General features: G+C 72.4%; 194 protein-coding genes, 6 pseudogenes and 1 riboswitch (3 of these 201 running past the window's edge). Of the genes and pseudogenes, 113 read left to right on the top strand and 87 right to left on the bottom strand.

All coding sequences use genetic code 11. The annotated features are described in order from the left end of the window. A protein-coding gene (locus ABT118_RS09655) for an Fpg/Nei family DNA glycosylase (RefSeq protein ID WP_350646186.1) crosses the window boundary here: on the top strand, position 1 shows a 1-nt sliver of it. 809 nt of this gene lie to the left of the window's left edge; a 1-nt sliver of its 810-nt coding sequence is all that appears in the window; its start codon lies off the left edge, out of view; its stop codon straddles the left edge of the window (only 1 of its three bases is visible, at position 1). On the opposite strand, the gene ABT118_RS09650 is transcribed toward ABT118_RS09655, so the two are convergent. Continuing rightward, positions 1–1,116, bottom strand: partial view of an NADH:flavin oxidoreductase gene (locus ABT118_RS09650; RefSeq protein ID WP_350646185.1) — the 5' portion only. It extends 3 nt beyond the left edge of the window; 1,116 of the gene's 1,119 nt are visible here — the first part of the coding sequence; its start codon is at positions 1,114–1,116; its stop codon lies beyond the left edge, outside the window. The two genes, ABT118_RS09655 and ABT118_RS09650, sit on opposite strands and share 4 nt — an antisense overlap. 175 nt (positions 1,117–1,291) lie before the next feature. Between ABT118_RS09650 and ABT118_RS09645 the strand changes: the two genes are divergently transcribed. Then, positions 1,292–2,935 carry a peptide-N4-asparagine amidase gene (locus tag ABT118_RS09645; RefSeq protein WP_350646184.1) on the top strand — a complete coding sequence of 548 codons (1,644 nt, stop codon included), beginning with the start codon at positions 1,292–1,294 and terminating at the stop codon, positions 2,933–2,935. Positions 2,936–3,001: 66 nt separating this feature from the next. On the opposite strand, the gene ABT118_RS09640 is transcribed toward ABT118_RS09645, so the two are convergent. Next, on the bottom strand, positions 3,002–3,997 hold the full coding sequence (locus ABT118_RS09640) for a helix-turn-helix domain-containing protein (protein WP_350646183.1): 996 nt from the start codon (positions 3,995–3,997) through the stop codon (positions 3,002–3,004). Between the two features lie 242 nt (positions 3,998–4,239). On the opposite strand from ABT118_RS09640, the gene ABT118_RS09635 reads away from it, so the two are divergent. Beyond that, the gene (locus ABT118_RS09635) at positions 4,240–5,733 is read left to right on the top strand and encodes a PP2C family protein-serine/threonine phosphatase (protein WP_350646182.1); all 1,494 of its coding nucleotides are present in this window, start codon (positions 4,240–4,242) and stop codon (positions 5,731–5,733) included. Between the two features lie 8 nt (positions 5,734–5,741). Here ABT118_RS09635 and ABT118_RS09630 read toward each other — a convergent pair whose 3' ends face one another. Continuing rightward, positions 5,742–6,602, bottom strand: a complete 861-nt coding sequence (locus ABT118_RS09630) for an EamA family transporter (RefSeq protein WP_350646181.1) — start codon at positions 6,600–6,602, stop codon at positions 5,742–5,744. Between the two features lie 122 nt (positions 6,603–6,724). Between ABT118_RS09630 and ABT118_RS09625 the strand changes: the two genes are divergently transcribed. Further along, a complete protein-coding gene (locus ABT118_RS09625; RefSeq protein ID WP_350646180.1) occupies positions 6,725–7,300 on the top strand; it encodes a cupin domain-containing protein in 576 nt (191 codons plus the stop codon). A gap of 7 nt (positions 7,301–7,307) precedes the next feature. Here the strand turns inward: ABT118_RS09625 and ABT118_RS09620 are convergent, their stop codons facing one another. Together ABT118_RS09620 and rpmG are read right to left on the bottom strand one after the other, a co-directional pair. Continuing rightward, entirely contained in the window at positions 7,308–7,556 is a 249-nt protein-coding gene (locus ABT118_RS09620; protein WP_350646179.1) for a type B 50S ribosomal protein L31, read from the bottom strand. 25 nt (positions 7,557–7,581) lie between these two features. Continuing rightward, positions 7,582–7,746 (bottom strand): 50S ribosomal protein L33, encoded by a 165-nt coding sequence (gene rpmG, locus ABT118_RS09615; protein ID WP_350646178.1) that lies wholly within the window; start codon positions 7,744–7,746, stop codon positions 7,582–7,584. A 179-nt stretch (positions 7,747–7,925) separates the two neighbouring features. On the opposite strand from rpmG, the gene ABT118_RS09610 reads away from it, so the two are divergent. The 5 genes from ABT118_RS09610 to ABT118_RS09590 all read left to right on the top strand — a co-directional run bounded on the left by ABT118_RS09610 (position 7,926) and on the right by ABT118_RS09590 (position 12,047). Then, entirely contained in the window at positions 7,926–9,038 is a 1,113-nt protein-coding gene (locus tag ABT118_RS09610) for a M24 family metallopeptidase (RefSeq protein WP_350646177.1), read from the top strand. A gap of 70 nt (positions 9,039–9,108) precedes the next feature. Then, positions 9,109–9,672 carry an elongation factor P gene (efp, locus tag ABT118_RS09605; protein ID WP_350646176.1) on the top strand — a complete coding sequence of 188 codons (564 nt, stop codon included), beginning with the start codon at positions 9,109–9,111 and terminating at the stop codon, positions 9,670–9,672. A 2-nt stretch (positions 9,673–9,674) separates the two neighbouring features. After that, positions 9,675–10,115: a transcription antitermination factor NusB gene (gene nusB, locus ABT118_RS09600; protein ID WP_057228136.1), complete on the top strand. Its 441-nt coding sequence runs from the start codon at positions 9,675–9,677 to the stop codon at positions 10,113–10,115. Between the two features lie 131 nt (positions 10,116–10,246). Continuing rightward, a complete protein-coding gene (locus ABT118_RS09595; RefSeq protein WP_350646175.1) occupies positions 10,247–11,068 on the top strand; it encodes a thioesterase family protein in 822 nt (273 codons plus the stop codon). 112 nt (positions 11,069–11,180) lie between these two features. Next, the gene (locus ABT118_RS09590; RefSeq protein WP_350646174.1) at positions 11,181–12,047 is read left to right on the top strand and encodes a DUF8829 domain-containing protein; all 867 of its coding nucleotides are present in this window, start codon (positions 11,181–11,183) and stop codon (positions 12,045–12,047) included. Positions 12,048–12,138: 91 nt separating this feature from the next. Here the strand turns inward: ABT118_RS09590 and bldD are convergent, their stop codons facing one another. Continuing rightward, positions 12,139–12,642: a transcriptional regulator BldD gene (gene bldD / locus ABT118_RS09585; protein WP_350646173.1), complete on the bottom strand. Its 504-nt coding sequence runs from the start codon at positions 12,640–12,642 to the stop codon at positions 12,139–12,141. A gap of 309 nt (positions 12,643–12,951) precedes the next feature. Here bldD and pyrR point away from each other — a divergent pair, with 309 nt between their 5' ends. The 15 genes from pyrR to ABT118_RS09510 all read left to right on the top strand — a co-directional run bounded on the left by pyrR (position 12,952) and on the right by ABT118_RS09510 (position 30,352). Then, entirely contained in the window at positions 12,952–13,560 is a 609-nt protein-coding gene (pyrR, locus tag ABT118_RS09580; RefSeq protein ID WP_350646172.1) for a bifunctional pyr operon transcriptional regulator/uracil phosphoribosyltransferase PyrR, read from the top strand. 66 nt (positions 13,561–13,626) lie between these two features. After that, positions 13,627–14,931 carry a dihydroorotase gene (locus ABT118_RS09575; RefSeq protein WP_350646171.1) on the top strand — a complete coding sequence of 435 codons (1,305 nt, stop codon included), beginning with the start codon at positions 13,627–13,629 and terminating at the stop codon, positions 14,929–14,931. Positions 14,932–14,981: 50 nt separating this feature from the next. After that, a complete protein-coding gene (locus ABT118_RS09570; RefSeq protein ID WP_350646495.1) occupies positions 14,982–15,488 on the top strand; it encodes a PH-like domain-containing protein in 507 nt (168 codons plus the stop codon). Continuing rightward, positions 15,485–16,660 (top strand): glutamine-hydrolyzing carbamoyl-phosphate synthase small subunit, encoded by a 1,176-nt coding sequence (gene carA / locus ABT118_RS09565; protein ID WP_350646170.1) that lies wholly within the window; start codon positions 15,485–15,487, stop codon positions 16,658–16,660. Before ABT118_RS09570 ends, carA begins: the two co-directional genes overlap by 4 nt. A gap of 2 nt (positions 16,661–16,662) precedes the next feature. Continuing rightward, positions 16,663–19,971: a carbamoyl-phosphate synthase large subunit gene (gene carB / locus ABT118_RS09560; RefSeq protein WP_350646169.1), complete on the top strand. Its 3,309-nt coding sequence runs from the start codon at positions 16,663–16,665 to the stop codon at positions 19,969–19,971. Between the two features lie 68 nt (positions 19,972–20,039). After that, positions 20,040–21,137, top strand: coding sequence for a quinone-dependent dihydroorotate dehydrogenase (locus ABT118_RS09555; protein WP_350646168.1), 1,098 nt, complete (start codon positions 20,040–20,042; stop codon positions 21,135–21,137). A gap of 149 nt (positions 21,138–21,286) precedes the next feature. Then, the gene (locus tag ABT118_RS09550; RefSeq protein WP_350646167.1) at positions 21,287–22,141 is read left to right on the top strand and encodes a dihydroorotate dehydrogenase electron transfer subunit; all 855 of its coding nucleotides are present in this window, start codon (positions 21,287–21,289) and stop codon (positions 22,139–22,141) included. Then, positions 22,141–23,100 (top strand): dihydroorotate dehydrogenase, encoded by a 960-nt coding sequence (locus tag ABT118_RS09545; protein WP_350646166.1) that lies wholly within the window; start codon positions 22,141–22,143, stop codon positions 23,098–23,100. Before ABT118_RS09550 ends, ABT118_RS09545 begins: the two co-directional genes overlap by 1 nt. Before the next feature lie 10 nt (positions 23,101–23,110). Further along, positions 23,111–23,944 carry an orotidine-5'-phosphate decarboxylase gene (gene pyrF / locus ABT118_RS09540; protein ID WP_350646165.1) on the top strand — a complete coding sequence of 278 codons (834 nt, stop codon included), beginning with the start codon at positions 23,111–23,113 and terminating at the stop codon, positions 23,942–23,944. 281 nt (positions 23,945–24,225) lie between these two features. Next, positions 24,226–24,552, top strand: coding sequence for an integration host factor, actinobacterial type (gene mihF / locus ABT118_RS09535; protein ID WP_184911660.1), 327 nt, complete (start codon positions 24,226–24,228; stop codon positions 24,550–24,552). Positions 24,553–24,624: 72 nt separating this feature from the next. Then, positions 24,625–25,182 (top strand): guanylate kinase, encoded by a 558-nt coding sequence (gene gmk, locus ABT118_RS09530; protein ID WP_350646164.1) that lies wholly within the window; start codon positions 24,625–24,627, stop codon positions 25,180–25,182. Between the two features lie 58 nt (positions 25,183–25,240). Beyond that, on the top strand, positions 25,241–25,507 hold the full coding sequence (gene rpoZ, locus ABT118_RS09525) for a DNA-directed RNA polymerase subunit omega (protein WP_057228106.1): 267 nt from the start codon (positions 25,241–25,243) through the stop codon (positions 25,505–25,507). A 137-nt stretch (positions 25,508–25,644) separates the two neighbouring features. Next, on the top strand, positions 25,645–26,862 hold the full coding sequence (coaBC, locus tag ABT118_RS09520) for a bifunctional phosphopantothenoylcysteine decarboxylase/phosphopantothenate--cysteine ligase CoaBC (protein WP_350646163.1): 1,218 nt from the start codon (positions 25,645–25,647) through the stop codon (positions 26,860–26,862). Between the two features lie 131 nt (positions 26,863–26,993). Next, positions 26,994–28,202 carry a methionine adenosyltransferase gene (gene metK, locus ABT118_RS09515; RefSeq protein WP_350646162.1) on the top strand — a complete coding sequence of 403 codons (1,209 nt, stop codon included), beginning with the start codon at positions 26,994–26,996 and terminating at the stop codon, positions 28,200–28,202. An 86-nt stretch (positions 28,203–28,288) separates the two neighbouring features. Continuing rightward, the gene (locus ABT118_RS09510; RefSeq protein WP_350646161.1) at positions 28,289–30,352 is read left to right on the top strand and encodes a primosomal protein N'; all 2,064 of its coding nucleotides are present in this window, start codon (positions 28,289–28,291) and stop codon (positions 30,350–30,352) included. A 175-nt stretch (positions 30,353–30,527) separates the two neighbouring features. Here ABT118_RS09510 and ABT118_RS09505 read toward each other — a convergent pair whose 3' ends face one another. After that, positions 30,528–31,016, bottom strand: a complete 489-nt coding sequence (locus ABT118_RS09505) for a hypothetical protein (protein WP_350646160.1) — start codon at positions 31,014–31,016, stop codon at positions 30,528–30,530. A gap of 204 nt (positions 31,017–31,220) precedes the next feature. Here ABT118_RS09505 and def point away from each other — a divergent pair, with 204 nt between their 5' ends. The 4 genes from def to ABT118_RS09485 all read left to right on the top strand — a co-directional run bounded on the left by def (position 31,221) and on the right by ABT118_RS09485 (position 35,305). Continuing rightward, on the top strand, positions 31,221–31,760 hold the full coding sequence (gene def, locus ABT118_RS09500; RefSeq protein WP_350646159.1) for a peptide deformylase: 540 nt from the start codon (positions 31,221–31,223) through the stop codon (positions 31,758–31,760). Positions 31,761–31,794: 34 nt separating this feature from the next. Then, a complete protein-coding gene (fmt, locus tag ABT118_RS09495) occupies positions 31,795–32,745 on the top strand; it encodes a methionyl-tRNA formyltransferase (protein WP_350646158.1) in 951 nt (316 codons plus the stop codon). A gap of 79 nt (positions 32,746–32,824) precedes the next feature. Continuing rightward, complete coding sequence (locus ABT118_RS09490; protein WP_350646157.1) at positions 32,825–34,267, top strand: RsmB/NOP family class I SAM-dependent RNA methyltransferase; 1,443 nt, start codon at positions 32,825–32,827, stop codon at positions 34,265–34,267. A gap of 66 nt (positions 34,268–34,333) precedes the next feature. Further along, positions 34,334–35,305 (top strand): aldo/keto reductase, encoded by a 972-nt coding sequence (locus tag ABT118_RS09485; RefSeq protein ID WP_350646156.1) that lies wholly within the window; start codon positions 34,334–34,336, stop codon positions 35,303–35,305. A 48-nt stretch (positions 35,306–35,353) separates the two neighbouring features. Here the strand turns inward: ABT118_RS09485 and ABT118_RS09480 are convergent, their stop codons facing one another. From ABT118_RS09480 to ABT118_RS09470, 3 genes are all read right to left on the bottom strand, one after another. After that, positions 35,354–35,521, bottom strand: a complete 168-nt coding sequence (locus tag ABT118_RS09480) for a hypothetical protein (RefSeq protein WP_350646155.1) — start codon at positions 35,519–35,521, stop codon at positions 35,354–35,356. Between the two features lie 120 nt (positions 35,522–35,641). After that, positions 35,642–37,681 (bottom strand): GAF domain-containing sensor histidine kinase, encoded by a 2,040-nt coding sequence (locus ABT118_RS09475; RefSeq protein WP_350646154.1) that lies wholly within the window; start codon positions 37,679–37,681, stop codon positions 35,642–35,644. 131 nt (positions 37,682–37,812) lie between these two features. After that, positions 37,813–39,288 (bottom strand): FAD-binding oxidoreductase, encoded by a 1,476-nt coding sequence (locus tag ABT118_RS09470; RefSeq protein WP_350646153.1) that lies wholly within the window; start codon positions 39,286–39,288, stop codon positions 37,813–37,815. Positions 39,289–39,533: 245 nt separating this feature from the next. Between ABT118_RS09470 and ABT118_RS09465 the strand changes: the two genes are divergently transcribed. Further along, on the top strand, positions 39,534–40,169 hold the full coding sequence (locus ABT118_RS09465) for a cysteine peptidase family C39 domain-containing protein (RefSeq protein WP_350646152.1): 636 nt from the start codon (positions 39,534–39,536) through the stop codon (positions 40,167–40,169). Positions 40,170–40,202: 33 nt separating this feature from the next. Here ABT118_RS09465 and ABT118_RS09460 read toward each other — a convergent pair whose 3' ends face one another. Continuing rightward, entirely contained in the window at positions 40,203–41,837 is a 1,635-nt protein-coding gene (locus ABT118_RS09460; RefSeq protein WP_350646151.1) for a high frequency lysogenization protein HflD, read from the bottom strand. 276 nt (positions 41,838–42,113) lie between these two features. On the opposite strand from ABT118_RS09460, the gene ABT118_RS09455 reads away from it, so the two are divergent. From ABT118_RS09455 to ABT118_RS09430, 6 genes are all read left to right on the top strand, one after another. Next, positions 42,114–42,380, top strand: a complete 267-nt coding sequence (locus ABT118_RS09455; protein WP_350646150.1) for a hypothetical protein — start codon at positions 42,114–42,116, stop codon at positions 42,378–42,380. Continuing rightward, positions 42,344–42,721: a DUF4331 family protein gene (locus ABT118_RS09450; protein WP_350646493.1), complete on the top strand. Its 378-nt coding sequence runs from the start codon at positions 42,344–42,346 to the stop codon at positions 42,719–42,721. The genes ABT118_RS09455 and ABT118_RS09450 overlap by 37 nt, the downstream gene beginning before the upstream one ends. A gap of 86 nt (positions 42,722–42,807) precedes the next feature. Further along, on the top strand, positions 42,808–43,338 hold the full coding sequence (locus ABT118_RS09445) for a tetratricopeptide repeat protein (RefSeq protein WP_350646149.1): 531 nt from the start codon (positions 42,808–42,810) through the stop codon (positions 43,336–43,338). Positions 43,339–43,519: 181 nt separating this feature from the next. Next, positions 43,520–44,314, top strand: a complete 795-nt coding sequence (locus tag ABT118_RS09440; RefSeq protein ID WP_350646148.1) for a ferritin-like domain-containing protein — start codon at positions 43,520–43,522, stop codon at positions 44,312–44,314. Next, entirely contained in the window at positions 44,311–45,144 is an 834-nt protein-coding gene (locus ABT118_RS09435) for a ferritin-like domain-containing protein (protein WP_350646147.1), read from the top strand. The genes ABT118_RS09440 and ABT118_RS09435 overlap by 4 nt, the downstream gene beginning before the upstream one ends. Positions 45,145–45,227: 83 nt before the next feature. After that, positions 45,228–45,716, top strand: a complete 489-nt coding sequence (locus ABT118_RS09430; protein WP_350646146.1) for a cupredoxin domain-containing protein — start codon at positions 45,228–45,230, stop codon at positions 45,714–45,716. Positions 45,717–45,752: 36 nt separating this feature from the next. Here the strand turns inward: ABT118_RS09430 and ABT118_RS09425 are convergent, their stop codons facing one another. After that, positions 45,753–46,265: a GNAT family N-acetyltransferase gene (locus ABT118_RS09425; RefSeq protein WP_350646145.1), complete on the bottom strand. Its 513-nt coding sequence runs from the start codon at positions 46,263–46,265 to the stop codon at positions 45,753–45,755. Positions 46,266–46,449: 184 nt separating this feature from the next. Between ABT118_RS09425 and ABT118_RS09420 the strand changes: the two genes are divergently transcribed. Further along, on the top strand, positions 46,450–47,985 hold the full coding sequence (locus ABT118_RS09420) for an ATP-dependent DNA ligase (protein WP_350646144.1): 1,536 nt from the start codon (positions 46,450–46,452) through the stop codon (positions 47,983–47,985). A gap of 19 nt (positions 47,986–48,004) precedes the next feature. Here ABT118_RS09420 and ABT118_RS09415 read toward each other — a convergent pair whose 3' ends face one another. After that, positions 48,005–48,859 carry an SCO6745 family protein gene (locus tag ABT118_RS09415; RefSeq protein WP_350646143.1) on the bottom strand — a complete coding sequence of 285 codons (855 nt, stop codon included), beginning with the start codon at positions 48,857–48,859 and terminating at the stop codon, positions 48,005–48,007. 167 nt (positions 48,860–49,026) lie between these two features. On the opposite strand from ABT118_RS09415, the gene rpe reads away from it, so the two are divergent. From rpe to ABT118_RS09400, 3 genes and pseudogenes are all read left to right on the top strand, one after another. Beyond that, positions 49,027–49,710 carry a ribulose-phosphate 3-epimerase gene (rpe, locus tag ABT118_RS09410; protein ID WP_350646142.1) on the top strand — a complete coding sequence of 228 codons (684 nt, stop codon included), beginning with the start codon at positions 49,027–49,029 and terminating at the stop codon, positions 49,708–49,710. Between the two features lie 110 nt (positions 49,711–49,820). After that, positions 49,821–50,780, top strand: coding sequence for a pirin family protein (locus ABT118_RS09405; RefSeq protein ID WP_350646141.1), 960 nt, complete (start codon positions 49,821–49,823; stop codon positions 50,778–50,780). A 165-nt stretch (positions 50,781–50,945) separates the two neighbouring features. Then, a pseudogene (locus ABT118_RS09400) lies at positions 50,946–51,731 on the top strand (IS5 family transposase). Between the two features lie 515 nt (positions 51,732–52,246). Here the strand turns inward: ABT118_RS09400 and ABT118_RS09395 are convergent. From ABT118_RS09395 to ABT118_RS09380, 4 genes are all read right to left on the bottom strand, one after another. Beyond that, on the bottom strand, positions 52,247–52,537 hold the full coding sequence (locus ABT118_RS09395; protein ID WP_350646140.1) for a hypothetical protein: 291 nt from the start codon (positions 52,535–52,537) through the stop codon (positions 52,247–52,249). A 34-nt stretch (positions 52,538–52,571) separates the two neighbouring features. After that, complete coding sequence (locus ABT118_RS09390) at positions 52,572–52,934, bottom strand: hypothetical protein (protein ID WP_350646139.1); 363 nt, start codon at positions 52,932–52,934, stop codon at positions 52,572–52,574. 219 nt (positions 52,935–53,153) lie between these two features. After that, complete coding sequence (locus tag ABT118_RS09385) at positions 53,154–53,597, bottom strand: hypothetical protein (protein ID WP_350646138.1); 444 nt, start codon at positions 53,595–53,597, stop codon at positions 53,154–53,156. A 107-nt stretch (positions 53,598–53,704) separates the two neighbouring features. Next, positions 53,705–61,174: a polymorphic toxin type 24 domain-containing protein gene (locus tag ABT118_RS09380; protein ID WP_350646137.1), complete on the bottom strand. Its 7,470-nt coding sequence runs from the start codon at positions 61,172–61,174 to the stop codon at positions 53,705–53,707. Between the two features lie 509 nt (positions 61,175–61,683). Here ABT118_RS09380 and ABT118_RS09375 point away from each other — a divergent pair. Continuing rightward, the gene (locus ABT118_RS09375) at positions 61,684–65,925 is read left to right on the top strand and encodes a ricin-type beta-trefoil lectin domain protein (protein ID WP_350646136.1); all 4,242 of its coding nucleotides are present in this window, start codon (positions 61,684–61,686) and stop codon (positions 65,923–65,925) included. 39 nt (positions 65,926–65,964) lie between these two features. Here the strand turns inward: ABT118_RS09375 and ABT118_RS09370 are convergent, their stop codons facing one another. From ABT118_RS09370 to ABT118_RS09315, 12 genes are all read right to left on the bottom strand, one after another. Further along, positions 65,965–67,023: a phosphotransferase gene (locus ABT118_RS09370; RefSeq protein WP_350646135.1), complete on the bottom strand. Its 1,059-nt coding sequence runs from the start codon at positions 67,021–67,023 to the stop codon at positions 65,965–65,967. Positions 67,024–67,055: 32 nt separating this feature from the next. After that, on the bottom strand, positions 67,056–67,943 hold the full coding sequence (locus ABT118_RS09365) for a CPBP family glutamic-type intramembrane protease (RefSeq protein WP_350646134.1): 888 nt from the start codon (positions 67,941–67,943) through the stop codon (positions 67,056–67,058). A 118-nt stretch (positions 67,944–68,061) separates the two neighbouring features. After that, the gene (locus ABT118_RS09360) at positions 68,062–69,234 is read right to left on the bottom strand and encodes a methyltransferase domain-containing protein (RefSeq protein ID WP_350646133.1); all 1,173 of its coding nucleotides are present in this window, start codon (positions 69,232–69,234) and stop codon (positions 68,062–68,064) included. Beyond that, positions 69,231–69,782: a response regulator transcription factor gene (locus tag ABT118_RS09355; RefSeq protein ID WP_350646132.1), complete on the bottom strand. Its 552-nt coding sequence runs from the start codon at positions 69,780–69,782 to the stop codon at positions 69,231–69,233. Before ABT118_RS09355 ends, ABT118_RS09360 begins: the two co-directional genes overlap by 4 nt. Continuing rightward, positions 69,779–70,303, bottom strand: a complete 525-nt coding sequence (locus tag ABT118_RS09350) for a hypothetical protein (RefSeq protein WP_350646131.1) — start codon at positions 70,301–70,303, stop codon at positions 69,779–69,781. The genes ABT118_RS09355 and ABT118_RS09350 overlap by 4 nt, the downstream gene beginning before the upstream one ends. Beyond that, positions 70,300–70,770, bottom strand: coding sequence for a LuxR C-terminal-related transcriptional regulator (locus ABT118_RS09345; RefSeq protein WP_350646130.1), 471 nt, complete (start codon positions 70,768–70,770; stop codon positions 70,300–70,302). Before ABT118_RS09345 ends, ABT118_RS09350 begins: the two co-directional genes overlap by 4 nt. 287 nt (positions 70,771–71,057) lie before the next feature. Further along, on the bottom strand, positions 71,058–72,020 hold the full coding sequence (locus ABT118_RS09340; protein WP_350646129.1) for a hypothetical protein: 963 nt from the start codon (positions 72,018–72,020) through the stop codon (positions 71,058–71,060). Positions 72,021–72,023: 3 nt separating this feature from the next. Then, positions 72,024–72,878 carry a thiopeptide-type bacteriocin biosynthesis protein gene (locus ABT118_RS09335; protein ID WP_350646128.1) on the bottom strand — a complete coding sequence of 285 codons (855 nt, stop codon included), beginning with the start codon at positions 72,876–72,878 and terminating at the stop codon, positions 72,024–72,026. Between the two features lie 11 nt (positions 72,879–72,889). Further along, on the bottom strand, positions 72,890–74,101 hold the full coding sequence (locus tag ABT118_RS09330) for a lanthionine synthetase C family protein (RefSeq protein ID WP_350646127.1): 1,212 nt from the start codon (positions 74,099–74,101) through the stop codon (positions 72,890–72,892). After that, positions 74,098–75,165 (bottom strand): thiopeptide-type bacteriocin biosynthesis protein, encoded by a 1,068-nt coding sequence (locus ABT118_RS09325; protein ID WP_350646126.1) that lies wholly within the window; start codon positions 75,163–75,165, stop codon positions 74,098–74,100. Before ABT118_RS09325 ends, ABT118_RS09330 begins: the two co-directional genes overlap by 4 nt. After that, entirely contained in the window at positions 75,156–75,911 is a 756-nt protein-coding gene (locus ABT118_RS09320; protein WP_350646125.1) for a lantibiotic dehydratase, read from the bottom strand. Before ABT118_RS09320 ends, ABT118_RS09325 begins: the two co-directional genes overlap by 10 nt. 210 nt (positions 75,912–76,121) lie before the next feature. Continuing rightward, complete coding sequence (locus ABT118_RS09315; protein ID WP_350646124.1) at positions 76,122–76,406, bottom strand: hypothetical protein; 285 nt, start codon at positions 76,404–76,406, stop codon at positions 76,122–76,124. Positions 76,407–76,604: 198 nt separating this feature from the next. On the opposite strand from ABT118_RS09315, the gene ABT118_RS09310 reads away from it, so the two are divergent. From ABT118_RS09310 to ABT118_RS09295, 4 genes are all read left to right on the top strand, one after another. Then, positions 76,605–77,243: a carbonic anhydrase gene (locus tag ABT118_RS09310; RefSeq protein WP_350646123.1), complete on the top strand. Its 639-nt coding sequence runs from the start codon at positions 76,605–76,607 to the stop codon at positions 77,241–77,243. Between the two features lie 575 nt (positions 77,244–77,818). Further along, a complete protein-coding gene (locus ABT118_RS09305; protein ID WP_502884505.1) occupies positions 77,819–79,429 on the top strand; it encodes a DUF4331 domain-containing protein in 1,611 nt (536 codons plus the stop codon). Positions 79,430–79,545: 116 nt separating this feature from the next. Continuing rightward, positions 79,546–80,181: a class F sortase gene (locus tag ABT118_RS09300; protein WP_350646121.1), complete on the top strand. Its 636-nt coding sequence runs from the start codon at positions 79,546–79,548 to the stop codon at positions 80,179–80,181. 28 nt (positions 80,182–80,209) lie between these two features. Further along, on the top strand, positions 80,210–81,547 hold the full coding sequence (locus ABT118_RS09295) for a tetratricopeptide repeat protein (RefSeq protein WP_350646120.1): 1,338 nt from the start codon (positions 80,210–80,212) through the stop codon (positions 81,545–81,547). A 314-nt stretch (positions 81,548–81,861) separates the two neighbouring features. On the opposite strand, the gene ABT118_RS09290 is transcribed toward ABT118_RS09295, so the two are convergent. Continuing rightward, the gene (locus ABT118_RS09290) at positions 81,862–82,197 is read right to left on the bottom strand and encodes a hypothetical protein (protein WP_350646119.1); all 336 of its coding nucleotides are present in this window, start codon (positions 82,195–82,197) and stop codon (positions 81,862–81,864) included. 23 nt (positions 82,198–82,220) lie between these two features. Beyond that, the gene (locus tag ABT118_RS09285) at positions 82,221–83,933 is read right to left on the bottom strand and encodes a nickel/cobalt transporter (RefSeq protein WP_350646118.1); all 1,713 of its coding nucleotides are present in this window, start codon (positions 83,931–83,933) and stop codon (positions 82,221–82,223) included. A gap of 412 nt (positions 83,934–84,345) precedes the next feature. Between ABT118_RS09285 and nicT the strand changes: the two genes are divergently transcribed. From nicT to ABT118_RS09250, 7 genes are all read left to right on the top strand, one after another. Further along, positions 84,346–85,446 (top strand): Nickel transporter NicT, encoded by a 1,101-nt coding sequence (gene nicT, locus ABT118_RS09280; RefSeq protein WP_502884516.1) that lies wholly within the window; start codon positions 84,346–84,348, stop codon positions 85,444–85,446. A gap of 282 nt (positions 85,447–85,728) precedes the next feature. Next, positions 85,729–87,174 (top strand): DUF4331 domain-containing protein, encoded by a 1,446-nt coding sequence (locus ABT118_RS09275; protein ID WP_350646117.1) that lies wholly within the window; start codon positions 85,729–85,731, stop codon positions 87,172–87,174. 85 nt (positions 87,175–87,259) lie between these two features. Beyond that, positions 87,260–88,591 carry a tetratricopeptide repeat protein gene (locus ABT118_RS09270; protein WP_350646116.1) on the top strand — a complete coding sequence of 444 codons (1,332 nt, stop codon included), beginning with the start codon at positions 87,260–87,262 and terminating at the stop codon, positions 88,589–88,591. Between the two features lie 228 nt (positions 88,592–88,819). Beyond that, positions 88,820–89,623 (top strand): MucR family transcriptional regulator, encoded by an 804-nt coding sequence (locus tag ABT118_RS09265; RefSeq protein WP_350646115.1) that lies wholly within the window; start codon positions 88,820–88,822, stop codon positions 89,621–89,623. A gap of 486 nt (positions 89,624–90,109) precedes the next feature. Further along, positions 90,110–90,739 carry a sigma-70 family RNA polymerase sigma factor gene (locus ABT118_RS09260; protein WP_350646114.1) on the top strand — a complete coding sequence of 210 codons (630 nt, stop codon included), beginning with the start codon at positions 90,110–90,112 and terminating at the stop codon, positions 90,737–90,739. Positions 90,740–91,001: 262 nt separating this feature from the next. Continuing rightward, positions 91,002–91,631, top strand: a complete 630-nt coding sequence (locus ABT118_RS09255) for a DUF6529 family protein (RefSeq protein ID WP_350646113.1) — start codon at positions 91,002–91,004, stop codon at positions 91,629–91,631. Positions 91,632–92,169: 538 nt separating this feature from the next. After that, positions 92,170–92,721, top strand: a complete 552-nt coding sequence (locus tag ABT118_RS09250) for a hypothetical protein (protein WP_350646597.1) — start codon at positions 92,170–92,172, stop codon at positions 92,719–92,721. A 24-nt stretch (positions 92,722–92,745) separates the two neighbouring features. Here ABT118_RS09250 and ABT118_RS09245 read toward each other — a convergent pair. The 4 genes and pseudogenes from ABT118_RS09245 to ABT118_RS09230 all read right to left on the bottom strand — a co-directional run. Then, positions 92,746–92,865, bottom strand: a pseudogene (locus tag ABT118_RS09245) (transposase); the annotation flags it as partial. Positions 92,866–93,147: 282 nt separating this feature from the next. Beyond that, positions 93,148–93,357 carry a hypothetical protein gene (locus tag ABT118_RS09240; protein WP_350646112.1) on the bottom strand — a complete coding sequence of 70 codons (210 nt, stop codon included), beginning with the start codon at positions 93,355–93,357 and terminating at the stop codon, positions 93,148–93,150. 153 nt (positions 93,358–93,510) lie between these two features. Beyond that, complete coding sequence (locus tag ABT118_RS09235; RefSeq protein WP_350646111.1) at positions 93,511–94,020, bottom strand: hypothetical protein; 510 nt, start codon at positions 94,018–94,020, stop codon at positions 93,511–93,513. Positions 94,021–94,051: 31 nt separating this feature from the next. Beyond that, positions 94,052–94,306: a hypothetical protein gene (locus ABT118_RS09230; protein WP_350646110.1), complete on the bottom strand. Its 255-nt coding sequence runs from the start codon at positions 94,304–94,306 to the stop codon at positions 94,052–94,054. Between the two features lie 355 nt (positions 94,307–94,661). On the opposite strand from ABT118_RS09230, the gene ABT118_RS09225 reads away from it, so the two are divergent. Next, complete coding sequence (locus ABT118_RS09225; protein ID WP_350646109.1) at positions 94,662–94,952, top strand: hypothetical protein; 291 nt, start codon at positions 94,662–94,664, stop codon at positions 94,950–94,952. Positions 94,953–95,018: 66 nt separating this feature from the next. After that, positions 95,019–96,632 (top strand): peptide chain release factor 3, encoded by a 1,614-nt coding sequence (locus ABT118_RS09220; RefSeq protein ID WP_350646108.1) that lies wholly within the window; start codon positions 95,019–95,021, stop codon positions 96,630–96,632. A 244-nt stretch (positions 96,633–96,876) separates the two neighbouring features. Here ABT118_RS09220 and ABT118_RS09215 read toward each other — a convergent pair whose 3' ends face one another. Further along, on the bottom strand, positions 96,877–97,500 hold the full coding sequence (locus ABT118_RS09215) for a TetR/AcrR family transcriptional regulator (RefSeq protein ID WP_350646107.1): 624 nt from the start codon (positions 97,498–97,500) through the stop codon (positions 96,877–96,879). 141 nt (positions 97,501–97,641) lie between these two features. Here ABT118_RS09215 and ABT118_RS09210 point away from each other — a divergent pair, with 141 nt between their 5' ends. From ABT118_RS09210 to ABT118_RS09200, 3 genes are read left to right on the top strand one after another with little or no spacing between them, the layout of a single operon-like run. After that, complete coding sequence (locus tag ABT118_RS09210; protein WP_350646106.1) at positions 97,642–99,282, top strand: AMP-binding protein; 1,641 nt, start codon at positions 97,642–97,644, stop codon at positions 99,280–99,282. 4 nt (positions 99,283–99,286) lie between these two features. Then, the gene (locus ABT118_RS09205; RefSeq protein WP_350646105.1) at positions 99,287–100,054 is read left to right on the top strand and encodes an enoyl-CoA hydratase/isomerase family protein; all 768 of its coding nucleotides are present in this window, start codon (positions 99,287–99,289) and stop codon (positions 100,052–100,054) included. Next, entirely contained in the window at positions 100,051–100,806 is a 756-nt protein-coding gene (locus ABT118_RS09200) for an SDR family oxidoreductase (protein WP_350646104.1), read from the top strand. The genes ABT118_RS09205 and ABT118_RS09200 overlap by 4 nt, the downstream gene beginning before the upstream one ends. Before the next feature lies 1 nt (position 100,807). Here the strand turns inward: ABT118_RS09200 and ABT118_RS09195 are convergent, their stop codons facing one another. Genes ABT118_RS09195 through ABT118_RS09180 form a run of 4 tightly spaced genes read right to left on the bottom strand, consistent with a single transcriptional unit; the run spans position 100,808 to position 107,168 of the window. Beyond that, the gene (locus tag ABT118_RS09195) at positions 100,808–102,109 is read right to left on the bottom strand and encodes a lipase family protein (protein WP_350646103.1); all 1,302 of its coding nucleotides are present in this window, start codon (positions 102,107–102,109) and stop codon (positions 100,808–100,810) included. Between the two features lie 22 nt (positions 102,110–102,131). Then, positions 102,132–103,355: a cytochrome P450 family protein gene (locus ABT118_RS09190; RefSeq protein ID WP_350646102.1), complete on the bottom strand. Its 1,224-nt coding sequence runs from the start codon at positions 103,353–103,355 to the stop codon at positions 102,132–102,134. Positions 103,356–103,385: 30 nt separating this feature from the next. Further along, positions 103,386–104,819, bottom strand: coding sequence for a flavin monoamine oxidase family protein (locus ABT118_RS09185; RefSeq protein ID WP_350646101.1), 1,434 nt, complete (start codon positions 104,817–104,819; stop codon positions 103,386–103,388). Between the two features lie 51 nt (positions 104,820–104,870). Beyond that, positions 104,871–107,168: an ATP-binding cassette domain-containing protein gene (locus ABT118_RS09180; protein WP_350646100.1), complete on the bottom strand. Its 2,298-nt coding sequence runs from the start codon at positions 107,166–107,168 to the stop codon at positions 104,871–104,873. Between the two features lie 187 nt (positions 107,169–107,355). On the opposite strand from ABT118_RS09180, the gene ABT118_RS09175 reads away from it, so the two are divergent. Next, positions 107,356–108,024 carry an O-methyltransferase gene (locus ABT118_RS09175; protein WP_350646099.1) on the top strand — a complete coding sequence of 223 codons (669 nt, stop codon included), beginning with the start codon at positions 107,356–107,358 and terminating at the stop codon, positions 108,022–108,024. Here ABT118_RS09175 and ABT118_RS09170 read toward each other — a convergent pair. The 5 genes from ABT118_RS09170 to ABT118_RS09150 form a co-directional block, all read right to left on the bottom strand. Then, entirely contained in the window at positions 107,999–109,150 is a 1,152-nt protein-coding gene (locus ABT118_RS09170) for an MFS transporter (RefSeq protein ID WP_350646098.1), read from the bottom strand. The two genes, ABT118_RS09175 and ABT118_RS09170, sit on opposite strands and share 26 nt — an antisense overlap. 12 nt (positions 109,151–109,162) lie before the next feature. Next, positions 109,163–110,704 carry a 4-hydroxyphenylacetate 3-hydroxylase family protein gene (locus ABT118_RS09165; protein ID WP_350646097.1) on the bottom strand — a complete coding sequence of 514 codons (1,542 nt, stop codon included), beginning with the start codon at positions 110,702–110,704 and terminating at the stop codon, positions 109,163–109,165. Then, positions 110,701–111,186, bottom strand: a complete 486-nt coding sequence (locus ABT118_RS09160) for a flavin reductase family protein (protein ID WP_350646096.1) — start codon at positions 111,184–111,186, stop codon at positions 110,701–110,703. The genes ABT118_RS09165 and ABT118_RS09160 overlap by 4 nt, the downstream gene beginning before the upstream one ends. A gap of 33 nt (positions 111,187–111,219) precedes the next feature. Then, positions 111,220–112,971 carry a non-ribosomal peptide synthetase gene (locus ABT118_RS09155; RefSeq protein ID WP_350646095.1) on the bottom strand — a complete coding sequence of 584 codons (1,752 nt, stop codon included), beginning with the start codon at positions 112,969–112,971 and terminating at the stop codon, positions 111,220–111,222. A gap of 156 nt (positions 112,972–113,127) precedes the next feature. Next, complete coding sequence (locus ABT118_RS09150; RefSeq protein WP_350646094.1) at positions 113,128–114,294, bottom strand: FAD-dependent monooxygenase; 1,167 nt, start codon at positions 114,292–114,294, stop codon at positions 113,128–113,130. Positions 114,295–114,413: 119 nt separating this feature from the next. Here ABT118_RS09150 and ABT118_RS09145 point away from each other — a divergent pair, with 119 nt between their 5' ends. Continuing rightward, entirely contained in the window at positions 114,414–116,381 is a 1,968-nt protein-coding gene (locus tag ABT118_RS09145; RefSeq protein ID WP_350646093.1) for an anthranilate synthase family protein, read from the top strand. 80 nt (positions 116,382–116,461) lie between these two features. Continuing rightward, positions 116,462–116,923, top strand: coding sequence for a MarR family winged helix-turn-helix transcriptional regulator (locus ABT118_RS09140; RefSeq protein WP_350646092.1), 462 nt, complete (start codon positions 116,462–116,464; stop codon positions 116,921–116,923). A 12-nt stretch (positions 116,924–116,935) separates the two neighbouring features. Here the strand turns inward: ABT118_RS09140 and ABT118_RS09135 are convergent, their stop codons facing one another. Genes ABT118_RS09135 through ABT118_RS09115 form a run of 5 tightly spaced genes read right to left on the bottom strand, consistent with a single transcriptional unit; the run spans position 116,936 to position 125,855 of the window. Beyond that, positions 116,936–118,093: a 3-deoxy-7-phosphoheptulonate synthase gene (locus tag ABT118_RS09135; protein ID WP_350646091.1), complete on the bottom strand. Its 1,158-nt coding sequence runs from the start codon at positions 118,091–118,093 to the stop codon at positions 116,936–116,938. Between the two features lie 60 nt (positions 118,094–118,153). Further along, positions 118,154–122,791: a non-ribosomal peptide synthetase gene (locus ABT118_RS09130; protein WP_350646090.1), complete on the bottom strand. Its 4,638-nt coding sequence runs from the start codon at positions 122,789–122,791 to the stop codon at positions 118,154–118,156. Positions 122,792–122,832: 41 nt separating this feature from the next. Further along, positions 122,833–123,975: a ParB/RepB/Spo0J family partition protein gene (locus tag ABT118_RS09125; RefSeq protein ID WP_350646089.1), complete on the bottom strand. Its 1,143-nt coding sequence runs from the start codon at positions 123,973–123,975 to the stop codon at positions 122,833–122,835. 12 nt (positions 123,976–123,987) lie between these two features. After that, positions 123,988–124,650, bottom strand: a complete 663-nt coding sequence (locus tag ABT118_RS09120) for a response regulator (RefSeq protein WP_350646088.1) — start codon at positions 124,648–124,650, stop codon at positions 123,988–123,990. A 14-nt stretch (positions 124,651–124,664) separates the two neighbouring features. Beyond that, positions 124,665–125,855, bottom strand: coding sequence for a sensor histidine kinase (locus tag ABT118_RS09115; protein ID WP_350646087.1), 1,191 nt, complete (start codon positions 125,853–125,855; stop codon positions 124,665–124,667). Positions 125,856–125,977: 122 nt separating this feature from the next. Here ABT118_RS09115 and ABT118_RS09110 point away from each other — a divergent pair, with 122 nt between their 5' ends. The 4 genes and pseudogenes from ABT118_RS09110 (at position 125,978) to ABT118_RS09095 (ending at position 129,382) form a co-directional block, all read left to right on the top strand. Continuing rightward, complete coding sequence (locus ABT118_RS09110) at positions 125,978–126,403, top strand: ATP-binding protein (protein ID WP_350646086.1); 426 nt, start codon at positions 125,978–125,980, stop codon at positions 126,401–126,403. A 333-nt stretch (positions 126,404–126,736) separates the two neighbouring features. Then, positions 126,737–126,820: pseudogene (locus tag ABT118_RS32740) on the top strand (IS5/IS1182 family transposase); the annotation flags it as partial. Between the two features lie 277 nt (positions 126,821–127,097). Then, on the top strand, positions 127,098–129,029 hold the full coding sequence (locus tag ABT118_RS09100) for an InlB B-repeat-containing protein (RefSeq protein ID WP_350646084.1): 1,932 nt from the start codon (positions 127,098–127,100) through the stop codon (positions 129,027–129,029). A gap of 71 nt (positions 129,030–129,100) precedes the next feature. Further along, positions 129,101–129,382 (top strand): hypothetical protein, encoded by a 282-nt coding sequence (locus tag ABT118_RS09095; RefSeq protein ID WP_350646083.1) that lies wholly within the window; start codon positions 129,101–129,103, stop codon positions 129,380–129,382. Between the two features lie 32 nt (positions 129,383–129,414). Here the strand turns inward: ABT118_RS09095 and ABT118_RS09090 are convergent, their stop codons facing one another. Beyond that, positions 129,415–129,642, bottom strand: coding sequence for a S1 RNA-binding domain-containing protein (locus ABT118_RS09090; protein ID WP_350646480.1), 228 nt, complete (start codon positions 129,640–129,642; stop codon positions 129,415–129,417). 452 nt (positions 129,643–130,094) lie between these two features. Between ABT118_RS09090 and ABT118_RS09085 the strand changes: the two are divergent. The 3 genes and pseudogenes from ABT118_RS09085 to ABT118_RS09075 all read left to right on the top strand — a co-directional run. Then, positions 130,095–130,349: pseudogene (locus tag ABT118_RS09085) on the top strand (IS256 family transposase); the annotation flags it as partial. Then, positions 130,346–130,678, top strand: a complete 333-nt coding sequence (locus ABT118_RS09080) for a hypothetical protein (protein WP_350646082.1) — start codon at positions 130,346–130,348, stop codon at positions 130,676–130,678. The pseudogene ABT118_RS09085 and the gene ABT118_RS09080, both read left to right, overlap by 4 nt. A gap of 98 nt (positions 130,679–130,776) precedes the next feature. Next, positions 130,777–131,325: a hypothetical protein gene (locus ABT118_RS09075; protein ID WP_350646081.1), complete on the top strand. Its 549-nt coding sequence runs from the start codon at positions 130,777–130,779 to the stop codon at positions 131,323–131,325. 518 nt (positions 131,326–131,843) lie between these two features. On the opposite strand, the gene ABT118_RS09070 is transcribed toward ABT118_RS09075, so the two are convergent. Then, the gene (locus tag ABT118_RS09070; RefSeq protein WP_502884504.1) at positions 131,844–133,400 is read right to left on the bottom strand and encodes an NsdA family TPR-like regulatory protein; all 1,557 of its coding nucleotides are present in this window, start codon (positions 133,398–133,400) and stop codon (positions 131,844–131,846) included. Between the two features lie 144 nt (positions 133,401–133,544). Between ABT118_RS09070 and ABT118_RS09065 the strand changes: the two genes are divergently transcribed. Next, a complete protein-coding gene (locus ABT118_RS09065; RefSeq protein ID WP_350646079.1) occupies positions 133,545–134,645 on the top strand; it encodes a hypothetical protein in 1,101 nt (366 codons plus the stop codon). Between the two features lie 14 nt (positions 134,646–134,659). On the opposite strand, the gene ABT118_RS09060 is transcribed toward ABT118_RS09065, so the two are convergent. Then, entirely contained in the window at positions 134,660–136,108 is a 1,449-nt protein-coding gene (locus ABT118_RS09060; RefSeq protein WP_350646078.1) for a sensor histidine kinase, read from the bottom strand. Continuing rightward, entirely contained in the window at positions 136,101–136,778 is a 678-nt protein-coding gene (locus ABT118_RS09055) for a response regulator transcription factor (RefSeq protein ID WP_350646077.1), read from the bottom strand. Before ABT118_RS09055 ends, ABT118_RS09060 begins: the two co-directional genes overlap by 8 nt. Before the next feature lie 140 nt (positions 136,779–136,918). Between ABT118_RS09055 and ABT118_RS09050 the strand changes: the two genes are divergently transcribed. The 5 genes and pseudogenes from ABT118_RS09050 (at position 136,919) to ABT118_RS09030 (ending at position 139,697) form a co-directional block, all read left to right on the top strand. Further along, on the top strand, positions 136,919–137,440 hold the full coding sequence (locus ABT118_RS09050; protein WP_350646076.1) for a hypothetical protein: 522 nt from the start codon (positions 136,919–136,921) through the stop codon (positions 137,438–137,440). Positions 137,441–137,469: 29 nt separating this feature from the next. After that, positions 137,470–137,598 (top strand): annotated as a pseudogene (locus tag ABT118_RS09045) (undecaprenyl-diphosphatase); the annotation flags it as partial. A 184-nt stretch (positions 137,599–137,782) separates the two neighbouring features. Then, positions 137,783–138,430 (top strand): DedA family protein, encoded by a 648-nt coding sequence (locus ABT118_RS09040; RefSeq protein ID WP_350646075.1) that lies wholly within the window; start codon positions 137,783–137,785, stop codon positions 138,428–138,430. Next, on the top strand, positions 138,427–139,044 hold the full coding sequence (locus ABT118_RS09035) for a phosphatase PAP2 family protein (RefSeq protein ID WP_350646074.1): 618 nt from the start codon (positions 138,427–138,429) through the stop codon (positions 139,042–139,044). The genes ABT118_RS09040 and ABT118_RS09035 overlap by 4 nt, the downstream gene beginning before the upstream one ends. Continuing rightward, positions 139,029–139,697 carry a phosphatase PAP2 family protein gene (locus tag ABT118_RS09030; protein ID WP_350646073.1) on the top strand — a complete coding sequence of 223 codons (669 nt, stop codon included), beginning with the start codon at positions 139,029–139,031 and terminating at the stop codon, positions 139,695–139,697. The genes ABT118_RS09035 and ABT118_RS09030 overlap by 16 nt, the downstream gene beginning before the upstream one ends. Before the next feature lie 64 nt (positions 139,698–139,761). Here the strand turns inward: ABT118_RS09030 and metE are convergent, their stop codons facing one another. From metE to ABT118_RS09010, 4 genes are all read right to left on the bottom strand, one after another. After that, entirely contained in the window at positions 139,762–142,077 is a 2,316-nt protein-coding gene (metE, locus tag ABT118_RS09025) for a 5-methyltetrahydropteroyltriglutamate--homocysteine S-methyltransferase (protein ID WP_350646072.1), read from the bottom strand. Positions 142,078–142,239: 162 nt separating this feature from the next. After that, positions 142,240–142,476, bottom strand: a riboswitch (cobalamin riboswitch). Between the two features lie 112 nt (positions 142,477–142,588). Beyond that, positions 142,589–144,145 (bottom strand): phosphatidylinositol-specific phospholipase C domain-containing protein, encoded by a 1,557-nt coding sequence (locus ABT118_RS09020; protein WP_350646071.1) that lies wholly within the window; start codon positions 144,143–144,145, stop codon positions 142,589–142,591. A gap of 241 nt (positions 144,146–144,386) precedes the next feature. Further along, positions 144,387–146,348 (bottom strand): phosphocholine-specific phospholipase C, encoded by a 1,962-nt coding sequence (locus tag ABT118_RS09015; RefSeq protein WP_350646070.1) that lies wholly within the window; start codon positions 146,346–146,348, stop codon positions 144,387–144,389. Positions 146,349–146,359: 11 nt separating this feature from the next. Beyond that, positions 146,360–147,778, bottom strand: a complete 1,419-nt coding sequence (locus ABT118_RS09010) for an endonuclease/exonuclease/phosphatase family protein (RefSeq protein WP_350646069.1) — start codon at positions 147,776–147,778, stop codon at positions 146,360–146,362. A 271-nt stretch (positions 147,779–148,049) separates the two neighbouring features. Here ABT118_RS09010 and ABT118_RS09005 point away from each other — a divergent pair, with 271 nt between their 5' ends. Further along, positions 148,050–148,988 carry an SDR family NAD(P)-dependent oxidoreductase gene (locus ABT118_RS09005; protein ID WP_350646068.1) on the top strand — a complete coding sequence of 313 codons (939 nt, stop codon included), beginning with the start codon at positions 148,050–148,052 and terminating at the stop codon, positions 148,986–148,988. Positions 148,989–149,018: 30 nt separating this feature from the next. Here ABT118_RS09005 and ABT118_RS09000 read toward each other — a convergent pair whose 3' ends face one another. Both ABT118_RS09000 and ABT118_RS08995 read right to left on the bottom strand, forming a co-directional pair. Then, a complete protein-coding gene (locus ABT118_RS09000) occupies positions 149,019–149,528 on the bottom strand; it encodes a hypothetical protein (RefSeq protein ID WP_350646067.1) in 510 nt (169 codons plus the stop codon). A gap of 81 nt (positions 149,529–149,609) precedes the next feature. After that, a complete protein-coding gene (locus tag ABT118_RS08995) occupies positions 149,610–150,479 on the bottom strand; it encodes an aminodeoxychorismate lyase (RefSeq protein WP_350646066.1) in 870 nt (289 codons plus the stop codon). Between the two features lie 221 nt (positions 150,480–150,700). Between ABT118_RS08995 and ABT118_RS08990 the strand changes: the two genes are divergently transcribed. Together ABT118_RS08990 and ABT118_RS08985 are read left to right on the top strand one after the other, a co-directional pair. Next, a complete protein-coding gene (locus ABT118_RS08990; protein ID WP_350646065.1) occupies positions 150,701–151,624 on the top strand; it encodes an ion transporter in 924 nt (307 codons plus the stop codon). A 53-nt stretch (positions 151,625–151,677) separates the two neighbouring features. Then, positions 151,678–152,442, top strand: coding sequence for an SDR family NAD(P)-dependent oxidoreductase (locus tag ABT118_RS08985; protein WP_350646064.1), 765 nt, complete (start codon positions 151,678–151,680; stop codon positions 152,440–152,442). Here the strand turns inward: ABT118_RS08985 and ABT118_RS08980 are convergent. After that, positions 152,414–152,653: a hypothetical protein gene (locus ABT118_RS08980; RefSeq protein WP_350646063.1), complete on the bottom strand. Its 240-nt coding sequence runs from the start codon at positions 152,651–152,653 to the stop codon at positions 152,414–152,416. The genes ABT118_RS08985 and ABT118_RS08980 overlap by 29 nt on opposite strands. A 193-nt stretch (positions 152,654–152,846) precedes the next feature. On the opposite strand from ABT118_RS08980, the gene ABT118_RS08975 reads away from it, so the two are divergent. The 8 genes from ABT118_RS08975 (at position 152,847) to ABT118_RS08940 (ending at position 159,734) form a co-directional block, all read left to right on the top strand. Then, positions 152,847–154,145 (top strand): YhgE/Pip domain-containing protein, encoded by a 1,299-nt coding sequence (locus ABT118_RS08975; protein ID WP_350646062.1) that lies wholly within the window; start codon positions 152,847–152,849, stop codon positions 154,143–154,145. 29 nt (positions 154,146–154,174) lie between these two features. Continuing rightward, entirely contained in the window at positions 154,175–155,368 is a 1,194-nt protein-coding gene (locus ABT118_RS08970) for a cytochrome P450 family protein (RefSeq protein WP_350646061.1), read from the top strand. A gap of 136 nt (positions 155,369–155,504) precedes the next feature. After that, positions 155,505–155,870, top strand: coding sequence for a sortase-dependent protein (locus ABT118_RS08965; protein WP_350646060.1), 366 nt, complete (start codon positions 155,505–155,507; stop codon positions 155,868–155,870). A gap of 76 nt (positions 155,871–155,946) precedes the next feature. Beyond that, positions 155,947–156,525, top strand: a complete 579-nt coding sequence (locus ABT118_RS08960; protein WP_350646059.1) for a class F sortase — start codon at positions 155,947–155,949, stop codon at positions 156,523–156,525. A gap of 107 nt (positions 156,526–156,632) precedes the next feature. Next, on the top strand, positions 156,633–157,415 hold the full coding sequence (locus tag ABT118_RS08955; protein WP_350646058.1) for a hypothetical protein: 783 nt from the start codon (positions 156,633–156,635) through the stop codon (positions 157,413–157,415). A gap of 77 nt (positions 157,416–157,492) precedes the next feature. Then, on the top strand, positions 157,493–158,134 hold the full coding sequence (locus ABT118_RS08950; RefSeq protein WP_502884515.1) for a response regulator: 642 nt from the start codon (positions 157,493–157,495) through the stop codon (positions 158,132–158,134). Beyond that, complete coding sequence (locus ABT118_RS08945) at positions 158,131–159,387, top strand: sensor histidine kinase (protein ID WP_350646056.1); 1,257 nt, start codon at positions 158,131–158,133, stop codon at positions 159,385–159,387. Before ABT118_RS08950 ends, ABT118_RS08945 begins: the two co-directional genes overlap by 4 nt. A 107-nt stretch (positions 159,388–159,494) precedes the next feature. After that, positions 159,495–159,734, top strand: a complete 240-nt coding sequence (locus ABT118_RS08940; RefSeq protein ID WP_350646055.1) for a hypothetical protein — start codon at positions 159,495–159,497, stop codon at positions 159,732–159,734. A gap of 12 nt (positions 159,735–159,746) precedes the next feature. Here ABT118_RS08940 and ABT118_RS08935 read toward each other — a convergent pair whose 3' ends face one another. Beyond that, the gene (locus ABT118_RS08935) at positions 159,747–160,535 is read right to left on the bottom strand and encodes an ABC transporter permease (protein WP_350646054.1); all 789 of its coding nucleotides are present in this window, start codon (positions 160,533–160,535) and stop codon (positions 159,747–159,749) included. After that, positions 160,532–161,452 carry an ATP-binding cassette domain-containing protein gene (locus tag ABT118_RS08930; RefSeq protein ID WP_350646053.1) on the bottom strand — a complete coding sequence of 307 codons (921 nt, stop codon included), beginning with the start codon at positions 161,450–161,452 and terminating at the stop codon, positions 160,532–160,534. The genes ABT118_RS08935 and ABT118_RS08930 overlap by 4 nt, the downstream gene beginning before the upstream one ends. 133 nt (positions 161,453–161,585) lie before the next feature. Between ABT118_RS08930 and ABT118_RS08925 the strand changes: the two genes are divergently transcribed. Both ABT118_RS08925 and ABT118_RS08920 read left to right on the top strand, forming a co-directional pair. Further along, entirely contained in the window at positions 161,586–162,785 is a 1,200-nt protein-coding gene (locus tag ABT118_RS08925) for a sensor histidine kinase (protein WP_350646052.1), read from the top strand. Between the two features lie 5 nt (positions 162,786–162,790). Further along, entirely contained in the window at positions 162,791–163,441 is a 651-nt protein-coding gene (locus tag ABT118_RS08920) for a response regulator (protein ID WP_350646474.1), read from the top strand. On the opposite strand, the gene ABT118_RS08915 is transcribed toward ABT118_RS08920, so the two are convergent. Beyond that, the gene (locus ABT118_RS08915; RefSeq protein ID WP_350646051.1) at positions 163,438–164,895 is read right to left on the bottom strand and encodes a helix-turn-helix domain-containing protein; all 1,458 of its coding nucleotides are present in this window, start codon (positions 164,893–164,895) and stop codon (positions 163,438–163,440) included. The genes ABT118_RS08920 and ABT118_RS08915 overlap by 4 nt on opposite strands. Positions 164,896–165,182: 287 nt before the next feature. Here ABT118_RS08915 and ABT118_RS08910 point away from each other — a divergent pair, with 287 nt between their 5' ends. Continuing rightward, positions 165,183–168,371: a M28 family peptidase gene (locus ABT118_RS08910; protein ID WP_350646050.1), complete on the top strand. Its 3,189-nt coding sequence runs from the start codon at positions 165,183–165,185 to the stop codon at positions 168,369–168,371. A gap of 77 nt (positions 168,372–168,448) precedes the next feature. On the opposite strand, the gene ABT118_RS08905 is transcribed toward ABT118_RS08910, so the two are convergent. From ABT118_RS08905 to ABT118_RS08895, 3 genes are read right to left on the bottom strand one after another with little or no spacing between them, the layout of a single operon-like run. Beyond that, on the bottom strand, positions 168,449–168,712 hold the full coding sequence (locus ABT118_RS08905) for a hypothetical protein (protein ID WP_350646049.1): 264 nt from the start codon (positions 168,710–168,712) through the stop codon (positions 168,449–168,451). 38 nt (positions 168,713–168,750) lie between these two features. Continuing rightward, complete coding sequence (locus ABT118_RS08900) at positions 168,751–170,367, bottom strand: peroxidase family protein (RefSeq protein WP_350646048.1); 1,617 nt, start codon at positions 170,365–170,367, stop codon at positions 168,751–168,753. Between the two features lie 6 nt (positions 170,368–170,373). After that, positions 170,374–171,672 carry a cytochrome P450 gene (locus tag ABT118_RS08895; protein WP_350646047.1) on the bottom strand — a complete coding sequence of 433 codons (1,299 nt, stop codon included), beginning with the start codon at positions 171,670–171,672 and terminating at the stop codon, positions 170,374–170,376. A 191-nt stretch (positions 171,673–171,863) separates the two neighbouring features. On the opposite strand from ABT118_RS08895, the gene ABT118_RS08890 reads away from it, so the two are divergent. From ABT118_RS08890 to ABT118_RS08850, 9 genes are all read left to right on the top strand, one after another. Continuing rightward, positions 171,864–174,038: an acetoacetate decarboxylase family protein gene (locus ABT118_RS08890; RefSeq protein WP_350646046.1), complete on the top strand. Its 2,175-nt coding sequence runs from the start codon at positions 171,864–171,866 to the stop codon at positions 174,036–174,038. Positions 174,039–174,076: 38 nt separating this feature from the next. After that, complete coding sequence (locus tag ABT118_RS08885; RefSeq protein WP_350646045.1) at positions 174,077–174,331, top strand: hypothetical protein; 255 nt, start codon at positions 174,077–174,079, stop codon at positions 174,329–174,331. Then, a complete protein-coding gene (locus tag ABT118_RS08880) occupies positions 174,328–174,969 on the top strand; it encodes a lysophospholipid acyltransferase family protein (protein WP_350646044.1) in 642 nt (213 codons plus the stop codon). Before ABT118_RS08885 ends, ABT118_RS08880 begins: the two co-directional genes overlap by 4 nt. A 159-nt stretch (positions 174,970–175,128) precedes the next feature. After that, positions 175,129–176,355, top strand: a complete 1,227-nt coding sequence (locus ABT118_RS08875; RefSeq protein WP_350646043.1) for a beta-ketoacyl-[acyl-carrier-protein] synthase family protein — start codon at positions 175,129–175,131, stop codon at positions 176,353–176,355. A gap of 23 nt (positions 176,356–176,378) precedes the next feature. After that, on the top strand, positions 176,379–177,314 hold the full coding sequence (locus ABT118_RS08870; RefSeq protein WP_350646042.1) for an acyl-CoA desaturase: 936 nt from the start codon (positions 176,379–176,381) through the stop codon (positions 177,312–177,314). A gap of 416 nt (positions 177,315–177,730) precedes the next feature. Beyond that, the gene (locus tag ABT118_RS08865) at positions 177,731–179,413 is read left to right on the top strand and encodes a serine/threonine-protein kinase (protein WP_350646041.1); all 1,683 of its coding nucleotides are present in this window, start codon (positions 177,731–177,733) and stop codon (positions 179,411–179,413) included. Further along, positions 179,413–179,601, top strand: a complete 189-nt coding sequence (locus tag ABT118_RS08860) for a hypothetical protein (RefSeq protein ID WP_350646040.1) — start codon at positions 179,413–179,415, stop codon at positions 179,599–179,601. The genes ABT118_RS08865 and ABT118_RS08860 overlap by 1 nt, the downstream gene beginning before the upstream one ends. A 203-nt stretch (positions 179,602–179,804) precedes the next feature. Next, positions 179,805–180,362 (top strand): nitrobindin family protein, encoded by a 558-nt coding sequence (locus ABT118_RS08855; protein ID WP_350646039.1) that lies wholly within the window; start codon positions 179,805–179,807, stop codon positions 180,360–180,362. 324 nt (positions 180,363–180,686) lie between these two features. Beyond that, complete coding sequence (locus ABT118_RS08850; protein WP_350646038.1) at positions 180,687–181,127, top strand: TIGR03618 family F420-dependent PPOX class oxidoreductase; 441 nt, start codon at positions 180,687–180,689, stop codon at positions 181,125–181,127. Positions 181,128–181,321: 194 nt separating this feature from the next. Here the strand turns inward: ABT118_RS08850 and ABT118_RS08845 are convergent, their stop codons facing one another. Beyond that, positions 181,322–181,903: an SMI1/KNR4 family protein gene (locus tag ABT118_RS08845; RefSeq protein ID WP_350646037.1), complete on the bottom strand. Its 582-nt coding sequence runs from the start codon at positions 181,901–181,903 to the stop codon at positions 181,322–181,324. Positions 181,904–182,050: 147 nt separating this feature from the next. Further along, the gene (locus tag ABT118_RS08840) at positions 182,051–182,437 is read right to left on the bottom strand and encodes an oxygenase MpaB family protein (RefSeq protein WP_350646440.1); all 387 of its coding nucleotides are present in this window, start codon (positions 182,435–182,437) and stop codon (positions 182,051–182,053) included. 122 nt (positions 182,438–182,559) lie between these two features. Between ABT118_RS08840 and ABT118_RS08835 the strand changes: the two genes are divergently transcribed. Further along, a complete protein-coding gene (locus ABT118_RS08835) occupies positions 182,560–183,723 on the top strand; it encodes a lactate 2-monooxygenase (RefSeq protein ID WP_350646036.1) in 1,164 nt (387 codons plus the stop codon). A 273-nt stretch (positions 183,724–183,996) separates the two neighbouring features. After that, positions 183,997–184,563 carry a Uma2 family endonuclease gene (locus ABT118_RS08830; RefSeq protein WP_350646035.1) on the top strand — a complete coding sequence of 189 codons (567 nt, stop codon included), beginning with the start codon at positions 183,997–183,999 and terminating at the stop codon, positions 184,561–184,563. Between the two features lie 116 nt (positions 184,564–184,679). On the opposite strand, the gene ABT118_RS08825 is transcribed toward ABT118_RS08830, so the two are convergent. Next, entirely contained in the window at positions 184,680–185,960 is a 1,281-nt protein-coding gene (locus ABT118_RS08825) for a lipase family protein (protein WP_350646034.1), read from the bottom strand. Between the two features lie 256 nt (positions 185,961–186,216). Between ABT118_RS08825 and ABT118_RS08820 the strand changes: the two genes are divergently transcribed. The 3 genes from ABT118_RS08820 (at position 186,217) to ABT118_RS08810 (ending at position 189,824) form a co-directional block, all read left to right on the top strand. Continuing rightward, on the top strand, positions 186,217–187,491 hold the full coding sequence (locus ABT118_RS08820; RefSeq protein WP_350646033.1) for a PucR family transcriptional regulator: 1,275 nt from the start codon (positions 186,217–186,219) through the stop codon (positions 187,489–187,491). Between the two features lie 550 nt (positions 187,492–188,041). Then, positions 188,042–188,347: a hypothetical protein gene (locus ABT118_RS08815; RefSeq protein WP_350646032.1), complete on the top strand. Its 306-nt coding sequence runs from the start codon at positions 188,042–188,044 to the stop codon at positions 188,345–188,347. A gap of 463 nt (positions 188,348–188,810) precedes the next feature. After that, positions 188,811–189,824 carry a serine hydrolase domain-containing protein gene (locus ABT118_RS08810; RefSeq protein WP_350646031.1) on the top strand — a complete coding sequence of 338 codons (1,014 nt, stop codon included), beginning with the start codon at positions 188,811–188,813 and terminating at the stop codon, positions 189,822–189,824. Here ABT118_RS08810 and ABT118_RS08805 read toward each other — a convergent pair. Together ABT118_RS08805 and ABT118_RS08800 are read right to left on the bottom strand one after the other, a co-directional pair. Further along, entirely contained in the window at positions 189,809–190,240 is a 432-nt protein-coding gene (locus ABT118_RS08805; RefSeq protein ID WP_350646410.1) for a nucleotide triphosphate diphosphatase NUDT15, read from the bottom strand. The two genes, ABT118_RS08810 and ABT118_RS08805, sit on opposite strands and share 16 nt — an antisense overlap. Positions 190,241–190,262: 22 nt before the next feature. Further along, complete coding sequence (locus tag ABT118_RS08800) at positions 190,263–191,744, bottom strand: SDR family NAD(P)-dependent oxidoreductase (RefSeq protein ID WP_350646030.1); 1,482 nt, start codon at positions 191,742–191,744, stop codon at positions 190,263–190,265. Between the two features lie 179 nt (positions 191,745–191,923). Here ABT118_RS08800 and ABT118_RS08795 point away from each other — a divergent pair, with 179 nt between their 5' ends. From ABT118_RS08795 to ABT118_RS08780, 4 genes and pseudogenes are all read left to right on the top strand, one after another. Continuing rightward, positions 191,924–192,667 (top strand): class I SAM-dependent methyltransferase, encoded by a 744-nt coding sequence (locus ABT118_RS08795; RefSeq protein ID WP_350646029.1) that lies wholly within the window; start codon positions 191,924–191,926, stop codon positions 192,665–192,667. Between the two features lie 110 nt (positions 192,668–192,777). After that, positions 192,778–198,501 carry a DUF5979 domain-containing protein gene (locus ABT118_RS08790; protein ID WP_350646028.1) on the top strand — a complete coding sequence of 1,908 codons (5,724 nt, stop codon included), beginning with the start codon at positions 192,778–192,780 and terminating at the stop codon, positions 198,499–198,501. Positions 198,502–198,878: 377 nt separating this feature from the next. Next, positions 198,879–200,294 (top strand): annotated as a pseudogene (locus ABT118_RS08785) (glycosyl hydrolase family 18 protein); the annotation flags it as partial. Next, positions 200,283–200,939: a carbohydrate binding domain-containing protein gene (locus ABT118_RS08780; RefSeq protein WP_350646388.1), complete on the top strand. Its 657-nt coding sequence runs from the start codon at positions 200,283–200,285 to the stop codon at positions 200,937–200,939. The pseudogene ABT118_RS08785 and the gene ABT118_RS08780, both read left to right, overlap by 12 nt. A gap of 60 nt (positions 200,940–200,999) precedes the next feature. Here ABT118_RS08780 and ABT118_RS08775 read toward each other — a convergent pair whose 3' ends face one another. The 6 genes from ABT118_RS08775 to ABT118_RS08750 form a co-directional block, all read right to left on the bottom strand. Next, on the bottom strand, positions 201,000–201,728 hold the full coding sequence (locus ABT118_RS08775) for a DUF1295 domain-containing protein (RefSeq protein WP_350646354.1): 729 nt from the start codon (positions 201,726–201,728) through the stop codon (positions 201,000–201,002). 50 nt (positions 201,729–201,778) lie between these two features. Beyond that, complete coding sequence (locus tag ABT118_RS08770) at positions 201,779–203,092, bottom strand: class I SAM-dependent methyltransferase (protein ID WP_502884503.1); 1,314 nt, start codon at positions 203,090–203,092, stop codon at positions 201,779–201,781. Continuing rightward, complete coding sequence (locus tag ABT118_RS08765) at positions 203,089–203,844, bottom strand: DUF1365 domain-containing protein (RefSeq protein WP_350646027.1); 756 nt, start codon at positions 203,842–203,844, stop codon at positions 203,089–203,091. The genes ABT118_RS08770 and ABT118_RS08765 overlap by 4 nt, the downstream gene beginning before the upstream one ends. Beyond that, complete coding sequence (locus ABT118_RS08760; RefSeq protein ID WP_350646026.1) at positions 203,841–205,163, bottom strand: NAD(P)/FAD-dependent oxidoreductase; 1,323 nt, start codon at positions 205,161–205,163, stop codon at positions 203,841–203,843. Before ABT118_RS08760 ends, ABT118_RS08765 begins: the two co-directional genes overlap by 4 nt. 96 nt (positions 205,164–205,259) lie before the next feature. Beyond that, on the bottom strand, positions 205,260–206,003 hold the full coding sequence (locus ABT118_RS08755) for an anti-sigma factor (protein WP_350646025.1): 744 nt from the start codon (positions 206,001–206,003) through the stop codon (positions 205,260–205,262). Next, positions 206,000–206,584, bottom strand: coding sequence for a sigma-70 family RNA polymerase sigma factor (locus ABT118_RS08750; RefSeq protein WP_350646024.1), 585 nt, complete (start codon positions 206,582–206,584; stop codon positions 206,000–206,002). Before ABT118_RS08750 ends, ABT118_RS08755 begins: the two co-directional genes overlap by 4 nt. Before the next feature lie 220 nt (positions 206,585–206,804). Here ABT118_RS08750 and ABT118_RS08745 point away from each other — a divergent pair, with 220 nt between their 5' ends. Next, on the top strand, positions 206,805–207,932 hold the full coding sequence (locus tag ABT118_RS08745; RefSeq protein ID WP_350646023.1) for a spore photoproduct lyase family protein: 1,128 nt from the start codon (positions 206,805–206,807) through the stop codon (positions 207,930–207,932). On the opposite strand, the gene ABT118_RS08740 is transcribed toward ABT118_RS08745, so the two are convergent. Beyond that, positions 207,933–208,406, bottom strand: coding sequence for a MarR family winged helix-turn-helix transcriptional regulator (locus tag ABT118_RS08740; protein ID WP_350646022.1), 474 nt, complete (start codon positions 208,404–208,406; stop codon positions 207,933–207,935). Positions 208,407–208,493: 87 nt separating this feature from the next. On the opposite strand from ABT118_RS08740, the gene ABT118_RS08735 reads away from it, so the two are divergent. From ABT118_RS08735 to ABT118_RS08725, 3 genes are all read left to right on the top strand, one after another. Next, positions 208,494–210,599: an MMPL family transporter gene (locus tag ABT118_RS08735; RefSeq protein WP_350646021.1), complete on the top strand. Its 2,106-nt coding sequence runs from the start codon at positions 208,494–208,496 to the stop codon at positions 210,597–210,599. A 260-nt stretch (positions 210,600–210,859) separates the two neighbouring features. Beyond that, positions 210,860–211,498 carry a transglycosylase SLT domain-containing protein gene (locus tag ABT118_RS08730; protein WP_350646020.1) on the top strand — a complete coding sequence of 213 codons (639 nt, stop codon included), beginning with the start codon at positions 210,860–210,862 and terminating at the stop codon, positions 211,496–211,498. 204 nt (positions 211,499–211,702) lie between these two features. Next, positions 211,703–213,142 (top strand): GuaB1 family IMP dehydrogenase-related protein, encoded by a 1,440-nt coding sequence (locus ABT118_RS08725; RefSeq protein WP_350646019.1) that lies wholly within the window; start codon positions 211,703–211,705, stop codon positions 213,140–213,142. A 35-nt stretch (positions 213,143–213,177) separates the two neighbouring features. Here the strand turns inward: ABT118_RS08725 and ABT118_RS08720 are convergent, their stop codons facing one another. The 4 genes from ABT118_RS08720 to sigJ form a co-directional block, all read right to left on the bottom strand. After that, positions 213,178–213,876: a DUF5995 family protein gene (locus tag ABT118_RS08720; protein ID WP_350646018.1), complete on the bottom strand. Its 699-nt coding sequence runs from the start codon at positions 213,874–213,876 to the stop codon at positions 213,178–213,180. Between the two features lie 92 nt (positions 213,877–213,968). Further along, positions 213,969–217,154 carry a glycine-rich protein gene (locus ABT118_RS08715; protein ID WP_350646017.1) on the bottom strand — a complete coding sequence of 1,062 codons (3,186 nt, stop codon included), beginning with the start codon at positions 217,152–217,154 and terminating at the stop codon, positions 213,969–213,971. Positions 217,155–217,407: 253 nt separating this feature from the next. Beyond that, positions 217,408–219,513 carry an MMPL family transporter gene (locus ABT118_RS08710; RefSeq protein ID WP_350646016.1) on the bottom strand — a complete coding sequence of 702 codons (2,106 nt, stop codon included), beginning with the start codon at positions 219,511–219,513 and terminating at the stop codon, positions 217,408–217,410. A gap of 29 nt (positions 219,514–219,542) precedes the next feature. Continuing rightward, positions 219,543–220,502 carry an RNA polymerase sigma factor SigJ gene (sigJ, locus tag ABT118_RS08705; RefSeq protein WP_350646015.1) on the bottom strand — a complete coding sequence of 320 codons (960 nt, stop codon included), beginning with the start codon at positions 220,500–220,502 and terminating at the stop codon, positions 219,543–219,545. Between the two features lie 375 nt (positions 220,503–220,877). Between sigJ and ABT118_RS08700 the strand changes: the two genes are divergently transcribed. Then, positions 220,878–221,324, top strand: a complete 447-nt coding sequence (locus ABT118_RS08700) for a DoxX family protein (RefSeq protein ID WP_350646014.1) — start codon at positions 220,878–220,880, stop codon at positions 221,322–221,324. 422 nt (positions 221,325–221,746) lie between these two features. Here the strand turns inward: ABT118_RS08700 and ABT118_RS08695 are convergent, their stop codons facing one another. After that, entirely contained in the window at positions 221,747–222,478 is a 732-nt protein-coding gene (locus ABT118_RS08695) for a DUF7873 family protein (RefSeq protein WP_350646013.1), read from the bottom strand. Positions 222,479–222,645: 167 nt separating this feature from the next. Here ABT118_RS08695 and ABT118_RS08690 point away from each other — a divergent pair, with 167 nt between their 5' ends. From ABT118_RS08690 to ABT118_RS08680, 3 genes are all read left to right on the top strand, one after another. Then, positions 222,646–223,401 (top strand): SDR family NAD(P)-dependent oxidoreductase, encoded by a 756-nt coding sequence (locus ABT118_RS08690; RefSeq protein WP_350646012.1) that lies wholly within the window; start codon positions 222,646–222,648, stop codon positions 223,399–223,401. A 1-nt stretch (position 223,402) separates the two neighbouring features. After that, positions 223,403–224,479 carry an S-adenosylmethionine:tRNA ribosyltransferase-isomerase gene (locus ABT118_RS08685; RefSeq protein WP_350646011.1) on the top strand — a complete coding sequence of 359 codons (1,077 nt, stop codon included), beginning with the start codon at positions 223,403–223,405 and terminating at the stop codon, positions 224,477–224,479. A gap of 105 nt (positions 224,480–224,584) precedes the next feature. Next, on the top strand, positions 224,585–225,280 hold the full coding sequence (locus tag ABT118_RS08680; protein ID WP_350646010.1) for a ribonuclease H family protein: 696 nt from the start codon (positions 224,585–224,587) through the stop codon (positions 225,278–225,280). A gap of 21 nt (positions 225,281–225,301) precedes the next feature. On the opposite strand, the gene ABT118_RS08675 is transcribed toward ABT118_RS08680, so the two are convergent. Both ABT118_RS08675 and ABT118_RS08670 read right to left on the bottom strand, forming a co-directional pair. Beyond that, on the bottom strand, positions 225,302–227,284 hold the full coding sequence (locus tag ABT118_RS08675; RefSeq protein ID WP_350646009.1) for a discoidin domain-containing protein: 1,983 nt from the start codon (positions 227,282–227,284) through the stop codon (positions 225,302–225,304). Between the two features lie 131 nt (positions 227,285–227,415). Further along, entirely contained in the window at positions 227,416–228,948 is a 1,533-nt protein-coding gene (locus tag ABT118_RS08670; protein ID WP_350646008.1) for an MFS transporter, read from the bottom strand. Positions 228,949–229,087: 139 nt separating this feature from the next. Here ABT118_RS08670 and ABT118_RS08665 point away from each other — a divergent pair, with 139 nt between their 5' ends. Beyond that, on the top strand, positions 229,088–230,095 hold the full coding sequence (locus tag ABT118_RS08665) for an Lrp/AsnC family transcriptional regulator (RefSeq protein WP_350646305.1): 1,008 nt from the start codon (positions 229,088–229,090) through the stop codon (positions 230,093–230,095). 4 nt (positions 230,096–230,099) lie between these two features. Here ABT118_RS08665 and ABT118_RS08660 read toward each other — a convergent pair whose 3' ends face one another. After that, positions 230,100–230,686, bottom strand: partial view of a TetR/AcrR family transcriptional regulator C-terminal domain-containing protein gene (locus ABT118_RS08660; RefSeq protein WP_350646007.1) — the 3' portion only. The gene runs 109 nt beyond the window's last position; the window shows 587 of its 696 coding nt (coding positions 110–696); its start codon lies off the right edge, out of view; it ends in the stop codon at positions 230,100–230,102.

Here is a 230,686-nt window from a genome sequence, read left to right as displayed (position 1 = left end):
GTGCAGTGTCCTGAGCGCCTCCACCGCGAACGGCTTGAGCTCGTCGGTGCGGCCGCTCAGGATCTTCTCCACCCACTGAGGGTCGCCGAGCAGCGCCCGGCCGATCGCGATCAGGTCGAACTCGTCCCGCTCCAGCCGGTCCAGCAGTCCGTCGATGCCGGCGGTCCCGCTGCCCCGGCCCAGGAAGGCGTTGGTGAACTCGCCGTCCAGGCCGACCGAGCCGACGCTGATGGCGGGCCGGCCGGAGAGCTTCTTCACCCAGCCCGCGAGGTTGAGGTCGGAGCCGGCGAACTCGGGCTGCCAGTAGCGGCGGGTGGAGGCGTGGAAGGCGTCCACCCCGGCCTCGGCCAGCGGGGTGAGCACAGCTTCCAGCTCCTGCGGCGTGCTGCCGATCCTGGCGTCGAAGTGGCCGGCCTTCCACTGCGACATCCGGAACACGATCGGGAAGTCCGGTGCCACCACCTGGCGGCAGGCGGCCACCAGCTCGGCGGCGAACCTGGTCCGGGCGACCGGGTCGCCGCCGTAGCCGTCGGTGCGCCGGTTGGTGTGCTCCCAGAGGAACTGGTCGATCAGGTAGCCGTGGGCGCCGTGGATCTCGATGCCGTCGAAGCCGCGCGCCTCGGCGGCGGCCGCCCCGGCGGCGAAGGCGGCGATCACGTCGTCCAGGTCCTGACGGGTCATCGCGTGGCCGTGCTCGGTGCCCTCCAGCGGGATGCCGGACGGGCCGACCCTGGGCGCCGCCGGGACGGGCGGGGCGCCGGCCACCCGGGCCATCCCGACGTGCCAGAGCTGGGGGACGATCTTCCCGCCGGCCCGGTGCACCGCGTCCGCCACCCCGGCCCAGCCCGCCAGCGCGTCCTCGCCGTGGAAGTGCGGGACGGCGGGCCGGGTGCCCGCGGAGGGGTGGTCCACGTAGGTGCCCTCGGTGATGATCAGGCCGACCCCGCCGGCCGCCCGGCGGGCGTAGTACTCCGCCACGTCGGCCCCGGGCACGCCGCCGGGGGAGAACTCACGGGTCATCGGCGCCATCACGATCCGGTTCCGCAGGGCGAGGCTGCCGAGCGAGAACGGGCGGTCGAGGATCTCGGTGACACGTGCGGCTGTGCTGCTGGACATCTGGTGATCCACCTTCGGGGACGACAGGGGTGACCGAGTCCGTGGCGGACCGGGTCAGCCAGCACCAACCCGGTCGTGCGCGTCCGGATTCCCGGGGATTATTGACAGGTCCAGTTCATCGCCGGAAGGATGCCGCTGCCCGAACCATGACGGACCGTCAGCCCCGGAGGCCGCGTTGCCCCACCGTCCCGTACTCCGCCGAGCGGTCCGCGCTCTGTGCGCCGCCGCCCTCGCCCTCGCGGCCACCCTCGCGGGCGGCGGCCCCGCGCACGCCGACTTCGGCTCCGACTACCACGACCCGATCACCGCCGCGAAGCCGCTGACCAGGCCGGACACCCGTTCCTGCACGGTCGAGGTGATGCACGAACGGGCCTTCCGCAACGGCTACGGCAACCCGGCCGACACCCCGTACGCCGGCACCCTGACCCCGCCCGCCGACTGCGCCGGCCCCTGGTCGAAGGTGGTGCTCGACCTGCACGGCAGCGTCGCCGGGCGCCAGTTCGACCGCCTGTTCACCGTCCGGGTCGGCGGGGTCGAGGTGCTGATGTCCTCCACCCCGGAGCCCTCCCAGGACGGCATCGAGTGGCGGGTCGAGCGCGACGTGACCCGGTACGCGCCGGTGCTGACGGGCCCGCAGCCGTTCGAGTTCGACCTGGCCAACGTCACCGACTCCACCTACACCGGCGTCTTCGTGATCTCGGCGAGCTTCACCTTCTACACCGCCTCGTCCGCCTGGCCGGCCGCCCGGACCGCCGACCGGGTGCTTACCGGCGGCGGCTTCACGCTCGACCGCGCGCACCCTTCCACCGCCAAGGAGTTCACCCTCCCGCGCAACCTGGAGCGCCTGACCGCCGAGGTGTACGCCCGGGGCGGCGGGGCGTGCGAGGAGTTCGCGTACGCCTCCGCGCCTGAGGAGTTCGTCCAGGCCAACCCCGGCCGGGGGTACTGCGGCCAGGGCCCGTTCCGCGAACTGGTGCTGGCCGTGGACGGCCGGACGGCCGGTGCGGTCTGGCCCTACCCGGTGATCTACACCGGCGGCTGGGACCCGCTGCTCTGGCGGCCGACCCCCGGCATCTTCGCCTTCGACCTGCCCGCCTACCAGGTCGACCTGACCCCGTACGTCGGCCTGCTGGTGGACGGCCGCCCGCACACCGTCTCGCTCACCGTCAACCGGGCCGAGCAGCAGAGCAACGACGGCTGGACCGGCCAGCTCAACCTGTTCGCCGACCTCGACCACGGCAGCACCCGCACCTCCGGCGCCCTCACCGAGCACCGGGTCGCTGCTGCGGCCGCCACCGACGTCGCCCTCACCGACCTCGGCGGCGGCAGCGGCGACTGGACCGTCACGGCGGCCCGGCACGACCTGGCCAGGGGCTGGGTGCAGACCTCGCACGGCCGGGTCAGCACCGAGACCCGGACCGACCGGAGCTTCCGCTCCACCCAGCAACTGCGCGACACCGGCAACGACCTGACGCTGCACAACCGCACCGACCAGAGCTGGAGCACCGTGCGCACGGGCGGCGGCCGCCCGTCCGTCAGCACCGGGTCCGAGAGCGCACCGCTCGACGTCTCCTACCGTTACACCGCCGACGCGGCGGGCAGCACCGACCAGCGCACCGCGATGGTGCTCGGCCTCCACCGCAGCGACAGCGCCGACGGCCGCCGCAGCACCGTCGACCACACCTACGCCCCGACCGCCCACCGCCACAGCGGCGACGCGACCGTCCGCACCGCCGACTCGGTCGAGAGCTACCGCAGCACCGGGCCGGACGGACCGTACGCCCGCACCATCACCACCCGGGACGGCTGGCCGCTCTGATCATCAGCACGGGGTCCGGCCGCGGCCCGGCACGACGGGCCGCGGCCGGACCCCGGCCCGGGTGGATCAGCCGCCCAGGGTCTCCTGGATCGCGGCCGCGTCCTTGCTCCAGACGAACGACTCCGGCTCCTCCGCGCCGAGGGTGCCGGTCCAGGCCCGCACCTGCTGCTCCAGTGCGGTGTCGGTGACGCGCTGGGCGGCCAGCCAGCGGGCGGCCAGCTCGGTCCAGGCCGAGCCGGTGCCGGTGAAGTGCAGCTGGAAGCGCGGGTGCGCGAGCAGCCAGTTCTTCACCGTCGGCGCCTTGTGGGTGGCGTAGCTGTCGCAGATCAGGTGGACCTGGAGGCCGGCCGGGACGGTGGCGTCGAGACCCTCCAGGAACTTGCGGAACTCCACCGCGCGGTGCCGGCGGTGCAGCGAGCCCACGACCTGACCGTCGGTCAGCTCGAGCGCCTCGGCCAGGCCCCGGTCGGGGTTGCCCGCGAAGCCGGTGGCGCTGTGCCGGTTGTCGTCCACGCAGACCACCAGGGCCCGCTCCGGCGGGGCGAGGTAGAGGCCGACCACGTCGTGGGCCCGGCCCAGCGCGAGCGGGTCGGTGGCCAGCGTGACGGCCTCGGTCCGCAGCGGGGCCAGGTCGAAGGCGCGCCAGACCTTGGCCACGGTCTGCTGCGACACCCCGGCCCGCTCGGACAGCTCACGGGCCGACCACTGGGTGCCGAGCCGGGGCTTGCGGCTCAGCGTCTCGGCGATCACCTTGGCGATCTGCTCGTCCGTCATGGTCCGCGGGCCGCCGGAGCGGAGCTCCTCGGAGAGCCCGGCGAGGCGCTCGGTGAGGAAGCGCTTGCGCCACTTGTTGACCGAGTCGCGGGAGGCGTTCAGCACCGTCAGCACGGTGTCCACCGGCACCGGCGCCGCCTTCTTGCCCTGCCCGGCGGAGGCGAGCACGATCTTGGCCCGCATCCCCATCGCGGTGGGCCGCTGCGCCAGCCCCTCCAGTGCGGAGCGCTCGGCGGCGGTCAGGTCGAACGAGGTGGTCTTGGAAACGGTGCGTACGGTGCGTGCCATCCCCCGATCCTCCCATGCATCGGGTTCCGCTCCTGACGCCCTGCGGTGCAGGCAGCCGGGGTGCGGCCGGTCCGCCCGGCAGGATCGGGGCCCTGGTTCAGGACCTTGGGCCCGCCCCATCGGGTGTCCGGCGACCGACCCTGGAAGACAGGCGGGGAAGCTGCCGGCCCGCCGGGGCCGTGGCGTCCGAACAGCTGAGGAGAACCCGACCGATGATCCGAGTCACGCGTACGGTCCGACGGGTGCTGGGGCGACCCACGCCGTGCAAGCTGCTCTGGACCGGTCTGGGGTCGGCGATGGCGATCGCGGCGGCCACCGCACCGGGCGCGGTGGAGGCGAGTGCGGACGGCCATCGGGCGGTGACCACGTTCGACAACAACCTCCATCCGGCCGACACGGCCCTGCGGGAGCTGGTGGCGGCGGTGACGGTCGGCTGTGCGGCGCCGCCCGGTCACCCGGGCCCGCAGGGTGCCCGGTTCGCGGTCCGCCCGCTGCTGGCCGCCGATCTGGCCACCGACCGGATGGCGGTGATCCGGTCCGCCGCCCGTGACGTGCCGTCACTTGCCGCGCCGGTCGCCGAACTGGAGCGCGAACTGGCGGTCTGGCGGTCCGGGACGGCCGGGCCGGGGCCCCGGTGGACCGGGAGCACGCCGGTCCGGACGGATGCGCTGCTGGCCGGTGCGGACCGGCTGGCCGTCGCCGTCGACCACGAGTACCGGACCGTCCGGGCCCATGCCTCCCGGGCCCGGGTGCTGATGGGGCTGCACCTGCTGGCCGGGGCGGTCGCCCTGTTCGTGCTGCTGGTCGCGCTGACGGCGGTGGTGTGGCGGCGGTTCGTGGTCCCGCTGTCCGGGCTGGAACGCGGTCTGCGAGCCGTGGCCACCGGCGGCCAGGACCGGCTCCCGGCCGCGCCGAGCAGCTGGCTGGCCCGTACCTACGCCGAGGCCGACCGGGTCCGGCTCCAGCTCAAGGAGCAGCGCTGGGCCGCCCGGCGGGACCGGGAGGCGCTGGAGAGCGACGGCCCGGCCTCGGTGGGGCTGCGGCAGCTCCTCACCGTCACCGAGCGGCCGGGACCGGGCGTCCGGACCCACGGGGACACGGTGGCCGCCGAGGGGCTGATCGCCGGTGACTTCCTCGACACCGTCGCGCTGCCCGGGGGCGCGACCGCCCTGCTGCAGGGCGACATCTCCGGGCACGGAGTGCCGGCCGGGCTGCTCGCCGCGCAGGTCAAGTGCGCCGCACTGGCCGCGCTCCGGCTGGGCCGGGGCCCGGCGGTGGCCGTCCAGGCGGGGTGGTCGGCGCTGGCCCGGGAGGACGAGCGGTTCGCGACGCTGGCCGTGGTCGTCCTCGATCCGGCCTCGGACACGCTGAGCTGGCTCAACGCGGGCCACGAGGAACCGTTCCTGCGGCGCGCCTCCGGCGAGGTCGAACGGCTGGCCGGCACCGGGCCGCTGGTGAGCTCGCTGGTCGAGGACCCGGCCGCCGCCTGGTCCGTCCGGACCACCGCCTTCGCCCCCGGCGACCTGGTGGTGCTCTGCACCGACGGCCTCACCGAAGCCCGCAACGAGGCGGGGGAGGAGCTCGGCGCGGCGGCGGTGGAGGCGGTGCTGCGCTGCCCGGCCGCCGATCCGGCCGCCGTGGTGCGGGCGCTGTACCTGGCCGCCGAGGCGCACGGGTGCGACTGGCAGCGGGACGACGTCACCATCCTGGCCGCCGACCGCCCGCTGGGCGGATGATCTGGAGGTCAGCCCGCCGCGAGCAGCAGGGTCCCGGCCACGGCCAGTCCGGCGCCGACCACCTGGACGCCCCGCAGCCGCTCCTTGAGCAGGCCGCGTGCCATCAGCGCGGTCACGACGGGGAAGAGCGAGGCGAGCACCGAGGCGACCGTCGCCGAACCGCTGTGCCAGGCCGCGGCGTACGCGCCGTTGGCAGCCACGTCGGCCAGGCCGACCGCGGTGAGCGGGAGCAGGCCCTGCCGGACGCGGGCCAGGTCGGCGGCCGGGCGGCCGGCGGGCAGCCGACGGTACGTCAGCACCAGGGCGGCGCCGCCGACCGCGGTGTTGCAGACCCGCTGGACGCAGAGCACCAGCAGCAGGCCGCCACCGGTCGAGGCGTGCGCGATCAGCGCCATCACCGCACCGAAGCCGAAGGCCGCCCCGACGGTCAGCGCCAGCACCCGCCCGGTGGCGGCCGGGCCGCCGCGCTGCGGGCCGCCCGCGAGCACCACCCCGAGCACGGCGACGGCGACCCCCGCCAGCTGGACGGCGCCGGGCCGTTCGCCCAGCAGCAGCCCGACCCCGACCGGCACCGCCACCCCGACGGTGGCCAGCGGCGAGACCACGCCCATCGGCCCGAGGGCCAGCGCCCGGTAGAAGGCGAGCATGGCGAACGGGCCGATCACCCCGGCGGCGACGGCGTACCAGAGCCGAGGGGAGGCGTCGGCCAGGGCGCCGGTGGCGAGCACCGCGACCACCAGCGCGGCAGCGGCGACCAGCTGGGAGGCGACCACCACGGTGAGCGCGGGCAGCCGCCGGGTGAGGGCGCCGCCGCCGAAGTCGGCCGCGCCCCAGAGCAGGCTGGCGGTGAGCGCGAGCAGGGCGGTCATGAGACGGTGGAGTTCTGGAACAGCATGCTGCACCTCACGGTTCAGTGGAGTGGACCGGATGCAGCGTAGTTCACGATAGTGAACTCTTGGGAACATTATTTTCGACTGGCTAGGATGCCCACGTGCCGGACCCCGACGTCATCTCCCAGGCCCTCGCCCGCAACCTGAAGCGGCTGCGCACCGAGCGCGGGCACACCCTCGACGCGCTGTCCGCCCGCTCGGGCGTCAGCCGGGGCATGATCGTCCAGATCGAGCAGGTCAGGACCAACCCGAGCGTCGGCATCGTGGTCCGGCTGGCCGACGCGCTGGGCGTGAGCATCGCCCGGCTGCTCGACTACGACGACACCTCGGTGGTGAAGATCGTGGCCGCCGACCAGGCGGTGCCGCTCTGGTCCAGCCCGATCGGCGGCCGGGGCGTACTGCTGAACGGCACCGAGGCCCCCGGCCCGCTGGAGCTCTGGCAGTGGGACATGCTGCCGGGCGACTCGCACACCTCCGACGCGCACCCGGCGGGCACCGTCGAGCTGGCCCGGGTGGACCAGGGCGAGCTGACCCTGCTGCTGGACGGCCGCGAGCACACGGTGCCGGCCGGCTCCACCGCCTCGTACGAGGCCGCCCACCCGCACGGCTACCGCAACGACGGCACCGAGCCGCTGCGCTTCACGCTGGTGGTCTCGGTGCCGCCGCCCGCCCGCTGACCGGGCGTCACTTCGTAGTGCCGTACCGGCGCTCGAACAGCTCGACCCGGCCTGCGGTGTCGAGCACCCGGGACTTGCCGGTGTGGAACGGGTGGCTCGCGGATGAGACCTCCACGTCCACCACGGGGTAGCTGCGGCCGTCCTCCCACTCGACGGTCCGCGAGCTGGTCAGGGTCGACCTGGTCAGGAAGGCCAGGCCGCCCGCCTTGTCGCGGAAGACGACCGGGCGGTAGGCGGGGTGGACGGTGGGCTTCATGGCGGGACTCCTTCGGGGTGGGGGCTCAGCGCTCTTCGCGGAACGGGACGTGCTGCCGCGCGACCGGGTCGTACTTGCGCAGGGCCAGCCGGTCCGGGTCGTTGCGGCGGTTCTTCCGGGTCACGTACGTCCAGCCGGTGCCGGCGGTCGACCGCAGTCTCACGACCGGGCGCAGTTCGTTGCGGGCCATCCGGAGTCCTCCTCGGTGGGGGTTCGCCACGACTGTAGCGAAATGGAAACCATTTTCAAAGAGCTTAACGCCGGTCCGCCCGGCCCCATTCCCGGCCTCGGGCCCGCCACTCCCCGGGCCCCGGCTCTGCTGGGTGCGCTCGGGAGGCGGGCCGGGCCGGGGGTTCTTAGGCTCGGGGCATGGTTGAGGCATACGCGGCACGGCGGGAACGGCTCAGGGAACACTGCAGTGCCTCCGGGGTGGATGCCGCGCTGGTGACCCGGCCGGCGAACGTCCGGTACCTCACCGGCTGCGCCCCCTGCGGGGCCACCCTGCTGCTCACCCGGGAGCGCGCCGTCCTGGCGCTCCCCGACGACCTGCCCCCGGACGACTCCGGCGAGCACCTGATCCCGGACGACCCCGAACTGGCCCAGCTTCCGGTGTCGGCCGGCTCCGACACCGCGCTGGCCGCCGCCGACGCGGCGTCCCGGCTGCGGGTGCGGGACCTCGCGGTGGAGGAGCACGACCTGACGGTCAGTCGGCACCGGGCGGTGGGCGGCCTGGCCGAGGGGGTCAACCTGACCGACCTGGCCCAGGCCGTCGAACTGCTGCGCGTGGTCAAGGACGAGCACGAGATCGCGGACCTGCGGATCGCCGCCGAGATCGCCGACCAGGCGCTCGGCGAGCTGCTGGAGTCGATCCTGGTCGGCCGGACCGAGCGCCATCTGGCGATGGAGCTGGAGCGCCGGATGATCGACCACGGCGCGGACCGGGCCGCCTTCCCGGTCTCGGTCGGCACCGGCAGCCACTCCGGCCAGGAGTTCCACCTGCCCACCGACCGCCGGGTGGAGGAGGGCGACTTCCTGACCGTGGTGCTCGGTGCGCAGTACCGCGGGTACGGCGTGTCCACCGCCCGGACCTTCGTGATCGGGGCGGCCCCGGCCCCCTGGCAGGTCGAGCTGCACCGGCTGGTGTTCCGCGCCCAGCGGGCCGCCCGGGAGGCGCTCGGCCCCGGTGTCCCGCAGCACGCACCGGACCAGGCGGCCCGCGAGATCCTCCTGTCCGGAGGCCACTCGGGGAGCTCGACACACCCGCTCGGCCACGGCATCGGTCTGGAGATCCGGGAGGCGCCGCGTCTCGGGCCCGCGGACATGGGTAAACTGGACAATCGCGTGCCGGTCACCGTCGGTCCAGGGGTGCACATCCCCGGGAAGGGCGGCGTCCGGATCGAGGACACGCTCGTGGTGCGCCCCCTCGAAGAGGGCGGGCCCGAGCTGCTCACCATCACCACCAAGGAGCTCCTCGCGCTGTAGCCGCCCCGGTGGCTGCGGTCCCGCCAATCCCTTGGTTCCTTGACAGCTATATCCAGGAGTTAGTGCGCCCGTGGCTTCCACGAACGATCTCAAGAACGGCATGGTCCTCAAGCTGGACGGCGGCAAGCTGTGGTCCGTCGTCGAGTTCCAGCACGTCAAGCCCGGTAAGGGCCCGGCCTTCGTGCGCACGAAGCTCAAGGAGGTCCTGACCGGCAAGGTCGTCGACAAGACCTTCAACGCCGGTACCAAGGTGGAGACCGCCAGCGTCGACAAGCGTGGGATGCAGTTCTCCTACAAGGACGGCGAGCAGTTCGTGTTCATGGACACGGACACCTACGACCAGATCATGGTCGACCCGAAGGTCGTCGGCGACGCCGCCGACTACCTGCTCGAGGGCTTCGAGGCCCTGGTCGCGATGTACGAGGGCTCGGCCATCTACATCGAGCTCCCGGCCTCGGTCGAGCTGGTCATCTCGCACACCGAGCCCGGCGTGCAGGGCGACCGCTCCACCGGTGGCTCCAAGCCGGCCACCCTGGAGACCGGCGCCGAGATCGCCGTGCCGCTCTTCATCGTCACCGGTGAGAAGATCAAGGTCGACACCCGCGACGGCAGCTACCTGGGTCGGGTCAAGTAAACGTGTCAGCTGCGCGCACCAAGGCCCGGACCCGGGCCTTCCAGATCCTCTTCGAGGCCGACCACCGTGGTGTCGACCCGCAGCGGGTGCTCGCCGACTGGATCGCGCGCTCGCGCGAGCCCAAGCCGGACGAGGGCATCCCGCAGGTGGCCGAGTACACCATGCAGCTGATCGAGGGATACGTCCAGCACGCCAGGAAGATCGACGACCTGATCTCCACCTACGCGGTGGGCTGGACCCTGGACCGGATGCCGATCGCGGACCGCAACGTCCTGCGCCTCGGCACCTACGAGCTGATCTGGGAGGACGGCGTCCCGGACGCGGTCGTCCTGGACGAGGCCGTCGAGATCGCCAAGGAGTACTCCACGGACGACTCCCCGGCCTTCGTGAACGGTCTGCTCGCCCGCTTCCTGGAGCTGAAGCCGACCATCCGTCGCGACTGACGCCCGTCGGAGATGCCGCCGCCCCTGGTATGGGGCGGCGGCATTTTCGTGTTCCGCCCGATGCGGGCGACGGCGTATGTTTGGCTACCGACGGGTAACTCTTCTTCTTCGGCGAGAGGGCGGCTCCACCCATGACCACCGCGATACGCAGCGAGTTCGACCAGGGCATCGCCCTGGACCAGGAGGGCCCCGGCCGCTACCGGGCCGAGCTCGGCGAGGGCTGGCAGATCGGCGGCGGCGTCAACGGCGGCCTGCTGCTCGCCCTGGCGGGCCACGCCCTGTCGAAGGAGCACCCCGAGCACCCGGACCCGCTCTCGGTCAGCGGCTACTACCTCTCGGCCTCCCACCCCGGCCCGGTGGAGGTGCGGACGGAGTCGATCAGGAACGGCCGCTCGCTCTCGACCGGCACGGCCTCGCTGATCCAGGACGGCGAGGAGCGGCTGCGGGTGCTCGCCACGTACGGGGACCTGGACGCGCGGGCCGGGGAGGTGCACACCAGCGCGGTGCCGTTCGAGCTGCCGCCGCCGGAGCAGTGCATCGGTGTCGAGCACGCGCCCAAGGTGTTGATCGAGCAGGCCGCGCTGCTGGAGCGGTTCGACCTGCGGCTGGACCCGGCCACGATCGGCTGGGCGCTCGGGGAGCCGTCCCGGAACGGGCGGATCCAGGGCTGGTTCCGGCTCGCGGACGGGCGGGAGCCCGATCCGCTGCTGCTCCTGCTGGTCGCGGACGCGCTGCCGCCGGTGACCTTCGACCTCGGCCTGCCGGGCTGGGCACCGACCATCGAACTGACGGTCCACCTCCGGGCCCGCCCCGCCCCCGGCTGGCTCCGGGTCAGCCACGCCACCCGCAACCTGGCCGGCGGGTACTTCGAGGAGGACGCCGAGGTCTGGGACTCGGCCGGGCGGCTGGTGGCGCAGTCCCGGCAGCTGGCCCGCGCTCCGCGCCAGTCCTGAGCGCCCGTGCACGTTCACGTTCAGTTACAGGGCTGTGACACCTGGTGCGTGTGCGACCTCGGTGGACGGGGAGGTAGAGGGGCAAGCACCCCTCCACCCACAGGAGCCTCCGATGAGCCGCAACGGTCGCACCCCCCGTACCTCCCGCTGCACCGCCGCCAACCGGCAGGCCCGGCAGGAGGAGCAGGCGTTCGTCACGGGCATCCTGACCAGCCGGGCGGACTTCGAGCGGGCGCGGCAGTGGCAGCTGGCCGAGGCGGCCGACTACGACAGCTACCTGCTGGACACGGCGGTGCTGCTGGACGAGGCACGGCGGACGTTCGGGCTGGTGCAGGCGCGGATGTTCCACCCGGAGGACTTCGCGGACTTCTGCCTGCTGCACGGGCTCGACCCGGCCGAGCCGGGCTCGCGGGACCGGTACCTGGTGAACCCGCGGCTGCAGACCCAGCTGCTGCCGTACCAGGGCGAGGAGCTGACGGGGGACTTCATCCCCCGTCTGGTCCGGGCCAGGGAGAGCGGTCTGACGCTGCGCCACGCGGACCTGCTGGTGGACGGCGGGCTGTTCGAGCCGGACGAGGAGACCGACCCGGCGGTGAAGCGGGCGTACCAGACGGCGGCGGAGCTGTTCCGGCGGATGCTGGTGGGCGCCGGGGCCGGGACGTACCAGTTCTGGTGCGCGGTGGAGGGCCCCGGCGGGCGGCTGGCCGCGGACGCCCGGATCCTGCACTGGGAGGACGGGGTGGTGCGGATCAACGACGAGGACCTCGACCTGGTGGTCGCGGTGCTCTGCGCCGGGCTCTACCGGGAGCTGCCGGGGGCGGCGCTGCTGCACGGGCTGCAGGGTTCGGCCGGTGCCTGCGGGGAGTACCGGCAGGTGGCGTGGGCGTGGCAGAGCACCGGGGCCGGGTACCGGCCGGTGACGGCGCGGCTGGAGGGCGTCGAGGCCGGGCCGGGCTTCAGCCTCGGCTCGGTCTGCTGATGGGCGGGTGCGCCGAAGGGAAGTGCACGACGGCGGGGTGGGCGACACCGGTCGCCCATCCCGCCGTGACGTTTCTGCACCTGGCGTCAGGTCAGTTGGCGTCCTCGTCCCGCACCGCGCGGCGCGCGTCGGGGTTCAGCACGCCCCAGCTGATCAGCTGCTCGGTGAGGATCGAGGGGGACTGGTCGTAGATCACGGCCAGGGTGCGGAGGTCGTCCTGGCGGATCGACAGCACCTTGCCGTTGTAGTCCCCGCGCTGGCTCTGGATGGTGGCCGCATAGCGCTGGAGCGGGCCGGCCTTCTCGGACGGCACCTGGGTCAGTCTCTCCAGGTCGAGCACCAGGCGCGGCGGCGGCTCGGCCGCGCCACCGGGCGTACCGCCGGGGAGCAGCTCCTGCACCGGCACGCCGTAGAACTCGGCCAGCTCGGCCAGGCGCTGCACCGTGACCGCGCGGTCCCCGCGCTCGTACGAGCCGACCACGACGGCCTTCCAGCGCCCCTGGGACTTCTCCTCGACGCCGTGCAGGGAGAGCCCCTGCTGAGTGCGGATCGCCCGGAGCTTGGCCCCGAGCTGCTTCGCGTAGTCGCTGGACATTGGTCTCCCCGGACGAGATTGCTTCGCGTTGAGTGAGCCACGAGCAGGCGGGTGGTTCGATCGCGCTTTCCGGCCGCGGTACCGGTTCGGTTCGGCGGCCGTCTCGTAACTCACTGTGAGGTTACGTAGAGTGAGGTAGTTGCGTCAAGCCGAATGGGGCAGTCGTGCGAACGACACCCAGCAGGTCGGGGCGGCGGGAGGCGGTGATCGCGCTGTTAGGATGACGGTGGCTTCCGGCGCGACCGGGCGCCGTCCCAAGACATCCTTTAAGGCCCGTCCAGTGAGGCGGGGAAGGAGGTCGGCTTCGGCATGACCACACGCATTGACACCGCGCGTCCACCTCATCAGGTGCTGGACGCCACCGACGTGGCCCGGGTGATCACCCGGATCGCACACGAGATCGTCGAGCGCGCCAAGGGCGCGGAGGACGTCGTGCTGCTCGGCATCCACACCCGTGGAGTCCACCTCGCCCGTCGGCTGCACGCCAAGCTGGCGCAGATCACCGGTCGCGACATACCCCTCGGCACCCTGGACATCACGATGTACCGGGACGACCTCCAGCTGAAGCCGGCCCGCGCGGCCGAGCACACCGAGATCCCGCCCGGCGGGGTCGAGGGCAAGCTGGTCATCCTGGTCGACGACGTGCTGTTCTCCGGCCGCACCATCCGGGCCGCGCTCGACGCGCTCAGCGACATCGGCCGCCCGCGCGCCGTGCAGCTGGCCGTGCTGGTCGACCGAGGCCACCGCGAACTGCCGATCCGGGCCGACTACGTGGGCAAGAACCTGCCGACCTCGCTGCGCGAGGCGGTCCAGGTGCAGCTCTCCGACGTGGACGGCCGGGACGCCGTGCTGGTCGGGGACCGCGACTACGCGGCCCGGTCCTCGCAGGCACTCGCCACCCAGCGCCCCGGGGAGTAGCGGCCGCGGCGCGAAGCGCCCGACCGCGATGCCCGGCACCCACGTACCGAACCCCGGAGTACAGCTGTGACCAGCTATCTGATCCGCAACGCCCAGATCCTCGGCGGCGCCGCGCAGGACCTGTTCCTCGCCGACGGCGTCATCCAGGACATCGGCACCGGCCTGACCGTCGAGGCCGACATCGACATCGACGCGCACGGCCTGATCGTGCTGCCCGGCCTGGTGGACCTGCACACCCACCTGCGCCAGCCCGGCAAGGAGGACGCCGAGACCGTCCTGACCGGCACCCAGGCCGCCGCCATGGGCGGCTACACCGCCGTGCACGCGATGGCCAACACCACCCCGACCGCCGACACGCCCGCCGTGGTCGAGCAGGTCTGGCAGCTCGGCCGGGAGTCCGGCTACTGCGACGTGCACCCGGTCGGTGCCGTCACGGTCGGCCTGGACGGCAAGGAGCTGGCCGACCTGGACGGCATGCACCGTTCGGCCGCCGCCGTCCGGGTGTTCTCGGACGACGGCAAGTGCGTGGACGACGCCGCGCTGATGCGGGCCGCGCTGGAGTACGCGAAGAGCGTCGACGGCGTGGTGGCCCAGCACGCGCAGGAGCCCCGGCTGACCGAGGGCGCCCAGATGAACGAGGGCACCGTCTCCGCCGACCTCGGCCTGCCGGGCTGGCCGGCCGTGGCGGAGGAGGCGATCATCGCCCGCGACGTGCTGCTGGCCTCGCACCTCGGCGCCCGGCTGCACGTCTGCCACCTGTCCACCAAGGGCTCGGTGGAGATCGTCCGCTGGGCCAAGTCCCGCGGCTGGGACGTCACCGCCGAGGTGACGCCGCACCACCTGCTGCTCACCGACGAGCTGGTCCGCAGCAGCGACCCGGTCTTCAAGGTGAACCCGCCGCTGCGCACCGAGGAGGACGTGCTGGCGCTGCGCGAGGCGCTGGCCGACGGCACCATCGACGCCGTCGCCACCGACCACGCGCCGCACCCGGACGCCGACAAGGACTGCGCCTGGGCGGTCGCCGCGATGGGCATGATCGGTCTGGAGACCGCGCTCTCGGTGGTGCAGCAGACCATGGTCGAGACCGGCCTGCTGAACTGGGAGGGCGTCGCGGACCGGATGTCGCACCGCCCGGCCCGGATCGGCCGTCTCACCGGCCAGGGCCGGTCCGTCTCGGTCGGTGAGCCCGCGAACCTGGTGCTGTTCGATCCCGCGTACCGTGGGACCGTGACTGCCGAGACCTTCGCCACCCGTAGCCGGAACACCCCCTTCAAGGGCCTTGAGCTGCCAGGACGGGTGCACGCCACCTTCCTGCGCGGCGAGGCCACGGTGCTCGCGGGCGAGCTCGTCCGCCAGGGCGGTTCGGAGTGATCGCGCAGGAGCAGGCGAAGATCACCGACTGGTCCAGCTACCTCGGCTGGATGGTCGGCCTGGCCATCCTGGTCGGGCTGGTCTACTGGCTGATGCGGCAGGGCTGGAACTGGCGCCGCACGCTCCAGTCCGAGCTGCCGGCCCTGCCCGAGCTGCCCGCGGACCCGGGGACGGCGCTGCTGGAGACCTCCGGCCGCTACCACGGCTCCACCACCGCCGGGAACTGGCTGGACCGGGTCGTCGCGCACGGCCTCGGCACCCGCAGCCTGGCCGAACTGACCCTCACCGAGCAGGGCCTGTTGGTCCGTCGCCCCGGTGACGTGGACTTCTGGATCCCGGCCGGGAGCCTGACCGCGGCCCGGGTCGACTCCGGCATCGCCGGCAAGGTCGTCCCCGGCGGCCTGCTGGTCATCACCTGGACCAACCAGGGCACGGCGCTGGACTCCGGCTTCCGGGCCGACCGCGCCGGGGAGCACACCGCCTGGGTCGAGGCGGTCGACGCTCTTGTGACACGACGTACGACGAAGACGAAGAAGACGGAAGAGGCCACCTCATGACCGCACCTGCCCCCACCACCGAGCGCCACAGGCGGGAGCGCGTGCCCGCCGTGCTCGTCCTCGAGGACGGCCGCACCTTCCGCGGCCAGGCGTACGGCGCGGTCGGCGAGACCTTCGGCGAGGCGGTCTTCAACACCGGCATGTCCGGCTACCAGGAGACCCTGACCGACCCGTCGTACCACCGCCAGGTGGTCGTCATGACGGCGCCTCAGATCGGCAACACCGGCTGGAACGACGAGGACGACGAGTCGAAGCAGATCTGGGTGGCCGGCTACGTCGTCCGCGACCCCGCCCGGGTCGCGTCCAACTGGCGCTCGGAGCGCTCGCTGGACGAGGAGCTGGTCAACCAGGGCGTCGTCGGCATCAGCGGCATCGACACCCGGGCGCTCACCCGGCACCTGCGCGAGCGCGGGGCGATGCGGGTCGGCATCTTCTCCGGCCCCGCGCTGGCGGAGGAGTCCGAGCTGCTGGCCCGGGTCAACCGGGCGCCGGAGATGAAGGGCGCCGACCTGTGCGCCGAGGTCGCCACCAAGGAGACCTACGTCGTCCCGGCGATCGGCACGAAGAAGTTCACCGTGGCCGCGCTGGACCTCGGCATCAAGGGCATGACCCCGCACCGGATGGCCGAGCGCGGCATCGAGGTGCACGTGTTCCCGGCCAACTCCACGGTCGAGGAGCTCTACGCGGTCGCCCCCGACGGCGTGTTCTTCTCGAACGGCCCCGGTGACCCGGCCACCGCCGACCACCAGGTCGCCGTGGCGCGCGAGGTGCTGGCGAAGAAGACCCCGTTCTTCGGCATCTGCTTCGGCAACCAGATCCTCGGCCGCGCCCTGGGCTTCGGCACCTACAAGCTCAAGTACGGCCACCGCGGCATCAACCAGCCGGTGCAGGACCGCACCACCGGCAAGGTCGAGGTCACCGCGCACAACCACGGCTTCGCCGTGGAGGCGCCGCTGGACCGGGTGAGCGACACCCCGTTCGGCCGCGCCGAGGTCTCCCACGTCTGCCTGAACGACGACGTGGTCGAGGGCCTCCAGTGCCTGGACACCCCCGCGTTCTCGGTCCAGTACCACCCGGAGGCCGCCGCCGGTCCGCACGACGCGGCTTACCTCTTTGATCGCTTTGTCGACCTGATGGCCGGCGCCCCGGCCCGCACCACCGCAGGGAGCTGACCGTGCCGAAGCGCACTGACATCAAGTCCGTCCTGGTGATCGGCTCCGGCCCGATCGTCATCGGCCAGGCCGCCGAGTTCGACTACTCCGGCACCCAGGCCTGCCGCGTGCTGCGGGCCGAGGGCCTGCGGGTCGTGCTGGTGAACTCCAACCCGGCCACGATCATGACCGACCCGGAGATCGCCGACGCCACCTACGTCGAGCCGATCACCCCGGAGTTCGTCGAGAAGATCATCGCCAAGGAGCGCCCCGACGTGCTCCTGCCGACCCTCGGCGGGCAGACCGCGCTCAACACCGCGATCTCGCTGCACGAGAACGGCGTGCTCGCCAAGTACGGCGTCGAGCTGATCGGCGCCAACGTCGAGGCGATCCACAAGGGCGAGGACCGCCAGCTGTTCAAGGGCGTGGTCGAGGCGGTCAACGCCAAGATCGGCCACGGCGAGTCGGCCCGTTCGGTGATCTGCCACTCGATGGACGACATCATCGCGGGCGTGGACACGCTGGGCGGCTACCCGGTCGTGGTCCGCCCCTCCTTCACCATGGGCGGCGCCGGTTCCGGCTTCGCGCACGACGAGGACGAGCTGCGCCGGATCGCCGGCCAGGGCCTGGCCCTGTCGCCGACCACCGAGGTGCTCCTGGAGGAGTCCATCCTCGGCTGGAAGGAGTACGAGCTCGAGCTGATGCGCGACAAGAACGACAACGTCGTGGTGGTCTGCTCGATCGAGAACTTCGACCCGATGGGCGTGCACACCGGTGACTCGATCACCGTCGCCCCGTCGATGACCCTGACCGACCGCGAGTACCAGACGCTGCGCGACATCGGCATCGCGATCATCCGCGAGGTCGGCGTCGACACCGGCGGCTGCAACATCCAGTTCGCGATCAACCCGGACGACGGCCGGATCATCGTGATCGAGATGAACCCCCGGGTCTCCCGCTCCTCCGCGCTGGCCTCCAAGGCCACCGGCTTCCCGATCGCCAAGATCGCGGCCAAGCTGGCGGTCGGCTACACGCTGGACGAGATCCCGAACGACATCACCGAGAAGACCCCGGCCTCGTTCGAGCCCTCGCTCGACTACGTCGTGGTCAAGGTGCCCCGGTTCGCGTTCGAGAAGTTCCCGAGCGCCGACGCCACGCTGACCACGACCATGAAGTCGGTCGGCGAGGCGATGGCGATGGGCCGCAACTTCACCGAGGCGCTGCAGAAGGCGCTGCGCTCGCTGGAGAAGAAGGGCTCGCAGTTCTCCTGGATCGGCGAACCCGGTGACAAGGCCGAGCTGCTGACCAAGGCCCAGGTCCCGACCGACGGCCGGATCAACACCGTGATGGACGCGATCCGGGCCGGTGCCACCCAGCAGGAGGTCTTCGACGCCACGAAGATCGACCCGTGGTTCGTCGACCAGCTGTTCCTGATCGACGAGATCGCCACCGAGCTGGCCGAGGCCGAGCGCCTCGACCCGGAGCTGCTCCGGCACGCCAAGCGGCACGGCTTCTCCGACCAGCAGATCGGTGAGATCCGCGGCCTGAAGGGCGACGTGGTCCGCGAGGTGCGGCACGCGCTGGGCATCCGTCCGGTCTTCAAGACCGTGGACACCTGCGCCGCCGAGTTCGCCGCCAAGACCCCGTACTTCTACTCGTCCTACGACGAGGAGAGCGAGGTCGCGCCGCGCACCAAGCCCGCCGTGATCATCCTGGGCTCGGGCCCGAACCGGATCGGCCAGGGCATCGAGTTCGACTACTCCTGCGTGCACGCCTCCTTCGCGCTCAGCGAGGCCGGGTACGAGACCGTGATGGTCAACTGCAACCCGGAGACCGTCTCCACCGACTACGACACCTCCGACCGGCTCTACTTCGAGCCGCTCACGCTGGAGGACGTGCTGGAGATCGTGCACGCGGAGACGCTGGCCGGTCCGCTGGCGGGCGTCATCGTCCAGCTCGGCGGCCAGACGCCGCTCGGCCTGGCCCAGGCGCTCAAGGACAACGGCGTGCCGATCGTCGGCACCCAGCCCGAGGCGATCGACCTGGCGGAGGAGCGCGGCGCGTTCGGCCGGGTGCTGCGCGACGCGGGCCTGCCCGCGCCCAAGCACGGCACCGCGTTCTCGTTCGAGGACGCCAAGGCGATCGCGGACGAGATCGGCTACCCGGTGCTGGCCCGCCCGTCGTACGTGCTCGGCGGCCGCGGCATGGAGATCGTCTACGACGAGCCCTCGCTGGCCTCCTACCTGGAGCGGCACGCGGGTCTGATCTCCGAGCACCCGGTGCTGATCGACCGCTTCCTGGACGACGCGGTCGAGATCGACGTGGACGCGCTCTACGACGGCGAGGAGCTCTACCTCGGCGGCGTGATGGAGCACATCGAGGAGGCCGGCATCCACTCCGGCGACTCGGCCTGCGCGCTGCCCCCGATCACCCTCGGCGGCTACGACATCAAGCGGCTGCGGACCTCCACCGAGGCGATCGCCAAGGGCGTCGGGGTGCGCGGTCTGATCAACATCCAGTTCGCGCTGGCCGGCGACATCCTCTACGTGCTGGAGGCCAACCCGCGCGCCTCCCGCACCGTGCCGTTCACCTCCAAGGCGACCGCCGTGCCGCTGGCCAAGGCCGCCGCCCGGGTCTCGCTCGGCGCGACCATCGCCGAGCTGCGCAAGGAGGGCCTGCTCCCGGCCGAGGGCGACGGCGGCACGCTGCCGGCCGACTGCCCGATCTCGGTCAAGGAAGCCGTGATGCCGTGGAGCCGCTTCCGCGACATCCACGGCCGGGGCGTGGACACCGTGCTCGGCCCGGAGATGCGCTCCACCGGTGAGGTGATGGGCATCGACAAGGTGTTCGGCACCGCGTACGCCAAGGCGCAGGCCGGCGCGTACGGTGCGCTGCCGACCTCCGGCAAGGTCTTCGTCTCGGTCGCCAACCGCGACAAGCGCAACCTGGTCTTCCCGGCCCGGGCGCTGGTCGAGATGGGCTTCGAGGTGCTCGCCACCTCCGGCACCGCCGAGGTGCTCCAGCGCGGCGGCATCCCGTCCACCGTGGTGCGCAAGCACAGCGAGGGCCCGGGCCCGGACGGCGAGCGGACCATCGTGCAGCTGATCCACGACGGCGAGGTCGACCTGATCATCAACACGCCGTACGGCACCGGCGGCCGGCTCGACGGCTACGAGATCCGCACCGCCGCGGTCTCGCGCGGCGTCCCGTGCCTGACCACCGTCCAGGCGATGGGCGCGGCCGTCCAGGGCAGCGCGGCGCTGGTCCGCGGCGACATCGGTGTGATGTCGTTGCAGGAGCACGCGGCGCTGATCAACGCGGGCCGCAAGTAGCAGATCATCGTGGGGGGCACCGCGTTCCGGTGCCCCCCACACCCATGTCCAGGAAGGCCCAACCCGCTGTGTACAAGCTCCTGTTCGACCTGGTCTTCAAGAAGATGGACCCGGAGAAGGCCCACCACCTGGCCTTCTTCTGGATCCGGCTGGCCGCCTCGGTGCCCGGCCTGCGCCAGCTGGTGCGGGCCGTGCTGGCCCCGCGGGACCCGGCGCTGCGCACCGCCGCGCTCGGGCTCGACCTGCCGGGCCCGTTCGGCCTCGGGGCCGGCTTCGACAAGAACGGGATCGGCATCGACGGTCTGTCGATGCTCGGCTTCGACTTCGTCGAGATCGGCACCGTCACCGGTGAGCCGCAGCCGGGCAACCCCGCGCCGCGCCTGTTCCGGCTGGTCGAGGACCGCGCGCTGATCAACCGGATGGGCTTCAACAACCAGGGCTCGGCCCGGGTCGCGGCCCGGCTGAAGGCCCGTCCGCACACCAGCTCCACCCCGGTGATCGGCGTCAACATCGGCAAGACCAAGGTGGTCGAGGAGGTCGACGCGACCGCCGACTACGTGAAGAGCACCGAGCGGCTGGCCGAGTACGCCGACTACCTGGTGGTCAACGTCAGCTCGCCGAACACCCCCGGCCTGCGCAACCTGCAGACCGTCTCGGCGCTGGCCCCGCTGCTGGTCGACGTCCGCCGGGCGGCCGACGCGGCCACCCCGCACCACGTGCCGCTGCTGGTGAAGATCGCCCCCGACCTGGCGGACGAGGACATCGACGCGATCGCCGACATGGCGGTCGAGATCGGCCTCGACGGCATCATCGCCACCAACACCACGATCGGGCGGGACGATCTGCGCGAGCACGCGGCCCGGATCGAGGAGATCGGGATGGGCGGGCTCTCCGGCGCACCGCTGAAGGCCCGCTCGCTGGAGGTGCTGCAGCGCCTGCGGGCGCGCACCGAGGGCCGGCTGGTGCTGGTCGCGGTCGGCGGGATCGAGACCGCGGACGACGCCTGGGACCGGATCGTGCACGGCGCCGACCTGGTGCAGGGGTACAGCGCCTTCGTCTACGAGGGGCCGTTCTGGATGCGCCGGGTGCACAAGGGCCTGTCGGCCCGGCTGAAGGCGAGCGGCTTCAAGTCGATCGCCGAGGCGGTCGGCAGCGCCAAGAGCTAGCGCTCCTCCAGGGGCACGAGCAACCGGCCCCTGCGGGGCTCGGGTGAATGAGTGGTGCCGACGGATCGGACGGGTGCGCCGGAGGAAGTGACAGGGGGTCGTCCGGTTTGGCAGAGTGCAGCGCGAGTCTGCCGGAAAGGTGAGTTCTGATGGCCCATCCAGTCCAGACCGAGGCCGAGGTGGTCGAGTCCACCCCGGTCGGTGCGTACCGGCGGCTGGTGCTCCGGGCACCCGAGGCGGCGCCCCGGGTGCGGCCCGGCCACTTCGCCACCCTGGCGGTCGGCGGGAGCGGCTCCTCGATGCTGCTGCGGCGGGCCTTCTCGATCCACCGGGCCGACCCCGCGGCCGGCACCGTGGAGCTGATCATCGCCGAACACGGCCCCGGCACCCGGGAGTTGGTGCGCAGCCGGGTCGGCGACCGGCTCAGCCTGATCGCCCCGCTGGGCACCCCCTTCCCGGTGCCCGAGGGCCCGGTCAGCGCCCTGCTGGTGGCCGGCGGCTACGGCAGCGCACCGCTGTTCGGCCTGGCCGAGCAGATCAAGCGGCGCGGCGGCCAGGTCGGGTTCATCCTCGGTGCGGCCACCGGGGCCCGGCTGTTCGGGGTGGAGCAGGCCCGCGCGCTCACCCAGGACGTACTTGTGGTCACCGAGGACGGCTCGGCCGGGCTGACCGGCCGGGTCACCGACGTCCTGGCGCAGGCGATCAAGGCCATCGACGCCACCGTGGTGCACGCCTGCGGGCCGATGCCGATGCTGCGCGCGGTGACGTCGATCGCCGAGGAGCTGGGGGCCCGCTGCTGGACGGCGGTGGAGGAGTCGATGGCCTGCGGGGTCGGCATCTGCATGACCTGCGTGCTGCCGGTGGTCGGCGAGGACGGGGTCAGCCGGTTCGTCCGCTCCTGCACCGACGGCCCGGTCTTCGACGGGGCCAAGGTCCGCTGGGCCGACATCGGCATCGTCCCCGCCGACCTGGAAGGCGCCGCCGCGATGGGAGTGAAGGCCTGATGGAGCCGCAGCAGGTCGACCTGACCGCCCCGTTCGGCGGCCGCACCCTGCCGAACCCGCTTACCACCGCCTCCGGCTGCGCCGGGTACGGGCGGGAGCTGGCCAAGTTCGTCCCGCTGGACGAGCTGGGCTCGGTCACCACCAAGACGATCATGCCGTACCCGCGCTCCGGCCGGGCCACGCCGCGGATGGCGGAGACGCCGTCCGGGATGCTCAACTCGATCGGGCTCCAAGGCGCCGGGGTCGGACACTTCGTCAGGAACGAGCTGCCCTGGCTGGCCGAGCGCGGCGCCCGGGTGCTGGTCTCGGTCGCGGGGGAGCGGCTGGAGGAGTTCGCCGAGGTCGCCGAGCAGCTCAACGGGCAGCCCGGCGTGATCGGCATCGAGGTCAACATCTCCTGCCCGAACGTGGCCGACCGGGGCCTGGTCTTCGCCTGCAACCCGGCCACCTCCTACGACGTGGTGCGGGCGGTGCGCCGGGTGGCCGACGCCGAGCTGCCGGTCTACGCCAAGCTCTCGCCCGACGTCACCTCGATCACCGAGATCGCCGCCGCCTGCGTCCAGGCCGGCGCGGACGGCCTCTCGATGATCAACACCACCCTCGGCCTGGCGATCGACCCGGTCACCATGCGCCCGGCCCTGGCCGGGACCACCGGCGGCCTGTCCGGGCCGGCGATCCGGCCGATCGCGGTCCGCTGCGTGCACCAGGTGCACGCCGAGATGCTGGCCGGCCGGATCCCGGCGGTGCCGATCCTGGCCATGGGCGGGCTGCGCACCGGCCTGGACGCGCTGGAGTTCGCCCTCGCCGGGGCGAGCGGCGTCGCCGTCGGCACCACCCTGTTCAACGACCCGGCCGCCCCGCTGCGCATCCTCGACGAGCTGCGCACCGAGCTGGCGGCCCGGGGCTTCGCCAAGTTCACCGACGCGGTGGGGTACGCCCACCGCCCTGCCACCACCTGAAAGGCCGTTCATGACCCTCGCTCCCTTCGGCGCCCGCCTGCACACCGCCCTGGAGACCCGGGGCCGGCTCTGTGTCGGCATCGACCCGCACGCCTCGCTGCTCACCGCCTGGGGCCTGAACGACGACATCGCCGGCCTGGAGACCTTCAGCCGGACCGTGGTCGAGGCGCTGGCCGGGGAGGTCGCGGTGCTCAAGCCGCAGGCCGCCTTCTTCGAGCGGTTCGGCTCCCGGGGCATCGCGGTGCTGGAGCGCTCGGTCACCGAGGCCAGGGAGGCCGGGGCGCTGGTGCTGATGGACGCCAAGCGCGGCGACATCGGCTCCACCATGGCCGCGTACGCCGAGACCTTCCTCTCGCCGGACCGGGCGCTCTTCTCGGACGCGCTGACGGTCAGCCCGTACCTGGGCTTCGGCTCGCTCCAGCCGGCCGTCGACCTGGCCCGGGCGAACGGCTGCGGCCTGTTCGCGCTGGCGCTCACCTCCAACCCGGAGGGGCACGAGGTGCAGCGCGCGGTCGGCGCCGACGGGGTGAGCGTGGCCCAGGGCGTGCTGAACCGGCTGGCGGCCGAGAACAAGGGCGCCGAGCCGCTCGGCTCGTTCGGCGCGGTGGTCGGCGCGACCCTGGCCGAGGCCGGCGCGGACCTGGCGATCAACGGCCCGCTGCTCGCCCCCGGTGTCGGCGCCCAGGGGGCCACCGCGGCCGACCTGCCCCGGGTGTTCGGCGACTCGGTGCGCAACGTGGTGCCCAGCGTGAGCCGCGACATCCTCAAGCACGGCCCCTCGGTGGCGGCCCTGCGGGCGGCCTCGGCCCGCTTCGTGGAGGAGATCGCGGCGGCGGTGAAGTAGCACGGCGACGTGAGGAGCGTCACATCGGCAGGTCGGACGGGCCGTCAGGCCGGTTGATTTGCCCGGAAAAGTCCTGGTCGACCTTGGCTGACCAGGACTTTTCGTGTTCTTCTCCTGACGCGCGGCCTCAAGTTGGGTAGTGTCCGGCGGGAGGTCACCGAAGGGCGGCGAAAACTGCCGCTCTCGCAGGTCAGAGCCATTGGTTCGGGCTGCGATCGGTGTACTTCAGGCACCACCCAGTCATAGCTCATCCCTTCCTTCCACACCCTGAGGTGAACGGCGTGGCTCTTCCGCCCCTTACCCCTGAACAGCGCACCGCTGCGCTCGCCAAGGCTGCCGAAGCCCGTCGGAAGCGCGCCGATGTGAAGAACAAGCTGAAGCACGCAGGTGCTTCGCTGCACGACGTGATCAAGGCGGGCAAGGCCGATGACGAGGTCATCGGCAAGATGAAGGTCTCCGCGCTGCTGGAGAGCATGCCGGGCGTCGGCAAGGTGCGCGCCAAGCAGATCATGGAGCGTCTGGGCATCTCCGAGAGCCGTCGGGTCCGCGGCCTCGGGACGAACCAGATCGCCTCGCTGGAGCGGGAGTTCGGCAGCACCGCCTCCTGACCCGGCTCCTGCTCCGGACCGGGTCGCGACCCGGTGGTCCCCGGACCGTCCGCGATCCGGGATAATCGGTGCATGAGTGAACGTCCGCGGCTGACCGTGCTCTCCGGCCCCTCGGGGGTCGGCAAGAGCACGGTCGTCGCTCATCTGAGGAAGCAGCACCCCGAGCTCTGGCTCTCGGTGTCGGTCACCACCCGGCATCCGAGGCCCGGCGAGAAGAACGGGGTCCACTACTACTTCGTCGACAACGACGAGTTCGAGAAGCTGATCGCCAACGGCGAGCTGCTGGAGTGGGCCGTGTTCGCCGGGAACCGGTACGGCACCCCGCGCGCCGCGGTGCTGGAGAAGCTGGAGAACGGCGTCCCGGTGCTGCTGGAGATCGACCTCCAGGGCGCCCGCCAGGTCCGCGAGTCGATGTCCGACGCGCGCCTGGTGTTCCTGGGCCCGCCGAGCTGGGACGAGCTGGTCCGCCGGCTCACCGGCCGGGGCACCGAGCCGCAGGACGTGATCGACCGCCGGCTGGAGGCCGCGAAGATCGAGCTGGCCGCCGAGAGCGAGTTCGACACGACCCTTGTCAACAGGTCGGTCGAGCAGGTAGCGGCCGAACTGCTAACCTTGCTCGGTGTTGCCTGATCGGATCCTGTGATCTGATCAGCATTCTGTCTTTCTCTCTCTTTCGGAAGGTTTTCGCGTGTCCTCTTCCATGACCGCGCCCGAGGGCATCATCAACCCGCCGATCGACGAGCTGCTCGAGGCCACGGACTCGAAGTACAGCCTGGTGATCTACGCCGCCAAGCGCGCCCGTCAGATCAACGCGTACTACTCGCAGCTCGGTGAGGGCCTGCTGGAGTACGTCGGCCCGCTGGTGGACACCCACGTGCACGAGAAGCCGCTGTCGATCGCGCTGCGCGAGATCAACGCGGGCATGCTCACCGCAGAGGCCATCGACGCCGCCTGAGCCGAAAAGCTCACTGGAAGGGCCCGCCGGAGTTCGCTCCGGCGGGCCCTTCCGTGTGTCCCGGGCCACGGTGCGGCGGGGATCTGATGGGCCGTAGGGTTGGGCACGTCCCACCCTCCCGGCAGAGAGAGCCCGCGATGAACGCCAGCCCGCCCAATGTCGTCCTCGGCGTGAGCGGCGGCATCGCCGCGTACAAGGCGTGCGAGCTGCTGCGCCGGCTCACCGAGAGCGGGCACCAGGTGACCGTGGTGCCGACCGCGGCCGCGCTGCACTTCGTCGGCGAGGCCACCTGGGCCGCGCTCTCCGGCCGCCCGGCCGCCACCGAGACCTGGGACCGGGTGCACGAGGTCCCGCACGTGCGGATCGGCCAGCAGGCCGACCTGGTGGTGGTGGCCCCGGCCACCGCCGACCTGATGGCCAAGGCCGCCCACGGCCTGGCCGACGACCTGCTCACCAACACCCTGCTCACCGCGCGCTGTCCGGTGGTGCTGGCCCCCGCCATGCACACCGAGATGTGGGAGCACCCCGCGACCCAGGAGAACGTCGCCACGCTGCGGCGCCGGGGCGTCATCGTGCTGGAACCCGCCGTCGGACGGCTCACCGGCAAGGACACCGGCAAGGGCCGGCTGCCCGAGCCCGCCGCGATCTTCGAGGCCTGCCGCCGGGTGCTGGCGCGCGGCGAGCTGGCCGCCGACCTGACCGGCCGGCACGTGGTGGTCTCGGCCGGCGGCACCCGGGAGCCGCTCGACCCGGTCCGCTACCTGGGCAACCTGTCCTCCGGCAAGCAGGGCTACGCGCTCGCCGCCACCGCGGCCGCCCGGGGGGCCAGGGTCACCCTGCTCTCCGCCAACGCGACGCTGCCGGACCCGGCCGGGGTGGACGTGGTGCACGTCTCCACCGCGCTGGAACTGCGCGAGGCGGTGCTCAAGGCGGTCGCCGACGCCGACGCGGTGGTGATGGCCGCCGCCGTGGCCGATTTCCGTCCGGCCGAGTACGCCACCGGCAAGATCAAGAAGGTCGACGGGGTGGACCCCGCGCCGGTCGCGCTGGTGCGCAACCCCGACATCCTGGCCGAAATCTCCGCCCACCGGGCCCGTCCCGGCCAGCTGGTGGTGGGATTCGCGGCCGAGACCGACGACGTACTCGTCAACGGCCGGGCGAAATTGGCTCGAAAGGGTTGTGATCTGCTGGTCGTCAACGAAGTGGGCGGGGGTAAGGCATTCGGGCGGGACACCAATGCCGCCGTTCTGCTCAGCGCGGACGGGTCGGAGACCGAGATCGCCGACGGGCCCAAGGAATCGCTGGCAGACGCGGTGTGGGACGCGGTGGCGGCCGGTCTCGGCGGGAGCGTCTGATCCGTCTCATCCTCTGAGGGGGATTGCCGCGGGCCGATAGCCGACCGTTACACTCCAGGGACCAAAGTCTTTCCGGATGCCCGGACCAGCTGGGCATTCAGTCAGCAGCCGCTGCAACCCCAGGGAGCGCTGTGTCTCGCCGCCTGTTCACCTCGGAGTCCGTCACCGAGGGACACCCCGACAAGATCGCTGACCAGATCAGCGACACCATCCTGGACGCGCTCCTCGCGCAGGACCCGACTTCCCGCGTCGCTGTCGAGACGCTGATCACCACCGGCCTGGTGCACATCGCCGGTGAGGTCACCACCAAGGCCTACGCGCCCATCGCGCAGCTGGTCCGGGACAAGATCCTGGAGATCGGCTACGACTCCTCGAAGAAGGGCTTCGACGGCGCCTCCTGCGGCGTGTCGGTGTCCATCGGCGCGCAGTCGCCCGACATCGCCCAGGGCGTGGACACCGCCTACGAGGCGCGGGTCGAAGGCGACGAGGACGACCTCGACAAGCAGGGTGCCGGCGACCAGGGCCTGATGTTCGGCTACGCCAGCGACGAGACCCCCGAGCTGATGCCGCTGCCGATCACGCTGGCGCACCGCCTCTCCAAGCGCCTGTCCGAGGTCCGCAAGAACGGCCAGATCCCGTACCTGCGCCCCGACGGCAAGACCCAGGTCACGATCGAGTACGACGGCGACAAGGCCGTCCGCCTCGACACCGTGGTGGTCTCCTCGCAGCACGCGAGCGACATCGACCTGGACTCGCTGCTCACCCCGGACATCCGCGAGTTCGTCGTGGAGCCCGAGCTCAAGCGCCTCGCCGACGACGGCATCAAGCTCATCACCGAGGGCTACCGCCTGCTGGTGAACCCGACCGGCCGCTTCGAGATCGGCGGTCCGATGGGCGACGCCGGCCTGACCGGCCGCAAGATCATCATCGACACCTACGGCGGCATGGCCCGCCACGGCGGCGGCGCCTTCTCCGGCAAGGACCCGTCCAAGGTGGACCGCTCGGCCGCGTACGCGATGCGCTGGGTGGCGAAGAACATCGTCGCCGCGGGCCTCGCCTCGCGCGCCGAGGTCCAGGTCGCGTACGCGATCGGCAAGGCCGAGCCGGTGGGTCTGTTCGTCGAGACCTTCGGCACCGAGACCGTCCCGGTCCTGAAGATCCAGGCCGCCGTCTCGGAGGTCTTCGACCTCCGTCCGGCCGCGATCATCCGTGACCTGGACCTGCTGCGCCCGATCTACGCGAAGACCGCCGCGTACGGCCACTTCGGCCGTGAGGACGCGGACTTCACCTGGGAGCGCACCGACCGGGTCGAGCAGCTGAAGAAGGCTGCCACCGCCTGATCCACCGTGAGGCGGCGGGCGTCCCCGGAAGGGGACGACCGCCGCCTTTCGCGTTCTGTCGGTCGGGTCTGTTAGATGTTGGAGCGATGAGCACAGACGACGCCGGTGAGCAGTTGGCCTTCATCCGGGAGACGGTCCGCCGGGCCAAGCCCCGGACGTGGCGTGGCGCACTGCTGGCCGAGGAGCTGCCGGTGGCCCGGGTGGTGGTCGACAAGGGGCTGCTCAGCCTGGACAAGTTCTTCGACTACGCGGTGCCCGCCAACCTGGCGGAGGAGGCCCAGCCCGGCGTCCGGGTCCGGGTCCGCTTCGGCGCCCGGGTCGGGGCCGGCGGGCGGCGCGAGGGCGGTGAGCTGCACGACGGCTTCGTGGTCGCGCGGCTGGCCGGCTCGGACTTCCCCGGCGTCCTGGCGCCGCTGGCCCAGGTGCTCTCCCCGGAGCGGGTGCTGACGCCTGCTCTGCTGGCGCTCTGCCGGACGGTGGCGGACCGGTACGCGGGGTCGCTGGCCGACGTGCTGCAGCTCGCGGTGCCGCCCCGGCACGCCAAGGCGGAGGCCGAGCCCTCGCCCGAGCCGCTGCCGGCGCCCGCGTTCCCGGCCGCGGGCAGTTGGGACCGGTACGTCGACGGAACGGAGTACTTGGCGGCGCTCGGGGACGGCCGCGCGCCCCGTGCGGTGTGGACCGCGCTGCCCGGGCCGAGCTGGCCCGAGGAGATCGCCCGCGCCGTCGCCGCCACCCTGGCCGGCGGCCGGGGCGCGCTGGTGGTGCTGCCCGAGGGCCGCTCGGTGGCCCGGGTGGACGAGGCGCTGACCGCACTGCTGGGGGAGGGGCGGCACACGGCGCTGGCGGCGGACCTCGGCCCCAAGGAGCGGTACCGGCGCTGGCTCGCCGTCAGCCGGGGCTCGGTCCGGGCCGCGATCGGCACCCGGGCGGCGATGTTCGCCCCCGTCCGCGACCTGGGCCTGGTGGTGGTGTGGAACGACGGCGACGGCAGTCACAGCGACCAGCGCGCACCCCACCCGCACGTCCGCGAGGTGGCGCTGCTGCGGGCCGCCGAGGAGGGCGCGGGGGTGCTGCTCGGCGGGCTCTCGGTCACGGTCGAGGGCGCCCAGCTGCTCCGTACCGGGTGGGCCCGGCCGCTGGCCGCCGCCCGGGAGACGGTGCGCGCGGTCGCGCCCAGGGTCCGGACGGTGACCGACCAGGACCAGGGGCGGGACGAGGCGGCCCAGTACGCCCGGCTGCCGCGGCCCGCCTGGGAGGCGGCGCGGGAGGCGCTCACCCGGGGGCCGGTGCTGATCCAGGTGCCCCGGCGCGGGTACGTGCCCCGGCTGGCCTGCGGGCGGTGCCGGACTCCCGCGCGCTGCCGGCACTGTGAGGGTCCGTTGGCCGCCGGGTCGGCCGGGGCGGTGCTGGAGTGCGCCTGGTGCGGGCAGGCGGAGGGGGAGTGGCACTGCGCCGAGTGCGGGTCGTTCCGGCTGCGGGCGCAGGTGGTCGGCGCGAAGCGGACGGCGGAGGAGCTGGGCAAGGCGTTCCCCCGGGTGCCGGTCCGGACCTCCGGGCGGGACTCGGTGCTGTCGACGGTCTCGGGCGAGCCCGCGCTGGTGATCTCGACCCCCGGGGCGGAGCCGGTGGCGGAGGGCGGGTACGCGGCGGCGCTGCTGCTGGACGGCTGGGCGCTGCTCGGCCGGCCCGACCTGCGGGCCGGCGAGGAGGCGCTGCGGCTGTGGATGGCGGCGGCGGGTCTGGTGCGGCCCGCCGGTGAGGGCGGCACGGTGGTGGTGGTCGCGGAGCCGACCGCGCGGCCGGTGCAGGCGCTGGTGCGCTGGGATCCGGCCGGGCACGCGGCGGTGGAGCTGGAGGAGCGGGCGCAGCTGCACTTCCCGCCGGTGTCGCGGATGGCGTCGGTGACGGGTGCGCCGCAGGCGGTGGAGGACCTGCTGGGGCTGATCCGGCTGCCCGAGGGGGCGGACGTGCTCGGGCCGGTGCCGGCGCCAGGGGGGCGGGGGCAGGAGTTCGAGCGGGCGCTGCTGCGGGTGGCGCCCGGTCAGGGCGCCGCCCTGGCGGCGGCCCTGAAGGCGGCTCAGATCGCGCGGGTCGCACTGCGGTCGCCGGACCAGGTCCGGATCAGGATCGACCCGCCCGACATCGGGTAGTGCGGATGTGCGGTCCCAAGGTTGCACCATCAGGGGCTCGGGGAACGGCGAGGATGTCTGGCGTGCGGGTCAAAAGACAAAGTGCCTGACCCGGTACGTACGTTGAACGCTCCTGAGGTCGGCGTCGCAGTTCCCCGAGCCCCTGGATAAGTGCAACCTGGCGCCGTGGCCCGGTTCAGCCCCGGAGCGGGAGGCCGGGGCGTTCGGGTTGGCGGGCCGGGGGGATGGCGCGGCTGAGCGGCGGGAGTTCGTCGGCGGGTTCGGGGCGGGTCTGGGCCGGGAGCGTCGGGAGGCCGTTGGCGAGGAGTTCGCCGGCCGGGCGGCGCATCCCGTAGCGGCGGTGGACGGCCTGCTTGGTGACGCCGAGGGCGGAGCCGACGGAGTCCCAGGAGAAGCCGAGCGCGCGGTCGAACTCGACGGCGGCCGCGACCAGGGTCTCGACGCTCTCCCGGAGCTCCTGGGCGAGCCGGACGGTGGGGGCGGGCGCGCGTCCGTAGACCACGAAGCCGGCCGAGGTGCTGGGCCGCCGCGGGCGATAGACGTTGCCCAGTTGGGCGGTGAGGGTGCGGAGGGCGTCGACCTGCCGCCTTACACGTTCGATGTCCCGCACCAGCAGGTGCAGGCTGGCCCGCGCCCGGGCGTCGTGGTTGATCTGCTCGGCCATGGCCTCTGGTGCCACCTTTCCCTACGTCTTTCCGGCCCGGGCCGTCGTACGGCCCGGTCAATCCCACTTGACCAACGCCCGAGTGCGCGGTGGGTCACGCGCAAGGAGCAGACGGGATATGCCAGAACCGCCGCTGAACGGCCAGGTCGGATTGCATAGACTGGCCGTCAGCTGTTGTCGATCGACCCTCAGGAGACCCTCGGTATGGCGATCCAGCCGATCCGGATGTTCGGTGACCCGGTGCTGCGGGCCACCGCCCGGCCGGTGACCACCTTCGACAAGGAGCTGCGGCGCCTGGTCAAGGACCTCACCGAGACCATGCTGGACGCGCCCGGGGCCGGCCTCGCCGCACCCCAACTCGGCGTCTCGCTGCGGGTGTTCACGTACCACGTGGACGGGGTGGTCGGGCATCTGATCAACCCGGACCTCGCGCTGAGCGAGGAGGAGCAGGACGGGCCCGAGGGCTGCCTCTCGCTGCCCGGGCTGCGCTTCGACACCAAGCGGGCGTTCGGCGTGGTGGCCAAGGGCGTCAACATGCACGGCGAACCGGTCACGGTCGAGGGCACCCAGCTGCTGGCGCGCTGCATCCAGCACGAGACCGACCACCTGGACGGCATCATCTTCATCGACCGGCTGGACCGGGAGCAGCGCAAGGCCGCGCTCAAGGCGATCCGGGAGGCGGAGTGGGGCGAGCCGCCGGTGGTGAAGGTCTCCCCGCACTCCACCTTCGGCTCCGCCCGCTGACACCCGCTCAGATCCACCCACCGAAAGGCTCCCCATGCGCCTCGTCTTCGCCGGCACCCCCGAGGTCGCCGTCCCCGCGCTCGACGCCCTGCTCGCCTCCGACCGGCACGAGGTGGTCGCGGTGGTCACCCGCCCGGACGCGGTCGCGGGCCGGGGCCGCAAGCTGGTGGCCAGCCCGGTCGCGCAGCGGGCCGAGGCGGCCGGGATCGAGGTGCTCAAGCCGGTGAAGCCGAGCGACCCGGACTTCCTGGCCCGGCTGACCGAGCTCGCCCCGGACTGCTGCCCGGTGGTGGCGTACGGCGCGCTGATCCGCCCGGGTGCGCTGGAGGTGCCGAAGCACGGCTGGGTGAACCTGCACTTCTCGCTGCTGCCGGCCTGGCGCGGGGCGGCGCCGGTGCAGCACGCGGTGCTGGCGGGCGACGAGGTGACGGGTGCGTCGACGTTCCGGATCGAGCAGGGCCTGGACTCGGGCCCGGTGTTCGGCATCCTGACCGAGGAGATCCGCCCGACCGACACCAGCGGCGCGCTGCTGGACCGGCTCGCGCAGGCGGGCTCGCGGCTGCTGGTGGCGACCATGGACGGGATCGAGGACGGCGCGCTGCAGGCCGTCCCGCAGCCCACCGAGGGCATCACGCTGGCCCCGAAGATCAACGTCGAGGACGCCAGGGTCGAGTGGGCCCACCCCGCGCTGCGGATCGACCGGCTGGTGCGCGGCTGCGCGCCCGCGCCGGGTGCCTGGACCACCTTCCGGGGCGAGCGGCTCAAGCTGTCGGGCCCGGTGAAGCTGGCCACCGACAGCGCCGCGCTGCCGCCGGGCGAGCTGGCCGTGGTCGGCAAGAACAGCGTGCGGGTCGGCACCGGCAGCCACGAGATCGAGCTCGGCGAGGTGCAGCCGCAGGGCAAGAAGCCGATGCGCGCGGCGGACTGGGCCCGGGGCGTCCGGATCGAGCCCGGGGAGCTGCTCGGGGCGCCGATCGGGGGCTGAGGTTTTCGGGGTCGGGGCGGTCCGGACCTACACTGACGGTCTGAATCCGCAGCACATTCCGAGGCACCAGAGGCACCGCATGAGCACCCCCAGCAGCAAGCCCGCCGCCAACCGCGCCCCGCGCCCGCACCGCCGCCCGAAGAAGGACCCGGCCCGGATCGTCGCGTTCCGGGCGCTGCGGGCCGTGGACGAGCGGGACGCGTACGCCAACCTGATCCTGCCCTCGCTGCTGCGGGAGGCGGAGGCGAAGGGGATGGACCGCAGGGACGCGGCGCTGGCCACCGAGCTGGTGTACGGGACGCTGCGGCTCCAGGGCAGCTACGACGCGATCATCGAGGCCTGCATCGACCGGCCGCTGCGCGAGGTGGACCCGCCGGTGCTGGACGTGCTCGCGCTCGGTGCGCACCAGCTGCTGACCACCCGGATCCCGACCCACGCGGCGGTCTCGGCCACGGTGGAGCTGGCCCGGGTGGTGCTCGGCGACGGCCGGGCCAAGTTCGTCAACGCGGTGCTGCGCAAGATCAGCGCGCAGGACCTGGACGCCTGGCTGGCCCAGGTCGCGCCGCCGTACGAGCAGGACGCCGAGGACCACCTCGCGGTGGTGCACTCGCACCCGCGCTGGGTGGTCTCCGCGCTGTGGGACTCGCTCGGGCGCTGGCAGCCGGACGCCTCCGGCCGGGCGGCGATCGAGGCGGCCCTGCGGGCCGACAACGAGCGCCCCGAGGTCACCCTGGTGGCCCGCCCCGGCCGGGCCACGGCGGCCGAACTGCTGGACGCCAGGCCGGAGTCGGAGCCCGGCCGGTGGTCCCCGTACGCCGTCCGGCTGGCCGAGGGCGGCGAGCCCGGCGGGATCGAGGCGGTCAAGGAGAACCGGGCCGGCGTGCAGGACGAGGGCAGCCAGCTGGTCGCGCTCGCGCTGGCCGCCGCACCGGTCGAGGGCCGGGACGAGCTCTGGCTGGACGGCTGCGCCGGACCGGGCGGCAAGGCCGCGCTGCTCGCCGCGCTGGCGGCCGAGCGGGGCGCGGCGCTGGTCGCGTCCGAGAAGCAGCCGCACCGGGCCCGGCTGGTGGCCCGCGCGCTGGACGGCAACCCCGGCCCGTACACCGTGATCGCGGCCGACGGCACCAAGCCCGCCTGGGCCGAGGGCACCTTCGACCGGACCCTGGTGGACGTGCCCTGCTCCGGCCTCGGTGCGCTGCGCCGCCGCCCGGAGGCCCGCTGGCGCCGCCGTCCGGACGACCTGGCCGGCTTCGGCCCGCTCCAGCGGGACCTGCTGCGCGGTGCCGTCCGGGCCACCCGGATCGGCGGGGTGGTCGGCTACGCGACCTGCTCCCCGCACCTGGCCGAGACCCGCGCGGTGGTGGACGACATCCTGCGCGACACCCCCGGCCTGGAGTGGATCGACGCCCGCCCGCTGCTGCCGGGGCTGCCCGACCTCGGTGCGGGCCCGGACGTACAGCTCTGGCCGCACCTGCACGGCACCGACGCGATGTACCTGGCGCTGTTCCGCCGTACCGCCTGAGGGAATTGATCGTCCGTCGGGAAGAAAGCTGGACAGAGCGGGGGCGGCCGGGTGAGGGTGGGCTCCATGGAGTTCACCCACCTCGGCCGTACCGGCCTGTCCGTGTCCCGACTCTGCCTGGGCACCATGAACTTCGGCCCGCACACCACGGAGCCGGACGCCCACGTCATCATGGACACCGCCCATGACCTGGGCATCAACTTCTTCGACACCGCCAACGTCTACGGCTGGGGTGAGAACAGGGGCCGGACGGAGGAGATCCTCGGCAGCTGGTTCGGCCAGGGCGGGGGCCGCCGGGAGAAGACCGTGCTGGCCACCAAGCTGTACGGCGAGATGGGGAGTTGGCCCAACGAGGGCAAGCTCTCGGCGCTGAACATCCGCCGTGCGGTGGACGCCAGCCTGAAGCGGCTGAACACCGACTACATCGACCTGTACCAGATGCACCACGTCGACCGGGCGACGCCGTGGGAGGAGATCTGGCAGGCGATGGAGGTGCTGGTCGCCCAGGGCAAGATCATCTACGTCGGCTCCAGCAACTTCGCCGGCTGGCACCTGGCGCAGGCCCAGGAGACCGCGAAGGCACGGAACTTCCTCGGTCTGGTCAGCGAGCAGTCGATCTACAACCTGCTGGAGCGCACCGTCGAGCTGGAGGTCGTCCCGGCCGCGCAGCACTACGGCCTCGGCCTGATCCCGTGGTCCCCGCTGAACGGCGGCATCCTCGGCGGGGTGCTGCGCAAGGAGCGCGAGGGCCTGCGCCGGCTGGAGGGCCGGGCCGCCGAGGCGGTCGGGGCCAAGCGCGAGCAGATCCAGGCGTACGAGGACCTGGCGGCCGAACTCGGCCAGGAGCCGGGTGACATCGCGCTCGCCTGGCTGCTCTCCCGTCCGGCGGTGACCGCCCCGATCGTCGGCCCGCGCACGCTGGAGCAGCTGCACGCGGGCGTCCGGGCCCTGGACGTGACGCTGGATCAGAAGACGCTCGACCGGCTGGACGAGATCTTCCCCGGCCACCGGACCGCGCCGGAGGACTACGCCTGGTAGCGGAGCGCCCGAAGGGCCCCCGCACCGCGGGGGCCCTTCGGGGACGGGTCACTCGTGCGGACAGGGGCGGCCGAGCACACAGCTGAAGCCCTTGTGCTCCGGCAGCTTGTTCTTGCACGGCACGCCTACGTCGGGAGGCTTCGGGCGCGCGTGCTCGGGCGACTGCCCGGCGAGGGCGGGGCCGGTCTCGGCCGGTGCGGACACGGTGGGATTCATGAGCGGGTCCTTCCGCGTGGTACGCCGTCGGGGAGGGCGGCGCGAGCTTCACGCTACCCGCCGGGGGTGCTCGCCACATGGGGCGCTGATCCCGACCGGGTCCCGGATCGGGTGGGACCTTCACCCGCTGTCGGGCAGCGGCAGTTCGGCCCGGGCCACCGTCCCGTCCGGGCCGCCGGCCAGCGAGAACCGGCCGCCCAGCTCCTCGGCGCGGTCCCGCATCGAGCGCAGGCCGATGCCGTCGGCACCACCCGAACGGGGGACGAACCCCGGTCCGTCGTCGGTCACCTCGACCACCATCCGGGTGCCGTCCACCGTCACCGCGAGGTGGATCGCGGCCGCCCCGGCGTGCTTGACGGCGTTGTTCAGCGACTCGGCGCAGATCCGGTACACGGCCACCTCGACGGCGGCCGGCAGCGGCGGCAGCGGGTCGGGGTCGAGCAGCACGCTGACCCGGGACGGCCCGGTCAGCCGGTGCACCAGGCCGAGCAGGGCGTGCGAGAGGCCGCCCCGGTCGAGCGCCGCCGGGGCCAGCCCGTCGGTGATGTGCCGCAGCTCGACGATGGCCTGCCCGATCCCGTCCGAGACCTCGGCCAGCGGCCGGTCGGACGGGTGGCCGGGCCCGGCGACCGCGCGGATGGAGTCCACCCGCAGCCGCAGGCCCGACAGCACCGGGCCGAGCCCGTCGTGCAGGTCGTGCCGCAGGCGGCGGCGGGCCTCCTCGCGGGCCAGCACGATCCGCTCCCGGCTGGCCTGCAGCTCCTCGTACAGGCGGAGCGAGGCGATCGCCGGGGCGGCGTGCTCGGCCAGGGTGCGCAGGATGTCCAGGTCCTGCTGGTCGAGCGCGGCCTCGCCGGGGCGCGGCGGCACCAACAGGTGCCCGATCACCTCGCTCTGATAGGTCATCGGGAAGGCGGTGCCGGGCCGGTCCACCCCCAGGGCGGCGAGCTCCAGCAGCCCCTCGCGGGTGTGGGTGACCACCTTGGCCCCGGGCAGCCGGAGCGTGGTGACCACGGTGGCGCAGAGCAGCCGGGGCGTCTCGGCCGGGGTGACGGCGTGGCCGAACTGCTCGGTGAGGGTGCGGACCACCTGGTACGGCTCGGCCCGCTCGCCGTAGTAGTACCGGTCCACCGCCCGGCGGGCCCAGCGGGCGGTGGGGCGCAGCAGCACGCCGATCACCAGGGTGAGCGCGGCCAGGGCCAGCCCCGCGCCGGGGGAGCCGGCCGGGAGCTGCCCGTACAGCAGCAGCGCGGTCACGCTGTAGCCGGTGATCAGGACGGTGCCGAGCAGCAGCCCGGTGAGGGCGCGCAGGGCGGAGCGGTCCAGGTGCAGCGAGCGGTCTCGGACGCAGGCGTACGCCACCGAGACGGGCCAGCTGGCGGCGACCAGGTACCAGAGCACCCGGCTCCCGGTGGCGCCGAGCAGTGCCAGGTCGCTGAGCACGGTGACCAGGGACCAGAGCAGGTACGGCACCAGGATCGCGGCCCGGGACAGGTGCTGGCGTTCCGGGGTCCGGAGCCAGCGGACCGCCATGACCAGCAGGCTGACCCCGATCACGGCCAGGTTGACCCACTGGCGGTCCGGGAGCGCGAACGGGCTCCACTCGTACACCCGGGTGAGCAGTGGGTCGGGCAGGGCCAGCGGCAGGCCGTACCAGGGGTCGTTGCCCATCACGTTGGTGCAGGCCAGTTGCAGGCTGAGGACGGCGAGCAGCCCGAGGTGGACCGGCCCCCAGCGGCGCGGCAGCGAGCCGCCGGGGAGGAACAACGGGAGGGCGTAGAGCCCCAGTTGGTACAGCGTGGCGCCGGCCACCGCGAGCCACCCCACCACCGCGAACCCGAGCGGCCGGACGCCGAGGGCGGCGGCCGCGGCGGGCAGCGCCTCGCTCAGCACCGCCCCGCAGCCGGCCGCGAGCAGCAGCCGCCCGGGCCCGCTGCCCGGGTGCTGGGTGGTGAACAGCGCACCGGCGAGCGCCAGTCCGAGCCCGGTGACCACGTTGACGCCGCCGTAGCCGGCCGCGAAGGCGTGCAGGTCGGGGTCGCTGCTGCCGAGCACCACCACGACCCAGAGCAGGGTGGCGGCCAGCACCAGCGCGCAGCCGGTGTAGGCCGTGAGCAGGCTGGGGCGGCCGACCGCTCCGGTGGGCTCGCGTCCGCTCATGCCGACCTCCCTTGGGCGCCCCATGCTGGTGGTCCCGACGTCCCGACCGGAAGAGGCACCGGCCCCGGCTCGGCTACCGGGCCGGTGGTTGCGGGGCCTGCGGTCAGGGCTTGCGGTTACAGAGCCTGCGGTTACAGGGCCTGCGGGAAGTCGAAGACCCGGTCGGGGTCGTAGGCGGCCTTGGCCCGCTCCAGCCGGGGGAGGTTGGCGCCGTAGTAGGCGGTGCGCCAGTCGGCGAGGTGCGGGTCGCGGTAGTTCTGGTAGGCGTGGCCGCCGGAGTGCGGGGCCATGGTGCGGTGGGCGTCGGCCACCCAGCGGGTGCCCGGGTCCGGGTCCCGGTCGGCGGGCCAGCCCGCGAAGTACTGGGCCAGCAGGACCGAGCCCCGGTGGACGAAGGCGGTGGCGTCGGCGGGCACCCGGTTGACCGCGCCGCCCAGGGCGACGAACGAGAGCACGCCCTCGACCCGGCTGCGCTGCTCGGCGAAGCCGAACAGGTCGTCCAGGGCCGCCCCGGAGAGGAACCCGTCGAAGAAGTGCGAGCCCGCCGCAAACGCCTGACTCCCCTCCCGCAGACAGGAGTTGACGTCGTCGCAGCCCGCGTAGGCGAGCATCGAGGCCAGGAACGGGCGGGTGGTGACCTGCTCGGAGGTGGTCCGGCCGGTGGCGGCGAGCAGCGGGGCGACCAGGGCGCGCAGCTCGTCCGCGTCGCCGAGCAGCACGCCGCCCGCGTCGACCGAGGCGCCGTCCGGGCGGGACCAGACGTGGAAGTCGGACCAGAGCCGGTCCGGGGCCGTGAACGCCCAGCGCTGCCACTGGTCCAGCGCCCGGCCGGCGTCCGGCCAGTCCCAGGAGTACTGGAAGATCGTGCAGTCCGCCGCCGGGTGGGTCCGGACCCGGAGCGAGGTGACCACGCCGAAGTTGCCGTTGCCCGCGCCGCGCAGGGCCCAGAACAGCTCCGGCTCCCGCTCGGCGTCGCAGCGCACCACCCGGCCGTCGGCCAGCACCACCTCGGCGCCGACGATGCTGTCGCAGGTCAGCCCGTACGCCCGGCTGGTGACGCCGTGTCCGCCGCCGAGGGCGAGCCCGGCCAGGCCGACGGTCGGGCAGGTCCCGGCAGGGATGGTCACGCCGTGCCGGGCCAGCTCGGCGTAGACCCGCATCAGCGGTGCGCCGGGGCCCAGTTCGGCCTGGTCGCCCTCGACCTGGACGTGGTCCAGGCCGGCCAGGTCCAGCACCAGCGGGGTGTCGCTGGACCAGCCCGCGTAGCAGTGGCCGCCGCTGCGCACCGCGAACCGGATGCCGTAGCGGCGGGCGAACCGCACGCACTCGGCCACGTCGGCGGTGCCGGCGCAGTGCGCGATCGCCTCGGGCCTGGCCGCCGGGGCGTACAGCAGGTTGCGCGGCAGCCGGGCGCTCTCGTACTCGGCCGAGCCCGGGCGCAGCAGCCGCCCGGTCAGGCCCGCCGCCAGGCCGGGCCAGTCCGGACCGCCGGTGCGGGGCCGGGTCGCCGCCTGGGCCTGTGCGTTGGTAGGAAGCGGGGTGAGAGCGGCCCCGGCGCCGAGGGCCAGCAGGGTACGACGGCCCAGCCGGCCGTCCGGATCGGTCATCTGTCCAGGCTAGCGCGGGCGGTCCTTCGTGGACAGAAGACTCGCGTGGGGATCTGATCCAGCATCAACTCCCGTGGTTCGAACCGGCCCTGGGGCCGGTGCGGTACGACGATCTGTCCGGGGGTGAGTGCCGGTGGTTCGTCTGTTCCGGAGCGGACCTCCGCCGCGCCCGGCCCGGCCCGGCCCGGGCGGATTCGGCCGTTCGGCGGGCGGCGCCGGAGGCCGGAGTGGGTGAGGATGATCAGATGAAGCCGATCATGCATCAGGTCCCGTACCACGCACAGTGGGAGTCACCCGAGCTGGTGCCCGGGATCCTGGCCGGGACGTCGCTGGCGGTGGACGATCCGCTCTGGGCGCTGTCCGGTGCGGCGGACCAGGAGGAGTACGAGTACTGGTCCTGGCGGCTGTGCGGGGTGGCCTGCCTGCGGATGGCGCTGGACTACTGGTGGGGCGTCAGCCCGCCGTCCGTCCGGCTGGCGGAGGAGTGCCTGGAGGCGGGTGCCTACGTCCGCCACCCGGACGGCCGATTGGACGGGTTGATCCACGCGCCGTTCGCCGCCTATGCCGAGCGCCGCTGGGGCCTGTCGGCGGAAGCGGTCTCCCCGCTGCCGACCGAGCGGATCAGGGCGGAGCTGGCGGCGGACCGGCTGGTGATGCTCTCGGTGCACCCCTCGATCAGGAACCTCGACCCCGACCCGCCGCGCCCGGGCGGTCACCTGGTGCTGGCGGTCGGGGCGACCGACGAGGAGCTGGTGATCCACAACCCGTCCGGCTTCCCGGACGGCTCGCAGAGCTTCGCGCCGGTGCCCTGGTCGGCCCTGCCGCGCTACTACGCCGATCGCGGCGTCGTGCTCGGCGGGCCGGGGCAGCCGGCGCGCTGACCCGAGCGGGGGCCACGCGCCGGACGCGCAGGCTCACAGGGCGGTGGGAAGGCTGCGGAGGACCAGCCCCAGACCCACCGTCAGCACCAGCAGGGCGGTGAGCAGGCCGGTCCGGGGCGCGGCCCGGCGCAGCCGTCCCAGCAGGGTGCCGTCGGCCGCCGCGGCGATCCGCTCACCCGCCCGGACGAAGAGCAGTCCGACGGCGGTGAGGGTGGCGGCCATGCCCAGGCCGTACGCCAGCACCAGGGCGACGCCGAAGAACGTCCGGCCGAGGGCGACGGCCCCCAGCAGGACGACCAGGGCGGAGGGGCTGGGCACCAGGCCGCCGGCGATGCCCAGGCCGATCAGGCCGCGACGGCCGAGGGGCTCGGCGGCGCCGGAGTGGTGGTGGTGATGGTGGCCGAACAGCCCGTGCCGGTGGGTGTGTTCCTCGGGGGCGTGCACCGGTGACTCCAGCAGAGCGACGGCGTGCTCGTGGCCCGTGGCGGAGCGGAGGCCGGGTGCTGCCTCGTGCGGGTGCGGGTGCGAGTGGTCGTCGTGGTCATGGCCGTGGTCGTGTGGGTGGTCGTGGTCGTGCGGGTGGTGGTGCGGTTCCGGGGCGACCGGCCGGGAGCGGCGGGTGTCGCGCAGCAGCATCGCCCCGACGCCCGCCACCAGCAGGCCGCTGACCACCCCGAGCCGGCCGAGCAGCACGTCCCCGGCCAGTGAGGAGGACGCGGTCAACAGCAGCCCCAGCACCAGCACCCCGGCGGTGTGGGTGAAGGTGACGGTGGCTCCGACGGTGACGGCGTCCCGGACCCGCCCGCGCCGGCCGGCCAGGTAGGCGCCCATGGCCGCCTTGCCGTGCCCGGGGAGCAGTGCGTGGCCCGCGCCCAGGACGGTGGCGAGCAGCACGGCCAGCAGGCCGACCGGCAGGGTGAGCCGGTGGGCCGTGCCGAGCTCGGCCAGGCGGCGGTCCAGCCGGGCGAGCCAGGCACTCGGCCCCTGGGCCGCCGGGCCCGCGACCGCGTCGGCCCCGACCGTCCCGCTGCCGGGTGACACGGTGAACCCGGCCGCCGTGACACCGCTCGGCGAGTCCAGCAACTCCTGCGGGTAGTGCCGGAGTTCGGCCGAGCCTGACACCTCGGGCACGTCGCTGGAGTCCAACCGTACGCCCACCCCGCGGGCGGTGATCTCGTTCCAGCCGACCCGGGTGGGGTCGACACCGCTGCGGACCCGGAGCCGGGTACCGGTCGCGGCCGGTTCGAGCGGGGCGTCCAGCGTGCAGTCCAGCCGTCCGGCGGGCAGGCCGGCGGCGCCGTCGGTGTACCCGTAGCCCGCCGTCCGCACCCGCCAGTCGAGCCGTGCGGCGGCCGTCCCGGCCAGCACCTCAAGCCGGGCTGCCGTCTCGGCGCACTGCCCGGCGGCCCAGGCGGCGCGCTCCTCCGGGTCCGCCGTGCCGTCGGAGTTCCGGTCCACCCGGGCCTGCTCCTGGAGGGTGGGGATCTCGGCCCGGTCGGTGACGGCCAGCACCTCGATCCGGTCCGGGTGGACGGTGAAGCCGAGGTAGTGGTTGACCGAGAAGTTGCCCAGCGGGTGGGCGGCGGCCGGGGGCGCCGCACCCGCCAGCAGCCAGAGCGCGGCACCGAGGGTGCCGCCGGCCCTGACGAGGAATCGGGAAGGGGTCATGCGCTGCCTCCGGGGCGGGGGAGAGGAAGGGCCGAGCAGGCGATCGCGAGGGCGGATCGGTGATCCGGCGGACCGGCGGGTGGCCGTCGAACCGGCACTATGCCGCACCCCGCAGCACCGCCCGGGCCTCGCCGGGCCGGTGCTGCGGCCGGGCGGGTGATCGCACTGGACCGAGCGGGTGACCCCACCAGTCCGGCCTGCCGGAGGAACCGAACATCCCGTGCGGATCAGGCGACAGTGCCTGCGGCGGATGCCCCGCCGAAACACAACGGGCCGGTGAACAACCTCACCGACCCGACCCTGCGGTTCCGCCGGTACTGCACGCTGCAGGAGCTGCGCCCGGACTGCGAACCGGTCACCCTGGTCGAGCACGGGACCGCCGCGCCCTACCGCACCGGCCCGGCCTCGATGCCCGACCACGGGAAGCTGCGCGACCAGGCCACGGTCCAACTGCCGGGCGGAGGACGGACGGTGGCCCCCAGGCGGCCGACCCGTTCTTCGTCGACCTGCGGGTCTTCGACCTGCTCTACGGCGGCAACCTGAGTGAGACCGGCCAGAACACGCCGGCCGGGTACAACGTCAACTCCCTCTCCATCCAAGTCCCGAAGAGTCGGCTCGCGTTCAAGGGCGACGCCATCCGCAACCCGGTGATCGGGGTCTGGAGCACCACCGCCAAGCAGACCATGAAGCTGACCCCCGGCGGCCGGGGACGGCCGCGTTCACCCGGGCCGCCTACGAGCTGGAGCAGCACGGCCAGACCGACCGGGCCCGGCAGGCGCTCCGGCAGGCCCTGGCGGGCGCCGGCAACGACGCCGACCGGGCCTTCTGCCTGCACCAGCTGGCCGAACTGGACCAGAACTCCGGCCGCCCGGAAGCCGCCCTGACCGGCTATCAGCAGGCACTGGCGGCCGATCCCGGGTACACCCCCGCGCTGGCCGGGCGGGCCAGAGCCGAGGCCGCGCTCGGGGACGTGCCGGGGGCGCTGCGCGACTACGCGACCGCCGCCGGGCGGGTGCCGCTGCCGCAGTACCTGCTCGAACTCGGCGAACTGCACGAGTCCTTGGGGAACACCGGGCAGGCCGGGGAGCAGTACCGGCTGCTCGCCGCCGAGCACCGGCTGGCGGCCGCGGCCGGTGTGGTCGACGACCTCGCGCTGGGGGAGTACCAGGCCGACCACGGCGACCCGGCGGTGGCGGTGCGACTGCTGCGCGGGGAGTGGGAGCGCCGCCGGAGCGTCCTGGTGGCCGACGCCCTCGGCTGGGCCCTGCACCGGAACGGGGAGGACCGGGAGGCGCTCGGTCTGGCCGAGCAGGCCCGGCGGACCGGGTGGCCGAACGCCCGGTTCCGCTACCACCAGGGCGAGATCGAACGCGCGCTCGGGCTGCGGGACGCGGCCCGCGAGCACCTGGCCGAGGCACTGCGGATCGACCCGCACTTCTCCCCGCTGCACGCGCCGCGGGCCCGCGCGGCCCTGGACGCCCTGGCGGATCCGCCCAGGTGACGGCTGGTCAGGGTGGTGTTCGGTCCGGTCCTCGTCCGGCCCTGCCGACTGGGCGGTTCGAGTGCACCGCGTCACCCGTAGGAGTGAATGCGGCCCGGCGCACCAATCCGGTGCCGGGGTCGGCCCGAATGCTCTCCGCGTGGGCCCGGGACAGTTCGGGCCCCAGAACCCGAGACGGGGCATGATGGGCGCACAGCACATCGACACCCGGCTGCTCGAAGAACTCACCGAGCAGTCACAGGACTTGAACAGCGACGCCGTGAAGATCACCCGCAGCGCGCTGACCGACTTCACCGCCGGTGCCGAGCCGGCGCAGGCCGGCTGGTGGCGCCGTGGCGGTGCCGTGGCGGGCCTGGCGGGGGCGTTCGCGCTGTTCGGCGCCGGCCGGGCGTTCGCCGCGACCGCGACGGCGGACGACATCATGGCGCTGCAGACCGCCGCCTCGCTGGAGAACCTGGCGATCAGCGTCTACCAGACCGCTGCCACGCTGCCGTTCATCAAGGACGGCAACAAGACGGTGGCGGCCTTCATCGCGAAGACCACCGAGCAGCACCAGGCGCACGCCAAGGCCTTCAACGCGGCCGCCACCCAGGCCGGGGGCAAGGCACAGACCGGTCCGGACCCGAAGTACAAGGCGGTGGTCGACCAGGCCCTGCCGACCATCAAGGGCCCGGCCGACGTGGTGAAGCTGGCGATCACGCTGGAGGACGTCGCCGCCCAGACCTACACCAAGAACGTGGGCCAGGTGAGCAACGGCGACCTGCGCAAGCTGTTCGCCTCGGTCGCACCGGTGGAGGCCCAGCACCGGGCCACCCTGCTCGCCGTGCAGGCGCTGCTGGCGGGCAACGCCGCCGACCTGATCACCATCCCGGTCGACCCGGCCAAGCTGCCCGCCGCGGCCGGCAGCGTCGGGTTCCCGGACGCGTTCTACCCGATCAAGGACGCCTCGCCGATCACCGAAGGGGCCGTCAAGTGACCACGACCAAGGGTGGCTGGGACCTCCCGATCAGCGAGCGCGAACTCACCTCCCTGACCCGGGAGATGGAGCAGGCGCACCGTGAGACCCTGCCCTTGCTGCACGCCAGCGCGGTGGACCTGACGGACGAGATCCGCAGCCGCCGGGCCGCCGCCGATGGCGGGGCCGGGGCGTTCGACGCGGGCCGGCGCCGGTTCCTGTTCGGCACCGGTGGGGCGGCGGCCGCGCTGGTGCTGGCGGCCTGCTCCAGCAGCACGTCCGACTCGAAGAGCTCTGCGTCGCCGTCGGCCTCCGCAACGTCGGGTTCCGCGGCGGCTGCCGGCCAGTACACCGGTGACCTCAAGGTGGTCGCGCTGGCCACCGCGCTGGAGAACCAGGCGGTCGGCGCCTACCAGGCCGCCCTGGACGCCGCCACGGCGGGCAAGCTCGGCACCGTCCCGCCGGCGGTGGCGAACTTCATCACCACCGCGATGGCCCAGCACGCCGACCACGCGAAGGCGTGGAACGCGGTGCTGACCGGTGCGGGCAAGCCGGCCATCACCAACGTCCCGCTCTCCAACCAGGCCGAGGTCACGGCGGCGCTGGGGAAGGCGACCGACGTCGGTTCGGTGGCGAAGCTGGCGCTCCAGCTGGAGGACCAGGCGGCGCAGACCTACCTCTTCGCCACCTACAACGTCACCAGCCCGGCCGGGATCGCCACCGCCGCCACCATCGCGCCGGTCGAGGCGATGCACGCGGCGATCCTCAACTACGTGCTCGGCCAGTACCCCGTCCCGAACGACTTCCTCCCGGTCGACAAGGCCGCGAGCCCGAGTCTGCTGACGGTCTGACCGTGCCTCAGGGTGTGCGCCCGGGACGGCTCCCCACGGCCGCCCCGGGCGCACACCGCCCTCTTCCCAGCGAAGGAATCCTCGTGAACACTGCCCGGCTCCGTCCCGTCCTCGGCGCGCTCCTGCTGGTGCTGACCGCCGCCGGCTGCTCCAGCGGCTCCGGGGGCTCCGGGGGTGGCACGTCCACCGGCAGCCCGATGCCGTCGGCGAGCCCGTCCGCCGCTGTGAGCCCCAGCGCTTCCACGAGCGCCTCGCCGAGTGCGTCCGCGAGCGCGTCCGGGAGTGCGTCCGCGAGCTCGGCGGCGAGCTCCGCCGCGACGGCCGTGCGGGTCACGATCAAGGAGTTCACCTTCGGCCCGGACAAGTTCACCGTGAGCCCCGGCGCGACCGTCACCGTGGTCAACGAGGACTCCACCGCGCACACCCTGACCGCCACCGGCAGCGGCGGCTTCGACAGCGGGACGATCGGCGCGGGCAAGACCGCGACCTTCACCGCACCGACCGCGCCCGGCAGTTACCCCTTCATCTGCGAGCTGCACCAGTTCATGAAGGGCACGCTCACGGTGGCCTGACCGGTGCCGGCCCGACCGGTGCCGGGGCCGCCCCGGTCAGATGCCGAACGGGGCGGCGTAGCGCAGCAGGCCGCTGGGCAGCGGCCGGTTGGAGTCGAGGTCGAGCGCCATCATGGCCTCGTCCGGGACCTCCATGGGCGGCTTGATGCCGTGCAGGGAGGCCCGGGTGAAGCCGAACCGGCGGTAGTACTCCGGGTGGCCCAGCACCGTGACGGTGTGCTCGCCCCGGTCACGGGCGGCAGCCAGCGCGGCCCGGACGGCGGCGGCGCCCGCACCCGTCCGCTGGTGCTCGGGCAGCACCGCGACCGGGGCCAGGCAGAGCGCCGGGGTGTCGTCGATGTGACAGCGGGTCAGCAGCGCGTGCCCGACCACCGCGCCGTCCGGCGTCACGGCGACCAGCGAGAACCCGGGAATCCAGCTGGAGTCCGCCCGCAGCACCTCGACCAGATCGGCCTCCAGCGGGGTGTCGAAGGCGGCGAGGTTCACCGCGCGGATCGCCGGGACGTCGGCGGCGGTCTCGGGTCGGGTGGCCCAGCGGAGGGTGGACAACGGGAGACACCTCACGGGTCGGGGGTCGGGTGTTCAGGTACGTCGGGTGTTCAGGTACGAACGATTCCGACGCTAACACGGTGCGACCCGGCCGGGCCGGTCTGACGGAGCCTCAGGCCGGGCGGGCGGACCGGGAGCCGCCGCCGCATGATGGAGGGGTCCGCGTCCTGGAAGGAGCCCGTCCGTGCTGCTGGAGCGTCTGGCCCTGACCTCGCGGGCGGTGGCGGCCGAGCCGGCCCGGAACGCCAAGGTGGCCCTGATCGCCGGGTGCCTCACCGAGCTGGGCCCGGCCGAGATCCCGGCGGCGGTGGCCCTGCTGTCCGGGGAGGGGCGGCGGGCCGGGGTCGGCTGGGCGGGGCTGCGGGAGCTGCCGGAGCCGGCCGGGGCGGCCGGGCTGGGGGTGGCAGAGGCGGAGGAACTGCTGACCCGGCTGGGTGAGGTGCACGGCAAGGGGGCGCAGGCGGAGCGGAAGCGGCTGCTCGGCGAGCTGTTCGGGCGGGCCACGGCGGTGGAGCAGGACTTCCTCCGGGCCGTTCTGACCGGGGAGTTGCGGCAGGGGGCGCTGGACGCGCTGATGGGAGACGCGGTCGCCAAGGCGGCGGGTGTACCGGCGACGGCAGTGCGCCGGGCGCTGATGCTGCGCGGGTCGGCCCGGGCGGTGGCCGAGGCGGCACTGACCGGCGGGGCCCCGGCGCTGCGGGCGTTCGGGCTCGAACCGGGCCGACCCGTCCGGCCGATGCTGGCGGCCTCCGCGCCGGAGGTGGCGGCCGCGCTGGAGAAGGTGAGCCCGGCCGCGTTGGAGTGGAAGCTGGACGGCATCCGGGTCCAGGTGCACCGGGAGGGCGAGCAGGTCTCGGTCTTCACCCGCAGCCTGGACGAGATCACCGCCCGGGTGCCCGAGGTGGTGGAGGCCGCCCGGGCGCTGGCGGTGGAGCGCGCGGTGCTCGACGGCGAGGCGATCGCGCTCGGCCCGGACGGCCGACCGCGCCCGTTCCAGGTCACCGCCGCCCGGACCGCGTCCCGGCAGGACCCCGAGCGGCTGCGGGCCGAGACCCCGCTGAGCGTGTTCTTCTTCGATCTGCTGCACCGGGACGGCACCGATCTGATCGACCGTCCGGCCGCCGAACGGTGGCACGAGCTGGCGGCCGTGGTCCCGGCGGAGCTGCGGGTGCCGCAGCTGACCACCGATCAGGTGCCGGTGGCGGAGGCGTTCTTCGCGGACGCCCTCGCGCACGGCCACGAGGGCGTGGTGGCCAAGGACCCGGCCGCCCCGTACGCGGCCGGGCGGCGCGGGGCCGGCTGGATCAAGGTCAAGCCCCGGCACACCCTCGACCTGGTGGTGACCGCCGCCGAATGGGGCAGCGGCCGCCGCCAGGGCCGGTTGAGCAACCTGCACCTGGCCGCCCGGAACCAGGGCGAGCCCGGACTCGACCCCTGGGTGATGCTCGGCAAGACCTTCAAGGGCCTGACCGACGAGCTGCTCGCCTGGCAGACCGAGCAGCTGCTGGCCCGGGAGACCCACCGGGACGCGTACACCGTGTACGTCCGCCCGGAGCTGGTGGTGGAGATCGCCTTCGACGGGCTCCAGCGCAGCCCGCGCTACCCGGCCGGGCTGGCGCTGCGGTTCGCCCGGGTGCTGCGCTACCGCGAGGACAAGACGGCCGCCGAGGCGGACACCGTCGCCGCGGTGAGGGAGTTGGCGGACCCCGGCGGGCCGTGAGCGGGCTGAGGGCTGGGGTTCAGCTGCTGACCGGGAGCCCGATCGGGTTGAGGGTCGGGAGTTCGGCCCGGCAGGCGGTGGCGATCGGGGTGAGGGCGGCGGCCAGCTCGTCCAGTTCGGACCGGCGGAAGCCGGACCAGACCCGGGCGGCGGCGAGGTCGGTGACGGCCTCCAGGGCCTGGTGGCGGTGGCGGCCGTCGGCGGAGATGCTGCCGTCCTGGTTCAGCCAACCCCGGGTCACCAGACGGGCGGTGGAGGCGTCCCACTCCTCGTCCGTCCAGCCGCGGAACGGCTGCAGCTGCTCGCGCCGGGTGTCCAGCGCGCAGCGCAGCACCAGCGCCTCGCAGCCGGTCAGGCCCTCGGCGACGAGTGCGGCGACGTGCCCGTCGCCCCGGTGCTCGCGCAGCACGGTGGTCGCCTGCCAGAGGCGGGCGAGCGAGCCCTCGGGGCGGGGGAGGGCGAGGTTGGCGGCGGCCAGCACGCGCCCACAACAGTCCAGCCCGTCCACGGCGCGCTCCAGCAGCGTCACCGAACGGTCGATCAGATCGGGCTTGACGGTCTCCAGCACCCGTTCGAGGGTGGCGACGGCACCGGACAGCCGGGCCTCCAGCGCGGCCTCCGGGGTGGCCCGGGTCCAGACGTCCGGCAGGGCCCGCTCGACCATCTGCGGCGCGAAGTTGAAGAACGCGGCGATCACCGGGGCGGCGTCCACCGCCCCGAGCGGGGCCGAACGTCCGGCGAAGTACCCCCGCCAACTCCCGCGCAGCCCGGCCGCTTCGTACGCGGCGCGGCCCTCGGGGGCGAAGTAGGTCAGTGCGTGCACCGGCTCGAAGAGCCACCACAACGCGCGGGCGGGATGCACCATCTCGGCCATCTGGAACCTTTCCGGTCACTGGCAACGGCGCTCGTGACCCTAGCGCGCAACTGCTGTGACGCGGGTCACGAGGAGATCTCACCGCTCACTTCCCGCCACGGGCAGGAGAGATGATGTATCCGGACGGCCGCTCCAGCCGCCCGCACCGAGTGTGAAGGTTCCCTCAAATGGCGCAGATCAACCCCAGCATCCTGTCGGCCGACTTCGCCCGCCTGGCCGAGGAGGCGGAGGCCGTCCGCGGCGCGGACTGGCTGCACGTGGACGTGATGGACAACCACTTCGTCCCCAACCTCACGCTCGGCATCCCGGTGGTCGAATCGCTGGCCCGGGCCACCGCCACGCCGCTGGACTGCCACCTGATGATCGAGCAGCCGGACCGCTGGGCGCCGCAGTACGTGGAGGCCGGCGCCGGTTCGGTGACCTTCCACGCCGAGGCCGCCGCCGCCCCGGTCCGGCTCGCCCGGGAGATCCGGGCCAAGGGCGCCCGCGCCTCGATGGCGCTCCGCCCGGCCACCCCGATCGAGCAGTACGAGGACCTGCTGCCCGAGCTGGACATGGTCCTGATCATGACGGTCGAGCCCGGCTTCGGCGGCCAGGCCTTCCTGGACATCATGCTGCCCAAGATCCGCCGCACCCGGGAGCTGATCTCCAAGCACGGCCTCGACCTCTGGCTCCAGGTCGACGGCGGCGTCTCGGCGAGCACCATCGAGCGCTGCGCCGAGGCGGGCGCGGACGTCTTCGTGGCCGGCTCCGCGGTGTACGGCGCGGCCGATCCGGCGGAGGCGGTGCGGGCGCTGCGGGCGCAGGCGGACGCGGCGACGGCGGCTGCGCCGTGGGCCTGCGCGCACTGAGCGATTCGGCGGGGGCGGGGCCTTGGCTCCCGCCCCCTGCTTTGTCCTGCGGCCGATCTGACGCATGATCGGATCGTCAACGGTCCCCGTCCGGACGGAGCGCGTCAGCCATGAGCAACCTCGACCTCAAGCCCACCCCCAGCAGCTGCGGCGGGGAGGCCGACTCCGGTCCGGTGCAGGAGCTGCTGACCGGCCGTCAGGTCACGCTGGGCGAGTCCACCGAGGTGCGCCGCCTGCTGCCGAGCCTGGGGCGCCGGATGGTCGGGGCCTGGTGCTTCGTCGACCACTACGGTCCCGACGACATCGCCGACGAGCCCGGGATGCAGGTGCCGCCGCACCCGCACATGGGGCTGCAGACCGTCAGCTGGCTGCACGAGGGGTCCGTCCTACACCGCGACAGCCTCGGCAGCCTGCAGACTGTCCGCCCGCGCGAACTCGGCCTGATGACCTCCGGCCGGGCCATCTCCCACTCCGAGGAGTCCCCGCGCGACCACGCCCGCCTGCTGCACGGCGCCCAGCTCTGGGTCGCCCTCCCCGACAGCCACCGCCACACCGCGCCGGCCTTCGAGCACCACGCCGACCTCCCCACCGTCGACGCGGCCGGCCTGCACGCCACCGTCATCCTCGGCACCCTCGACGGCGCCACCTCCCCGGGCACCACGTACACCCCCCTGGTCGGCGCCGACCTGACGCTCCGTGAGGGCGCCTCGCACCGCCTCCCGCTGGAGCCCGGCTACGAGTACGCCGTCCTCGCCATGACCGGCAGCGTCGACGTGGACGGCGTCCGGGTCGAGCCCGGCTCGCTGCTCTACCTGGGCTGCGGGCGCCGCGAACTCCCGCTGCTGGCACGGACGGACAGCTCGGTGCTGCTGCTCGGCGGGGTGCCGTTCGAGGAGCGCCTGGTGATGTGGTGGAACTTCATCGGCCGATCCGGTGAGGAGATCGCCCAGGCGCGGGCGGACTGGACGGAAGGGTCGCGCTTCGGTGACGTGCACGGCTACGACGGTGCCCGGCTGGCCGCTCCGGCGCTGCCGCCGGTGCCGCTGAAGCCCCGCGGGAGGGTGCGCTGACCTGCGACTTTGCATCTCCCCTGCATGAGCTGATCCGATGCGTGCGGCACACGGCCATCGAGTGCGGACATCGCGTGCGTGGCGTGCTTAAAGCTCGTAACAGGATCTTGTGGGTGTGGGCTGGTGGGCCGTGTCCGGTGTGACGATTCGTCCGTTGGTGATGGCGTGAGTGCGCCGTGGCTGGTCGATGACGAGCTGTGGTCCTTGATCGGGCCGGTCCTGCCCGCCTGGCCGGAACGGTCGCCGGGGCCTCGGCCGGTGGACGACCGGCTGTGTCTGCAGGGCATCCTGTTCGTGCTGTTCACAGGCATCACCTGGCAACAGCTGCCACCGGAGCTGGGCTTCGGATCCGGGGTGTCGGTGGACCGAAGCCGGGGTGTTCGACCAGGTCCACCGGATACTGCTCGCCTAGCTGAACTCGGCACGGCGGATCGACTGGACACGGGCCTGCATGGACGCCTCCCACGTACGGGCCAAAAGGGGGGTGCCGGGGTTGGCCCGTCGCCGGTCGACCGCCGCAAGTCAGGCAGCAAGCACCACCTGATCTGCGACGGCAACGGCACCCCGCTCAAGGCCATCACCACCGGCGGGAACGTTCCCGACATCACCCAGGCCCTCGCCCTGGTCGACGGCATCCCGCCCGTCTCAGGCCAGCCCGGCAGGCCGCGCAAGCGTCCCAAGTCCATTCTCGGAGACAAAGGTTACGACAGCCGGCACGTCCGCCGTGAGCTGACCCGCCGTCGGATCCTGCCCGTCATCTCCCGACGCGGCGAGCCCGACATCTGCGGCCTCGACAAGCTCCGCTATGTCATCGAGCAGACCTTCGCCCTGCTCCACCAGTTCAAGCGCCTGGCCACCCGCTGGGAACGCCGCCTCGACCTCCACGACTCACTCATCTCACTCGCGTGCGCACTCATCTGCTGGCGGAGGCTCAACAAACCGACACCGTGATCGTGTTACGAGCTCTTATGGGTGCAGCGCCCCATCTTCTGCCATTTTCAGGCTCCAGTGTCGGCTGTCGCCGACGGCTACATAGTCACCGATGCTCCGCTGCCAATCGGGCTCGCGGCTTCTGGGCTGGGTTGCCACAGCGCCGCAGCGGTGAGCCTGTTTGCGGTGGGGGCTGTTGACCGGGCTGGAGTGTGACGCTTCGGTGCCAACGCGCTCGCTGCTCGGATGGGGGCTCCGTCGCCCTTGATCCCCAGTTAAGCGGCTTCCGTAGGATGCTTGTTGAGGAGGCGCTCCTGGGGCAGTTCTCCTCCATTCAAGTATACCTCTGTCCACGGGAGTTGATTATTCGGCACATCGGCTGCCCATGTGGGGGCTGACGGTGGCTCATCTGCTACAGCATGCGTAATCTGGCCAGCGCCAGCTGGCCACAGGCTGTTCGTCACCATGGGACAAGAGTTGGCCTTCCAAAGGCAAGACGCCCTGCTGGATAGTTCTCCAGCAGGGCGTCCGCGCCGTCAGTCGACGTTCAGGATGTCCGCAAACCCCCGATCCGCCATTACTGACACTGTGTGATTGATTTCATCGCGAGCAACCCGTCGAACTACAACGACGTTCCTCGCAGAAAAATATCCAAGTCGTTCGATGTCAACGACGACGGCCTGCGACAGGCGAATTTCGTCGAAGAATGACACTGTATAGCTGTTCCCATCCCATGAAATCCTGACGCCATCAAGCCAGCCCTTATCCTCAATCTCAGACCAGTCGAATTCGTCAAAGTCCTCAGGGAAGGCAACCTGATACTCCAATTCGAACACCTCCTATATGACCGTCAGGCGGCACTCAGGGGCAACCAGCAGTCGGGCTGACCGCGCCGAGCTTGCTCTGAAACTCGCCGGGCGTCATGTTGACACCCGACTTAACCGCAAGTTCATAGTGTCCGGGCTTGCCCACCTGAACAGTCTCCAGGCCGCTCGGGATGTTGGAGGTGTCCACTGGAACGCCTACCCGCCCAAACTTCCCGAGCCAGTCGGGTTGCGTCGTCAGCGATATGCCGCGCCTGGGAATTACACACCCAGTCACCTTGTCGACCTTGAAATCGGTTCCCAGTCGCCCTTCGAACGAGAGCTGATCGCTTGGCTTCACTCCTCGATAAAAGATATCTCCGGATCCACCATCGTCATTGTGCACCATGATCGGCGTCATGCCGGCGAGTACATAGTACGTGTGGGGTTGGCGATAGTGAGGTTGTAAGCGGTGTGTTAGTTGCGGACAATCAGGGCCGCAGTCGGCCGTTCGCCTTCCGTCCGGAGGCTTGAGATCGCCAGCATGAGTTCAGGCCTTAGTGGTGACATCCCAGAGCAAAGCTCTCGGCGAACCTCGCCGCCCAGTGTCAGAGAATCTCTAGCTTTTAAGAATTCATGCTCAGCCTGCGGGACCAAGCACAGGATCAATTTCACTCAGCATCTCAATCAACTGGAGTGCCCCTCGAGACATCGCCTTATCAGATCCGTTCGCCAAGGACTGGCAGATCAAAGCCGCCGCATCTCGATCATCGACAAAGATTCCAAATACATTGACTACAGCCGAAAGAATCCATCGCTCGTGACTCGAGTCTGCTTCCGCCAATGCTGAAGAAACAATTTCCAGGCCCAACCGATCCTTGCGCCGAAGTACAGCTTCCGCCGTTTTCAAGGTGACAAAAGTGTCACCGGCGTCAAGAATTAGTGCTCGCAAAAACCCTGCGGCTTCGCTCACCTCGGCGAAGTTTGCAAGACCGCATCCAGCATCGACCCTATCAAGGTAGTCGCGGCTGCCCGCCAAGGCTCCCAAAGTCACGACGGCGGAATTCCTCAAGTCGCGATCCATCGGCAACTCACTTCCTTCACACATCCTGAACGAGCAGGAAACTAGTCTGGCCATGGATATTGATTCTCGCAATAGCCATGGCCGCGACTCCGGACTGCCTTAGGCGTCTATAGAATGCACCCTGTGGGCGGTCCACCGAAGGGTCCATCCCCCGGAAAGGCATCCCCGGTCTCATTGACAAATATCTTCCCACTGGGCGCAGGATTTACCTCGTACGTCTGCCAATGCGGCGTTTCAACTCCACGATGCGCCGCCCCAAAAAGATCGACGCGGTATCTGAGCCTCCCATTCTCGTCGTATACACCCCAGGCAGTAAGAGACCCGCCTGCATCTGGGTATCTTTTGAAAAATACTCCATTCGCAGGGCCCCCCTCTTTTGGTAGATGCCCCTTCGTCCATTCATGTGCATTATCCCAGGGATTATCCCCGGAATTGTGCACCAGAATCGGCACGCCGCCCGCAAGTACATAGTACGTGTGGAGCTGATCGATAGTTAGATTATACGCGCTCGTGGGCGGTGTCCTGTAGTTTCGGACGCTGATGATCTTCGTCAGCGTTCCGTCGGGCTTGCGGAGTGATTCGCCGGGCTGGAGGTCTGCTGCGTCGGTCCAGCGCTGGGTGGTGGCGTTCCAGTAGGGGTGGTGCTGGGTGGACGTGATGTTCTGGTCGCGGCCGCCGGTCTCGATGGTGAGATCGGTGAATTCCTGGTCGTGGGTTGCGATGATCGTGTCGAGGATGCGCTCGGGTTGAGTGATTCCGGTCTGCGGGTCGGTGGCCAGGACCTCGTCATCAGTCGTTAGCTGGTCGATCTCCTTCGTGGTGCCGTCGGCGAGGAGAACGAGGGTGCCAGCAGGGAAGCTGTTAGGGGCTTTGCATTTTCCGGCAAAATCCAGGAAACGGTCAATGGCACTCGCCCCCTTGCCGGCTCTGAGTCCCGCGCGAAGTTCTGCGGCTTCGCCTCCCCCCGCGAACTGCAGCAGGAAGAATCCCAGCTGGCCGGTGGCTTCGCCGGCGTGGCCATTGCTGTACCCGTCGTATATTTCGGCAGCATCGGAGAAGATCCCAATGCCCATGTTCACTGCAAAGAAGGGGGATGTGGGATTCGACACTATCAGGGTCTTGGCGGTGTCCAGGCAGGACCCCCAGGATCCCCCGATGCAGTGGTAGCCATCAGAGATGTACTTACTGGCGAAATCAAAGGCACCACTGACCGTGTCGACCGCCTTGTCGGCAAAGGCTTTCCCGGCATCTCTGAAAAATCCGCCGATTGCGGAAGAAGCCTTTTCCAAGCCGGTCTTCGTCTTTGGTTTGTATTCCATTGTGGGGTCGACGTCACCGACACCCTGTCCGCCGAGAGTGTTGTCTTTGGGGCAGCTGGGGGCGGAGCCGCCACCGCATTGGAGTTTCAGGCCGCTGGGGTCGCTGAAATTGATGGGGTTGTTGTTGCTGTAGGCGTAGCCGTTCCACTGTTGCGGGTCGGCGGGGTCGAGGATGGGGTCGGGGCTGATGAAACGCCCGGTGGTGGGTTGGTACTGGCGGGCGCCGAGGTTGGTGAGGCCGGTGGTGTTGTCCTTGGTGCCGTCGATGAACCCCTGGTTTCCGGCCCAAGCGGAGGCTTTGGGGAGGGTGTCGCGGGGGTTTCCGAAGGGGTCGGTGGGGCGTCGGGTGACGGCGAGGGTGGAGAGGTCGATGCTCGCGGTGTCGGTGCCGTGGTGGTCGGCGAGCTGGGCGACGAAGGCGCCTGGGGCGGTGCCGGCTCCGGTGCGGACGATGGTGAGTCCGCCGGGGATGGGGTAGTAGCGGGTGCCGATGAAGGTCTTGGCGTTGGTGTCGTAGACGAGTTCGTCGCCGCCGAGGTTGAGGGTGGTTTTGCCGGGGTTGCGGCGGATGAGCTGGTTGCCGTCGGCGTCGTAGAGGTAGGTGGTGGTGGCGGTTCCCTGGGTGGTGGAGGCGAGTTTGCCTTCGGTGTTCCAGGTGAGGGTGGCGCCGGCTGCAGCGTCGATGGCGTTCCAGGTGCTGCTGGACCACTTGCTCTGGTAGCCGGGGGCGTAGACGAGGAACAGGCCGTCGTCCTGGACGGCGGCGAAGTAGCCGCTGCCCGCGCCGATGGCGGTGTTGGAGGACCAGAGGACGTTCTGTGCGGTGTCGTAGACGACGAAGTTGCCGTCGTCGCGCATGGTGGCCTTGGCGCCGGGGTGGTTCGCGGTGTTGCTGGACCACAGGACGTTGCCGGTGCGCAGGGAGGTCAGAACGAGGTTGCCATCGGCCTGCATGGCGAGCTGGACACTGTTGGAGCGGACGTTCTCGCCGGATTTGATGACGTAGCCGGCCTTGAGGGTGCGGCTGTTCTTGGGGTTGGCGATCTTGGTGGTGTTGCCGGTGGCGTCGTACTCGTTGGTGCCGACGCTGCCGGTGGTCTTGGCGGTGAGCAGGGCATGGGGTCCGCCGGTGCCGCCGCCGGATGTGAGCGGCTGGGTGGGGGTGTTGACCGTACCGGGGGCTCCGAAGGTCTGGGTGGTGGTGATGTCCTTGGTGGTGTCACCGGCGGGGTCGTGCTGGGTGAGGGTTTTGCGGTTGCCGGTGAGGTCGTAGGTGTAGTCCTGCCAGTAGGCATTGGCACCGCCGACTGTGGTCTTGGACGGAGCGATCGCTCCGCTGGTGGGGGTGGTGTTGGTGCAGGCTCCCTGGTCGAGGGTCTTGTGCTGCAGCGGGTCGGGGGTGGTGATGGTGCCGGTGTCGGTCCAGGCCGTGGTCATGCGCCCGAGGGCGTCGTAGGTGAAGCACTGGCGGGAGGTGGCCGCCGGGTTGTTGTCGGGGACGTCGGTGATGGAGGTGATGGTGCCGGACGGGTTGTAGGTGTAGCTGGTCTGCTGGACGACGCCGGTGGTGGAGGTCTGCTTGTCCAGGAACAGTGAGCGCACGCGTCCGGTGGCCTGGTCGTAGTCGGTGGTGGTCACCACCTGCGAGGCCCAGGGGTTGATGGTGGAGCGGATCGGACGGCCGAACGCGTCGTAGGCCGTCTGCGCGTCGTAGGTTGTCGCGCCGCCGTAGGAGATCAGCTGTCCGTATCCGTTGTATGAGTAGCCGATCTCCTCGTACGGCAGGCCGCCGAGTGCCGGCTTGCTCACCTCCTTGAGGTTGCCGGTCGCCTGGTCGTAGGTGGCGCCGGCTGTGTAGGTGTAGGTGGTGCCGGCGGCTTGGCCGACTTCGGTGCCCGGGATGGTGACGGTGCTGCCGGTGGTGCGGTAGGCGTCGTCGTATCCAGTGACGGTGGTGGTGTAGGTCTGGCCGGTGATGCCGCCGACGTAGCGGGTGGAGGAGGTTGGCTTTCCCTTGGCGACGGTGTCGAAGGTCCACGCGGCGAGCTGCTTGGCGCCCGTCACCGTTCCGTCGTATAGGCCGGTCTTACGCCCCATCAGGTCGTAGGTGTAGGCGAGGACCTGCTGCTTGGCGTCGGTAGTAGTGGCAACCCGAGAGGCAGCGTCGTAGGTGCTGGTGGTGGTGCCGGTATCCGGGTCGGTCGCGGTGGTCTGGCGTCCCCGCAGGTCGTAGCCGTAGCTCCAGGTGTTGCCCATCGCGTCCACCCGGGTGGCCTGCTGGCCGGCCGGGGTGTAGGTGTAGCGGGTAACGGCCGCGTCCGTGGCGACTCCGGTCGTGGCGGGGGTGGTGTACTGCCAGAACTCGGTAGTACGTCCCCGGCCGTCGGTCAGGGTGGTGGTGGGCCAGGACCCCTGCGGCGGGACGATGTCGGTTCGGTCCGCTCCAGGATAGGAGGTGACGGTCTGGGACTGCTGGACTCCCTTGGACCACAGGGCTGTTGTGACGGGGCGGCTGAGGCCGTCGAACGTGGTTCGGGTCTGGGCCGGGATGTCGCTGTCGGCGGCCGCGAGGAGCGTTCCCGAGGGTGCGTTCTCGGTGTACCAGGGAGCGGTCTGGGAGCGGGCGCGTCCCTGGGAGTCGTAGCGGGTGTCGGTGACCATGCGGCCCGGGTCGCCGGGGCCGGCCGGTGAGGACTGGGTCTGCCGGGTGCGTCCGAAGCCGTCCAGTAGTGCCATCTGGCGCTTGTAGACCGGTGGTGAACCGTCTCGCGTCAGGCTTGAGGTGGTGACCGTCGACGGTGTGCCGGTCGTGTTGGAGACCGAGTAGGCGAACGTCTGGTTCGCGTTCGCTTGCGACGCCGGGGTTCGGCCAGCCGACCAGACCGCGGTTGTGCGGCCCAACGCGTCGTACGTGACGGTGACCGTCTTGGCGTTGGGGTCCGTGACTGTAAGAGGCAGCAGCCGGCGGGTGTCGAGGATGGTGACGGTGTTCCAGGTTGCCGCTGTCGCCGAGCCGGGTATCGGTGCGGCCAGCGTGATGGTGGTGGGCAGTTCACCCGCCGCTGCGGAGGTGTAGGTGGTGGTGGTCGTGGCACCGCCCGGGTGCTGGGTGTCGGTGCTGTTGACGTCTGTCACGGACCCAACCCGGCCGTAGGTGTCAAAGGCCGCGCTCGAGAGGGGGGCGAACACCGGAGCGCCCGCGCCGTCGTAGCGGTCGAGGACCTGCTGAGCGGTCGGGTTGGCGGTCTTGGCAGCCTGTCCGTAGGGCAGGCTGTCGTAGAACATCCTGGTCCGGGAGAGCGTGTTGGCCGCGGTTGCCGTGGCGGTGCAGGCACCGGGGCCCGAGACGGTCACCTTTTCGGCGAGCAGGTCGGTGCGCTGCGGGTCCGGGCCCGTCGCGTAGGCGGGTCGGGTGCACTGGTCGGGCAGGCCGTCGGCCTGGTCGAGTGCGGTGAGCAGGCGGTTGCCGTGGTCGGGGTCGGTGGTGGATGTCTGGGTGCTGGTGCGCCAGGTGCCGTCGCTCTTGCGGGCGCGGCTGGTGGTGGTGCTGGTGGTGGCGTTGTAGCGGGCCACCAGGTCAGGCAGGCCGCTGCCCCTGACGTGGGTGGCGGTGGGTTGTTCGCCGCTGGACTGGTTGACGGTCTGTGAGACGACGACCGCGCTGGCGGCGCTTTCGAAGGTCTCGGTTTTCAGTGTCTGGCCGGCGAGCCAGTCGACGTCGTTGCCGAGTTGGTCGGGCAGTGAGACGGAGCGTGTTCCTCCGGCCTTGCGGGCGTCGCCGTGCATGCCCTGGCGGTAGGTGGCGGTGCTCTTGCTCTTGGGGCCGTCGTTGCCGTCGCCGGTGGTGACGGTCACGGTGGCGAAGCCGCGGAAGTCGCCCCAGGTGCGGGACTTGGGGTCGGTGAACTCGCTGTCGTCGCGGTGCCAGGCGGCTGGCCCGTACGTGTAGGCGGTGATCTTGGCAGGGGAACCGGTGGCGAAGTCGTTCTCCGTGAGAGAGGCGACGGTGTAGTGGTTGAACCAGTCGAGCACCGGGTCCGCGCCGGGAAGGGAACCGGATGGGGACCAGCGCACCGGGAAGCAGGCCCTGGTGTTGTCGTCCTCGGCGGTCGGCATCACGTTGTTGATGCGCGAGCAGTCGCGAAGGTTGTAGTCGACGTTGAGGACGCCGCCCATCTCGTTCTTGATCTGCTGGATCCGCGGGCGGTTCATCAGCGGCGGCGCCGGCAGCAGGTCGGTGCCGTCCACCCGGTTGGGCAGCATTACGGGGACGAACGTGACCGGCGGTGCGGCGATGTTCGGAGCTGCGGTCTTGCCGGTGCGCTGCACGGAGTCCAGCCACAGTGCCTTCTGGCTGGTGGTGTCGCTGGGGTCGGGGAAGGAGTGCGTCAGGGTGTAGCTGTCGACGTCCTGCCAGGTGTTGTTGACCCGGACCTGGGTGGCGATGGTGGTCAGGCGCTTGGTGGTGAAGTAGGTGGGGCCGTAGTTGGTGCAGGTGCCGGTGGACTTGCACTCCTGGTCGACGGGGACGTCGGGCCAGTTGTTCTTGTTCGCGACGGTGCGGTTGGCGGTGTCGCAGGCCGTGCCGGTGGCCAGGCAGCGTTCGGCGACGGTGAAGTTGACCCGGGCTGCGGGCTGCAGGGCGCCCTTGGCCGTGATCTGGGCGTCGAGGAGTTGGCCGTAGTCGATGCGCTTGAGGGTGGTGGCGCGGGTGTAGGAGCTGAGGGTGCCGTTGCCGTTGTTCTGGCCGCCGCCGCGGGAGTAGAAGTTGGCCTCCGGCTCCCACGTGTACGTGGTGAGATTGCCGCGGGCGTCTACGACGTAGTCCAGGGACAGGCGCTGCCACATCTGGCACCACGACGCCTTACCCTTGGCCGCGTCGTAGCAGCGGTCACCGCTGTTGGGCGCGTAGACGGGCACCGTGGAGGCGGACTTGGTCTCCGGGTCGCTCTTGTCACCGCCGGGAAGGTGGTTGAGGCCGAAGTAGTAGACCGTGCCGGAGCTGTCGGTGACCTTGGCGTAGGCGCCGTTGTCGGTGCCGTTGGCGGCTCCCGTTCCGAACTCGACCTTCGTCCCGTCGTCACCCTTGAGGCGCCAGATGCCGGTGGCGTCGTCGGACGCGGCCGGACCCTCTGCGGCGCGTACCAGTGGTCCGGAGTGGGATCCGAGGGAGAGGGTGGCGTTGTACCCGCCCCAGCACAGGTCACCGGATCCGGTGATGCCGTTCTTGTCGCACGGTTTGTAGGTGCGCTCGATGAAGCCGGGGTTGTAGTCCCAGCCGTCACCGATCCAGGAGGCCTGCGCGTTGGTGGCCGACGTCTTGCCGTCCACCGCAGAGGAGTTGTAGCCCAGCGAAACACTGGGTGCGGGCCCGCCGAGGGCGGGCGGCACCTGAACGCCGTACCCGTAGGTCATGTTGCCGGACGAGTTGCCGGCGGCCCAGCCCGACGAGGCGCTCAGGCTGGTGGCACCGTAGGTGCCGCCTCCACCGGAGGAGCCGGTCTCCGCAGCGAGCAGCATCGGTACCGCTGCCGGGGCAGCGGCCGGCGCCGCCAGCGAGGCATCTGAGAGGGCTGCCTTCACCGCTCCAGGGGGCGGCGCTGAGGGCGACACGGATGCTGTCGGCAGTGTCACGTCGGCGATCACGCGCTTGGTCGCCGCGTCGTAGCGGGTGGCGACCGGGGTGCGGACCAGGCAGGCGGGGACCTCAGGGGTGGTCAGTGCACAGGCGGGCAGGGACATCAGGCGTCCGCGGACGGTGAACTGGCCGCCGGTCGAAGCGTCCAGTGCGGCGAGGTCCAGTCCCACCTCCACCAGCGCGGCACCGGCGCTAGCGTTCGCACCAGCGCCGGGGGCCGGGGTGGACCCGCTTGCGGACAGGGACAGCAGAAGGCCGTTGACGCCCGCCGCGTCGGCGGCCGGTTCGTCGGACTGGACCACCGTCACCGAGGTGACCGCGGACGCCGGGGTGTCGGTCTTGTTCTGAGCGGCCTGCTGTGAGGGCGGGGTGTTCACCCACACCGGCAGGTCTCCGGCCTTTGCCGGTGCACCGCCCACCTGTGCGGTCGCTGTCTCACGCTTCGCGGGGGCTTTGCCGGCCTGGGGAGTTGATGCCTTGGGTACCGGGTAGTGCGGGGCGATCTCGGCTGGTTTGGGGGCTTTGGCCGCAGGGGTTGAGGGCGTGCCTGGCAGGGCGGTGTTGGAGGGCTCCCAGATGCGGGAGAAGTCCGGCTTCGCTGCGGCGGCCTGCACAGCCATCGGCCCCAGGAGTGAGGCCATCACGGCCAGGCCCAATGGCCCGGCTATTCGCCTTCGGAACCCGACTTCCGTACGACTACTACGAAGGACTGACACTTGCATCTCCATAGTCAGGAAAATGACATGACGTGACGTCACTTTTGGCAACTGTGGAGCGGATCCTATGACATGAAGGGGCTCGTCTGCAGTAGGTATAGATACTGGCAAGGACTTGACTGTGGTTCAGATCACTACCGCATTAAAGCTGCTTCCCTCTCCAATCAGGACAATCGTCAAATAGTGGCATTGACCCTCCGTCAAGGCCCTGGAAGCGTACGGAGAATCCCTGCGAGTCCAGAGTCAGGGAACGAAATGATTACGAGGATCGCGTGCGCTCCGCCAAACTCACTTATTTGACACAAAGTCAGCAAGTATCCGATCTCCGCTCTCAGCCTTCCAGGCAGTGGCTCCGGGCTGGATCGGCGGCAGCCGTAGTGTCCCTGGCGGCAGGCCTGCTCACCCTCGCCCCGGTGCCTGCCCAGGCCGACAGTGCCGCCGACTTCCAGCAGGCGGTCCAGGTCGGGGACGCCAAGCACGCGGGCGAGAACCTCAACCCCCGCCCGGCGGACACAGCCGTCGCCGAGGCGAAGCGAACCGGCAAGGACGTGCCGATCCCCGAACTGACGGACGAGTTCAGCACGTCGGTCGCCACCCCGGCCGGCAGGATCCGCCGCGACCAGAACCTGGAGGCGCAGCGCACCAGGCGGCCTGACGGTTCGTGGGCCGCGCTGGACGACACGTTGGTGCGCGCAGCGGACGGTTCGCTCGTGCCGGCGGCGGCGAGTGAGAAGTTGGTGGTCTCTGGTGGTGGCGTGGGGCCGCTGGCGACGATGACCACGCGGGACGGCAAGCAGCTGTCGGTGGGTTCTCCCTTCCCCGGTCCGTTGCCCGCGCCGACGGTCAGTGGCAACAGTGCGCTGTTTGCCTCGGTTGCGCCGGACGTCGACCTGGAGGTGACGGCGACCAGGTTCGGCGGCTACACGACGGTTCTGGTGCTGCACACTCCTGCTGCCGCGGCGAACCCGGCGGTGCGGGCCCTCAGCTTCCCGACCGTGTCGAAGGGTCTGGAGCTGTCCTCGGCCGCCGAGGGTGATCTGCGGGCCTCCAGTGGCGGCGAGACGGTGTTCACCGCTCCCACCCCGAAGATGTGGTCGGCTGCGGCGCCGACCACCGCCGGTGGTGCGGCTGCGGCGAAGTCCCTGAAGGGTGCTGCCGTTTCGGCTCTGAGCGCTCCTGCAGTCAATGCGGGCGCCTCCGGCTCGGCGCCGGATGTGCCGAGCAGCACGGACGGGCCCGGCCCGACGGCGACGGTGGCGGACATCCCCGCGTCCGCGAGTGCGGATGTGAAGGGCGTTGGTGTGATCCGGCTGTCGCCGAGCCCCGAGCTGCTGGACGGGGTGAACACGAAGTACCCGATCTACGTGGACCCGGTGTGGTCGAACGACGCCCGGGGCAAGAGCCACCACGCGTGGGTGATGCAGGCGCACACCACCGCGGGGAACTTCGACCGCACCGGTGCGCAAACCCGTGACCATCCCGGTGTCGGCTACAACGGCTGGGAGGCCCCTTACGGCGCGGAGCGGTCGCTGTACGAGTTCAACCTCAACGGCTACCTGAGCACCACCGTCATCAACTACGCGAACCTGCACATCTCGCAGAGCAGTTCCTCCGACTACTCCTGCACCGCCGGCTACCCGGTGAACCTCTACCGAGCCGCCGCCTTCACCGAAACCGTCAACTGGAACAACTACACCACCTACGAGTACGTCGACGGCAAGACCAGCGTCCCCGGCAACGGCCAGTCCGGCTGCCCCGGCGAGCTCGGCATCGACTTCAACGTCACCGCCCCGATGCGCAACGCCCTCGCCGACGTCAACACCCCGCTGGCGTTCGCGCTCGTCGGCAGGGAGGGCACCGGCGACAGGAACGCCCTCAAGCGGTTCAGCTACACCGCGATCCTGTCCACCGAGTACGACCACGTCCCGCTGACACCGACCGACCCCGCCGCGCTGCCGAGCCCCCGGCGCGTCACCGCCCCGAACACGGACGCCTGCTGGAACGCGCCGCTGTCCGAGTACGGCTGGGTGACCGACACCGGCACCACCCTCACCTCGGTGGTCAGCAGCTACAACCAGGCCCAGCTCACCGAGTTCGTCAACATCTGGGACAACTCCGTCTCCGGTGCACCCAGCGTCAACTCCGGCTGGTCGGGCTTCGTCCCCAACGGCAGCCGCGCCTCCTACACCGTGCCCCGCGGCACACTCAAGGACGGCCACCACTACGGCTGGCAGGCCCAGGGCGACGACGGCCTGATCCGCGGCCCGGGCACGGCCGTGTGCCACTTCGCCGTCGACACCACTCCGCCGATCGCCGCGTTCGGCACCTTCACCGACCCGGCCACCCAGTTCCCGCCCGCCGGGAACGGCCAGATCACCAACCTGCGCCTGGGCGACACCGGCCGCATCCCCTTCACCGCGTCCGACCCCAGCCCCGGTGCCGGGCTGCTCAGCTCCGGTCTGGCGTGCGTGCGGTGGAGCTACGACCCGCAGATGACAACCAACGAGCAGGTCTGCAGCAGTGGTGGTGCCCCGCTGAGTATCAGTGAGATCACCACCAAGCCCACCCACTGGGGCACCAACATCCTGTACGCGCAGGCGTACGACAACGCCGGGAACATCTCCCAGACCCTCTCCTACGCCTTCTACGTCCCCTGGGCCCCCGGCCCGGTCGCCTTCGGCGACACCACCGGCGACGCCCGCCCCGACATCCTCCTCCCCGACACCGCAGGCAACCTCGTCACCCACGGCCGCGCCACCGACCCCGGCAACAGCAACGTCCCCCCCACCGGCACCGCTGCCCCCGCCGCCCAAGCCCCCGAGGCCAACAGCACCTGGAACGACTTCCACACCACCCACCGCGGCTCCCGCAGCCCCGGTGACAACGCCGACGACCTGTTCGTCCACCGCGACGGCGGCTCACAGCTCTACTACTTCCCCAACAACAAGACGGACCTGGGCCGCTTCTCCCTCAATGCGGCCACCACACTCGACCGGCCCAACTGCACCGGAACGTGCACCGGCTACCACCAGGACAGCGGCTGGCAGTTCACCACGCAGATCACCCCGATCGGATCCACCAGCACCACCCGCACCCCCAGCGGCAAGTTCCCCGACGCCACCGGCATCCTCACCGTCGAGTCCGGCAACCTCTGGTACTACCCGCCGAAGAACAGCGTCTCACTGCGCGCACCCGTCCTGGTCGCCACCGGCGGCTGGGACAACCGCGACCTCATGGTCCCCGGCAACACCCTCAACATCGGCACCGACACCGCCCCCTCCCTGTGGGTGCGGGACCGCGGCAACGGCAACGTCTTCCAGTACGCGCTGACCACCGCGGCACGCACCGACGCCCTCGGCAACTACACCGCCGTCACCGCCGTCACCGCCAGCCCCGCCACTCCTATCGGCACCGACTTCTTCGCCACCACCAACCCTCCGGCCAACCCCCTCGCCTTCCCCACGATCGGCGCCGACGGCGACCAGACCGACGACGGCATCCCCGACCTCTGGGCCCTGGACGCCATCGGCAACCTCCACGTGTGGCCCGGCATCGCCACCAACAAGGCCGTCACCGGCTTCACCCCCGGCCACCACCGCGGCACCACCCAGGCCCCCGCCGCACAGTGGAAGCTCAACGACGCCGCGGGCCCCGCCGTCGCCAACCCCACCACCTACAACGCCGCCAACAGCAACGTCACCTTCAAGAACAGCACGGTCGACGGCCGCTCCACCAACGTCGCCGAGTTCAAGAGCACCGGCGCCACCCTGACCACCAACAAGCAGGTGGTCGACACCCGGCAGAGCTTCACCATCAGCACCTGGGCCAACCCCGACGAAGCCGGCGGCATCCTCGTCAGCCAGGACACCACCCACGCCAGCAGCTTCATGCTCTGGAACGAAGGCACTGGCACCGCAAAGCTCTGGCGCTTCGCCCTCGCCAACGCCGACAACGACCTCTGGCCCTACGACTTCACCCAAACCGTCAACAGCTCCGCCTTCACACCGGCGGGCAAGTGGGCGCAGCTGACCGCAAGTTACAACGCCGCCACCGGGCAGATGAGCCTGTACGTCAACGGCACCCTCGCCGCCAGCGGCTACCACAACGCGGCCACCAGCCCCGCCCCCAGCGGGAACCTCGTCATGGGCCGCTACAGGAACGCCAGCGCCCCCAGTCCCACCTTCAAGGGCAGCATCAGCAACCTCGCCGTCTACTCGGGTGCCTCCGCCACCGCCGCATCCACCACCGCGATCCGGCACGCCGCCAGCAACAACTGCCTGGATGTCCCCGGCAACGACACCAGCCAGGGCGTCTGGCTCTACACCTGCAACACCAGCCCCGCCCAGCAGTTCACCCTCAACCCCGCCACCGCCACCATCTCCGCCGGCGGCAAGTGCCTGGACATCAACGGCGGCGGCACCGCCAACGGCACCGGCGTCAGCCTGTGGACCTGCACCCCCGGCGCCTGGAACCAGACCTGGCTACCCCGCGCCGACAGCAGCCTCTACAACCCCGTCTCCGGCCGCTGCCTCGACCTCCCCTCCAACAACACCACCAACGGCACCCGACTCACCATCTACGACTGCAACAACACCCCCGCCCAGACCTGGAGCCTGCCCACTACCACAACCCCCGCACTCCCTGTCAACCCCTGACAGACAACTGAACCAGCAACGCCACAGAGCCTGGCCCTATCAGCACAGTGGGGCCCGCGGCACGCCGCGGGCCCCACGCTCTTTCATTTGGGCATGCCAGTGGATGAGGCCGACACATCCTCCCGCCGCCCCAGCCCTGCAGAAGATCCAAAACCGCGTCCGAAAGGAGTGGAATATCCGGGCCGAGGACCAGCGCCACGGGTAGGCGAACCGGGGATCTTCCTGGTTTCGGAGGCACATCAGCCGGTATGCCGCTTCCTCGGCCCAGTCCAGGGCGCGGAGGGAGGCTTCCAGGGCGATGACGACACCGACGGCGGCCCGAAGGGGTGCGAGCACCTGCGCGTACGGCCGCCCGCCGTGCACGGTGGTGACGTCGGTTCCGTACGCGGCACAGAACCGGTCGTAGCGCCTGGGGGCGTCGGAGAATCCGTCGCGGATCCAAGCGCGGAACGCCAGGTCGTGGAGGGCCCAGCCGACGGCGACGTACTCCAGGTCGAGCAGCGCGAGCCCGGCTCTGGTGCGCAGCAGGTTCTGGTTGGCGAGGTCGCCGTGCAGCACGACCGGCTCGCCGGGCCAGTCGGTGGACTCGAACAGCTCGCCTGCTGCCTGGAGATGGCTGGTGAGCCAGTGCCGGTCGTCCGGATCGAGGACGTGGTCGGGCAGTTTCCGGATCCGGGCCAGCAGGTCGGCGGCCGGGTCGAGGCGGGGCAGGCCCAGGTGGTCGGGGACGGTGAGGGCGTGCAGGCGTGCGAGCAGGCGGCCCAGTTCCTCGGGAGGGACCGGGCCACCCATGCCGACGCCGAGGTCGTGGGTGAACGTGACCAGGTGGGCTCCCACCTGGATGGGCCGGCGAGTGCCGGCCGGGCGGGTGGTGAGGATGCCGTTGTCGTCCAGCCACTCGGCGGTCAGCACCTGGCGGATCACCGCGGCCTGCTCGGTCCCGGGCGTGTGGATCTTGGCGATCACCGAGCCTCCAGGGGCGGCGTTCGGCATCCGCACCACCCAGTTGAGGTTCTGCTGAAACAGGTGCGCCCCGCGGGTGTCGAACCCCCGGGAGGCACTGGCGGCCTCCAGGGCGGTGAGTACCGCAGGGGTCATGGCAGGTGAGGCGGGCATCTCGTGGTGAGGGGTCATCGCGTCAGCCCGTCCAGGATGTGCACGATGTCGTCGCGCAGGTCCGCTGCCGCGTGCACGACGACCAGGAGCAGCAGCAGACCGGTGCGCCGGTACAGCAGGAGGAAGACGACCCCTAGCAGCGCGGTGGGCAGTGCCGCCCAGCCGAGGTACCCGTGCAGGGCGACCCGCGTGCCCACCGACAGCAGGTAGATCCAGCCGACAACCCATCCGGCGCGGTCGGCCAGCACGGTGACCGCGCCGACCAGGAGCAGCTCTTCGGCGATGACGGTCCAGAGCGCGGCGATCAAGGAGGTGAGCGGTCCGGTGATGCCGATGGCTTGGTCCTGGGCTGTGGCGTATATCCCTGCTGGGTCGTCCATGATCACGGCCATCTGCGCCTGCACGAACAGACAGGTGACCACGGCGATCGCAACGGTCGCGGCGACGGTGACGAGCTGGCGCGACTCGGAGATTCCGGGTGTGGGGCGGTCCAGGAACTGCCGGGGCGTCAGGCCGTTGCGGCGGACGAGCACGAGGGCGAGCCAGGTGACCAGGGTGGTGACGCTGGCCACCGTCACCGGTCGCACGCCGGGGTGCGTGATCAGGGCGGCCTGGGCTATCAGCGCCGTGGAGCTGAGTGCGGTGAGCAGGAGGGAACACCACCAGGCGGAGGGTCTGGCGAAGAGGACCCGCCACACCGTGGCGGCGAGGATGCTGATCAGCCGCAGCACAACGTCGGCCACCCGCTCACCCGGGACGGGGTGGCCTGCGCGAACGAGCGCGTCCAGGGCGACGGACACCGTGGTCGGTCCGACTGCCACCACGAGCAGCCCGGCCAAGTGCCAGCCGGGGGTCGCCAGCGGCGGGTTGCCGGCGACGGGGTGGGAGGTGACGGTACTCAACTCTGCTTCCTCGCTACCTGGTTCTCAATGTGACGGGTAGACAGCGGGGGCGTCGGCTCGAAGCCGGGCCCAGGGGTTGCGGCCGTTCGGTGGGGTGTGATGAGCAGCCGCGATGCGGTCAGGGCCACCACGGTCCCGTCCCCGGGAATGGGGTCGGGGGCACGGTCGGGGTAGAGGCGGAGGCTTGGCGGTTGCCCGGCGTACTGGCCCAGGGCGCGGCCAACGAGAGCAGGTCCCGGGCGAGTTCGGAGCCGCCCGGGCCGTGGCCCACCGCGCCGACCTCCCAGCACGGCACGCCCAGGCGGGCGCCGTGGTGGAGGCGGCGGGTCAGATACGCCAAGCTCCTCCCGTCCACCAGGGCGGGACTGCTGCGCCCGCTGGCCGGTGCCGGGCGGCGGTGGTCGTAGGTGGCGCGCATGCGGCCGACGGCTGCCCGGCCGGAGGCGAGGTGGATGGCCACGTCGTCGAGGGGCTGCCCGGCGCCAACGGTCACTCCGGACCAGAGCGGATCTCCCCAAGCGGCCACCGCCCTCTGAGCCGCAGCGGCTTCGGCGAGCTGCTCGGGAGGGAGGTACAGCAGTACCTCGCCGTCGGCGCTGGCCCGCACCTCTTGGTCTGCGCCGCCGTTGGCGGCCGACGGCCATACAAGCGGCGGGGTGTCCCCGGGCAGCCAGACGTCGGCGGTCATCCGGTCGCCTTCGTGGGTGAGGCCGGTCAGGCGGGTGTGGCCGTGCCAGCGCAGCGGCATCACGAGCCGGCCGCCGGGCCGCAGCAGGTCCCACCAGGCCGATGGGATGCCCGGGAGGCTCCCAGTGGCCACGATCCTGTCGAACCCGTTGTCATTGAAGGGGAGTTGTCCGGTCGCGTCGGCGTGGAGGACGCGTACGCGGCTGTGACCGGCTGTGGCCAGCAGCAGGCGGGTGCGGTCGGCCAGCTCCTCGTCGCGCTCGACGGCGACGACCTGCCCGCGTGGACCGGCAAGGGTGTCCAGGACAGCTGCGGTGATCCCGGGTGCAGCTCCGACCAGCAGGATCCGCTGACCCGGCTCGATGGCCGCCAGCTCCGCGAGCTGGGCCTGCACCCCGGGCGGAGTCGTTGAGCACACCACGCCCTTGGAGCCCTTCTTCACCATGATCGGATGTGGGTCGTAGGCGGCTCGCGCGGAGCGGCCGGGGACGAACAAGTGCCGTGCCACCGCTTCCATCGCCGCGCGGACCGGGGCGCTCAGCAGCGCTCCAGGCACCAGCCGGCGGCGCGGGCGCACTGGCCGCTTCGGCAGGGCGGCACTCATCGCTGACCGCCGGTCGGGTTCGGCCAGTTGGTGAGTTTGTCCACAGCCGCGTAGGCGACCGTCTGCCAGCGGCTGTGCGCGCCCATTTCCTCCATCACCTCCTGCACGTAGCGGCGGGCGATGTTCAGCGACACGCGCAGCTCCGCGCTGATCTGCTGGTTCGTCATTCCCCGGCTGAGGCAGTCCAGAGTGCCGAGGTGGCGCTGGCTCAGCGACCGGTTGCCGGGGCGGGGCGGGCGCTGGGCGGTGATGTCCTGGTCGCTCACCAGGTCCCGGGAGCGGGCCGTCAGGATCGCCTGCCCGATGTCGTCGGCGCCGAGGCGGAGGGTGATCGCCCTGCTGGTCCTGCTGATGGTGTTTTCTGACAGGTGAAGCTCGGTCGCGGCCTGGCGTACCGTCAGCCCCTTGGCCAGCACCCGCAGGACCGCCGTCTCCCGTTCGGTGAGCTCCGGCGGGATGCCGGCCTCGACGGGCGGCGGCTCGGGGGCGCTGCGGACACTCGGCTGCGAGCCGGCGACGGTGAGCAGGCCGCTGACGGTGGTGGTCATGAACTCCTCTTCTCAGCAGGGCCGGTGACGGCCCGAGAGGTGGACGGGCAGGGCGGGAGCTGGGTCCGGCTTCGTCGGTGGAGCCGCGAGAGCCAGCCGGGCAGGGCGGCTTCGAGCAGTTCGGTGCGTCTGCGGGGACGGCGGTGGCTGGTCCGGGTGCGCGCGGGCGGCTCCAGGGCCGGGAGCCGGTGGAACAGGGTCGCCTCCACGAGGGCCGGCGTGGTGGGGACTGCGGGCATGGAGCGGGCGCTGCCGACGAGCAGGTCTTCCCAGAGCAGGTCGTTGAGGCGGCTGATGCAGGACGCGCAGGCGAACATCGGTGCCGTGGCGGAGGCGACGGTGACCGGTCCGATCCACAGGACCGGGACGTGATCGCGTCCGCAGTACAGCCAGCACCGGCCGGTGGTCCACGTGTTGCCGTCGTCTGGTAGCGGTGTCTCGGGGCGGTCTGCGCGGGCGAAGGCGGCGATCCCGGGGATGACCATCCGCGCCGGGAGGTCGGCCTCTGTCGGCCAGGTCATGCCGCTGTCTCCCGGGTCGCTTCGGGCAGCGTCCCGGGCGGCCAGGCTTGGGCCGTCGTCACCAGGCCGCTTCGGACCGCGAGCAGGAGGCCCTCGTGCCGGGTGCTCGCGCCCACGCACCAGATGGCCGATCTGGCATAGCCGCTGACGGTCCCTTCGGCGATGCCCAGGCGGGTGCCTATCTGCGGGCAGGTGAGTCCGGCTGCCATCAGGGTGAACACGTCCCTCAGGCGGGGGGCCAGGTGCCGGCCGTCCGATCGGGCGGGCGGGAGTGCGTCCGCTGGCATCACCGTGAGGTGGATCGCGCGCAGGATCGCGGTGGTCCGGTCCGCGGCGCCCAGGCGCCGCGCGGCCGACAACGCGTGGACGGACACCTGTGCTGATGTCATCGCCAGGCGGCCGGCCACCTCCTCGTTGGTGAGGGCGCCCGCCAGCAGCCGCAGCACCCTGACCTCGCCCGGCGTCAACCCGGCTGCCGCCGCTCGGAGTCCGGGGGTCGTCGGGACCTGCCGGTCTGCGGGCCGTGGCGTGGGCGTGGGTGCCCGGGTCGGTGGTCATCGGGGTCTCCGGAAGGCGGGTGTCGAAGAGGAGGCGTTGAAGAAGGGGGGCGGGTCAGCGGAGGAGGTTGCGGGTGATCACGCCGGTGGTGCGGTGCAGGGCGACGCTCACCTGGCGGCGTTGTTCGCCGGTCGCCCGTGGCGGCCGAGTCCGGCCTGCTCGACCGTGTCGGTCAGGGAGTGCTGGTGGAGTTGGCTCAGGCGCGCGAGGACCAGCGGGTGGCGCAGGATCTCGCGGGCGGTGTAGGCGTCCGGGTCCTGCGTGGCGCGCCCGGCGGTGAGGCGCGCTGCCCGCTCGGCGAGATCGTGGTCACCGGTGGCGGCAGCCAGGTCGGTGACGGCCAGGCCGAGGCGGTGTCGGTGAGCGGGTCCTGCGCCCGATCGGTGTGCTCGAAGCGCTCCAGCATCGCCTCCCCGGCGTCGGCGGCGGGGCGGCCGGCGGCCAGAAGGCACAGCACGGTCAGGGCCGCGCCGACGGCGTGCTCCCAGGGCCGTTCGTGCGGGGTCCGGGTCAGGAGGTCCAGGGCGCTTGCGGTGTTGCCGCTGGTGGCGGTGGCGATGACGGCGACTTGGCGGCCGCCGTAGATGCGGCGGGCGATGCCGTCGCCTCGGCGCAGGTGGGCGTGGGCATCCAACCAGCGGCCGGGCCCGGACCAGGGCACGGGCCCGTCGTAGAGCCGGATGTTCTCGGTCCGCTCGCACACCTCTCTGTGGTCGAGGTCGGTCGCGGTGAGGCCCGCGAGCACAACCAGGTGGCCGTCCAGGACGGTGTCAGTGCGGGTGGTGACCGAGTCGGCCAGGAGGTTGAGGAGTTCGAATGCCGTGTCGCCGTCGTCGTACCGGATCTTGAGGCTGGCGAGGTTGACCAGCGGTTCCAGGGCGAGGTTGGCGAGGGTGGAGTTCAGCGGCTGGGCCGCGAGGTAGAGGTCTGCATGGTTGCGGCACAGCTGCTGGGCGTCTTCGGGCTGTCCGGTGTCGGTGGCCAGCAGTGCGGCGAGGTTGTGGACGGCGGAGGCGTCGCGCGGGCTGTTCTGTTCGTCGGCCTGGCGGGCGAGGTCGGTCAGGCGCTGGACGCGCTCGGCCAGGGACAGGGCCCGGGCGCGGGGGACGAGGGGAAAGCGGCGGATCGCGTCGGCGAGCGGTCCGGTGGCGGGGTGCACGGGTTACTCCTGGTCGAGGATGACGGCGCTGGCGGCCGCGGCATGCAGGGACTGCTCGTTCACGCTCAGGCCCAGGCGGTTGAGGTGGAACAGCACCAGATGGGCGGTGACGGCGCGCAGTCCCCGTGCCAGTCGGCCGTCGAGGGTCAGGGCCGCGAGGCCCGAACCTGCGGCCGCGTGGTCGGCGAACCATGGTTTGCAGTAGGCGAGTTGGCCCGATATCAGTCGGGATCCGGGACTTGATTCGACGCTGATGAGGCGTCGGGCGGAGGCCCGCAGGGCGGCGGTGGGCACCACAGTGGGGGTGCGGTGGTCGGCGACGGTTGCCCATACGTCACCCTGCTCGTACCAGTCCAGGCCCGCTCCGCGCATCAGCGCGGTGGCGAGAAGTAGAGCCAACTCCCTGCGCTGGTAGCCTTGTTCGCCGCTGTGGACGGCGTGGAGGTAGGTGAGGGTGTGGTGGCTGTCGGTGTGGAAGTGCCGGTGGGCGACCTCCATGCCGTCGGGGCCGCCGAAGGCTCTGGTCTCCGGCTCGTAGATCACCTGCCGCCACCCGGCCAGCGCCCGGTCGGCCAGTCCGGCCCGGAGCAGGGTGGTGACGGCTGCGGTCGCCGCCTCGGCGTGCCGGGAGGTGGGTGGCTGGTAGCGCAGGCGCCACCGCTCGCCCTTGCGCAGGAAGTGCCAGGCGGTGACCACCCCGGCCGTTTCCAGGGCGGCCATGCCCGGTCCGAGGCGGGTGGCGGCGAACTGCTCGGCGAGCACGCTGGCCGGGTCGGCGATCAGGAGGTGCTGCTGGAGCCAGGGCGGCGCGGCCGGTGCCTGCGGCATCGTCGGCCGGGTTGTGTCGGTGCGGGTCATGTCGGTTTCTCTCAGGTCAGCAGGAGGCAGGCGTCCCAGCCGGAGACCGGGAGCTGTTCGCGGGCGGCGGCGTGCAGCGCGAGTGCGATCCCGGCGGAGCCTTCGAGCAGGCCGGCCTCACCCGGGGCAGGCTCCTGGTCGGCGAGTCGTCCGGCGGCGAACAGCAGCGCCGCGCCTCGGTGCTCGCTCGCGGCGTCGGCGGCGATCCGGTGGGCCGTCAGCAGGGCGCCGGTGGTGCCGTGGCACAGTGAGGCGTCACCGAACTGGCCGGTCTGGTTCGGGTCGTTGAGCGCGGCGAGCATCGCCAGCTCGGCCTTCTCCTGCCGGTCAGCGTCGCCGGTGGCGAGGGCGACGAGCTGCTGGGCTCGGGCGATGCCGGGGGTGCCGTAACACCAGGACGGCCGTAGCGGCTTCGCCTGCCGGGGCCGGCCATGCCGGACCTCGGCCGGGGTGACCGCCTCCGGCCACCAGGTGCCGTGTTCGTCGTCTTGCTGCCAGGTGTCCAGCCAGGTGGTGATCCGGCCGACGGCCTCCCGCTGGCCGGTGAGCTCGATGCCGTCGCGCAGGGCGAGGGCCAGTAGTGCGAGCGGGCCGGTGATGCCGTGCGCGATGCCGAGATTGCCGTGCCCGGCAGGGTAGTGCGGGGACAGGTCGCCGGTGGGGGCGACGTCGGTCCACCACCCGGGCTCGCCGCCGGGCAACGGCTCGGTCAGGCGCACCAGGTAGGCCAGCACGTCACGCAGCAGCGCGCCGTGCGGGTCGCGCCGGCGCAGCAGGGCGCCGATGCCGGTGAGGCCGTAAATCAGGTCGTACTCGGCGAAGATCGGCCGCTCGCCGCGGTCGATCCGGGCGTGGGCGGCATCCAGGCGCTGGAGAGTCATCCGCGCGGTGGTGGCGTCGAGGGCGGCGAGTGCCTCCGGGTACTGGCCGGGGCCGCAGGTGGCGGTGTGCACGGCGAAGGCGACGGCCGGGGCGCCGAAGAACAGTCCGGTGCCGGGGGCCGACCACACGTGGGCGCGCATCGTGGTGCGCAGCCAGGTGTGGACGCTCTCCCAGTCGCCGAGTCCGATGGCGGCCCGTTCGATGTGCAGCAGGGCGATTCCGGGTGATCCCTTGGCCAGGGACTGCCCCCACTTGGTGGAGCGGGAGGCCGGTGGCAGGGCCAGCTCGCCGGTGAGCGTGCCGAGTTGGGCCTGTGCGCGGTGTCGCTGGTCGATGTTCACCGGGCGCCGGCCAAGCGGCGGGCGGAGGCTGCGGTGGCGGCGGCGCGTGCCAGATGGCGGGCCAGGCGCTCGCCGTCGCGGTCGATGCCGAGCATCCGCACGTAGTGCAGGTGCAGCAGCGACCCGAGGACGTCTGCGGGATTCAACTCGCCGTCCTGGTCGAGGTGGTGGCGGTACTCGCCGAGTGTTCGGGCGCGGGCTTCCCAGGCCTGCAGCACGTCCCGGCCGGACGCCGACTCCCGCAGCTCGGCCCAGCTACCGGCCGGGGCGCCGAGACGGACGGCCTGCTGGTGGAGGTCCCGGCCGACGCGGGCGCCGTGGCCGTGCGGGAGGTGGTCGATCAGCCAGTCCACGCCGCCCTCGGTGCCTAACAGGCCGGCGGCCAGCGCGACCAGCCCTGCCGCCGTCACCGCCCGCACGTCCACCCGAGCGAGCTGGGCGTGGGTCAGCTGGAGCAGCGCGACGCGGGAGTCGGCGGCGAACACCTGCTCGGCCAGGTTCATTGCCGTCCCGCTGCCGTACCGGCCGGTCTCCGGCTGGTAGGTGTCGAGTTGGAGGCGGGTGGCCAGTCCGGCCGCGCGCAGGCGCATAGTCCACTCGCCGACGCGCTCGCCCGCGAGGGTGAAGGCGGCGGCCTCGGGCAGACGCAGGCGCAGCCTGAGGTGAGGGCCGTCGTCGGTGTGCCGGATGAACCACCACTCGGTTGGGGTGGTCCACCTCCTCAACAGGTGGGGCAGCTGCTCGTGCAGGATCTCGTCCTGCCGGGCCAGGTTGCCGTAGATCCGGGCGTACAGCCACGCCGAGGCGCCGGGCAGAGGGCCGGCGTCCGGCCGGACCGGGTGAACGCGCCTGCCGGGGATGCGGGCTGGCACGTGGAGGCGGGTGCTGTGCAGCTGCACGGTGATCTCGTTCGCCCGGCCGCCGAGCCAGCCGTCCGCCCCGAGGGCGGGCGTTTCGCTGAGACTGGCGGCCGGCTCGTGGTGCAGGTGCTCGCGCAGCAGTGCCAGCTCGGCGGTCCGGGTGAGGTCGAGCGGCAGTTTGAGGTCGTGCCGGGTCAGGTACACCCGGCAGGCACCCGGTAGGTGTGCAGCCAGGCGCGGGCGGCTGCCTCCCATTGCGGCCACGGCGCGCTCTGGCCGGGAAGGTCGGCGGTGGGCAGGCGCCAGCGGGCCGGGACGATGATGGTGCGGCCGTGGCGCAGCCGGGGCAGGAACGGCAGCTTCCCGGCGGCACCCCAGTCGAAGCCGGTGTAGAGCGGGGTGAGGGAGCCGGTGATCTCGCACAGGAACCGGGCGATCGGCTGGGTGTTGGCCCGGAACTCGATCGCGTTCAGCACCCGGGGTTCGACCGGGATGCCGTCGCAGAGGCGGACCAGCCACATCCGGCGTTCGTCCGCGCAGACCCCGAGGTCTTCCAGTCGCAGCCCGGGCTCGCTGCCGGGGGCTGGGTGTTCACCGAGGTGGAGGACCGGCAGGAGCGCGGCCGAGCGGCCCACGTTCTGCGCCCGGGCGAACAGCGGCGGCGCGGACACCTGTACCGCGACGGCGTCCTGGCGGAGCGTCGGTGCCCGCTGCACGGCCTGCGACCACTGCGGGCCCAGGAGGTGGAGGAAGCGGCCGGTGGTGGTTCGGCGGTGGTGGGCCCGGCGCCTGCCCCGGCCGGTGGCTGGGGCGTTCAGCAGTCGTTCCTGGATAGGGACCGGTTCACGCCCTGTGTCTTCGGCCTTTGCTGCCGGTGCAGTTGGGGCGGTCGAAGAGGGCGCCGATGCGGTTCTGGGCCCGCTGCGAGTCTGCTGCCGAGGGGGTGTCATCGGGCCGGCCTCGCGCTGCGGGTGCGAGCCGGGCGCTGCGCCGCATGGGTGAATGGACCCGTCTGCGGCTGTCCGGGCTGCGAAGTGTTGATGTGCGCGCCGCTGAGGACTCAGGCGAAGCGGCGGGCACGGGCGGGATCCGGCGCTGCAGGCGCTGGGTCCCGCCGCCGGCTCAGCCGGGCGGGGGAGTCGGGTGGGGCAACCGCTGGGTCACAGGACGATCAGGCCGAGCCCCAGCAGGCCGTGCCCGCCGTACCAGTGCCCGTGGTGACCGTAGCCGTGGCTGCTGTGCTCGTGGCCCCAGTGGTTGCTGTAGTCGAACTGGGTGCTCTCGCTGTAGCTCACGTTGCTGGTCGAGGCGTGCACCTGGTGGGAGTACGAGAGGTGCTGACCCCGGGACGCGTCGGAAGCGAGTGCGCTTCCGGCGGCCGGGACGGCGACGATACCGGCCGCAAGCACGGCACCTGCTGCAGCACGGGCGATGAACCTGTTCATGGTTGGTCAGACCTTTCCCTCGGGACGGCCGGTGCCGTCCGCTAACGCCCGACGCTATGGACCTGAACTCCGGCACGCGCGCCGATGCCGCCGAACAGCCGACAGGAACCGGCTGGGCCCGTGGTGGGCGCGGCCCGCCCCGGCGGACGTCACAACCCTGTGGCACCACGGGCGGAGGCCACGTCGTAGGCTGCCGCCATGTCGAACACGCCCACCGTCACCCCGGACGAAGCCTTCACGATGCTCATGGCAGGAAACGGGAGGTTCGTCACGGGCCTGCCCGAGCACCCGAACCAGGACGCCGCCAGGCGCACCGAGACCGCTCCAGGCCAGAACCCGTTCGCGGTGCTGTTCGGCTGCGCGGACTCCCGGCTCGCGGCCGAGATCATCTTCGACCGGGGTCTGGGCGACCTGTTCGTGGTGCGGACCGCCGGTCAGGTCGTCGGGCCCGAGGTCCTGGGCAGCATCGAGTACGGGGTGGCCGTGCTGGGCTGCCCGCTGGTGGTGGTGCTGGGCCACGACTCGTGCGGCGCGGTCGCCGCGACCCGCGCCGCGGTCGAGGAGGGCACCAGTGCGCCCGGGTACGTACGGGACGTGATCGAGAAGGTCACCCCGAGCGTGCTGGCCGCCCGCGCCGCCGGCCACACCGAGGACAGCGAGTTCATCGCCGAGCACATACGGCAGACCGTGGACCTGCTCGTCGACCGCTCCCGGGTCCTCGCCGATGCCGTCGAAACCGGACGTGCGGCAGTTGTCGGCCTCTCCTACCGCCTCGTCGACGGCAGCGCCCACCTGATCGCAGCACGCGGCATCGGCACGAACCCGGCGACCTCGTAGGACGAAGACCCGGTGACAGGGCAACGTCCACAGCCACGCCTGGGCAGGGACGCTGCCGCTCGTTGCCCTGGCCGGGCGTAGGTGCTTGCGGCGTGTCCGGGTGACTGCGGTTTCTTCTCAGCTGCAGACAGCACGGACCGGCGTGACGGTGATGGGCCCCTGCGACGGACAGCGTCCGGGGGCTCGAGGGCCCTGGAGGATGTCGTGGACCGGGGTGCGTGCGGTGACAGCAGCGCACCGGTGGTGGGGCCGGTTCCTGCTGTTGGCTGGGTTGCGCTCGTCCGATGAAGTCCCTGCGGTGCGGATCCGTTGTCACGGCGGTGGCGAGGCTGTACGAGCGGGCGAGCGCGCCGGGAGCGTGGCCATGAACCCCGATGGCGCACCCGATGCGCGAGCGGGCGCTGCGCGTGGTGGTCTTATGCCGGGCTTACAAACGGTCCGTCAGCTCCCTGGCTGACGGGTTCTCAGGTGGGTCCCGAAGGCATCAGTTCCCGGAGTTGGCGCGCTTCGAACTGCCGGGCCGCCCTGCGGCCCCAGCGGTGTGGTCCGGGCCCAACCCTCATGAAAGACATGCGATGCAGCTTCCGCCGTCCCTTCGCCTTGCGCCCCTGACCCGTCGTGCCGAGAAGCCGATGGCAGGCCTGGGCGTCCTGGCGCTCGCCGCCGCCGGCGCCCTCGCCGGTCTTGCACCGAGCACCGGCTACGCCTCCAGTCACCGCGAGGCGCCGCTGATCGCGGGCGACCCGCGCGCGGACAACACCGACGTGTACGCGTTCGTCAGCCCCGACAACCCGGACACGGTCACGCTGGTAGCCAACTGGATCCCGATGGAGGAGCCGAACGGCGGGCCGAACTTCTACCCGTTCGCCGACGACGCCCGCTACAACATCAAGATCGACAGTGACGGGGACGGCAAGCCCGACACCACGTACACGTGGACGTTCGCCGGCCACTACCGCGACGACGCCAACCAGTTCCTGTACAACACCGGTGTCGTGAAGTCCTTGGACGACGAGACGCTGAACTACCGTCAGACCTACACGCTGACCGCCACCTGCCCCGACGGTTCCACGAAGACCCTGGTCAAGGACGCTCCCGTCGCCCCGTCGAACGTGGGCAAGGCCTCGATGCCCGACTACGGCGCGCTGCGCAAGCAGGCCGTGGTGGGCCTGCCCGGTGGCGGTCAGAGCTTCGCCGGCCAGGCGGACGACCCGTTCTTCCTGGACCTGCGGGTCTTCGACCTGCTGTACGGCGGCAACCTCAAGGAGTCCGGCCACGACACGCTGACCGGCTACAACGTCAACACCATCGCCCTGCAGGTCCCGAAGAAGGACCTCGCGCTGAAGGGCGACGCGGAGCGCAACCCGGTCATCGGCGTGTGGTCGACCACCGAGCGCCAGGGCGCGGTCGTCGCGGACAAGGGCGGCGAAGGAAAGGGGGAGGCCGGCTGGCGGCAGGTGTCCCGGCTCGGCAACCCGCTCGTCAACGAGGTCGTCGTGCCGCTGAAGTACAAGGACGCCTTCAACGCCCTCACCCCCGACAAGGACCGCACCGTCACCCCCGTGGTGGACAAGGTGAAGGACCCGATCGTCCCCAAGCTGATCCAGAGCATCTACGGCATCCCTGCCCCCGCCGCGCCGCGCAACGACCTGGTCGAGATCTTCCTGACCGGCGTCTGCAAGGCCTGCGGGCCGGTGCAGGCCGACCTCAACTCCCAGCTGCTGAACAAGGACGTCCCGAAGGATGTGTTCGTCCCCTCCGAGGAGCTGCGCCTGAACATGGCGGTGCCCCCGGCAGCGGCACCCAACCGGCTCGGAGTCCTGGCAGGGGACGTCGCCGGCTTCCCCAACGGCCGGCGCCTGGCCGACGACGTCGTCGACATCACCCTGCAGGCCGCCGAGGGCGCCGCGCAGAGCGGGCAGCTCGTGGCCGCGCTGGCCGCCGGTGACGGCGTGAACGCCAACGACCACGCCTTCGGCCACCACTTCCCCTACGTCGCCCTGCCCAACACCGCGGCGGTCAACGAGGCCGAGCAGGGCAGCCTGAGCGGCTCCGTTGAGGCGGGCTTCGGCGGCCTGGCCGGTGACGGCTTCTCCGTCACCGGCGCCACCGCTCTGGCCGGCGGGGCGCTGCTGTCCGCCGCCGGGGTCATCGCACTGCGCCGCCGGCGGGCCGCCCGGTCGTGAGGCGTTCCCCCAGGGCGGGCCGGCCACTCCTCCGGAGCGGCCGGCCCGCCGCAGCCCACGGGCGCACCCGGCGATCGGCCGCGGCGCTCCGGCGCGGGCTCGGGGCGACAGCGCTTGTGACGGGCCTGGTCCTGACGGCGTGCGGCATCGTCGCGGTCTGCGACCACACACCGCTGCCCGCTCATGCGCCGACTGTCGGGATCGGTGACCTGCCCGCCTACTCGCCGCCGCCGCGCCCTGTGGCCGGTGCCGTCGCACCGCCGGCCGCCGCTGTCCGGGTCGCCCCGCCGACGCGGCTGCGGATCCCGTGCATCGGTGTCGACAGCGCCCTGACGGAGCTTCAGATCCAGGAGGACGGACACCTGGGAACACCGCAGGACCCCGAGGTCGCGGGCTGGTGGAGCCGGGGGCCGGCCCCCGGCGGCGACGGGACCGCGGTCATCGTCGGGCACGTCGACTCCCGTACCGGGCCGGCGGTCTTCACCGGTCTGCAAGCGCTGAGACCAGGCGACCGGATCGAGGTGAATTCGGCGGACGGGTCGACCATCTCGTTCACCGTCGAGGCGCTGCGCAGTTACGGCAAGGACCAGTTTCCCGACGACGAGGTCTTCGGCGACACCGCAGGTCCCAGCCTGCGCCTGATCACGTGCGGCGGCAGCTACGACCGCCGGCTGCACACCTACCCCGCCAACCTCGTCGTCTTCGCCACCCCGACCCTTCCCGGCGCAGCGCAGCAGCAGCCGTTCGCGTGAACGCCCACCAGAGCACGGAGCACCGCCAGTGAGTACCGCCTCCCCGGCCCCGGCCAAGCGCCGCCGCCTTCGTCCGGCCGCCGTGACGATCACTCTCGGCGTCGCACTGTTCCTCGCCGGAGGAGTCGGCCTGGCACCGTCGGGACGGCCCGCCCCCGACTCGGCAGCAGCGAGCGGTACCACGGAGGCGGGCAGAACCGGCCTCGACGGTCACATTCACGCACTCCAGGACCGGCTCCGGACCGCTCCGGGTGACTCGGCCGCACTCGGCGCCCTCGGCCTGGCCTACGTCCAGCAGGCGAAGAACACCGGCGACCCCACCTACTATCCACGCGCGGACGCGGTCCTGGCGCAGTCGCTGCGCGCCGAGCCCGGCGACAACGTGCCCGCCATGGCCGGCCTGGCCGCCCTGGAAGCCGCCCGGCACCACTTCACCAGCGCACTCACCTGGGCCACCCGGGCCGTCGCGCTCAGCCCTGACAACTCCACGCTCCACGGGATCCTCGCCGACGCCTACACCCAGCTCGGCCGCTACGGTGAGGCGTTCGACGCCGTGCAGCGCATGGTCGACCTCAGACCCGGCACACCCTCCCTCGCCCGCGCCTCCTACACCTGGGAGCTCAGGGGCGACATCCCCCATGCCACCGCCAACATGCAACGCGCCCTCGACGACGCCAACACGACCGCCGACCGCGCGTTCACCCTCTACCACCTCAGCCAACTCGCCCTCGACCACGGCGACACCGCCACCGCGCTGCGCCATGCCGAGACCGGGCTGCGCCTGGCGCCGGTGTCAGCGACCCTGCTGGAGGCGCGGGCCAAGGCCGGGGCAGCGGCGGGCGACACCGAAGGAGCCCTGGCCGACTACCGACAGGCCGTCAGCCAACTTCCCCAGCCGGACTACTTGATGGCCTACGGCGAGCTCCTGCAGTCACTGGGCCGGACCGCCGAGGCCGAGCAGCAGTACCAGGTCTTCCGGGCCGGGCAGAAGCTCCTCGCCGACAACGGTGTCAGCACCGACACCGACGCGGTCCTGTTCGAGGCGGATCACGGAGACCCGCAGCGGGCGGTCACCATCGCCGAGCAGGGCCTTGCCGGCAGGCCGTTCCTCGACATGCACGACGCCTACGCCTGGGCCCTGCACCTGGCGGGCCGCGACACGGAGGCCGCCGCCGAGTCCGAGCAGGCCACCGCCCTCGGCACCCGCAGCGCCCTGTTCCACTTCCACCGCGGCATGATCGAGAAGTCCCTCGGGAACCACGAGCGGGCCAGGGCCGAACTGACCGAGGCACTGGCCATCAACCCCGCCTTCCACCCCCTGCACGCGCCCACCGCGAGGAAGGCCCTCAACAGCCTCACTCCCTGACCGCCAGGGCCGGCCCACGAGTAGAGTCCGTTCACCGAGCAGCGAGGGGAGTCCGGTGGACAGTGACGGCCGCGGGAGCCGCAGAGGCGTTCGACGCGTCAGCGGAATCAGGTGGGCCCAGGCCACCTTGTTCGGGATTGTGGTGACGCTGGTGGGGCTGCGGATCGGAGCGCGTGATCACGCGCTGGTGCCGAGCCCGGTCCTGTTCGCGGTGACGGCCCTTTCGGCGCTGACGATCGGCTCGCTGGAGCGACTTCGTGCGAAGGCCGTCGGGCGGCAACCCGGGGACGGACCCCGGGAGCTCTGAGGCGGGTTCAGGCCGAGGGCCGGCGCACATGGGCCGCGTCTCCGCCCAGGGCGGTGTACAGGCCCGTCCAGCGCTGGTCGGCGTCGGTGGGAGGCTTCCCGTCGCAGTAGGCCTTCGTGCCGTTGGCGGTGTAGAAGCGCATCATCTCCAGAACCGCCGTCGGATCGGCCTCCTGGCCTGCGCTGTACCTGGAGCCGGGTTGTTGGTCCTGGTGCTGGAGACAGGTGGGCGACGGGGTGGCGCGCTGCGCGTCGAAGCGTCCCTGCTCGTCCCCTGAGCAGGCGGTCAGCAGGGGCAGGGCTGCCAGGGCGGCGCCCAGCAGGCGGATGGTTCGAGGGTTCATGGAGGCCTCCGGGGCTGGTGGGTCTACAGGGCGGTGGGAAGGCTTCGCAGGACCAGGCCGACGCCGACCGTGAGGACGAGCAGGGCTGTCAGCAGCCCGCTGTAGGGGGCGAGTCGGCGAAGCCGGCTGATCACAGGGCCGCCTGAGGCGGTGGAGATCCGGTCGCCGAGGCGCACCAGCAGCAGACCGACGGCGGTGAGGGTGGCGGCCATACCCAGCCCGTAGGCGACGACGAGCGTGGCTCCGAACAGGGTGCGTCCCAGGGCGACCGCGCCGAGCAGGACGACGAGTGCGGACGGGCTGGGGACGAGCCCGCCGGCGATGCCGAGCCCGATCAGGTTGCCGCGTTTCGGTCCGCTCCCGTGGTCATGGTGATGGTGAGTGCCGAACAAGCCGTGCCGGTGGCCGGCATGGTGTGGATGCTCGTGGCGGTGCTCGTGCTGGTGCGGGTGCCCGTCGTGGTGGTGGTCGTGCTCAGCTGGCTGCGAGTGCCGATGGTCGTGTGCGGGGCCGTGGTGGTGTTCATGGAGCGGGGGGCCGATGTGCTGGATGGCGGGCGATGCGGCATGTGCGAGCTCGCGGGGGGAGCTGGAGTCCTGCACCGGGACTGAGGTGACCGCGCCGTCCTGAGGGACAACGTCCCGGCCCTGCACATCGCTTGGTGCTCGGCCGCCGCGTAGTGCCTCGCGCAGCAGGCCCGCGCCGACGAGTGCGACCAGCGCTCCACTGAGCACGCCCAGGCGGCCGAGGAGGGCGTCCCCCGCCAGCGAGGAGAAGGCGGTCAGGCTCAGGCCGATGACGAGAACGCCGGCGGTGTGTGTGAGGGTGACGGTCGCTCCGACCGTGAGCGCGTCGCGCATCCGGCCGCGCCGCCCGGCGAGGTAGGCCGCCATGACGGTCTTCCCGTGGCCCGGCAGCAGGGCGTGCCCGGCGCCGAGGACGATCGACAGGAGTACGGCGAGCAGGCCCAAGGGGACGGTCAGGCGGTGGGCGGTGCCGAGTTCGGCCAGGCGTGTGTCGAGCGAGGCGAGCCAGGCGGAAGGGCCGCTCCCTTCGGCGTCCGCCCGTACGGCACCGGCTGCCGCCCCCCGGGTGGTCGCGGGCAGCGCGGTGAACCGGGCCAGGGTGACGCCCTTCGGACTGTCGAGCAACTCCCTTGGATAGTCGCGCAGTTCCGAGGAAGCGGACGACTCGGGAACATCGGAACGCTCTAGTCTTGTCATCTCGCCGCGCGCGGTGATCTCGTTCCAGCCCACGCGTGCCGGATCCACACCGGTCCGGACTTCGACCGCCGTTCCCGACGAGGCGATCCGCAGCGGCGTCGACAGCCGGCACTCCAGGCGGCTGGTCCGCAGCCCGGCGGTGCCGTCCTCGTAGCGAAACGATGCCGAGAGCACCTCCCATGCCGGAGGCCGAACGGCCTGGTCGACCGTCAGGCGCAGTCGGGAAGTGACGTGCTCGCAGCCCTCGGCTGCCCAGGCCGCCCGCTCCGCATCGTTCACGGTCCCGTCGCCGTCACGGTCCACCCGGCTCTGCTCCTGCAACGTGGGGATCTCGGCGGAGTCGGTGACCGCCGTTGCTGTGATGTGGTCTTGATGAACCGTCAGCCCGAGGTAGTGGTTGACCGAGAAGTTCCCCAGCGGATGCGCCAGGGCAACGGGAGCCGCCGCACCCAGCAGCCAGGCCAGCACCGACGACGCCACCGCGGTGCGGAGCAGGGAACGGGGAACGGTCACGCGTTTCCTCCATGGGGGAGTGACGGCTGCGGCACGCCGGTTGCCGTGGGGACCCTGGGCGGCAGCGGCGCTCGGGTGCGCCCGGACACCATCGCGGCTCGCGCGTCCTCGTACCGCGCGCCATTCCGTGCCGGACGGCGGCTTCACTCGTACGAGGCAGAGCGGCCGGCCCCCGCCACGATTTTCAGAGTGCCCGGGATCAGGGCGTGCGGGCCCTGACACGTGAGCGTGACGCCTCGCAGCGCCCCCGGCGCGCCCTGTGGCGCGCCCCCTTCTTGCAGCCACAGTGCAGTTACAAGTCAGCCGCTCTCACGGACACCCAGCCGGCCGACGAAGGAGCACAGTCATGGGCCCCTCCCCGCAGACCTCCACCGCACCCGGACAGACCGGCACCAAGTCCGCCCGTCCCCGCCTGACACGAGCGGAGTGGCGCCGCCTGGCCGGGATGGGCGCCTTCATCCTCGGCCTCCACCTGATCGGCTGGATCACCCTGGTCGCCGCCGTCGCTCCCCAGCACCACACCATCGGCCAGGAGGGGTTCGGTATCGGTATCGGTGTCACCGCCTACGCCCTGGGCATGCGCCACGCCTTCGACGCCGACCACATCGCCGCGATCGACAACACCACCCGCAAGCTCATGGACCAGCGCCAACGCCCGCTCTCCGTCGGCTTCTGGTTCTCCCTCGGCCACTCCTCCGTCGTCTTCGCCCTCGCCCTGCTGCTCTCCCTGGGCGTCAGGACCCTCGCCGGTCCGCTCCGGGACGACGACTCCGCGCTCCACCGGGCCACCGGCCTGATCGGCACGCTCGTCTCGGGCTCGTTCCTCTACCTGATCGCCGCTCTGAACCTGGTCGTCCTGGTCGGCATCTGGAAGGTCCGGCGCCGCATGCGCGAGGGCCACCTCGACGAACAGGCCCTCGAAGAGCAGCTCGCCAAGCGGGGCCTGATGAACCGTGTGCTGGGCCGGGCGACGCGTGCGATCCGCAAGCCCTGGCACATGTACCCGCTCGGCCTGCTGTTCGGCCTCGGCTTCGACACCGCCACCGAGATCGCCCTGCTGGTCCTCGCGGGCACCGGCGCGGCCTCCGGCCTGCCCTGGTACGCGATCCTGTGCCTGCCGGTGCTGTTCGCCGCCGGAATGTGCCTGCTCGACACCATCGACGGTTCCTTTATGAACTTCGCCTACGGGTGGGCGTTCTCCAACCCGGTCCGCAAGATCTACTACAACCTGACCGTCACCAGCCTGTCGGTGGCCGTCGCCCTGGTGATCGGCACCGTCGAACTCCTCGGCCTGCTCGCCGACAAGCTCCACCTCCGAGGCGCGTTCTGGGAATGGATCACTGGACTGGACCTCAACGTCGTCGGCTTCGCGATCGTCGGCCTCTTCGTCGCGGCCTGGCTGGCGGCCCTGGCGGTCTGGAAGTTCACCCGCATCGAAGAACGCTGGACACCCAAGGTGCCGGCCCAAGCCGCCGAAACCACGACCCTTCACATCCTTGCCGGCGAGACCTGACACCCGCCCGTTCGTGCGGACCGGTTTCCGCCCTTCGTGCCGGCCTGCTCCAGCGCAACGCGCCGGGGGAGGCCGGCACGAGGCCGTTTGTCGTCCTTTTGCCTTCCACCCGGGTGAAGCCTCTGCGCCACGCGGGTGAGAGCACCAGTCCGGAGCCCGTGTGTTCACGAACTCTGCCGGTGAGCGGTTCACAGTGCGCAGTGCAGCTGCCACGCCGAACCCGACCAGCGGCCCTGCCCCACCGGCAGGTGACCGTCCGGCACTGAAGCGGAGAACCCCTACATGACCGCACGTCGTCGCACCTCCCGCGTGAGCTCCACCGCTCGCACGGCCGCGATCCTGACCACCATGAGCCTGGCCCTGGCCAGCACCGCCCTGCTGTCGACCGGCTCGGGCGTCTCCACCGCGTCCAGCCACCGCGAAGCCCCGCTGATCGCCGCCGACCCCCAGGTCGACAACACCGACGTGTACGCCTTCACCAGCCCCGACAAGCCCGACACCGTCACGCTGATCGCCAACTGGCTGCCCTTCCAGGAACCCAACGGCGGGCCGAACTTCTACCCCTGGGCCGACGGCGCGCACTACGACATCAACATCGACTCCCAGGGCACCGGCAAGCCCGACGTCACCTACCGCTGGACCTTCCACACCGAGGACCAGCGCGGCACCAACACCTTCCTCTACAACAACGGGCCGGTGAACAACCTCACCGACCCGACCCTGCTGTTCCACCAGTACTACACGCTGCAGGAGCTGCGCCCGGACTGCGACCCGGTCACCCTGGTCGAGCACGGCACTGCTGCGCCGTCCGACACGGGCAAGGCGTCCATGCCCAAGTACGGCCAGCTGCGCGACCAGGCGACCGTGCAGCTGCCGGGCGGCGGGCAGACGGTGGCCACCCAGGCCGCCGACCCGTTCTTCCTCGACCTCCGGGTCTTCGACCTCCTGTACGGCGGCAACCTCTCCGAGGTCGGCCAGAACACCCTCGCCGGATACAACGTCAACTCCGTTGCCCTGCAGATCCCCAAGAGCAAGCTTGCCTACAAGGGCGACGCCACCCGCAACCCGGTCATCGGCGTGTGGTCGAGCACCGAGAAGCAGACCATGAAGCTCAGCCCCGGCTCCCAGAAGCCGGTCGGCCCCTACGTGCAGGTCTCCCGCCTGGGCAACCCGCTGGTCAACGAGGTCGTCCTGCCCGCCGGCCTGAAGGACGCGTTCAACTCCCTGCCGCCGTCCGAGGACCACAACCAGCCGGCCGTCGTCGCCAAGGTCCTTGACCCGGAGGTCCCCAAGCTCGTCCAGGCGATCTACGGCCTCCCCGCTCCCGCCACCCCGCGCAACGACCTGGTCGAGATCTTCCTCACCGGCATCGCCAAGGCCACGAACGGTCCGCTCGCCGTCGACCTCAACTCCCAGCTCATGAACCAGGACATCGATGTCTCCCGGTTCGTGCCCGCCGAGGAGCTGCGCCTGAACATGTCCACCCCCGTCACGCCGAAGCCCGACCGCCTCGGTGTACTCAACGGCGACTTCCAGGGCTTCCCCAACGGCCGCCGCCTGGGCGACGACGTCGTCGACATCGCCCTCCAGGTCGTCGAGGGCGCCACCCCCGGCAACTTCATCCCGGCGCTCGCCGCCGGAGACAAGGTCAACACCACCGACAAGCCGTTCGGTGCCACGTTCCCGTACCTGGCCCTGCCCTACGACAAGGCCGTCAACCAGAAGTAGCCGCAGACCGGGTGGGGCTCCGGCACGTGTCCGGAGCCCCACCCCGCGCAGAGGTCCGCGTGCCGGGCCGCAACGAGGAGCCCCTATGCGACGCCTGCCCCTGCTGCTGTCCGCCGGTGTGCTCTGCGCGGCCCTCGCCGTAGCCGGCGGTCTGGTCTCCCGGCCGTCACCACCACAACGCCCGCCGGGCGACGCGGCAGCGCTCCACCGCCCCTCCTCCGACACCGCCGCAGCTGGCTCCGGGAGTTCCTCCTCACTGGGGGCGGCCATCGCGGCGGACCAGCGCCGGCTGCGGGAGGTGCCGACGGACGCCCCGGCATGGGCGCGGCTGGGCGCCCTCTATGTCGAACAGGCCCGGCTCACGGCCGACCCGTCCTACTACCCCAAGGCCGACGAAGCCCTGCACCGCGCCCTGGACCTCGACCCCCAGGACAGCGTCGAGGCATTCACCGGCCTCGGCGCGCTCGCCAACGCGCGCCACCGCTTCACGGAGGCAAAGGACTTCGCCCGGCGCGCCGTTGCCGCCCAGCCGCTGCACTGGCAGGCGTACGCGGTCCTCGCCGACGCGCTCACCCAGCTCGGCGAGGACGCCGCCGCCACCGAAGCCGTCCAGCAACTCCTCGACCACCGGCCCGGAACAGCCGCCTTCACCCGCGCCGCCTACGACCTGGAACAGCACGGCCGCACCGATGACGCCCGCGCCGCCCTCGAACGCGCGCTTGCGGACGCCTACAGCCCCGCCGACAAGGCGTTCTGCCTCCACCACATCGCCGAACTCGACCTGAACGCGGGCCGCACCCGCCAAGCCCTCTCCGGCTATCAGCGCGCCCTCGCCACCGACGCCGAGTACACGCCCGCGCTCGCCGGCCAGGCCCGCGCCGAGGCGGCCCTCGGCGACACCGACGCAGCGATCCGCGACTACACCACCGCAATTCGACGGGTCCCGCTGCCGCAGTACCTCCTCGAACTCGGCGAACTCCACGAAGCCCTTGGCCACCCCCGAGAAGCCCAGGAGCAGTACGCGCTGCTCCGCGCCGAACAGCAACTCGCCGCCGCCAACGGCGTCAGCGACGACCTGACACTCGGCCAGTTCCAAGCCGACCACGGCGACCCCGCCCAAGCCACCACCCTCCTGCGTGCCGAATGGCAACAGCGTCACCACCCCCTCGTCGCCGACGCCCTCGGCTGGGCGCTGCACCGCAACGGCCAGGACCAGGAAGCCCTCACCTACGCCGACCTGGCCCTCGGCCACGGCTGGCGCAACGCCCTCTTCCTCTACCACCGCGGCGAGATCGAACGCTCCCTCGGGCACAACAAGCGAGCCCGCGACGACCTCACCGCCGCTCTCGCCACCGACCCGCAGTTCTCGCCCGTCCACGCCCCTCTCGCCAAAGCCGCGCTCGACAAGCTCGCCTGACGGCCACGGGCCCGTGCCCATCGGCTCCCCGCCGTTGCGCCGCGCACCGTCCGTCAGCCCTCCGAGCGGCGATCCGTGGTGGTGTCTCTTCGGTGCTCGCTGTCCTTCGCGGCTCGGCACGCCCGACCGGGTGGCCGCGCAGCCGAGTTCGATCACTGTGAGCTTCTTGTTGCATACTATGTGCAACAAGCTCAGCGGCTCGCGGGCTCAGGCCGAGGGAATGCGCACGTGAACAAGGCACAGCAAGGATCCAGCAGGGCGCCGGTCGGCCACCGGGGCACACCGCAGCACGGGCGTCTCGCGCGGGACGAGGACGAGGACCTGGTGCTGTGCCACGTCTGCGGCAGGCCGTTCCGGTCCCTGGGCTCTCACCTGCGGGCCCATTCCATGACCGCGGCCGAATACCGAGAAGAGTTCGGCCTGCTGCGTACCCGGGCACTCAGTGCCCGCTCCCTGAGCCGGAGCAGGTCAGCGGCACAGCGCAGCGCCTTCGCGTCATCCACACGAATGAGGGCCGATCTCACCGCGGGTCAGACCATGGCCCGCCAGGGGCTGCTGGCCGAGGAAGCCCGGCAGTCACTCCGGCTCCGCGGCGCTTCCGAGGAACTGGTGCGTGAGCGACGGGCACGCCTGGACGACGGGCGCCGCACCCAGGCTCTGGCCGCCGCCGCCCGACTGGACGCACGCATGCGGGAGCTGGGGTTCCGCGAGATCGGGCAGGCCGCTCAGAGGCTTTACCAGGAAGCCGAGTTGAGCTTGGAGGAGACCGCCCGAACGCTGGGTGTGGGGACCGAGCGGATGCGCCGCCTGTTGAACACTCTCGGCGTCCCCATCCGTGCTACCGGGGAGAACTCGGCAACCGGCCGCCGAGCCAGGGTAGACCTCAACGACCGCGCGGCGGCGGAACACGTCGGCACCCACGACATCACGGCATGGCTGAAGGCCCGTCAAGCTGCCGGTGCCACCCTGTCCGAACTGGCAACGCAGACGAACCGCAGCATCCCCTGGGTGGCGACCCGGCTACGCCGATGAAGTGCCCCGACAAGTCCGGGACCACCCGCAGGACAGCCCACCGGCACACAGGAGACCGGCCCGAGCGCCAAGCCATCGGGCCCGACCACGCCGAGCAGGAGACGGCGGCCGCCAACAGGGTGCTCGGCAACGGGGAGTGGGCGTGCGAACCTCGCCACGTTCCCGAGCGGGCGTGTCGTAGCTGCATCGGGGCCCTGCAGTGATCGCCGGCTGGCAGGGTGTTGGCATGCCTCAGCGTCGAAGCCGCCGCCGGTCCCGCCTGCGCACCCTCGCCCTCATCCCGGGGCCGGAAGCCAGGGAAACGACCCGTATCGCCGCTCCGCCGTCGCACAGCCGGCCCGAGCCGAGACCGCTGCAGGCATCCGGGCCGGGAGGCGGCACCCCGGAGCCGCGGCCGCAGGAGGATGCCGACTGCTGCACGGCGGCTCGCACGCGAGGGGTGTGGGAAAGCGGCGACCTCTACGTCCTGACCGTCCACCAGGCCGGGTGTCCGCTCTGGTCAGCCCGCTGACCTCCCCCCGCCCCCGGCCGGATCCAGCCCGCGGCGTCATCGGGAGCGAGGACCTCGAACGCTACCTGCTGGCCACCGCTGACGGCGACCAGGAGGCGTTCGCCACCCTGTACACCGAACTCCTGCCCCTCGTACGAGCCGTGGTCACCGGCGTGCTGCGCGACCAGGCCCAGGCGGAGGAGGTCGCCCAGGAGGTGATGCTCGAACTGTGGCACCACGCCGGCCGCTACCGCTCCACCCTCGGCGGCGTGCGCACCTGGACCGCCACCATCGCCCGCCGTCGCGCCGTGGACCGGCTGCGCCATCACTGCGCACAGACCAAGCGTGACCAGCAGTGGGCCACCCACGAACACACCCGGCCACAGCGGCACGACAACGTCAGCGACCACGTGGAACGCCAACTCGCACACGAGGCCGTCCGCAGAGCCCTCGGCTCTCTGACGGACCTTCAGGGCGAAGCGATCCACCTCGCCTTCTACGAAGACCACCCCTACGCCCAGGTTGCCGAGCGTCTCGGCGTCCCGCACGGGACCGCCAAAGCCCGCATCCGCGACGCCCTGGCCCGGCTCCGCCAGGAACTCACCCCGCAGTACCGGCAGCAGTGAGCCGGATGCCGCCAGTGGTGACCGACGAGGCAGACATGGCTCCGTCCCCGCTACTGCGCACAGCCGTTGCCGGCAACGGCACCGCCCCACCCCGCAGCAACCGTCGGCCGCTGCGCGCACTCCACCCACAAGAGTGAAACCTGCACGCCGGTGCAGTGAGTCGGCAAAGCCCGCACCTCACAAGCGCCAATCGTGGCCACGTCAGGCGCCGTCGACCCAGCACTTTCAATCCTGCCAGCCCTGCACCCGAACCCCGACCGCGGTGGCGGCCGAACACTGCGGCGACCACAGAGGAGGCAGTACCATCCCAGCCCACGCAGCACACCACCCGGACGGCCCCCGCGCCAACCGGCGCAGCCCCCTCCTCCTCATCACAGCCATACTCCTTCCCCTGGCGGTCACCCTCAGCCTCTACCTGTACGGCCGTGACCATGAACCCGACTACAGTCGGGGGCTCTTCGGCCACATCGGCGCGGACGCGAACGACCTCAAGGCGCGGTTGGGCACGGCCCTGCTCGCCCTCGCGCTGGTCCAGGTGTTGCTCGCGCTGGCGATGTACCGCAAAAGGCCCGGTGGCTCCCGGGCACCGGCGGCGGTAGCGCTCGTCCACCGCCTCGTCGGACTGGTGGCGTTCCTGCTCTCCCTGCCGATCGCCTACCAGTGCATCAACGCCTACGGCGTCCAGCTGACCACCACCCGAACCACCCTCCACTCCCTGGCCGGCTGTCTCTTCTACGGAGCCTTCACCGCCAAGGTCCTGATCGTTCGCAGCCGGCATGCCCCCGGATGGGCACTTCCCCTCGCCGGCAGCACCCTGGTGACCTTCATCGCCGTGCTCTGGTACACCGCAGCCTTCTGGTGGTTCAACGGGCAGACCGCCCCTGGTCTCTGACCTGCGGGGGCTATGACCGGCCTGCGGTCCTGCGCACCACCGGCTGGTGGCGCGGTGGCGCAGGCGGTTGACGATGCAGGCGAGGCCGTCGCCAGTCACCGGCACCTCGACCGCGCCGTCATGACGACGCTCCTCGGCCCCGATACGCCAAGACCGAGGCCCGGGCACCGACCGAGGTCGTGCCTGGGAGCGGCCGTCCGCCAACAGCGGACTGTCCGGCAATGGCTGTACATGTCGATGTGATCCCGGCTTGGCAGTAACCCGTGCGCGCACGGCAGCTGTTGCTCGCACGACGCTGTACACCGCGCACCGCCGGGACCTGGCTGCTCTGATCCGCGAGCCCGGTGACCTCGGCCGGAGGCCCTGTCCTTCCGCTTCCGCTGACTCCCCGTTCCGCAGGGCACTGACCGCGGTCGCGTGCGGGTGAAACCGGAACCCGGCGGCAAGCCGGCGGACGGGCCGCCCCGAAGTAGTTCGCGAGCCCCGACCTGCGGGGTCCGCCGCAGGGAGCGGTGGAGCACCGGTCAAGGAGTCCCAGATGACATCACCCCCCACCTTCTGCAGCAGCACCCACCCGGAGCAGTGCGCCCTCTCCCTGCGCAGGTCGGTCATCGAAGCGGCCCGCTGGACGGCGACCTCCACCGTCCTTGCCGTCGGCGAACAGGCCGCTCATCTGGCGCACACACTCGCCGACCGGCACACGCCGGTCATCTCACTCGACGCCGGCCGCCACCGACCCCCGTACGGAAGGCCGTTCACCACGACCCTCACCGCAGACCCACTGCTACTGCCAACCCTCGGCCTTCCCGAGCTCTCGCTCGCGCTGGTCAGCGGCTACCCGCCGAGCCGGACAGAGCAACTGCTCCTGGATCTGGACGTCCTGATGCGCCGAGAGTCGGCCGTCGTCTTCCTGCCGAGCCAGGCAGTGCCCAACCTCCTGCAGTACGCCACACCGGCCACGCGCTCCGCATTCCACTGCCTGCGCGCCGTACTGCTCACCCACACCTCCCGCATCGAGGCCGACGGGATGCAGCCGCCACACACTTCCCCGCGCCACAGCAACGTCGCCCTCACAGCCCTGCGCCCCTGACCCGGGGCCCGCAGACGGGTGCTTCGCGCCGTCGCGGTCCTGGATGTTCGCCGCGACCACATGCACCGCCAGGAGCAGGCCGAGGGTGTCGGTGACGATGAACCGCTTGCGGCCCTTGACCTTCTTGCCCGCGTCGAAGCCCCTGGTGGTGGCGGGCACGGGGCAGGGACGTCGCTCACCGTCACCGCTGCGGTTTCCTCTCCTGGCCGGCTTCTGGACCCGACGATGCCGGCACCGAGGGCTGGGAGTGGGCCGGCCGTGGGTGCGTCGTGCCTGGGTGGGCGGGAACCGCCAGCCGGCTCGCAACCGCTGCGGCCGACCGCGGGCGATGCCTGTCTCTGGTGGTGGTCCGGGCGTGAGGGTTGCGGGTGCTCTGCGGCGGGCCCTGCGTGGGAGCAGTGCGGGCGGGGCGGCGGCTACCGTCTGTCAGTCGACCTGGGTCCAGCCTCGTGGGGACATTGAGAGGTTGGCGATTCCCCGGTACGCCTTGCGCTTCCACAGGGTGCAGCCCTCGCCGTACTCGGGCCGTGCGGACCGTGCCTCCTCCTCATTGTCGAAGATGTACTCACGCCCTTTTGCGGTCCGGATCTTCCACTCGTCCATGGGCATGCCCGCGAGACCTGGTCCGATCGACATGGCTTCTCCCGATCTGGTGGTTCCGATGTTCGAGTCCGCCGGTCTGCGGCACACGTCGCGTGCCGCGGAGTGGCCCGTCCCGGTTGGGGCGGGGGTGCCGGCCCGGCCGGTCGCGAGAGTTCACGGCTCGGCTCTTCCTGTGCCAGGCCTGCCTCAGAAGGGCGGCGAGATGGCCCCGGCGCCGATGGCGGACTTCACGGGGCCCGGAGAGCCGATCCCGAACGCTGCCGCCAGGGCGTAGGCCAGCGCGGCCTCGGCCCCGGTGACTCCCGAGCCGGCCGGCCAGTGCGCCCTGGTGCCGGCGCCTGCCGGTACATGGAGGTCACCGATCGGTTGCCCGTCGCGCGCCAGGACGCTGCGGGTGCCTGTCGTGGGGTAGAAGCGGTAGTCGTGGCTTCGGTAGCGGACGTCGACGCGACGTGAGCGCCTGCTGACGAAGGCGAGGGCCGGCCGGACGGGGACAGGCTCGCCGTCGACGAGCAGTTCGAGGTCGGCGGCGGCGCGGCTGCCGATCGGTGTGCGGCGGTCGGAGGCGATGCCGGGGCGGCGCCGGATGCTCACCTGCGGTAGCGCTCGGCCGCGGACCGTCACCTGGGCGGTGCCGGGATCGACCGTCACCTCCACCGCGCCGAATGCGGGATCGTCCACGTGCGTGCTGGGCATGTTGCCTTCCTCGGGTCTCGTGGTCCGCGCTCTAGCGCGTCTCGTACCAGTAGTCGGCGGTGCTGGAGCTGAGCGGGCACCGGGCGACCGACGTTTTGCCGACGCCCGCCCACGGTCCCCACACCGAGAAGGTGACCTCGTGGGGGTTGCCGCGGCCGCGTTCCACGGTGCACCTGATGACGTCGCGGTGCTCGTTGACGTTCAGCGATCCTGGGCTGACGCAGTACGAGGTGGCCTCGCCCCGGCCGAGGTTGAGCTGCGCGCTGACGCTGCAGATAGCGGGCACGCTCGCCCGGGCGTGCCTGACCCCAAGCCAAGTGCGCTATCAGGCAACTGCATCGGGGTGGAACTCCTACGATGAGTTGCGGCGGGACGGTGGAGTGGATGCCGTCAGGGCGGACGAGGGCGGCGAGGAGCGGGTTGCCGTGGCCGGTGACAGCAGAACCGTCAGCGTCCTGGCCGATATGGCCCGGTGACCACCAAGCGACCACCAGCTGACGCAGTGACAGAAAGAGCCGGTACCTGCTTTCCCAAGTACCGGCTCTCACCATCGACTTCACAGTCGGGACGACAGGATTTGAACCTGCGACCCCTTGACCCCCAGGAAGGCGAACCTGTCGCCGAACACCTACGCCGGGTAAGTGGCGCGGGTCGAGTGCGACCTGATCCCGGCGTTCGGCTACGTCCGCCTGCTGGACCTGCGCCCCCATCACGTCGCCCAACTGGAGGCCGTGACGTTCCTGCGGCACAACGCCGACGAGTACGCCGACCAGGTCAGCGACCTGCTCGAGGTCGTCCTCGGTACTGGCAGGCCTTCGGCCGGCCCAAGAGCGAGGCCGGCCGAGCCTGGATCAGTTTCTGCCCCAGCGGACGGGAATTCGGGGCCACGCCACCCGACCGCCTATTATCGCTTCCTGGGCCTGTGGACCTGATCCCCGGCTCGCCAGGTACGGAGAGGCGTCACCCGGCCTGCTTCCGATGCGTACCCGAGGAATCACGTGAGCACCGTACAGTCAGTCCCCGTCCTGCAGGTCCTCAATGAGGCCGGCCGCCGACGGACCTTCGCTGTGATCAGCCACCCGGACGCGGGCAAGTCCACGCTCACCGAGGCGCTGGCGCTGCACGCGCGGGCGATCACCTCTGCCGGTGCGGTGCACGCCAAGGGTGACCGGCGCGGCGTGACCAGCGACTGGATGGAACTGGAGCGCGAGCGCGGTATCTCGGTGACCTCGGCCGCGCTGCAGTTCGGCTATCGCGGCCACGTGATGAACCTGGTCGACACCCCCGGCCACGCCGACTTCTCCGAGGACACCTACCGGGTGCTGGCCGCCGTCGACTGCGCGATCATGCTGGTCGACGCGGCCAAGGGGCTGGAGGAGCAGACCCGCAAGCTCTTCGCGGTCTGCCGCCATCGCGGCGTCCCCGTGATCACCTTCATCAACAAGTGGGACCGGCGCGGCCAGGAAGCACTCACCCTGCTCGAGGACATCGAGACGCACCTCGGGATCACCCCCGTCCCGGTCGTCTGGCCGGTGGGCAGCGCGGGCAACCTGCGCGGCCTGGTCGAAGCGGGCAACACCGAGCAGATGCTGCGCTACACCAAGGTGCCGGCCGGTACGCACGCCGCCCTCGAGGAGCAGCTCACCTCCGAGGAAGCCGCCGAGCAGGAGGGCGAAGCCTGGACGACCGCCCTGGAGGAGCTGGAGCTGGTGCTCTCGTCCGGCCCCGGCTACGACCAGGAGGCCTTCGAGGCCGGCAAGATCAGCCCGGTCTTCTTCGGTGCCGCGCTGACCAACATCGGTGTGAAGCTCCTGCTGGACGCCGTGGTCGACCTCGCTCCGGCTCCCGGGCCCCGTCCGCTGGCCAAGGGCGGTAGCCGCGAGGTCAGCGAGGAGTTCTCCGGCCTGGTGTTCAAGATCCAGGCGAACATGGACCCGGCCCATCGCGACCGGATCGCCTTCGTCCGGGTCTGCTCCGGCGTCTTCGAGCGCGGCATGCACGTCACCCGGGCGGCCAGCGGCCGCTCGTTCGCCACCAAGTACGCGCACACCGTCTTCGGAGCCGAGCGCACGGTGGTCGACACCGCGTACCCCGGCGATGTGGTCGGCCTGATCAACGCGAGCGCGCTGCGGGTCGGCGACACCCTCTTCACCGGCAAGAAAGCCGAGTACCCCCCGCTGCCCGCCTTCGCCCCCGAGTACTTCGCGGTGGCACGGCCCAAGGACATCAGCCGGTCCAAGCAGTTCCGCAAGGGCATCTCCCAACTCGACGAGGAAGGCGTGATCCAGGTACTGGTCTCCGACCGGCGCGGCGACCAGGCGCCGGTCATGGCGGCGGTCGGCCCGATGCAGTTCGATGTGATCCTGCACCGGATGGAGCACGAGTTCTCTTCCCCCATCGCGCTCGACCAGCTCTCCTACCGCCTGGCCCGGATCACTGACGCCAACGGCGCTGCCGTCCTGGGCAAGTCCCGCCTGATCAACGGCGAGGTGCTCACCCGCCGCTCGGATGACGTGCTGCTGGCCCTGTTCTCCGACAAGTGGCAGCTGAACGCCTTCCAGCGCGCCCAGCCCGACGTCCTGCTCCAGCCGCTGATCGCCACGGCGGACTGACCGCCGACCGCCCGGCCCGTCGATCGGCGAGCCGGTCCGCGCGCCGCGCTGCTCGAGGCCGTCGCACGTCAGCACCACGCTCACCTGCTCACCGCCGCCGTCGAGTGCGGCGGTGAGCTGGAGCTCCCGGCTGCGCCGGGGTAAGCCGCTGATCCCGCCGGACCGGGTACGGCCGCAGGGTGGCGGGACGGCGAACACGCCCGGTCCTACACGTAGGCGGTGTGGTTGCCGCTGATTGCCAGGGTCAGGCCGGGCGGAGGCCGTTGAGCAGGAGGTCGCCGAGTTCGGAGACGGCTTCTGCTGCGGTGAGGCCGGTGGTCTCCAGCAGGGTGCCGGACCGGATCGCGTCGATGGTGACGGTCACGACGTGGGCGGCGAAGTGGCCGTTGACTTCTCGGAAGACGTCGGCGCGCATGCCGGCTTCGATCAGGTCGTGGACGCGCTGTGCGGCTGCGGCGGAGTTCTGCTGGTAGACGCGTGCGGTGGGCTCGTAGCCGACCATGTCGTCGTAGAAGGCGGGGGAGTGCCGGCGCATGGCGGTGGCGATTCCCGCGAGGTAGGTGCGGATCCGTTGCCGGGGGTCGGCTTCGTCCGCGACTGCCTGTTCGATGTCGGCCGTGGCTTTTCTGAAGAAGCTGCGGGTCACGGCCAGGACCAGTTGTTCCTTGGTGGCGGCCAGGCTGTAGAGGGTGGCTTTCGAGCACCCCAGCTGTCGGGCGAGGCCGTCCATGGTCACCGCGGTGAAGCCCTCGGCCAGGATGATCGCCTCGGCCTCGGTGAGCAGTTCCTCCCGTCGCGTGGTGTCGACGGTTCGGCGGCGTGCCGTCCGGCGGGGGCGGTGGTCGCGGGTCTCGGGTAGGGCTGCCACGCGATCAGTCTGTCACGGCCCGCTGTGCCACTGGCAGCTGTCACGGCCGCGCGCGGCGGCGTTCGGCCGGCCCTTGTGTCACCATGGTATGGGTACTTTTATGCCGATTAAAGTACCCGAAAACGTACCCTAGGGGTTGTCATGGTTGACCTGCAGAGGCGGACGTCGGAGCTGATCGGTGACTTCTTCTCTCCGGATGCGGACCCGGCCTGGTTGCTCTGCGACCGCCACCCGTCCGACGCACCGGCCTTCACCCTGATCGCGGAGGATCTGACGGTCCGTGGTGTCACCTTCGGAGAGCTGCGAGCGCGGTCCCTGGAATGCGCAGCGGCCCTGGCAGGGCTCGGGGTGGGCGCCGGAGACCGGGTCGCCACGCTCATGGGAAAGAGCATCGATCTGGTGTCCGTGATGCTGGGCATCTGGCGGCTGGGTGCGGTGTACGTGCCGCTGTTCACCGCCTTCGGCCCGCAGGCCATCGGCGCTCGCCTGGCCGGGAGCCAGGCGCGGGTCGTCGTCACGGACGCACAGCAGCGGACGAAGCTCCGGACCGGACCGGACCTGCCCGCCGAGCGCTCCTGGGCGACCGTGGTCGCTGCGGACGCGGCGGGCCCCGGCGAGTACCTGCTGGCCGAGCTGAGACGAGCCGCAGACCCGGCGGACCTGCCGGAACGGCCCCGGGGCGGCGACCGTCCGCTGGTCCACATGTTCACCTCCGGCACCACCGGCGCGCCCAAGGGGGTGGTCCATCCCGTCGCCTACATTGCCGCCTGCCAGAGCTACCTCGAACACGGCCTGGGGCTCACCGGTGACGACGTCTACTGGTGCGCGGCCGACCCCGGCTGGGGTTACGGCCTGTACAGCGCGGTCGTCGCACCGCTGGCGGCCGGGCACTGCAGCGTGCTGGTGAGCGGCCGCTTCGACGCGGCGACGACCTGGTCCGTCCTGAGCAGCCAGGCGGTGACGAACTTCGCCGCCGCTCCGACGGTCTACCGCGCCCTGCGCGCCTCGGGGAGCGTGCCCGAGGGAGTACGCCTGCGCCGTGCCTCCAGCGCCGGGGAGCCCCTGACGCCGGACGTGTCCGACTGGGCAGAGCGCGAGCTCGGCGTCCGCGTGCACGACCACTTCGGCCAGACCGAGGTGGGCATGGTGCTCGCCGACTGCTGGCATCCCGCGCTGGCGCGACCGGCCAAGCCGCGGTCCATGGGCCGTTGCCTGCCCGGCTGGCGGCTGCAGGTGCTGGACGGCGTGACCGGCGATCCGGTCGAGGCCGGAGTCGTGGGGCGGATCGCGGTCGACGTGCGCAACAGCCCGCTGATGACCTTTCACGACTACCAGGGCGCGGAGCACCGGACGGAGAAGTTCACCGCGGACGGTGCGTCCTACCTCACCGGCGATCTGGGGCACATGGACACCGACGGCGACTTCTTCTTCGTCTCACGCGACGACGACGTGATCCTGATGGCCGGGTACCGCATCGGCCCCTTCGACATCGAGTCGGTCCTGCTGCAACACCCCGGCGTCGCCGAGTGCGCCGTCATCGGCGCGCCGGACGAAGCCCGCGGCGAAGCCCTGGAGGCCTACGTCGTGCCCAGCACTGACACCGTGGGCACACCCGAACTGGCCGCCGAACTCCAGCAGTTGGTCAAGCAGCGCTACGCGGCGCATGCCTATCCCCGGGCCGTCCACTTCCTCGACAGCCTGCCCAGGACCCCTGCCGGCAAGATCCAGCGCTACCTCCTGCGACGCCGGCGTGTCTCGCACCATCCCGGGACGGGGGAGTGACGACGTGAACGACCTCCTCGTGGAGCAGCGCGGCGCAGTCCGCTGGCTCCGTCTGAACAGGCCGCACCGGCGCAACGCCCTCGACCGGACACTGATCGAGAGTCTCGACCGGGCCTTCGGCCAGGCCGAGGGCGATGCCGGCACCGCCGTTGTCGTGATCGCCGGGCAGGGGCAGAGCTTCTGTGCCGGGGCCGATCTGCGCCATCTGCTGGACGTCGCCGAGCAGGGACGCGACCCCGTGCGGTCCCTCTTCCGGGCATCGGCGCTCTTCTCGCGGATCGAGACCTCCCACCTGCCCGTCGTCGCCGCGATCCACGGACACGCGGTCGCCGGCGGGCTGGAACTGGCGCTCGCCTGCGACGTGGTCATCGCGGCGGACGACGCACTGATCGGCGACGGCCACGTACGCAACCAGCTGCTCCCGGCCGGCGGCGCGAGCGTCCGGCTGCCCCGGCGACTGGGCGCCAACCCGGCGCGCTATCTGATGCTGACCGGAAGGCTCCTCCCCGCCCGGGACCGTCTCTTCAGCGGCTGGCTCCACTCGACCGTTCCCGCCGCAGACCTGTACGGCGCCGTCCAGGACGTTGCCGAGGAACTGGCCGCCGCTGCGGGCCCGGCGCAGGCCCGCGTCAAGCAGCTGCTCTGCACCACCGAGTCCCTTCCTGCCGCAGCGGGGACGGGCGCCGAACTGGCCGAGTTCTCCGCGCACTGGGACGCCACCCCCGTGGCCGACGCCCTGCGCGCATTCCTGACCGACCGCAGGGAGGTGTGACGAAGGTGCACCGGTACCAGGACCAGATCGTCGCGATCACCGGGGCCGCTCAAGGGCTCGGGCTGGCCCTTGCGGAGCGCTTCGCCGCCGAGGGCGCCACCGTGGCTCTCGCCGACCGCGACGGACCCGCCGTCGCCGCGGCCGCGGCCGGACTCCCCGCTCCGGCGCGCGCCGACCAGGTGGACGTGACCGCCTCCGGCGAGGTCTCCGACTGGATCGCGGCCCTCGACGCGGCCCACGGCCGGATCGACGTGCTCGTCAACACCGCGGGCATCATCCGTGACAACCGGGCCGAGAACATCAGCGACGGGGACTGGGAGGCGGTCCTGGGGGTGAACGTGACAGGTGCCTTCTACGGGATACGGGCCGTGCTCCCCGTCATGCGACGGCGCAGCTACGGACGCATCCTGTCGTTCTCGTCGGCGGCCTGGCGCGGCAACTTCGGCCAGGCCAACTACGTCGCGGCCAAGGCCGGCGTGGTCGGGCTCACCCGGGCTCTGGCGCTGGAGACGGCACGGCAGGGCATCACCGTCAACGCGATCGCGCCCGGCCTGATCGAGACACCCATGCTGGCCTCGATGGACGACCGGGCCCGGGACACGCTCACGGCCAGGATCCCCATACGTCACACCGGGACTCCCGCCGACATCGCCGAAGCGGCCGCGTTCCTCTGTTCGCCGGGCGCCCGCTACGTCACCGGCGTGGTGCTCGACGTCGACGGAGGGATCGGCATCGGCTCCTCCCTCCGCTGACCTACCGGCAGGTGCCGCGGCCCGTGGGCCGGCCCGCGAATCGTGCGGTCAGCCACGCCACGGCGGGTGGCGCGCCCGCCACGTAGGCCGCGAAGTGATCGGCCAGGGGCAGGGTCAGGAAGTCGACCGGGACGCCCATGCGGCAGTAGTCCCGTCCCAGTGCCTGCATGTCGGCGTAGGGCAGCACCTGATCCGCGGTGCCGTGGTACATGAAGAGCGGCAGGTCGGGCTTCCGGTGCCCGAACTCGACCTTGCTGAGTGCGGCCTTCCAACGGGGGTCGTCCAGCGGGCTGGAGGTGAACGCGTCCGTGAACCTCAGGTACGGGAATCCGAAGACTAGACCGAGCAGTTCGGAGCGGTCGATCCGGCGGTACAGCTCCCGCCCGTTCGCCGTCATCAGCTCGGCGTACGGCAGTTCGGGGTAGGCATTGTGGAAGCCCTGGATGACAGCGAGTGAGACGCCGAAGGTCTCGGTCCCCTCCTCGTAGCGCATCGTGGTGGCCGGGTTCTTGATCCCACCGCCCAGGGCGGCGCCCACGACCTTCAGGTCCGGTGCGTAGGCGGAGTGCAGCTCCGCCGCCGCCGTGGCGGCGACCCCGCCTTCGGAGTACCCCCAGAGGGCCACCGGAGTGGTGGACCTCAGCCCGGTACCCGGCAACCGCTGCGCCGCCCGGGCCGAGTCCAGCGTCTGGCGGCCGAGGGCAGGTGCTACACCGTAGACGTGCGTGCCGTCCCGGCCGGCGCCCTGATAGTCCGTCATGGTGAAGGCCCAGCCCAGACCGAGCGCCGGGGGCAGCACGCTTGCCTCCTCGTACTCCAGCCCCAGGCGGAGCCGGTACCCCAGCATGCTGTCCGCACCCTGGCCCTGCGTGCCGGGCGGGTAGGCGACCAGCGGCCGGTCTCCCGGGTACGGCAGCACCGGCACGAACACCGTGCCCGACACGGCGATCCGTTCGCCGGTCGCCGATTCCGTCAGGTACAGCATCTGCCAGGCCGTCAGCGGGAAGGGCAGCGGCCCGAGATTCACCGTGGACTTCCGGTAGCGGATCACATCTCCCGGATCGCCCTGGGGCAGTGGCTCGGGCGGTTGGTAGAAGCTGTCCTGCGCTGGTGGGACCGGCAGTTGTCCGACCACCGAAGGAAATTCCTCCGGGGTGCGGGACGGGGCCGCCGCGACCTTGTCCGGCGAGGGACCGGCCGGCCGCACGGAGGCGGCCGACGGTACGGCCGGCACCAGGAAGCAGACCACCACCGCCAGGGCCACGGCGGACCGGTGGCGCCAATGCACTGTCTTGACTGTCATGGCAAACACTGCGCTCTCTGATTCATCGGGTGAGACGGACGGGCAGGGTCCGGTAGTCGTTGTCGATGAACGATGCCTTCGGCTCCAGATCCGTGACCGCGGTGGCGAGGGAGATGCCGGGGAAGCGCTCGAACAGGGCCGGGAGGGCGATGACGGCTTCGAGCCGGGTGAGCGGGGCGCCGATGCAGTAGTGGACGCCGTGGCCGAAGGCGAGGTGGGCCTTGTCCTCGCGGTCGATCACGAAGGACCCGGGGGCGTCGTGGACACCGGGGTCACGGCCGTGTGCGGCGAAGCCGATCACGATGAGCTCGCCCTTCGCGATGACCACGCCCGCACCGAGGTCGATGTCGGCGGTGGCGTAGCGCAGCGGCAGGTGCATGATCGGCGCGTGCAGGCGCAGGGTCTCCTCGACCACGTCGTCCCAGCGCTTCGGCTGCTCGACCGCGACGGCCAACTGCTCGGGATGGGTGAGGAGTTCACACACCGCGTGGTCGATGACGGCGGCGGTGGTCTGCGACCCCGCGCCGACCATGCTGATCAGTGTGGAGATGAGCTCCTCCTCGCTGAGGTGGTCCCCGTCCTCCTCGTGCGTGGCGAGCAGCACGCTGGTCATGTCGTCGCCGGGTATCCGGCGCTTGTGGTCGATGAGGGTGTGCATCGCGGCGGACAGGCCGTCGCGGGTCGCCGCCGCCTCCTCGGGTGTCGCACCGGTCTCCAGCGAGGCCTCCAACGCCTGCAGCATCGCCGGGCGTTGGCGCTCCGGTACGCCGAACAGGTCGCAGATCACCCGGGTCGGCAGCAGCAGGGCGAAGGCCGCGCGCAGGTCGGTTGCGGTGCCGGGGGCGGCCGTGCCTTCGAGGGCGTCGAGGAGTTCGGCGACGGTTGCCTCGACGGCCGGGCGGAGGTCGTCGATGCGGCGCGGGGTGAAGGCCTTGCCGACCAGTTGGCGCAGCCGCTGGTGGTCCGCCCCGTCGGTGGTGAGCATGGAGACGATGTCGACCCAGGGGTTCAACCAGGCGACGGCGCCCGGCCGGTAGCCGGGCCAGGACTTGCGGGCGTCCTTGGAGACCTCGGGGTGGGTGAGCAGGAACTTCGCCACCTCGCCCCGGGTGACGGACCAGGCGGTGACGCCTTCGGGCATCCGGATGCGTGCGGCGGGTCCGGTGGCGCGCAGCCGGTCGGTCTGCGCGTGGGCCTCCCGCCCTCCGCCACTGGTGAGTTCGACGGTGCCGGTGGAGCTGGTCATGCTGTGCCTCCTGTCGATGGGCGACGGGTGCTACGAACCGAGTTCGACCACGGTGCGGACGGCGGACTCCAGCGCGAGGGTCATCGCCCCTCCGTTGGGTTCGAAGGCGGCGTGTTCACCGGCGAAGTGGACCCGCCCCTCGGGCCTGCGGACGGCGGGCATGAGCGCGGTGTGGCCGGTCTCCGGCAGGATGTAGGCGCCCTCGGCGTAGGGCTGCCTGTCCCAGGCGACGGAGGTGCCGGTCTCGAAGTGGTCCCGGGCCCCGGGCAGCGGCAGTTCCAGTTGGTCCAGGGCGAACCGCAACCGCTCCTCCTCGCCCATCGCGGCGACCGCCTTCGCCCGCCAGCCGGTGATCAGGCACTCCACGATCCTGCGCGGCCCCTCCGCGTGAGGCGTCGCGTCGCGGACCCAGCGCACGGGGAGGTCGGTGGCGTAGCTCGCGTTGGGTGCCGCCCAGAACTTCCGCCGCATCTGGAGGTAGATCCGGACGATCGAGGAGTACCTGAGCCGGCGCATCGCGTCGTGCTTGGCGGCGCTGAACCGCGCGCCGGAGAAGTCGATGTGCCGGATCACGCTGAACGGCACGGTCAGTACGACGCGGTCCGCCTCCAGGGCCTGCAGCCGCCCCTGGTCGACGAAGGTGACCCGGGCCGCGGCATCGTCCTGTTCCACCCGCACCACCGGATTCCGGTAGCGGATGCGGTCCTTGAGCCGCTCGGCGAAGGCCTGCGGGAAGCGGTCCGTGCCGCCCTTGATCTTCGACCACCCGGCATCCGCCCGGACCAGCGAGTGCGGGCCGGCCTCGTGGCGCAGCCAGGCCAGTGCCGATGCCGCGGTGAGATCTCCGCCGCGCATCTCGAGGAAGTAGGGCTCCATGAGCTCGATCGCCGCCTCCGACGCGCCCCGCTCGCGCAGGACCTGGTGCACCGAGCGGAGGTCGTACGGGGCCGTGCGTCCGGTGACGCGCCACTCGGGGGCGGAGATCTCCGGTTCGAGTTCGCGGCACAGGGCCTGTACGTACCGGTCGATCATCCCGGCGGTGCCCAGCTGTCGTTCGTCGTCCGTCAACGGCAGACCGAGGCGGCCCAGCGATGCGGGGTCGGGGGTGGCGAACCGCCCGCGCGCGAAGTACGAGAAGTCGGTGTCGACCAGGTCCGAGGTCTCCAGCCCGACGCCCAACTCCCGTATGTAGTGCATCGCGTAGTGGCAGTGGGGGGTCACGGTCATCGCGCCGGCCTCGGCGTGCAGGCCGTCGGCGAACGGAGCGCGAAGGGTGTAGGCCCGGCCGCCCGGGCGGTCGCTCGCTTCGAGGACGACGACGTGGCTGCCGCGCCGGGTGAGTTCAAGGGCGACGGCGAGGCCGGAGAGGCCGGCACCGACGACGATCACCTTCCGGGGGAACCTCAGCCCCTCCAGTCCTCCGTCCAGGGCGTGCCGTACCTCGGTCTGGGTGGGTTCTGCCATGGGAACCGTCACTCCTCAGCGGTGTGGTGCGCGCAGGGGGCGCGCGGCGGGTCAGCGCCCGACGGCGCTCTGTGCGAGGTCCTTGCGGAGGTACTCGGCGGTGAACGAGCCCTGGGCCGTGCTCAGTTGCTCCGGTGTGCCTTCGAAGACGACCCGGCCGCCGTGCCGGCCCGCCTCGGGACCGAGGTCGATGACCCAGTCGGCGTGCTTGACCACGTCCAGGTCGTGCTCGATCACCACCACGGTGTTGCCGCCGTCGACCAGCCGGTCGAGGAGGGTGAGCAGCGTCTCGACGTCCGCCATGTGCAGGCCGGTCGTCGGCTCGTCGAAGACGTAGAGGCCGCCCGACTCCCGCAGCCGGTCGGCGAGTTTGAGGCGCTGGCGCTCACCGCCGGAGAGCGTGGACAGCGGCTGTCCCAAGGTGAGGTAGGAGAGGCCGACCTCCTGGAGGAGGGCGAGCTTGCGCAGGATCCTCCGTTCGTCGAAGTGGTCGAGGGCCTCTTCGACGGTCAGCCGCAGGGTCTCCACGATGGTGCGGCCCGCCAGGCGGTGTTCGAGGGCCTCCTGGCGGTAGCGCCGGCCTTCGCAGACCTCGCAGACGGTGGTGACCGGGTCCAGGAAGGCGAGGTCGTTCTCGATCAGACCACGGCCCTTGCATTCGGGGCAGCCGCCGGTGGAGTTGAAGCTGAACATGCCCGGGTCGACGCCGTTGGCCCGGGCGAACAGGGTGCGGATGGTGTCCATGATGCCGACGTAGGTGGCCGGGGTGGAGCGGGTCGAGATGCCGATCGCCGACTGGTCGACGAAGACCGCGTCCGGCTGCTGGGCGGCGAAGACTCCGGAGACGAGGCTGCTCTTGCCCGAGCCGGCCACGCCGGTGACGGCGGTCAGCACACCGGTGGGGATGTCGACGGTGACGTTCCTGAGGTTGTGCAGATCGGCCCCGCTGATGGTGAACGCACCGGTGGGGGTGCGTGGTTGCCGGTCGAGTCCGCGGACGGCGCCGAGGCGTCGTCCGGTGAGGGAACCGGAGCTGCGCAGCCGCTCGACCGTGCCTTCGAAGACGACCTCACCACCGTGGGTGCCGGCCCCCGGGCCCATGTCGACGACGTGGTCGGCGATGGCGATCACCTCACGGTCGTGCTCGACGACCAGCACGGTGTTGCCCTTGTCCCGCAGGGCGAGGAGCAGTTCGTTGAGGCGGTGGACGTCGCGCGGGTGCAGTCCGACGCTGGGTTCGTCGAAGATGTACGTCACATCGGTGAGGCTGCTGCCGAGGTGGCGCACGATCTTGAGGCGCTGGCCCTCGCCCCCGGACACGGTCGAGGTCTCGCGGTCCAGACTCAGGTAGCCCAGGCCCACGGCGGCGATGCGGTGCAGGACCGCGAGGGCCGCAGCCGCCACGGGCTTCGCGACGGGGTCGTCGATGGCGGCGAGGACGTCGATGAGCTCGCCGATCTCCATCGCGGTGCAGTCGACGATGTTGTGTGCGCCGATCCTCGAGCGCCGCGCGGCCGCGTTGAGGCGGCCGCCGCCGCAGTCCGCGCACGGGCCCTCGGTGACGACCCGGGCCATGGCGTCGCGGTCCCGGTCGCTCAGGGTCCCTGCCTCGCGGGCCAGGTAACGGCGGGTGAAGCGGGTCACCACGCCCTCGTACTCGTTCTTGTACACGGTGTGGCGGCTGCGTCGGTCCACCCGGAACCCGCTGCCGTACAGGAAGAGTTCACGCTCCTGGTCGGTGAACCGGGCGAGGGGCTTGTCAGGGTCGAAGAGGCCCGATTCCGCGTACAGCTGCCACTGGGCGGTGCCGACGGCGAACGAGGGAAAGTTGATGGCGCCCTCGTTGAGCGTCCTGTCCTCGTCCAGCAGCCGGTGCAGGTCCACGGTGGTGGTGCGGCCCAGGCCCTGGCAGGTTTCGCACATGCCGTGCGGGTCGTTGAAGGAGTACAGGTTGGACGGCCCGGCGCTGGGTTTTCCGTGGCGCGAGAACAGCACGCGCAGCATGGGGTGGACCTCGGTCATGGTGCCGACGGTGGACCGTGAGTTGCCGCCGACGGGTTTCTGGTCGACCACGATCGCGGTGGACAGGTTCTCCATCAGCTCGGCACGCGGCCGTTCGTAGCGGGTGAGCCGATTGCGTACGTACCAGGGGAACGTCTCGTTGAGCTGACGCTGGGATTCCACCGCGATGGTGCCGAACACGATCGACGACTTACCGGATCCGGATACTCCGGTGAAGACGGTGAGTTTCCCCTTGGGGATGGTCAGCGAGACGTTCTTGAGGTTGTTCTCCCGCGCACCGACGAGCACGATGTCGCCGCCGTAGCGCGCGTTTCCCCGGTCAGACATAATCCACGACCTCCGCCCACCGCAATGGCGCCGCTGTCGTCCCGGCGCTGCGCCAACTGATTTCCATAAGGAAATCACAGGCTAACCTTGTTCGACTACGATCACCTGGAAATGGTCTACCAGCGCGTTGGTGGCAGCTGTATGTTTTCCTTCAGGTAGCTTTATCGGCCTGCACTGGAGGAATTCAATGGACCAGGACCAGTGGACAGCGGTCGACTCGTACACCAACTCCCTGCTCATACCGCACGATCCGGTACTGGACGCCGCCTCGGGAATGAGCAGGGAGGTCGGCCTCCCCGGTGTCGAAGTGGCGCCCAACCAGGGAATGCTGCTGCATCTGCTGGCGCGGATCCGGGGTGCGCGGTCGATTCTGGAAATCGGGACGTTCGGCGGCTACAGCACCATCTGGCTCGCGAGGGCGCTGCCGGCGGGCGGACGACTCGTCACGATCGAATCCGGAATCGTGTTCGCCGAGGCGGCACGGGACACCATCGAGCGGGCCGGGCTGAGTGACGTCGTCGACCAACGGGTCGGCAGGGCGCTCGACGTCCTGCCGCAGCTCGAGGCCGAGGGGGTCGGCCCGTTCGACCTGTTCTTCATCGACGCCGACAAGGCGGGCATTCCCGAATACTTCACCTGGGCCCTCAGGCTGTCCCGGCCGGGCAGCGTCATGGTGGTCGACAACGTGGTCCTCGGCGGCGCGATCACCGACCCGGCGAACACGGATCCAGGGGTCGGCGGGGCCCGGCGGTTCCACGAGCTGCTCGCCGGGGAGCCGCGGGTCACCGCCACCACCGTGCAGACCGTCGGAGCCAAGGGGTACGACGGCTTCACCCTCGTGGTCGTCGACAGCTGATCACGAAGGCGGGCGCCACCGTCACCAGTCCGATGAAGGCCATGCCGGAGCCGACCCACAGCGGAGCGACCAGCCCTGCCCCGGCACTGATGGCGAGGCCGCCCGCCCAAGGGCCCAGCACCACACCGACGTTGATCGCCGACGCGTTGACCGTGCTGACCAGTGGGCCGTCGTTGGCCACCCGCATCACCCGCGCCCCCATCGCCGGGTTGAGCGGCAGGCCGATCAGTCCGAGCAGGGCGAGGACCGCGACGGTGGCCACCCGGTTGTGGGCGACCAGCGCGAACACCACCAGGCAGAGCGTCACCCCGATCAGTCCGTAGAAGATCAACGGCATCAGGTACCGGTCGACGAAGCGGCCGATGATCGCGTTTCCGATCACGGTGCCGGTACCGAAGACCGCGAAGAGCCAGGGCACCGTGCCGGGGGAGAAGCCCCCGACCTCGACGAAGATCGGCGAGAAGTAGCTGGTGCCGGCCACGATGGAGCCGATGACCATGGCGTTGGTGGCGTAGACCGCCCAGAGCCCGGGAGCACGGAGGGCCGCGACCTCCCCGCGGACGTCGATCCGTTCCGGCAGCGGGGTGACCGGGACCAGTAGCCGGACGGCGACGGCACTCACCGCGGCCACGGCGGCCACCGCCCAGAAGCTCGCCCGCCAGCCGAAGTGCCGGTCGATGAGGGCGGCCACCGGCAGCCCGACCACCTGGGCGATCATGACGCCGCCGAGCAGGACCGACAGGGCACGCCCGCGCAGGTCGACCGCGACCAGCTGGGCGGAGACGGCGACGGCGATGCCGAAGAAGGCGGAGGCGGCGAGCGCGGTGACGACCCGCGCGACCACGAGCACCCAGAACTCCGGGGACACCGCGCCCAGCGCCTGGCCGAGCACGAACACCAGGAGCAGGCCGACCAGGGCCCTCCTGCGGTGCACCCGCAGCAGCGCGACCGTCAGCAGGGGGCCGCCGATCACCATGCCCAGGGCGAAGACGGAGACCAGGTACCCGACTGTCGACACCGACACGTCGAACTCGGCCGACAGGCTGGGCAGCAGCCCGGAGACCATGATCTCGGTCGTGTTGAGGCAGAAGACACCGATGCCGAGCGTGAAGACGGCGATGGGCATGTGACTCCCCGTTCAGGGATCGATCAGATCGGGGGCGCGCCAGCCGTCGAGGTCGTACTCAGCCATGCACTCCTCGGCGAAGCCCTTGTACGCGTCGACGAGTCCGGAGCTCTGCTGGGCCAGCAGGAGTTCGATCCGGACGTTCTCGTGGTTGCCCGAGTAGTTGCGCTCGTACAGCTCGTGCCGGCCGCCGAACTCGGTGCCGATGGAGTCCCAGATGAGCTTCATCAGCTTGACCCGCTCGACGGCGTCGTAGCCGTTGGAGCCGCGCACGTACTTGTCCAGCAGCGGCCGCAGTTCGGGCTGCTGGAAGTCCCTGGCATGGGAGTTGACGTAGATCAGCGCGCTGCCGAGGTCCTGCAGCAGGATCTCGCGGATCCGCGGGTACCCGATCGTCATGAACCAGCGGTACGCCATGCCGTAGTCGAGGTTGGGCAGCAGGGCTCCGTCGTGCCAGGGGTCGGGGTTGTGCGCCATGGCGTCGCCGAGGCCCCAGAACATGTTGCGCCAGGCGAGGACTTCGCCGATGCGGGTCTGGATGCCGCGGAAGTCCTTGGTCCCGGTGGCCTCGACGCCCTTGAGCAACAGGCCCGCCAGGAAGTCGAGTTTGACGCCGAGGCGGGTGATGCCGTGGAAGGTCAGCCGGTGGGTGAAGCCCGAGGCGGTCAGGAAGGTGCCGGCCTTGGCGGTGTCTCCGTAGATGAAGACGTTCTCCCACGGGACCTTGACCCGGTCGAGGATGAAGATGGTGTCGTTCTCGTCCATCCGGCTCGACAGCGGATAGTCGAAGGGGCTGCCCACGGCGCTCGCCGCCATCGCGTACGAGGGGCGGCAGATGAGCTTCACTCCGGGGGCGTCCATCGGAAGGGTGCACACCAGCGCGTACTCGCGCTTCTGCACCGGCAGTCCGTAGTGGGCGATGAAGTTGTAGTGGGTGATCGCCGAGCCGGTCGCGACGACCTTGGCGCCGCTGACAATGAGGCCGTCGTCCCGCTCCTCCTCGACGTGGACGAAGACGTCGTTGCCGTCGGCGGGACGGTGGCGGTCCACGGGCGGGTTGATCACCGCGTGGTTCCAGTACAGGACCTTCTCCTGGGCCTCGCGGTACCAGCGGCGGGCGTTGTCCGCGAAGTCGCCGTAGTAGTCGGGGTCGACGCCCAGGCTGACCAGGAAGCTGGCCTTGTAGTCCGGGCTGCGCCCGAGCCATCCGTAACTCATCCGGGCCCACTCGGCGATCGCCGCGCGGTCCCCGACCAGGTCCTCGACGGTGCGGGGGATGCGGAAGAACTTGTGGGTGAAGCCCTGGCTGCCGGTGTCCGTCGGCGCGGTCAGGATCTTCGCGCGCTCCGGGTCGTGCAGCGCGTCGTAGAGGCGCGCCGTCATCCGCGCGGTGTTGCGGAAGGCCGGGTGCTCGGTGACGTCGTCGACGCGCTCGCCGTACGCCCAGACCTCCCGCCCGTCGCGCAGGCTCTCCAGGTACTCGTCCCCGGTGAGCGGCCGGGTGACCCGCGTCGCCGGGGTGTCGGCCGCGGTGTCGTCGCGGTGCGCTGTCATGGGTGGTCCTTCCTGCTCAACTGGTGATTTTCGACGGCGAGTCGGGGGAAGCCGCCGCGGAAGAAGGCGAGCGGCCGGCCGCCCGTCACCTCGAAGTGCGTCACCGAGCCGATGAACAGGAGGTGGTCCCCGCCGTCGTAGCGGCGCCAGGGGTGACACACCAGGTGTCCGACGGTCCCGGCGAGGAGCGGGGGCCCGGCGGCATCGGTCGTCCAGCGGACCGGGGCGCGCATCGGCCGGCCCGCGAAGTGCAGGGCGAGTCCCCGCTGCTGCTCGGCGAGGAAGTTGATGGCGTACGGACCCGCGTCCAGCGATCCGGCCGCGCGGCTGTTCCGGTCGAGGGAGACCAGGACGAGGGGCGGGTCCAGGGACACGGAGGTGAAGGAGTTCACCGTGATGCCGTGGACGTCGGGTCCGCGCCGGAAGGTGACCACCGTGACACCGGTGAGGAAGTTCCCCAGGCACGCACGCAGGGTCGTCATGGCACTGCCCCGTCCGCGAGTTGGTGGTCCGGGTCAGTGGGCGCCGTCGCGGATGTCCTCGATGTGCCGGGCCAGCTTCTCGGCGTTGCCGGCCCGGAAGACGTCCTCGACGCCGACCTCGACGCCGAGCACCGTCCTCAGGTGCGAGGCGAGTTGGACGAAGTGCAGGGAGTTCCCGCCGTGGTCGAGGAAGGCGTCGGTGGTGGCACAGTCGTCGACGCCGATGATGTCCTTCCAGATCTGCAGTACCGCGGCTTCGAGGGGGCTGTTCGTGCGGGTCATGCGGGCACCTCTTTCGAGTCGCTGGTGCACGGCGTCCGGAGCCGCGAGCGCGCTCCGGTCGGTCTTTCCGTTCACGTTGACGGGGAAGGCGTCCAGCCGGTGGAAGTCCGACGGGATCATGTAGTCCGGCAGGAACTCCCGCAGGTGGGCGGCGAGTTCGGAGGGATCGGGGCGGCGCTCGTCGCGCGTGGTGTAGAACGCGACCAGGGTCTTGTGGCTGACCTCGTCACCGAAGGCCCTGACCACGGCCCGGTCGACGGCGTCGTGCGCACCCAGGGCGAGCTCCACGGCGGCCGGCTCGACCCGGTGGCCGCGGATCTTGACCATGTCGTCCGCCCGGCCGACCAGGACGACGTCACCGTCCGGCGTGCTGCGGGCGAGGTCCCCGGTCCGGTAGCGGAGGCCGCCGTCGAGGCCGGGGACGAACTTCCGCCCCGTCAGGGCCTCGTGGCCCAGGTACCCCTGGGCCACGCCGACGCCGCCGATGTACAACTCGCCCGTCTCGCCCGGGCCGCAGGGCCGGAGCTGCTCGTCGAGCACCGCCATGGTCATCAGCGGCAGCGGGCGGCCGATCGGGACGGCCCCGGTCGCGGCGAGGGCGCCGGACGCGTGGACCGGATGGACGGCCACGAGTGAGGAAGCCTCGGTGCAGCCATAGCAGTTGTAGATCCGGGCGGCGGTCTCCCCGGTGGCCTTCGCGAGATGGCGCGGTGAGGGGAAGTCGCCGCTGACCATGATCACCCGAAGCCGGCGCAGACTGGCCGGCTCGTGGTCGACCAGCAGGTTGAAGAGCCCGCACGGCAGGCTGAGGAACGTCACCGCATGCTCCTCGATGGCGTCCCGCAACTCCGCCAGGCTCGGCCGGCCCGGCGGCAGGACGACCAACTCGGCGCCGTGCAGCAGGCTCTGCCAGATCTCGATGGTCGATGCCGCGAACGAGAAGGCGGCCTGCTGGACGAAGCGGTCGTGTTCGGTGATGCGCAGTTCCGGGTCGGGGACGGCGAGGCGGGCCAGGCCGCGGTGGGCGATCCGGACGCCCTTCGGCCTACCGGTGGATCCGGAGGTGAACATGATGAACGCGGTGCTCTCGGCGTCCGCCGCGACCTCCGGGTTGCCCTGCTCCAGGGGTTCGGCCCGCTCGGCGAGTTCGGCGGCCGACGCGGTGCGGAGATGGCTGCCGAAGGCCGCCGCGTCCCACTCTCCCTGATGGACCACCAGGCCCACCCCCGCCGCGTCGAGGTTGTCCTTGACCACCCGGTCGGGGTGGGCGGGGTTCAGCGGGACCACACACCCTCCGGCCTTCAGGACGGCGAGCATCAGCACGTAGAGCTCGACCGACCTGTGCAGGTGGAGGCCGACCGGGGTGCCCCGGCGCACCCCCGCCCGTCCCAGCACCCGGGCGGTCTGGTTGGCCAGGGCATTGAGCTCGGCGTACGAGATGCGCCCGCCCCGGTGCACGAGTGCGGTACGCGTGCCGAATCCGGCCACCGTTCTCTCGAACATTCGGGGAATCGTGAGGTCGGCCGGCGAGCCGTAGGATATGAGGCTGGACATTCCTGGGGTTCCTTTCCGCACAGCCCTGGCCATTCATGGAATACACAGGGGCGGAGGCAGTGAATCCGACTGCCGGGGGGCGTCTGCGCCGACGTGCGGCACGCGCTAGATGATTTCCCCCTGGAAATCAGTCTCCGGCGGGCGGACTGCGAATGTCAAGTCCGAACGGGACAGTCGGCCACCACGGGTGAGCAACTCGAACGCGAAACCCGGCGCATCCCGCCCGACGGCACGGTCGATGTCCTCGAACCATTCGAGGCTCACCTGTGCGGCTCGCTGCGCCGCCGCGACCGCGGGTGCGCGGCGCCGCTCGTAGTCGGCGAGTGCCGCCTCCAGCGGGCCGTCGCCGAAGCAGTCGTGCTCCCGGAGGGAGTCCGCCAGGGCCAGGGCGTCCTCCATGGCGAGCTTGGTTCCCGAGCCGACGGAGAAGTGCGTGGTGTGCGCCGCGTCCCCGACCAGGGCCAGGTTCCGCTGCCACCAGCGACGGTTGCGGACCACGGTGAAGCGCTGCCACCGGGACCGGTTGCCGGTGAGCCGGTGGCCGTCCAGATCGCCGGCGAAGACCTCTCCCAGTCGCTCGACCGCCGACCGGTCGCTGCCGTCGGCGGTCGGGCCGGCGGTCGACGCCCCGAACCCCGAGGCCCGCCAGACCCGTTCGCCGGCCTCGACGATGAAGGTGCTCCGCTCGGCGCTGAAGGGGTAGGCGTGCCCGTGCAGCACACCGTGCCCGGTCTCGGCGATGAGGAAGGTCAGGGCGTCGAAGGGCCGGTCGACGGCCAACCAGATGTACCGCGAGGAGCGGGTGTCGAGCGTGGTGCCGAACGCCTCCGAAAGGCCGCTCCGAACACCCGAGTTGGCGCCGTCGGCCGCGACGACCAGGTCGTACTCGACCGCCAGCCGCTCCAACGGCGGAGCCTGCTCGCCGAACCGGAGGTGCACGCCCGCCCGCGCGCAGCGCCGGTGCAGCAGCCGCAGTAGCGCTTTGCGGCTGACGGCCGCGAAGCCGTGGCCGCCACTGCGCACCGCCTCTCCCCGGTAGTGCACGGCGATGTCCGTCCAGCGCGCGGACTCCGCCACCACCCCGTCGTACAGGACGGGGTCGGTCTCCTCGAGGTCGCGGAGCGCTCCGGCCGAGAACACCACGCCGAACCCGAAGGTGCCACCCACCTGGTTGCGCTCCCAGACCGTCACCTCGCCGGCGGGGTCGAGTCGCCTCGCCCACACCGCCAGGCAGAGGCCACCGGGCCCACCGCCGACCACCGCGATCCGCACGATTCCTCCTGGGGTCGATCCGCATTCACCTCTCGACGCTAACAGGTGATTTCTGTTCGGAAACCAATGTGCCAGGATGAAATCCCTGGAACCGAATCCGACTTTCCGAGGAGACCCTCATGGAAAGCCCCAGCCTCCCCACCGCCGCCGAACTCGTCCGTCAATTGGTCGCCGCCGAGGAAACCCCCGCCTTCGCCCTGTTGCGGCGAACCGATCCGGGCACCGGAGAACCCGGCCCGGTCGAATTGCTCCTCGGCCCGGTCGCCGAGGTCGAGCGGATATCCGACATCCCCCTGCCGGCACCGGACCTCACCGGCCCCGGCGTCCTGGCCCTGGTCCCCTTCCGACAGCTCGGCGAGCGCGGACTCGCCTGCCACGACGACGGAACCCCCCTGCAGGTCATGGCGGTCGAGCAGTACCACCGGCTGGACCCGGACGTGCTGCTGGCCGCGCTTCCGGATGTGCCGATCGCCCTGACCGGCGGGGAGTTCGACCTCGATGATGACGCGTACGCCGACGTCGTCGACCGCATCGTGCGCGAGGAGATAGCCTGCGGCACCGGCGCCAACTTCGTGATCCGCCGCGACTTCACCGCCCGGCTCGACGGCTTCGGCCCGCAGACGGCGCTCACCCTGTTCCGCCGGCTCATCACCGGAGAGTCCGGCGCCTACTGGACGTTCTGTGTGCACACCGGCTCGCGGGGCGGGGCGGGCATGGGCCGCACCCTGGTGGGGGCGAGCCCCGAGGCACACGTCCGGGTCCGGGACGACGAGGTGGTCCTGAACCCGATCAGCGGCACCTACCGCTACCCCGCCGCGGGTCCGGACCCGGACGGGCTGCTCGCTTTCCTCCAGGACGCCAAGGAGACCGACGAGTTGTCCATGGTGCTCGACGAGGAGCTGAAGATGCTCTGCGCGGTCTCCGACCGGGACATCCGGGTCCACGGGCCCTTCCTGCGCGAGATGACCCACCTCGCGCACACCGAGTACGAGCTCAGCGGGCGCGGTGTGCGGGACGTGCGGGACGTGCTCTCCCGGACGATGTTCGCCGCGACGGTCACGGGCAGCCCACTGGCGAGCGCCTGCCGGGTGATCCGCCGCCACGAGCCGAGCGGGCGGGGCTACTACGCCGGGGCGCTCGCGCTCTTCGGGAACGACGCCGGTGGCTCCCCGTGGCTGGACTCACCCATCCTGATCCGCACGATGGACATCGCTCCCGACGGGGAGCTGCGGATACCCGTCGGCGCGACGCTGGTACGCGACTCCGATCCGCGCTCCGAGGCGGCCGAGACGCGCGCCAAGCTCGCCGGCGTGCTGGGTGCGCTCGGTGTCACGGAGCGGCGCGCGGCCGGCCCTCCGGCCGGACCGCTCGCCCCTCGCGTCCTGGCGGCCCTGGCCGCCCGGCGCGAGAACCTCGCTCGCTGCTGGCTGGACCCCGTCGACGGAGCGCGGCAACCCGACCCGGCGGCGGAGATTCCGGGGGACGGCGTGCTGGTGATCGACGCCGAGGACGACTTCACCGCCATGCTGACCCACCTGCTGCGCTCCTTCGGGCTCCGCACCGGCGTGCACCGCTACGACGCTCCCGGCCTGGACCTCGCACTCGCCGCCCACCGGGGGCCCGTGCTCCTCGGCTCGGGGCCGGGCGACCCCAACGACACCCAGGACCGCCGCATCGTACGGCTCCGCGCGCTGACCCGGCGGCTGCTTGCCGCCGCCCGGGCCGGCGGGAATCCCGTCCTCGGCATCTGCCTCGGCTTCCAACTGCTCTCGTCCGCCCTGGGCCTGACCGTGTCGCGCGCTGAACGGCCGCAGCAGGGGACGCAGCGGTCGATCGCGTTGTTCGGCCACCCGGCGACCGTCGGCTTCTACAACTCCTTCTCCGTGCGCGCCGACCGGGGCCCGGTGCGGGCGCTGGCGGAGGACGGGGTGGAACTCTGCCTGGAGCCGGGCACCGACGAGGTGCTCGCGCTGCGGGGGCCCGGGGTCGCGGGGGTCCAGTTCCACCCGGAGTCCGTGCTCAGCCGCTCCGGCGCGGAGCTGTTCCTCGCGCTGATGAAGGAGGCGTCCCGGGCCACGGAGGGATAGCCGCACTCCTCCGTCCCGTCGCGCCGAGGGCGGTCGTGCTTGCATAATTTCCCTGCGGAAACCACCTGAGGAGCGCACCGATGACGGACGTACGCGCTGTCCCCACGCGGCAGCCCAGCCCGCCCGTCGAGCTGGGGGACGCGCTGTCCCATCTGCAGTGCGCGCTGGTCGCGCGGCGCGCCGGGACCAACCCCGAGGGCATCAACCGGCAGCAGTACGACGTACTGGAGATGCTCCGCATCCGCGGTGCCATGAACCCCTCGCGGCTCAGCGAGTCCCTCGGTGTGTCACGTCCGAGCATCTCCAAGGCGCTGCGCGTCCTCAAGGACCTCGAACTGGTCCAGCAGGCCGCGCTCGGCGACGACCGGCGAGCACTGACGACCTCGTTGACCCCGAAGGGCCATGCCTTCATGGCGAAGGCGGCGCGAAGCCGCCAGGAGGACGCCCGGGCCGCGGCGTCGGTGCTCTCGCCGGGCGAGCAGGCCCTGTTCACGGAGATGTGCGAGAAGGTCGCCGCCGCGATCGACGTCCTGCTGCCCTGACGTCCTGCTGCACTAGAGCTGCCAGTGCGCGGCCACGGCGACGGCTTGCATCGGGTTGAGCCGGGGATCGCACAGGGTGCGGTAGCGCGGGCCGCGCACCGGTGTGGCTCCGGCGCCCGCGCATTCGCTGATGTCCAGGGGCGAGGCCTCGACGTGCAGTCCGGCGCAGCTGCCGCCGCCGGCCGAGACGATCGACAGGAACCACCGGATCTCGTTCATGATGTCGTCGAGGTGACGGACCTTCAGACCGCTCGCGTCCCGGACGGTGTTGCCGTGCATCGGGTCGCACATCCACAGCACGGGGTGCCCGGCCCGGCGCACGGCCCGGACCAGCGGGGCGAGTCCGGCGATGTTCGCCGCGCCGAACCGCGCGATCAGCGCCAGGCGGCCGGGGACGCGGTCCGGGTCGAGGAGCGCGCAGAGCCGCAGCGCCTCCGCCGCCGTCGTGCGCGGGCCCAGCTTGCAGGCCACGGGGTTGCCGAGGCGGGCCAGCAGCCGCACGTGCGCGCCGTCGGGCTGCCGGGTGCGTTCGCCGATCCACGGCCAGTGCGTGGAGGCGAGGTAGTGTCCGCCGCCCTCGCCGGTCGGCCGTACCAAGGGCGTCTCGTAGTCCAGCAGCAGGGCCTCGTGACTGGTCCACACCCGCTCCAGCACGGCCGCGTCGCCGCCTCGCCCGAGGCGGTCGAGCGAGCGGAACACCTGACGGGCCGCCCGGTAGCCGCCGATCATCCGCCCGGGGTCGGCCCGGCGTGCCCGCAGGGTGGGCTCCGGGCCGTTGACCATGGGACCCCGGTACGCGGGCAGCCTGCCGCCGACGCCGCACTCGTACGGCTGGGACCGGGGCTTGGCGAACTGGCCGGCCATCCGGCCGACCTTCACCACCGGCCGGCCGGCGCCGACCCGCATGATGTCGCCGAGGACGTCCAGCAGTTCGGCCTTGGACGCGACATCGGCGACCGTGGACTCGGCGGGGTCCTCGGCGCAGTCCCCGGCCTGCAGTACGCACAGTTCGCCCTCGGCCGTGCGGGCCAGCAGGGCGCTCAGTTGCCGTACGTCGTCCCAGCGGACCAGCGGCTCGCTCCCGGCGAGTGCCGACCGGACCGCGGCCGCCCGGCCGGGGTCGGGCCAGTCGGGCTGCTGTGCCGCCGCTGACGCAGCGTTGCTCACCATGTGTCCCTCACATCCACTCGGGAGTCCGGCCGGGAGGTGGATCGGTGGCGGCCGGGCCGGTCATTGGAGCTCGCCGGTCCGCTGGAAGTAGTCGATCATCCGCGAGACGGACCCGGCCTCGATGGCGGGGAACTCCAGGCCCAGGCGGCGCAACGACCGACGGGTGGCGTCGTTCGCGTACTCGTTCTCGCCCAGTTCCAGCACACCCTCCTGGAACAGCGGGACGGCTGCGGCGAGCGCGTTGCCCGCGCCGTCGGCCACCGAGCGTTCCAGGGCGGCGAACCAGGCGTCGCCCGGGACCACTTCGAGCGGGTAGCCGGCCTTCCTGATCGCGTGGTGCACGACCTGGAAGTCCGCGCCCTCGGGGTGGAACAGGTGGTACGTCTCGTTGTGGCCCGGCTGCCGCGAGAGCAGGACCAACGCGCGGCTGACGAAGTCGACGGGCAGCAGGTCGGTGTGCAACTGGTCGGCGGGCGGCGCCGAGCCGAGTTGGACGAAGCTCTTGACCTGCCGCCACAGGAAGTCGTCCGCCTGGCAGGCACCGGTGATGCTGTCCCCGGCGATCCGGCCCATCCGGTAGACGGTGACCGGGAGTCCGCGCTCGCGGGCCGCCCGGGCCAGCTGCTCGGCGACCCACTTGCTCCGGGTGTATCCGATCCCGAGCTGCTCGGGCTCCCGGGGCACGCTCGCCTCGGTGATCACGCCCTGGTCCTCCGCGCGGGAGAACACGGCGATGGTGGAGGCGTGGTGCAGGGGCTTGGGCACACCATCGGCACAGAACTCGATCACCGCGGACATGCCGTCGACGTTCGTCGCCTTCACCGACGCGTACGGGGCGACGAAGTTGATCTGGGCGGCCGAGTGGTAGACCGCGTCGACCGCGTCCGATAGGGCCGCGTACGTCTGCCCGTCGAGGCCCATCCGGTCCTCGGCGAGGTCGCCGGGGACCGGAACCACCCGGTGGCCGTCGAGCGCATGGCCGAGGCCGTAGCGGCGGGCCGCCTCCGTCAGTCGCCGCCTGGCGTGTTCGGGACTCTCCGCCCTGACCAGGCAGTGCACCCGGGCGTCGGTGTGCGCCAGCAGGTCGCGCAGCAGGTACGTGCCCAGGAATCCGGTGGCACCGGTCAGCAGCACCTCGCGCGCGCCCGCCGTCCTGCGGTGGCCGAACTCCCGGTCCGCCGCGTACTTCTCGGGGACGGCCACGCGGTCCGGCAGCCGCGCCTCGGCGCGCAGGCCGGCGGCGGAGGCGGCGGGGCGGGGCGCTCCCCCCGGCGCGACGAGAGCGTCGATCGTGGCCGCCATGCCCGCGACCGTCGGGCGGTCGAGCAGGGCGCCCAGGGCGATGTCGACGCCGAAGTCCGTCCGCAGCCGTTCCACCAGCCGGACCGCCAGGATGGAGTGGCCGCCCAGGGCGAAGAAGTCGTCGTGCGCGCCGACCGCTCCGCTCTGCAGGAGCTCGCGCCACCGGTCGGCGACCTCTCGTTCGGTCGGAGTGCCCGGCGGCACGGCGGAGGGTGCTGCGGCGGCCGGGGCCTCGGGCCGGAAGAGCGCGGGCAGGGCCTTGCGGTCGATCTTCCCGCTGGGTGCGGTGGGCAGACGATCGAGGAGGACGAAGTGCGAGGGCACCATGTAGCCGGGCAGCAGCGGACGGAGCAGCTCCCGCACCACCGTGCTTTCGACCCGCTCCCGGGCGACCAGGAAGGCGACCAGCCGCCTGTCCCCGTCGTCGAGCGGTACGGCGGCGACGGCCGAAGCGCTCACGAAATCAAGGCCGTTGAGCGCGGCCTCCACCTCGGAGGGCTCGATCCGGTAACCGCGGACCTTCACCTGGGCGTCGGTCCGGCCCAGGTACTCGAAGTCGCCGTCGGCGTTGATCCGCACCAGGTCGCCGGTCCGGTACAGCCGCCCCCCGGTGCTCGGAACCGCGGCGGCGAGGGGGTGCGCGATGAAACGCCGTGCGCTCTCCTCGGGCAGGCGGTGGTAGCCGGGTGACACCAGGCCGCCGAGATGGAGCTCGCCCGGGATGCCGGGCGGCACCAGGTGCCCGCTTCCGTCCAGGACCAGCAGGCTGAATCCGGGGACCGGCCGGCCGATGGGGGCCGTCTCGCCCCACCGCGCCGGGTCGCCGTCCAGGCGGTGCACGGAGACCACATGGCTCTCCGACGGGCCGTACATGTTCCACAGCTTCGCCCGGGGGTGGGCGGCGAAGAACTCCCTGATCTGCGGGGACAGCACCAGTTGTTCGCCGGTGGAGACGACCTCCTCCAGCGCCTCCAGCCGGATTCCGCCGGCGACGGCCACGGCGGCGAGCTGCTGGAGGGCGATGTAGGGGAAGTAGGCCCGGGCGATGCGCTGGTGCGCCATGAACTCGGCGAGCCGGTGCAGGTCCTTCTGCAGCTCCTCCGGGATGAGGACGAGGGTGCCGCCGGCGCAGAGCGTGCCGAGGATCTCCTGGATGGACACGTCGAAGGACAGGCTCATGTACTGCAGCGTGCGCGCGCCGGCGCCCACCGCGGTGATGTCCAGCTGGTGCTCGACGAGGTTGGCGATGGTGGCGTCGGTGAGGACGACGCCCTTGGGCCTGCCGGTGGACCCGGAGGTGTAGATGACGTAGATCTCGTCGTCGGGTGTCTTGACCGGGCCGGGATCGGTGGCGGGAGAGGCGGCGAGGGTCGCGTGTTCCCGGTCCACGACCAGCAGTTCGTGGCCACCGGGAAGCAGCCCGCCGAGCGCCGAATCGGTGACGACCAGCTCCGCCTCCGAGTCGCGCAGGGCGTAGGCGATGCGGTCCGGCGGATAGGAGGGGTCGATCGGCACATACGCGGCGCCGGACTTGAGCACCCCGAGCAGAGCCACGATCTGGTCGGTCGACCGCCTCATGAAGACGGCGACCCGGCTGCCGGCCGCGATGCCCCGGGACCTCAGGCAGTGGGCCATCCGGTTGGCCCGGGCATCGAGCTCCCGGTAGGTCAGCGACTCGCCGTCGTGTTCGTGGACGACCGCCTCCTGGTCGGGTGTCCGTTCCACCTGGCGTCGGAAGTGGTCCATGACCGGCCGCAGTTCGGACTTGCTCCGTACCCGCAGGGAGGCCGCCAGCGTCGTCCGCTCCTGCTCGGGGTCGAGCAGCCGGATGTCCCCGACGCGGGCCTGCGGGGTGCGGACGAACTGGTCGAGGATGTGGAGGAAGTGCCGTCCCATGGCCTCGGCCGTGCTGCGGCCGAACAGGCCGGTGTCGTACTCGAAGGCCCCGCTGAGTCCTCCGGTGCCGTTGCGGTCCTCCTCCACGATCAGGGAGAGGTCGTACTTGGCGCTGCGGCTGCCGTACAGCTCCGTCTCGACGTCGAGCCCGAGCCGGGTGAAGAGTTCCGGATCGCTCCGGGGCATGGCGAACATCGTCTGGAAGACCGGTGGGTGGCTGCCGCTGCGTTCCGGCTGCACCCGCTCGACGATCTGCTCGACTGGCACGTGCTTGTGCCGCAGTGAGTCGATGACCTCGTCCCTGACCGCGCCGTGGAGCTCGCTCAGGGTCATCCCGCCGTCGAGCCGATGCCGGAACACCATCATGTTGACGAGGTATCCGATCACCCCCTGGGTCTCGGGAGAGTCGCGCAGCGAAGCCGGGCTCCCGACCAGGATGTCCTGCTGGCGGGCGTACTTGTGCAGGAAGACCGTGTACGCCGAGAGAAGCAGCATGAAGAAGGTCACGCCCTCCTCCGCCGAGCGCTTGCGCAGCGCGTCGGTCAGACGTGCGGGCACCTGGAAACGCGCGACGTCGCCCGCTTGCAGGCGCGGTACGGTGCGCGGCCTGTCCAGGGGGAGATCGAGCAGCGGCAGCGGCCCGGCCAGCTTCTTCTCCCAGTAACCCAGCATCCGTTCCAGGGAGTCCGGGTCGAGCCGCTCGCGCTGCCGGCGGGCGAACTCCTGGTACTGCACCGGCGGCAGACCGTGCACGGGTGCGCGGCCGTCCCGCAGGCGGACGTATTCGGTGAACCACTCGCCCAGGAGGATTTCGGCGGACGTCGCGTCGAACACCATGTGGTGCACGTTGCAGAGCACGCGGGTACGCCCCGTGTCGTCCACGGCGCACACCACCCTGAGCAACGGTCCGTGCGTCAGGTCGAACGGCGGATCCATGACCTCCCGGAGAATTCGCTGATACTGCGAGTCGTCCGTGAACTTCCGGACCGCGAAGGCGAACCGCGGCTCCGGCGAGATGTTCTGCACGAGCTCGCCGTTCAGCAGGTGGAACGTGGTGCGCAGCGCCTCGTGCCGCGCCACGACAGTGCGCAGGCTCTGCTCCAGGAGGGAGAGGTCGACGGGGAAGCCGGTCTTCAGGACGATGGGCGCGTTGTAGATCGACGGGTTGGGGGAGTACTGGTCGAGGTACCAGAACCCGGTCTGCCCGAACGAGGCCGGCGGCGTCATGCTCGCCTCACTACCGTCAACTTCCACTGCATCAGCCGTAGTCGACTCCCGGAGTTCCTCCACCCGGCGGGCGAGGTGCGCGACGGTACGATGCCCGGCGATCTCCTCGGGGGTGATGTCGACCGCGAGAATCTGGCGCAGGGCGGCCGAGAACTCGGCGGCCCGACCGGTGTGCCCATCGGGTGCCGCAAGGTCGTCCGTTGCGGTGAAGGCTGCCAGCCCGGTGATTCTCCTCCAGGTCTGTACCAGTACGGATTCCAGAGCGCTCTGCATGCCTCACCGCTTTCTGCGTCAGTTGGTTCCTCGGTGGAAGGTCAGGTCTGCCCGCCTGCCCCGCCTGCCCCGCCGGCCCGCCGGACCTCCTGCGCGAAGCGCAGCCATTCCTGGGCGCACTGCTGGGCCACCCACGCGACCACGTCGCTGCAGTGGGCGGGAACCGATCCCGCGAGCCGTTGCCAGGTGTCCTCGTCGATGGCCTGAGTGCTCAGCAACTGCAGCAGCGAACGGCCCAGTTCGGTGTGGCGCAGCGCGGGGTCCTTGCACAGCCGGGCCAGCGCGGACCGTTTGTCGGTGCTCCGGCCGCACGCCCCGTGGCCCGGCCGCGCCGCCGCGGCTGCGCCGCTCTCGGCTCGTGCTGCCGTCCGTGGCGCGGCCTGTTCCCGCACCGCCGCATACTCGTTCCGCAGCCGCGGCGGCACCGGGTCGCGCCCCTCGCGTACCCGGTCCCGTACGTCCTTCGCCGTGGAGAGAGCGATGCCGGCCCGGGCTGCGACGTCCCGCAAGGTGGCGTTCGGTCGCTCCAGGATGACCCGCGCGGCGGTTTCGCGGCCGGTGGCCGCACTGAGCGGCCGGGTCCGCCCGTCCGCACCGGTCCTGGCGTTCGACTGGCCACTCTGCCCGGTCGAACGGCGCCGCAGGGCGCCGACAGTGCCCGGTGCGACACCGGTGACCCCTGCGATCCGGCGGTCCGACCACTCCGGGTGGCTCGCGACGATGCGTCGGGCCGCAGCCGTGCGATCGTCCCCCGAAAGTGGCATCCCGTGCCGGGAGTTCAGCCGTACGGCGAGGACGAAGGCGTCCTGGACGGTCCCTTCGACGAAGCGGGCCCCGATCGTCTCCTCGCTCCGCAGCACCGCGGCGCGCACCCGGTGGGCACCGTCGACCACACGCATGGTCGGGCGGTGCACGACGATCGGTGGCAACTCGGCCTCCGTTCCGGCCAGCGTCCGGGTGTGCCCGGCGTCCTCGCCGGCCACGCGTGCGGAGTGGCCGAGCACCAGATCCGTCACCGGCACGGGTTCCACCGGCAGTTGCTCCAGTTCGCTCGTCCACGAGGGGCGGGACACTGATCCGGCCAGCACATCGGACACGAGTGGTGCCTCTTCTTTCCGTTCGTACGGCCCCGCTCGAAAGACTCCCGGGCCACGGACGGGGCCACCAGTGCCGATGGATGACAACCCACGGCACCCTCATCCGTCGTCGGCCAGGCCCGCCTCGAAGGCCAGCAGGGCCGCCTGTACCCGGTTGGCGGCGCCGATCTTCGCCATCATCCGGCTGACGTGGCCCTTCACCGTCCCCTCGCCCATGTGCAGGGACGCCGCGATGTCGGCGTTCCCCATCCCGTGCGCGAGGAGCTCCAGCACCTGCCGCTCCCGGCCGGTGAGCCGGGCCAGCTCCTTCGCGTGCCGAGGACGCTCGTGGGCGTCGGCCGGCCGTTGACGCCGGGAGTCGATGACGAAACGGGTGACCTCGGGCGAGAGGACCGCGTTCCCGCGCACGACGGCCCGGATCCCCTCGACGAGGTCGTTCGGCGGCGTGTCCTTGAGGAGGAAGCCCCGGGCACCCGCGTCGAGCGCGTCGACGATGTGGTCGTCGGCCGCGAACGTCGTCAGGACGATCACCGCCGGCGGCGAGGGCAGGGCGGTGATCGCGGCCGCGGCGTCCAGGCCGTCGGTGCCCGGCATCCGGATGTCCAGGAGCACCGCGTCGGGGGCCAGGTCCCGGGCCGCGGTCCGGGCCGCGTCGCCGTCACCGACGGAGCCGACGACCTGCATGTCGTCCTGCAGCCCCAGGATCAGTTCCAGCCCGCTCCGGATGAGTTCTTCGTCGTCGGCGATCAGTACCCGGATCATCGTCCGGCCTCCGTTCAGGTACCCGTCCGCCGCGGCTGCGGCGGCTGGTCGTGCGTCAGGTCAAGCGCCGCCCGTACGCGGAACCCGCCCGCGGGCGTCGGTCCGTACCGCACCGTGCCGCCGAGCAACTCGACGCGCTCCCGCATGCCCAGCAGCCCTCGGCCGCAGCCCTCGCGCTCCGGCCCGTCCGCGTCCCGTGGGCCGGGTCGGTGCCCGGGCGGTCCGTTGGTCACCTGGACGGTCAGGGACTCCGCCCCGACCAGGACGTCGACGGTGGCCCCGGCACCGGGCGCATGTCGGGCGACGTTGGTCAGCGCTTCCTGGACCACCCGGTAGAGCGTCCGGCCGTACCGCGGTTCGAGACGGTCGGTCTCTCCCGCCTGCCGCAGCCGCACCGGTACACCGTCCGCCCGGACCCGGTCGAGCAGTGCGGGCAGGTCCGCCGCCGTCGGCAGCGGCACCCGCTCACCCGTCACGCCGCCGCCCAGCAGGCCGAGTACGGTCCTCAACTCGCCCAGCACGCCCCGCCCCAGCGTCTGCAGCGTGTCCGCCTCCCGGGCCGCCCACGGGGCGCCCCGGCTGTCCGCCACCATCTGCAGGGCGCCCGCCCGGAACACCATGTGGCTCACTCCGTGCGCGACCACATCGTGCATCTCCCGTGCGATTCCCCGGCGTTCCTGCGACCGGGCCCGCTCCTCGACCAGCACGCGCTCCCGCTCCATGGTCTCCATCCGCCCCCGCAGCATCGCGTCGTGGCGCCCGCGCGCGGCGACGTACAGCCCCAGCAGCAGCGGTGCGGCGCAGAACAGGGCGTAGTGCGGGATCAGCCGGGGCATCCCGCCGCTGCTCCCGAGCAGGTACACCGCCGCGTGGAGCACGGCGGACGCCGCCAGGACGGCGACCCGGACGGGCCGTGAGACGGTACGGGCCCCGATGGTGAACAGGGCCACCGCCTCGGCGGCGGGGTAGAAACTGACCAGATCGGCCGCCACGGCCAGCGCCGCGACGGCGTAGGGCCGGTGTCTGCGCACGAGCAGCAGGGCACTCAGCGCGACCCAGACGCCGACGTCGCTCCCGCGCACCGGTCCGAGCGGCCCGTGCCCGGAACCACTCAGCACCAGGTCCCGCACCTGGTAGGCGGCCGCCCCCGCAGCCAGGACGACGTCCATCGCGCGGATCGATCGTCGGGTGTCCCGCTCAGCCATCGTTGACACCTCCCGAGGACCAGGGCTCAGGAATGAGGGACGAAAGGGTCAGGTGTCGAGGTGTCGGCGACCGTAGCGTCAGGACTGAACCCGAAACCTGCCGAGTACCGGAAGTGAAGACCATGCCCACCGCGCGCTTCGATCTGCCGGCCAGACCCGACGAAGTCGCTCCGGCCCGCCATCGCGTCCTGCACCAACTCCACGCCTGGGAACCCGAGTTCGACGAGGAGACCGCCGCCGACGTGGAACTCGTGGTCTCCGAACTCCTCACCAACGCCGTGGTGCACGCGGGCGGGACGCGCATCGGGGTCTCGCTGAGCCTCAGCGAACGGGCGGGACGGCGCCGCCTGCGGGTCGAGGTGTCCGACCGGGGCAGCGCCCCGCTCGCGCGGCGGCCGCCCGCATCGCCCGACCAGGAAGGCGGCCGGGGCCTCGCCCTGGTCGAAGCCCTCTCCTCGCGCTGCGGATCCACCCGCAACGGGCACGGCAAGGACTGCTGGGCCGAACTGGCGCTTCCCGGTTGCCCGGGCCGCTGGCCGCGTCGCTGACCTCGTACGGGCCAGGGGAGCGGCAGGGCGGGGTGACGTGGCCTCCGCAGGTCAACCATGACTGCCCCAAGGGTACGTTTATGGGTACTTTAGTCGGTATAAAAGTACCCACTCCATGGTGGCACAAGGACCGGCCGACCGCCGCCCCCGCCGGACGGCACGCCGCCGAGCCGTCCACACCACGCGCCGACAGCTGCGGCTTCGACGGCGGCAAGCCGATCAACGGCCGCAGGTGGCGTGCTCGGCCTGCTGCCGGCCGTGCTGGTCGGCTCTGCCGATGCCGGATACCGTGCGGCAGCCCAGGTCCTGCTCGCGCTGGTCCGGGCCGACGGCGGCTTCGTCGTGCTGCCCAAGCGCTGGATCGTGGAGCAGCGCTTCTTCGCCCACCTGACGCGAGGCCGCCGCCTCGTCCGGGAACACTGAGGTGCTCGCCCGGCCGCGACGACCGCCACTCGTAGGGCCGAGAGGACTAGTCGGCGAAACCAATGGCCGATGTCTTCCTGACGGCGTGTTAGATCTTTGTGCCATGCGATCTCATCGTGGTGCGAGGCGATCGGCGGCAGTGCCCGGCCTGCTGGCTCTGGCAGCGGTGGCCCTGGTGGCTGCCACCGCACCGTCGGTGGCCTCCCCGGTCCCGTCGGCGGGGAAGTCGTCGGCCAGGTCTGTGGCCGGCCGCCCCGCCGATGGGCGGGGCGTGGCGTTGCGGTCGGCGGACATCTCCTGGCACCTCGCGGAGGCCCGGTCCCTGCTCTGCGACCCGGCGCAGGCCGCTGAGCACGACCCGGAGACCACGCTGAGGCTGTTCCCCGACGTGACCGTCGAGGTGACAGGCGGTCAGGTGCGACGAGGGCCTGCGGGCGAGGTCGACTGGGCCGCGCAGGTCAAGGGGGACCCGGACGGGTCGGCCGACTTCCACTTCGACAACCTGTGCTCCGGCCCGGACGCCTCCTCGGCCCAGGTGGCCGCGCAGATCTCCACCGGCGGTCACACCTACGCACTGGCCTCGACCACGTCCGGCACGGTGCGCGTGCAGGAACTCGACCCGGCACTGAGCGAGGGCACACCGGGCCGGCCGGACGACGGGGTGGATCCGCCGGACGATTCGCCCGTGGGGGCGACCCCCGCGACGTCGCCCCGACCCGAGGGCGCCGCGGCGAGCCCGTCCGTACGCGTCGACGCGTCGGCCGACTGCCAGGGTGCCAAGGACGTGAACACCATCGACATGGCCGTCTTCTACACCAAGGAGGCAGCCGACAAGGCCGGTGGCGAGGACAAGGCCAAGGCCCAGGCGAAGCTCGGCGTGGACCTGGTGAACCGGGGCTTCACCAACAGCGGGCTCGCGGTGCGCGCCCGACTCGTGTACACCGGTCCGGCCGCCGATGAGCCCGGGCTCCCCGCAGTGGAGAGCGACGACCTCTCGGCGTACCGGAAGTGGGCCTCGGACAACGAGCTGTGGACGAAGTACGCGGTGGACGACATCGCGCTCTTCCAGAGCGTGGGGACGGGCATCGGGTCCTTCGTCCAGGACCCGAAGCCGTCCAGCGCCAAACGCATGTTCCTGATGATGAACGTCTCCTACGTCTCCAACCTCACCCTCGGGCACGAGCTGGGCCACAACCTCGGACTGGACCACGACTGGGTCACCGAGCCGGAGCCGGGGAGGTACCCCTACGCCCACGGCTGGATCCCGCCGAGCAAGAAGTGGCGCACGATCATGGCCTATCCCGGCGGCTGCGCCGGGTGCGAGCGAATCAACCGCTACTCCGACGCCACCGGGACCCACGAAGGCGAGCCCCTGGGCGCACCGGACTCCGCGCCCCAGCCCTCCGACGGGGTGCGGATGATCCGCAGGACCGCACCGGTGGTGGCAGCGATGCAGCCGGAGAAGACCCCGGCCGTCTACTGCCGCCTGACCGCGAAGTCGACGCCGGACACCGGCGGCAGCGCGACGGTGGACGTCCCCGGCCCTTACACCAAGGGCTCCCTGGTTCACGCCGGCGCCACCGCGAACCCGAACTTCCGGCTGATCGGCTGGTCACTCAACGGCACTCCCCTCGCGGACACGGACTCCTCGGTGAGCGTCACCGTCGACGCCGACTCGACCCTGGAGGCCCGGTACGCGCAGATCGACTGCGCACTGACCCTGCAGGCGCAGCCGGTTGCCGGCGGGACGGTCACGGTGGACCGCTCGGCGCCGTACAGGTGCGGCTCCACCGTGACCCTGACCGCCACCCCGGCCCCGGGCTGGCAGTTCGCCGGCTGGAACAGCGGGAATGGCCCCACGACGCGCGACGTCGTCGCGACGACGCCGGTGCACCGGTTCACTCTGGACCGGGACACGGCGATGTCCGCGACCTTCACCCAGACCCCCGTCGTCCCGCCCGCACCGCCGGGTCCGAACCCGCCCGTTCCGAACCCGCCTGTTCCGCCGACCCCGGATCAGCTGGCCCCGCCGGTCCCTTCCATCCATCCCGAGCCCGCGGTTGCGAGCGCGAAGTCCGAACTGGCGTCCACCGGTACGCACACCCCCCTGGTCGGGATCGCCCTGACCGCGGGGCTGGCCGTGATGGTCGGCGGCCTGCTGCTGGCCGGTCTGCGCCGCAAGGCCCGCGGCGCCGGGCGCTGACCGGGGTCCGGCGACACCTGCGGCGGTGAGGCGGCTGTGCGGTTGGCGACGACCTGTCGCTGATCTCTCGGGTGGCCGAGCTGGCCGACGCCTTCGTCGGGGCTGTGCCGGAGTTGACGCAGGATCAGCGGCGGCACGTGCTGAGCACTCTGGAAGGGGTGCTCTGCGAAGGCGGCGAGGACGATGTCGCGGCGGTCGCCACCGGCTTCCTTGAGGCTCTTCTGAACGCATGGGACAACGGTTTCGAGCTCCGCCTGGTCTGGGACGACCTGGGGCTGCAGTCGCAGTCCCACTGCCTGGCCTGGAACAAGTTCTGGGGAGTCAAGTCCTTGGAGTGGATACGTCGTTCCTGACACGACGGCCATCGTCGTCGGTAGCTCCCGCGCTACGGCACGGGCTTGGCCGACAGGCTGATCCGGTGCCGTTCGATGGCAACGGCGAGGATACTGACGGAGATCTGCTGTTCTTCGTGGATGGCCTTCTCGGGATGCTCAACGGGTGGGTTGGAGAGCTCGGTAAGAGGAGCGAGTCCCGCGACGCAGACTGCGATACGAACGAACATTCCGATCGGCGCGAGCTTGGTGACGTGTCCGGTGACGGCTTGGGCGACGATGTCGACGAACCGGGGCAGCAGGTCCTCATGTGGGGCCTACGGGGCGATCCGGATCCCCACCTGATGGTTGTGCTCGGCGTGCCAGATGACTTCGCCGGCCACGCGCTCGCCTATCGTGGGCAGGTCCAGGTATGTGGGCATTGCGGTGACCTTGGCGAGGCCGACGGCGTCGGTTGGCCGTCGATGGCGAGGAAGACGCCGAATGGCTGGCGGCCGACGATGACACCGGTGATCTGGATCATGGCATGCCGAGGTGGCGCGGGGGCTGGTTCGTCCGCCGGTGGTCAGTGGCCACGACGGGCCTCGACTCCGCCCCAGGGGGCGGGATCGCTACCCGAGAGGCTCGAACGTCTCCATTGCCACACGGAAGGGGCCCGTCGCGGCGTCGACAGAGTTGATCAGGACCACGAAGTCGGCCAGTGCGCCCGCAGCAGGAGATCCGTCCTGATTGCTTCCCGGCCGAGCGCTGGCTCCACCTGCGGACCACGAACCCGATCGAGTCGATGTTCTCCACCATCAAGCTGCGGACCAAGGTCACCCGCGGTGCCGGCAGCCCCGCTGTGGCCCTCGCGATGGTGTTCAAGCTCGTCGAGTCCGCCCAGGAACGCTGGTGCGCGATCACCGGCGCCTACCTCGTCGCCCTGGTCCGCCTTGGCGCCCGCTTCGAGAACGGCGTCCTGGTCGAGCGCACCGAGGTGGCGGCATGACCGGCCTCCTGATCCCCGGCAGCCATGTGGCCGAAGTGGAACTGGCGATCGATCAGGTCACCATCGTGACCCCGGTCGAGGCCGCCGCCACCGTGCGCTGCATCCTCGGGCCGGTTCGCTGCGGCGCCCGCTTCGATCACATCCGCGACTCCGCAGCAGCCATCGACCTGGAACTCACGCAGATCCTTGTCTACCAGCGTTCCGTCGTGGAACTCGACCCCGTCCACACCGCGCTCGTGACCCTCCGAGGCGCAGGAGTCCAACTCCTGATGTCAGCTACTCCACGTTCCCGCTGGCAGGCCATCCGGGGAACCAACCCACCGCTATGACCGAGCCATCCACAGTATTGACTATTGCTCGATCGATGGGGCTCATCCCCCGTCTACGAGACAGGCCCGCGCGGTTTGGAGGCCTCTAGACTCCGATGATGATCGAGATCCTCGAAAACCTGGACCTGCTGTCCCAGCCGAACCTCGACCTCGCCAGTGTCGAGGTGAACGGAATCGCCCTGGGGGCGGCGGCCGCCGCCATTCCGCGACAGCGCATTGTGGGCGGCCTGTCGTCCGTTGTCGCCCGGTACCGCGGTGGGACCACCATCGAAAGCGAGTACTACGACGCTGATGGGCGGAGGCTGACGCTGGACGAGGTCATCGAAGACGTTCTTCGGTCGGACGGATTCCTCTACGGTGCCGACAAGATCAACTATAAGGTGCGCGCCGGAGCAGTGGTCGGCTTCGCGATCAGTGGCCCGCATCTGTCCCACTTCGCGCACTTGACCTCGTACGAGGAGTTCCTGGCTGTGTTCGGCCCGCCTGATCGAATACACGAGAATGAGGCATGTGGCGAGCTCATGAGCTTCGAGACCTATTACTGGGGCGCTCGGAAGCGCGTGACGTGGGACGCCTGGGAGGATCGGGTGAGCTTTATCAACTTGGGCGACTTCGAGGGGAACAACGGCCCCTGCCGCACAACTTGAAACTAGCTCCTCACCCCCTGGACCGGCATGATTCAGAATGCGGACGGCCCAAGCCGGTCCAGGAGCCGGGCCGTCCGGTGACACACCGTCAGAGTCGGTCAGTCGCGGTGTTGTGGGACTCCGGGCACTGCGGGTTCTTGCAGGGGCCGGGCCGCCAGACCTCGTGTCGGACACCGTTCTGGTCCAAGCGGGTCCCGGCGTGCTCGGCCCCGACTCCGGCGTTGCAGCGGGGACAGCTGAGATTCTTGGGCTTGGCGATACTGGTGTGCGCCATTGCTACGCCGACCTTCCGGGTGGGTGAGAGGGCCTGGGTGGGGGTCAGATCCCCGGTACGAGATGCCTCATGGTGGGCTGCACCGGATCCGGCGGTCCACGGGGCATTGCACGAACGGTTTATTAGTACGAGTTACCTGCCACCGCTGTACGGCAGCCCTTGAGCAGCCTTGACCACGGGTTTCGCCTGCTCCGTCAGAGTTGACAGCCGGGCGGATTTTGACGCCGGGTACGGCGGCTCCTGGTCAGACCGACCTGGCAGCGGTGCTGAGCAGGTGGGTGACATCCGGGTTCCGGCGGTGCGGGATGACCGCGAGACGCATCGCCGCGTAGGCGGCGTCGATCCGTGGCGAACTGATGCCGGTGCGAGCGGCGAGGAACCGCTCCCACACCGCGCAGGCGGCGTCGAGGCTGCCCTCGGCCAGGTGGAGCGTGCCGAGCCGGGCCAGCACCAGAGCCCGGGCCCGGGCCTCGGACACGGGGCGCAGCCTGACGGAGAGGCGCAGGTCGGCCAGGGCGCCCTCCCCGTCGCCGAGTCGGTACCGCACCTCCGCGCGCTGGTGGGCCAGGGCGGCCGTGTTGTAGGTGCCGACGGCGGGGCTGTCGCCGGTGGCGCGGTCGAGGTGGCGCTCGGCCCGTCGGATGGTCTGCAGGGCTGCGTGGCGTTCACCCGTGGCGGCTTGCGCCAGTCCCAGCTGGCCGTGCAGGTGGGCCAGGGTGCGGTGGTCGGCGCGGGTGGCCAAAGTGGTGGCGTGCTCGGCGAGTTGGAGGGCGAGGGGAAATTGCTCGAGTCCGAGTGCCTGCACGCTGAGGGCACGCAGAACCACCGCCAGCGTGAGCGGGTCGCCGCTCTCCTCGGCCAGGGAGGCGGCGAGGAAGTACCAGTTCTGGGCGCAGCCATGGCGGTTGTGGTCCGCCTGGAGGAAGCCGCCGAGGGTGGCCAGGCGGGCGCAAGCGGTGAACATGGCCCGGCGCAGGGCCGGCCGGGCGGATCCGTCGAGCCAGGGCAGGGCGACGTCGATGGTGAAGCCGGTCAGCGCATCGACGACGGCGCCCGAGCCGCTGAGATGGTCGCTGCGCGAGAACTGATCGGTCATCAAGGCGACACAGGCCACGTGTTCGGGGCCGAACCTGGCGGGGCCGGGGCGTGGGACGGGGCGAAGGCCGGGGCGGTCGGCCTCGGCGGTGAGGCGGCGGGGCAGGCGCGCGGGGCGGTAGACGGCCGAGAGGGCGCGCAGGGGTTCCGGTGCGTACCGGTCCTCCCGCTCACGCGGGAGCGGTACTGCGCGATCGGGGGCCAGCCCTGCCTGTTCGAGGGTGACGGGCCGACCGAGGAGCCGGGAGAGCGCTTCGACGATCACCGGTGGGACGGGTGGCCGCGGCTGGGTGCCGGCCATCCACTGACTCACGGAGGCGCGCTGGTAGTGGAGTTGCAGGCCGCTCTCACGGCCGACGGTGTTCACCAGGCGTGCGAACTCCTCGCCGCTGCAGTGCGCCTGTGACAGCAACAGGCGCAGCCGTGAATTGTCCCGTGGGGCAGGTGGCACTGGAACGCTCCGCTTCTCGACGATCGTCCGGGCGAGGACACGGTGGATCGATCGATCGTCTGGCAAGTCGATACCGTGCAGCGCCCGGCGCGCGCAAGGAAGCCAGGGGTGGTGAGGGTTCAGACGGGGGGCGGGCGCCGTGGATTCCACGCGGGTCGAGACGCCGTGCGTGTGGCGGTATCGGCGTGAATGCCACTGGCATGTGCGCTCCGATACTCCGTCAGAACACCACTGTGCGCCCCCGGAGATTCTCATCGGCACCCGGTCCGGTACCGAAGATCACGGTGGTGTGCCGAGCAAGGTGTCCGGCCATCGGACCAAGGAGGACGACGGCACGTGCACCGGTCGACAAGGACAGAACTCTTCCGTACGAAGGACAGTTGGGAGGACCGGGTCACAGTGGCGACCGCGTTCGAGCACCCGGCGCGGGGGACCGTCCACTGCCCGGCCGCTCCGCTGCTGACCGCCTGGCTGGAGGCACGTGGTGTCCCCTGCGGGATCGGCACGGTCACCGTCCTCGGCGACGGCGACAGTGGTACGGCCGGAAGGCAGGAGAACCGCCCCGGTGTGCTGGCCACCAGCTATCTCGACCCGTCCGGCCGGGCGGTCGGCCTGGCAGCCGCCGCACCGGCCCACCTCGCCGACGCCGCCCGCCAGGTGGTCCTCGCCTTCACCGCCGTACTGCGCACCCGCCGGGTGCTGCTTCCCGAACGGCTCGCTCCCTGCGCCGCCTGGACCAGCGCCACCCCCAGGCCCCGGGCCGGGTCCAGCCCGTCCGTGCCGGCCCGGGACCCCTTCGCGAAGGCCACGGACCATGCGGCTGCACCGTTCGCCGCCTGCTCCGCCGGTGCCGAGGCCCGCCGGACCGCCGACCGTCACCTGGCCGAGGGGGAGACGCTCCTGCTGGTCGGCACCGGCACCGGCGCGTACGGCACCGGCCTCCCGAGGAGCGTGCTGCCCGGCCACCCCGAGGAGCTGACGGTGGGCACCGTGGAGCAGGCCGAACGGATCAACCCGCCGTTCCCCGAGCGGCTCTCCTTCGTCGTCACGCCCTGCACCCCGCTCCAGGAGGTCCGGGAGATCGTGGCCCTGCTGCGCCGGAGGTTCTCCACGCTGCGGGGCCAGCATCCCGACCAGATGTGCTACCGCGCCTCCGACCTGCGGGACGCGGCCGACACGGCGGCTCGGCAGAGCGATCTCGTCCTGCTGCTCGGGACGTCCGGGCCGGTACTGCCGCGCTGGCTCCCCGCCGGCCGTACCGTCCGCCTCGACGGCCCGGCCGGACTGCGGCCGGAACTGCTCGCCGAGGTCTCGACCCTGACGGTCCTGGAACCGGCCCCCGGCCCACCCGGCGCACTCACCACCGCCGGGCTGCTCGCCCTGCTCGGCGGCCTGGGCCCGGTCGGTGTGGTGGACCGACGGGTGGTCAGCGAGATCCACAGCGGGCACTCCGGGGTGCTCGGCGGCATGCGGGATGCGGCGTTCCCCCACCCGCTCTGACGGAGATTCGGCAGTCAGGGCTCTCGGCGGATGGGGAGGCGGATGCGGAAGGTGCAGCCGTCGGTGGTGTCCTTGATGGTGAGGGTGCCGCCGTGGAGGGTGGCGATGTCGCGGGCGATGGACAGGCCGAGTCCGGTGCCGCCGTCGTTGCGGCTGCGGGCGTCGTCGAGGCGGGTGAAGCGTTCGAAGACCTTCTCGCGGTCGGCGGCGCCGATCGGGGGCCCGTCGTTGGTGACGTCTACCACCGCCTGTCCGGCCGCGGAGTCGGCGGCGAGGCGGACGGTGACGTGGTGCCGTGCGTGGCGCTGGGCGTTGTCGAGGAGGTTGGTCAGCAGGCGGCCGAGCCACATCGGGTTGCCGCTGGTGGTGAGGCCGGCGGCGAGGTCGAGGGTGACCCGGTGCGGCTGGGGGCCGCGATTCTCCACCGTGGTGCGGACCAGGCCGGTGAGGTCGATCTCCTCCTGGGGCCCGCCGTGGCCGGTGGCGTCGAGGCGGGCGAGCAGCAGCAGGTCGGTGGCGAGGGACTGGAGCCGGTCGGTGTCCTGGAGGGCGCCGGCGACCAGGTCGGCGCGGACGGCGGGGTCGGGGTGGGTGTGGGCGACCTCCAGCTGGGTGCGCAGGACGGCGAGGGGGCTGCGGAGTTCGTGGGAGGCGTCGGCGATGAAGCGGCGCTGGCGGACGCCGGCGGCCTCCAGGCGGTCGAGCATGTCGTTCATGGTGCGCGCGAGGCGGGCGATCTCGTCGTCGCTGCCCGGATCGGGGACCCGGCGGTCGAGGTCGCGGTCGCCGATGGCGGCGACCTCCGAGCGGATCACCTCCACCGGCCGGAGGGCGCGGCCGGTGGCCTTCCAGGTGACGACGCCGACGGTCGCGACCAGCAGTGCGCTGAGGCCGCCGAGGGCGGCGGTGGTGAGGTCCTCGGCGGTGTCGGCGGTGTGCAGGGACGCCCCGACCCTGATGGTGACCGGGCCGGTGGGGGTATCGGTGGTGAGGGTGGTGACGCGCTGGTGGTGTTCGTCGCCGAGGTCGGCCAGGTCGAAGGTCTCGTGCCCGTCGGACCTGCCGGTGGGCGTGAGCGCGGGCCGCCCGGTGAGGTTCTGACTGGCCGCCAGGACGGTGCCGCGGGCATCGGTGACCTGGACGAAGTCGGTGCCGTTGTCGAGCGGGATCGGGTTCGGCAGGCGTCCGTCGGCGGCGAGCCGGCCCACCACCTGGGCCTGTTCGCGGGCCCCGGCCTCGATGCTGTGCTCGAGGTTGACGCGCAGGAGCAGCAGCACGGCGGCGGACGCGGCGACCAGGACCACCGCGACGCTGACGCACGCCGCGAGCGTGGTGCGGGTGCGGACCGACCGGGGGGCGAGCCGGGCGGTCAGGGCCGCGATCCGGGGCCGGGCCGCGAGCCGCCGCAGGGGCGCGAGGGCGCGGCGGCGGGCGGAGCCGGTGCGCCCGGCGCGCTCAGCCACCGTCGGCCGCCAGGCGGTAGCCGGCGCCCCGGACGGTCTGGACGGCGGCGCGCCCGAACGGGGTGTCGATCTTTCGGCGCAGGGCGCTGATGTGGACCTCGACGGTGTTGGGGTCGCTGTCCGGGCCGCTGTCCCAGACCTCGTCGAGGAGGTCGCGCTTGGAGACGGCCTCGCCGGCGCGCCGGGCCAGGTGGTCCAGGAGTGCGAACTCGCGAGGGGTGAGCGCGACCGGGGTGCCGGCCCGGGTGCAGGTGTGGGCGGCGGAGTCGACCACCAGGTCGCCGAGCACGGTGCGGCGCGGGGCACGGGAGCCGATCCGGCGGGCGAGGGCCTTGAGCCGGGCGACCAGGACGACGAAGGAGAACGGCTTGGAGAGGTAGTCGTCGGCGCCGGTGTCCAGGGCTTCGGCCTCGTCCCACTCGCCGTCCTTGGCGGTGAGCATCAGGATGCCCGCGTCGCTGCCGGCGGCGCGGAGCCGGGAGCAGACCCGGTAGCCGTTGAGGCCGGGCAGCATGATGTCCAGGATGATCACGTCGTACGCGTGGTCGGTGGCGCGGGCCAGGCCCGACAGCCCGTCGTGGACGATGTCGACGCTGAACCCCTCGACTTCCAGACCGTGCTTGATCGCCAGCGCCAGCCGCTGTTCGTCCTCCACCACCAGTACGCGCATGCCTCCAGGGTGGCAGGTCGCCGGGCGCGGTTGCTGAAGGCGTCTTCAGGTCTTCAGCAACCCTTCAGCGTGCCCTCGCCATGCTGGGCCCATCGGCGGGGCACGGTGCCCGGAGCCGCGTTGGAACCGGGGTGAGCACGGTGGACGAGTCCACGGGTGGGCAGGACTTCCAGGACCCGCAGCAGCGGACACCGGCAGAGTCCGGCCGGCGGTGGCGGCCGGGCCGCCGGACGCGCTGGGCCGGTGCAGCCGCGGCGGCGGTGCTGGTGGGCGGCGGCGCGGTCGCGGTGGCCGCGCACGACGGCTTCGAGGAGCACGGCGGGCGGGCCTCCGCGCACGCGGACGGCGGCCACGACCGCACCCGCGCGGACCGGCGCGACGGCGAGCGGCAGGGCGGCCGTGAGGGCCACGACGACGGGCGGCACGAGGCCGGGCCGGCGCAGGCACCTGCGCCACTGCCGTCGCTGGACGCCGCGGACGCGGTGGTCAAGGCCTCCTCCGGCGTGCCCGGTGGCAAGGTCGAGTCGCTCCGCGCGGTGGCCGCCGCCGGCGGTGGCCGGGCCTGGGAGGCGGTGATCCTCGGCGCGGACGGCGTCCGGCACGTGGTGACCGTCGACGGTGCCACCGACACCATCACCTCGAACACCGTCCTCGGCCGCTGACGCCGCCTCACTTACGGCGCGCGCCAACCTGGTTCCTGAAGTACATCTCGCACCACAGCTTCCTGCCGTTCGTGGTCTACCGGATCCTGCTCGGCCTCCTGATCATCGGCCTGGTCACCGCAGGCGTACTCGCCCCGAACGCCGGCCCGATCCACTAGCCGGCCCCTTCCGGGCGGTCCGTGCGAGTGGTTCCTGAAGCCGCCCTCAGCTCTTCAGGAACCCTTCAGCACCGCTCGGCCATGCTGGCCATGACTGTTCGGGCACGACACGGCCCAGCCCTGGGGGAGAGCCCCCGCAGCCGAAGCCGCCGACCGGCAGCCCCACCTGGAAAGGCACCGAAAGATGCTCATCTCCTCGGCCCTGTCGGCCGTCAACCCGCTGGACGCGGGCTCACTGCTGGCCGCGTTCGGCGCGCTGGGCATCGCCGTGGTCATGTTCGCGGAGACCGGCCTGCTGGTCGGCTTCTTCCTCCCCGGCGACTCGCTGCTGTTCACCGCGGGCCTGCTGTGCACCACCGGCGCGCACAGCGGACCCCATCTCGACCTCGCCCAGGTCCTCGCGGCCGCCGTGGTCGGCGCCCTGACCGGTGCTCAGGTGGGCTTCCTGATCGGACGCCGGGGCGGCCGTGCGCTGCTGGCCCGCTCCCGCAGCAAGCACCTGCACCAGGGCGCGGTGCGGGCCGAGGAGATCCTCGACCGCTACGGCCACGGCAAGGCCGTCGTGCTGGCCCGCTTCGTCCCCGTGGTGCGCACCGTCCTCAACCCGCTGGCCGGCGCCCTCGGCGTGAACGTCCGTACCTTCACGCTGTGGCAGGTCGTCGGCGGACTGGTCTGGACGGTCGGCCTGGTCCTGGCCGGGTACGCGCTCGGCTCCTCGATCCCGAACGTCGACCACTACCTGCTGCCGATCATCGCCGTGGTGGTGGCGGTCTCCCTGGCACCGCTGGTGCTGGAGGTGCTGCGCTCCCGTCGACAGGCCGGGGCCCGATGAACCGGTCCGCGAGCCTGCTCGCCCTCGACGGCCGCGGTGTCGACGGCGGCCTGTACCAGCGCATCGACCACTGGGCCCAGCACCTCCCGGCGCCGGTGCGGCACGTCGTCGCCGCGTTCTCCGCCTACGGCCTGGTCCTGGTCGCCGTGCTGATGCTGCTCGCCTGGTGGCGCGCCCGGCGGGCCGACAGTGCGACGCTGGCCCGGGCGCTGGCCGCACCGCTGGTGGTGACCGTCGCCTTCGCCGCCGACACCCTGCTCAAGTCCGTGCTGCGCGAGCCCCGCCCGTGCCAGGTGCTGGAGGCCGGGCCCACCCTCGAAGCGTGCCCGGGCGTCGGGGACTGGTCGCTGCCCAGCAACCACACCGTGATCGTCTTCGCCGCGGCCGCCGTGCTGTGGCAGGTCGACCGCCGCCTCGGCGCAGTCGCCCTTGTCCTGGCCATCGCGATGGGCGTTTCGCGGGTGCTGGTCGGCGTCCACTACCCGCACGACGTCGTCCTCGGTGCCGTGGTCGGCACCGCCGCCGGCTACGGCCTCGCCCTGCTGGCCGGCCGCAGCGCACCCCTGGTCGACCGGGCCCGTGAGGGGAGGCTGCGCCGATGGCTGACCGCATGACCCTCCGTCAGGCGGCGCCCTGGATCGCGGGCTGCGCCGGGGCGTTCGCCGTCATCGCCGTGGTGCTCGACCTGAACGGATGGGCACCGCTGGGCTTCGAGCGGGCGGCGATCGACCTTGCGGTCGCCCACCGGCCGTCCGCCGCCGTCAGCACGGCCGACGCCGTCACCTCGCTCGGCACCGGCCCCTTCCCCTACCTCGTCGCCCTCGCGGCCGGCGTCGTCCTGGTCCGCGCCCGGCGGCCCCACCGCTCCGGCCGGGCCGCAGCCGCACTGCTGCTCGCCCCGGTGCTGTGGCTGGTCGCGGGCCAGCTCCTCCGGCAGGGCCTGATGCACGGCTTCGGCCGAGCCCGCCCACCGGCCGTCGACTGGGCGTTCACCCCCTCCGGGTTCGCGTTCCCCTCAGGCCACGCCTTCACCTCTGCGGTGTGCGCCGGGCTGCTCGCCCTCGCCGTCGCCCGCACCCACCCCGGCACCCGACGCACCGCCACCACGCTCGCCCTGGCCTTCGGCGCCGTCATCGGCGCCACCCGGGTCTACCTCGGCGTGCACTGGCCGCTGGACGTCCTCGGCGGCTGGCTCCTCGCCACCGCCTGGCTACTCCTCGGCGCCGCCCTGCTGCGGACCCCGGCCCGGACCGACCGTACGGAGTGATCGCACCGGGGGGACCGGGGCGGGCACCCTGTTCGAGGTGGGCCCGCCCCGGCCTGAGGCTGCGTCAGCCGGTGAGTTCCGCCCGGAGTCGGCGGGCCGCACCGACCAGGCTGTCGATCGAGGCGCGGGTCTCGGGCCAGCCGCGGGTCTTGAGGCCGCAGTCGGGGTTGACCCAGAGGCGTTCGGCCGGGATCGCGGCCAGGCCGGCCCGGAGCAGTTCCACGGCCTCCTCGGTGCCGGGTACGCGGGGTGAGTGGATGTCCCAGACGCCGGGGCCGACCTCGCGGGGGTAGCCCGCGTCGGCCAGCTCGTGGGCGACCTGCATGTGCGAGCGGGCCGCCTCCAGGGAGATGACGTCGGCGTCGAGTTCGTCGATCGCGGTCATGATCGCGCCGAACTCGGCGTAGCACATGTGGGTGTGGACCTGGGTGTCGGCGCGGACCCCGGAGGTGGAGAGCCGGAACGCCTCGGTGGCCCAGTCCAGGTAGGCCGGACGGTCGGCGGCGCGCAGCGGCAGGGTCTCGCGCAGCGCGGGCTCGTCCACCTGGATCACCGCCGCGCCAGCCGCCTCCAGGTCGGTGACCTCGTCGCGCAGGGCGAGGGCGACCTGGCGGGCGGTGTCGGCGAGCGGCTGGTCGTCGCGGACGAAGGACCAGGCGAGCATGGTGACCGGGCCGGTGAGCATGCCCTTGACCGGACGGTCCGTCAGATCCTGTGCGTAGCGGTACCAGTCGACGGTCATCGGGTGCGGCCGGGAGATGTCGCCCGCCAGCACTGGCGGCCGGACGTACCGGGTGCCGTACGACTGCACCCACCCGTGGCGGGTGGCGAGGTAGCCGGTGAGCCGCTCGGCGAAGTACTGCACCATGTCGTTGCGCTCGGGCTCACCGTGCACCAGCACGTCGAGCCCGGCCTTCTCCTGGTACGCGATCACCTCACGCACCTCGGCCTCCATCCGCTCCCGGTAGGCGGCGGCACCGATCCGACCGGCCGTCAGATCGGCCCGGGCCAGCCGGAGTTCGCCGGTCTGCGGGAACGAGCCGATGGTGGTGGTCGGCAGCAGCGGCAGGGCCAGCCGGGCGCGCTGCGCCGCGGCCCGTTGCGGGTACGCCTGGGCGCGGCGGGTGTCCTCGGCGGTGACAGCCGCAGCCCTGGCCCGGACGGCCGGGTCCCGGGTGACCGCGGAGCCGGCCCGGGAGGCCAGGTCGGCGCGGTTGGCGGCGAGTTCGGCCGTGATCGCGCTCGCGCCCTCGCGCAGGCCCCGGGCGAGCAGGGCGGTCTCCCGGGCCTTCTGCCGGGCGAAGGCCAGCCAGCGGGCGATCTGCGGGTCGAGGTCGCGCTCGGCGGTGGCGTCCAGCGGTACGTGCAGCAGCGAGCTGGACGGTGCCACGTCCACCCGGTCGGCCAGGCCGAGCAGGGTGGCCAGGGTGCCGAGCGACTTCTCCAGGTCGTTGATCCAGATGTTGCGGCCGTCCACCACGCCGGCGACCAGGCGCTTGCCGGGCAGGCCGCCGACGGCGGCCAGGTCGTCCAGGTTGGCGGCGGCGGGGCCGGTGAAGTCCAGCGCGAGGCCCTCGACGGGCGACTTGGCCAGCACCTTCAGCGCCTCGCCGAGGCGGTCGAAGTAGCTGGCGACCAGCAGCTTCGGACGCTCCGTCAGGGCGCCCAGCTCGCGGTAGACCCGGGCGGCGGCGTTGAGTTCGGCCGGCGTGCGGTCCTGGACCAGTGCGGGTTCGTCCAGCTGGACCCAGTCCGCACCGGCGGTCCACAGCTCGGCCAGCAGCTCGGCGTAGACCGGCAGCAGCCGGTCCAGCAGGGTGAGCGGCTGGAAGTCGGCGGCCACGCCCGGGGCGGGCTTGGCCAGCAGCAGGTAGGTGACCGGGCCGACCAGCACGGGCCGGGCCCGGTGGCCGAGTTCGACGGCCTCGCGCAGCTCGGTGACGGCCTTGGCGGGGTTGGCGGTGAAGACCGTGTCCGGGCCCAACTCGGGCACCAGGTAGTGGTAGTTGGTGTCGAACCACTTGGTCATCTCCAGCGGCGCGACCTCCTGGGTGCCGCGCGCCATCGCGAAGTACCCGTCGAGTGCGTCGGCGTCGACGGCCGCGCGGTGGCGGGCCGGGATCGCGCCGACCGCGACCGTGGTGTCCAGTACGTGGTCGTAGAGCGAGAAGTCACCGGTGGGCACTTCGTGGAGGCCGGCCTCGGTGAGCTGCTGCCAGTTCTCCCGGCGCAGCCCGGCGGCGGCGGTGAGCAGGGCTTCGGCTGTGACCGTGCCCTTCCAGTACCCCTCGATCGCCTTCTTGAGCTCCCGGTTGCGGCCCTGGCGGGGGTAGCCGTGCACGGTGGCCCGGGTTGCCGTGGCGGCGGAACGCACTGTCAAGGGACTCTCCTTCGCGAGTCTGTCTCCTGGTCCCCGATGACGGGACGTCAGGCGCGAAGGGGTACGGAACAGGACGGGACCGTCTGCGCGTCAACAGCGCCGAGCCCGCCTTGCCGTCCGCCGACCCGCCCACGAGGTCACCGAGATCTCCGCGCGCGAAAGGTCGCGTGCGGGCAGCGGGCAGGTCTTCGGACTCGCGGGCACGGCCGCCCTGGAAGGGCGGTCACCTACTGGCCGTCGCTTCCCAGGCCCGTTCCGGACCCAGTGCGTATGACGGCGGTCGTTCCCACTCACCGCTGCGGGGCAGTCCCGGACTGGCCGATCGATCGGCTTCACCGGGTTCCCTCTTACGACGCATCTGCCTGGCGGGCAGCGCGAACCAGCTACAGGGCCACCATAGAACGAAACCGGGGCACCAGGAGCACAACCCGCCACCCCGTCCGCACTCCGAGACGCAGGCGATGCCCGAACGGGCCCGTCCCGCGGGTCACCCCCGCGGGACGGGCAGCCGTCAGCGCGGGCAGCTGCCCTGGACGACCTTGCCGCCGGACTGCGCGGCCGTGGACGGGTCGACCATCAGGCACAGGCCGGTCCAGTAGTTGATGAACTTGTAGCCCGTGCCGTCCGGGAGCGGCGTGGGGATGACGTTCCACATCTGGCTGCCGGAGAACCAGCGGGTCTCGCAGGGCCACCAGAACAGCTGGGTGCCGGCGCCGGGCGGGGTGCCGTTGTTGTAGGGCACGGTGAGGCACTTGCCGTTGGCGGCCTTGAGCCAGTAGTAGCCCTTGCCGTCGAAGGAGTCCTTCGGGTCGGTGGCGGTCCACTGGTGGCTGCTCGGGGCGGTGGCCTGGCAGGCGCGCTGGGTGACCAGTCCGCCGTCCGCGTTGTCGTCGAACTCGGGGCCGCGGACCATGCAGCGGCCGTACTTGGTGTCGGCGTAGCTCTTGTCGGCCCTGACCCGCCAGATCGCCGGGTCGCCCTCGCGGGACTTGAGGTCCTGGTTGCGCATGATGAGGTCGTACACCGGGGCCCAGCCGGGGAAGTCCATCATGACGATGCCCAGGCGGCCCTTCCCGCCACCGCTGTTGAAGTAGTCCATCAGCCGCTCGTTGACGCCCGGCACCCAGACCAGCTCCTTGCCGCGCAGGACACTGGTGCCGCCCGCGATCTCGTCCGGCCCGTAGCCGAGCGGCGCGTTGGAGGCGGAGGTGTAGGTCACGAAGGTCTGCTTGGTGCTGCCGGCGACGGCTGCGTCGAGGTTCTTCTTGACCAGGTTCCACTTGGTCGGCGCGTCGGCGGCGTTCCAGGTGTCCTGGGTGTGGGCCTCGAAGCCGTTCAGGCCGTAGCCCGAGTAGTCGCCGCCGCCGGGGCCGTTGAAGAACCCGAGCACGATCTTGCCGCGGGCCTGCCCCAGGGTGGGCGGATCGGTCCGCCGGCCGTCGTTGTAGAAGAGGCCGGGGAAGGTGGCGACGTAGTTGTCGAAGATCTGCTGACGCACCGTCTGGTCCACCGAGGCGGGCTCGTCGGTGCAGCTGCCGGTGGAGCCGTTGCACTCGGCCTTCAGCCGCATCACGACGGTCTCGCCGGGGTGGGCGCCCAGGAACGACTGGGCCTTCTTCAGCACGTCCTCGAAGTTGGCGGTCTGGTAGAAGGTGCCGTGGTGGATCGTGAAGGTGCCGCCGATGACGCGGACCCGGATGTCGATCGCGCGGATGCCGCGGTCCAGCTGCGCCCTGAGCGTCGCCGCGCTGTCGCCGAAGTCCTGCTGGGTCTGCACGGCGTTGCCCCCGTGCAGGGAGAGCGTCTCGTGCGTGCCGGGGATCGACATCGCGGTCAGCGGCGTGTTCGGCCCCAACTGCGACATCCAGTCCCCGAGCGGGGCGTCGCCGAGGTTCCGGTACGCGTCCCGGTTGTCCGTCCCGCTGGCGTGGGCGGTGCCCGGCACGGACAGCGGGAGGAGGGCGGCGGTGGTGACGACCGCCACCGCCGCGGCACGGGTGAGGCGGCGGAGGCTCCGGCGCAGGACGGCGCCGGCCCGGCGGGCGGGGGCGGAGGGGGAGAGGTGCATGGTGGCTCTTCACGATCGGGGAGACGAAAGCAGGGCACCGGTGCGGTGGGACCGCTCCTGCGCCCTGTCCCCGCCACCCTCCCAGCCGACCCGGCCCGTCGGCCAGGGACGGGAGGGCACTCGCAGGTGACCCCGAGGGCGATCCTTCGGGGCCGTCCGAACGGCGTCGTCGGGCGGTGGGCCGACGGCGGTCCGGCGCGGGCCCCGCCGAGGGCGGCGGCGGGGCCCGTAGGGGGAGGGGTCAGTGCACCGTGCCCGCGTAGCGGCGGGTGAAGCGGGTGCCGGTGGCGGCGGTCACGGTGACGTCGTAACGGCCGTTGTCGAGCGGCCAGTTGACGGTGGCCTGCTTGTTGGCAGCGACCCAGACCGTCTGCGGGGAACCGGCGTAGTCGTTCGGGGACAGGGTGAACGACACCTCCGTGCCGCCGTCGTTGTGCAGGTGCAGGGCGACCTTGTTGCGGTTGACCAGTGCCTCGACCGAGGGGACGGGGACGTCGGTCTGCTCGGCGCGGGTGACGGTGCCGGCGAAGCGGCGGACGAAGCCGTCCGGGCCGTGGACGGTGAAGTCGTACCGGCCGTCGGTGGCGGCGGCGTCCCAGACGTAGGCCTTGCTCGCGGCCGGGGCGACGGTGAACGGCGTGCCGGCGAACGGGAAGGCGATGTTCGGGTAGACGGCGAAGGGGTAGCCGACGGTGCCCGTGTTGGTCATGGTGCAGGTGATCCGGCCGGTGCTCCGGTCGATGGTCACCTCGGCACCGGGGCCGTAGGGCAGCTTGCGGTGGGGGCGCTCGCCCGGCTCCTGCGGCGGCATCGACTGGCTGCCGGTGGCGGGGAGTTTGACGGCCGGGAGCGAGGCGGCGGCGTCGGCCTTGGCCATCAGCGCGGCGGTGTCGGGCAGGGCCGGTATCGAGTAGTCGGGCTTGGCGAAGTCGAAGCAGCTGGTGAGGTCGCCGCTGACGGCGCGGCGCCAGGCGGAGATGTTGGGCTCCTGGACGCCGGTGACGACCTCGAGGAAGCGCAGCACCGAAGTGTGGTCGAAGACCTGGGAGTTGACCCAGCCGCCGCGCGACCAGGGCGAGGCGACCCAGAGCGGCACCCGGTTGCCGAAGCCGATGGCGCGGCCCTGGGTGAACTCGGCGGGGGTGCCGGGTTCGGGGGTGGGCGGCACCATGTGGTCGAAGTAGCCGTCGTTCTCGTCGTACATGACGAGGAAGGCGGTGTGCTTCCACACCTCGGGGTTGGACATGAGTGACTGGAGTGCGGTGTTGACCCAGTGGGCGCCGTAGGCGGGTCCTGCGTTGGGGTGTTCGGAGAAGAGGTAGGGGGCCACCAGCCAGGAGACGGTGGGCAGGGTGCCTGCCTTGCAGTGCTGGTCGAAGGCGGTGGGGTCGAACTTGGTCATCGCGTTGATGTACCGCGGGTCGGTGGCGGGGAAGTTGTGGAACTGCTTGAAGTAGGAGAGGGCGTTGTCGTCGTAGTCGCCGGTCCGCTCGTCCTTGCTGGGGTTGTGGTAGACCCGCCAGCTCACTCCGGCGTTCTGCAGCCGCTCGGCGTAGGTGGTCCAGTCCGCGACGGGGTTGTCGGTGACGGGGGTGTTGTCGATCCACGGGCCGGTGGTGCCGTCGACGCCGGGGCCGGAGGTGCCGGTCCAGAGGTAGAGGCGGTTCGGGTCGGTGGGCCCGGCCAGCGAGGTGAAGTAGGCGTCGCAGATGGTGAACGCGTCGGCGAGGGCGTACTGGTAGGGGATGTCGGCGCGGGTGAAGTAGCCCATGGCGCGTTCGCCCTTGGCGGCGATCCACTTGTTCATGGCGCCGTTGTTGATGGCCTGGTGGCCGGTGGCCCAGTCGTGGGCGAGGCCGCCGGCGTTCTGGGCGTTGTACTTGCTGGTGTCCATCCGGTAGGGCAGCATCACGCCGCCGTCGCTGCGGCCGGCGTCGGGCTGGCGGAAGACGTTGCCGCCGTCGGGGAACTGGAGCGCCTGCTTGTCGTCGAAGCCGCGGACGCCGTTGAGGGTGCCGAAGTAGTGGTCGAAGGAGCGGTTCTCCTGCATCAGGATCACCACGTGCTTCACGTCGGCCACGGTGCCAGGACGGGACTTGTCCTTGGCCTCCGCCTCGGGGGCGCCGGCCAGGCCGGCCACGGTGGCCGCACCGGCGGCGGCGGTGGCCGAGACGAAGGTGCGACGGCTGAGCTGGGGAGTCATCGGTCGGCCTCTCAGAGCGTGAAGGTGGCGACGGCGGCGGCGGTGTCCGAGGGCCAGCCGTTGGCGGCGGCGCCGGGCTCCGGCAGCGGCCAGCCGGTGGTGAGGACGTGCGCCTCGACCAGGGTGAGCTTTCCGGCGAAGTGCACCTGGTCGATCCGGTCCTGCGGCTCGGGCCTGCTGCCGCGCAGCGTCCGGGTGACGGACCAGGTGGTGCCGGGGGACGCCACCGGATCGGGGTGGGCCAGCCGGTAGGCGTCGACCAGGCCCGCGTTCTGCAGGGCCACCGTGACCGGCCAGTTCAGCGCGGTCACACCGCTGTGCGCGGCGGCGGTGGCGGGCGTCCAGTCCAGGTGGGACGGCGAGGCCAGACCGGCGGCCAGCACGACCGGCCTGCGGGCGGCGAGGTCCGCCTTGACCAGCGCGGCGAGCGCCAGCGCCTGCCGGCCGCGGGGGGAGGCGGTCTCGCTCGCCGCGGTGGCCTCGGCGCTGCGCCCGTCCTGCACGGCGTACGGGCCGTAGTCCGCCTCGTCCAGGTGGGCCGCCCAGAACCGCACGCTGTGGTTGCCCGGCAGCTGCACGGTGACACCGGCGGCGGGCAGTTCGGCGGTGGCGGCGGTGGTCTCGGCCAGCGGGTAGCGGCTCAGGATGCCCACGCTGCCCGCGCTCTGGTACGCGTACCAGCCGAGCGCATCGGCCAGCGTCTGCGCGGCGGTGCCCGCCGTCTCCTGCAGGGCGACCACGTCCAGGCTCTGGGTGAGCACCACCCGGAGCTGCTTCTCCAGCGCGTCCTCGATGCCGGCGCCGGCCTTGCACAGGTTCAGCGTGGCGGTCTTGAGCTGCGGCTTGCGGGAGTTGACCGGGACCTGCACCGTGAGGGTGTCGGTGTTTCCGGCCGCGTCCCGGACCCCGACGGTCAGCACGGCCGGCCGGGGCAGGGCGGAGTTCGGGGCGGTGCCGGTCACCGTGCCGTCGGAGCTGACGGACAGCCAGGAGTCACCGGCGGTCCGGCGGAACACCGGGGCGTCGGCGCCCCGCATCCACAGACCGCCGAGCCTGATCCGGAAGGCGGTGCCGGGGGCGACCGGGGTGGCGGTGAGGGCGTCCACCGCCAGGTGCGGGCGGACCGGGGCGGGCTTGGGCTTGAACGAGAACGGGGCGGTCTGGGCCAGGATGCCGTAGCCGTCCTTGGCCAGCAGGTAGGCGGTGTACGGCCCGTCGGTCAGTGCCGAGGTGTCGAGCTGTACGTCGCCCGAGCCGCCCGGGGTGTACTTCCAGAGCAGCGAGGAGCCGGTGCCGGGCAGGCGGGTGCCGTCGTAGATCCCGACCCAGTTCTTGCTGTCGGGCGCGTCGGTGGCCCAGTGGAAGGTGAGCCGGTCGCCCTCGGCGGGGCTGGAGGGGGTGGAGAGGGCGAGGGAGGAGCCTGGCGCCACGGGGGTCCTGTCCGCCGCGGGAGGGTCGCGCGGCTGAGTCGAGTTGGCTGTACAACAGCGCCAATTCAGTCGGGGCCCGGCGGACGGTGCATGAACGGGGTGTGACGACCGGCCGGTCTTCCCCGGAACTCGCGGTCCGGTCCGGGCGGACACGCTGCGTCACCGCACTGCGTGCCGTCACCCCGTGACCCCGACGGTCGGTGATCGTTTGTCAGACCGGGGCGGTGACTTCCGGTGCCCCGGTTCGTACGGAATCCGAGGGGGTCCAGGGGTGGACGACACGGCAGGCGCAGTGCCGGAGACGGGGCCGTACTGGCGCAGTGTGCTGGTGACCGGCGCCGGAGGCGGCATCGGGCTGGCCACCGCGCTGCACCTGGCCGGTCAGGGCTGGGCGGTGATCGGTACGGTCCGCACCCCGGCGCAGGCCGGGCTCGTGACCCGGGCCGCCGCCGAGCGCGGGTGCCGGGTGCGGACGGTGCTGCTGGACCTCTCCGAGCCCGCCTCCGGCGCGGAAGCGATGGCGGCGGTCGCCGACCTGACCTACGGCGGGCCGTGGGCCGTGGTGAACAACGTCGTTGTCCCGCAGGCCGGTTCGGCGGAGGACGGGGACGACGGGCAGGCCCGTCGGCTGATCGAGACCGGTCTGCTGGGTGCGATGCGGATCTGCCGACTCGCCCTGCCGGCGATGCAGCGGGGCGGCGGGGGGCGGATCGTGAACGTCTCCGCCGGGCCCGGGCGGGCGCCCCGGTGGATGGACGGCCGTCCCGGCCCGGGCCGGGACGTGCTGAGCGCGCTGACGCACCGGCTGCGGGCGGAGTGCGCCCAGCTGGGGGTACGGGTGTCCCTGGTGGAGCCCGGCGCGCTCGCAACGGCGCTGCTGGCGCAGACGGTTGACGACCCGGCCGCCCGCTGTGCCGAGGGGCGGCCGGGCCAGGACGGCACCGGTGCACTGCTTCAGGTGGCCGACCATCGGGTCCCCGGGGCGGAGGCGGTGGCGCGGACCGTCGGCAGGGCGCTGTCCAGCCCGCGCCCGCGAGCGCGCTACCCGGTCGGCGTCGACGCCCGGCTGCTCGTCCCGCTGTCCGCCGCCGCGTTGCCGTGGCGCACCGATCCGGTCGGGCGGGCCGCCGCCGGCCTGCTGCGGCGGCCGCGGACAACTCCCGTACAGCAGGAGTGGGTTGCTGCCGGGCCGGAGCGCCCGGCGCGGTGAAGGAGCCGGCGCAGCCGTGGGTGCGGCCGGTCAGGAGGAACGGGCCGGGACCGCCTTGGTGCCGCCGGGGCGGGCGGCGAGGAAGGCATCCAGCTCGGCCCGCTGCTCCGGGGTGAAGTGCGCCTTGAGCAGCGTCGCGCCCTTCGGGTTCCGGCCGTCCTTCTGGTTGCTGCTCAGGGCCCAGGCGAGCGGTCCGTTCAGGACCCGGGTGACCGAGCTCCAGGGGAACTCGTGGTGCACCGGGCCGCCGGTGTACGAGACGCCGTCGTCGGTGAGCCGGACCGAGGTCGGGCCGCCGAAGCGCTTGGCGGCGAAGCCGGCCACCTTGCCGGTCCCCACGGTGATCAGCCACACCTGGCCCGCGCCGAGCAGGACGGACGGCACGGCGATCACCCAGAGACCCCCCAGCGCGCCGAGCAGCGCGAGCGCTCCCCAGGCACCGACGATCACCCAGCGGATCACGAGGTGGCGCCCCGCGTTGGCGCGGAGGGCGGCGGCGAGCTCCTCCTCCGTGGCGACGTATTCGACCTGGATGTCCACTGCTGTACCCCCGTTGATGATGTGATCCCTGATCGGGACGGGGTGACGGTACCGGCTCCGGGGCGGTCCTGAACAGATCTTTCAGTCCGGTGGAGCGGGGGCCGACGCGTCCAGGCCGCGGACCAGCAGATCCACCGCCTGCCCGTACCGGCTGCGCCCGCACGCGGTGCCGTCGATGCTGCGGACCCGGGCCGCCAGCCGGACGCTGGAGACCAGCCAGACCCCGTCGGCCGCCCGGAGGTCCGCCAACGACAGCCGGGCGAAGGAGCAGTGCCAGCCGGACCGGGTCGCGGTCGCGAACAGGGTGGCGAGCGCGATGCTCGGCAGGATGCCCAACTCCGGTGCAGGGCTGAGCAGTCGGCCGTCCGGGGTGGCCAGCAGGACCGCGGCGGTCGGGGCCTCCAGGACCGTCCCGTCCTCGGCCAGGAACACCGCGTCCTCCGCCGCCTGGCTGCGGGCCCAGCGCTGGGCGGCCATGTTGACCGCGTACGAGAGGGTCTTGGCGCCGGTCAGCAGCCAGGGCGCGGGCTCCGGCGGCGGTGCGACCGTGCCGCGGGGCAGCGTCACCACCCGCACGCCCTCGGCCCTGGCCTGGCGGGTGGAGGCGGGCAGGTCGTCGACCAGGACGTACCCGCTGCAGTGGTCGCCGCTCTCCGGCCCCCGGGTCAGGACCAGCCGGGCGTAGCACTCGTCCACCGGGCCGTGCCGGGCCAGCGCGAGCTGGAGGCAGCGGGACCAGGCGGCCGGGGTGGGGGCGCGGAGCCCGAGCGCGGCGGCCGACCGGTCCAGGCGGGCGGCGTGCTCGGCGAAGGCGCAGGGCCGCCCGTCGACCACCAGCAGTGCCTCGAACACACCGTCACCGCGCAGCGCTCCCAGGTCGTCCGCGCGCAGCAGCGGCCGACTCCGGTCGGCCACGGTGCCGTCGAGGAGGACCAGTGTCCCGTTCTCCATCCCCGCATCATGCCCGTTCACGGAGGCGCGGCACCTCCCACGGCAGCGTGGGTGGCCCGGAGCACCACTCCATCGGGTGATCGCCGCGCCGTGCCGAATCCGACCGCGCCGCGTTAGGAGGGGAAGGACATGATCACCGCCCCGGCCGCCCGCCGTCCGTCCCGACGGCCGCCACCGGGGGGCGGAGCCGTACGGGCCGGTGGTCGGTACGAGGGAGCACGATGACAGACCTGACCGCAGTGACCTCCGGCCGTGCGCGCCTGGCCGCGCGGTGCCGCACCGTGAGCGAGGCACCGGTGTTCTCGTTCGCCGTGCTCGGGGTGATCCTGCTGAACGCGGCGCTGATGGGCGTGGAGACCTACAGCGGACTGTCCGCCGCGTACGAGGAACTGCTCGACGGGGCGGAACGCCTGTGCGTGCTGGCGTTCACGGTGGAGATGGTGGTGCGCCTGGGTGCGCACGCCGACCGGCCGAAAGCTTTCTTCCGCGACCCCTGGAACGTCTTCGACCTGCTGGTGGTCTCCTCCGCGTTCGTCCCCTTCCTGCGCGAGAACACCACCCTGCTGCGGCTGTTGCGCCTGGCCCGGGTGCTGCGCACCGCGCGGTTCATGCCGCAGCTGCGGATCCTGCTGGTCGCGGTGGGGCGCAGCCTGCCGGGGACGGCGAGCTTCCTGGTCGTGGGCGCGCTGATCCTGTACGTCTACTCGATGGTCGGCTGGATCAGCTTCGCCGCGTACGACCCCGAGAACTACGGTTCGCTGGGGCGGGCGGGGCTGACGCTCTTCCTGCTGATGACGCTGGACGGCCTGGGCGACGCCGTCCGGGCGGGGATGGCCATCTCGCCGTTCAGCATCCTCTTCTACGCCTCCTACGTGCTGCTGGCCTCGTTCGTCCTGGTGAACGTGCTGATCGGTGTCGTCCTCAACGCGCTGGAGGAGGCCCGCGAGCTGGAGGCCGCCGAGACGGCGGCGGCGAAGGCGGACCCGGCCGCGGACACGGCGCGCGAGCTCCGGGCCCGGATGCGTGCCGTGCGCCGGGCCCTGGACGAGATGGAGGCGCAGCTCGCGCCGATGCTGATCGCACCGCGCGCGGCCGGGGCCGAGGCCGACCGGGCCGGGAAGCCGCTCGCCGGAGTGGCCCGCTGACCGACGCCGTAGGCTCTGCCGGAGTTGACCGGTAGATGTACCAGGGGGAGAGCGTGCGGGAACGGCTGGCAGTGGTGTCGGGCGGCGGGACCGTGATCGGCAAGGCGATCGCTGGGGAACTGGCGGCCGCCGGGCACCGGGTGGTGATCATCGGCCGCCGGGGCGGGGTGCTGGCAGCGGCGGCCGAGGAGATCGACCGTGCGGCGGGTGCCGCCCGGGCGGTGCCGGTGGTGGCCGACCTGGCCGACCCCGGGCAGGTGGCCGGGGCCGCCGCCCGGATTGCCGAGCTGGGCCCGGTCGATGTGCTGGTGAACAACGCGGGCGCGGTGATCACCAGCCCGTCCGACGGCACGCTCGCGGCCCTGGCCGACTCCTGGCGGCGCGACCTGGACACCAACCTGCTGACCGCCGTGCTGCTCACCACCGCCCTGCAGCCGCAGCTGAGCCGCCCCGGCGGCCGGCTGGTCGTGATCAGCTCGGCGGCCGCCCAGCGCGGCGGCGCGGGCCCGCACTCGGCCGGTTCGTACGCCGCCGCGAAGGCGGCCCTGCACGGCTGGGCCCTCGGCCTGGCCCGCCAGCTCGGGCCCGACGGCATCACGGTGAACGTGCTCGCCCCCGGGTACATCGCCGACACCGAGATCTTCGGCGAGCAGTGGACACCCGAGTTCCACGCGGGCAAGGTGGCCGACACCCTGGTCGGCCGGGCGGGCACCCCCGCCGACGTCGCCGCCGCCGTCGGCTACCTCGCCTCACCTGCGGCCGGATACCTCACCGGCCAGATCATCGGGCTCAACGGCGGTGCTGTGCTCGGCCGTTGAGATCACTGGTGCCGGGCGCGCGGTCCGGCCCGGTGTCCGCGTCGCCCCGGCAGACCGGGTGGTGCCAGGTGGTGCGCAGCACGGCGCCCTGGAGCGTGCGGCGTTCGGTGACCGTGACGGCGCAACACGCGCCCCCGGGTGCGGTCGGTTGGTCGAGGCGCGGGCCGGTGGCCTGGCCACGGGCGGGGCTGCTGCTGTCGGCGGCTGTCATCCGGTCAGGATCGGCCCGGGCCGGGCCGCTCGCCGTTCGGCCACGCCGGTGGAGCCGGGGATTGGCCCGGGTGGCGGCGGCCGACCGGCCGGACGGGTCGTTCCCCGGTCCGCCCGGCCGGGGTTGCGGGCAGTCCGACCGGTCGGCGGCTACGGTGCTGCGGGGGCCGCAGGACCGACGTCGACGGAGCGCCATGACCGCGAACCAGCCGCAGCCCCCACCACAGGTGAAAGCCCGTCAGGTGCTGCGCAACCCCAGGGTCTGGGCCCTCCCGACAGTGATCGTCGGCACGGTGGCGCTGCTGCTCTCACTGCTCTACCTGGGCGGCATCATCAACCCCCGGGCCGACCTGCACCGGCTGCCGATCGGCCTGGTCAACTCCGACGCGGGGGCCGAACTGCCCGGCGGGCCGCAGAACCTGGGCCGGCAGATCACCGCCGGGATCGCGGCCGCGCCCGACCCGGCCGAGGAGGTCTCCTGGCGGGTGCTGGACCGGGCCGCCGCGATGGAGGGCCTGGCCTCCGGCAAGCTGTACGGCGTCCTGGAGGCCCCGGCCGGTCTGACCGCGGCTGTCGCCGCCCTCGGCGCGGCCGGCCCGACCGCCCCGGAGCGGCCGACCATGGTGGTGCTCACCAACCCCGGCGTCGGCAGCCTGGCCTCCTCACTGGCCTCCTCGATCTCCCAGCAGGCGGCCCACCGCGCCTCGCAGCAGCTCGGCGTCACCCTCAGCGCCCAGCCCGGCGCCCAGGGCGGCTCCGCCACCAACGCCACCCGGCTGCTGCTGGCCGACCCGCTCGCGGTGACGGTCGAGGTCGGCCACCCGATCGGCGCGTCCAGCGGGCTGGGGCTGACCGCGTTCTACTACACCCTGCTGCTGGTGCTCAGCGGCTTCCTGGGGGCCAACATCATCAGCAACGGCGTCGACGTCTCGCTGGGCTACGCGGCCAGCGAGCTCGGCCCGCTGCGCACCCAGCTGCCGCTGGTGCGGATCAGCCGCACCCAGACCCTGGCCGTCACCAGCGTGATGTCGGTGGTGCTGGCGGTGCTGACGTCCAGTCTGGTGATGCTGGCCGGCGTGGTGATCCTGGGCATGGACGCCTCGCACCTGCTGCTGCTCTGGGTCTTCTCGGTCTGCGCGACCGCGGCGGTCGGGCTCGGGGTCCAGGCGCTGGTCGCGGCCTTCGGCGGGATCGGCCAGCTGGTCAGCATGTTCGTCTTCATCGCGCTGTCGCTGCCGTCCTCCGGCGCCACCATCCCGCTGCAGGCGCTGCCCGGCTTCTACCGGGCGCTGGCCGTGTTCGAGCCGATGCGCCAACTCAGCGAGGGGGTCAGGTCGATCCTCTACTTCGGTGCCCGGGCCGACGCCGGACTCACCCGGGCCTGGGTGATGATCGCGATCGCCACGGTCGCGGCCCTGCTGTTCGGCTTCGGCATGACCACCTACTACGACCGCCGCGGCCTGCACCGGGTCCACCCGGAGCTGGACCGATAGTGGAGCAACCGGCCTCGTAGGGTAGCCGGGTGACGACCTCTCATCCCGCCGCCGACCCGGTGGCCGAACTCATCGACGACCCGTACCGCGCGTACGCCCGGCTGCGCGCGGCCGGCCCGGTCCACCGGGTCACCGGCCCCGACGGCCTGCCGGTCTGGCTGGTCACCCGGTACGCGGACGTGCGCGAGGCGCTGGCCGATCCGCGCCTGGCGCTCGACAAGCGGCACGCGGCGCCGGGCAACTACCGGGGCTTCGCGCTGCCGCCCGCGCTGGACGCCAACCTGCTGAACATGGACCCGCCCGACCACACCCGGATCCGCCGCCTGGTCGCGCAAGCGTTCACGCCCCGGCGGATGGCGCAGCTGCGCGGGCCGGTGGAGCAGGTCGCCGAGCGGCTGCTCGACGCGATGGCCCCGCTCGGCCGGGCCGATCTGATCGAGGCGTACGCCGCGCCGCTCCCGATCACCGTCATCTGCGACCTGCTCGGCGTGCCGGAGCAGGACCGCCACGACTTCCGGGCCTGGACGGACACCCTGGTCGCCCCCGACCCGACCCGCCCGCAGGACGCCAAGGCGGCCGTCGGCGCGATGCTGGCCTTCTTCACCGAGCTGATCGCCCGCAAGCGCGCCGCCCCCGGCGAGGACCTGCTGTCCGCGCTGATCGCGGTCCGGGACGAGCAGGACCGGCTGACCGAGGACGAACTGACCTCGCTGGCCTTCCTGATCCTGTTCGCCGGCTACGAGAACACCGTCCACCTGATCGGCAACGCGGTCCTCGCCCTGCTGCAGCACCCGGCCCAACTCGCCGCCCTGCGGGCCGACCCGGGCCTGACGGACGGCGCGGTCGAGGAGTTCGCCCGGTTCGACGGGCCGACACCGCTGGCGATCCGGCGCTTTCCGCGCGAGGACGTGGTGATCGGCGGCAGCACCGTCCCGGCCGGCGAGACCGTCCTGCTCGCGCTCGCCTCGGCCAACCGCGACCCGGACCGGTTCGCCGACCCGGACCGGCTCGACCTGCACCGGCAGGACAGCGGCCACCTCGCCCTCGGCCACGGCATCCACTACTGCCTGGGCGCCCCGCTGGCCCGGATGGAGACCGGGATCGCGCTGACCGCCCTGCTCCGGCGCTTCCCCGGCCTGGCCCTGGACCTGCCCGCCGGGGAGCTGCGCCGCCGCCCCTCGCTGCGCGCCCGGGGGCTGCTCTCACTGCCCGTCAGGTACTGACCGCCGGCGACTGTTACAGAGGTGCCCGCGGACCGTTACAGAGCCGGCCGGGCACCGTGAGGTGGGCTTCCTAGGGTCAGCCGTACCAACTCCCGGTCACCGGGCCGGGAGTGGTGAGCACTCGGAGGAACCTCCCATGTCAGGTACCACGACCGTCCGCAACGCCGTGCGCTTTGCCCTGGTCTCGGCCGGGGTGGCCGGCGCGCTGGCCCTGCCCGGTGCGGCGGCCTTCGCCGACGGCACCCCGACCCCCGCGGTCTCGGCCGCGCCGAGCGCCTCGCCCTCGCTGCCGGCCGCCGCCAGGCCGAGCGTGTCGCCGACCAAGCCGGCCGGCACCGACAGCCCGCAGGTGCGGACGGTGCCCAAGGGCGGCGCCCAGACCGGTGAGGGCTCGACCGGCACCTCGACCGGCACCCTGGTGGCCGGCTCCGGCCTGGCCGCGGTCGGTGTCGCGGGCATCGGCTTCGCCGTCGTGCGCCGTCGTGCCGGCGCGCGGGGCTAGTCGGCACCGTCGTGGCCGGCGTCCCCTGTGGGCGCCGGCCGCGGCGGCCGGCGCACTCAGCCTGACCATCGGTGCGATGGTGCTCGGCAGCGGCTCCGACCGGCCGCCGGTCCGGATCACCGCCTCCCAGCAGCTCCCGGCCGGGGCCGGGGCGGCGGCCACCCCCGCCGGGGAGCGGACCGGCCCGACACCGGCCGACGCGTCCGTCTCGCCCCCGGTCCGGCTGACGATCCCCCAGATCGGGGTGGACGCCCCGATCCAGGCCGGCGGGCTCAACCCCGACGGCACGGTGGAGGTCCCGCCGATGGACCGCCCCGAACTGGTCGACTGGTACCGCGAGGGCCCGGCCCCCGGCCAGGTCGGCCCGGCCGTCCTGCTCGGCCACCTCGACACCCACAAGGGCCCGGCCGTCTTCGCCCGGCTGCCCAAGCTGGTGCCCGGCGACCGGATCGACATCCACCGGCAGGACGGCAGCACCGTCTCCTACCGGGTGCGCGAACTGGGCCAGTTCGCCAAGGCCGAGTTCCCCACCGAGCTGGTGTACGGGAACACCGACACCCCCCAGCTCCGGCTGATCACCTGCGGCGGCGCGCTGGGCGGCAACGGGCACTACGTCGACAACATCGTCGTCCTCGCCGACCTGCTCCCCGGGTAGCGAGGGGCCGCCGGGGCCCCCGGCCGGCGTGCGGCGGCCGGTGTTGCAGACTTGACCACCACCGGGCGCCGCCGCGCCGCCTCAGCTCCCGAAAGGCACACCCCCACGTGAGGACCTGGCTCCGCCGAACCACCCTGCCGGCGCTGGCCCTGCTGGTCGCCACGCTGGCCGGCTGCTCCGACGCCGGGCAGCTCCGGGACGACGGGCAGACCCGCGCGATCACCGCCCACCCGACCGCGCAACCGCTCTGGGCGGCCGTGGTGTCCCCGCCCGCACCGGCCGCCGCCTCGCCCAGCGACCCGCCGCCGCCGACCGCCCTGCCCGGCGTCACCGCACCGGCGGGCGAACTGCGCAACCTCGACGCCCGCACCGTGCTGGAGCGGGACCCGGGGCTGCCGGCCGAGGAGCGGCAGGCGCTGACCGGCTGTCAGGGCTGCCTGGTCCAGCCCGCGCAGTACCGCGACCTCACCGGCGACGACCGGCCCGAGCTGATCACCGCCGTGGTCACCGCCACCGAGCGGGCCTACCTGCACGTGTACGCGCTGCGGGACGGCCAGGTCTTCCCGGTGCTGGCCGAGAAGGTGCTGTCCGGCTTCACCGCCGACACCGAGGGCACGGAGCTGGTGGTGCACGAGCCGAACGGCCCGGAGTCGCAGACCGACACCCGGTACCGGTGGCGCTCCGTCCGGCTGGTGCTGAGCGACCGTCAGGTGAAGGGGATCGGACCCGCCGCCGCGGCCACCGCCTGCGTCGCGGCGCCGCCGACGCCGCAGCCGTCCAGGCCGGTCAGGCCGTCCTCCGACAGTGCCACGCCCGGCCGGGGCGTCCCCCAGCCCGCGGTGTCCGCCGCCCCCACCCTGCCCGCCGCTGCCACGAGGTCCGCACCGTGAACCCGACCGCCAGGCCCGCCGCCGCTCCCAGGATCCTGCTGGTCGAGGACGACGAGGTGATCCGCGAGGCGACCAGGATGGCGCTCGAACGCTACGGCTTCCCGGTCGAGACGGCCGGGGACGGGCTGGAGGGCCTGGAGCGCTTCCACGCCGACCCGCCGGACATCCTGCTGCTCGACGTGATGCTGCCGCTGCTGGACGGCGTCGGGCTCTGCCGCCGGATCCGCGAGGAGAGCCAGCTGCCGATCCTGATGATGTCGGCCAGGACCGACCCGATCGACGTCATCTCCGGCCTGGAGGCCGGGGCCGACGACTACATCACCAAGCCGTTCGAGAGCGCCGTCCTGGTGGCCCGGATCCGCACCGTGCTGCGCCGCACCGGTCTCGCGCTCCAGCCGGCCGCCGAGGCGCCCGCCGTCGACCAGCGGTCGGTCCGGGAGATCGACGGGCTGGAGCTGGACACCGGGGCGATGGAGGTCCGGGTGGCCGGGCGGCAGGTGCCGCTCACCCCGACCGAGCTGCGGCTGCTGCTGGAGTTCACCGCCGCGCCCGGGGTGGTGCTGGAGCGTCAGACCCTGCTCGAACGCGTCTGGGACTACTCCTGGGGCGCCGACAGCCGGGTGGTGGACGTCCATGTGCAGCGCCTGCGCGCCAAGATCGGGGCGAACCGGATCGAGACCATCCGCGGCTTCGGCTACAAGCTGCGGCGGGCCGGATGAACCTGCGCCGGCAGATCGCCGCCACCGTCGCCCTGGTCTCGCTGCTGCTCGCGCTCACGCTCGGGCTGCTGGTCCACCGGGCCTCCGCGCACCAGCACACCGGGCAGGCCAGGAAGGCGGCGGCGAACGCCCTCGACTCGCTGCTGGCCGGCTACGACCGCACCGGCCAGCTGGTGGGCTGGAACGCCCGGCCCGACGACCCGGCGCTCCCGGCGGAGCTGCGCCGGCTCGCGGAGCAGGGGCGGCACGGCACGATGCTCGGCCCCGGGCCGAACGGCACCGCGATGTGGGGCGCCGCCGGCATCACCTCGGCCGGGACCGGTGCGACCGGTCGGCCGGTGCAGGTGGTGTCGGTCCGGGTGGACTACGCGGAGGACGAGCAGGCCATCGCCGAGCTGGACCGGACCATCCTGGCCTCGGCCGCCCTGGCCGTGCTGGTCACGGTGCTGGCGGGGGTGTTCGCCGCGGACCGGATCAGCCGCCGGCTGCGGATCGCCGCCCGGACCGCCCGCACCATCGCGCAGGGCGATCTGGGCGCCCGGATCGGCTCGTTGGGCCGGCCGCGGGACGAGGTGGCCGAGCTGGCGGCGGCGGTCGACTCGATGTCGGCGGTGCTGAGCAGCAAGCTCGCCAGTGAGCAGCGGTTCACCGCCGATGTCGCGCACGAGCTGCGCACCCCGCTGACCGGGCTGCTCACCGCGGCCGAACTGCTGCCGCCCGGCCGCCCCACCGAGCTGGTCCGGGACCGGGTCCGGGTGCTGTGCAGCCTGACCGAGGACCTGCTGGAGGTCTCCCGGCTGGACGCCCGGGCCGAGCGGCCCGAGCTGGCCGTGGTCCCGCTCGGTCCGGTGGTGACCCGGATGGTGGCGGCCGCCGGGCCGCCCGCCGCGTCGACCGGGCTGGAGATCGTCGCCGACGCGGTCGTCACCACGGACGTGCGCAGGCTGGACCGGATCGTCGCCAACCTGGTCGCCAACGCCCACCGGCACGGCCGGACCCCGGTCCTGGTCCGGATGGAGGGCCCGGGCCTGACCGTCCGCGACCACGGCCCGGGCTTCCCGGAGGACATCCTCACCGAGGGCCCGCAGCGCTTCCGCACCGGCGCCCGCGAGCGCGGCCACGGGCACGGCCTGGGCCTGACCATCGCCCAGGGCCACGCCGAGGCGCTCGGCATCACGCTGGAGCTGCGCAACCACCCGGCGGGCGGGGCGGTGGCCGAGCTGCGGCTGCCGACGGGCCGGCCGACCGACTGACCGGCCGTCAGGTCGGCGCCGGGCGGTCCTTGGGGCGGGTCGGGCCACCCGGTCGGCCCTGGCGTGGTGGCCGCAGGACCGCCGAGGCAGTTGCATGGTGAGTGACCGTGTCCCTGCTGAACCGGGAGCCCGTCATGTACCAGATGTGGGCAGAGAACGACCCCGCCGTGGAGCAGCCCTCGCTGCTCTGGCACGTCATCACGAAGGACAACTCCGAGCAGTCGCTCTGCGGGCGGCTGCTCGGAGTCCCGTCCCTCTCGGGAAACGAGGAGGTGCAGGCGGAGAGCTTCTGCGGCCCCTGCATGAGTTCGGTCCGACAGGCGATGGCGCAGCCGGCCACCGGGTGACCGGGCCGGGGATCAGACGTCCCGGCGCCGGACCAGCAGCACCGCGAGTGCGGTGAGCAGCAGCGGCCAGAGCGCGTACGCGGCCCAGGACCCGGCCACGGTGGCGGGGGAGATGCCGTCCTGGATCCCCGGCTCCCAGGTCTGCACCAGCCGGCGCCAGGCCGAGGTCGTCATCATGCCGTTGACGTCGGCCGACCACTGCCGGCGGGTGCTGAAGAACATCGGCAGCATCAGCAGCGTGAAGGTGGTGACCACCATGGTGGTCGCGCTGTGCCGGATCAGGACGCCGAGGCCGAGGCCGACCAGCGCGCACACCGGGCCGACCAGGGTGCAGGCCAGCAGGCCGCGGAGCACGCCGGGGTGGGTGATCGAGGTGCCGTGAGAGCCCAGCAGGGCCTGGGAGAGGAAGAAGGAGGCGACCGAGAGGACCGCGCCGAGCGCGGTCCAGAGCGCGCCGGCCACGACGGCCTTGGCCAGCACCACCGAGGCCCGGGCGGGGACGGCCACCGTGGTGGTGCGGATCAGGCCGCTGCTGTACTCGCCGACCGAGGTGACGGCCCCGATGCTGCCGGCCGCCAGCATCAGGGTCACCCAGCCGGTGGGCGGGAAGGCGTCGAAGGGCAGGTACTCGGTCTCGACCCGGGGGTTGTCGCGGTCGGCCAGGGCCGCCGTCGCGGCCGTCCCGAGGACGAACAGCCCGACCAGGAGGGGTGTCCACAGCACGGAGCGGAGCGAGCGCAGCTTGATCCACTCACTGGCGATCAGATCGCCGAAACGGGCCGGGGGTTCGGTGCTGGTCATCGCGGCTCTCCTGCGGGGTACTCGACGCTGTCGGCGGTCAGTGCCATGAACGCCTGCTCCAGCGAGGCGCCGTACGGCGTCAACTCCTGGACCAGGATTCGGTGTTCGAAGGCGAGGGCGGCGATCCGGTCGGCCGGCAGCCCGGTCACCCGGAGCCGCTCCGGCCCGGCCGCCCGGTCCGGCGCGACCTCGGCGCCGGCGGCGGTGAGCAGGGCGGCGAGCTGCGCCGGCTGCGGGGTGCGGACCAGGACGCCGAGCCGGCCGCTGCGGGCGGCGAAGCCGGCGACCGGCTCGGCCGCGACCAGCCGGCCCCGGCCGATCACCACCAGGTCGTCGGCGGTGTGCTCCATCTCGGACATCAGGTGGCTGGAGAGGAAGACGGTGCGGCCCTCCGCGGCCAGCCGCCGGAACAGGCCGCGCACCCAGAGCACGCCCTCCGGGTCCATCCCGTTGATCGGCTCGTCGAAGAGCAGCACCGGCGGGTCGCCGAGCAGCGCGGTGGCGATGCCGAGCCGCTGCTTCATCCCGAGCGAGAACCCGCCGACCCGGCGCCGGGCCGCCTCGGTCAGGCCGACCTCCCGGAGCACCTCGGGCACCCGGCCGAGCGGGATGCCGTTGCTGCGGGCCAGGGCGGACAGGTGGGCGGTGGCGCTGCGGCCGGGGTGCACCTGCCCGGCGTCGAGCAGGGCGCCGACGTGCCGCAGACCGCGTGAACGGGTGCGGAACGGAACGCCGTTGACGGTGGCGGTGCCGTGTGCGGGGGTGTCCAGGCCGAGGATCATCCGCAGCGTGGTGGTCTTGCCCGCCCCGTTGGGGCCGAGGAAGCCGGTGACCCGGCCGGGCCGCACGGTGAAGGAGAGGTGGTCCACGACGGTCCGGCCGCCGTACTGCTTGGTGAGTTCGTTCGCTTCGATCACGGCACCGACTCTGCCGGGCCGGACCGGGCCGGGTCATGGGGCCCGGGGCGGGTATCCGGGCAGGTCCCGCCCACCCCCGGGCGTACGCCCGGGGGTGGATGCCGGTGCCGGGGCGGCCGATTAGGGTCGCGGCATGAACGCGAAATCGAAGGCGGCGCCGCGGCGTCCGGCCCGTACCGGTACGGGCGCGCTGTCCGTGGCCTGGGCCGGGGGAGTGCTGTACGCCCTGGCGGTGCTGCTGCTGCTGTTCGGCGCACCCCGGCTGTCGGGGACGGTCCAGGCGATCGGGTCGGTGCTCGCGGTCGGGCTGCTGGCCGGGGTGCTGCGGCAGGCGCCGGTGACCGCCCTGGTGCTCACCCTGTTCGGCTCGACGGCCGTGGTGCTGCTGAGCCGTGACTTCGGCGGGCCGGGGCGGTTCCTGGCCTTCCTCGCGGTGGACGTCGCGCTGGCCGGGGTCGCGGTCGGGCGGAGCCGGCGGGTGGTGATCGCTGCCGCGGTACCGGTCGGCCTGGTGCAGGTGCTGATGGCCTTCGGCTTCGGCGGGGGGCCCGACCAGCAGATCGGCACCGCCGTGATCGCCGTGCTGGCGCTGGCGACGGCCGGTCTGTTCAGCCTGCTGGTGCGCGAGCGCCGGGAGCACGCGGTCGAGCTGCGCGGGCAGGAGGTGGCCGAGGCGGTGACGGCCGAACGGCTGCGGATCGCCCGGGAGTTGCACGACATGGTGGCGCACAGCATCGGCATCATCGCGATCCAGGCCGGGGTGGGCAGCCGGGTGATCGAGACCCAGCCGGCCGAGGCGGCGGCGGCGCTGCGGGCGATCGAGCAGACCGGGCGGGAGACCCTGGCAGGTCTGCGGCGCACGCTGGTGGCCCTCCGCCGGGCCGATCCTGACGCCGGGTCGGGCCCGTCGGCGTCGGAGCCCGCGCCGGGTCTGGCGGACCTCGAACGGCTGGCGGCCGCGACCGCCGACGCGGGGGTGCGGGTCTCGCTGGAGGTGACGGGGGAGCGCCGGGCGCTGCCGCCGGAGATCGAGCTGTCGGCCTACCGTATCGTCCAGGAGGCGCTGACCAACGTGGTCCGCCACGCGGCCACCGGGCAGTGCCGGGTGGCGGTCGGCTACGGGGACGAGGAGTTGGTGGTGGAGGTCGTCGACGACGGTCGCGGTGCGGTGGGGGATGCTACCGGCCACGGCTTCGGCCTGGTGGGGATGCGGGAGCGGGCCGGGCTGCTGCACGGCAGCCTGAGCGCGGGGCCGCGCGAGGGGGGCGGGTTCCGGGTGCTGGCCCGGCTGCCGCTGCCGTCGTCGGCGCCGGTCGCGGCGGTGGCGGGGTGACCCGGGTGGTGCTGGTCGACGACCAGCCGCTGATGCGCTCCGGCCTGCGGGTGATCATGGCGGACCACCCCGACCTGGAGGTGGTCGGCGAGGCGGCCACCGGTGCCGACGCGGTCGAGCTGGTCCACCGGGTCGACCCGGACGTGGTGCTGATGGACATTCGGATGCCCGGGATGGACGGCATCGAGGCCACCCGCCGGATCACGGCGGGGCCGACCGCCGCCCGGGTGCTGATCCTGACCACCTTCGACGAGGACGAGCACGTCTACGCCGCGCTGCGGGCCGGGGCGAGCGGCTTCGTGGTCAAGGACATGGCGGTGGACGACATCCTGGCGGCGGTCCGGGTGGTGGCGGGCGGGGAGTCGCTGCTCGCCCCGGGGGTGACGCGCCGTCTGATCGCCGACTTCGTCACCCGCCCCGGCGCCGGCCCGGCCCGTCCGGCGCAGCCGGTCGAGGGCATCACCGAGCGCGAGCGGGAGGTGCTGGTCCTGGTCGGCCGGGGCCGCTCGAACAGCGAGATCGCGGCGGAGCTGTTCATCTCGGTGGCCACCGCCAAGTCCCACGTGGCCCGGCTGTTCACCAAGCTGGCCGCCCGGGACCGGGTGCAGCTGGTGATCGCCGCCTACGAGGCGGGGCTGGTCGTCCCTTCGAGCTAGTACGCGAGCTCGGTCAACCGGCGGGCGGTGTCGGCGAGTTCGGGGCCCCGGCCCGGGTGGGCGGCCAGCCGGTCGCGCAGGCCGCGGAGTTCGTGGCCGACCAGGGCGGGCAGGCCCGGGGAGGCGCTCTCCAGGGCCGGGCCGAGCAGCGAGACGGCGGTCTGCGGGTCGTGTGCGCAGACGTGGCAGTCGGCGATCCTGACCATGAACAGCAGCCGGGCGGACGGGAGTTGGTGCGGCCCCAGCAGGTGCAGCGCGGTCCGGGCGGCGCTCACCGCGCGCAGTGCCAGCCGGGGGTCGTCGACGGCGGCCGCCACGTCCCGCAGGGCGGCGGCGGCGCCGGACTCCACCCGCAACTGCATCGAGGCGATCGAGAGCCAGGGCGCGTCCGACTCGTCGTGCTCGCCGATGTGGTCCAGGTGCAGCCGGGCCCGGCCGATGTGCCGGACGGTCTGCCGGACGTCGCCCGCCAGCGCGTGCGCGCGGGCCTGGCCGACCTGCGACATCGCGGCGGCCCAGTGCCGTCCGGGGGCCGCGCGGCCGATCTCCCGGGCGTAGCCGAGCGCGGTGGCGGGGTCCCCGTCCAGCCGGGCCAGGGTGCTCATGTCGCTGAGCGCGGCGACCTGGGTGGCGGGGTCGTCGGCCAGTTCGGCCCAGCTGAGCGCGCGGTCCAGGCAGGCCATCGCGGTGGCGTTGCGGCCGTGCTGCATCCGCAGCACCCCGGCCGCGTGCGCGTACTCGGCGGCGAGCCGCACCAGCGGCCGCCGCCGCCCGGCCGGGGTGTGCGGCAGCCGGGCCAGTACGGCGCCCAGGGTCCGCTCGACGGCGGCGGCGGTGTCGGGGTGGGAGTGCGCCTCGCCGGCCCTGAGGTGGGCGGCGAGCAGCCCGGCCAGCGCGTGCGCGGTGTCCGCGTCCAGCGGTGCGGCGGCGGCCGGGTCGGCGGAGCAGAAGGCCAGGTGCAGGGCGGCGATGTCGGCGGCCACCGGCACGGCGCAGCCGGCCGCGCCGTGCAGCGGGCAGAGCATGCCGTAGTCCGGCAGCCGTCCGGGGGGCTGGCCGACCAGCAACGGCAGTGGGAGCGGCGGCAGTTCCAGCGGGACGCCGCCGGGCAGCGGCGGCCGGGTGAGCCCGGCCGGGACCGGCGGTTCGGTCTGCTCGGCCCGTTCGGCCCGCTGGCAGGCCGCGCGCAACTCACCGCCGGTGGAGAGGAGTTGGTCGAGCCGGTCGGCGACCCTCGGGGTGGCCCTGCGGGTGCCGTGTTCGAGCCGGCTGACGGCGGTGTGGTCGTAGCCGATCTCGGTGCCGAGCTGCGCCTGGGTGAGCCCCGCCAGCCGCCGCCAGTGGCGCAGGCGCTCACCGAAGGCCCGCCAGGAGTCGGCGGGCGGCGTGCCGGCCGGGATGCCGCTCGGCGGGGCGTCCTGGACGAGCGTGGCGCCGCTCTGGCTCCGCTGCACGGTCAGCCTCCCCCGAGTCCGCTCCGGTCCTTCCGCGTACAGGACGGTACTGGAAAACGGCCCCGTCCGTACATGACGTGGTCTCAACCTCTTTGGGAAAACCGCAGCTTGACAGAACTTGCCAACTGCACGGAGCGGTGTCTGGAGCCGTTGACCGCGCCATGACGGCGTGTGAGTGTTCCGGCACCCGAACGCTGACACCCGCTCTCCCGTCCCCCGCTACGGCCTGCGGAGCGTGCCGCCGGCATGCCGTCCGCGTTCGAGACCCCCACGTTCGAGGAGCCTCGATGAGACGAAAAATACTGACGGCAGGAACCACCCTGACCGTCCTGGCCGGACTGCTGGCCGCCACCACGGCCGCGCAGGCCGCGCCCGTTCCGGCCCCGGCCCCCGCACCGCCCAGTGCGCTGGCCGTCGCCGTCTCCGCCGCCGACCAGGCGGCTGCGGCGGGCCTGGACGCCCTGGCCAAGGGCCCGGGCGAGAGCTACGAGCGGCACGCGGTGACCCCGTGGCTCGGCGGCCTCTACTCCGTCGCCTACGAGCGGACCTACCGCGGCCTGCCCGTGGTCGGCGGTGACGCGGTGGTACTGGCCGACGGCCAGGGCCGGATCCGCGCCGTGCAGTCGGCCTCCTCCGGCGCGGTCGGGGTGCCGACCACGGCGAAGGTCAGCGCGGCCGCCGCCGAGCAGACCTCGCGCACCCGGCTGGCCGCAGTGGACGGCGTCCAGTCGTCCCGCCTGGTGGTCCGGGTCAAGGACGGCAGCTCCAAGCTGGCCTGGGAGACCGTGCTGACCGGCCGGACCGCCACCGCGCCCAGCACCCTGCACGTCTTCGTCGACGCCCGCTCGGGCGAGGTGATCGACAGCTACGACGACGTCCGGGCCGGCACCATCAACAGCAAGTGGAACGGCACGCAGAGCATCAACACCACTGCGTCCGGCAGCACCTACTCGCTCCGCGACCCGGGCCGTCCCGGGCTGAGCTGTGCCGACTACACCTCCGGCTCGGTGTTCTCCAAGTCCAGCGACAGCTGGGGCACGGGGAACGCGACCAGCAAGGAGACCGGCTGCGCCGACGTGATGTTCGCGGCGCAGAAGGAATGGGACATGCTCCGCGACTGGCTGGGCCGCAACGGCCACAACGGCAACGGCGGCAGCTGGCCGGTCAAGGTCGGCCTGAACGACGTCAACGCCTACTGGGACGGCTCGTCGATATCCATCGGCCACAACAACGCCAACGAGTGGATCTCCTCGATCGACGTGGTGGGCCACGAGTTCGGCCACGGCATCGACCAGTACACCCCGGGCGGCGCGGCCAGCAACGAGTCCGGGCTGGGCGAGGCGACCGGTGACATCATGGGCGCGCTGACCGAGGCGTACGCCAACGAGAGCGCCCCGTACGACGCGCCGGACTACACCGTCGGCGAGATGATCAACCTGGTCGGCACCGGCCCGATCCGGGTGATGTACAACCCCTCGCAGGTCGGCAACAACCCGAACTGCTACTCCGCCTCGATCCCCAACACCGAGGAGCACGCGGCGGCCGGCCCGCTGAACCACTGGTTCTACCTGCTGGCCGAGGGCTCCAACCCGGGCGGCGGCAAGCCCACCAGCCCGACCTGCAACAGCACTTCGGTGACCGGCATCGGGATCCAGAACGCCGGGAAGATCTTCTACGGCGGCATGCTGCTCAAGACCAGCAGCATGACCTACAAGAAGTACCGGACCGCGACCCTGACCGCGGCCAAGAGCCTGGACACCACCTGCACCTACTTCACCCGGGCCAAGGCGGCCTGGGACGCGGTCAGCGTGCCGGCCCAGGCCGGCGACCCGACCTGCACGCCGAACGGCTCCGGTGACTTCGGCCTGACGCTCGGTCAGAACTCCGGCTCGGTCCAGCCCGGCTCCTCCAGCACCGTGGCGGTCGCGACCCAGACCACCTCGGGCAGCGCGCAGACGGTCAACCTGACCGCCTCGGGCGCCCCGGCCGGTGTCACGGTCTCCTTCAACCCCGCGTCGGTGCAGTCGGGTTCGTCCTCCACCGCGACCTTCACCGCCGCGGCCACCGCGGTGGCCGGCGCGTACACCATCACGGTGACCGGCACCGGCACCAGCACCACCCACGCCGCGCAGTACCAGCTGACGGTGGGCGGCGGCGGCAACCCCGGCGGCAACCCGCCGGACATCGACGTGGCGCAGGTCCAGGCCCACCTGACCCAGCTGAACACCATCGCCTCGCAGAACGGCGGCAACCGCCGGGCCGGCAGCGCCGGGCACTCGCAGTCGGTGGCGTACATCAAGGCCAAGCTCCAGGCGGCCGGTTACACCGTCTCCGAGCAGACCTGCACCTCCTGCACCTACTCCTCCAACAACCTGATCGCGGACTGGCCGGGCGGCCCGGCCGACCAGGTGACCATGTTCGGCGCCCACCTGGACAGCGTGGCGGCGGGCCCCGGCATCAACGACAACGGCTCGGGCTCGGCGGTGCTGCTGGAGAACGCGCTGGCGCTCGCCCAGGCCAACCCGACCATGAACCGGCACGTCCGGTTCGGCTGGTGGACCGGTGAGGAGCAGGGCCTGCAGGGCTCCGCGTACTACGTCGGCCAGTTGAGCAGTGCCCAGCGCAGCGCGATCAAGGGCTACTACAACTTCGACATGGTCGGCTCGACCAACGCCGGCTACTTCATCAACAACATCGGCTCCACCACCTCGGCGCCGATGAAGGCGTACTGGGACTCGCTGAGCCTCCAGCCCGAGGAGAACGTCGAGGGCCAGGGCCGCTCGGACGACTACTCGTTCCAGCAGGGCGGCATCCCGACCTCCGGCTACGCGGCCGGCGCCAGCGCGGTCAAGACGGCCGCCCAGGCGACCAAGTGGGGCGGTACGGCCAACCGGGCGTACGACTCCTGCTACCACCAGTCCTGCGACACCACCAGCAACGTCAGCGCCACGGTGCTCAACCGCAGCGCGGACGGGGTCGCGTACACCCTGTGGAAGACCTCGGTGGGCGGCACCGTGCCGACCAACCCGGACTTCTCGGTCTCGGTCAACCCGACCACCGGCAACGCCGCCCCCGGCGCCTCGGTCAGCGCGACCGTGGTGACCAGCACCGTCACCGCCCCGGCCCAGACGGTCAACCTGACTGCCTCCGGCCTGCCGAGCGGGGTGACCGCCTCGTTCAGCCCGTCCTCGGTGCAGAGCGGTTCGTCCGCCACGGTGACCTTCGCGGTGGGAGCCTCCACCGCGGCGGGGACCTACTCCATCACCCTGACCGGTACCGGTTCGGTCGCCCACAGCACCACCTACTCGCTGGTCGTCGGCAGCGGTCCCGGTACCGGGACCTGGGCGGCGGGCACCGTCTACAAGGCGGGTGACGTCGTGACCTACAACGGCGTCAGCTACCGCTGCATCCAGGGTCACCAGGCCCAGACCGGCTGGGAGCCGCCCATCGTCCCGGCCCTCTGGCAGCGCCTCTGACCCACACGAACGTGCCGCGGCTCGTCGAGGGGGACGAGCCGCGGCACTGCCGTGCCCGAGAAGCCCTACGGGAGCCCCTAGCGGGTGTCGCCGCCCCAGTCCCAGCGGGCCGCGTCGCCCGGCCGGGGCCCGTAGCGGGCCCGGCCACCGGGGCCGTGGGCGCCGATCTCGGTGGGGAGAGCGGCGCCCACGGCCAGCTGGTCGGTGCTCCAGCCCGTGACGTCGAGCAGCAGTCCGTCCAGCGGCCCGGCCACCAGCTCGCGGTAGACGCGGCCGGTGCGGGGACCGGAGTCCTCGTGATCGGCGCCGTACACCCGGCCCCGGAGCAGTTCCTCGTCCATGCCCGTGAGTTTCCCAGCCGGTACTGACAACGGCGGGGTCAGGCGCGACCGAGGCTGACCGTGTAGCGGCGGCCGTCGCTCTCCGGCAGGTTGCGGTGGACCAGCTGGGAGAAGCTGCGGGTGCCGCCGATGATCCGCATGCCGGTGGTGGTGAAGGTGGCCGGGGTGAAGAGCCGGGGCGCCAGCAGCGGGTTGTTGAGCGCCTCGGAGAAGGCGTCGACCGAGATGATCCGCTCCAGCAGCCGGCCGAACAGCGCGCCGGGGCCCGGCTCCTCGGCGAACAGGCCGACGTAGAGGTCGATGTCGTCCAGGTCGCGGTAGGTGTCCCGCAGGGCACGCTGCACCCGGGGGTCCCCGGAGATCTGCCGGACGTCGGTGACCGGGGGGAAGCCGTAGTAGGCGCGGTACTCGTTGTACGGGGCGAGCCGGAGCTCGCGGCCGACCCCGACGCTGGCCCGCTCCACCGGGAGCAGCAGCGGGTCGGTGTTGAACAGGCCGGAGCGGCCCGCGGGCTGGGTCGACAGGTCGTCCAGCAGCGGCCCGAGGCCCCGGTCCAGCACCAGCTGTCCGGCGGCGATGGTGTCCATCAGCGGCACTTTGCGGCCGCCGATGGCGTACTCGGACGGGATCAGGCTGTGCCAGCGGTAGACCAGGCTGAACTCGACCGTGGCCCAGTTCTCCCGGTGCCAGACGCCCCGGTCGGTGCGGACCGGGTCGAGGATGAACTTGAACCGGTAGGGCGTCAGGTGGTTGACGTACTCCTCCAGCATCAGCCGGATCATCATCACCACCAGGATGTTCCGGGTGGTCTGGAAGACCCGCTCGTCGTCCCAACCGGGCTTCCCCGCATACTCCTTGGCGAGGATCCCGGCCACCCGGTTGTGCTCCCGCAGGAACAGCACGTTCATCGCCATCGGCCCGATGTGGGCGTGCACCCGGTCACCGCCGCAGGCGAACAGCGCGTCCAGCCGGTCGGCCGGCACCTCCGCGAGCCGCACCGGCCGCAGCGCGCCGAACTCCTCCTTGACCTTCCCGCCCGAGCAGAGCGCGGGCGGGAACTCGGCGCCCCCGACCAGCCGGGACTTCAGCCGGCCGCCCTCGTAGCTGCGCAGACAGGCCGTCATCTCCTCGTTCGCGCCGTAGAGCTGGCTCATGTCCAGGGTGTGCGGGGAGTCGGTCCGGCGGGGGTCGCCGGTGGCGGCGTGGCCGCGCAGGAAGCCGTCGGTGAACCACTGGGCGAAGGCGGGCAGCAGCGTGGTGGAGCGGTCGCAGGTGCTGGTCGGCCCGGTGCGGCGGAACAGCTCGGCGACCTGCTCCGGGTCCGGCCGGTCCGGCCTCGGCTCGGCCGGGGGCAGCTGGCGGCCGACGTACGAGCGGTCGGTGAGGGAGGCCCAGGAGGTGTACGGGGAGCGGGTGCTGAGCGGGTTGGGCCGGGTCGGCGCCTTGAGCACGGCCTGGTCGGTGAGGGCGGCGTTGAGCACCCGGTGCAGGCGGTGGTGGCGCTCCACCCGCCGCCAGAGCGGGCCGTAGTGCGAGAGCAGATGGCCCTCGAAGCGGTTGCGCAGCCCGTCCCTGGACCGGTCGCGCGGGCTCGCCCCGGCCCCGGCCGGTCGGGCGGAGGCCGGAGCCTCGGGGCGTGAGTGCGTGGTGGTCACAGGCCGTCAGTCCTTCGGTCCGGCGGTCTGGCCGACCGCCACCTGGTAGTGCTGCGGGTAGGGCATCCCCGCGTAGTCCATGGCGTTCTCCTCGCCCGGCAGCGGCCGGACCTCGGGCCGCAGCAGCACCTGCCGGACCAGCTCGGGCAGGATCACCCGGGCCGAGTACTTGCCCACGCAGTCGTGCGCGCCCCGGCTGAGCACCAGGTTGTGCTCGGCGGGCCGCCCGGTGCGGAACGCCTCCGGGTCCTTCACCACGTCCTGGTCGAACATCGCCGAGGCCAGGCAGGCGTGCACCAGGCTCCCGCTCGGCAGCACCGTCTCGCGCGGGGCGCCCGCCGCCAGCACGTGCTCGCGGACGGTGAGCCGGGCGGTGGACGGGACGAAGGGGTGGAACCGGAGCGCCTCCCAGACGTACTCGTCCAGGACGGCCGGGTCGGGGTCGGCGGCGGCCCGGACGGCCTGCGCCAGCACCTCGGGGCGCAGCGCCAGCTCCTTGAGCGCGGTGGCCCCGCACTGGGCCGCGTTCTGCTGGTAGCCGATCAGGAAGCCCACCAGGTTGGCGTTGACCCGCTCGTCGTCGAAGCCGAGCTCGGCCGGGGCGGTCCGCAGCATCCGGCCGAGCACGTCGTCGGGGCCGTCGTCCGGCCCCAGGCCCGCGGCCCGGCGGCGCTCGATCACGTCCGCCACCAGGTCGTGCAGCTCCCGGCCCGCCTCGACCCCGGAGGCATGCACCTGCGGGTCGTGGAACGGATTGACGAAGGCGGCCCACTGGGCCCGCCGGGACAGGGTGTGCAGGGCGCGCGGGTCGACCCCGGTGAAGCCGAGGTACTCGACCGCCAGCCGGGCGGCCACCAGCGAGGTGTAGTCCTGGACCAGGTCGAAGGTCTTGTCGCCGCGCAGCCCGGCCTCCGTCCTGGCCCGCTCCAGCACCTCGGCGGAGATCCGGGCGGCCAGGGCGCGGACCCGGGGCGCGTCCTCGGCGGCCAGCACCAGCTGGGCGTAGCCGCGCTCGCGCCAGTGCACGTCCGCGCCGTCCCGGGACAGGATGTGCGGTGCGCCCAGGACGTCCTCCAGCGCGGGCCGGTGGGCGCCGACGGTGAACACCTCGGGGAGCGAGAGCAGCTCGACCACATCGGCGTAGCGGGTCACGAAGACGCCGGCCGGGGTACTGAACACCGGCCGCCCGGACCGGAGTTCACGGAACACCCCGGGCCGGTCGGTGGCCAGGTGCTGCCGCAGGACGGCGATCTGCTGCGCCGGATCGGTACGCGGGACCGCGTCGTAGGCGACGAGGAAGCTCAACGGAGGACCACCCTGACGGTCGGGGGAGCGGGGGACACCCGGCCCATTCCAGTGCGCGCCCGGGCGCGGCGCATCCGGGCGGACGGGCGGTGACGCAGCGTGGCGGTACGGGATGCAGCCAGGACCGGGCCGACACACAATCGCCAGAGGCCCGGAGCCCCGGCTCCGACCCCGACGGTGAGGACGTCCCGATGTACGAACACCCGGCCCACGGACCGCAGGACGACGCGGTCAGGGCCGCCCAGCTGGAGCTGCGCGACCGGGCCCGCGAGATCGTCCGGGCGGCGGAGGAGGTGCTGGAGATCTCGGCCAGGACCACCGCCGCGCTGGCCCATCCGGCACTCACCTCCTCCGCGCTGCGCCACCCGGCCACCGGGCTGCCCGCCCAGTGGGCGCTGCTGCGGGCACTGACCAGCCGTCAGGGCCTCGGCTTCGCGGTCAAGGCCCCCGAAGGGCTGATGCGGCGGCTCGGCCAGGCGGGTGAGGTGTTCGGCCAGGAGAGCCTGGCCGCGCTGATCGCGGTCTCCTCGCTGCGGCTGCGGATCGCGGCCACCACTCTGGAGCACCCGGAGCTGCTGGAGGACCCCGGGATGCGGCGGCTGACCGAGGCGGTGGTGGGCGACCGCGACCTGGCCTCGCTGCGGGCGCTGCGGGCGCTGATCAAGGACCGGGGGAGCCAGCAGGCACTGGCCGGAATCACCCCGATCATGCCCGAACTCTTCGCCATCCGGGCCCTGTTGGACGAGGACCCGGGAAACGACGAGGCCGGCTGGGCGCTCGCCACCGGCCGCGACCTGACCGTCGACCCGCTCAAGGGCATCGACGTCCAGCACCTGGCCGGGCTGGACGCCGGCGAGGGCGCGGCCGATCCGGTCGAGCTCTCGGCGCTGGAGCAGCCGCAGATCGCCCGGGCCGGCACCCTGCTCGGCTACCTGCGCAACATCGCCGCGCTGGCCACCGACGGCCGGATCCTGATCCAGGACGTCCGCGACCCGGACGGCACCGTGCGGTACGTGCTGCAGGCCCCCGGGATGGCGGCCGGCAAGCCGCGCAACGACTCCCCGCAGGACTTCGTCGGCGCCTGGAACAACCTCTTCAACAACGACTCGCCCTACACCCGGGGCATCCGGCTGGCGATGGAGCAGCACGGCATCCCCGACGGTGCGGAGCTGGCCCTGATCGGGCACAGCGAGGGCGGCATCAGCCTGATGAACCTGGCCCAGGACGTGGAGTTCAGCACCCGCTACCGGGTCACCCACATCGTCTGCATCGGTTCCCCGATCGACAACAAGACCCCGGCCGACCCGGACAGCTGGGTCGCCACCGTGACCAACCAGCACGACCTGGTGCCGATCCTGGACGGACGCGGCACCGGATCGGTGTTCAACCCGCACCCCGACTGGTACGAGGTGGACTACACCGACGCCACCCACGGCTTCCCGCAGTGCCACACCATCGCCCGCTACCTGGCCAACCTGGAGCACGACCTGCCGGAGGCCAGGGAGCGGATCGACGCGGCGCTGACGCCGTACCGGCACCCGGTGCTGCGCTCGCAGGCCTACCAGCTCAAGGACCGGGCCCACCCGCCGCAGGGCTACCCCTTCATGACCGTGCCGACCACCCCCGCGGCCACCTCGGCCGGACCGGTCGAACTGCCGGTCCGCTACTACGACTCCACCGTCGCGGTGGCCATCTTCGCGGTGGACGCGCAGGCCGCCGCCCGGGTGCTGCCCGGGCTCTCCTGGCTCCGGCCGACCCGGGTCGGCCGGAAGGCGCTGGTCGCCCTCTCCTGGTACGAGCACCGCTGCGTGAGCCTGGGGCCGTACTCCGAACTGAGCCTGGCGGTGCTGGTCAACGACCTGTGGCGGCCCCGGCCGTACGACGTGCTGCGCGACCTGCTGCGCCGGGCCGACGTCCGGCGGACCGGGCGGCACGTGGTCGACCTGTTGGTCACCACGCCCGAGGCGCTGGCGGTCGGCCGGGAGATCTGGGGCCAGCCGGGTGTGGCCGCACCGGTCGAGGTGCAGGTGGCGGGCCGCCGGGTCAGCCTGCTGGCGCGGGACCCGGAGCACGGCGGGCCACTGGTCGGGCTGACCGGCGCGATCGGCCCGGCCACCCGGGTCCCGCAGGTGGACTCGGTGCTCTACGGGCGGCCGGACCGGAACACCGTCCGCACCATGGTCCGGGTCCAGCGCGGGATGCGGCTGCACCCCGCGCCCCGGGCCAGGCTGCTGGTCGGCGACTCCGACCAGCAACTCGCCCGGCACCTGCGCGAGCTGGGCCTGGCCGGCGCCCGCCCGCTGTTCGTGATGACCGCCGACGGCTACCTCGCCCGCCGCAGCGGCGGCACCGTGCTGCCCCGCTGATCTTCCGCTGCCGACCACCGATCAGGGAGAATCCCCGGATGAGCACCGTCCTCGGTACCGAGACCGACCGACTGCAGGAGCTGATCGCCTCGCTGACGGCCGACGCCCTGCGGCTGGACACCCGCGGCCGCGAACTGGCCGTCCAGGCGGCCGGGCTGGCCCTGCTGCCCGGCGCCCCGGCGTCCTGCACGGCCGCCCTGGACCAGCAGGCCGGGAACTGCGCGGCCGCCGCCGCCTCGCTGCGGACCGCCGCCGAGGCGCTGGCCCGGCACGCCGCGGCGGTGGCGGCGTGAGACCGGTGCTGCCGCGGCTCGCGGCCGCGCTGCTCCCCGCGCTCAGCCGGGTGTCCGTCAGCGGCGCGGAGAACCTGCTCGACCTGGCCGGGCGGGGCTGCGTGGTGACGGCCAATCACACCTCGCTCGCCGACCCGGTGCTGATGGTCGGTGTGCTGCACGGCCTCGGTGTCCGGCCGGTGGTGCTGGCGGCAGGCGGGCTGTGGCGGGTGCCGGTGCTGGGCCGGGCGCTGACCCACGAGGGGTACATCCCGGTGCACCGGGGCACCGCCCGGGCCGCCGACTCGCTCGACGCGGCGGCCGAGGCGGTCGCCGCCGGGCGGTGCGTGCTGCTCTACCCCGAGGGCCGGCTGCCCCGGTACCGGGCCTCCGCCGACCGGCCGCCGCAGCAGCTGAAGACCGGCGCCGCCCGGCTCGCGCTGGCCACCGGCGCCCCGCTGGTGCCGGTCGGCCACGCCGGGGCGCGCCGGGTCTCCTCCGGCAGCGGGGCCAAGCAGCTGGCCGGCTGGGCGACCGCGCCGCTGCGCCGGCCCCGGGTGCACGTCCACTTCGGCGCGCCGCTGCCGGCGGGGGACGGGGACGGGCTGGAGTCCGCGATGGCGGCCGCCTGGGAACGCGCGGTGCTGGCCGTCGGGTGAGGCGTTCCCCCGGACGGGTGCGGCTCGGGCCGCTCCGGAGTGTGCTCCGTTCGGATGCGTCCTACGTCTGTCGATAATCGGCCGTATGGACCTCCGTATGGACCTCTGTGCGACCGCACCGCCCTGTCTGTCCGTCACCGGCCTGGCCGGAGCGCCCTGTTGAGGCGCGAGCAGGTCGCCGTCACCGGGCTCGGGCTGCTGGCGCCGAGCGGGATCGGGGTCGCCGCCGGCTGGGACGGGCTCTGCGCGGGCGAGTCCTTCGCGGCCGCCGACCCGGAGCTGGCCGGGCTGCCGGTGGCCTTCTCCTGCCGGGTGCCCGAGCTGGACGCCAAGGAGCTGCTGGGCCACCGGCTGGCCCGGCGGCTGGACCGCTTCACCGTGCTGGCCCTGCTGGCGGCCCGCGAGGCGACCGCCGACGCCGGTCTGGACAGCGGCAGTTGGGACGGCACCCGGGTCGGCGTGGTGATGGGGGTGGGCACCGGCAGCATGCAGAGCTGGCAACCCGAGTTCGACCGGCTGGCCGCCGCGCTGCCGGAGAAGGTCTCGCCGCTGGCGCTCTCCCGCAGCCTGCCGAGCATGGCCGCCGCCGAGATCGCGATGGACCTGGGCGCGCTCGGCCCCAACCTGGTGGTCAGCACCGCCTGCGCGTCCGGGACCAGCGCCATCGGCATGGCCCGCGAGCTGCTGCTGGCCGGCGCCTGCGACATCGTGCTGGCGGGCGGCGCGGAGTCGGCCCGGATGCCGATGACGGCGGCCTGTTTCGCCCAGATGCGCGCGCTCTCCCGCCGTTCCGGCGACCCCGCCGGCGCGTCCCGGCCGTTCGAGCGGGACCGGGACGGCTTCGTGCTGGGCGAAGGAGCGGCCGTGCTGGTGCTGGAGCGCGGGCGGCACGCCAGGGCGCGCGGCGCCCGCACCCGGGCCCAGCTGGCGGGCTTCGGCTCCTCCTGCGACGGACACCACGTCACCGCCCCGCACCCCGAGGGCGACGGCGCGGCCCGGGCGCTGCGGGGCGCGCTCGCCGACGCCGGGCTCGCCCCCGCCGACATCGGCCACGTCAACGCGCACGGCACCGGCACCCCGCACGGCGACGCGGCCGAGGCCCGCGCACTGCACACGGTCTTCGGCACCCCGCCGCCGGTCACCGCACTCAAGGGCGGCATCGGCCACGCGATCGGCGGCGCCGGGGCGATCGAGGCGGTCTGCACCGTGCTGGCGCTGGAGCGGCAGCTGATCCCGCCGACGGTGAACCTGGACGTGCCCGACCCGGAGTGCGACCTCGACCTGGTCACCAAGGCGCCGCGTCCGCACCGGATGACCGCCGCCGTCAGCAACTCGTTCGGCTTCGGCGGGCAGAACGCCGTCCTTGCCTTCACCTGCCCGGAGTAGTGCCGCGCCCGAGGAGAGCCGACATGACGTCATCCGCCCTGCCCCCACGGCGTGTTCCGCTGCCCGACACCGTGCCGGTCAGCACCCCGCTGCGGGCCGGCTACCTGGCCACCCTGGTGGTGCTGCCGCTGCTGGTACTGGCCGTCGCCGTCCCGGCCCTGTGGGGCTGGGGCCTGCACTGGCGGGACGTGCTGCTGGGCGCCGTGATGTACGCGGTCTCCATCATGGGCATCACGGCCGGCTACCACCGGCACTTCACCCACCTCTCGTTCAAGGCCAGGCGGCCGCTGCGGATCGCGCTCGGCCTCGCGGGCGGGCTGGCGATGGAGGGCCCGGTGACCCTGTGGGTGGCCGAGCACCGGCGCCACCACCAGCACTCCGACCAGCCCGGCGACCCGCACTCGCCCTGGCGCTACGGGACCGGGCGGCGGGCCCTGCTCAAGGGCATGTGGCACGCCCAGGCGGGCTGGTTCGCCTCCTCGCCGGTGCGCTCCAACTACCCGCGCTACGTACCGGACCTGCTGGCCGACCCGGACGTCCGGCGGCTGGACCGCTGGTACCCCGCCACCATGGCGCTCTCGCTGCTGCTGCCCGCGCTGGTCACGCTGGCCTGGACCCGGGACTGGCGCGCGACCGCCGCCACCTTCTTCTGGGCCGGGCTGGTCCGGTACGCGGTGGTGCACCACGTGACCTGGTCGGTGAACTCGGTCGCGCACGCCTTCGGCGACCGCAACTACCGGACCAGGGACCAGTCCAGGGACATCCGCTGGGTCGCCCTGATCACCTTCGGCGAGGGCTGGCACAACCTGCACCACGCCGACCCGGTCAGCGCCCGGCACGGCGCCCTGGCCGGGCAGCCGGACCCGACCGCCCGGCTGATCTCCTGGTGGGAGCGGCTCGGCTGGGTCTACGACGTCCGCTGGCCGGAGCCGGAACGGATCGCCGCGAAGCGCGGATAGCGGTGGTCCGAAAACTCGCGTCGGACCCGCGCGAGCTCACGGCTGCTCCTGCCTGACTCCCGCCGGACAGTCGCCACTCCCAGGCCCACAGCCCGGGCAACCGGACCTGTGGTCCCTGATCGAGCCGGGTCCTTCCGGCCTGGTCGGAGAGAGCTCAAAGGCGTGAACGCGGACCCGGGCCGCTGACGTTTGCGCCGGTCAGCAGGACCGGCCAGCTATGGCCGGTGCGGTGACCTGGCGCTGTCGGCGGCGTGGCCGCCATCCTCGCGGTGGCGGTCCGCGAGACGTCGCACCGTCGAGGTGCCCGGATCCGCGCGGTCGCAGGGCCTTCCCCTTGGCGATCGTGGGAGTGACATGTTGACCGTTCCGCCCGTCCGGCTGCTCAGAACCGGAGCCACCGCACCGGGGGTGGCGCGTTGAAGGCACTGCAGGACGGCGATCCGCGGCGGGTCGGTCCGTACGAACTGCTCGGGGTGCTCGGGACGGGCGGCATGGGCCGGGTCTACCTCGGGCGCCACGGCACGGTGCTGGTCGCGGTCAAGGTGATCAACGAGGAGTTGACGCAGAACGCCGACTTCCTCGCCCGGTTCCGTCGCGAGGTGACCGCGACCAGGGCCATGTCGGGGCCGTACTTCGCCGCCATCGTCGACGACGACGTGGAGGCCGAACAGCCTTGGCTGGCGACCGAGTTCGTACCCGGTCCGACGCTGGACGCGGTGGTGGCCGAGCACGGCGCCCTCGACAGCGTGTCGGTGCGGGCGCTGGGAGTGCGCCTGGCCGAGGCCCTGACCGCGATCCACGCGGCCGGACTGGTGCACCGGGACGTCAAACCCGGCAACATCCTGCTGGGGCCGGACGGCCCCCGGCTGATCGACTTCGGGATCGCGCGGGGCGCGGCGGTGACCACCCTGACGCAGACCGGGATGATGCTGGGCACGCCCCAGTTCATGGCACCGGAGCAGCTGCAGCTGCGCGGCCGGGTCGGTCCGGCGGCCGACGTGTTCGCGCTGGGGCTGGTGCTGGCCTTCGCGGCCACCGGGGAGCACCCGTTCGGCCAGACCGACTCGTTCGGCTTCGGCTTCCGGATCGTGCACGAGGAGCCGGACCTCGACCGGCTCCCGGCCGAACTGGTCCAACAGGTCCGCCGCTGCCTGGCCAAGGAGCCGGAGGAACGGCCCACCCCCGGACAGCTCGGCGCGGCGCTGGGCCTGGGCGAGGCCACCCTCGACCAGAGCGGCCTGGCGGTGCTGATCGGGCACGGGGGCGACACCGGGATACCGTCCCTGCCCCGGACCCCGACCGAGCGCAACGATGTGGGCCGCCCGCCCCGTCGGCGCCGGGCCCTGCTCGTCCTGGCGGCGGTGGTCGCCGTCGGCACGATGCTCACGGTCGGCCTGACCCGGGGCGGCGGCCCCGGGGGGAGCACCTCGGGCGGGCACCGTCCGGACGGCACGGTCACCAGCGCGCCGGCGACGCCCACCCCCGGAGCGACGGCTTCCGCCGGGGCTGGCAGTTCCCCGGTGGCGCCACCACCTCCGTCGGAGACGCCCGCCACGGCACCGTCGGCGGTGGCCTCCACCCCGAGCGACGCATCCGATCCCGGCACGGCGACGGGCGGCAGCAGCGGAACGTCAGGCGGCACCACCGGCGGCAAGAGCACCGGAGGGACCGCCGGGGGCGGCTCCGGAGGCACGTCGGGCGGTACCACCGGCGGCGGTACCTCGGGCGGCACCACCGCGTCGTCCCCGCCGCCCCCGCCGCCCGCCGCTCCTGCGCCCAAGCCCACCCCGACCCCCTCGCCCCAGGGAACCCCGCCTGCGGCGATGGCGGGCTACAACGCGCTGTTCGACCACGGTTGTGTCGGCGCCTGCGACATGCCGCTCACCATGTCGTGGGACGCCCAGCCGGGCGCGACCCGTTACGACGTCCGGTACGACAACCAGACCAAGAAGGTCAACCAGGTCTACTCGACCACGGGCACCAGCTACCACCTCACCGGCCCTTACTCCGGCGACCACGTCTGCATCGCGCTGCGCGCGGCCAACCAGTACGGAGCCTCCGCCTGGACCGAGAGCTACTGCTTCGACACCCCCTACTGATGATGGCCCGGCAGATCGGCGCCGTGGTGGGCGTGGCGCTGACGGTCAGTCTGATCGGTACCCCGCACGGGCCGGAGGCCGCACTGGAGGGCTTCCGTCGCGGCTGGACGGCGGTGATCGTGGCAGCACTGCCGGCCTGCACGGCCGCCCTGGTGCTTGCCGCCGCCCAGCGCCCGGGCCGCCGCTGAGCGGTCCCACCCCAGGAGCCTCCGCGTCGCGGTCCCGGGCGAGGTACTGCCCCCGGCAGCTCCCCCTCACGCGCCGTCCGCCCGAACGTCCGGCCGGCCGGAGCACGTCGCCGCGGTCCCCTCCCCGGAGGGGACCGTAGGCTTCCCGAGTCACCCGGACCGTCAGCAGACCTGACCGCAGACCCACTTGAGGAGCGCGCACCGTGTTCGACCCCGCACCGGAGCACCCCCACCCCTACCCCGACGCTCACCGACCGGACGAGGCGCCCGCACCGCACGCGCTGCTGGAGCCCGTGCTCGGGCTCCTCGGCACCTGGCGCGGCCGGGGACGTGGCGGCTACCCGACGCTCGCCGACGAGTTCACGTACGCACAGGAAATGACCTTCAGCCACGACGGCCGGCCCTTCCTCCACTACGAGACCCGGGCCTGGCTGCTCGACGCCGACGGCGCGCCACTGCGCCCGTCCGCCCGGGAGAGCGGCTGGTGGCGGCTCCAGCCCGACGGCCGGGTGGAGGCACTGATCACCCAGCCCACCGGCATCGCGGAGATCCTGGTCGGTCGGGCGGACGGCGCCGCAGTCGACCTCGCCACCCACGAGGTCGCGCTCGCACCCACGGCCAAGGAGGTCACCGCCACCCGCCGGCGCTACACCCTGGCCGACGACGGCACGCTCACCTTCGTGCACGACCTCGCGGCGGTCGGCCGCCCGCTCCAGCACCACCTCTCGGCGCAGCTCCGGCGCCAGCTCCGGCCGCGCTAGGACCACCGGGTGGCGGGCCGCGTGCGGGTGCCCGCCACCCTCCGGTTCGCGCGTACCGCGTCGAACGATGCGCAGTGACACCAAGGCCGTTGACCCCTGACCGGGCGTCCGTCGTGGCTGGCCCGCGACCGAGCCGGGGCGCAGCCGACATCAGCGGGACCGGTGGACGGCCCGCACTCCCGCAGGGCCGGACCACCGACGCCCAGCTGCAGCTGGGGCAGGTCGTGCCCAGATGCGGGGCCAGGTCCATGAGTAGGAGGGCACCTCCTGCGAAAGCAAACCATGGCCGGTGTCCCGGTCCTTCGGAGTGGGTAACCACCTCGGGTGGCTGTGACATTCGACGAGGCCGTGCAGGCCCGGCTCCGAGCTCCCAACATCTGGTACGTCGGCACCGTGTTCGCGGACGGCGCCCCACAGGTCAGCCCGATGTGGGTGGACCTGGAAGGGGAGGGCGAGCTGATGTTCAACACTTCGGTGGGCCGGGTGAAGGAGGAGAACCTGCGGCGGGACCCGCGGGTCTACCTCTCGCACGCGGACTCCACCGATCCCTACGACCGGGTGCAGATCAGCGGCGTGGTGAGCTGCTTCATCACCGGGGACGAAGCGCGGGAACGGATGGACCGGCTGGCCCGCAAGTACCTGGGCAGCGAGCGCTACGAGTGGATGCTTCCGGGCGAGCAGCGGATCGCCGTGGTCGTCCGCCCGGTGAAGGTGCGTCACATCATCGGCGTGGAACGGTTCCGCCCGGGCGGCCCGGCGAGCTGAGACGGAAGCCGGTCAGCGGGGCCCGCCCGAGGCCCCGCCTCGCCGAGGCCCTCACCGGGAAGACCGTCACCGCACCCGCGCCAGGCTGAAACGCCTGGCCAAGCTCGACATCCTCATCCTCACCGAGGCCGACACCGGCAGCTGCTACCAGGAAGCGGTACCCGGCCGATTCTCGCGACCAGCAGCACTTCCGTTCAGATTGCCCAGGGGAGACCTGTAGAGGGGTCGAGGCCCTGGTCCATGAGGTCGTCGTATTCGCGCCAGTGGATGAACTGCATCGCTCCCTCGGTGAGGCCGGGGGCAGGGGTGCACCAGCGTCGCACGTAGGCGGCGAACCCGTCTTCGTGGACGGTGAAGGGGCCGCCGTCCTCGTAGAGTTCGGCGATGGGCCAGGCGTCACTGTCGTCGCCTGTCATCAGCCAGAACAGGTGGGTGCCCTCCTCTGTGAAACCCCACCGGAGCAACATATCGGCCCTTACTTCGACGGGCAGCCAACGGGAGTGGTACTCGGAGGCCTGTTCCCAGAAGAGTTCCGCCATGCTGACCACACTGGTGCCTCCGGGGGCGCGGTACGGCGACGGTATCCACAGCGAGTCTCCGCCGATCCCGCCGGCCCCGTAGGTCTCTATGAAGGCGATGTAGTCCGAGGGCAGCCGTATCCCGAGCCGCCGTTCGGCTTCTGCCACTTCGGCTGCATCAAGGGGGGCTCCTTCGCTGCTCTGTCTGCATGGCGCGAGCAGGCCTGACAGCGCGCGTACGCCGGGATGGCTGGACACGGAACCTCCGGTCGATCGGTGTGCTGACCAGCCTACGAGCCCGCTCGGACAGTGAGGACGGGGGCCAGAAGGGCTGGGACGGCCCGCAGGCCCAGACCATGATCCGGCCACCCGCCCGCGCCGGCAGCAGGTCGATCGAGGCGTTCGTCAGCATCCGGACGGCAGGACGCCCATGGCGGCTGCGGCCGAAACCGCGCAGCAGCCGCAGCACCTCCAGGGCAGGCGTGACCTTCGACTCGGGCCGGACCCGGGCCGGACCCGGGCCGGACAGGCCGCAGCCTCGGCGCGGGAACGGGGAATGCCGGTGGCGCCCAGCAGTTCGGCGACGCGCGCCGACGCGGCGTAGTACCGGTCGCACCCGGCGGCGGTCAACGGCGTCGAGAAGAGGTGGTGATACCCGGTCAGGAAGCAGTGCACCGCGGCGACGTGCGCCCAGGTGAGCAGCTCCGGATCGTCGTCCGCCCCGCGTCTCCCCGAGCCGTCACAGTACCGCTGCCCGCCTCCGCCGGGCCGGGGCCCGCCATCCCCGGGCAGGGGCCGGCCGCCGGCCCGCTACCCGTCCGGCGCCGCTCGGGATACCTTCGCCACCCGGACCCCTGCCGGGCACGCCGGGCAGCGGTCGCCGCCGACCCACCAGCAGGAAGGAACTCCGGACGATGAGCCCGCAGTTCGGCGACTACCAGTACGAGATCTACCTCAACGGGCTCGCCGGTGTGCTGCCGACGATGCCGATGGCCTTCGCCGAACTGGAGGCCCGGGCCGCGTCGGCGTTGGCGCCCTCAGTGCTCTCCTACGTGGCGGGCGGGGCGGGTGACGAGTCCACCCAGCGGGCGAACGCCGCCGCCTTCGGCCGGTGGGGTCTGGTGCCCCGGATGATGGTCGGGGCGACCCGACGGGACCTGTCCGTCGACCTGTTCGGCCTCCGGCTGCCCTCGCCGCTGTTCATGGCGCCGGTGGGCGTGATCGGCCTGTGCGCCCAGGACGGCCACGGGGATCTCGCCACCGCGAGGGCCGCCGCCCGGACCGGCGTGCCGATGGTCGCCTCCACCCTGTCCGTCGACCCGCTGGAGCAGGTGGCCGCCGAGTTCGGCGACACCCCCGGCTTCTTCCAGCTCTACACCCCCACCGACCGGGACCTGGCCGCGAGTCTGGTTCACCGCGCGGAGGCCGCCGGGTACAAGGCCATCGTGGTCACCCTGGACACCTGGGTCACCGGCTGGCGTCCGCGCGACCTCGCGGCGGGCAACTTCCCCCAACTGCGCGGCCACTGCCTGGCCAACTACACCTCCGACCCGGTCTTCCGCGCCCGCCTCGCCAAGTCCCCCGAGGAGGATCCGCAGGCCGCCGTCATGGAGTGGGTGGGCGTCTTCGGCAACCCGCTGACCTGGGACGACCTCCCCTGGCTGCGCTCGCTCACCGACCTGCCGATCGTCCTCAAGGGCATCTGCCACCCCGAGGACGTCCGCCGCGCCAGGGACGGCGGAGTGGACGGCATCTACTGCTCCAACCACGGTGGCCGCCAGGCGAACGGCGGCCTGCCCGCGCTCGACGCCCTGCCGGGTGTGGTCGAGGCCGCCGACGGCCTGCCCGTGCTCTTCGACTCCGGGGTGCGCTCCGGCAGCGATGTGGTCAAGGCCCTCGCCCTCGGCGCCACCGCCGTCGGCATCGGCCGCCCGTACGCCTACGGCCTGGCCCTGGAGGGCACGGCCGGCATCGTCCACGTCCTGCGCGCCCTGCTCGCCGAGAGCGACCTGATCATGGCCGTCGACGGCTACCCCACCCTCGCCGATCTCACCCGCGAGTCGCTGGTCCGCGTCTGAGACCCGGTCCGACGGCCGTTGACGCGAGGTGGCCGACACGGTCGGCCCAGGCGCGCCCGCGCACCCGCGCCCCAGCTCCGCACCGCCGCCCGGACCGGCACCCGGATCGTCCAACTACTCTGCCGCGCCGACCCATTGGAGACCACCTGACCCCGCCGGCCGGAGTCGGGACGGAAGGCCGGCCGGGACGAACCTACTCGCCCGATCGAGTGACGGACCCGGAGCCGGTACGGGTCCGTCACTCGATCGGGCGAGAGCGAAGGAGGTACGGCCGTGAGCTCAGCAGCCCACGCCCCCGGGGAGTACAGCGTCACCGACCCGGAGCGCGCCCTGAAGTACGCGATCCAGCACGTCGCCGGTGACCGCGCCGAGATCATCGAGGGAGTCATCACCCCCATCTCGCTGTCCTGGGCGCACGAGAACGCGGTCGACCTGGTGCGTGAGCAGATCGGCCCGCGGATGCGGGTGCTCGGCCTTCGGGCCGGCTCCGGGAACCTGGACCTCCCGGGCTCGGAGAACTGGTTCATCCCGGATCTCGCGGTGGTGCCGGCGGCGTTGGCGGCGAAGACCGAGGGAGCGCTCCTGCCCGACCAGACGCTGCTGGTGGTGGAGGTGACCTCACCGTCGAACGGGGACACCGACCGCACCGTGAGGCGACGCCGGTACGGCCAGTACGGCGCGCCGGTGTACCTGCTGGTGGACCGTCAGCAGCGCGAGTGCACGGTGTTCGCCGAGCCGAGCCGGCTGGGGTACGAGAGCGTGGACGGCCCGCACCCGTTCGGCGCCGCCGTGCGGCTTCCGGCCCCGTTCGACCTCGACCTGGACACCGCCGGCTTCTGAACCGGCGTCAGCGGTCGGGCCGGGGACACCTGGTGACCGGAGGGCGTTGCCGGGCGCGGGAAGGCCCCGCCGCGTGGGTCCGGGTGCGGTGGGGCCTCACGGTGCGCACCGGTGCATCAGGAGGTCGGGGCCGGCTGTTCCGGGGTGAGCGGGTTGCCTGCGGGGATGTGGCCGCAGTCGGTCGGCGCGGTCCGGCCCGCGAACCGGTCGTTGAGCCAGCCCAGGGCCTGGGGAGCCCAGACGACGGGGACGCCGACGTGGCTGAGCAGGTCGAACTGCTGGTACGCGATCCGGCTGTTGCCGGTGGCGCAGTACTGTCGGGCCAGGGCCCGGACGTCCCCGGCGACCATGACCCCGTCGCCGGTGCCGATACCGGCGGGGCTGCCGAAGGTGCCCTCCAGGACACCGCCGTTGCCCTGCGCGATGTAGCCGGGGACGGTCGGCGTGGGGGCCGAGCCGAGGTTGATCCGGTTCACCGCCGTGAGGAAGGCCGGTACCGAGTTCGGGTCGGCGTACTGCGGCTTCGCCATCTTCTTCCAGGTCAGTCCCGGATAGTGGCCCAGGGCATCGGCGATCGACCCGTGCTCCAACTGCTGGTACACCGACAGGCCGTAGTCGCTCAGGTAGGGCTTGAGGTCGATGCCGAAGGACCGGGAGACCCCGATGACCGCCATCGGGATGACACCGCTCCACACCAGCGAGCCGTCGACGTACTTGAGGTTGTGCGCCGGGTCCACCAGCAGGCCGCCCTCGGTGAAGCCGACCAGCTTGCTGTTGACCTCGGGGGCGTACGACGGTGCCAGGGCGGCCGCCCAGTTGGTCGCGATGGCGCCGCCGGAGTAGCCCATCAGGCCGAAGGAGGTGCCGGGGTTCATGCCGGTGGCCGCGGACCTGGTCGCGGCGCGGATGGAGTCCAGCGTGTTCGTCGCGTACTCCGGGCCGGCCGCGAAGTCGGCGCTCTGCCCCTCGGTGTCCGGGATGACGAGGTTGTAGCCCTGCGCCAGGAGCGGCACCAGGAAGAGGGCCTCGGCGTTCGGGATCAGGCCGCCGAGGCTGAGGTCGCCGGCGACCGCCCGGGACGGGCCGTGCTCGGGGTCGAGGGAGTCGTAGAAGGACTGGTACGACACCGCCTTGCTGCCGTCGCCGGTCAGGCTCCGCACCACGGTGGTCACGTTGGCGGCCGGGCGGCCCTGGGCGTCGGTGGTGCGGTACAGCAGTTGGATCGCCTTGACCGGGGTGGGCAGGCCCAGCAGGTGGTACTGCAGGGTCCGGGTCTTCAGGACGGCGCCCGGTGCGAGGGAGGCCAGCGGCACGCTGCCGTCGTAGGTGTAGAACGAGTCGCTCGCGGCGGCGGCCGACGGTGCGGCGGCTGCGGCGGGGCCTGCCGTGGCGGCCATGGCCATGACCGCGGTGACGGCGATGGCGAGTAGCCGAGACGTGCTCTTGCGCGCAAGCAAGGCGGTCCTCCGGTACGTGTGGGGGTGTGGGTGGGGGCGTGCGGGTCCGGTGGACGGTGCGGTCGGGAGGTGCGCACCTCTGGTGGTCCGACCGGCGAGCGTGTTACCAACTGGTAAGTAACGTCCCGGAAAACATGATGCCTGCGGCACGGCACCGTGTCCCCGGGCCGGACAACAGAGAATCGCGAGGTGGATTGTGACGTCATCCAACACGGTGGAACGCCCCTCGACACCGCGACTCGGCGGCGTACCCGTCCACGAGCACCTCAAGGCCGCCGCCGTGGCCCTGGCCCCCGCGGTGATGGCCCGGCTCGTCGAGCGTCTGCCCGCCTACGGGGCACTCCCCTCCGAGCAGCTGCGCGGCGAGATCACCCGGGAGGTGGACCGCGGCATCCGCGCCTTCACCGAGGTGCTGCGCAGCGGTGAGCTGCCCGGAGCGGACGAACTGGCGCGGATCAGCGAGTCCTCGGCCCGGCGCGCGGACGAGGGCGTACCGCTGGAAGCTGTCGTCGGGGCCTACCACTTCGGAGCGCAGGAGTGCGCGGCCCGGGTCCTCGTGGCCGCCGAACCCGGCGACCTGCCGGACGTCCTGCTGGTCCAGCAGCGCCTACTGGACTACCTCCGTCTGGTGAGCTGCGCGGTCGCGGCCGGGTACGTCCAGGAGCGGCAGGCCGCGCTGGGCGACGAGCAGGTCGCCCGGCAGTCGCTGCTGTCCCGGCTGCTGGCGGGCGGCGACCCGCAGACCGCCGCCGACCGGGCCGGTCTCCAACTGCCGCCCTGCTACCTGGTCCTGGGCATCACCATGGGACCGCACCCGGACGAACTGCTGCTCGGCGTGAACCACGCCGTCGCCGCCCGCCGCAAACTCCGCCGCCTGCGCAACGAACTGCAGCGCCAGACCACGGGCGTGCCGCTGTCGGTGCTGTCCGGGAACGGCGGGCTGGTGCTGATCCCCTCCGACACCCCACCCGCCGACTTCGCCGGCGCCGACCGGGACCGGCTCTCCCGGCTGGTCGAACACCTCGGCCGGGCCTGCGGCGCCGAGTTGCTGGTGGCGGCGGCCGCCGCCGCACCGGGTGGCGTCGCGGACGCCGCCCGACTGGTCGGCGAGCTACGGGAGGTGGCGCCGGCGTCCGGCCGCGGCCCCGGGCTGTACCTCCTCGACGACCTCCTGCTGGAGTACCAGCTGAGCCGCCCGAGCGCGGCCAGGGACCGCCTCGCCGCTCTGCTCACCCCGCTGGCCCGGCGCCCCGAACTCCTCGACACCCTGCGGGCGTTCCTCGCCTGCGGTCTCGACCGCCGCCAGGCCGCGGCCCGGCTTCAGGTCCACCCCAACACGGTCGACTACCGCCTGCGCAGAGCCACCGAGCTCACCGGCCTCGACGCCGCCCGGGGCGCCGACCAACTGACCCTGCGCGCCGCCCTCGCCACCCACGACACCACCCGCCACGGCAGCCCGGACCCCGGCTGACGGCGGGTCCGCCTGCGGCACGTACCTCGGGACCGAGGCTCGGAGCCGATCGCGGTTGGCGGCCGCCCGGTCGGTGATACCGGAGGCGACCACCTTGAGGGTCACATCCCACCCGCGGGACAGGGCCTCGTTGACCATGGCGCGTCCGACGAATCTGAACCCGCCCGCCGCCGAACGGACTTCCCGGCCCGAGTCGCAGCTCACCCGACAACGCCCTCGGACTACGCGCCCTGCTTGGGGATGCCCGGGTACCACGCGGTCCAGCCGTCCCAGGGGGTGATGGTCCGGGACCGGGTCACGTTGCTGCGTCTGCACTGCCGAGCAGCATCGCGGCAACCGATCGTGGGACGCCTCCCCGAGACCAGGCCCGGCCCGAGTCCCCGGCAGGCATGACGCCGAGTCAGAGCCGCCGGCTCTCAGGCGCCGACGACCTGAACGCCTGAGCGGCTCCGAAGGCGTCCTGCTCCCGGATCGCTTCGGCACCTTGCGCGATCGGTTCCTGGAGACCGGTGCACAGTCCACTGCCGGTGTCGGCGGGTAGCCTGCTGGTATGTCCGTCAACATCGATCTCCACTTCACCGTCTCGCAGCTCGCCGACTCGGCGCAGGCCGAAGCCGTCGCCGTGTCCATTGGCGACCTGCTGCGCGACGAGGGCTTCGAGGGCCAGATCGGCTACGGCGCGGTCTGCGACAACGGCGTCCACTACGTCTCGGGTGAGACGAAGTTCCCGATCAGCATCAGCGGGTTCGGCCGCTGGCAGCCGTACTTCGAGACCTCCTTCGCCTCCGCCGTCGCCGAGGTCGCTCCGGCCGCCGAGACCGACATCGAGTGGGGCTACCCGGACGACGCGTACTGAGCACCCCCCCGCGTCGGGCTTGAGGACTCGCGCGGCGCGGAGCTCCTGTCGGGTCGGCCGACAGCGGTGAGCGTCACCAGGGTCGCAGGTCGGGGCCGTCACACCGGCGGCCGGCTCGGCGCAGCAGTGCTCCTCGACCGGCCCACCGTCAGCCGTCCGTCCGGTGCCTCCAACCGGCCTGGGAACAGGACAAACTGACGCGCGGTCCATCATCTCGGGCCCTGATCGAAAACCGGGGATCAGGGCCAACCTGGAGTAACGCACCGCTGGTGACCGGGGCGGGGGAGCCCGACCGGGCCGCTCCGGCGGAGCGTCACGGAGAGGGGCCGCGTGCGCGGTGACGCCGCTGACGGGCCGACAAATCCCAAACAGGACAATCGAAATGTCAGTCGGTGCGCGGGTCACACCCGCCAGCAGCCCCACCACGTCCGTCATCACTGTCAGTGCAACTAGGCTGCTCGGTATGGTGGATCTTGGCGGGGCGGCGCAGCGGACGGCGGACCAACTGGCCGAAGGGCGGGCCGGGGTGGTGGTGGCCGCGCTGGCCGGGGGTGGGGCGGAGGTCCGTTCGGCGGGCGCGGTCGGCACCGACTCGGTGTTCGAACTCGGCTCGGTCAGCAAGGTGTTCACCTCGCTCGCGCTGGCCTGCCTGGTCACCGAGGGCCTGGTCGGGCTGGATGAACCGCTGGCCGAGCTGCTCCCGGAGGCGGCCGGCCTGCACCGGGGCGGCGAGGCGGTGACGCTGCGCCAACTCGCCCAGCACACCTCGGGGCTGTCCCGGCTGCCGCCCGGCATGCTGCTGCCCGCGCTGCTCCACCCCGGCCGCCCCGACCCGTACGCGCGGTTCACCGAGCCGGTGCTGCTCGGCACGCTGCGCCGGGTCCGGCTCGGTGCGGTGCCGGGCAAGCGGTTCCGCTACTCCAACCTCGGGGCCGGGCTGCTCGGTCTGGCGCTGTCCCGGCGGGCGGGCACCGACTACGAGCAGCTGATCGCCGCCCGGATCACCGGCCCGCTCGGCCTCACCGACACCGCCGTCGTCCCGGCCGACCCGGCCCGGCTGGTGCAGGGGCACGACCGGCGCGGCCGTCCCGTCCCGGGCTGGGACCTGGCCGCACTGGCGGGCGCGGGCGGCCTGCGCGGAACGGCGGCCGACCTGGTCACCTTCCTGCAGGCCCAATTCGCCCCGGAGCAAACCCCGTTGGCCGAGGCGATCGCGCTCAGCCGGACGCCCGAGCACCGGACCAACCCGTTCTCCTGGATCCACCTCGGCTGGATGGGCCTGCGCCTGCACCCCCGCCAGGGCGGGCAGCTCCAGCTCTGGCACAACGGCGGCACCGGCGGCTTCGCCTCGTTCCTCGGCTTCGCCCCGGAGTGCGGCACCGGCGTGGTCGTGCTCACCAACACCCAGCGCTCGGTGGACGGTTCGGGCGGCGCACTGCTGACCGGGCTGTCGGCGGCGGCTCAGCCGAGCGGGTAACGCCAGGTCCGGGCCGGGGCCCGGTAGTCGGGCAGCCAGCTGGCCAGCACCTGGGCCGAGGGGTAGAACATCGGCTCCGGCAGCGCGTCCACCGGCACCCGCTCCCAGCCCGCGCAGGCGTGCGGCTCGGTGACCAGCGCGGGCAGGTCGCACGGCGGGGCCAGCACGGCGGCGGTCAGCCGGGGCCGGCCGAGCTCGTGGTCGAGCAGGAGGGCCAGCACCCGCATCCGCCCGGCGGGCAGGACGATGCCGGTCTCCTCGGCCAGCTCCCGGGCGGCGGCCTGCTCGAACGACTCGCCCGGGTGGTCCAGTTTGCCGCCGGGCAGGCTCCAGCTGGGGGTCTCACCGGCCGTGATCCGACGGCCGAGCAGGACCCGGCCGTCGGTGCTCGGCACGATCACGCCGGCTCCCAGCATGCTGGCCACGGTGCGTCAACTCCTACCAGGGGGAGGGGGCGTAGTCCTTGAGGAAGCAGCCGTAGAGGTCCTCGCCCTCCTCGCCGCGCACGATCGGGTCGTAGACCCGGGCCGCGCCGTCGACCAGGTCGAGCGGGGCGTGGAAGCCCTCCTCGGCGAGCCGCATCTTGTCGGGGTGCGGGCGCTCGTCGGTGATCCAGCCGGTGTCGACGGCGGTCATCAGGATGCCGTCGGTCTCCAGCATCTCCTTGGCGCTGGTGCGGGTCAGCATGTTGAGCGCGGCCTTGGCCATGTTGGTGTGCGGGTGGCCCGCGCCCTTGTAGCCGCGGCTGAACTGGCCCTCCATGGCGGAGACGTTCACCACGTACTTGCGCCGTGCCTTGGCCGCCGCCATCGCCGGGCGCAGCTTGCTGACCAGGATGAACGGAGCGGTGGAGTTGCAGAGCTGGACTTCCAGCAGCTCGATCGGGTCGACCTCGCTGACGGTCTGCACCCAGCTGTTGGAGTCGTGCAGGTCGGGCACCAGGCCGCCGGCGTCGATCGCGGTGCCGGCCGCGATCCGCTCGACCGAGGCGGAGCCGCTGACCAGGGCCAGCGCGGTGACGTCCTCGGCACTGATCAGCTCGCGGTGGCCGCCCTGGCCGGGCAGGGCCGGGCGGTCGACGCTGCCGCTGCCGAAGCTGCCGATCACGGTGGAGCTGGGCAGCTCACCGGCGGGCAGCGGGGCGTTCTCGGCCAGCACCAGCTCGCGGTAGGCGGCGGGGGAGCGGCGGACGGTCTGGGCGGCGTTGTTGATCAGGATGTCCAGCGGGCCGTCGGCCGCGACCTCGTCGGCGAGCGCGACCACCTGGGCCGGGTCGCGCAGGTCGATGCCGACGATCTTCAGCCGGTGCAGCCAGTCGGCGCTGTCCGGCATCGCCTTGAAGCGGCGGATCGCGTCGTTGGGGAACCGGGTGGTGATGGTGGTGTGGGCGCCGTCGCGGAGCAGCCGGAGCGCGATGTACATCCCGATCTTGGCCCGGCCGCCGGTGAGCAGCGCCCGACGGCCCGTCAGGTCCGCGTGGGCGTCTCGGCGGCTCCGGTTGAGCTTGGCGCAGGAGGGGCAGAGCTGGTGGTAGAAGGCGTCCACCTCGACGTAGCGCTGCTTGCAGGTGTAGCAGGAGCGCGGGCGCTCGAGTATTCCGGCGATCTCGGTCGTGGTGGCGGTGGTGAGGCCGAAGGCCCCGGCCGTCTCGTCGTCGATCCGGCCGGGCGCACCGGTCGCGGTGGCGGCGGTCACGGCGCGGTCGTGCGCGGTCTTGCGGGCCCGCATCTCCTGGCGGCGGCGCTGCTTGAGGGTGCGGAACACCCCGCCGACCGCCTGCCGGACGGTGATCGCGTCCGGGTGGTCGACATCGAGCTGGTCCAGTTCGGCGAGCACGGCGAGGCAGAGCTCCAGCCGTGCGGGGTCGATGCCCGGGCCGTACTCGATCTGCTCTTCGGTGCCTTGGGTCTCGCCCGCCATTACCGCACTGCTTCCTCTGCCGCCCTACCTGGTTACCCAGGAACTCTACGGAGTGCGGAGCGGGTGGCCAAACCTCGACCGAGAAGTAATGCCTGCAAGCACCTTGCGCCGGTTACCCGAAGGCTCCTAGGATCGGTAATAGACGCAGCGCCGATCAGGCCATTACCGAGGGAGCGGCAATGAACAGCTGGAACGACTGGCAGCGCAGCTGGGACCTTCAGCAGCAGTGGTACCTGCCCGACCGCGAGGAGCGGTTCCGGGTGATGCTCGACCTGGTCGAGGCGGTCGCCGGGCCCGCACCCCGGGTGCTGGACCTGGCCTGCGGCACCGGCAGCATCAGCGGTCGGCTGTTCGCCCGGCTGCCGGAGGCGGTGAGCACCGGGGTCGACCTCGACCCCGCGCTGCTGGCGATCGCGGGCGGCCACTTCGCCGACGAGAGCAGGCTCACCCTGGTCACCGCCGACCTGCGCGACCCGGACTGGGCGGCCGCCCTTCCCGAGGGTCCGTACGACGCCGTGCTGACCGCCACCGCGCTGCACTGGCTGGCCACCGACGACCTGCTCCGGCTCTACGGCGACCTGGCCGGGCTGCTCCGGCCCGGCGGGCTCTTCCTCAATGCCGACCACACCCCCGAGGCCGGCATCCCGCTGCTGCGGGCGGCCGACGACGCGTTCCAGCAGCGGCGCCGGGAGCGCGAGAGCGCCGCGGGCATCCACGACTGGCAGGGCTGGTGGGCCGCCGCGGCGGCCGATCCGCTCCTCGCCGAGCCGGTGGCGGCCCGCTCGATGATCTACCGCGACCACAAGGACGGCGACGTCCACCCGGCCGACTGGCACACCGCCCGCCTGGTGGAGGCCGGCTTCCGCGAGGCCGGCGTCGCCTGGCGCTCCGTCAGCGACTCGCTGGTGGCGGCGGTGCGCTGACGGGCTGCCACTGCTCCGTCAGAGCGGCATTCCGGCGCTGCCTCGCCCCTGGTGATCATATCTGTACTTAGTGTGACTGACTGTCAGGTCGGTCTACGTACGGAGCGGTCGTGGGGTCTCTCATCGGTACGGGGCGGCGCCGGATGCCGTGGGCGGTCGCGGCCGTCCTGAGCCTGGCGGCCACCCTGCTGGGCGTGCCGCCCGCCGTGGCCGCCGGGCCGGTGATGTCGCTCGGCAAGGCGGTGGAGGGGGCGCCGAACCCGCTGGTGCCCGGATCGGCCTTCTCGTACAAGCTCACCCTCTCCTGCTCCTCGCTCAGCGTCTCCTGCGTGAACGCCCACATCGAGGACGTGCTGCCGGCCGAGTTCGACCTGACCTCGCTGCCGCCGACCACGCCGACCCAGCTGGTGACCTACGACCCGGCCACCCGCAAGCTGCGGATCGAGTTCCGCAGCCCGCTGGCCTCCCCGCCCAACCCGGCTGGATCGGTCGGCCTGCCCGCCGGGACCACGGCGGACGTCTCGATCGGCATGCGGGTCCCCGCCACCGGGCCGCTGGAGGACGGCGACTCGGTCACCAACACCGCGACGGCCGCCGCCGACAACGCCAGCCAGGTGATCGGCACCGTCACCCAGACCGTCACCATCCCCAAGCTGCTGGACGCCAAGGCCAGCAAGAACTGGCAGCCGGGCTCGGACGTGGCGCAGAGCGACGGCGTCTCCACCATCACCCTCGGCGCCGCCAACACCTCGGCCACCGTCGACGGCGTGAGCAGGCTGGACGTGCAGGACGACAGCGCCGCCCTGTACGAGAACTTCGACCTGGTCTCGGTCGGCCCGGTCTCCCGGATGCCCGCCGGGGCGGACCGGGTCACCGTGCTGGTGTGCACCAAACCGCCGGGCAACAGGTGCGCGGAGAACGAGTGGGTGCGCGGCACCGCGACCGCGGGCCCCGACCTCACCCTGCCCGCCGGGGTGACGGCCGGTCAGGTCACCGGTGTGCGCTACGAGTTCACCAACTCGACCGGTACCACGCTGCCGTACGACCCGGTCGGCGGCACCGTGCCGATGCAGGTGAAGCTGCGCCGCACCGAGCGCACCAGCGGCGCCCAGATCAGCCCGGCCGCCCGGAAGACGGTGCGCAACTGCGCCGACTCGGCGGTCAAGGACGCGGCCAGCAAGTACACCATCATCGGCATCCCCGCCTGCTCCGACCACGACATCCTGCCCAACCTCGCCACCGTCGACCTGGACAAGCTGTTCTTCCCGGACGGCCGGGGCGACTTCACCCAGAACGGCACCGTGGTCCGGGGCGAGAAGTCCGGCGCCACCGCGCAGCTGAACGCCACCAACAGCTCGCCGTTCGCGGTCTCCTCGCTGACCATCACCGAGCCGTCCGACTCGGCGGCGACCGAGTTCGAGAAGTTCGACGCCGACAAGCTGAAGGTCGACTTCCCGCCCGGTGCCACCACGGCCCGGCTCACCGTCACCTGCCGGGACGGCTCCACCCCGGCGCCGGTGGACCTCACCAACCCGCCCGCCTCGCAGATCCGGGCGGGCACCGGCTGCCCGGCGGGCAGCCCGCCGAAGCGGATCTCGATCACCTACCGGGGCGAGCAGGGCGGCGCCGGCACCATCCAGCCCGGCGCGGTCGGCAAGCTCTCGGTGCACGGCACCCTCAACGACAAGGTCACCGCCCAGGACGTCACCGACGGCGTGCAGGACTGCGCGGACGCCTCCGCCGCCAACCCGTCCAACGGCTCCGGCTCGGCCGCCGTGACCGACTGCGCCGCGCTCAAGGTGCAGGAGCGCACCCCCGAGGGCAACGGCTTCAAGTCCTCGTCCTGGACCGAGATCCCGCCCGGCCAGGACCTGACCTTCAGCCTCGGCTACAGCAACACCGGCAACGTCACGCAGCCCAACGTCCGGGTCACCGACCCGGCCGACCCGTCGGCCGCCGGGAACCCGTTCGACCAGCTGGAGATCGTCGCGGTCTCCACCGACGGCAACCCGCGCACCCTGCACCTCGGCCTGGAGCTCTACGACCCGGGCGTCAAGGCGTGGGTGGCGTACGTGCCGCCGGACAGCGCCCTGCTCGCCCGGGCGAAGGGCGTGCGGCTGACCGAGCCGGACGGCATCCCGCCGAACGGCTTCATGCGGGCCACCGTGACCGTCCGGCTCCGGCCCGGTGTCACCTCCGGCACCCTGACCAACTGCGCCGCCGTCACCGTCAACGGCGGGTCGACCGGCAGCCCGAGCTGCTCGCCCGCCGTCGAGGTCAAGCCCGCCAAGGCCGCCGCCTCGCTGCAGAAGACGCTGGCCCCCGGCACCGTGCTGCGCCCGGTCACCGGCATCACCCCGCAGGACGTCACGCTCCGGCTGACCACCCTCAACAGCGGGAACGTCGGCCTGAAGCGACTGATCGTCACCGACACCGACCCCGACTTCTTCGACGCGGTCACGGTGACCGCCCTGTCCGGGGTCACCTTCCCCAACGGCGCGGACCGGGTGCAGGTGGACGTGTGCACCACCGGCTGCCGGGCGAACCCGCCGGTCTTCGTCAACGGCACCCCGACCGGTGACACCAAGCCCGGCTTCCCGGCCGGCGTGGACCCGGCCGAGATCCAGGGCGTCCGGGTCACCTTCACCAACTCGGCCGGCGGGTACGGCATCCTGCCCGCCACCGCACCGCCGACCTGGGGCGACTGCCCCGGCAGCAGCGTCTGCCTGGTGGTCAGGCCGCGCAGCGGGCTGCGCTCCGCCCCGGGCACCCCGATCCCCGACCTGCTGGAGGACACCGCGAGCGCGGCGGGCGAGAGCACCCTGCAGCCGCCGGGCGGCACCTTCCCGATCCCGGACAGCACCGCCTCGCTGGCCGTGGTGGAGGGCAGCAACCGGATCCGGGTGGAGAAGGAGCCGGCCAGTACGGTGCTCAGCCCGGGCTCGGTCGCCCCGTTCAACCTGCACGTCAAGAACACCGGGACGGCGCCCGTGCCCGACCTGGTGGTGGTGGACGAGGTCCCGGCCGGGCTGCGCTTCGACGACAGCTTCCAGGGCGACAACGGCCTGCCGTACACCCTGCGGTACGTCCAGATGCCGGGCACGCCGCAGCCGGTGAAGGTGAGCTTCGAGCCGGTCCGGGACGCGGACGGACGGATCGTCAAACTGGTCTGGCGCTTCCCCGGCTGGACGCTCTACCCCAACAGCGAGGTCACCGTCGGCTACCAGGTGAAGCTGAACGGCGGTGTGGCGGCCGGGACCACCATCACCAACGTCTTCGGCGCTGGGTCGGACACCGTCCCCAAGGTGAACTGCGACCCGAGCTCGCCCCGGCTGGGCACCGCGGTGGACGACCCGCGCTACGGGACCGGCACCTTCTGCACCTCCTCGGCCCAGGTCACCTCGCGCTCCGGCGTCTCCTTCGACGCCGCCAAGTGGGTCACCGGGGACCGCTCGCTCGGCTACCAGGACGCCAACACCGGCGCCCCGATCCCGGCCGGTGACCCGCGCTGCCCCGAACTCACCTCCGGCGGGACGGTGTTCACCCGCTACCCGTGCGTGGCGCTGACCCGGCCCGGCCAGAACTTCTCCTTCCTGATCCGGGTCGAGAACACCGGCACCGAGCCCGCCCGCTCGCTGCAGCTGCTCGACGTCTTCCCGGCGCCCAAGGACACCGGCGTGCTGCTCGGCGACGAGCCCCGGGGCACCGAGTGGGACAGCATCCCGACCCTGACCGGGCCGGTGGTGTTCACCGGCCCCGGCACGGCCGACCTCGCCTACACCCGCACCGGCAACCCGTGCGGGCGGAAGGTCGGCACCCCCAAGCGCGCCTGCAAGGACGCCTCCTGGGGTACCGACACCACCCGGGCCACCGCCTTCGAGACCGACGTCGCCTTCCCGTCCGGGCTGGCGCCGGGTGCGGCGGTCACCTTCAGGATCCCCTTCCAGGCACCTGCGGACCTGACCGTGCCCGGCTTCCCCTCGGTCGCCTGGAACTCCTTCGCCCACACCGAGACCGTCAAGGTCGGCGGCACCACCACCGTGCTGCCGGTGACCGAGCCGCCGAAGGCCGGGATCGGGCTGGTCTTCGGCAACGTCCGGCTGCTGAAGCGGGTGCTCGACCCGCCGGCCGGGGTCGCCATCGGCCCGTTCATGCTGGCGTACTCCTGCCTGCTCACCACCGCCGCCGGGGACAACGTCGAAGTCCGGGCCGGTACGGCGCAGTTCAGCCCCGACAGGCCGTTCGCGCTGGGCGGTGTCCCGGTCGGTGCGGTCTGCCGGTTCTGGGAGACCGACTCGGCCGGGGCGCAGAGCGACCACCAGGGCGAGGCCAACGCCGTCGTGGTCACCGTCACCCGGGCCGCCGACGCCACCGTCTGGCAGCAGGAGGAGATCGGCAACCAGTACCCGCGCAAGGACCTGATGGTCGCCAAGCGGGTCACCGGCGAGGCGGCCGCCACGGTCGGCCAGGGGCCGTTCAAGGTGACGGTGGACTGCAGCTTCAACGGGACCAGGCTGCCCGGATTCCCGCAGGAGCTGGTCTTCACCGGTGACGGCTCACAGGCCGTCAGCGGGCTGCCGCAGGGCAGCCGGTGCCTGATCGACGAGACCGACCAGGGCGGCGCCACCCGGGTCCGGTACGAGCTGTCCGACTCCGACCGGGTCGACGTGGACGGCCCGCCCGCCGACCCGGGCGCTCCGGGCCCCAAGGAGGCCACGGCGACCGTCATCGTCACCAACGAGTTCGCGGTCGGCTCCCTGGTGGTCCGCAAGAAGGTCAGCGGTGCGGGCGCCGCGTTGGCGAAGGGGCCGTTCCGGTTCGCGGTCTCCTGCGACTTCAACGGGCGGGCCGCCGTGGTCACCCGGGAGCTCGAACTCACCGGCCCCGACCGGCTCTCCGGGCAGCTGGACGGCCTGCCGGTGGGCGCGCTCTGCACCGTCACGGAGACCGCGAACGGCGGTGCCGACGTGCCGGCCGACCCGGTCCGCAGCGTGCTGGTCAAGGAGGGCGTGACCGACCTGGCGACCGCCGAACTGGTCAACACCTTCCACGCCGGGCGGATCACCCTGGCCAAGCAGCTGACCGGCCCGCTGGCCGGGGCCGGGTACCTGCGGGACGCCGCTTTCCAACTGCACGTGATCTGCCGCCGGGACGGCAAGGACGTCCTGAACCGCACCGTCACCGTCCAGCCGGGCCGTCCGGTCGTGCTGCCCGAGCTGCTGCTCACCGGCACCCGCTGCTGGGCCGGTGAACTGGCCAGCGGGGCGAGCTCGGTGACGGTCTCGCACCCGGACGAACAGCACGCCGCCGAGGTCACCGCCGCGGCCGTCGACCTCACCGTGACGGCCGCCAACGAGTACCGTCCGGCCCCGCTGGTGCTGCTCAAGCAGGCCACCGGGCCCGGCGCGGAGCTGGTGGCGGACCGGGAGTTCACGGTCGAGCTCAGCTGCCGGCTGGTCACCGCGCCCGGCGCCGAGCCGATCGTGCTGGTGGACCGGCGGCCGTACCGGCTCCGGCCCGGGCAGCCCAGGACGGTGGACGACCTGCCCGAGCCGCTGCCGGCCGGTGCCGCGTGCTGGCTGGCCGAACCCGACGGCGCGGGCGCCGAGTCGGTCACGGTCGACCACGGGGACCCGGCGCACGCCCTGCTGCTCGGCGGCACCGCCGGGGACCGGATCACCGTCACCAACACCTTCGGCCGGCCGCCGCAGCCGCCGGTGCCGCCGGTTCCGCCGCTGCCGGTGACCGGCAGCGACCCCCGGCGGCTGGCCCTCGGCGCCCTGGTCCTGCTGCTGCTCGGCCTCGGGGCCCGGGTGGTGAGCCGCCGCCGCTGAGCCGGTGCAGCCGGGCAGAACACCGCCGACGGACCGACGCTGACGGTCCGTCGGGTTTCTGCGAACCCGAAGGTAGTGGGTTGGGCAAGGGCAGGCAAAGGCTTTGGTGACGAACTATTAGGACTCTTGACAGACGGATGGTCTAGTCCAACTATGAGCGTTGTCCATCCGACCGGGATGCGCTGTGGGGGTGTGAATCCGGCCGGCGGGGCTTGCCCTGCCCATGTCCCGACCACCCCCTACCCGTACGGCGACCGTGCTTCCCTGCACCGCCGTGACCCGCCCCGGTACCCCTGGCGCGGGCGCTCCGCCACGGCTCCGACCGTGGCTGCTCAGTGGCACCGACCACCAACGTCCACACGTCTGTTGGAGAACCCATGCGCCTACGTAGAACGGCCCAGGCCCTGCTGGCCACCGTTGCCACCCTGGCCTCCTCGGCCGGCCTGATGACGGCGGGCACGACCGCCGCCCAGGCCGCCACCCCGCTGCCGACCCGAATATTCGCCCCGTACTTCGAGGCCTGGACCGGTGCCAGCCCGGCCGCGCTGGCCGCGCAGTCCGGCGCCAAGAACCTGACCATGGCGTTCCTGCAGACCGCCAGCAAGGGCTCCTGCACGCCGCTCTGGAACGGCGACGTCTCGATGCCGGTCTCCTCGGCCACCTTCGGGGCCGACATCGCCACCATCCGGGCCAACGGCGGCGACGTGATCCCGTCCTTCGGCGGCTACACGGCGGACAACACCGGCACCGAACTCGCCGACAGCTGCACCGATGTGAACCAGATCGCGGCGGCGTTCGAGAACGTCATCACCACGTACGACATCAGCCGGATCGACCTCGACATCGAGGACAACTCGCTGACCAACACCGCCGGCATCGACCGCCGGAACAAGGCGATCAAGCTGGTGCAGGACTGGGCGGCGGCCAACGGCCGGTCGATCCAGTTCTCGTACACCCTGCCGACCACCACCAGCGGGCTGGCCGACAACGGCCTCCGGGTGCTGCGGAACGCGATCAGCAACAACGCGCGGATCGACGTCGTCAACCAGATGACCTTCGACTACTACGACAACGCCGCGCACAACATGGCGACCGACACCCAGACCGCCACCACCGGCCTGTACAACCAGCTGGCGCAGCTCTACCCGACCAAGACCCCGGCGCAGCTCTGGGGCTCGATCGGCATCATCGAGATGATCGGCATCGACGACTTCGGTCCGGCCGAGACCTTCACCGTGGCCAACGCCACCACCGTCTACAACTGGGCGCTCTCCAAGGGCGTCAACACGCTCTCGTTCTGGGCGCTCCAGCGTGACAACGGCGGCTGCGTCGGCACGGCGGGCTCCGACAGCTGCTCCGGCATCAGCCAGGGCACCTGGGACTTCACCAAGATCTTCGCGCCGTACACCAGCGGCACCACCACTCCGGTGAACGACTTCTCGGTCGCCGCCGCCCCGGCCGCCGGTTCCGTGGTCGCGGGCTCGGGCACCACCGCGAGCATCAACACGGCCGTCACCTCGGGCTCGGCGCAGAGCGTCGCGCTCACCGTGACCGGTGCTCCGGCGGGCGTCACCGCGACGGTCAACCCCGGTAGCGTGAACGCCGGTTCGGCCGCGACGCTGTCGATCACCACCACCGCCGCGACGGCGCCGGGCAGCTACCCGCTGACCGTCAAGGGCACCGGCGCGTCCGGCAGCCACACCGCCACGTACACCCTGACGGTCACCGGCACCCAGCCGGGCAACGACTTCTCGCTCGCCGTCAGCCCGGCCGCGGGCTCGGTGGTGGCCGGCTCCGGCACCACCGCCGCGCTCGCCACGGCGGTCACCTCGGGTTCGGCGCAGAGCCTGGCGCTGACCGTGACCGGTGCTCCTGCGGGCGTCACCGCCACGGTCAACCCCGGTACCGTGAACGCCGGTTCGGCCGCGACGCTGTCGATCACCACCACGGCCGCGACCGTCCCGGGCAGCTACCCGCTGACCGTCAAGGCGACGGGTGCCTCGGGCAGCCACACCGCCACCTACACCCTGACCGTCACCGGCACCAGCAACCCGACCGGCCTGGTCAACGGTGGCCTGGAGACCGGCAGCCTGGCCCCGTGGACCTGCCAGACCGGCGGCGCGGTGGTCTCCACCCCGGCGCACAGCGGCACCAAGGCCCTCCAGGCGGCGGCGACCGGCTCGCAGACCGGCCAGTGCGGGCAGACCGTCACGCTGGCGCCCAACACCAGCTACACGCTGACCTCCTGGGTCCAGGGCAGCTACGCCTACGTCGGTGTGAGCGGCGGTGCGACGGCCAGCACCTGGACGCCGAACGCCACCACGTGGACCAAGCTCACGGTCCCGTTCACCACCGGCGCCTCGGGCACCGTCACCGTCTACCTGCACGGCTGGTACGGCCAGGGCAGCGTCTACGGCGACGACTTCTCGATCGCCTGATCCACGCATGAACGGTGGCCCGGCCCCCGGCTTCGCGCCGGGGTCCGGGCCACCGGCAGGTCAACTCCGGTGCGGCGGCCGGGGGAAGAAGCCGCTGGTGCGGGCGGTGTACTCGGCCCAGCCGGGCTTGTCCGCGCTCAGGCCCCGCTCGGCCATCGGCTTGCCGCTGCCGTAGGCGAGCAGCCAGTTCATCAGCAGCGGGCTCAACAGGGCGGCCCAGCCCGCCGGGTGGTCGGCCGCGAGCAGGAACAGGCCCCACCAGACGCAGGCGTCGCCGAAGTAGTTCGGGTGCCTGGTCCAGGCCCAGAGGCCGGTGGTCAGCAGCCGCCCCCGGTTGGCCGGATCGGCCTTGAACCGGGCCAACTGCCGGTCGCCGACCGCCTCGAAGGCCAGCCCGACGGCCCAGAGCGCGACACCGGCGGCGGCGAGCAGGCCCGGCGGGTCCGGCAGGTACTGGGCCACCTGGACCGGGATCGAGACGAACCAGAGGATGCCGGCCTGGAGCAGGTACACCTTGCGCAGCGGGTACCAGGGCCCCGGCCGCCCGGCCAGCATCCGGGCGTACCGGGGGTCCTCCGGCGCTCCCCGGGACCGCCGGGCGATGTGGACGGACAGCCGCAGGCCCCAGACCACCACCAGCGCGGTAACCAACAGCCGCCGCCCGGCGTCCCCGTGGCCCGCCGACAGGCCGTACCCGGTCAGCGCCACGGCGGCGAAGCCGAGGCCCCAGGCGATGTCGACGCCCCGGTGCCGGCCGGTGCGCAGGCCCACCGCGAACGCGGCCAGCATCACCGCCAGGGCCGCGCCCAGGGTGGCGAGCAGGTTGAGCACGAAGGGGTTCACCGCCCGTCCTCCCGGGTCAGCAGCAGCTGCCGCACGTCCAGGTAGCCGGTGCGGAACCCGGCCTCGGAGTAGGCCAGGTAGAGCTCCCACATCCGCTCGAAGACCGGGTCGAAGCCGAGCGCCGCCACCTCCTCGGACCGGTCGGTGAAACGTTCCCGCCAGAGCCGCAGGGTCTCCGCGTAGTGCGGGCCGAAGCCCTGATCCTCCGTCAGCCGGAGCGAGGAGTGCCGGGCGGCGGCCTCGGCCAGGCCCTCGGTGGAGGGGATCTGGCCGCCCGGGAAGATGTACTTGAGGATCCAGGTGTAGGTGTCGGTGGTGGCCAGCATCCGCCGGTGCGGCATGGTGATCGACTGGAGCGCGACCCGGCCGCCGGGGGCCAGCACCCGGTCCAGGGTCGCGAAGTAGGCGGGCCAGTAGGACCGGCCGACCGCCTCGATCATCTCGACGCTGACCACCGCGTCGTAACTGCCCTCCGCCGAGCGGTAGTCGCAGAGCCGGACCTCGGCGCGGTCGGCGAGACCGGCCTCGGCGATCCGGCGGCGGGCCAGCGCGAGCTGTTCGGCGGAGAGGGTCAGGCTGACCACCCGGGCGCCCCGGCGGGCCGCCCGGATCGCCAACTCGCCCCAGCCGGTGCCGATCTCCAGCACGGTGCGGCCGGGGCCGACCCCGGCCAGGTCGAGCAGCCGGTCGATCTTGCGGTGCTGGGCGGTGGGCAGCGCCGCCCAGTCCGCCAGCGGCGCCCCGCTCGTCAGGTCGGTCGGGAAGAGCGCGGCCGAGTAGCTCATGGTGCGGTCCAGGAACAGCGCGAACAGGTCGTTCGAGAGGTCGTAGTGCCGCTGGATGTTGCGCCGGGTGTACCGGCTGCTGCCGCGCTCGGTGGCCGGCGGCCGCTGGACGTACAGCCGGCGCAGCCAGTGGGTGCCGGGCGGCACCAGCGCGGCCGGGTCGGCGGCCAGCGCGGTGAGCAGGGCGACCAGGTCGGGGGAGTCCCAGTCGCCCGCCTGGTAGGACTCGCCGAAGCCGATCAGCCCGCCCGCGCCGATCCGGCGGAGGAAGTCCCCGGGCCGGTGCAGCCGCAGCACCGGCGCCCCGGCCGGGGCGGCCACCATCGGGCGCCCGTCCGGGAGTTCGACCCGCAGGCCGTGCCGACGGGCGATCCGGGCCAGCAGCCGACCGGCCACGGCGGCCCGCAGCGGTGCGGCCGGCACCCTGGCCACGTCCGGCCAGCGGGCGGGGTCGGCCCCGGCTCCGGTCCGGGCGGGGTCGGTCCCGGCGGGGAGGGCGGCGGTCGGGTCTGCCACGGAAGTCACGACGGTGGTACCTCTCTGCGGTGGACGGGCAGGCCGCGCAGCAGCAGCCTTATGCCCTGGTAGCGGATGTGCAGGCTGACGGCGAAGGTCGCGAACGGGTGCCGGAGCACGGCCGCCAGCAGCGAACGGGCGGTCGCCGGGCGGCCCTCGCCGTGCACCGTGGCGGTGAACGCCGGGGCGCCGGACCGGTCCAGCCGGACGGTCAGGTCCAGCCGCCCGGCCGGTTCGGGCAGCCGCATCCGGTAGCCGCCGTCGACCGGGAAGAACGGCGAGACGTAGAACTCCTTCGGGGTCTCCGTCTGCTCCGGCCGGAGCAGGTAGCGGTGGTGCTGCCCGTAGGTGTTGTGCACCTCGGCGACGGTGCAGACCGGGTTGCCCTCGGCGTCCCGGCACCAGTAGACGGTGAGCGGGTTGAAGACGTGGCCGAGCGAGCGCGCCTGGGTGAGCATCAGCACCCGGCCGCCGCCGAGCCGGACGCCCTGGTCCGCCAGGTACAGGTCGAGGTTCTGACGCAGGCTCAGCCGGGGGTCGCCCGGGTGGTCGGCGGCCCGGAACCGGGCCAGCGGGCGGAGCAGGGCCGGCACCGGCGGCAGGCGGTCCAGGTCGACCAGCCAGAGGCTGGTGCGGTGCGCGAAGGCGTGCCGCAGCGGGGTGGTCCGGACGTGGGTGATCCGGGTCTCGTACAGCGTCGCGCCCCAGGGGCCGGGCAGGTCGGTGCCGGGCGGTGCGGTGGCGGGCGGGGCGGTGGTCATGCCGTCACCCCGAGGACGCTCCGGGCGGCCTGCACGCCGGAGCGGCAGCCGTCCTCGTGGAAGCCCCAGCCGTGGTACGCCCCGGCGAACGCGGTCCGGCCCAGCGAGAGTTCGGGCAGCCGGCGCTGGGCGGCGACGGTCGCGCCGGTGTACACCGGGTGCTCGTAGACCGTCCGGGAGAGCACGTGCTCGGCGGCCACCGGGTGGTGGCGGTCGTCGTTGAGGGTGACCAGGTAGTCCTCGTCGGTGTCCAGGCCGAGCAGCCGGTTGAGGTGGTAGCTGACCTGGACCCGGTCGGCGCTGCCGTGGCAGTCGGCCATCAGGTAGTTCCACGAGCCCCGGGCCCAGGCCGCCCGCGGCAGCCGGGAGGCGTCCCGGTGCAGCACGGTGGGGTTGCGGGAGTACGTGAACGCGCCGAGCACCTCGCGCTCGGCCGGCGTCGGGTCGGCCAGCAGGCGCAGCGCCTGGTCCGCGTGGGTGGCCACCACCACCGCGTCGGCCGGGAACCGACGGCCGTCGCCGGTGCTGACCGTGACCCCGTCCGGGTGCCGGTGCACCGCGCGCACCGGCGCCGAGCAGTGCACGGTGGGGAGCCGTTCGGCGATCCGCTGGACGTAGGTCTGCGAGCCGCCGACCACGGTCCGCCAGCTGGGGGAGCCGGTGACGCCGAGCATGCCGTGGTTCTCCAGGAAGGCGAACAGGTAGCGGGCCGGGTAGTCGCCCGCCAGGTCGGGCGCGCAGGACCAGACGGCGGCGACCACCGGGGTCATGAAGTGGCTGACGAAGTACTCCGAGAAGCCGCCGTCGGCGAGGAACTCGCGGAGCGAGGGGTCGCCCGCCCCCGGGGCGGCCAGCAGCCGCCGGGCCCGCCGGTGGAAGCGCGGCACCTCGGCCAGCATCCGCAGGTAGCGGCCGTGCAGCACGGTGCTGGGCCGGGCCAGCAGCCCGGCCGGGCCGCGGGCCCCGGCGTACTCGAGACCGCAGCCCTCGCACCGGACCGACATGCTCATCTCGCTGTCCCTGGTCTGCACGCCGAGCTCGCGGAACAGCCGGGTCAGCTCCGGGTAGGTGCGCTCGTTGTGGACCAGGAAGCCGGTGTCCAGGGCGAGTCGGCGTCCGTCCAGGGCGGTGGCGGCCTGGGTGTGGGCGTGTCCGCCGAGCCGGGCGTCGGCCTCGAACAGCTCCACCTCGGCCCCGGCCCGGCGCAGCTCGTACGCGGCGGTCAGACCGGCCACGCCGGCTCCGATCACCGCCACCCGGCGGCCGCCGGGGCCGGAGCTCTGGCGGGTGCTGGTCGAGCTGGTACCGGTGTAGGTCACGGGGGCCCTCCGAGGCTCCGAAGTACTGTTCTGCACCAGTACTTCGGAGCCGGGGCGGGCGCGGATTGCTCCGATCGGGGACCGGCCGTGGGCCGGTCAGGTGAACGGCAGCAGCAGCACCGGCGTGCCGCTCGGCCGGCTCGACCCGCCGCTGGGCTCGACCGTGACCCCGATCCCGGCGGCTCCGCCGATCGCCCCGTCCAACAGCAGGGCACCGTCGGTGGCCGGCATCAGACCGGCCGGGCGCATGGTGCCCGCGTCGTTGAACCACAGCTCGTACGTACTGCCGGCCGGCAGGGCCGGCATCCCGGCGGCCAGGAAGGCGGCCTGGTTGCGGCTCTGCGACCAGACCACGGTGCCGACGCCCGACCCGGCCGAGCCGGTGCTGGTGCGGGCGTCCGGCGCGGTCAGCAGCGACTCGAACCCGGCCTGGCGCTCCGTCAGCCGGGCCGCCTGCGCCCTGGCCTGCTCGGCCTGCTGGTGCTGCTGGACGGCGACCCCGCCGAGCAGCACGGCGGCGGCCACCGAGGCGGCCAGCGCCAGCCTGGGCAGGGACCGCCCGAACCGGCCGCGGCGGCCGTCGTCGTCCGGGGCCGGGATGTGCGGCGGATGCTGACGGACCGACGGGAGCCGGTCCAGCACCTGCTGCCGGAGCGCGGCCGGCGGTACGGCGGCCTCGGCCGCGCCCAGCCTGGCCAGGGTGGCGGCGAACTCGGCCACCTCCTCGGCACAGGCCGGGCAGGCGGCCAAGTGCCGTTCGAACGCCGCCCGTTCGGGCCCGTCCAGCGCGTGCGCGGCGTACGCGCCGGTGGACGTGTGCAGATCGGGTGCGATGGTCATGTCCCCACCCCCAGGCAGTCACGCAGGCGGATGAGGCCGTCCCGCATCCGGGTCTTCACGGTACCGAGCGGGACCGCGAGCAGCTCGGCCACCTGCGGGTAGCTGTACCCCCGGTAGTAGGCCAGGGTCACCGACTCGCGCTGGATCTCGGTCAGCATCTTCAGGCAGCGCCGGACCTGTTCGCGCTCCAGCCGCCCTTCCACCTGCTCGGCCACCTCGTCGAAGACCGGGGCGTGCTCGCGGGCCGCGACCTTCTGCTCCCGGTCCGCGGCCGCCTGCACGGACCGGACCCGGTCCACCGCCCGCCGGTGCGCCATCGTCAGCACCCAGGGCAGCACCTCGCCGCGCTCGGGCCGGTAGCGCGCGGCGTTGCGCCAGACCTCCAGCATCACCTCCTGGGTCACCTCCTCGGACTGCGCCGGGTCCCGCAGCACCCGGCGGACCAGACCGAACACCGGCGCGGCGACCGCGTCGTAGAGCCGGCCGAAGGCGTCCTGGTCCCCGAAGGCGGCCTTGGCCACCAGCTCCTGGAGGTCGGGACCCCGGCGTTGCGGGCCGGAGAGGTGGACGACGCTGTTCACCTGGCCGCCTCCCGGTCGGGGCACGGGCCGGTACGGGGCATGCGGTTACCTCCAGAGCTGCCGGCGGGCGGTCCCACCGGTCCGGGCGGACTCGACACCAGTGCTTCGGAGCCGCGACCGGATCGGATGGGTGCTTCCGTCGGGACATTCGTACCAGTCCGCCGGGCGCTCGGCTCCGAAGCACCTGTGCACCCGTCCGCGCTCCCGGAGGTCCACCGCCGTGCCGTCCGCCGTTCCGTCCGATGCCGTCCCACCCTCCGCCGTCCGGTCGGAGCCGCACCGCCCGCGTCCGTTCCGTCCGCTCGACATCCGCGAGATCCACGCCGAGCCGGAGGCGCTCGCCTCCCCGCGCGGGCGCCAGGTGGTGCAGCGCTTCCCCGGCGCCCGGATCGTCGAGGTCGCCTCGCACTGGGGCATCCCCGACCTGCACGGCAACGAGGGCAACGTCGAGCGCTGGGCCAGGATCAAGAGCGAGGTGCTGGTCCTCGGGGTGAAGAAGTCGCTGACCGCCCGCCCCAACGGCCGCTCCGCCGACTGGATCGCCCCCAGCTCGGCCAACGGCTGTGCGCTGGCCTGCGCCTACTGCTACGTGCCGCGCCGCAAGGGCTACGCCAACCCGATCACCGTCTTCACCAACATCGACCGGATCGTCGGCTACCTCGGCCGGCACGTGGCCCGGCAGGGCCGCAAGCCGGAGCCGAACCAGTGCGACCCGCAGGCCTGGGTCTACGACATCGGCGAGAACAACGACTGCTCGGTGGACGCGCTGGTCTGCGACAACACCGCCGACCTGATCCGGGCCTTCCGCGACTGGCCGACCGCCAAGGCCTCGTTCGCCACCAAGTGGGTCAACCGCGAGCTGCTCGACCTCGACCCCCGGGGGCGGACCAGGATCCGGTTCTCGCTGATGCCCCCCGCCGACGCCCGCCTGCTGGACGTCCGGGCCGCCCCGGTGCCGGACCGGCTGGCCGCCGCGCCGGACTTCGTGGCGGCCGGGTACGAGGTGCACTTCAACCTCTCCCCGGTGGTGCTCCGGCCGGGCTGGCAGGCCGACTGGGCCGAGCTGTTCAGCCGGATGGACGACCTGCTGCCGACCGCGGTCAAGCGGCAGGCGGCGGCCGAGGTGATCATGCTGACCCACAACCAGGGGCTGCACCAGGTCAACCTGGGCTGGCACCCCAAGGCCGAGGAGGTGCTCTGGCAGCCCAACCTCCAGGAGGCCAAGCGCTCGGAGAACGGCAGCTGGAACGTCCGCTACCGGGTCGGCCGCAAGGCCGAGGCACTCGGCGAGCTGCGCGATCTGATCGAGCGTCACGCCCCCTGGCTGCGGGTCAGGTACGCGTTCTGATCAGCCCTCCCGGCGTTCCGTCCTGAGCTGCTCCAGCTCGGCGGTCATCCGGCCCAGGAACCGCACCACCACGGCGAGTTCGGCCTCGCTGAACTCGCTCCGGACCAGCTCCGTCCGCTCCGCCACCGGTCCGAACCAGCGCCCGGCCATCCGGGTCGCGCCGGGATTGTGCTGCACCCGGACCTGGCGCCGGTCGGCGGCGTCCCTGGTCCGCCGCACGTGCCCGGCCCGCTCCAGCCGGTCCAGTACGGCGGTCACCGCACCGGAGGTCAGGGCCAGCTCCTCGCGCAGCCTCCCCGGGGTGACGCCCTGGCCGCCGCCGGTCCGCAGGATCGCCAGCAGCGCCTGGACGTCGGTGCTGTGCAGGCCCTGGGCGGCCGCGAAGTCATGGCCGAGCAGGTTCATCTCGGAGGCCAGCCCCTGGAGCAGCAGGGCGAAGGCCCGGCTGTCCGGCGACGGCTGCTGCTCGGCCAAGGCGACCTTCCTGGTAGCGGAGCCCCAGCCTAGCGGCCCGGTCCGGCCGGTCCGGATCGTGCTTTATCTCAATCATCAAGTCTCTCGATGATTGAGATACTCTCCTCCGGTCGACCCCTCAGCCGAAGGAGCACCCCCGTGCGCGCCCGACGACTACTCGTCCCGCTGGTTCTGCTCACCCTGTGGCTCGGCCTGGGCGGAGCCTTCGGCTCCTACGCCGGCCGCCTCTCCGAGGTCTCCACCAACGACGGGGCCGCCTTCCTGCCCCGCAGCGCCGAATCCACCGAGGTGGCCCGGCTCGCGGCCCGGTTCCAGACCGGCGCCACCCTGCCGGTGGTGATCGTCTGGGAGAGCCGGGACGGCCGGGTCGACGCGGCCCGGCAGCAGGGCGCCGAGCAGGCCGTCCGGGCCGCTGCCGCCGTGAACGGCGCGACCGGCCAGGCCTCCCCGGTGCTCACCTCCGCGGACGGCGCGGCCCTGCAGGCCGTGGTCCAGCTCCGCGCCGACCTCGGGAAGGGGACGGCCGACAGCGTCCGGGAGATCCGCGAACTCGCGGCCGCGGTACCGGGATCGGTGGCCGGCGTGGCCGGGCCGGCGGCGCTGCAGGCCGACCTGTCCGGCGCGTTCGCCGGCATCGACGGCCTGCTGGTCGGGGTGGCGCTCGGCGTGGTGCTGGTCATCCTGCTCGCGGTCTACCGCAGTCTGCTGCTGCCGCTGCTGGTGATCCTGGGTGCGGTGTTCGCCCTCGGGGTGGCCTGCGCGGTGGTCTACGTGCTGGCCGACCACGGCGTGGTGCGGGTCGACGGCCAGGTCCAGGGCCTGCTGTCGATCCTGGTGATCGGCGCCGCCACCGACTACGCACTGCTGCTCTCCGCCCGCTTCCGCGAGGAACTCGGCGTCCAGGGGGACAGGTTCGCCGCGATGCGGACTGCCTGGCGCCGTTCGGTCGAACCGATCGCGGCCTCCGGGGCCACCGTCGCGCTCGGCCTGCTGGTGCTGCTGCTGTCCGACCTGACCAACAACCAGGCGCTCGGCCCGGTCGGTGCGATCGGCATCGTCTGCGCCGTGCTCTCCGCCCTCACCTTCCTGCCCGCCGCCCTGGTGCTGCTCGGCCGGGCCGCCTACTGGCCCAGCCGTCCCCCGGCCGGGGAGGCGGCGCGGGCCCACGGCGTCTGGCGCCGGGTGGCCGCCGTGGTGGCCCACCGCCCCCGGGCCACCTGGGCGCTCTCGCTCGCCGCACTGGTGGCCTGCGCCGCGTTCGCCCCGCTGCTGGACGCGCGCGGCGTCCCGCAGAGCGAGCTGTTCGTCAAGGAGCAGCCCTCGGTGGCCGCCCAGCGCCTGCTCTCGGCCCACTTCCCCGGCGGCTCCGGCAACCCGGCGGTGCTGCTCACCGGGGCCGCCGGCGCCGACCGGGTGGCGGCCGCCGCCGCGGCCGTCCCCGGCGTGGCGGCGGTGCGCCCGTACACCGGCGGTGCGCCGACCGGCCCCGCCCGCGAGGTCGACGGCCTGGTGCGGCTGGACGCCACCCTCGCCGACCCGGCCGACAGCGACGCCGCGGTGCGCACCGTCCAACGCCTGCGCGACGCGGTGCACGCCGTGCCCGGCGCGGACGCCCGGGTCGGCGGCTACACCGCGCAGCAGTACGACACCCGGACCACCGCCCGGCACGACCGGACGGTGATCGTGCCGGCCGTGCTGCTCTGCATCCTGGCCGTGCTGGTGCTGCTGCTGCGCTCCCTGCTGGCGCCGCTGCTGCTCGCGGCCACCGTCGCGCTCTCCTACCTGGCCACGCTCGGGGTCTCGGCCCTGGTGTTCCCGCACGTCTTCGGCTTCGCCGCGACGGATCCCTCGGTGCCGCTCTACGGGTACGTCTTCCTGGTCGCGCTGGGGGTCGACTACAACATCTTCCTGATGACCCGGATCCGGGAGGAGTCCTCGGTGCACGGCACCCGCGAGGGCGTGCTGCGCGGGCTGACCGCCACCGGCGGGGTGATCACCTCGGCCGGGGTGGTGCTGGCGGCCACCTTCGCCGCGCTCGGGGTGATCCCGCTGGCCTTCCTGGCCCAGATCGCCTTCATCGTGGCGTTCGGTGTGCTGCTGGACACCCTGCTGGTGCGCTCCCTGCTGGTCCCGGCCCTGGTGTACGACCTCGGCAACCGGGTGTGGTGGCCGGCACAGTTGCGCCGGAGGTAGGCGGGGCGGGGGTGGCAAGGGGACCAAGGGCCCCGGAATCGGGGCCCCTCGGGGGACGTGACCTTCTTCACCGCCGGGGCGCCGACCGGGCTGACCGATCGTCAGCCCGGTTTCCCGGCAGCCGAGTTGGTGTCAAGTGTGGCGTCCGTCATGCCCGGAGCGGTGCTTGCCGGGCGGCGCCGCTTCCCGCAGTCTCGAAAGCGTGCCCCGCTGAGCGGTGGCCACTTTCCCCCCACCCCCCCGCCCGGAGGTACTGCGTCATGCGTGCGTTCAACCAGGTCGTCAACCGCGTCGGCAAGCCCCGAATACGCTACGACCGGCTGCCCAACCAGGTGCTCGGCCTCGGTGTCGCGGGTGCGATCGCCCTGACCGCGGTCCTCCCGTTCAGCCAGGCGATGGCGTCCCAGCCCGCCGACGCTGCGCAGCCGGTCGCCGCCGCGGCCCCCGCCGCCGAGCCCGCCGCGGCCCCCGCCGAGGCCCCGGCCCCCGCTGCCGAGGCCCCCGCCCCGGCTGCTGCCGCCGAGCCCGCCGCCCCCGCCGCCCCGACCTACGCGGACAACCTCGACGGCTGGATCCACCAGGCCCAGGACGTCCTGCGCGCCGCCGGCAAGCCCGTCCCGTCCTACAAGGCCATGTACGCCACCGCGATGGCCGAGTCGACCGGCAACCCGAAGGCCGTGAACGGCTGGGACTCCAACGCCTCGGCCGGCACCCCCTCGATCGGCCTGACCCAGATGATCCAGCCGACCTTCAAGGCCTACGCACTGCCCGGCCACACCGACATCCGCAACCCCGTCGACAACCTGGTGGCCAGCTCGCGCTACACCGACGCGGTCTACGGCGGCATGGACAAGATGGCCGCCGCCCGTGGCTACGGCTCGCACTGGAAGGGCTACTAGGCCTTCCGCCTGTAGGTTCCTCCAGCAATACGGCTACGCCACCCGGGCGAGCTTGTGCGGATCATCAACGATTCCGTGTGAACTGGCTTTCGACCTGGGTATCGGTTTGTATTGACGGTTGGGTGCGGGGCGCCCGAGTGCGCCCGGCGGTCAGACCGCAACCGCACCCGAGGTCTACCTTCTCCCAGCCAGAGAGCCCTTTTCATGCGCTTCCTGAACGACATGTCGCCCGCCTACGACCTGACGTACGACGACGTCTTCATGGTCCCGAGCCGTTCCGCGGTGGGCTCCCGGCAGGGTGTCGACCTCTCCTCGAACGACGGCAGCGGCACCACCATCCCGCTCGTGGTCGCCAACATGACCGCCATCGCCGGCCGCCGGATGGCCGAGACCGTGGCCCGCCGCGGCGGCCTGGTCGCCATCCCGCAGGACATCCCGACCGAGGTCATCTCCGACGTCATCGGCTGGGTCAAGCAGCGCCACCTGGTGCACGACACCGCGCTCACCCTGGCCCCCGGCGACACCGTCGCCGACGCCCTGTCGCTGCTCCCCAAGCGGGCGCACAACGCGCTCGTGGTGGTCGAGGACGGCAAGCCGGTCGGCGTCGTCACCGACTCCGACTGCCAGGGCGTGGACCGCTTCACCAGCCTCTCCGAGGTGATGTCGCGCGACCTCGTCCTGATCGAGGAGGGCATCGACCCGCGCGCCGCGTTCGAGAAGCTCAACGAGGCGCACCGCAAGCTCGCCCCCGTGATCGACGCCGAGGGGAAGCTGGTCGGCCTGCTGACCCGCAAGAACGCGCTCCGCGCCACCCTCTACACCCCCGCCACCGACGCGGCCGGCAAGCTGCGGATCGCCGCCACCGTCGGCATCAACGGCGACGTGGCCGGCAAGGCCAAGGCGCTGCTGGAGGCCGGTGCGGACGTGCTCGTGGTGGACACCGCGCACGGCCACCAGGAGTCGATGATCAGCGCGCTGCGCGCGGTGCGCGGGCTCGACCCGCAGGTCCCGATCGTGGCGGGCAACGTGGTCTCCGCCGTCGGTGTCCGCGACCTGGTCGAGGCCGGCGCGGACATCCTCAAGGTCGGGGTCGGCCCCGGCGCGATGTGCACCACCCGGATGATGACCGGCGTCGGCCGCCCGCAGTTCTCCGCCGTGCTGGAGTGCGCCGCCGAGGCGCGCCGGCTCGGCAAGCACGTCTGGGCCGACGGCGGCGTCCGGCACCCGCGCGACGTGGCGATGGCCCTGGCCGCCGGTGCCTCCAACGTGATGATCGGCTCCTGGTTCGCCGGCACGCTGGAGTCGCCCGGCGACCTGCACACCGACGCCAACGGCCGCCAGTACAAGGAGAGCTTCGGCATGGCCTCGGCCCGCGCCGTGCGCAACCGGACCTCGGAGGAGTCGGCCTACGACCGTGCTCGCAAGGCGCTGTTCGAGGAGGGCATCTCCACCTCGCGGATGTTCATCGACCCCACCCGCCCGGGCGTCGAGGACCTGATCGACTCGATCATCGCGGGCGTCCGCAGCTCCTGCACCTACGCGGGCGCGCGCAGCCTGGAGGAGTTCCACCAGAAGGCGATCGTCGGTGTGCAGAGCGCGGCCGGCTACGCCGAGGGCAAGCCGCTGCACTCCAGCTGGGCCTGATCCGCAGTCCGCTCCGGCCGCAGCCGGGTCACCGCTCAGGCGGTGACCCGGCTGCGGCCGTTCAGCGGGGTGAGCAGGGCCCGGCCGACCATGCCGACCGAGCCGTCCAGCGAGGCCCGGAACGCCGGTCCGACGAACGGCACGTCGCGCAGCTCCCACAGCGCCAGGGCGCTGGCCCAGGCCGCGTCCCTGGCCCGGTCGATGCTCCAGACCCCGATCACGTGCAGCAGCGGATCGGCCAGGTCCATCGCCTCGGGGCCAGGCAGCAGCTCGTCCCTGACCCGGTCCTCCACCTGCGCCAGCAGGGTGTTGATCCGCAGGTAGTCCGCCTCGACGTCCCGCGGCTCGCGGCCGAGCGCCAGGCAGAGGTCGACCACCGAGAGCGGCAGGTCGTTCTCGATGTGCGCGTTCATCCCGGCCAGCGCGAACTGGAGCGGATGGATCCCCCGGTGGCCGCGCAGCTCGAACAGCGGCCGCCAGCAGGCGGCCGGACGCCGCCCCTGCGCCGCCGCGTCCACCGCCGCCAGCCAGCGCCCGGCGAACACCCCGTCCAGCCGTGCGGTCGCCGCCGGGTCGTCGAAGTAGGTTGCCGCCAGCCGCTGTTGCACCAGCTCGGTGACGGTCAGGTACATCCCGTTGAAGACCGCCACGCCGTCGCCGAGCGGCAGCGACGCCTGCAACTGCCGCATCCGCTCGATGACCTGATCGACCGTCGGGACCTGTTCAGTGGCCATGCGTCCCAGACTGCCACCCGCCCGGCCGCACGGGAACCCGGCTCGCCCGGCCGTCCCCACCACGGCCGCTGCCCGGTGGGGACGGCCGGTGGTCACCGGCCGATGTAGGGGTTGTAGCTGATGGTCAGCTGCTGGCTGCCGGAGCCGGCGTTGTTGACCGCCGTCACGGGGAGGGTGCAGGTGTCGCGCTGGGCGAGGTACCAGCCGGGGGCCTCCTCCCCGGCGTGGCTCTCGATGGTGCCGTTGCGGGCCAGGGTGGCGCTGCCGTTGCCGTTGCCGGTGAGCGTGAAGTACCGCTCGCAGCCGCTCCACTCGCCGGAGCTGCCGGGGCCGCTGAGGAAGACGGCGTCGGTGGCACCGGGGTGGACGGCACTGGTGGGCCTGTTGGCGGTGAGGGTGAAACTCCCGGTGGCGGCGTCCTCGGCGGTCAGGGTGGCGGTGGCGGCGCTGGTGATGACCGGGCGGACGTCGCTCCAGCCGGAGGCCCAGGTCGCCTGGCCGGCGGCGGTGTAGGCGACCAGGTTGCCGTCGCCCTGCTGGGTGAGGCGGACGGTGCCGTTCGCCCGGCTGCCGTTCTCGGCCCAGAGCACCTGGTCGTTGCCGTCGTTGCCGTCGTGGTCGTTGTCCTTGCGGACCTGGAGCGTGCCGTCGGTGTCGAACACGGCGTACGCGCCGTTGTTGCCCCAGGTGTTGGTGGCCCAGACCGGGGTGGTTCCGGTGTAGGTGACCAGGTTGCCGTCGCCGTTGAGGACGGTCCGGTAGGGGCCTGCGGTGATCATGCCGCCGATGGCGAACCTCGTGCCCGGAGCGACGCTGTCGTTGGCCCAGCGCAGCCGGCCCGCTGCGTCGTCGATCCGCAGGGTGCCGGGGTCGGTGTACCTGAGCGTGGAGCCGGCGCCGCCGTTGGTGCCGGAGCCCCAGAGCCTGGTGCCGGTCGCGTCGGTGATCCTGAACTCGCCGTCCCCGGTGAAGGTGGCGGTGCGGTTCGCGCCGACGGTGCCGGACGCCCACAGGGGAGCACCGGGGTTGACGGCGCCGTTGTCGTCGAGTCGGTACGAGACGAGGTTCCCGTCCCCCTGCATGACCAGCCCGCTCATCCGGTTGCCCCGGTTGTCGAGGGTTCCGGTCCGGTAGACGGTGCCGACGGCGAGGGTGGTGCCGGCGGCGATCACGGCGTCGTGGTTCGGGAGGCCGGTGGGGTCGAGGTAGGGCAGGCCCGCGCCGGTGCCCGAATCCCAGGCGGTGACGCCGTTCCTGACGATCCGCAACGCTCCGGCGGGGGTGAACTGGAGCAGCGAGCCCGCCGCGTCGGCCACCCCCGTCCGGCGCAGACCGGTGCCGTCGGCCCGCCTGATCCGGAGGTTGCCGTCGGCGCCGAACTCCGCGCTCGCGCCGGGGTTGCCGACCGTGCCGGACGCCCAGGTGGCGGTCCCCGAGGCGGTGTAGACGACGAGGTTGCCGTCGGCCTGCATGATCAGCTTGCTGCCGCCGGTGACCGTCACGCCGTCCCCGGCGCGGAAGGTGACCGGGCCGGTCCAGATCTTCCCGGGGTGGGTGTAGGTGTAGGCCAGGGTGACGTAACCGTCGCCCTCGGCCGTGCTGTTGAGGCCGGTGGTGCTCGTTCCCGCGCCCTGGTTCCGGTAGACCGCGGGGTACAGGTCGTAACCCGAGAGGTACCGGCTCTCGCCGCCGTTGCCGCCGTTGTCGTTGCTGCCCGGCCAGCCGCCGTACCAGCCGCTGCCGCCACCGCCGCTGACGGTGCTGCTGTTCGCCGTGCCGCTGTCGCCGCCCGGGCCGTGCTGGTCGTTGCTGCCGCTGTGGATCAGGTCGCCGCCGTTGTACCCGTTGTGGACGTCGCCCGCGTCGGCGCCCTCGTTGTCGATCGAGGCGCCGCCGCCGCCACCGGCGGCGACCAGCAGGGCACCGATGGCGTTCCCGTTCCGGAGACCGACGAACGACCCGGCGCCGCCACCGCCGCCCTGGGTGTGCAGGAACTCGGCCGGGTCGCTCTGCCGGCAGAGCAGCGCGAAGTCGTTGGACCCCAGGCCGTAGCGGCCGCACACGTCGCCCGCCGGGTAGGACAGCGTTCCGTCGCCACCCGATCCGCCCGCGAAGGCACCCCGGCCTGCGCTGCTCGCCACCGCCTTGCGGCCGGGGCTGATCAGGAGCGCGGTGCCGGGAGTGACGTAGTACTCGGCGGCCGTCCGGCCGCCCTTGCCGCCGCTGCCCAGAGCTGCCGTGGCGTTGCCCGAGTAACTGCTGACCTGTCCGCCGTTCGCGCCGAACGCGTCGATGGACAACGACAGTTGCTGCCCGTCGGGGAGGGTTGGTGCGATCCACTCCCGGATGCCCTCGGCAGCCTGGTAGGTGCGCGTGCAGGTGACCCTGGTGCCGTTCGCGACGGTGGTGGTGTCGCCGGTGCGGCAGGGGTTGACGGGCTCGGCCGTGGGGTCGTAGCTGATGGTCACCAAGCCGTCGCGGCTCCCGGTCGGCGGCGTGAAGGTACCGCCGGCCGCCGTACCGCCCGGGTCGGAGCCGGCGGGTGCCGCGCCCACGCCGTTGGCGGAGCCGACGTGGCTGCTCCCGCCGCCCGCCCCGCCGCCGCGGGTGGTGGCCCCGGAATCGCCGCCGCCCCCGCCCCACCAGCCGCCGCCCCCGCCGGTGAACCCGCCTGCGGTGACCCGGGTGCCACCCTGCCCGAAGCTCCCGGCGCCCCCGCCGGGCCCGCTGCCGCCGGCGGTCTGGGTGGCGCCACCGCCGGAGCCCGACAGCAGGTTGCCGACACCGGCACCGCCCGCCGAACCGCCGCCCGCACCACCCGCGTACGTGCCGCTGCCCCCGCCCCCGCCGGCCACCAGGACCCGGCCGTCCAGGGCGTACTGCCCCTGCCCGCCGGCCACCCGTACGTCGGACGCGCCGCCGCCGCCCTGGGCGGCCGAACCGCGCGCACCGCCGTTCCAGCCGCCCGCACCGTCCTGGGCCGTGCCGCCGACGTTCACCTGCAGCCGCTGACCGGCCGTCAGCCCGGTCAGGGCCGCGTCCTGCCGTCCGCCGGGAGCCCCCTGCCCGGCACCGGCCGCGCCGCCCCCGTACGCACCGACGGCGGTGACGGTGGCGCTGGTGACGTAGGACGGGACGGTCCAGTACTGGCTGCCGCCGGTGAAGCCGAACGTACAGGTCACCAGCCTGGTGGTGGAGCTGTAGACGCACGCGTCGGCGGCGTGTGCCGTCCCCGGCACCAGGGCGGCCAGGCCGGAGGCGGCCAGCGCACCCGTCACCAGGGCGGCGAGACCGGGTCTCCTCCGGCGATGTCCCGTGCGGCGCTTCGGACCTGACGGACCGGCGGGTTCGGGAGATATGTTTCGCATGCGGGTGCTTCCTCGTATCCCGTGGTGCTGCGCGGCGCCTCTCGGCCGCTTCCCCGGGGCCGTACCCGTTTCGCGAACCCGGCAGTCGGGCGCACCCGCGAGAATGCGGCACGGCACCCGCCGCGCGCCCCCTCCCAGCGGGAGGGGGCGCGCGGCGGAGGGGTCAGCCGAGGGCGGGTTCGAGGTCGGGCCTGCTCGGGGCGGGGAGGGCCTCGTCGGGGCGGCGGAAGAGGGCGCCCGGCCACCACATCCAGCGGCCGACGTCCAGGGTGAGGGCGGTGACCAGGACGGAGCGGACCACGATGGTGTCCAGCAGGACGCCGAACGCCACCGCGAAGCCGAGTTCGGCGGCGAACACCAGGGGGAGTGAGGCCATCGCCGCGAAGGTGCCGGCCAGGACCAGGCCGGCCGAGGTGATGACGCCGCCGGTGGCGGTGAGGCCGGTGAGGGCGCCGCGGCGGGTGCCGTGCAGGACGGCGTCCTCGCGGACCCGGGTGACCAGGAAGATGTTGTAGTCGATGCCGAGGGCGACCAGGAAGACGAAGGTCAGCAGTGGGAAGGAGGCCTCCGCCCCGGCGAAGCCGAACACGTGGTTGAACACCAGGCTGCTCACGCCGATGGCCGCGCCGAAGGAGAGCACCACCGTCCCCATCAGCAGCAGCGGCGCGACGATCGCGCGCAGCAGCAGGGCGAGGATCAGGAAGACCACCAGCAGCACGATCGGGATGATCACCCGGGAGTCGCGGGCGGCGGCCGCCTGGGTGTCGATGCCGATCGCGGTGTTGCCGCCGACCTGGGCGTTCGCACCGTCGATCCGGTGCACCGCGGTGCGGGCCTGTTCGACGGTGCGGATCGCGGCCGCGCTGCTCGGAGTGTCCGTCAGTTCCCCGAGCAGCAGCGCCTCGCCGCCCTTGACCATCGGCGGCGACACGTTCGCGACGCCCGGGACGGCGGCCAGCGCGGCCCGTACCTGCTCCGCCCGGTCGGCCCTGGTGACGACGGCGACCGGGTCGCCCGAGCCGGCCGGGAAGTGCCGGGACTGGATCTCCTCGCCGACGGCCATCTGCGGCCGGCCGGTGAACTGGTCCTTGTTGGCGAGGCCGTCGGCCTTGAGCCCGAGCGCCCCGACCGCCATCACGGCGAGGGCGAGCGCGGTGCCGATCCAGACCAGCCGCGGCCGTCCGGAGACGGCGGTGCCGACTCGGGCCCAGAGGCCGGCCTCGGCCGGGGCGGCCGCTCCGTACGAGGGCTTGACGGGCCAGAAGATCCAGCGGCCGCAGGCCACCAGCAGAGCGGGCATCAGGGTGGTCATGGCGAGCAGCCCGACCAGGATGCCGACGGCGCAGGCCGGGCCGAGGCCCTTGGTGGAGTTGAGGGTGGCCAGCGAGAGCAGGGTCAGGCTGACCGCGACGGCGGCGGCGCTGGCGAAGATCGCGGGGCCGGAGCGGCGCAGCGCCTCGGCCATGGCCTGGTGCCGGTCCTCGTGCCGGGCCAACTCCTCGCGGTAGCGCGAGATGAGCAGCAGCGCGTAGTCGGTGGCGGCGCCGAACACGAGCACGGTCAGGATGAACCCGGTCTGCTTGTTGACGGTCAGTCCGGCGTTCTTCGCCAGCAGGTAGATCACCGCCTCCGAGGTGACCAGGGCGCCGCCCACGGTCAGCAGCGGCAGCAGCGGCAGCACCGGGCTGCGGTAGGTGAGCAGCAGGATCAGCACCACCACGATCGCGGTGATGGTGGTCAGGCTGCCGCCCCCGCTGAACGCCGAGATCGAGTCGGAGGCGTAGCCGGCCGGGCCGGTGACGTGGAAGCCGAGACCCCCGGCGTTCGCCGTGCCGACCTCGTTCAGGTCGGTGACGACCTTGCCGATCCCCTCCCAGCCGGTCCGGTCCTTGTGCACCTGGACGACGGTCTGGATGGCCTTGCCGTCCTGCGAGGCGACCGGGCCCTGGACCGGGCCCGCCACGTTCGCCATGCCGGTGAAGGCGGCCGCGTCGGCCCGGGCCTTGGCCAGGTCGGCCGGGGTGACGCCCTCGGGCCGGTCGTAGACCACGATCGCGGGCACGGTGTCACCCGGCAGGAACTGCTCGGCCCGGGCGACCACCTGGGTCGACTCCGAGTTGCCCGGCAGCCAGGCCGAGTTGTCGTTCTCCTCGACGCTGCCGAGCTGCCCGGCCAGCATCACGGCCGGGACCAGCAGGACCGCCCAGAGGGCGAGCACGACCCACTTGGAGACCCGGCCGCTGGGCCACGACACCAGTGTTCGCATCATGTTGACTTCCTCGGTGTTCGGACGGCGTGTCAGCCGACGTGGGAGAGCTTGTCCGGGTTGGCGACGGTGTAGATCCCGCACACCTGGCTGCCGTCCGGCGTGAGGTCCAGGACCATGACCGCGAACGGGGTGTCACCGGCGAACAGCACGGCCGCCGGGTCGCCGTTGACCCTGCGGTAGGAGACGCTGAGGCCTTCGCCGGAGCGGGGTGCGACGGCGGCGAACAGACTGGCGACCTTGTCCCGGCCGTGGAGCGGCCGCGGGCCGCCGGGGGCCTTGCCGCCGCCGTCGCCCCAGAGGGTCACCTCGGGCGCCAGGATCTCCAGCAGCGCGTCCAGGTCGCCGCCGAGCGCGGCGGCCAGGAACCGTTCGGTCACCTGCTGCCGGACGTGCGGCTCGGGCTCGAACCGGGGGCGGCGGGCGTGCACGTGCTCCCGGGCGCGGTGGGCGAGTTGGCGCACCGCCGCCGGAGTGCGGCCGAGGATCTCCGCGATCTCGGTGTGGGCGTAGCCGAACACCTCGTGCAGGACGAACACCCCGCGCTCCAGCGGCGTGAGGGTCTCCAGCACCACCAGCAGCGCCATCGACACCGACTCGGCGTGCACGGCCGCCTCGGCGGCGTCGCCGGCGGCGGGGACGTCGGCGAGCGGGCGCACCAGCGGTTCGGGCAGCCACGGACCGACGTACGTCTCCCGGCGGCGGCTGATGGTCGCCTGGTGGGCCAGGGCCCCGTTCACCGCGATCCGGACCAGGTAGGCGCGCGGGTGGCCGATCGGCTCCGCGTCCGCCGCCTCGTTCCTGGCCGCCCAGGACAGCCAGGTCTCCTGCAGTACGTCCTCGGTGTCCGCGACGGTGCCGAGCATGTTGTAGACGATGGAGAACAGCAGCTCGCGGTGGTCGCGGAAGACCTGGGTGGCGGTGCGGGGCGCCAAGTCCGGCGCGGCCCCGGGCACTCTGCCTTCCGGGGTGTCGGGCTGAGGATGGTGCATGGTGCTGCCTTCCGTCGCGGGTGCGTGCCGGTCATGAGAGCGATTCGGCACCCGAGAGTGTGACATCGGATCAGCAAATGTGATCCACATCTCAGGACGGGCGGCTCCGGCGGGTGGGCGGACACACCGGATGTGCAGTCAAGTTTGCTGTCCCATCGGCAAGTTGGCCCTCTTGCGCGCCAGGGCCCGCTGTTCCACCATGTCCCACAGGCCGTCAGGGACGCGTCAATCCTCACTCCCCGGGCCGGCCCGGCGCGGGCGGTCCGCCGCCGCGGCCCGTAGCGGGACGGGCCCGGCTGCACCCACCGCACGCCTTGGCTTCCGCCTGCTGCGGCTGCCGTCGCAGCGGTCTCCAACCCCCACTGGAGTCAGTCGATGTCCCTTCTCCCCCGCAGCACGGCCGATGCCGCCCGCCCCTACCTGGTGGGCGTGACCCGGATCGCGATCGGCCTGCTCTTCGCCTGCCACGGCGCGGCCTCCCTGTTCGGCGTCCTGGGCGGCAGCAAGGGCGGCGGTACGGTCGAGGCCCTGTCCTGGCCCGGCTGGTACGCCGCCGTGATCCAACTCGTCGGCGGCGCCCTGGTGCTGCTCGGCCTGGGCACCAGAACGGCCGCGGTGGTCTGCTCCGGCTCGATGGCGTACGCGTACTTCAGCGTGCACCAGGAGAACGCCCTGTTCCCGATCCAGAACGGCGGCGTCGCGTCGGCGCTGTACAGCTGGGCCTTCCTGCTGCTCGCCGCCACCGGCCCGGGCGCACTGGCGCTGGACGGCCTGCTGGCCCGCCGGTCGGCGGCCGTCCGGCGGGAGCCGGCCGCGGCCTGAACCGTCGCCGGGTGCCGAGGGTGCCGGTGAACGTGACGGGACCCGGGAGCGTATCCAGCCCCCGGGCCCCTGAGATGCCACCCATTTGCGCACACCGGCACGTTGAAGGGTGCGGATCATATTGAGACCGACGTGTTCTCCCGTTGAACTACCGTGCCACGTGAGAGGCACAGGCGGGACTTGAACCCGCATCCGTCGATGATCGTCCGCGCCCGGTCGATCCGGTGATCGGCGGCGAATACTGAGACTGGAGCGAGAATCTGAGATTCATGGGACTGCCTCTGCCTGCTTGGGCCACCCCGGCGCGTGTGGTGCCGGGGGAGGGAGTCGAACCCCCACTGTCATCCCGTGGTCAGCTTCAACATCAGTTTCAGCTTGCGCTCTTCAGCGCACCCCCCGCTCGAACGGGGGCGATCGTGGGGCTACCGGAACAGGTAGCCGAACACCGCGTCGCCGGACCGCTGGTCGGTGACCTCGGCGTTGTTGGCCTCCTCGCGGGCGAACTTGACGGCCTGCTGGAGCTTCTCCAGCCGCTCCGTCAGCTCGTTGACCCGCCGGGCCGGCAGCGCACCGGAGAACTTCACCGTGGTCCAGTAGCCGACCGGGATGTCCTCGTAGTACACCTCGACCTGGGCCGGGTGCTTCTCGGTCGCCTCGGCCTTCACGTGGTTGCGCGGCACCTTCTTGGTCCGGATGGTGCGCACCGCGTCGGTCTTCCAGGAGTCCGTCGACGGGTCCAGGTTCCACGACTCGGCGGCGTCCAGCACCGGCAGCTTCCGCACGAAGGTGTACAGGTCGGTGAGCTGCTTCTCCAGGAAGAGCAGGTACGGCACCGGGACCTGGGCCAGCAGGACGGTGCCGTCCACCACCACGTCCGCGGCGGCCGTCCGGTTCGCCCAGTCCTTGGTGGCGGTCACGTCGAACAGGCGGGTCAGCGTCGCAGCGGTGCTGCGCAGGATGTCCTCGGCCTTGACCTGCACCCGGGTGGACTCGGGCGGCAGCTGCTCGCCCTCCTCGTCCTTCGGCTGGTACGTCCGGGCGATGCCGGCCAGCAACGCGGGCTTCTGCAGGTCGTGGTGAGCCTGGGTCAGCTCCTGGAACGACTTGGACTTGACGCCTTTTTCGACGGCGATGATCTGGTTCAACTTGGGCACGTGCTGGAAGCTACCAGCGATCGCCCGAATGTTCGCCCGATTAAACGACCGCGCGGTGCCGGCGAACGTCCGGCACGACGCGGTCGGCAGCCCTAGGTCGAAGGGACGGGCGGGGGACCGGCGGTGGGCCGATCCGGGGCGGGGCGGGGCAGGACCAGAGTGGGGGCATGGACACCACTACTGCTCAGACCGCCGTCGGAACCGCGCCGCCCGGACCCGTCGCCGTGATCACCGGAGCCTCGCGGGGGCTCGGGCTGGAACTGGCCCGGGCCCTCGCCGAGGACGGCTGGCGGCTCGTGCTGACCGCCCGGGGCGCGGCCGAGCTGGCCGCTGCCGGGGACGGGCTGAAGGCCGTGACCGAGGTCGTCACGCTGGCCGGTTCGGTCGTGGACGACGACCACCGGGAGCGGCTGGCCGCAGCCGCCGAGGGGCTCGGCGGCGCCGCCCTGCTGGTGCACAACGCCAGCACGCTGACCGGCTACCCCCTAGACGGGGCGCCGCTGCCGGCCCTGGCGGACTTCCCTCTGCCCGGGCTGCTGGAGACCTTCGAGGTGAACGTGCTCGCCCCGATCGCCCTGACCCAGCTGCTGCTGCCCCAACTCCGGCGCCGCGGCGGCTCGGTCGTCGCAATCAGCTCGGACGCGGCCCGGGAGGCGTACCCCGGCTGGGGCGGCTACGGCGCCAGCAAGGCCGCGCTCGACCACGCCTCGGCCGTCCTGGCGGTGGAGGAGCCGGAGCTGCGGGTCTGGGCGGTCGATCCGGGCGACATGCGGACCGTGATGCACCAGGACGCCTTCCCGGGCGAGGACATCTCCGACCGCCCGCTGCCGACGGACACCGCCGTCCCCGGCATCCTCGCCCTGCTCGCCCGGCGGCCCGCCTCCGGGCGCTACCTGGCCGCCGCGCTGACGGAGGGTCACTGAGATGGCCGCGACACTGGAGACCGGTCCCGGCTCCCCGGAGTTCACCGTCCCTGCCGAACTGTCCGCCCGGGCCCCGGCGGAGGCGCGCGGGCTGTCCCGGGACGGCATCCGGATGCTGGTCGGCCACCGGGACCCCCTTGCCACCGAGCACCGCCGCTTCACCGACCTGCCGGAGGTGCTCGAACCGGGTGACCTGCTGGTGGTGAACAACTCCGCCACCCTGCCCGCCGCCCTCCCGGGCCGCCTCCCCGACGGCACCCCGGTCACCGTCCACCTCTCCTCCGCCCGGCCGGACCGGCGCGGCCACCACCTGGTCGAGCTGCGCCGCCCGACCGGCGGCGCAGCCGAGTACTTCCCGCCCGAGCTCTCACCCGCCCGGGCCGGGCTCGTGCTGGCCCTCCCGGCCGGCGGCCGGGCCGAACTGACGGTCGCCCACACGCCCCGGCTCTGGTACGCGCGGCTGTCCCTGCCGACGCCGACCGCCGCGTACCTGGCCGGGTACGGCAAGCCGATCCGGTACGGGTACGTGGACCAGGAGTGGCCGATCTCCGCCTACCAGACGGTCTTCGCGAGCGAGCCGGGCAGCAGCGAAATGCCCAGCGCAGCCCGGCCGTTCAGCGCCGAGGTGGTGGCCCGGCTGGCGGGCCGGGGCGTGCTGATCGCCCCGGTCACGCTGCACACCGGCGTCGCCTCGCCCGAGCTGCACGAGCCGCCCTACCCCGAGTGGTACCGGGTCCCGGCCCCGACGGCGGCCCTGGTCAACCACGTTAGGCAGCACGGCGGGAGGGTGATCGCGGTCGGCACCACCGCGGTCCGCGCCCTGGAGTCCGCCGCCGCCCCCGACGGCCGGCTCCGCCCCGCCGAGGGCTGGACCGATCTGGTGGTCACCCCGGCCCGGGGCGTCCGCAGCATCGACGGCCTGCTCACCGGCTGGCACGAACCGCAGGCTTCCCACCTGCACCTGCTCGAAGCCGTCGCAGGCCGCGAACTGCTCGACCGCTGCTACGCCGAGGCGCTCCAATCCCGTTACCTGTGGCACGAGTTCGGGGACGTCAACCTGCTGCTGGCCCACCGGTAGGAGAGCGCGGCACGCCCGCACGGACCGAGCCGATCCGCTCGGCCGACGCCCGGGGCGACGGCCGGGGTGTCGGGAGGGTGGGCCCGGACCTGGGATCATCGGGGTATGGGTGAACGACTGATTGCGGCATGTGACGGAGCGGCCAAGGGCAACCCGGGCCCGGCGGCCTGGGCCTTCGTGGTGGCGGACGGGGAGGGCAGGCCGCAGCGCTGGCAGGCCGGTCCGTTGGGCCACAGCACCAACAACGTGGGGGAGTTGACCGCGTTGGAGCAGCTGCTGACGGCCACCGACCCGGCCCTGCCGCTGGAGGTCCGGCTCGACAGCACGTACACCCGGGATGCGGCGACCAAGTGGCTGGCCGCCTGGAAGCGCAACGGCTGGAAGACCGCCGCCGGGAAGCCGGTGGCCAACCAGGAGCTGATCCAGCGGATCGACGCGCTGCTCACGGACCGGGACGTCACCTTCGTGTACGTGCCCGCGCACCAGGTGGACGGCGATCCGCTGAACGCCATCGCCGACCAGGCCGCCAGCGAGGCCGCGCGCACCCAGGAGGCGGCGGGCGGCACCGCCGACGACCTGCCGGAGCCCGCACCGGCCAGGGCGTCGGCCACCTGGAGCCCGCGCCGGGCCGCCGCCGCCCCGTCCGCCGCCGGCAGCGCCGGCAGCAGCCGGCCCGCCCGGACGCTGGCCGCCCGGTTCCCGGGGACGTGCCCGTGCGGGCGGTCCTACGGCAAGGGCGAGACGATCACCAAGGTCGGTTCGGGCTGGGGCCACCCGGGGTGCGTGCAGACGGCGGGCTGACCCCGCGTCAGTGCGGACCGGTCAGCTGCCGTACACCCGGAGGGCGGCCACCTGCCCGGCGGGCCAGCCGGTGTTGCCGGTGAAGGTGAGCCGGACGAAGCGGGCCGTGACGGTCGAGGGCAGCGTCAGCGTCGCGGTGTTGCCGGTGCCCGGGTCGAAGGTGCAGGCCGTCGCGGCCAGCACCTGGGTCGGCGCCCCGGCGTCGGCACCGGCCTGCACCGAGACCGTCTGGGTGCGGGCTCCCCAGGCGGGCGAGGGCGGCAGGGCGACGGCGATCCGCCGGACCCCGGCCGCCGTGCCGAGGTCGACCTGGATCCACTGCGGGAAGGCGTTGTTGGCGCTCTCCCAGTAGCTGTCGGGGTTGCCGTCGGTGGCGTTGCCCGAGCCGTAGACCTGGGTGTGGCTGCTCTCGCTGGTCGGCCGGTTCAGGGCCAGGTCGGTGGTCGGCGAAGTCCCGGTCGTCGTGGTGACGGTGAGCTGGTTCGAGGCGGCGGAGACGGAGCCGGCCGCGTCGAGGGCCTGGACGTCGAAGGTGTAGGCGGTCGAGGCGGCCAGGCCGGTGACGGTGTACGAGACGGCGTTGCCGGGCGCCGTGCCGACCACGGTCGGGCTGCCCCCGACCAGGCGGCGGACGCGGTAGCCGGTGACGGCGACGTTGTCGGCCGAGGCCGTCCAGGCCAGCGCGGCGGTGGTGTCGGTGACCGCGGTGGCGTGCAGGGCGCCGGGCGCGGTCGGGGGCACGGTGTCCCCGCCGCCGCCGACCACGGGCGGGGTCGGGCGGGTGGCGGTCAACGGGGTCTGGCCCTTGAGCATCCGGCCGCCGTCGCCGGTGAGCCGCAGGTAGTAGTCGGAGGAGCAGGCGGTGCCGTCCTCGTCCAGGGCGAGGAAACCCGAGCCGGTCGGCACCCAGGCCTGCGACTCGGCGGTCTTGGCGATCTGGTTGCCCTCGTTGTACTCGTCGAACATCGAGATGTAGGTGCTCTGCACCCCGGCCCGGCCCATGTTGTAGAACTGCCGCCACATGAAGTCGCCGTGCGCCCGCTGCCGGGCGGAGACGCCGCCGGGCAGGACGCATGGCTGGTAGTCGATGCCCCGGGCGGTGCACTCGGCGAGGTCCGGCACGGTGGCGACGTTGTAGAAGTTGTCGGCGTCGCCGACGTTGCCGATCCGGCCGACCAGCCAGGGCGAGAGCATGTCGAAGGCGTGGTAGACGTCCGCGAAGCCGGGCCGGGAGTCGCGGTCGCCGGTGCGCCACCAGGTCGGCACCCCGCCGATGACGTAACAGCCCTGCGCCTTGAACCAGTTGACCACGTCCAGGCAGGCCGCCGGGGTGAACGGCCGCTGGTTGTCGTTGAAGCCGAAGCCCCAGATGCACACCACCGGGCGGCCGTTCTGCCGGGCGTACGCGGCGGAGGCGGTGTGGGCCCGCATCTTGTCGGTCCAGTCGGCCTTGATCCCGGCCTGCATGTCGGTCCAGTCCGAGACGTCGTACATGACGTAGAACTTGACGCCCTTGGCCTCCGCCGCGCTGCGCACCTTGGCGGCCATCGCGTCCCGGGTGGGGCCCTCGCCGCCGGTGGGGTTGAAGCGCTGGAGGGCGGCCGTGTCGATGCCGTACTGCTTCATCCAGCCGAAGTGCACGTCGACGGTCTGCTGGGCGTAGGAGGAGAACAGCGTGGCGGGCTGTCCGTTGCCGAGGCTGCCGAAGGCGGTGCGGTAGGTGGCAGCGTAGTCCCGGACGTCGGGCCAGGCGACGATGCTGTTGTTGGTGGGCGAGGGAGTCTGGCCCCAGTTCTGCGCCCAGTGCCACCAGCCGTTGATCGGGGCGCCGTCGCCGGGGCAGGCGAACCAGCCCTGGTAGCCGACGGTCACCTTGCCGACCACGTCGCCCGGCCCGCTCGCCGAGGCGGGCCCGGCGAGCGGGCCCGCCTCGGCGAGTGCGACGGAGCCCGCCGCTCCCACCGCGACGGCGGCCTGGAGGAACACCCGGCGTGTGACACCCATCTGACGTCTCCTCTGATCGGTCCATCGGTCCATCGGCTCAGTCGGGGATCGTAATCAGCCCGACACCAGGCTGCAATAGACGAAGCAATCTGAGAAAAAACACGCCAGATCAATGCAAGAAGCGGTGAAGATCAGGCGTCGGCCAGTGCCGGCGCCGGGCTGCCCGGCCCGGCCACCCGCTCCGGCTGCGCCGCGCGGCGGACCAGCAGGAGCACCGCCAGTCCGCCGGCCAGGCCGAGCCCCGCCGACACCAGGAAGGTGTCGCGCAGCCCGGTCGCGAAGGCGGCGTGCACCAGCTGCTCCACCACCGCCCGCCGGCCGTCCCCGGTCTGCGCGATCACCGCGCCCGCCTGACCACCAGTCAGCGCGTCGGTCACCTGCCGGGCGTCGCCCGCTGCCCCGAGGCCGGCGCGCAGCTCCCGCAGCAGCCCGGCCTGGAAGACCGCGCCGAGCACGGCGATGCCGAGCGCGTTCCCCAGCTGGCGGGCGGTGTTCATCGCGCCGCCGGCCATCCCGCCCAGCGCCTGCGGCACGGCGGACATCGCCGCGGCGGCCATGGCGGGGGTGGCCAGGCCGACCCCGACGCCGGTCACCGCGAGCCCGGGCAGCAGGACCGGCCAGCTCGACCCGGGGCCGATCAGCGCCAGCAGCAGCGCACCGCCGCCGATCAGCAGCAGGCCGCCCCCGATGGTCCAGCGCGGCGAGGCCCCGTGCAGCCGGCGCCCGGCCAGCGCGGAGGTGAGGAAGGCGGTCGCGCTCATCGGCAGCATCGCCAGTCCGGCCGCCACCGGGCCGAGACCGCGCACCGACTGGAGCCAGAGCGAGGTGTAGACGAGGTAGGAGAACGCCGCGCCGGAGAGCAGCAGGCCGCCGATCAGCACCCCGGTGAAGGTGCGGTTGCGCAGCAGCTTCAGGTCCAGCATCGGCCGGCTGCTGCGCAGTTCGACCAGCAGGAAGGCCAGCAGGGAGACCGCGCTGAGGCCGAACAGGCCGAGCGTGGTGGCCGAGGTCCAGCCGTTCTCGGTGCCCCGGATCAGCGCGAAGGTCAGCGCCCCGGCCGCCACCGTGAAGGTGACCAGGCCGGGCAGGTCCAGGCCGCGGGCCTGCGGATTGCGCGACTCGCGGACCGAGCGCAGGGTGACCGCCACCGCGAGCACGCTGATCGGCAGGTTGATGAAGAAGATCCAGCGCCAGCCGAAGTGCTCGGTCAGCAGCCCGCCGACGATCGGACCTGCCGCGGCCGCCGCCCCGTTGACGGCGCCCCAGACGCCGAACGCGACGCCCCGGTCGCGGCCCTGGTAGGTGGTGCTGAGCAGTGCCATGGTGGTGGCGAACATGGCCGCGCCGCCGACCCCCTGGAGGCCCCGGAACAGGATCAACTGCCCGGCGCCGTCGGCCAGTCCGCAGGCGAGCGAGGCGGCGGCGAAGAGCAGCAGCCCGCCCAGGTAGACCCGGCGCCGTCCGAACCGGTCGGCCAGCGACCCGGCGCCCAGCAGCAGCGCGGCCAGCGCCAGCGCGTAGATGTCCAGCACCCACTGCAGGTCGGTGAAGGTGGTGTGCAGCCCGGTGGCCATGTCGGGCAGCGCCACGGTCACGATCGTGACGTCCACCAGCAGCATGAACGCCCCCAGGCTCACCGCGGTGAGCGGCAGCCACTTGCGCATCGGTCTCTCCCTGTCTCGGTCCGGCGCCGGTCCGTGTTCGGACGGCCCTCGGATGCCCCGAAGTTCCCATCGGCAGGCCCGTTGCACCTATTCAGTACCGGGTTTCCGGCGGATTCCGACACCACGGACCCCTGTCATGATGGATACCGTGACGGAAGCCGAGCTCGACGAACTGGACCACAGCCTGATCCAGGCCCTGATGGTGGACGGCCGGGCCCCCTTCAGCCGGCTCGCGGAGGTGCTGGGGGTCTCCGACCAGACGGTGATCCGGCGCTACCGGCGGATGCGCACGGCGGGCATCCTGCGGGTGGTGGGCCTGCCGCTGGGTCACCGGGTCGGCCTGGTGGAGTCCTGGCTGCGGCTGCAGTGCGCGCCGGACGCCGCCGTCGCGGTGGCCGGCGCACTCGCCCGCCGTCCGGACATCGCCTGGGTGACGCTCAACTCCGGCGGCACCGAGATCCAGTGCATCACCAAGGCCCGGACCAAGGAGGCGCACGACGAGCTGCTGCTGCGCCGGCTGCCGCACACCCGCCGGGTCACCGCCGTCGCCGCGCACAGCATCCTGCGGATGTTCACCGGCGGGCCGGGGCACTGGCGCGGCATCGACCGGCTGTCGGCCGATCAGGTGGCGGCACTGGAGGGTACGTTCGACATCGCACCCGGCGAACGCCTGCGGCTGGAGGACGCCGACCAGGCGATGCTCGCCGTACTGGCCCGGGAGGGCCGGGCCGGCTACCCCGAACTCGCCCGGGCCACCGGCCTGTCGGAGTCCACGGTGCGCCGGCGCCTGGACCAGCTGCGGCAGAGCGGCGCCTGCTTCTTCGACGTGGAGATCGAGCCCCGGCTGCTCGGGTTCGACGCCCAGGCCACCCTGATGCTGACGGTGAAGCCGGGCCGGCTCGCGGACGTCGGCGCCGCGTTGGCGGCCTGCACCGAGATCCCGTTCGCCGCCGCGATCACCGGCGCGGCCAACCTGGTGGCGATCGTCATCTGCCGGGACAACGACGCGCTGTACCACTTCCTGACCGAACGGATCGGCGCCATGCCCGGCGTACGGCATGTCGAGGTGGTGCCGCAGCTGCGCGCGGTGAAGCGGGCCGGGATGCTGATGGAGGGCACCCGCCTGGTCGACCCGCCGCAGGTCTGAGGGTTCAGCCGCCTGAGGTCCAACCCTGCCGGTGCAGGCGGTCGAAGCCGTCCAGCAGCAGGTCGAGGGCGAACTCGAACTCGAACTGGTCGTCACAGCCCCGGCCCACGACGGACCCCTGGTCGTGCGTCGCGCCCGCGGCCAGCTCGGCCACGTACGGGTAGCGCGCGGCCAGTTCGCGGAGCGCGGCCGGGGGGAGGGCCGGCGGGGTGGCCGGACCGGCGGAGTCGTCGAACAGCTCCTGGGTGAAGCCGAGCAGGCGGCTGCCCAGGGCGTGCATCACGTGGTGGGTGAGGTCGACCGAGAAGCCGCCGGAGCGGAAGATGCCGATCACCGCGTCCGTGTGCGCGAGCACGGCGGGCGTCGGGCGGGCCCGGGACTGGAGCACCTGAGCGGCCCAGGGGTGGCCCAGCAGCGCGCTGCGGGCGGCGAGGACGCGCTGGCGCACGGCGCTGCGCCAGTCGGTGCCCGGGGCCGGCGGGACGATCGCACCGACGATCAGGTCCAGCATGCCGTCCAGGAGTTGGTCCTTGTTGGCGACGTGCTTGTAGAGCGCCATCGGCACCACGCCCAGCTCCTGGGCGAGCCTGC

This window comes from Kitasatospora sp. NPDC002040 (assembly GCF_040296785.1).
GTDB lineage: Bacteria > Actinomycetota > Actinomycetes > Streptomycetales > Streptomycetaceae > Kitasatospora.
The sequence above is the reverse complement of the archived record's forward strand: the minus strand, read 5'-3'. Positions and strand labels throughout refer to the sequence as shown.

Bases quoted from the DNA above. Each gene is read 5' to 3' on its own strand.
- ABT118_RS08685 (WP_350646011.1), top strand. From the start codon at position 223,403: ATGGCCGCGACACTGGAGACCGGTCCCGGCTCCCCGGAGTTCACCGTC.
- ABT118_RS08995 (WP_350646066.1), bottom strand. From the start codon at position 150,479: ATGGAGAACGGGACACTGGTCCTCCTCGACGGCACCGTGGCCGACCGG.
- ABT118_RS09270 (WP_350646116.1), top strand. From the start codon at position 87,260: ATGCGACGCCTGCCCCTGCTGCTGTCCGCCGGTGTGCTCTGCGCGGCC.
- ABT118_RS08710 (WP_350646016.1), bottom strand. From the start codon at position 219,513: ATGATGCGAACACTGGTGTCGTGGCCCAGCGGCCGGGTCTCCAAGTGG.
- ABT118_RS09130 (WP_350646090.1), bottom strand. From the start codon at position 122,791: ATGCAGAGCGCTCTGGAATCCGTACTGGTACAGACCTGGAGGAGAATC.
- ABT118_RS08860 (WP_350646040.1), top strand. From the start codon at position 179,413: ATGATGGCCCGGCAGATCGGCGCCGTGGTGGGCGTGGCGCTGACGGTC.
- ABT118_RS08925 (WP_350646052.1), top strand. From the start codon at position 161,586: ATGAACGCGAAATCGAAGGCGGCGCCGCGGCGTCCGGCCCGTACCGGT.
- ABT118_RS09630 (WP_350646181.1), bottom strand. From the start codon at position 6,602: ATGACCGCCCTGCTCGCGCTCACCGCCAGCCTGCTCTGGGGCGCGGCC.
- ABT118_RS09165 (WP_350646097.1), bottom strand. From the start codon at position 110,704: ATGACAGCGCACCGCGACGACACCGCGGCCGACACCCCGGCGACGCGG.
- ABT118_RS09475 (WP_350646154.1), bottom strand. From the start codon at position 37,681: ATGAGCGGACGCGAGCCCACCGGAGCGGTCGGCCGCCCCAGCCTGCTC.
- fmt (WP_350646158.1), top strand. From the start codon at position 31,795: ATGCGCCTCGTCTTCGCCGGCACCCCCGAGGTCGCCGTCCCCGCGCTC.
- ABT118_RS08890 (WP_350646046.1), top strand. From the start codon at position 171,864: ATGTACGAACACCCGGCCCACGGACCGCAGGACGACGCGGTCAGGGCC.
- ABT118_RS08795 (WP_350646029.1), top strand. From the start codon at position 191,924: ATGAACAGCTGGAACGACTGGCAGCGCAGCTGGGACCTTCAGCAGCAG.
- coaBC (WP_350646163.1), top strand. From the start codon at position 25,645: ATGAACGCCAGCCCGCCCAATGTCGTCCTCGGCGTGAGCGGCGGCATC.
- ABT118_RS09610 (WP_350646177.1), top strand. From the start codon at position 7,926: ATGGTTGAGGCATACGCGGCACGGCGGGAACGGCTCAGGGAACACTGC.
- ABT118_RS08825 (WP_350646034.1), bottom strand. From the start codon at position 185,960: ATGGCCGCCACGGCAGGCCCCGCCGCAGCCGCCGCACCGTCGGCCGCC.
- ABT118_RS08735 (WP_350646021.1), top strand. From the start codon at position 208,494: ATGATTGAGATACTCTCCTCCGGTCGACCCCTCAGCCGAAGGAGCACC.
- ABT118_RS08980 (WP_350646063.1), bottom strand. From the start codon at position 152,653: ATGACAGCCGCCGACAGCAGCAGCCCCGCCCGTGGCCAGGCCACCGGC.
- ABT118_RS09290 (WP_350646119.1), bottom strand. From the start codon at position 82,197: ATGAACCCTCGAACCATCCGCCTGCTGGGCGCCGCCCTGGCAGCCCTG.
- ABT118_RS08945 (WP_350646056.1), top strand. From the start codon at position 158,131: ATGAACCTGCGCCGGCAGATCGCCGCCACCGTCGCCCTGGTCTCGCTG.
- ABT118_RS09160 (WP_350646096.1), bottom strand. From the start codon at position 111,186: ATGACGACCCTGCGTGCGTGCCTGGGGAACTTCCTCACCGGTGTCACG.
- ABT118_RS09250 (WP_350646597.1), top strand. From the start codon at position 92,170: ATGACATCACCCCCCACCTTCTGCAGCAGCACCCACCCGGAGCAGTGC.
- ABT118_RS09020 (WP_350646071.1), bottom strand. From the start codon at position 144,145: ATGCACCTCTCCCCCTCCGCCCCCGCCCGCCGGGCCGGCGCCGTCCTG.
- gmk (WP_350646164.1), top strand. From the start codon at position 24,625: ATGAGTGAACGTCCGCGGCTGACCGTGCTCTCCGGCCCCTCGGGGGTC.
- ABT118_RS09185 (WP_350646101.1), bottom strand. From the start codon at position 104,819: ATGGCAGAACCCACCCAGACCGAGGTACGGCACGCCCTGGACGGAGGA.
- ABT118_RS09155 (WP_350646095.1), bottom strand. From the start codon at position 112,971: ATGTTCGAGAGAACGGTGGCCGGATTCGGCACGCGTACCGCACTCGTG.
- ABT118_RS09620 (WP_350646179.1), bottom strand. From the start codon at position 7,556: ATGAAGCCCACCGTCCACCCCGCCTACCGCCCGGTCGTCTTCCGCGAC.
- ABT118_RS09570 (WP_350646495.1), top strand. From the start codon at position 14,982: ATGGTCGGCCTGGCCATCCTGGTCGGGCTGGTCTACTGGCTGATGCGG.
- ABT118_RS09240 (WP_350646112.1), bottom strand. From the start codon at position 93,357: ATGTCGATCGGACCAGGTCTCGCGGGCATGCCCATGGACGAGTGGAAG.
- ABT118_RS09055 (WP_350646077.1), bottom strand. From the start codon at position 136,778: ATGCGCGTACTGGTGGTGGAGGACGAACAGCGGCTGGCGCTGGCGATC.
- ABT118_RS09070 (WP_502884504.1), bottom strand. From the start codon at position 133,400: ATGAGAATCTCCGGGGGCGCACAGTGGTGTTCTGACGGAGTATCGGAG.
- pyrF (WP_350646165.1), top strand. From the start codon at position 23,111: ATGACCCTCGCTCCCTTCGGCGCCCGCCTGCACACCGCCCTGGAGACC.
- ABT118_RS09080 (WP_350646082.1), top strand. From the start codon at position 130,346: ATGACCGGCCTCCTGATCCCCGGCAGCCATGTGGCCGAAGTGGAACTG.
- ABT118_RS09470 (WP_350646153.1), bottom strand. From the start codon at position 39,288: ATGACCGATCCGGACGGCCGGCTGGGCCGTCGTACCCTGCTGGCCCTC.
- ABT118_RS09385 (WP_350646138.1), bottom strand. From the start codon at position 53,597: ATGGATCGCGACTTGAGGAATTCCGCCGTCGTGACTTTGGGAGCCTTG.
- ABT118_RS08960 (WP_350646059.1), top strand. From the start codon at position 155,947: ATGGTGCTCGGCAGCGGCTCCGACCGGCCGCCGGTCCGGATCACCGCC.
- ABT118_RS08675 (WP_350646009.1), bottom strand. From the start codon at position 227,284: ATGGGTGTCACACGCCGGGTGTTCCTCCAGGCCGCCGTCGCGGTGGGA.
- ABT118_RS09315 (WP_350646124.1), bottom strand. From the start codon at position 76,406: ATGAACAGGTTCATCGCCCGTGCTGCAGCAGGTGCCGTGCTTGCGGCC.
- ABT118_RS09595 (WP_350646175.1), top strand. From the start codon at position 10,247: ATGACCACCGCGATACGCAGCGAGTTCGACCAGGGCATCGCCCTGGAC.
- ABT118_RS08665 (WP_350646305.1), top strand. From the start codon at position 229,088: ATGGATACCGTGACGGAAGCCGAGCTCGACGAACTGGACCACAGCCTG.
- carA (WP_350646170.1), top strand. From the start codon at position 15,485: ATGACCGCACCTGCCCCCACCACCGAGCGCCACAGGCGGGAGCGCGTG.
- ABT118_RS08950 (WP_502884515.1), top strand. From the start codon at position 157,493: ATGGCGCTCGAACGCTACGGCTTCCCGGTCGAGACGGCCGGGGACGGG.
- ABT118_RS09405 (WP_350646141.1), top strand. From the start codon at position 49,821: ATGAGCAACCTCGACCTCAAGCCCACCCCCAGCAGCTGCGGCGGGGAG.
- ABT118_RS09015 (WP_350646070.1), bottom strand. From the start codon at position 146,348: ATGACTCCCCAGCTCAGCCGTCGCACCTTCGTCTCGGCCACCGCCGCC.
- ABT118_RS09305 (WP_502884505.1), top strand. From the start codon at position 77,819: ATGCAGCTTCCGCCGTCCCTTCGCCTTGCGCCCCTGACCCGTCGTGCC.
- ABT118_RS09415 (WP_350646143.1), bottom strand. From the start codon at position 48,859: ATGGCCGAGATGGTGCATCCCGCCCGCGCGTTGTGGTGGCTCTTCGAG.
- ABT118_RS09035 (WP_350646074.1), top strand. From the start codon at position 138,427: ATGAACCGGTCCGCGAGCCTGCTCGCCCTCGACGGCCGCGGTGTCGAC.
- ABT118_RS09030 (WP_350646073.1), top strand. From the start codon at position 139,029: ATGGCTGACCGCATGACCCTCCGTCAGGCGGCGCCCTGGATCGCGGGC.
- ABT118_RS08815 (WP_350646032.1), top strand. From the start codon at position 188,042: ATGTCCGTCAACATCGATCTCCACTTCACCGTCTCGCAGCTCGCCGAC.
- ABT118_RS09040 (WP_350646075.1), top strand. From the start codon at position 137,783: ATGCTCATCTCCTCGGCCCTGTCGGCCGTCAACCCGCTGGACGCGGGC.
- ABT118_RS09550 (WP_350646167.1), top strand. From the start codon at position 21,287: ATGGCCCATCCAGTCCAGACCGAGGCCGAGGTGGTCGAGTCCACCCCG.
- ABT118_RS09075 (WP_350646081.1), top strand. From the start codon at position 130,777: ATGATCGAGATCCTCGAAAACCTGGACCTGCTGTCCCAGCCGAACCTC.
- ABT118_RS08775 (WP_350646354.1), bottom strand. From the start codon at position 201,728: ATGCTGGCCGCGTTCGCGGTGGGCCTGCGCACCGGCCGGCACCGGGGC.
- ABT118_RS08700 (WP_350646014.1), top strand. From the start codon at position 220,878: ATGTCCCTTCTCCCCCGCAGCACGGCCGATGCCGCCCGCCCCTACCTG.
- ABT118_RS08810 (WP_350646031.1), top strand. From the start codon at position 188,811: ATGGTGGATCTTGGCGGGGCGGCGCAGCGGACGGCGGACCAACTGGCC.
- pyrR (WP_350646172.1), top strand. From the start codon at position 12,952: ATGACCACACGCATTGACACCGCGCGTCCACCTCATCAGGTGCTGGAC.
- ABT118_RS09235 (WP_350646111.1), bottom strand. From the start codon at position 94,020: ATGCCCAGCACGCACGTGGACGATCCCGCATTCGGCGCGGTGGAGGTG.
- ABT118_RS09190 (WP_350646102.1), bottom strand. From the start codon at position 103,355: ATGACCAGCTCCACCGGCACCGTCGAACTCACCAGTGGCGGAGGGCGG.
- sigJ (WP_350646015.1), bottom strand. From the start codon at position 220,502: ATGCACCATCCTCAGCCCGACACCCCGGAAGGCAGAGTGCCCGGGGCC.
- ABT118_RS09380 (WP_350646137.1), bottom strand. From the start codon at position 61,174: ATGGCTGTGCAGGCCGCCGCAGCGAAGCCGGACTTCTCCCGCATCTGG.
- ABT118_RS09460 (WP_350646151.1), bottom strand. From the start codon at position 41,837: ATGACCCCTTCCCGATTCCTCGTCAGGGCCGGCGGCACCCTCGGTGCC.
- ABT118_RS09335 (WP_350646128.1), bottom strand. From the start codon at position 72,878: ATGACCCGCACCGACACAACCCGGCCGACGATGCCGCAGGCACCGGCC.
- ABT118_RS08975 (WP_350646062.1), top strand. From the start codon at position 152,847: ATGACCGCGAACCAGCCGCAGCCCCCACCACAGGTGAAAGCCCGTCAG.
- ABT118_RS08765 (WP_350646027.1), bottom strand. From the start codon at position 203,844: ATGACCACCGCCCCGCCCGCCACCGCACCGCCCGGCACCGACCTGCCC.
- ABT118_RS09110 (WP_350646086.1), top strand. From the start codon at position 125,978: ATGCCCACCGCGCGCTTCGATCTGCCGGCCAGACCCGACGAAGTCGCT.
- ABT118_RS09310 (WP_350646123.1), top strand. From the start codon at position 76,605: ATGTCGAACACGCCCACCGTCACCCCGGACGAAGCCTTCACGATGCTC.
- ABT118_RS09275 (WP_350646117.1), top strand. From the start codon at position 85,729: ATGACCGCACGTCGTCGCACCTCCCGCGTGAGCTCCACCGCTCGCACG.
- ABT118_RS09360 (WP_350646133.1), bottom strand. From the start codon at position 69,234: ATGAGTGCCGCCCTGCCGAAGCGGCCAGTGCGCCCGCGCCGCCGGCTG.
- ABT118_RS08935 (WP_350646054.1), bottom strand. From the start codon at position 160,535: ATGACCAGCACCGAACCCCCGGCCCGTTTCGGCGATCTGATCGCCAGT.
- ABT118_RS09120 (WP_350646088.1), bottom strand. From the start codon at position 124,650: ATGATCCGGGTACTGATCGCCGACGACGAAGAACTCATCCGGAGCGGG.
- ABT118_RS09175 (WP_350646099.1), top strand. From the start codon at position 107,356: ATGGACCAGGACCAGTGGACAGCGGTCGACTCGTACACCAACTCCCTG.
- ABT118_RS08730 (WP_350646020.1), top strand. From the start codon at position 210,860: ATGCGTGCGTTCAACCAGGTCGTCAACCGCGTCGGCAAGCCCCGAATA.
- ABT118_RS09370 (WP_350646135.1), bottom strand. From the start codon at position 67,023: ATGACCCCTGCGGTACTCACCGCCCTGGAGGCCGCCAGTGCCTCCCGG.
- ABT118_RS09140 (WP_350646092.1), top strand. From the start codon at position 116,462: ATGACGGACGTACGCGCTGTCCCCACGCGGCAGCCCAGCCCGCCCGTC.
- ABT118_RS09390 (WP_350646139.1), bottom strand. From the start codon at position 52,934: ATGACGCCGATCATGGTGCACAATGACGATGGTGGATCCGGAGATATC.
- ABT118_RS09180 (WP_350646100.1), bottom strand. From the start codon at position 107,168: ATGTCTGACCGGGGAAACGCGCGCTACGGCGGCGACATCGTGCTCGTC.
- ABT118_RS09210 (WP_350646106.1), top strand. From the start codon at position 97,642: ATGGTTGACCTGCAGAGGCGGACGTCGGAGCTGATCGGTGACTTCTTC.
- ABT118_RS09320 (WP_350646125.1), bottom strand. From the start codon at position 75,911: ATGACACCCCCTCGGCAGCAGACTCGCAGCGGGCCCAGAACCGCATCG.
- ABT118_RS09640 (WP_350646183.1), bottom strand. From the start codon at position 3,997: ATGGCACGCACCGTACGCACCGTTTCCAAGACCACCTCGTTCGACCTG.
- ABT118_RS08835 (WP_350646036.1), top strand. From the start codon at position 182,560: ATGAGCCCGCAGTTCGGCGACTACCAGTACGAGATCTACCTCAACGGG.
- ABT118_RS09195 (WP_350646103.1), bottom strand. From the start codon at position 102,109: ATGACAGTCAAGACAGTGCATTGGCGCCACCGGTCCGCCGTGGCCCTG.
- ABT118_RS09485 (WP_350646156.1), top strand. From the start codon at position 34,334: ATGGAGTTCACCCACCTCGGCCGTACCGGCCTGTCCGTGTCCCGACTC.
- ABT118_RS08965 (WP_350646060.1), top strand. From the start codon at position 155,505: ATGTCAGGTACCACGACCGTCCGCAACGCCGTGCGCTTTGCCCTGGTC.
- ABT118_RS09135 (WP_350646091.1), bottom strand. From the start codon at position 118,093: ATGGTGAGCAACGCTGCGTCAGCGGCGGCACAGCAGCCCGACTGGCCC.
- ABT118_RS08905 (WP_350646049.1), bottom strand. From the start codon at position 168,712: ATGGACGAGGAACTGCTCCGGGGCCGGGTGTACGGCGCCGATCACGAG.
- rpmG (WP_350646178.1), bottom strand. From the start codon at position 7,746: ATGGCCCGCAACGAACTGCGCCCGGTCGTGAGACTGCGGTCGACCGCC.
- ABT118_RS08870 (WP_350646042.1), top strand. From the start codon at position 176,379: ATGACGTCATCCGCCCTGCCCCCACGGCGTGTTCCGCTGCCCGACACC.
- ABT118_RS09480 (WP_350646155.1), bottom strand. From the start codon at position 35,521: ATGAATCCCACCGTGTCCGCACCGGCCGAGACCGGCCCCGCCCTCGCC.
- ABT118_RS09170 (WP_350646098.1), bottom strand. From the start codon at position 109,150: ATGCCCATCGCCGTCTTCACGCTCGGCATCGGTGTCTTCTGCCTCAAC.
- ABT118_RS09510 (WP_350646161.1), top strand. From the start codon at position 28,289: ATGAGCACAGACGACGCCGGTGAGCAGTTGGCCTTCATCCGGGAGACG.
- ABT118_RS08910 (WP_350646050.1), top strand. From the start codon at position 165,183: ATGAGACGAAAAATACTGACGGCAGGAACCACCCTGACCGTCCTGGCC.
- rpe (WP_350646142.1), top strand. From the start codon at position 49,027: ATGGCGCAGATCAACCCCAGCATCCTGTCGGCCGACTTCGCCCGCCTG.
- ABT118_RS08670 (WP_350646008.1), bottom strand. From the start codon at position 228,948: ATGCGCAAGTGGCTGCCGCTCACCGCGGTGAGCCTGGGGGCGTTCATG.
- ABT118_RS09545 (WP_350646166.1), top strand. From the start codon at position 22,141: ATGGAGCCGCAGCAGGTCGACCTGACCGCCCCGTTCGGCGGCCGCACC.
- ABT118_RS08755 (WP_350646025.1), bottom strand. From the start codon at position 206,003: ATGACCATCGCACCCGATCTGCACACGTCCACCGGCGCGTACGCCGCG.
- bldD (WP_350646173.1), bottom strand. From the start codon at position 12,642: ATGTCCAGCGACTACGCGAAGCAGCTCGGGGCCAAGCTCCGGGCGATC.
- ABT118_RS08805 (WP_350646410.1), bottom strand. From the start codon at position 190,240: ATGCTGGGAGCCGGCGTGATCGTGCCGAGCACCGACGGCCGGGTCCTG.
- ABT118_RS08725 (WP_350646019.1), top strand. From the start codon at position 211,703: ATGCGCTTCCTGAACGACATGTCGCCCGCCTACGACCTGACGTACGAC.
- def (WP_350646159.1), top strand. From the start codon at position 31,221: ATGGCGATCCAGCCGATCCGGATGTTCGGTGACCCGGTGCTGCGGGCC.
- ABT118_RS08720 (WP_350646018.1), bottom strand. From the start codon at position 213,876: ATGGCCACTGAACAGGTCCCGACGGTCGATCAGGTCATCGAGCGGATG.
- ABT118_RS09355 (WP_350646132.1), bottom strand. From the start codon at position 69,782: ATGACCACCACCGTCAGCGGCCTGCTCACCGTCGCCGGCTCGCAGCCG.
- ABT118_RS09490 (WP_350646157.1), top strand. From the start codon at position 32,825: ATGAGCACCCCCAGCAGCAAGCCCGCCGCCAACCGCGCCCCGCGCCCG.
- ABT118_RS08800 (WP_350646030.1), bottom strand. From the start codon at position 191,744: ATGGCGGGCGAGACCCAAGGCACCGAAGAGCAGATCGAGTACGGCCCG.
- ABT118_RS08990 (WP_350646065.1), top strand. From the start codon at position 150,701: ATGACAGACCTGACCGCAGTGACCTCCGGCCGTGCGCGCCTGGCCGCG.
- ABT118_RS08680 (WP_350646010.1), top strand. From the start codon at position 224,585: ATGGGTGAACGACTGATTGCGGCATGTGACGGAGCGGCCAAGGGCAAC.
- ABT118_RS09350 (WP_350646131.1), bottom strand. From the start codon at position 70,303: ATGACCTGGCCGACAGAGGCCGACCTCCCGGCGCGGATGGTCATCCCC.
- ABT118_RS09115 (WP_350646087.1), bottom strand. From the start codon at position 125,855: ATGGCTGAGCGGGACACCCGACGATCGATCCGCGCGATGGACGTCGTC.
- ABT118_RS09590 (WP_350646174.1), top strand. From the start codon at position 11,181: ATGAGCCGCAACGGTCGCACCCCCCGTACCTCCCGCTGCACCGCCGCC.
- ABT118_RS08690 (WP_350646012.1), top strand. From the start codon at position 222,646: ATGGACACCACTACTGCTCAGACCGCCGTCGGAACCGCGCCGCCCGGA.
- ABT118_RS08885 (WP_350646045.1), top strand. From the start codon at position 174,077: ATGAGCACCGTCCTCGGTACCGAGACCGACCGACTGCAGGAGCTGATC.
- ABT118_RS09440 (WP_350646148.1), top strand. From the start codon at position 43,520: ATGATGGGCGCACAGCACATCGACACCCGGCTGCTCGAAGAACTCACC.
- ABT118_RS09465 (WP_350646152.1), top strand. From the start codon at position 39,534: ATGAAGCCGATCATGCATCAGGTCCCGTACCACGCACAGTGGGAGTCA.
- ABT118_RS09145 (WP_350646093.1), top strand. From the start codon at position 114,414: ATGGAAAGCCCCAGCCTCCCCACCGCCGCCGAACTCGTCCGTCAATTG.
- ABT118_RS09505 (WP_350646160.1), bottom strand. From the start codon at position 31,016: ATGGCCGAGCAGATCAACCACGACGCCCGGGCGCGGGCCAGCCTGCAC.